The following is a 230,091-nucleotide window of genomic DNA, read 5'->3' on the forward strand; positions in this document are numbered from 1 at the left end:
GACAACGCGTGAACAGTTTGGCCGAAACGGGGCGGATTTGGCCCCGCCGCGACGAATTCGGCGCCCGCCATGAACGGGCGAAATCATGAATGGGCGAAGATGTCCTCGGCCTCCCAGCCGTCGAGATCGAGCCTGGCGCGCGTGGGGAGGAAATCGAAACAGGACTGCGCGAGATCGGTGCGTCCCTCGCGCGCCAGCATCACGTTCAACTTGTCGCGCAGCGCATGCAGGTGCAGCACGTCGGAGGCGGCATAGGCGAGCTGGGCCTCGCTCAGGCTCTGCGCGCCCCAGTCGCTCGACTGCTGCTGTTTCGACAAATCGACGTTGAGCACCTCGCGCACCAGATCCTTCAGGCCGTGGCGGTCGGTGTAGGTGCGCGACAGCCGCGAGGCGATCTTGGTGCAATAGACCGGCGCCGGCATCACGCCGAACGTGTTGTAGAGCACCGCGACGTCGAACCGCGCGAAATGGAAGATCTTGGTGATCGCAGGATTGGCCAGCAGCGCCTTCAGGTTCGGCGCATCGGTGTGCCCCTTCGGAATCTGGATCACGTCGGCAGTGCCGTCGCCGTTCGACATCTGCACCACGCAGAGCCGGTCGCGATGCGGATGCAGCCCCATGGTCTCGGTGTCGATCGCAACGGAATCGGTGTAGCGCGTGAGATCGGGCAGGTCGCCGCGATGCAGGCGGATGGTCATGTATTAAGGCCTCGGGTCTCGGTTCGATTCGACAGGCGACACTAGCCCCCAAACGCCCGGGATGCGAGCGGATAGGCGGTCGCCGCGCCGCTGAGCGGGGGGATCACGCCCCGCTCTTGCCATATCCCGACACGGCTGCCCAGCACCGCGCAACCTCTGTTGCATTTGGATCACGCTGCAATTCAAACGATTGGCGACGAGATGACCCGAGGCCTCGCAATACCCACATGGAGGAGCGGGAATCTCGCGGTTCTTGATCACATATCCGCGCATTTTTTGCGTGTCCCCGCCGATGAAATCCACGAGCGGCGCCCTATCTGTGCCCAGCCGCTCGCACGTCCTACTCATCTTCAGAAATGAGCCTCATGTCGGAACAGACCATCGCCGCGCCGATCGACGACGAGCCGCAGGTGCGCGGCTTCACGCGCTATCAATCGTTCCTGATCGCGCTGCTTTCCTTCACCCAGTTCACCCTGATCCTCGACTTCATCATCATGTCGCCGCTCGGCGCCATCCTGATGCCGTCGCTCAACATCACGGCCGGGCAGTTCGGCGTCGCGGTGTCGGCCTACGCGTTCGCCGCCGGCATTTCCGGCATCCTCGCCGCCGGCTTTGCCGATCGCTTCGACCGCAAGAAGCTGCTGCTGTTCTTCCATGTCGGCTTCATGCTCGGCACCGTGCTATGCGCGCTGGCGCAGAATTTCCACGTGCTGCTGCTCGGCCGCATCGTCACCGGCCTGTTCGGCGGCGTGATCGGCTCGGTCGTGCTCGCGATCGTCACCGACCTGATTCCGCTGCAGCTGCGCGGCCGCGCCATGGGCGTGCTGCAAACGGCGTTCGCCGCGAGCCAGGTGCTCGGCGTCCCGGCCGGACTTTTCCTGGCCAATCACTGGAACTGGCACATCTGCTTCGTCGCCATCGTCGGCCTGTCGATCGTGGCGATCGCGGTGGTTGCGCTGTTCATGGAGCCGGTCACCGCACATCTCAAGCTGCAGCACGACAGCAATCCGTTCCGCCATCTGATCGCGACCGTGGGGCAGCCGCGTTACACGCTGGCCTTTTTGGTGACGACGCTGCTGGCGACCGGCGGTTTCATGCTGATGCCGTTCGGCAGCGCCTTCACCGTGCACAATCTCGGCATCGACATCGTGCATCTGCCGACGATCTATCTGGTCTCCGGCCTGTTCAGCATCATCATGGGGCCGCTGGTCGGCCGCGCCAGCGACGCGTTCGGCAAATATCCGACCTTCATCTTCGGCTGCGTGGTGTCGGCCATCATGGTGCTGATCTACACCCATCTCGGCCACGTCTCGCTGCTGACCGCGATCATCGTCAATGTGCTGATGTTCGTCGGCATCTTCTCGCGCATGATCCCGTCGCAGGCGCTGATGTCGGCGATCCCCGACGCCAGCCAGCGCGGATCGTTCAGCGCGGTCTCGGCCTCGGTGCAGCAGCTCTCGGGCGGGCTGGGCTCGGTGGTCGCAGCCGCGATCGTCGCCGAGAACCCGGACGGCTCGCTGCTGCATTTCGACCGGATCGGCTACGTCGTCGTGGCGAGCTCGATGATCTCGATGGTCGCGATGTACTTTGTGCAGAAGCCGATCGCGCGGCGCGCGGGGCGGCGGGTCGTGTGAGGACGGCTCTGCTTCGAGAGCATGGGGCCGGAGCGGCCTGAAGCGGCGGCGGGTGACGGCGTCGCCGCACCCACCCCGCGGATGCTGAGCGATTTCAATCGCTTATGAAAATGGGTGGTGCCCAGGAAAGGACTCGAACCTTCACGGCCGTTAAGCCACTGGCACCTGAAGCCAGCGCGTCTACCAATTCCACCACCTGGGCGTGGGCGCGTTAGTAAGGTTCGGTTACGCGCTTGTCAAATTCAGGAAACGAAAAATCGAATACCCTGTACATGGTGGGGTCGATGGCGTATCGCCAGATGGCTAACCCACGTCAATAACTCCCGAATCCGACAGGAACCACCCCATGGCATCGAACCTGGACACCACAGTCACGGTCTTCGGCGGATCGGGGTTTCTAGGGCGGAACGTGGTCCGGGCGCTCTGCAAGCGCGATTACCGGGTCCGCGTCGCGGTGCGGCGGCCGGAACTGGCCGGCCATCTCCAGCCGCTCGGCCGGGTCGGGCAGATTCATGCCGTCCAAGCCAACGTCCGCTACCCGGCCTCGGTCGAGGCGGCGATGCGTGATTCGCAGGTCGCCATCAATCTGGTCGGCATCCTGGCCGAGGGCGGCGGGCAGAGCTTTGACGCGGTGCAGGTGAAGGGCGCCGAGACCATCGCCAAGGCGGCGGCCGCAAATGGCGGGCGGATGGTCCATGTCTCGGCGATCGGGGCCGACGAAAATTCGCTGTCGGGCTATTTCCGCGCCAAGGCGGAGGGCGAGAAGGCGGTGCAGGCGGCGCTGCCGTCGGCCACCATCATGCGGCCGTCGCTGCTGTTCGGGCCCGAGGACCAGTTCACCAACCGCTTTGCCGCGCTGGCGCGGATCTCGCCGGTGCTGCCGCTGGTCGGCGGCGGCGTCAACACGGTGCAGCCGGCCTATGTCGCCGACGTTGCGGACGCCGTGGCGGATGCCGTCGATGGCAAGGCGAAGCCGGGCGCAACCTACGAGCTCGGCGGCCCGGAAGTGCTGACCATGCGCGAGGTGATGCAGATCATCCTCCAGATCACCCAGCGCGACCGCATGCTGGCGCCGCTGCCGTTCGGCCTCGCCAAGCTGCAATCCTACGTCCTGCAATTCGCGCCCGGCCCGTTCACGCTGACGCCGGACCAGGTCGCGATGCTGCGCGTGGACAATGTGGTGTCCGACGCCGCCAAGGCCGCCGGCCTGACCTTCGCCGGCCTCGGCATCACGCCGGATTCGATGGAAGCGATCGCCCCGCAATATCTCTGGCGCTTCCGCGCGACCGGGCAGTTCCAGAAGAAGAGCGCGTAGGCCGCTCTCTCAACAGGTCGTCCCGGCGTAGGCCGGGACCCATAACCACCGCAGCTCATTGTTGCAGCGGGCTACGGCCCCAACGTCGTGCCAAACTACCATTCGGGGTAATGGATCCCGGCTTTCGCCGGGACGACGGTTGGAGTTTCCCTTACCGGCCCATCGCCAGCGCGATCAGGCCGAGCGTGCCGACGATCACGCGCCACCAGGCAAAGAAGGTGAAGCCGTGGCGGGTGACGTAGTTGAGGAACGTCTTCACCACGACCATCGCGACGACGAACGACACCACGAAGCCGACCGCGATCACGCTGAGATTGTCTGAGGTGAAGTCGGCGCGGTTCTTGTAGAAATCATAGACGAACGCGCCGACCATGGTCGGGATCGCGAGGAAGAACGAGAACTCCGCCGCCGAACGCTTGTCGGCGCCGAGCAGCATCGCGGCAACGATGCTGGCACCTGAGCGCGACACGCCGGGGATCATCGCCAGGCACTGCGCGACGCCGATCCAGAAATACATCAGCAGCGGGAACCGGGTCGCATCGTCCTCGTACACTTTCAGATCGAGCTGATCGACCCACAGCAGGACGGCGCCGCCGACGATCAGCGTGAAGCAGACCACCCACGGATTGAACAGGAATTCCTTGATGTATTTGCCCGCGAGCAGGCCGATCACGACCGCCGGCAGGAACGCCACCAGCACGCCGATCACGAAACGGCGGTCGTCGGGATTGGAGAACATGCCGAGCGCGACACGCCACAATCTGCCGAAATAGAGCACCAGGATCGCGAGGATCGCGCCGAGCTGGATCAGGATCGCAAAGCTCTTCCAGAAATTGCCTTCGCCGAGATTGAAGAAGCGTTCCGCGAGCAGCAGGTGGCCTGTCGAAGAAACCGGCAGGAACTCGGTGACGCCCTCGACGATGCCGAGAATCACCGCCCGCAGCATATCCGTCATCATGATCTGATCTGCCCTGTGTGGAAAACCGGATTCTTCTCGCTTATTCGCACATTGGCCGCAATCGCAAAAAATCGTCAAACAATGGGTTACCCGGCCGATTTGCTGGGCTATAGCGTTTTTGTGACCCGCACGATCTGCGGGGGCGGCTACCGGTTTGCGTGCCGACGCGACATAGAGACGAGCGGAACTGGCCTCGCCAAATCGCACGGCCGGGCCGCACAGGTTGATGGTTTCTTAAGCGCCGCGAAACTACCAAGGGCTTCATGTACACGCTGTATCACCACCCGTTCTGTCCGCATTCGCGATTCATCCGCCTCGTGCTCGGCGAGTATGGCCTCGATCTGCGCCTGGTGGAGGAACGGGTCTGGGAGCGGCGCGAGGCGTATCTCGCACTCAATCCGGCAGCGACCACGCCGGTGCTGATCGCCGAGGGCTTTCCACCGATTCCGGGCGCGCCCATCATCGCCGAATATGTCGACGAGACGCACGGCCTCGATGCCGGCGAGCGGCGGCTGCTGCCGACGTCGTCGGCCGAGCGTGTCGAGGTGCGCCGCCTGATGGCGTGGTTCAACGAAAAGTTCTTCGAAGAAGCCTCCAACCCGCTGGTGACCGAGCGGATCTACAAGCGCTTCATGAGCGAGGACAATGGCGGCGGTCCGCCCGCGCCCGACATCATGCGCGCCGCCAAGGTCAATGTGCGCTATCATCTGAGCTACATCGGCTGGCTGGCGAAGACGCGGAACTACCTCGCCGGCGACCGCCTCACCTACGCGGATCTCGCCGCCGCGGCGCATCTCTCGGCGATCGACTATCTGGGCGACGTGCCATGGAGCGAGGACGACGCGGCAAAGTCGTGGTACGCGCGGGTGAAATCCCGCCCGTCGTTCCGCCCGCTGCTCAGCGAATGGCTGGCGGGAGTGCCGGCGTCGCGCACCTATGTGGACCTCGACTTCTGAACCCGGCGGTCAGGCTCTCTCCGTCCGATCTCAAGGCGGCGCTGCAACGCGAGGCGCGCGCGCTCGGCTTCGATGCCATCGGCATCACCGATCCTGACGCGACCAGCGAGGCCGGAAAATATTTCCTCGAGTTTCTCGGCTCCGACGGCCATGGCGACATGGATTGGCTCGCGGCCAATCCGGAGCGCCGCACCGATCCGCGCGCGCTATGGGCTGGCGTGCGCTCGATCATCATGCTCGGCGTCAATTACGGGCCCGACGATGATCCGCTGAAGCTGATCGCGCGCCGCTCGCAGGGCGCGATCTCGGTCTATGCGCAGGGCGACGACTATCACGACGTGATCAAGAAGCGGCTGAAAGTGCTGGCGCGCTGGCTTGCCGCTACGACCGGCGACGAGGTCAAGGTGTTCGTCGACACCGCGGCCGTGATGGAGAAGCCGTTGGCACAGGCGGCCGGAATCGGCTGGCAGGGCAAGCACACCAATCTCGTGTCACGCGCGTTCGGCTCCTGGCTGTTTCTCGGTGCGATCTATTCCGCGACTGAGTTGCCGCGCGATGAGAGCGACACGGATCATTGCGGCAGCTGCCGCGCCTGCCAGGACATCTGTCCGACCGCGGCGTTTCCCGCGCCCTACAAGCTCGATGCGCGGCGCTGCATCTCGTATCTGACGATCGAGAACAAGGGTCCGATCCCGCACGAATTCCGCAAGGCTATCGGCAACCGCATCTATGGCTGCGACGATTGCCTCGCGGTGTGCCCCTGGAACAAGTTCGCCGAGGCAGGACGCGAGCAGAAGCTCGCAGCGCGCGATGCGTTGCGGGCGCCTGATCTTGCCGATCTCGCGCGGCTCGACGATGCCGCGTTTCGCGCGCTGTTCACCAAATCGCCGGTCAAGCGCATCGGCCGCGACCGCTTCATCCGCAATGTGCTGGTTGCGATCGGCAATTCCGGCAATGCCGGTCTCGCCGGAGAGGCGCGGCGCCTGCTCGACGATGCGAGCCCGCTGGTGCGCGGCGCCGCGGTGTGGGCGCTGTCACAACTGATCGCACGCGATGCGCTCGCCGCACTGGCGTCGCGAGCCGGCGACGAGCCCGACATCACGGTGCAGCAGGAGTGGGGCGCGGCTGCCGCCCCTTGATTTCATCGCGCCATTCCCGTCATGGTCGCCCGCCATGACAAACCAGCCTTTCTTCACCAGGCACGGCGACGGCTTCATGCCGACATCAGTTGCCAACGGCCCCTGGAGCCCGGAATCGATGCACGGCCGCGTCGTGATCGGCCTGCTCGGCTTCGTCATCGAGGAGCGCCACGGCTCCGACGATTTCGTCCCCGCGCGGCTGACCGTCGACATGTTCCGGCTGCCCAACATCACGACGCCGGTCGAGGTGACGACCCGGCTCGTGCGCGACGGGCTCCGCATCAAGGTGATCGAGGCCGAGTTCATCTCGGGCGGCACCAGCATGGCGCGCGCCTCCTGCCAATTGTTGCGCCGGACGGAAAATGCGCCGGGCAACGTGTGGTCGCCGCCGAACTGGCGGGTGCCGGCACCGGCGGAGATTGCGAAGCCGACCGATCCGAGGCTCGGCATGAACGGCAAATGGGAGACGCGGCCGATTGTCGGCCATATGGGCTCGCTCGGCGAGCGGCGGCTCTGGATGAGCGAGGTGCGCGAGCTCGTCGAAGGCGTGAAGATGACGCCGTTCGTCCATGTCGCGACCGGCGCGGACTTTGCCAGCCCGTTCGCCAATGCCGGCGACCAGGGCCTCGGCTACATCAACAGCGACGTCACGATCTATCTGCACCGTTTGCCGGTGACCAACTGGATCGGCTTCGAAGTGGTGAACCATCACGCCACCGACGGCATCGCGATCGGCGAGTGCTGGCTCTATGACGAGAAAGGCCCGATCGGCACCTCCACCGTGGCCGCGCTCGCCCAGCGCAAGCCGATGAGCAACCCGCCGCCGCCGTAGGACTTCCCCACCGTTATTCCGGGGCGCGCGAAGCGCGAGCCCGGAATCCATCAGGCCGCAGGCGCTGACGGAAAAATGGATTCCGGGCTCATCGCTTCGCGATGCCCCGGAATGACGGCGGAGAATAGCTCACGCCAAATGCCGCTTCATCTCTTCCCGTGCCCGCAGCGCAATGCCCTGCTTGCCGACGATCTTGGCGATCCGCTCCGGTGCGAAGTTCAGATCGACGAAGGCGGGCGCGGTGTTGGCGACCTCGTGGTATTCCGTGATCCTGCCGTCGCGCAGCCGCATGATCGCGACGCCCTCGAACATCGCACGCGCGCCCTTGGCCTCGGGCAGGGTCGATCGGTAGCTGAACGTGTAGCGCGCGTAGAGCATCGTGCCGTCGCTGACGGGATCGTGCATGACCCAGCGGAAATCGGTCGCGGTCCGGTAGAACCAGTCGTCGATCATCTCGGCGATTTTGGCGCGCCCCTCGAAGGCGCCGTAGAACACGTCGTGATAGACGCCGTCCTCGGTGAACAGGTCTGCAAAGCGCTTGCCGTCGCGCCGTTCGACCGCGTCGCAGAACGCGCGCAGCATTGTTGTCGTGTCCATTGGCTTCTCCCTGTGCAGGGAGCTTAACCGATCTCCGCCACCGCGGCGATGATCCGCGCGATGTCCTGCGGCCGCGACAGCCGGTGGTCGCCGTCCTGGATCATGGTCAGCACCACGTCCTCGGCCGGCAGCCGGTGCACCAATGCGAACGCATGCTTCCACGGCACGTCGGGATCCTGCGCACCCTGCAGGATCCGCACCGGACAGCCGACGTCGATCTGGCTGCCGAGCAACAAATGGTTGCGGCCCTCCTCGATCAGATTGCGGGTGATCGGGTAGGGCGAGCCGTCGCCATATTCGGATGGACGCAGCCACACGCCCTTGGTCTCGATCTCGGCGCGGATCTCGGGCGAGAAGCCCTTCCACATCAATTCCTCGGTAAAGTCGGGCGCTGGTGCGATTAGCACAAGGCCGGCGAGTTGCGCCTTCCTGCCACCTCGCCGCGCGATCTCGCGCGCGAGCAGCAGCGCCATCCAGCCGCCCATCGAGGAGCCGATCACCACCTGCGACCCGCTGCAGAATTGCGAGAACACCGCAACGCTCTCCTCGAGCCAGCGGCCGATCGTGCCGTCGGCGAACTCGCCGCCGGATTCGCCGTGCCCGGAATAATCGAACCGGACGCAGCTGCGGCCGTGCTCGGCGGCCCATGCGTCGAGGGCGAGCGCCTTGGTGCCGGTCATGTCGGACTTGAAGCCGCCGAGCCAGACCAGGCCAGGCGCGCTGCTGGCGCCGCCGGCGCGGGCGCGCACCGCGATCCGGCGCGCCTCCCGGCCCTCGCCGACCTCGATGAAGGCGGGTTCCTGTCCGGATGCGGCGGTTTCGCTCATGGTTCGGTCACTCGCGTGTCAGACATCTGCTTTTCAATCGTCACGTGGCAGCGGTCAACGGCAGCCGGCATGCCTTGCGGAGCAGATGTGCCCGCTATATGTGCCGGGCGTGGCCAAAATGCCTCGCAATTGACGGTTTTGCCGCTTAAGGAAGCGACTTCGCTTGCCCGCCGCAGCGTCTTGCTTCAAAATATCCGCCTCCCTTTCACAACTTTGGAGAGTTACCCATTCGCCGTCCCAATAGAGCCCCGCCCACAGTCGCAAAAGACGGGCCGCGCACCAATGATGAGATTCGCAACGCACAGATCCAGCTGATCGATGCCGATGGTGTCAACCAGGGCACCGTCGAAACCATGGTGGCCATCAAGATGGCCATGGAAGCCGGCATGGACCTCGTCGAGATTTCGCCGAACACCAGTCCTCCGGTCTGCAAGATCATGGACTACGGCAAGTACAAATATTCCGCGCAGAAGAAGGCCGCCGAAGCTCGCAAGAAGCAGAAGGTCGTCGAGATCAAGGAAATCAAGCTCCGCCCGATGATCGACGATCACGACTATGACGTGAAGATGCGCGCGATGCAGCGCTTCTTCGAGGAAGGCGACAAGGTCAAGATCACCTTGCGCTACCGTGGTCGCGAGATGGCGCACCAGGAGATCGGCACCAAGCTGCTGGACAAGGTGAAGGCCGATGTTGCCGAGTTCGCCAAGGTCGAGCAGGACGCCAAGTTCGAGGGCCGCCAGGTCGTGATGGTGCTGGCGCCGCGCTAGTTCGAATGAGTCGCTTTGTTGAAATTGAACGGCCCGTCAGGCGATCTGGCGGGCTGTTTCGTTTCTCGTAGGCCGGATGCAGCCAACGGGGACTACCCGGTTCCGACCCCGATTTCCCGCTTCAAACGTTGCAAAACCGCCGATCCTCTGTCATAAGCCGGGCCTTCGCCGCCCGGCTGATCAAGGGCTGCCGTGGCGACGTCTAGTGCAGGTTCTTTCAATTCGGAAAAAACCATAGCACTTTCAACGCTCTAACGAGCATTTTAGCCGGCCGGACGCCTCTCGGGGCGATTTTCGTGCTGTGCAATAGGAGAGCTAAATGCCCAAGTTGAAGACCAAGTCGGGCGCTAAAAAGCGCTTCAAGGTGACCGCCACTGGCAAGGTCATGCACGCCCAGCGCGGCAAGCGCCACGGCATGATCAAGCGGACGAAGAAGCAGATCCGTCAGCTCCGCGGCACCCGTGTGCTGTTCAAGACCGACGGCGACAACGTCAAGAAGTACTTCTTGCCGAACGCCTGATCGCGCTCATTCGCTTGAACCCTGCCGCCCCTCGCGCGGCGCCCCGTCTCTTCTAGATCTCAAGGATTTCCGTCATGTCTCGCGTCAAACGCGGTGTGACCGCTCACGCCAAGCACAAGAAAGTCTACAAGGCCGCCAAGGGCTATTACGGCCGCCGCAAGAACACCATCCGCGTCGCCAAGCAGGCCGTCGAAAAGGCCGGCCAGTACGCCTTCCGCGACCGCAAGCGCAAGAAGCGCACCTTCCGCGCACTCTGGATCCAGCGCATCAACGCCGCGGTCCGCCCGTTCGGCATGACCTACAGCGTGTTCATCAACGGCCTGTCCAAGTCGGGCGTCGTCGTCGACCGCAAGGTGCTGTCGGATCTCGCGATCCACGAGCCGGTCGCGTTCCAGGCGATCGCCGAGAAGGCCAAGGCGGCGCTGGCTGCCTGATCTGAGCATGATCCGGAAAAGTGGGTACCGGTTTTCCGATCAGACTATGCTCAAAACAAAGGCCTAGCGGGCTTTCGGGCCCGCTTTAAGCGCCTTCTGCGAAAAGCGCTGGGCGACGATCGCCCGGCAGAACGCCGTGAACGAGCGGTACATGGTGCCGCTTTCGTTATCGTATTTGTGGTCGCAGCGCTTGAGCTGGCCGGCGTAGAGCTTCTTCTGCGAAGCGCCGAGGCCGGACAGGAAGTCCGCCTCGCATTTCTTCTCGACCACTTCGCCGAACTGGACGTCCCCGCTGGCGCCGTATTCGCACGCCTCGAAAATCTTCATCGCGCGGTTGCAGCTCGGCGCCTTCTGAAGCTCGGCGATGATGTCGTCCATCTGGGTCGATTTGGCGGGACATTCCTCGGTCGCGGCACGTGCCGTTCCGAGCATCAACAGGACCGCCGGCACGGCGAGGCAAGATCGCAGCAACATCGCGTGGGTCTCCTTCAGCTCCCCTTGGGTAGCCCGGTCTCCGCGCTGGGTTCAATGCAGCCGGCCGTTAGCCCGAAATGACCGGCTTTTTGCTTGACGTTACGGCCTTCGGGCGGCGACAACCCAGCCGAATTTTGGCGCATGGTTCGGAAGCCGGCTCTTCCCGCCGGATCATGCTCAGCGCAGGAATTGACCGTGTCCGACCTCGCAACGCTCGAAACATCCATCCTCGACCAGATCGCCTCCGCTGCTGACGAGGCCGCCCTCGAGGCGGTGCGCGTTGCAGCCCTCGGCAAGAAGGGCTCGATCTCGGCTTTGCTCGCCACCCTTGGCAAGATGTCGCCGGACGAGCGCAAGACCGAGGGCGCGAAGATCAACCTCGCCAAGGATGCGGTGACGCAGGCGCTCGCGGCCAGGCGCGACGTGCTGAAGGCGGCCGCGCTCGATTCGCGTCTCGCCGCCGAGACCATCGACGTCACGCTGCCGCTGCGCGATGCGCCGGCGGAGACCGGCCGTATCCATCCGCTGAGCCAGGTGTGGGACGAGCTCACCACCATCTTCGCCGACATGGGCTTTGCGGTCGCCGAAGGTCCCGACATCGAGACCGACGACTACAACTTCACCAAGCTGAACTTCCCCGAAGGCCATCCGGCCCGCGAGATGCACGACACCTTCTTCTTCAATCCGAAGGACGATGGTTCGCGCATGCTGTTGCGCACCCACACCTCGCCGGTGCAGGTGCGCACGATGCTGAGCCAGAAGCCGCCGATCCGCATCATCTGCCCGGGCCGCACCTATCGCATCGACTCAGATGCGACCCACACGCCGCAATTCCATCAGGTCGAAGGCCTCGTGATCGACAAGGGCTCGCATCTCGGCCACCTCAAATGGATCCTGCACGAATTCTGCAAGGCGTTCTTCGAGGTCGACCACATCAACATGCGGTTCCGACCGTCGTTCTTCCCGTTCACCGAGCCGTCGCTCGAGGTCGACATCCAGTGCCGCCGCGACAAGGGCGAGATCCGCTTCGGCGAGGGCGAGGACTGGATGGAGATTCTCGGCTGCGGCATGGTGCACCCGAACGTGCTGCGCGCCTGCGGCATCGACCCCGACGTCTACCAGGGCTTTGCCTGGGGCATGGGCATCGACCGCATCGCGATGCTGAAATACGGCATCGCCGACCTCCGCCAGCTGTTCGAGAACGACATCCGCTGGCTCAACCACTACGGCTTCAAGCCGCTCGACATCCCGACCATCGCGGGGGGATTGAGTTCGTGAGTCTCGTTGAGACCACCGACGCGGCGCGAGCCCACACCCTGTTCCTCCCCTGCAAGTGGGAGAAGGAATGGATGGAGTACGCTCACCGGCTTCGAATGGATACGAAGACCCTGTCGACGAGAGCGGTCGGACTCCCTCTCCCGCTAGCGGGGGAGGGCTGGGGTGGGGGTCTCGCCGCAATGGGGCTGCTAATGGTCGATCCCGAACATCCGGACTGGAAGGTCTCCGAGGGACTCCGTTCCAACGCACGTGCGCTTCGCAAGAATGCGACCGATGTCGAGCGAATCCTCTGGTCTGAGCTGCGCGGCAATCGACTGAACGGTGCAGTCTTCCGCCGTCAGGTGCCAATCGACAACTACATCGCCGATTTCGTCTGCCACGCGGCAAAGCTCGTGATCGAGCTCGACGGCGGTCAACACTTTTCAGACGAAGGAGAACGCGCCGATGCCGCGCGCTCGGCCGTTATCGAAGCGAAAGGCTTCAAGGTGCTTCGCTTCAGCAATCTCGACGTCATGACAAATCGTGCAGGCGTCCTCGAAACAATCGCCGCTGCCATCGCGGAGAGAGCCCCCACCCTAACCCTCCCCCGCAAGCGGGAGAGGGGACAAGAGAAATCATCGTCATGAAGTTCACCCTCTCCTGGCTGAAGGAACATCTCGAGACCGACGAGCCGCTCGAGAAGCTCGCCGACAAGCTCACCATGATCGGGCTCGAGGTCGAGAACATCGAGGACAAGGCGAAGGCGCTTGCGCCGTTCACCATCGCGCGCGTGATCTCGGCCGAGCAGCATCCGAATGCCGACCGGCTGCGCGTCTGCATGGTCGACACCGGCGACGGCGGCGCGCCGGTGCAAGTGGTGTGCGGCGCGCCGAACGCCCGTGCGGGGCTGATCAGCGTGTTCTCGCCGCCCGGCACCTATATCCCCGGCAAGGACATCACGCTCGGCGTCGGCACCATCCGCGGCGTCGAGAGCCGCGGCATGCTGTGCTCGGCGGCTGAGTTGCAGATCTCGGAAGATCACGACGGCATCATGGAGCTGCCGGGCGACGCGCCGCTCGGCAAGGGCTATGCCGATTGGGCCGGGCTCGGCGATCCCATGATCGAGATCAACCTGACGCCGAACCGGCAGGACTGCACCGGCGTGCACGGCATTGCGCGCGATCTCGCCGCCGCCGACATGGGCAAGTTCAAGGATCCCGGGATCAAGCCGATCAAGGGCGAATTCCCCTGCCCGGTCCAGGTCAAGGTGGAAGACGCCACGCTGTGCCCGGGCTTCGCGCTGCGGCTGGTGCGCGGCGTCAAGAACGGTCCGTCGCCGGAATGGCTGCAGAAGCGGCTGACCTCGATCGGCCTGCGCCCGATCAACGCGCTGGTCGACATCACCAACTTCATGACCTACGACCGCGCCCGCCCGCTGCACGTGTTCGACGCCAAGAAGGTGACGGGCAACCTCACGGTCCGCCGCGCCAAAGACGGCGAGACGTTGCTCGCGCTTGACGGCCGCACCTACACGCTCGACAGCAATGTCTGCGTGATCGCGGACGAGCACGGCGTCGAATCGCTCGCCGGCATCATGGGCGGCGAGGCCTCGGGCTGCGACGACAACACGACGGATGTACTGATTGAGTCCGCGCTGTGGAACGAGATCAACATCGCGCAGACCGGCCGCAAGCTCGGGATCAATTCGGACGCGCGCTATCGCTTCGAGCGCGGTGTCGATCCGGCCTTCATGGTGCCCGGGCTCGAGCTCGCGACCCGGCTGGTGCTGGAGCTGTGCGGTGGCACGCCGTCCGAGAACGTCGTGGTCGGCAAGCAGTTCGGCGAGGATCGCGTCATCGATTTCCCGCTCACCGAGGTCAAGCGGCTTGCCGGGATCGAGGTGCCGCTGGTCGAGGTGAAGCTGATCCTGACCCGGCTCGGCTTCATGCTGGCCGGTACCGGCCCTGTGGTGAAGGTCGCAGTTCCGTCCTGGCGCACCGACGTGCAGGGCAAGGCCGACATCGTCGAGGAGATCGTGCGCATCGTCGGTGTCGACAAGGTGCCGATGACGCCGTTCGAGCGCGGCGAGGAGCCGCGCAAGCCGGTGCTGACGCCGATGCAGCTGCGCACCCGCCGCGCCAAGCGCGCGCTCGGCGCCCGCGGCATGGTGGAAGCCGTCACCTGGTCGTTCATCACCAATGATGCGGCAAAACTGTTCGGCGGCGGCCAGAGCGAGCTCGTGCTCGCCAATCCGATCGCGGCCGATCTCTCCGACATGCGGCCGAGCCTGCTGCCCGGCCTTGTCGCGGCCGTTCAGGCCAATATCAACCGCGGCACGCCCGACGTCGCGCTGTTCGAGGTCGGCCAGGTGTTCCGTGGCGATCGTCCAGAAGACCAGCTGGTGGCCGCTTCCGGGGTGCGCCATGGCTACGCTTCGTCGAAGGGGATCGGACGGCACTGGACCGGTGCGGCCACGGCGGATGCGATGGATGCCAAGGCCGACGCCTTCGCCGTGCTGGCAGCTGCCGGCGCGCCGGTGCAGGCGCTGCAGATCGTGCCGGGCGGCCCTGCCTGGCTGCATCCGGGGCGTTCCGGCACCATCCAGATCGGTCCACAGAACGTGCTCGGCTATTTCGGCGAGCTGCATCCGCGCGCGGCCGAGGCGCTCGGCGCCGACGGCCCGATGATCGTGTTCGAGGTGATCCTCGAACGCATCCCGCAGGGCAAGCAGCGGGCGACGCGCGCCAAGCCGGTGCTGGAGCTCTCGGCATTCCAGCCGGTGTCGCGCGACTTCGCCTTCATCGTCGACCGCAGCGTCAAGGCGGGCGACATCGTCCGCGCAGCGCAGAATGTCGACAAGAAGCTGATCACTGACGTGACCGTGTTCGACGTCTACGAAGGCAAGGGCATCGATTCCGACAAGAAATCGATCGCGATCGCGGTGACGATCCAGCCGCGCGAGAAGACGATGACCGACCAGGAGATCGACGCGGTTGCGGCAAAGGTCGTTGCCGAAGTCACCAAGAAGACCGGCGGCACGCTGCGGGCGTGACGCCGCGTGCGTGATGGCGACGCGAGCGATCCGCTGTTCTCTCTCCCGCATGCGGAGTACCTGTCACCGTCACCCTGAGGAGGCCGCGTAGCGGCCGTCTCGAAGGGTCGACGGCCCGACTGTGGCCGATTCATCCTTCGAAGCTCGCTCCGCTCGCACCTGGCGGCACGCCGATCGTCGCCTATTGGCTGGGGCGCCCGATCGCGTCGGCAAGGCCAGCGAGCAGGTGTTTCGTACGATCTGCTCCGCGCTGATCGCTGCCGCCGTCATCGTCGGCCTGCGGGCGCTTGATGGCATTTTGCGCGGCGGCTAGGGTCGGCAGAACTCGGAAGACGTCTGCGGGAGGAACACCATGATCGATCGCCGCACTACACTGAAACTGGCGCTCGGCAGCGCCGCCATGCTCGCGTCGCCTGTCGTGCGCGCGCAGAATGCAAAACCACGCACCCGGATCGTGTTCCTCGGCACCAAGGGTGGCCCGCGCGTCGGCATCGGCGCTGCCAATCCAGCCAATCTGCTCGTCGTCAACGACACCCCCTTTGTCATTGATTGCGGCATGGGCGTCAGCCGGCAGCTGGTCACCGCCGGCGTGCCGATTCCCTCGGTGAAATACATCTTCATCAGCCATCACCATTCCGACCACAATCTCGAATACGGCAATCTGTTCTACAACGCCTGGGCAGCGGGCCTTTCGACGCCGATCCATTCGTTCGGTCCCAAAGGCATCGAGGCGATGACCCGGGAATATTGGGAGCTGAACAAGTTCGACGTCGAGACCCGGATCGCGGATGAAGGCCGCCCCGACCCGCGCAAGCTCCTGATCGCGAAAGACATCACCGACGATGGCGTGGTGCTGAAGACATCGGATGTCACGGTCACCGCGTTCCGCACGCCGCATCCGCCGATCACGGACAACTTCGCCTACAAGTTCGAGACGCCGGATGGCGTCGTCGTGTTCTCCAGCGACACCGCCTACAATCCGAAGCTCGCCGAGTTCGCCAAAGGTGCCGACGTGCTGGTGCACGAATGCCTCTATATCCCGGCGGTCGATCGCCTCGTCGCAAAGACCAAGAACGGCGCGACTCTGAAGAAGCACCTGCTCGACAGCCACACCTCGACCGAAGACGTCGGCCGCATCGCCGCTGCCGCCGGCGTCAAAACGCTGGTGCTGAGCCACTTCGTCCCCGGCGACGACCCCGATGTCACCGACGACGACTGGACCCGTGACGTAAAGACGAACTTCAAGGGCCGGATCGTGGTCGCGAAGGATCTGATGGAGCTGAAGCTGCCGGTGTGAGGGGCGCGATCTTATCTCACCGTCATTCCGGGGCTCGCGAAGCGAGAACCCGGAATCCATCGGGCCGCCTGTGCCGTGGACGAATGGATTCCGGGTTCAGCCCTGCGGGCTGTCCCGGAATGACGAGTGAGTTGGGCAGGACGCGGCCCTGCGGCCACACACTCGATGTCGTCCCTGCGAACGCAGGGACCCATACGCCGCAGCAGATGTTGCGGTCGGGAGCCGTCGTTCCAACATCGCTCCCCAACAACGATTCGTGGTTATGGGTCCCTGCTTTCGCAGGGACGACATCTGTTATGCGGCGGAATCTGCCCGCAAATCCAGTAGCGAAGCCCGATCTCAGCCGACACTCAATTCATCGGCTCGGCCGATCGCGGCGTGCGGCGCTTGTGTTTGGCGGCAGGTGCCGGCGTCTCCGGCGCGGCCTCCTTCACTCCGCCGATCCTGCGCAGCGCGGCGTCGGCCGCGCGTTCGCCGCTCTCCCAGGCGCCGTCGACCGTTCCCCACAGCGTCTCATGGGTGGCCTCACCCGCCAGATACATCGCACCGATCGGCTCGGTCAGGATCCGGCGCGAGAACTGCGCGCCGGGGGCTGCGGCCGACATTGCCCCTTGAATGAAGGGCTGCGCATTCCAGCGCGTCGCGCTGGTCTTCTTGATGGATGCTCCGACCTCGCTGCCATAGAGCCTGGTCAGCCATTCCACCGCGAACGCAGCCATCGCTTTCTCGCCTTGCGCCGACAACTCGCGGCCGAACGAGCCCGCGACATCGATCGTGCACAGCGAGGAGCCGGCGATGTTGCCGTAGAGCAGCGCGGTCCTGGTCGAATTGCTCTGCTCGATGATGACGTCATCGTGCGACAGCCCGAGCGGGTTGCCGGGAATCTCAAGCGCAATCCGATCGTAGCTACCGAGGCCGAGTTTCGCGACGGCATCCAGCGAGCGCTTCGGGAGCTCGGGCGCAAACTTGATATTGCCGCTCGCCAGCACGTTGCTCGACACGGTGACGATGGCGGCGCGTGCGACGATCTTGCCGGAAGCCGTCTCGACCGCCACGTCACGATTGCTCCACAGAATGCGCTGCGCCGGCGTCGACAGCACGAGCGGCAGCCCCTCGCCGAGTTTCGCGATCAGCGCGCCGAGGCCCTGCCGGCAGGCGATCGCGGTGTTGCGGTCCTGCGCGCGCACCTTGTCGACGGCGGAGAGATCCTTCAGGTCCTTGCCGCTGAAACTGGCGCCGAGCAGGAATTCGGCGGTGCCGGCCCAATCGCCGAGGTCCTTCGGCATCACAGCGGCGCAGGCGATATCGGCCTTGCGCGAGGCGTCGTCGATGGCGCGATTGGCGCGCACCAGCGCCGCCAGAAACTCCTCGGTCTCGCCGGGGCGGGCGTAGCGCCGACCGATGCGAATCTTCTGGCCCGCAGGCGCCGTGACGATGTCGAGGCCCGCGGAACGCGCCAGCCGGATCATCGGGTTGGTTTCGGGATTGTGCATCCAGCGCGCGCCACGGTCGAACGGCACATCGAATGTCGATGCGTCGGTCTGGCAGCGGCCGCCGACCTGGCCGGATGCCTCCACCACGATCGCCTTGCGGTTCGCGGCGGCGATCCGTCGCGCCGCGGCAATGCCCGCGGCACCGGCGCCGATCACGACGATATCGGCCTCGCGCGGCAGCGGCGCAGCAAGCGCCCGCCCGCCCAGCACCGGCGCCAGCGCAAGACCTGCGGACGCCGACAGGAAATCGCGGCGGTTCACGGGCATGACATAGCTTCTGGCATGGTTTCCGGGGACTTGCAGAGAATGGGAACGCTTCGCGAACTGTGCCGCATCTCACCGATCGCAGCAACACTCATGGTAAATCAATCATGATTGATCGACTGAGCGCATGAACTAAATTGCAACGGCTTGCGACCATGATTAGGTGGAGACAAGCGGTCATAGAACCGCTGGGGGGAATCCATGGGCGTAATGCTCGATACCGTCGGTAAATGGATCGCGGGGTACCTGTCGAAGGAAGTGCCCGGCTACGAGCCGTTCACGCCGAGCGACCCCGACCATTTGCGTGGCATCATCCAGGAGGGCGATGTCCTGCTGGTCGAGGGCAACAACCGGATCTCCGGCATCATCAAATACCTGACGCAGTCGACCTGGTCGCACGCCGCACTGTTTGTCGGACCGATCGACGGCGCGTTCGAGCCTGACGGCGAACAACACGTGCTGATCGAGGCCAATGTCGGCGAGGGCGTGACCTCCGCGCCGCTGTCGAAATATTTCACCTACCACACACGGCTCTGCCGGCCGGTCGGGCTGTCCTACGAGGACCGCACCACGGTGTGCCGCTACGCCATCAACCGGATCGGCTTCGGTTACGACACCAAGAACATCGTCGACCTCGCGCGCTATCTGTTTCCGCTGCCGATCCCGCAGCGCTGGCGGCGGCGCATGATCGCGTTCGGCTCCGGCGATCCGACCAAGATCATCTGCTCGGCGCTGATCGCGCAGGCCTTCGACGCCGTGCGCTATCCGATCCTGCCCAAGATCACCCGCGCCGCCAGCCGCAAGGCGCGCCGCGAGATCCTGCATATCCGCGATTCCTCGCTCTACATGCCGCGCGACTTCGACATCTCGCCTTATTTCGAAATCGTCAAACCCACCATCGTGCACGGTTTCGACTACACGGCCCTGCACTGGGCCGACAAGCAGAAGCCGCTCCAGGAGGTAGCGGGCGAATTCAGTGTGTTTCCAGAGCACAGGTCGCCGCCGCTTGTTCCTGAAGCGATTGACGAAGAGGCGCCGCTTCCGGCTGCGGAAGTGATGGCCGCGGAGCCCACGCGGGGATAGCGGGACTCGTCGACCACCATCTGGAATCCGCCTCATCGTCCGGCTTCGTCGTTGAGTTCTCGCTACCGCATCACTAGGGTGCGTGCGCTTCTCGCTCGCTTTCATTCGGTAGTTTTACGGTGCTTCGGTTGATAGATTTCTCGGCGATGGCCGCGGCGTCGGAGAAGCATCCGGCGCGCTGGCGCCGTCCATTCAACATCTGGCTGGAGGGAATCGAGACCGGCTGGTCGATCCCGCTGCTGCTCGCACTCTTTGTCGCAGTCTGGACGGCGTATCTGGTCGTCGCCTATCTCGGCGCCGGCCTGCACCCCGACGTGCTCGAGACCTGGACGCTCGGCCGGCACCTCGCGTGGGGATACCACAAGCATCCGCCGATGATGGGCTGGATCACCCGGGGATGGACCGCGGTTTTCCCGCTGACCGATTGGTCGCTGCAGCTGATGGCGATGGTCAATGCAGCCGTGGCGCTGTGGGCGGTCGACCTGATCTCGCGCCGCTTTGTCCGTGGCGAGAAGCGGGTGATCGTCCTGCTGCTGGCGATGCTGCTGCCGGTGTATCAATTCCACGCCCAGCGGTTCAACGCCAACACGGTGCTGCTGGCATCCTGGCCGCTGGCGACCTACTGCTTCCTTCGCGCGTTCGAGGCGCCACGGCAACTCGGCTGGGCGATCGCGGCCGGCGCGGCCTGCGCGCTCGCGATGCTCGGCAAATATTATTCGATCTTCCTGGTCGCGAGCTTCGTCTTCGCGGCCGTGCTGCATCCGGATCGCCGCCGCTATTTGCTGTCGGCCTCACCCTGGATCTCCACGCTGGCCGGAATGCTGGTGCTCGGCCCGCATCTGCACTGGCTCGCCACGACTGGAGCAACGACATTCGACTATGCGCTCGCGCATGCCGGCGTCGACCATGTCGCCGCGCTGTGGGAGGTGGCCTATTTCATCACGGGGCTGATCGCGGCGCTCTCGGTCGCGGCGGTGACCTGGGTGTTCATTGCCGGCCAAAGGCTGGCGCAGCTGCCGGCCGATTTCCGCGCAATGAACCCGGGGCTCCGCCTGCTGCTGCTGGTCGCAATCGGCACCATCTTGTTTCCGGCGATCGTGTCGCTTGCGATCGGCACCGACCTGCCCTCGCTCTGGGCGGTGCAGGGCCTCTTCCTGTTCATCGTGCTGATCGTGTGCGGAACGAGCTACCCGATCGAGCGCTTCTACGCGGTCAACCTGACCGTCATGGTGGCGGGCATTGCCATTCTCGCGGTTGCCGCCGGCGCGCCGATCCACGCGCTCTATCGCCACGCTTACGGTTATGAAGAGGGCCGCAGCTTCTATCATGCGATCGCGACCGAGCTCACCGCACGGTGGCACCATGCGGTCGGGACGCCGCTCGTCTCGGTCAGCGGCGACGACGCACTCGCCTTCGCTGCCGCCTTCTACAGCCCGGATCATCCGTTCTATGCCCGGCCGTTCGCCTATCAGTACACTTGGGGTTTGCCGCGCAAGACCACGCTCGATCGCGGCTGGGCCGCATTGTGCTTCGCAGACCAGGCGGACTGCCTGAGCTGGATGGCACGCACGGCGTCGCGCGCCACCAACCTCTTTCGTTCCGAGTTCGATGCGCAGGCAACGTTGCTGGGCAGGCCCGGCCGGACGCGCCGAGTCGTGTTGCTGATCGTACCGCCCTCCCGCGAAACCGCCCCGGTGCAGCCCGGCGTCGAGGATTTCAGCTCGAGCCGCCGCACGCGCGACTGATCAGAACGTTGCCGCCAGCGTCAGCCGGACGGCAAGCGGCTCAGCAGGATGCACATGACGGTCCGCGACGCCGTCGATCGGCTCCCCCGGCAGACGGGAGAGATAGTAATACTCGATCTGATTGGTCTGTGCGTTGAAGAGATTGAGGACGTCGAGCTGCAGCCGCATCCCATTGTCGAACTTATAGCCGGCGCGGGCGTTGACGATGAACGACGACAGCGAGCGGACGCTGTCGTCCTCGATCAGCGGGCGCGGGCCGAAATAGCGGGCACGCAGGCTGCCGAACCAGCCGGTATCGCGGCCGAAGGTAACGCCGCCGCTGGCGACCCAGCTAGGCGCCCCCGGAATGAAATTGCCGACCGGATCAAAATCGGTGAAGCGAGCGCGGGTATAGGCCAGATCAAGGTCGAGGCTCATCCAAGGCAGCAATTTGTATTGATTGGTCCACTCGACGCCCACGCGCCGGCTCGGCCGGCTCGGCTCGGTGGTACCGGCGTCACCGACGAACAGCAGTTCGGAATCGAAGTCGAGCACGAATACCGCAAGCGACGAGGTCAGCCCGTCGACCGCCCTGGTACGGATGCCGAACTCGGCGCCCTTCGAGCGCACCAGCAGCGGCACGCGTTCGAGCGGCGTCACCTTGTCGTTGGGATCGACCGTGATGGTCGCGCCCCTGATATCGTTGGAATGCAGGCCGAACCCCGCATTGCCGTAGAACTCGGTCTTGGACCACGGACCGAGCACGATGCCGGCCTTCGGGCTCGTCATCGCCGCCTGCGCGTTGCCGGAGTTCTGCGGCGTGTCGCTCAGCACATGGCCGGCAAAATAATCCTCGCGAATGCCGACCGTGGTACGCAGCCAGTCGGTCCAGCGCGCGGTGGTATCGGCCCACAGCGCGACGCTGCCCTCCTGCACCTGGTCGTTGCGCACCGTGGACAGGATCTCGCGCTGCGCGGTCTTGAACAGGCCGACATTGATGTCGTCGTAGCGGGTCTGCACGCCGACCCGGGCCTGGGTATCGATGCCCGCGATGCGAATATCGGCGGCATGGCTGGCATCGAAGCCGTAGACGGTGCGCCTGTCGGTCTGGCTGAACTGGTCGCCATTGACGGGATCGTCGAGGAAGTAGGTGAAGTCGTTGTAGAGCTGCAGCGACGAGCGGATCACATAGGCGTTGAGCTTGGTCTGTCCGTAATCGCTCGACTGCGCCCAATTGCCTGACAGGCTGAAGCGGCTCGACGTGCCGCCGTCGGTCGGATCGAGCGAGCCGTAGCGGCCGATCAGGCCCTGGTCGATGGCGCGCTGCGCCACCTGGTCGGTCGAATTCCAGCCGTTGGAGTAGGCCATTGCGGTCAGCGAGAAGCCGTCGGTCGCGGTGCCCTGGCTGTAGCGCAGCACGCCGTTGAGCTTGCGGACGTCGTCGGGCACGTCCCACGGGCCGTTGTACTTGTTGGCCTCGAAAGCTGCGAGCAGCGTGCCGTCGCCCACCTTCGTCGAGCCTGCGGCCATCGCGCGCTGATAGCCGAAACTGCCGGCGGTCAGCTCCACGATGTTCTTCGAGAGCCGATCGAGGTAGTTGATGTCGACAGCGCCGGCGGACGCGAAGTCACCCTTGTCGGCATAATACGGCCCCTTTCGGACGTCGACCGACTGGATCAGCTCCGGAATCAGGAAGTTGATGTCGGCATAGCCCTGGCCGTGGCCATGGGTCAGCATGTTGACCGGCATGCCGTCGACGCTGATGGCGAGATCGGTGCCGTGATCGAGATTGAAGCCGCGCAGAAAATACTGGTTGGCTTTGCCTTCGCCGGAGTGCTGGGTGACGATCAGGCCCGGCACCGCCTCCAGGACTTCGCCGACGCGCGAGACCGGCCGCGCGTTCAACTGCTCGCCGCTGATCTGCCGCTCGCTGGCTGCGGCGGGTTGCAGATTGGCGGCAGGGATCGTCGCAGCGCCGGCGGTGATTCCGTCGTTCGGGGAATTCGGCGGACTCGGTGGCAGCGCTGCGGGCCTGTGGCCGCCGGCGGCAGCATGGCGCGGGCGTTGGGACGGCCTGGCGCGCTTGGGCGGCGCTTGAGCAGGCGACGTCACCGTGACCGGCGGCAGCTGGCTCGGTGTGACAGCCACGGTCTGCGCTTCGGCGACCGCCGCGCACGCTGCAATGGATGCGGCGGGAAATATCCGCCAAACAGTACGACGCAACACCCATGCCCCCGCATGATACCTGTTACAGTCACGCGACAACCGCACCAGCACAAACCAAACCCGGCCAGCGAACGCTAGCAAGCGTAGTATGACGTTACAAGAGAAATGTCATACTGGCGCTCAGCAACACGGATAGTCCATGCAACGCATCACCATCACCATCGAGGATGATCTGCTCGCGGAGATCGACGCCGCCGCCGAGGCGCGCGGCTACCAGAACCGCTCCGAGATCATCCGCGACCTCGCGCGCGCCGGTTTGCAGCAAAGCGCTGAGGAGGCGCCGTCAGGGCAGTGCGTGGCCGCGCTGGTCTATGTCTATGATCACGCCGCGCGCGACCTGTCGAAGCGGCTGGTGCAGAATTTCCACGGCCATCACGACCTGTCGCTGGCGACGCTGCACGTGCATCTCGACGACGACAGCTGCATGGAGGTGACGGCGCTGAAGGGCGCCAGCAGCGAAGTCCGCCATCTCGCCGACCACGTCATCGCCGAGCGCGGCGTGCGCTACGGCCGCGTCGTGATGATCCCGACCGCGGCGGACAAGAAGCCGCGCAAGCGCGGGCATGGGCACGATTAAGGATGCACGGCAGCTTAGATGGGTAACGGGCCGGCCCGTTGCCCCATCTACGAACGTCGCTACGCCGCCTTCGCTCTCGTGCCACGCGGCAGGCCGGCACGGGCGAGGCCGCCATAGAGCGTTTCGCCCGGCATCTCAGCTTTCAGGATGGAGCGCACTTCGATAAGGCGATCGAGATCGATGCCGGTCGGAAATCCCTTGCTCTCGCAGAGGAAGACGAGGTCCTCGAACACGACATTGCCGGTGGCGCCCGGCGCGAACGGGCAGCCGCCGAGGCCGCCGAGCGAACCGTCGAGCACGCGGGCGCCTTCATCAAGCGCGGCCGAGGCATTGGCAATGCCCATTCCTCGCGTGTCGTGCAGATGGACGCAGACCGGCTTGGAGCCCGCGATCTTCACCGCGCCACGGGTCAGCTCGCCGACCTGCTTCGGTCCGGCATAGCCGACGGTATCGGCGATCGCGACCATGTCGACGCCGACCTCGTAGAGCTTCTCGGTGAGGCGCAACACCTCGTTCGGATCGACCGCACCGACGATCGAGCAGCCAAGCCCCATCGAGATCGCGGCATTGACCAGCGGCCTGTGCGCGCTGGCGTCGCGCAGCTCGCAGAGGCGCCTGATGTTCTCGATCGCGGATTCGCGCGAGCGGTTGGCATTGGCCTGGCTGTGCTCCTCGGTCGCCGACACCACCGATGCGATCTCGGCGACGCCGGAGGCCAGCGCCTCATTGACGCCGCGCTCGTTCAGCGCCAGCGCGACGCCATGCGCGCCAGGCAGCGCGGCGACAGTGGCGATAACGTCACGGACATCGACGAATTGCGGGAAGGTCTTGGCCGGCAGGAACGAGCCGACCTCGAAATGCCGGACGCCGGCGGCATATTCGTCGCGCACCCAGCGCTGCTTCGCCGCGGTCGAGGGGAACGTCTTCACGAGCTGCAGGCCGTCGCGCAGGCCGACCTCGCGCAGGCTCACTCTGTCGTTGGGATAGATATCGTGGACCCGGGTCATGTCAGCCTCACGCAGCGTTTCCAGTTGACGAAATTGTTTGTTGATCGAGCTCGGCACGGACCGCCTCGGTATCGGCGCCAAGCACCGGCACTGTCAGGCCTTCGCCGATATGGCGTCCGTTCCATTCGACCGGCAGCGCGGGGACGCGGAACGGCTTGCCATCGACATTGACATTGTGAACGAGGCCACCCGGACGCAACACATGCGGGTCCTGCAACAGATCCTCCGGCCGGTTGATCGGCGAGAAGCAGATGTTGAGCGCGTCGAGCCGCGCCGAGAGGTCGGCCACGTTCCAGCCCTTGATCACCTCGGCGACGCGCGGAATGATCCGGTCGCGCGCCATGATGCGGTCCGTGGTGCTGCGCAATGTCGGATCGTCGGCGAATTCCGTCAGGCCAAATTCGCGGCAGAAACTCTGCCAATGGCCTTCGGTCACGACGCCGATGAAGATGCGATCCCCGCCGGCGGCATCGAAGATGTCGTAGATCGGCCAAGCGTGCTCGCGCTCCGGCATCGAACGCGGCTTGCGCCCGGTCATCTCGTATTCGACCATGTGCTGGGCAACCAGGAACAGGCAGTTCTCGAACAGGCCGATGCGGATGTCGGCACCGTCAGCCTTGCCGCAGCGCCTCTGATAGAGAGCGGCGAGGATCGAGATCACCCCGAACATGCCGCCCATGATGTCATTGGCGGAGGAGCCGACACGTTGCGGCTTGTCGCGGGTACCGGTCATCGCGGCGAGCCCCGACATCATCTGCACGACCTCATCGAGCGCCGGGCGATGATCATAGGGACCGGAGAGAAAGCCCTTGTGGCCGGCGATGATCAGGTGCGGGTATTTCGCGCGCAGCTGCTCGGGCCCGAGACCCTGCTTGTCGAGTTGACCGTCGCGGAAATTCTCCAGGAACACGTCGGCGCCGGCGAGCAGCCGGTGCATGGTGTCGCGGTCCTCAGGTTTGGCGAGATTGAGCACCACGCTGCGCTTGCCACGGTTGAACAGCGGGAAGAACGAGACGCCCATGCCGCCGAGCGAGCGGGTCTTGTCGCCGGCCGGAGGTTCGACCTTGATCACTTCGGCGCCGAGTTGCGCCAGGATCATCCCGCAGGTCGGCCCCATCACCATGTGGGTCATCTCGACGACCCTCACACCCTCCAGCGGCAGTCCGCTCCCGGTCATCGGTTTCTCCGTGCTCGTTGCGCTCGTTTTGAGTAGTTGGCGCAGGTTAGGCTTCCGCACGCTATCTGAAAAATATAATCTGTCGAATAGTGCATTCGTCGTTCTAGAACGCTGAACCCATGGATTCGCGCCAGCTTCGCTATTTCATCGCGGTTTACGAGCAGCGCAACCTGTCGCGGGCGGCGGATCAGGCCAATGTCGCGCAGTCAGCGCTGAGCCACCACATCGCCAATCTGGAAGCCGAATTCGCCACGCCGCTGTTCGAGCGCAAGCCGCGCGGCATGGAACCGACCGCGGCGGGCGAGCGGCTCTACGAGCATGCCCGCATCATCCTGCGTGCCATGGCGGCGGCCGAGCGCGAGATCAGGGAAGGCGGCAGCGAGATCGCCGGCGACATCTCGATCGGCATGGCCAATTCCGGGATGAAGGCGATCGGCGTGCCGCTGATGCGGACCGTGCTGACCAAATATCCGAACCTGAAGCTGTCGCTGACCGAGAGTCTCTCCGGCGCGACGCTGCTGCACCTGCTGAGCTCCGACGTCGACCTCGCACTGGTCTACAATCCGCCGTCGGAAAAAGACCTGGTGGCCGAGCCGGTGCTGGAGGAGCAGATGTTCTGCGTCGGCACCGAGAAACTGATCGGCAGAAAGGCCCCGATCAGCTTCGAGGAAGTGGCACGGCTGCCGTTGATCCTGTTGCGGCACGGGCTCTCCGCGCGCGCCCTGGTCGATGATCCCGTGCCGCTCAAGCGGCTGGAGGCCAATGCGATCATGCATCTCAACTCGACCAGCGGCATGATCGGGGCGCTGATCGCGGGCCTCGGCTGCACGATCGCAACGACTCACTTCGTCAGCGAGCCGCTGAAGGCACGATTGCTGGTCGCGCGCGAAGTCATCGAACCGAAACTGACCCGCACGCTCTATCTCTGCCGCCTGCGCAACCGCCCCATGACTTACGTCATGGAGGAAATGTGCCGCCTGATCCGCGCCCTGATCGCAGACCAGGTGGGCCGCGGCGCCTGGGAGGCGACGCTCCTGATCTGAAGCGCTTTCAAGCGAAGCCTGTCCCGCACGCGATGCGGGATGGACGCCGGTTCGCGTCAAGAAAGCGCGTCCTGGATAGTACGATCGAAAATATCGAACGATCTCTTCGATATGTTCGTCTGGATTTCTGGCTCCCGGCTGCCAAACATGCGCGGATGACACGCCTTCGCAAGAAAGGCGGCCGCTGGACCACACGGGGAGGACCAACATGAGCGCCGTCGAACTCGGCTCGGTTGCCGATCGCGTCAACACGACAAGCGGACCGGACCAGATTTCACGACGGCTCGAGGCGCTGCCGGCGTCCGGCTATGTCTGGCGGCTGGTGATTTTGCTCTCGCTCGGCGGTTGCTTCGAAATCTACGATCTGTTCTTCACCGGCTATATCGCGCCGGGCCTCGCGCGCAGCGGGCTGATGACCACGACGACGCAGGCCTTCTTCGGCTTCTCCGGCATCGGCGCCTTCGTCGCGGCGACTTTCGCCGGCCTGTTCATCGGCACCTTCTGCCTCGGCTTCCTCGCCGATCGTTACGGGCGCAAGGCCGTCTTCACTTACTCGCTGCTGTTCTACAGCGCAGCGTCCGTCATCATGGCGTGCCAGACCACGCCTGGCGGCCTCTTGCTGTGGCGCTTCATCGCCGGGATCGGAATCGGCATCGAGGTCATCACCATCGACGCCTACATCACCGAGCTGGTGCCGAGCTGGATGCGCGGCCGGGCCTTTGCGATCAACCAGGCTGTGATGCTGTCGGCGGTGCCGATCGTCGCCGCACTGTCGTGGTGGCTGGTGCCGGCAACGCCTTACGGCATCGACGGCTGGCGCTGGGTGGTGCTGATCGGCGCGGCCGCCAGCATGATCATCTGGGTGCTGCGGCTCTACGTGCCGGAAAGCCCGCTCTGGCTCGCACGAAATGGCCGCTCGGCTGAAGCCGAGCGGATCATGCGGACGCTGGAGGCTTCATCGGGCACGGCCGCGCTGCGCCCCGCCCCGGCCGCCGCAATGGCGCCGGCACGTGCGCCGGCCGAGACCGGCTATGCCGACCTGTTCAGGCCGCCCTACGCCTCGCTCGTCGTACTGTTCATGATCTTCAATCTCTGCCAGGCGTTCGGCGTCTACGGCTTCTCCAACTGGGTTCCGGCGCTTCTGGTCGAGAAGGGCATCAACGTCACCAAGAGCCTGCAATACTCGTTCATCATCGCGTTCGCCTATCCGCTGGCGCCGCTCCTGGCCGCAACCTTCGCCGACCGCTTCGAGCGCAAATGGATCATTTGCGGCGCGGCCGCCGCGATCTCGGTGTTCGGCCTCGCCTTCGCGCAACTCACCGCGCCTGTGCTGCTGATCGCGAGCGGTGTGCTGGTGACCGGCGCCAACATGACGCTGTCCTACGCCTATCACGCCTACCAGACCGAGGTGTTCCCGACCGCTATCAGGGCGCGTGCGGCGGGGCTCGTCTATTCGATGAGCCGGCTCAGCGCGACTTTCTCTGGCTTCATCGTGGCGTTCATGTTGAAGGAGGCGGGCGTCGGCGGCGTGTTCGGCCTGATCACCGCGGCGATGGTGATCGTGATTGTGACTATCGGTGTCTGGGGACCCAACGTCCGGGGCAAGCCGCTCGTCGCCTGAGGCAATTCGAGTCGAACCGCGGCACACACGGCACTTGCCGAAGCCATATTGGGTGGCTACCTCTCGCTCGTTAATTTGCAGAGGTAGCCCAGTCATGTTTGATGCCGCCGTCAAGGCGCTTTCGCAAATCCTTTCGCCGCCGATGCGCTCGATCCTGTGGCGCTCGATCGGGCTTGCGCTGGTGCTGATCACCGTGCTGGCGATCGGATTGCAGCGGCTGCTGAGCTGGTTTGCCGACACCGGCGAGGTCTGGGCCGAAGGCATGCTCGGCCCCGGCTTCCATTCCACGCTGCACGTGCTGTCCTGGATCATCTCGATCTCGGCCGGCCTCGGCGTCGTGCTCGGCGGCATCTTCCTGATGCCGGCGATCACCTCGCTGATGGCGAGCCTGTTCGTCGACGACGTCGCCGACCATGTCGAGCGCGAGCACTATCCGGCCGACCATCCCGGCGTGGCGCTGCCGGTCACGCTGGCGACGATCGAGGGCGTCAAGACGGCGCTGCTGACCATCCTGGTCTACGTGGTCGCGCTGCCGTTCGTGCTGTTCGCGGGCGCGGGCTTCATCATCTTCTTCATCGCGACCGCCTGGCTGCTCGGCCGCGAATATTTCGAGCTCGCGGCGATGCGCTTCCGCTCGCCTGATGATGCCAAGGCGATGCGCAAGGAGAATGCGGCGACCGTATTCACCGCGGGCCTGTTCATCGCCGCCTTCGTCTCGATCCCAATCGTCAACCTGGCGACGCCGCTGTTCGGCATGGCGTTCATGGTCCACATGTACAAGCGGCTGTCGGGCCCGCGCCGCGAGCTGATCGAGCCGGCGCGGCGAAGCAACGTCTCTTCAATCTAGCTAGTCCGCTTCTCGCGGCACCTGGAGAGACGCCGGTGCCCGCGCGAACGGCACCAGCAGCAATCCTGCGATCGCCACGCAGGCGAGCATTGCCCATGCCTCGTTGACGGTGAGTGCGAGCGAGGCCCGTTCGATCAGCGGCCGGATGAACGCCACCGTCGCCTCGTCGGGCGGACCCAGCGGTCGGTTGATCAGCAACATCGGATCGAGCCCGATCGCCTGCGCCGCGTTGATATCGCCTGCCAGCAGGCGTGCACGAAAATCCTCGCCATAGATCGGGCTGCGCCCGTAGAGGATGGTGTCGATCAGGGCGATCCCGATCGCGCCGCCGAGATTTCGCATCAGGTTGAACAATCCGCTGGCGTCGGCAATTTCGTCCTCTGGCAGCGAACCCAGTGCAAACCGTGTCGGCGGCAGCAGGCAAAACATGATGGCGATGCCGCGCACGACCTGCGGCCAGACCATCTCGCCGAAATCGGCCGTACGAGGCTGGAAGGCGCTGAGACCCAGACCGAACGCGAACAAGGCAAAGCCCGTCGCGGTCAACGCCAGCGCGCCGACGCGACTTTCGAGGAAGGCCGCCAGCGGCGCGGCGACGAGCTGCGCAGCTCCCGTGACCAGCATGGTGGTGCCGATCTCGAAGGCGTCATGGCGGCGGACGAAGCCGAGGAAGACCGGCATCAGATAAGTCGATCCGTAGAGACCGACGCCGAGGCAAAAGCTCAGGCCGCAGCCGATCGCGAACGAACGCCGCCGGAACAAGGTCAATTGCGCGATCGGATCCGCCGCGCGGAGCGTGCGCCGGATCAGCAGCGCGATCCCGGCAACGCTTCCGATCAGCAGGCTGAGGCAGAGCATCGAGGCCCAGCCGCGCTGCGGCGCTTCCTTCAGCCCGATCATCAGGCTTGCGAGGGCCGCTGCGAGCAGGATCAGCGACGATTTGTCCAGCCTGGAGAACGCGCGAAGATGCATCCGCTCTTTCGGCAGCAGCAACGGCGTGACCAGCGCCGCGATCGTGCCCGGAACCAGGTTGATCAGGAACAGCCAGGGCCACGACCAGGTCTGCGTGATCCAGCCACCGACGACAGGTCCAACGGTCGGCGCAAGCACCGCGATGGCGCCGCCGATCGTGGTGGCGACCGGATGAAGGCGCGCCGGAAACAGCGTGAACACGGCGGAGAACACCGCGGGGATCAGGACGCCGCCGGAAAATCCCTGCAGCACGCGGAACGTCAGCAGCACGGCAAAGCCGCCGCTGAAGGCGCAGCCGACCGACGCGATGGTGAACAGGCTGACGGCGATGACGAACAACCATCGCAGCGACAGTGCATGGGTGAGCAGTCCGGTCAGCGGGATCGCGATCACCTCCGCGATCAGATAGGCGGTCTGGATCCAGCTCATCGCGGAAGGCGAGATCGTCAGCGCGCGCTGGATCGTCGGCAGCGAGGTCGCGACGACCTGGATGTCGAGGATCGCCATGAACATGCCGAGGCACATCAAGAGGAAGCCTGCCCAGGTCGCAGCCGATGGGCTGTCGGCTTGCTGATCTGCCCGCGCGCTCATGGCGTGCTGATGCGTGGCCAGTCGGAAACCGAGAGCGCGCGGCTCTCGGCGCGAATTCGAATCGCAAGCACCGTGAGATTGAGCACGGTGAAGATCAACGCCAGCACCGACAGGTGCAGAGCCAGCGGGAGCAGCGCGATCTCAGCGACCACGACGGCATAGTTCGGATGCGGAAAGTACCGGTAGGGCCCGGATGCGACCAGCGGCGTTCCCGGCAATACGATGATCCGCGTGGTCCATCGCGGCCCGAGCGCGGCGAGGATCCACAGCCGCAAACCTTGCAGCGCCACGAAAGCCGCCAATGCGGCGAGGTTGACATCCTGGTTACGGCCCCAGATCCACAGCGCGGTCAGCCAGCCCGCGTGAAGCAGCACGATGAGCGGGTAGTGAGCGGCGCCGACTTCGATGGCGCCTCGCGTCAGCAGCCGCTCCGTGTTGCGACGGGACAGCACGAGCTCGCCGAAGCGCTGCAGCGTGACCAGCGCAAGGATGACCGAAGCGAGGTTCACGCCGCGTGCCTCAGCGCGACGCAACTGAGCGTGAAGCCCGGCCCGAGCGCGGTGAGCAGCGCGCGCGGCGGCAATCCCCTGGCGCGGGCGCGTTCGAGAACAAACAGAACCGTCGGGGCCGACATGTTGCCGCATGCCGCGATGACATCGCGTTCGTGATCGAGCGTGCCCTGATCGAGCGCGAGCGCGCGCTCCAGCGCGGCGATCACCTTGGCGCCGCCGGGATGGCAGAGGAAGCGGTCGATGTCATCGGTCGTTAGCTGCATCCGCGCGAGAATTTCGGCAACGGCCGGTCCAACATGGTCGCGGACGAAATCCGGAATGGTGCGCTGAAAGACGACGCCGAATCCCTCCGGATCGACCGTCCAGCCCATGATGTCGAGCGTATCCGGCCACAGCTTTTCGCCGGACGCCTCGATCCGCGTCGCACCGCCGTCACCGGCACGCAGCACGAGCGCGGCGGCGCCATCGCCGAACAGGCTGGCTGCGACGATATTCGCCTTGGTCAGCTCATCGTGGCGGACCGCGAGCGTGCAGAGTTCGAGCGCAACCAGCAGCACGTTCGTGCCCGGCCGCGCCTGCGCCAGCCGCGCCGCGATCGAGAGGCCCGACACGCCGCCCGCGCAGCCGAGACCGAACACCGGCACACGCGACACATCCGGCCGCAGGCCGAGCTTGCCGGCGACGCGCGCCTCCAGCGTCGGCGTCGCGATGCCGGTCGAGCACACCGTGACCACGGTATCGATCTCGCTGCCGGTCAGGCCGGCGGCCGCGATCGCCTTGCCGGCGGCATCGACGAACAGCGCCTCGGCGCCCTCCAGGAACGCCTGCGTTCGCTCCGGCCAACCGCGCCGCTCGAGATACCATTCGATCGGCTTCACGCCATGGCGATGCTGGATGCCGGTGTTGGCGAACAGGCTGGAGAGCGTCTCGAATTCGGGATAGCGGTCGGCAAGAAGGCTGCGCGCGGCCTGCAGGATCTGTCCCTGATGGAATAGATGCGGTGGAACCGCCGTCGCCATGGAAACAAGCGCGGCCGTCTGCTTGGTCTCGATCATCGTGGCTCCAGTTCCCCCGGTTATGGAACCACGCGGTACGCAAAATATTTCAGGCACCGGCGCGATAGAGAGAGCGCGGCAGTCACTATAAATTGACTCCGGCAGCACGCCGCCGGCGACATCCGGGCTGCGCCTTTCGCCAGATCAGGAAGCGGCGGCGCCGGGCCTGCGCAGCAGATTCTTCATGAAACCAAGCGACACCGGCGACAGCGGGCCCTGCGGCGCGCGGGTGATGAAGGCGACGAGGACCAGCGCCGCGATCGCGAGCCAGAAGCACAGCCAGAAGCCGTCAATATAGGCGAGCGTGTTGGCTTCGCGCTGCACTAGCGCCGCCAGCGTGCCGACGGCCCGCCCCATCGCCGTCCCCATGCCGTGACTGGAAAATTCACCCGCCAGCCGCTTCAGCAGATTCACGACGTCGACGTCGCCGCCCTGGACATGCTGTCCGAGATAATTCGAATGAATCTGCTCACGGACGCGCAGCCAGGTTCCCATCAATGCGATGCCGATCTCGGCGCCGCCGAGCCGCATGATCTGGATATAGGCCGCGAACGCGGTCGCCCGCGACGGGTCGGAGTTCGACAGCGCCATGATGATGATCGGCAGCAGCGTCAGCGCCTGCCCCACCGACGTGAGCAGGACGATGCCCGTGAAATCCTCCCGCGCCCAGACGTGGCTCAGCTGCGTGCCCCAGAGATTGGCGGCCGCGAAGGCCGAGAATCCGAACACCACGACGACGCGCGGATCGAGATGGCGGAGCAGGACGATTGAGATCGGCACCAGCACGAACATCGGCAGCGCGCCATAGGTGAACAGCAGCACGCCCGACTGCTCCGGCCGCAGCGCGCCGACGCTGCCGAGGAAATTCGGCACCAGCGACGAGTTCGACAGGCTGGTCAGCGTGTACAGCAGGATGACGATCAGCGAGAGCCCGATGTTGCGCGAGCACAGCACGTTGAAATGCGCCCAGGGCCGGGGCGCGACCATCTCGTTGATCACGAAGGCGATGATCAACAGCCCGCCCCCGATCAATAGCGCCATCACGGTGCCCGACGACAGCCAGTCCAGCCGGTTGCCCTGGTCGAGCCCGGCATAGACCATCGCGACGCCGGCGCCGAGCAGCAGCATACCGCCCCAATCGGCATGGTGCAGCAGGTCGCGATTGACCGGCTCCTTCGGCGTGCCGAGATAGACCATCAGGCCCATCAGCGGCGCGATCACCACGCCCTGCCAGTACAGCCACTGCCAGCCCAGATGCTCGACATAGAAGCCGACCAGCGAGCTCGACGAGTCCAGCGCGAAGCCGACGCGGATCGAATACAACGCGATCCCCGGCACCCACCAGCGGATCGGCAGGTTGCGCAGGATGATCATCAGCGTCGCCGGCACGAAGGTGCCGAGCAGCATACCGTGCGCGATGCTGAGCGCGATCAGCGCCGTGTAGTCGCGCACGAACGGGATGGTCAGCGAGACCACGGCATAGATGAGGCTCGGAATGCCGAGCACGCGGCGCAGGCCGAACACGGTGGCGAGCCAGGCCACCGCGGGCGCCACGAAGATCTGCGAGCCGATCGCAGCGGTCGAGAGCCAGGCGCCCTCGTCGAAAGTGAGCGAGAACGCGCCGCGCAGATCGGGCAGCCCGACCGTGGTCAGGCGGCTGTCGAAATTCGCCAGGAACGCGCCGAGCAGCACGGCGACGACCGCGAACAGCGGATAGCGCGCGACGTCGCCGCGCGAGACCGGGCCGCGATCAGGGTCATCACTTTCCGGCATTGGCGACCGCCTCGCCGGTGTTGATCCTCGTCACGACCGACATGCCGGGCAGCAGGCGATCGAGCAATGGCTGGCCCTTGTCGAACTGGATCCGCACCGGAATCCGCTGCACCACCTTGGTGAAGTTGCCGGTTGCGTTGTCGGGCGGCAGCAGCGCGAATTGCGATCCGCTCGCCGGCGCGATGCGCTCGACGATGCCGCGCAGCGTCTGGCCGGAGAATGTATCCACGGTGACCGCGACCGGCTGACCCGGCTTGACGTTGGTCAGCTGGGTCTCCTTGTAATTGGCGATCACATAGACGTTCGGCAGCGGCACGACATTGACCAGGTTGGTGCCGATGTTGACGTAATCGCCGGGCTGCACCTGGCGCTCGCCGGTGACGCCGTCGAACGGCGCGGCGATCCTGGTGTAGCCGAGCTTGAGCTTGGCGGACGCAAGCAGGGCCTTGGCGGCGTCGAGATCGGCGGCGCGCTGCTTCTTGGTGCCTTGCAGGACCTCGAGCTGATGACGCTGCGCCGCGATCACCGCGCGGCTGGCCTGCACGTCGGCCTCCGACTTGGCGTAGGATGCGGTCGCCTGCTCGAGGCGCTGCCGCGTGCCGGCATCGGTTTGCGAGAGCGACTGCTGACGCTCCTGCTCCTGGCGCGCCAGGGTCTGCTGTGCCTCAGCGGACAGTCGCGAGGCCTCGGCCTGTGCGATCGTCGCATATTGCAGCTCGACCTGGTTGTTGAGGTTGTCGAGGGCGGCCTGCGCGCCGACCACGCCAGCCTCCGCCTGCGCGACCTGCGCCTGGTAATCGGCAGGATCGATCTGCACCAGGAGATCGCCGGCCTTGACGCGCTGGAAATCGGAGACGGCGACGGTCAACACCTCGCCCGAAACGCGGCTCGAGAGCTGGGTGAGCTCGGCCCGGACATAGGCATCATCGGTGGTCTGGATCGTCGCGCTGCCGACCCACGCGTTCCAGCGCGAGGTCGCCACGACGACGAAGGCGAGCGCGACGAGCACTGCAAACAGCGGAATCGCGAACCGGCGCCAGAAACCCCTGGTCGCAGATTTCGGTGCGTCTGGCGCTGTCGCCGGAGCAAGAGCCGGTTGGGTGACTCGTGGTGAACCCTCTTGAACCTGCTCTGTCACGCCACACTCCTCGGTCACGCACCGGAACGCCGGACGAGCCTCTTACCACACCACGCCGATCATGGCTCAGACGGTCTTCTCCGGCCACCGGCAGAGATCGTTGATCAGACATACCTCGCAACGCGGCCCGCGCGCGAGGCAGGTGTAGCGGCCATGCAGGATCAGCCAGTGATGGGCGTGCAGCATGAACTCGGTCGGGATCACCTTCTCCAATCCGAGCTCGACCTCGAGCGGCGTCTTGCCGGGCGCGAGCCCGGTGCGGTTGCCGACGCGAAACACGTGGGTGTCGACCGCCATCGTGCGTTCGCCGAACGCCATGTTGAGCACGACATTCGCAGTCTTGCGGCCGGCGCCGGGCAATGATTCGATTTCAGCGCGGGTGCGCGGCACCTCGCCGCCGAATTCGGCGATCAGCTTCTCCGATAGCGCGATGACGTTCTTGGCCTTGTTGCGATAGAGCCCGATGGTCTTGATGTAGTCGCGGACCTTTTCTTCGCCGAGCTCGAGCATCTTCTCCGGCGTGTCGGCGACCTCGAACAGCGGCCGCGTCGCCTTGTTGACGCCGGCGTCGGTCGCCTGCGCCGACAGCACCACTGCAACCAGCAGCGTGTAGGGGTTGAGGTGCTCGAGCTCGCCCTTCGGCTCGGGATTGGCCTTGCGGAACCGATCGAAGGCCTCGTAGACCTCCTCCGCCGTCCACGGCTTCGGCTTTGCAGCCTTCCTGGCGGCCTTTTTTGCGGGCGCCTTCTTTGCCGTGCCTTTGGACAGCGGCTTTGCCGCTTTCGCGACTTTCTTCTTCGGCGCCGACCGAACGCTTGAGGTGCCGGCGCGCTGAGAGCGGATGATTTTGGCCATGAACGGGATATACTGATACGTCATGACTGCAGGCAACGATTTTGATCCCGCGAACGACGCCGAGGCGGCCGGCACCGAGGCCGAGCCAAAGCTGTTCTCGGCGCTGCTGACACCGCATCGCTCGCTGAATCGCACCGGCTTCATCGTGCTGATGTCGCTCGTCACGGTGATCAGCTTCGTCGCCGGCGCGGTGTTCTGGTGGCTCGGCGCCTGGCCGATCTTCGGCTTCTTCGGCCTCGACGTGCTGGTGATCTATTGGGCCTTCAAGGTCAATTTCCGCACCGCCAAAGCGAGCGAGGAGATCACCGTCACGCCCTCGGAGCTGCGGGTGCGCAGGATCAGCCACCGCGGCCAAGTCGCCGAATGGGTGCTCAATCCGCTGTGGGTGCGGTTCGAGCAGATCTCGCACGAGGAGTTCGGCATCGAGCGGCTTTATCTGGTCTCCCGGGGCCGCCGGGTCAGCGTCGGCAGCTTCCTGAGCCCGGACGAAAAGGCCAGTTTTTCCAAGGCCTTGACCACGGCGTTGAACACCGCGAAGCGCGGCCCCACTTACAACCCCGTCGTCTAATCGCGCTTGTCGGAAATCGGGTGGTTTGGATGCGCCATGGCTCCTAAATCAGACACCATGATGACACTCGCCATACACGACCAGCGCCTGGCCAAGCCGGGCCTCCAGAACGCCGCGCTGCGCGACTATGACTCGGTGCGGCGCGCCATCGCGTTCATCTCGGAGCATTGGCGGACGCAGCCGACCATCGAAGCGATGGCCGATGCCGCCGCCGTCACGCCGGATGAACTGCACCATCTGTTCCGCCGCTGGGCCGGGCTGACGCCGAAAGCCTTCATGCAGGCGCTGACGCTGGACCACGCCAAGAACCTGTTGCGCGATTCCGCCAGCGTGCTCGACGCGGCGCTCGACTCCGGCCTATCCGGACCGGGACGGCTGCACGATCTGTTCGTCACCCATGAGGCGATGTCGCCGGGCGAATGGAAGACCGGCGGCGGCGGCATGACGCTGCGCTACGGCTTCCACCCCTCGCCGTTCGGCACCGCGATCGTGATCGCGACGGACCGCGGGCTCGCAGGTCTTGCCTTCGCCGACCCCGGCGACGAGCAGACCGCCTTCGCCGACATGAAGCGGCGCTGGCCAAACGCGACCTATGTCGAGGACACCGACGGCACCACCGCTTTGGCGCAGCGCGTGTTCGACACGCGGTTATGGCGGGCGGACCAGCCGCTGCGCGTCGTTCTGATCGGCACCGACTTCGAGGTGCGGGTGTGGGAAACGCTGCTCAAGATCCCGATGGGCCGCGCGGTGAGCTATTCCGACATCGCCTGCAACATCAACAGCCCGAAGGCCTCGCGCGCCGTCGGCGCCGCGGTCGGCCGCAACCCGGTGTCGTTCGTGGTGCCCTGCCACCGCGCCCTCGGCAAGAGCGGCGCACTGACCGGCTACCACTGGGGTATCACCCGAAAGCAGGCGATGCTCGGCTGGGAAGCCGGCCAGGTCGGGTTGCACTGATAAAAGCATGATCCGGAAACGTGCGAAGCGGTTTCTCGAAAAGATCATGCTCAAACAAAGAGCTGAAGCGCGATGACGATTCAACCAAATATCATCGCGCTTTAGTGCGCAATTGCGCACGGGAGCAGGGACCCATAATCACAGGCGTGCGTTGTTAGAACGCGTTGGGCTCCAGCACGCCTACTTTGAACATCCGTGGTCATGGGTCCCGGCTCGCGCTTCGCTTGGCCGGGACGACGATCGTAAGTTACTGGCGCACCCTCGCCAGCAGCGCCAGTCCCACCACGAAAAACCCCACCAGCACCGCCATGCCGGCTTTTTGGCTCGCGGTGGCCGCGGTGATCGTACCGATCAGCAGCGGGCCGATGAACGACGTCACCTTTCCCGTCAGCGCAAACAAGCCGAAATATTGCGCGATGCGATCCTTCGGCGCGAGGCGGATCAAGAGCGAGCGCGAGGCTGCCTGCAGCGGCGCGCCGGTGGCCCCGATCAGGCAGCCCAGCACGATATAGGCGCGCTCGGCCACGCCCGCGAACAACGGACCGCCGGGCACCGGCGGCGCGACCGGGATGAACAGGATGGAATCCTTGTTCACGGTGAGGATCACGACGATCGCAAACAGCAGGATGATGAGGCTGCCGGTGATCACGCGCTTCGGCCCGAACGCATCGTCGAGCTTGCCGCCGATCCAGCCGCCGAACGTCCCGGCAATCGCGAGGATGATACCGAAAGTGCCGATCCGGATCGTATCCCAGCCGAACGTGCCGGCGGCATAGATGCCGCCGAACGCGAACAGCGAGACCAGCCCGTCGGTGTAGATCATGTTCGCCAGCAGGAACCACGCCAGCGATGTCTGCTTCGGCAGGCTTCGCAATGATTCCCTGAGGTCGCGCAGGCCTTCGCCGAGCGCCTCGCGTATCGGTCGCTTCGCCGGGTAGTCCGGCGTGAACAGGAACATCGGCGTCACGAAGATGATGAACCACAGCCCGGTCAGCGGCCCGGTGATGCGGTCGCCCTCGTGCATGACCGGATCGAGCCCGAACAGCGGCGTGAAGCCGAACAGCGTCTTGCCGGTCTCCGCATTGGCGGCAAGGAAGCCGAGCACCAACACGAGACTGAGGATGCCGCCGACATAGCCGGTGGCCCAGCCGGTGCCCGAGAGGCGCCCGATCCGGTCGGGCGGCACCAGCGTCGGCATCATCGCATTATTGAACACGGTCGCGAATTCGACGCCGACACTGGCGATCGCGTAGGCCAGCAGCAGCATCGGGATGATGTCTGGATTGCCTGGCTTGCCGATCCACATCGCGCTCGCGCCGATCACGAGCAGCGCGCCGAACACCGCGATCCATGGCTTGCGCCGGCCGCTGGCATCGGCGATTGCACCGAGCAGCGGCGACAGCAGCGCGATCGCAAGCCCCGCCGCGGCAGTCGCAAAGCCCCACAGCGCCTGCCCGCTCGCGGCATCTGATGCGACGAAGCTCGCGAAATAGGGAGCGAACACGAAGGTCGTGATCAGCGTGAAGTAAGGCTGCGCGGCCCAGTCGAAGAAGATCCAGCTGATGACGGCAGCGCGGCCGGGATAGACCTTGGTGGTGGCCTTCGCTTCGCCGGTGCCCGTCTGCAGTGTTGCCGTCATCGCGAAAGATATTCCTTGAGCTCAACTACAGGCAGGCTTTTGCCGCTTCGATCCGTTCCCATATAGCATGAGCCGGTTTTGCTGATACGGCGACCAACAGGGCAGGACACTTCGATGGCGCTGACAGCAACGATGTCGCGGCGGCTGTTTGCCGCTCTCCTGGTAATCGGCATCGCTGCGCCCGCCCTCGGTCAGGTCCAGCGCCGCGCCTACGAGCCTTCAGCCACTGATACGACCAGCAGTATTCACGCCGAAAGCGGCATGGTGGTGGCGCAGGAGAAACTCGCGGCGCGGGTCGGCGCCGACATCCTGCGACAGGGCGGCAATGCGGTCGACGCCGCGGTCGCCACCGGCTTTGCGATGGCGGTGACCTATCCGCGCGCCGGCAATATCGGCGGCGGCGGTTTCATGGTGATCCATCTCGCCGGCCACAATGAAGATGTCGCGATCGACTATCGCGAGACCGCGCCGCAAGCTGCAACGCGCGACATGTTCCTCAATGCCGAGGGCAAGCCCGATCCCGACAAATCGCGCAACTCCGCGCTTGCGATCGGCGTGCCCGGCACGGTCGCAGGCCTTGCGCTGGCGCTGGAGAAATACGGCTCGGGCAAATTCACACTGGCGCAGATCCTCAAACCCGCGATCGACCTGGCGCGCGACGGCTTCATCGTCACCGATGATACGTCCGATACGCTGTCCGACATGTATCGCCGGATGTCGCGCTGGCCGAATTCGGCCAGGGCGTTCTCGCACGCCGACGGCACACCGCTGCATGAGGGTGACCGCCTGATCCAGGGCGATCTCGCCGGCGTACTGACCGCGATCGCCGAACAGGGACCGCGCGGCTTCTACGAAGGCGCGGTTGCCGAAAAGCTGGTCAGCGGGATCAAGAATGCCGGCGGCATCTTCACGCTTGCCGATCTGAAATCCTACCAGCCGGTGATCCGCGCGCCGATCCGCGGCAGCTATCGCGGCCACGATATCGTCTCGATGCCGCAGCCTTCGTCCGGCGGCGTGGTGCTGCTGGAGATCCTCAACATCCTCGAGGGCTTTCCGATGTCCGACATGAAGCAGGGTTCGGCCGCCTCTCTGCATGTCATGATCGAGGCGATGAAGCGGGCCTATGCCGATCGCGCCCGCTATCTCGGCGATCCCGCCTTCGTCGACGCGCCGACGCAATTGCTGGTCGACAAGGACTATGCCGCAAGGCAACGCGCGACCATCGACCTTGCCCGGGCCACGCCCTGGACCGACGTGCGCAACGCCAAGCAGCCGCATGAGGGCGACAACACCACGCATTATTCGGTCGTCGATGCCAGCGGCAACGCCGTCAGCAACACCTACACGCTGAATTTTCCCTACGGCGTCGGCCTGGTTGCGGAGGGCACCGGCGTATTGCTCAACAACGAGCTCGACGATTTCACCGCCGCCCCCGGCGCCTCCAACGCGTTCGGGCTGGTCGGCTTCGAGGCCAATCTGCCGGGACCCGGCAAACGCCCGCTGTCGTCGATGTCGCCGACCATCGTGCTGAAGGACGGCAAGCCGGTGCTGGTGACCGGATCGCCCGGCGGCAGCCGCATCATATCAGCCGTGACGCAGATCATCGTCGACGTCATCGACTACAGGATGGACATCGCAGCCGCGGTCGCGGCACCCCGCATCCACCATCAATGGCTGCCCGACGAGGTCCGGATCGAGCGCGGCTTTCCCGACGAGGTGCTGGCCGAGCTGAAGGCCAAAGGGCACAAGCTGGTCGAGCCGCTCGGCTACTCCTCCGCGAACTCGATCGTGGTTACGACCAATGGTCTGCTCGGCGCGCCGGATCCGCGCACGCGAGGCTCAGAGGCCGCCGGGTACTAAAGGCGGCTTTGCTCTGCCTGTGACATCGCGATAGATTGGCGATCCGCGCAACTCCGGCCGCGGATCGCAAACAGCCGGTGAAAGATTTCTCCGGGGAACGCGCATGAGCACGGCCGAATCCAAAACGATCGAAGTCGCAGAGATCGAGGACACCAGCCTCCTCGCCTTCTACCGCGACATGAATTTGCAGGAGCGGCGCACGTTCTGGGCCTGCGCCTCGGGCTGGACGCTCGACGGCATGGATTTCATGATCTATCCGCTTGTGATCGGCACCATCATCACGCTGTGGAAAGTCGATGCCGGCACCGCCGGGCTCGCCGGTACCGTGACGCTGCTGGCCTCCGCGGTCGGCGGCTGGCTCGGCGGCTATCTCTCCGACCGGATCGGGCGGGTGAAGACGCTGCAGCTCACCATCATCTGGTTCTCGTTCTTTTCGCTGGTCTGCGCCGTGGTGCAGAATTTCGACCAGCTGCTGATCGCCCGCGCGCTGCTCGGCCTCGGCTTCGGCGGCGAATGGGCGGCCGGCGCGGTGCTGATCGGCGAGGCCATCCGCCCGCAATATCGCGGCCGCGCGGTCGGCTCGGTGCAGTCGGGCTGGGCGATCGGCTGGGGCCTTGCGGTGCTGGCGCAGGCGATCCTGTTCTCGGTCCTGCCGGCGGAAAACGCCTGGCGCTGGATGTTCGTGATCGGCGCGCTGCCGGCGCTGCTGGTGTTCTATCTGCGCCGCTATGTCACCGAGCCGGAGATCTCCGCCGCGACCATGGCGCAGCAGCAGGCGTCCGGCACCGGACCCGCCGCGCTATGGGAGATATTCCAGGGACCGATCCTGAAGACCACCCTGCTGGCCTCGCTGGTCGGCACCGGCATGCAGGGCGGCTACTACGCCATCACCTTCTGGGTGCCGCGCTTCCTGACCACCGAGCGGAAGCTCTCCGTGGTCGGCTCGACCGGCTATCTCGCGACGCTGATCATCGGCTCCTTCATCGGCTACCTGGTCGGCGCCTGGCTTGCCGACCGGATCGGCCGGCGCAATTTGTTCCTGATCTTCTCGATCGGCGCCATCGCGGTGGTGCTGCTCTATACCCAATTGCCGCTGTCCAACGAGGTGCTGTGGGTGCTGGGCTTCCCGCTCGGCTTCTTTGCCTCGGGTTACTTCTCCGGCATGGGCGCATTCCTGACCGAGCTGTATCCGACCCGGCTGCGCGGCTCAGGCCAGGGCTTCTGCTACAATTTCGGCCGCGGCGTCGGCGCGCTGTTTCCGTTCCTGGTCGGCGCGCTGTCGACCACGACGACGCTCGCCAACGCGATCGCGATCTTCGCGGTCGCGGCCTATGCCGTGTTCTTCATCGCCGCCTACGCGCTGCCGGAAACGCGCGGCCGCGTGTTGCATGCGGGTGGGTAGAACGTGAGGTGATGTGATGGCCGTCCCGCTTGCTCCGCTTCGCCTCTCCCCTTGTGGGAGAGGCCGGATTGCATCGAGAGATGCAATCCGGGTGAGGGGTCGCGGTCTATCCAAGCAGTATGCCGTACGGAGAGGTACCCCTCACCCCCAACCCTCTCCCACAAGGGGAGAGGGAGCCGTCGGTTTGTGCTTCCCTCACAGGAGGTTCTCATGACATCGCTCAAAGGCAAGACGCTGTTCATCTCGGGTGCGAGCCGCGGCATTGGGCTCGCGATCGCGCTGCGGGCGGCGCGTGACGGCGCCAATGTTGCGATCGCGGCGAAGACCGCCGAGCCGCATCCCAAGCTGAAGGGCACGATCTACACTGCCGCCGACGAGGTCCGCGCCGCCGGCGGTAAGGCGCTGCCTGTGATCTGCGACATCAGGGACGAGGCGCAGGTGATGGCGGCGATCGCGCAGACGGTTGCCGAGTTCGGCGGCATCGACGTCTGTGTCAACAATGCCAGCGCGATCAGCCTGACCAATTCGCAGGCCACCGACATGAAACGCTACGACCTCATGATGGGAATCAACACCCGCGGCACCTTCATGGTTTCGAAATACTGCATTCCACACCTGAAGAAGGCGGAGAACCCGCACATCCTGATGCTGTCGCCGCCGCTCGACATGAAGACCAAATGGTTCGAGCACTCGACCGCCTACACGATGGCGAAATTCGGCATGAGCATGTGCGTGCTGGGGCTCGCCGGCGAGCTGAAATCGGCCGGTGTCGCCGTCAACGCGCTGTGGCCGCGCACCACGATCGCGACCGCCGCGGTCGGCAATCTGCTCGGTGGCGATGCCATGATGCGCGCGAGCCGTACGCCGGAGATCATGGGCGATGCGGCCTATGCGATCATCACCCGGCCATCGCGCGAGTTTACCGGGCATTTCTGCATCGACGACAAGGTGCTCTATGCCAACGGCGTGCGCGACTTCGAGCCCTATCGCGTCGATCCCTCGGTGCCGCTGATGTCGGATTTCTTCGTCCCCGATGACGACGTGCCGCCACCCGGCGTCACCGTGCAGGCACTGCCGTCGCCCTGAAGCATGATCCGGAAAAGTGCGAAGCGGTTTTCCGGAAAGATCATGCTCAAAACGGTTACACCGCAGCCGCATCTAACTGCGTGCGCCAGTGCGCCACGCGCTCCTTGAGCAGCGTGTCGCGCACATAGGCGAGCTCCTCGTCCTTGATCCGCTCCAACGTCTCGAGCGACAGATTGTCCGCGCCATGCGCCGCCCAGGCGCGTTGCAGCTCGGCATTGCGATGATTGCCCATCCGCAGCGTGAACCAGATGCGGTTCTGGATTTTTTCCAGATCGAGCGCCTGCCCGACCCAGACCGCGCCGGTCGCGCGACAGCGGATCGCGAACACGCCGGCTGCGCTCTCACGCTTCTTGTAGTCGGCGATGGCCTGCTTGCGGTCCTCGGTCTTCATGGCGGCTCCTTTTGGTTTGGGCACGCCATTTATACCCGGGCATTATTGACGTGGCAATAATACCCGGATATAAATAGAGACATCAAAACCCGAGCTGCCGGCTATGAATGCGAATCTATCGACCAACCTCGTACGGCCCGCCCTTCTCCAACGCCCGCGCATAGGCCGGGCGGGCGTGGATGCGCTCGAGGAATGCGACGCATCGGGGGTGGCCGTCCTCGAGCCCGCCGCGCGCGGCGGCCGCCTCCAGCGGAAAGCTCATCTGGATGTCGGCGCCGGAGAAGTCGTTGCCGGCGAACCATTCGCTCTTGCCGAGCTCGCCTTCCCAATAGGCCATGTGCTGCTTGAGCTGCGGATTGACCAGCGTCGACAGCGCCGTGTTGGACACCTTGCGCACCAGCGGCCGCAGCAGCGCCGGCGCGCGCTTCGGCATCAGCGTGAACAGCAGCTTCAGCAGCAGCGGCGTCATCGCCGAGCCCTCGGCGTAGTGCAGCCAATAGGTGTAGCGCAGCCGCTCGGGCGTATCGGCCGGCGGGATCAGGCGGCCGTTGCCGTAGGTCGCGATGATGTATTCGAGGATCGCGCCGGATTCCGCGATGGTGTTGCCGTTGTCGGTGACGACGGGCGACTTGCCGAGCGGATGGATCGCGCGCAGCTCCTTCGGCGCCCGCATGTCGGGCTGCCGCTGGTAGCGCACGATCTCGTAAGGAACGCCCAATTCCTCGAGCAGCCACAGCACGCGCTGCGAACGGGAATTGTTGAGGTGATGAACCGTCAGCATGGGCGTCCTCTGAACTATCGGTGCAATCGGGCGGCGCTTGGTGCCAGCCGGGAACGGGAAAGTCGAGATCCGCGCACCACGATTGCCCGGAATTGTCGGGGCAATGGGTCGCGCAATCGGAGAGCTCTACCATGAATCCTGCTTATGTCGCTTTCGAAGGCGAGCAGCGCATCGCCGCCGGCGACCTCCCTGAGGTGGCCCGCGCCGCCAAGCAGCTGCTCGACCGGCGCGCTGATGCCGCGGTCCTGGTGTTCAACGGCCGCACCTCGGCCCTGGTCGATATCGATTTCCGCGGCTCGGTCGACGACGTGCTGGCGCGGTTGCCCAAGCACGCCCGACCGCTCGACGACGAGCCGGCGCCGCCGGCCGCGCCGCGCGGGCCCGGTCGGCCGAAGCTCGGCGTCGTGGCGCGCGAGATCACGCTGTTGCCGCGGCACTGGGACTGGCTCGCGCAACAGAAGGGTGGCGCATCAGTTGCGATCCGCAGGCTGGTCGACGAGGCGCGGCGCGCCAGCGGCGACAAGGATCGCACGCGCAGCGCGCAGGAAGCCGCCTATCGCTTCATGACGACAATGGGCGGCAACCGGCCGCATTACGAGGAGGCGATCCGTGCGCTGTTCGCGCACGACCGGCGCCGCTTTGCGACGCTGATCGCGGACTGGCCAGCCGATATCCGCGACCACGCGATCAGCCTCGCCTATAGCGATCAAGCGGATTAGCGACCGATGATGTACAGCAGCCACGAATGAGCTGCGCCCCTCTCCCGCTTGCGGGGGAAGGTTGGGGTGAGGGTTTCGCCGCTCGCGACACTCTTCGTGTGGCGAGAGCCCCCGATGCGATCCGGCCTCCCCCGCAAGCGGGAGAGGTGTAGCGAGTATGCCGCCTGACCTAAAACGCACCAGCCCCCATCGTCGGAAATTGAACGTGTCCAACCCTCCCTCCTTGCGCAGATCCTTCCTGTTCTTCCTCGCGCCCATGCTGCTGAGCAACGTGCTGCAATCGCTGTTCGGCACCATCAACGGCGTCTATCTCGGCCAGATGATCGGGGTCGACGCGCTGGCCGCGGCGTCGGTGTTCTTCCCGGTGATGTTCTTCTTCATCTCCTTCGTGATCGGCCTCAGCGCGGGTGCCTCCGTCATGATCGGCCAGGCCTGGGGCGCCGGTGAGCCCGAACGGGTGAAGGCCGTTGCCGGCACGACCATGACCGTGACGCTGCTGCTGGCGCTTGCGATTGCGATCGCAGGCGGCCTGTTCGCCCGCCCGCTCCTGATCGCGCTCGCCACGCCGCCTGACGTCCTCGACGCCGCGGTGTCCTATGCGCGGATCATGATGATTACGATGCCGGTGACCTTCGCGTTCCTGCTGCTCGCGGCGATGATGCGTGGCGTCGGTGACACCGTGACGCCGCTGGTGGCGTTGACGGTCTCGACCGTCGTCGGCCTCGTGGTGACGCCCGCGTTGATCCGCGGCTGGCTCGGGCTGCCGATGCTGGGCGTCGCGAGCGCCGCGATCGCCTCCGCCGTCTCGGGCGTCGTGACATTGCTCTGGCTGCATGTCCACATGCTGCGGAACAAGCATCCGCTCGCGTTCGACGCGGCATTCCTGCACGCCATGCGGCCGAACGGTGCCCTGCTCCGTATCGTGTTGCGGCTCGGCATTCCCACAGCGATCGGCATGGTGGTGGTCTCGCTCGCCGAACTGGTGCTGCTCGGCCTCGTCAACGGGTTCGGCTCGGACGCGACCGCAGCCTATGGCGCGGTCAACCAGGTGATCGGCTATGTGCAGTTTCCGGCGATCTCGATCGCCATCACGACCTCGATCTTCGGCGCGCAGGCGATCGGCCGCGGCGATTCCAACCGGGTCGGCGCCATCGTCAGAACCGGGATCGAGATGAACTTGTGGCTCACCGGCGGGCTGGTCGTGCTCGGCTATCTCTTTGCGCGGCCGCTGATGGGCTTCTTCATCAGGGACAGTGCCGTCCTCGCGCTCGCGCAGCAGCTGCTCTACATCGTGCTGTGGAGCATGGTGCTGTTCGGCATGGCGACGGTGTTCTCGGGTGCGATGCGCGCCGGCGGCACGGTGTGGATGCCGCTGTTCCTCTCGACCCTGGCGATCGCACTGGTCGAGGTGCCGGTCGCGATCGTGCTCAGCCGGGCCATCGGCATCACCGGCATCTGGATCGCCTACCCGGTCACCTTCGCGACCATGTTCCTGCTGCAGATGGCCTATTACGCCCTGGTATGGCGCAAGCAGACCATCAGGCGACTGATTTGACATCGCGCGCCGCGGCTCACATGATGAGTATCATATTCTACCGATGGCGCCTGCGACGACAGGTCCATGCTAGACAAGCCCAAAGGGAGCGACCGCCGTGAGCCCAAATCCGCAATTCCTGTTCGATTTCGGCAGCCCCAACGCGTTCCTCAGCCATGAGGCGATCCCGGCGATCGAGAAGCGCACCGGCGTCAAGTTCGAATATGTCCCGATCCTGCTCGGCGGCATCTTCAAGGCCACCAACAACAAGTCGCCGGCCGAGACGCTGGCAGGCGTCAAGAACAAGCCCGAATTCATGAAGATCGAGACCGAGCGCTTCCTCAAGCGCTTCAACGTCAAGCCCTATGTCTGGAACCCGTTCTTCCCGGTCAACACGCTGAACCTGATGCGCGCGGCGGTCGCCGCCCAGCTCGAAGGCGTGTTCGAGAGATATATCGAGGCGGCTTTCCACCACATGTGGGTCGAGCCGAAGAAGATGGACGATCCCGAGATCGCGGGCAAAGCGATCGCCTCCTCCGGCCTGGACGCCGCAAAACTGTTCGCCCGCGCGCAGGATGCCGATGTCAAGGCCAAGCTGATCGAATATACCCAGTCGGCCGTCGAGCGCGGCGCGTTCGGCTCACCGACCTTCTTCGTCGGCAAGGAGATCTTCTTCGGCAAGGAGCAGCTGCGCGAAGTCGAGGAATTGGTGTCGGGAAAGTGAGATGAGCGGACGGCGAATAGCGAGTAGCGAATAGCCGGTTCAGATCCCTATTTATCCGCCATTCGGGCTTCGCCCGCTCCCCGGGGCAACAACAAAGAAGGACAAATTCCCATGCGCGTTCTCGTGGTCGGCGCCGGTGCGATCGGCGGTTATTTCGGCGGCCGGATGCTTCAGGCCGGCCGCGACGTCACGTTCCTGGTGCGGCCCCGCCGCGCCGCCGAGCTCGCCTCCGCGGGGCTCGTGATCAAGAGCCCGAACGGCGATGTCACGCTGAACAATCCGCCGACGGTGCAGGCCGACAAGCTCTCCGACAAATTCGACGTCGTGCTGCTGAGCTGCAAGGCGTTCGACCTCGAGGACGCGATCAAGTCGTTCGCGCCAGCGGTCGGCGACAAGACCGCGATCGTCCCGCTGCTCAACGGCATGCTGCATCTCGATGCGCTCGACAAGACGTTCGGCGCCCAGCACGTGCTTGGCGGTCTCTGTGCGATCGCGGCGACGCTGAATGAAAAGCGCGAGGTGGTGCAGCTGCAGCCGATGCAGTCCCTGGCTTTCGGTGAACGCGCCGGCGGGCTGTCGGACCGGGTGCGCGCGATCGCCGAGACCTTCTCCGCGATCAACGGCGCGGCCGCCAGCGAGCACGTGATGCAGGACATGTGGGAGAAGTGGGTATTCCTGGCCTCGCTCGCCGCGTCCACCAGCCTGATGCGGACCTCGGTCGGCAACATCCTGGCCGCGCCCGGCGGCAGGGATTTCCTGCTCGGCATCCTCGACGAATGCAGCGCGATCGCCGCCGATGCCGGGCACATGCCGGGCGGCCCGTTCTTCCAACGTACCCGCGGGCTCTTGACCACCGAAGGCTCGCCGATGACCGCCTCGATGTTCCGCGACATCAAGGCCGGGCTGCCGGTCGAAGCCGATCACGTGATCGGCGACCTGATCGTGCGCGCCGACGCGGCCAAGATCCCGGTGCCGAAGCTGCGCACGGCCTACACGCATCTCAAGGCGTATGAGAAGCAGCGGCAGGCGTAATACGATCGGTGTCGTCCCGGCGAAGGCCGGGACCCATAACCACCGAACTCAGTTGGTTGGCGAGATAGCGACTACATCTGCCTCAAATCGAGAGGCCGCGGCGTATGGGTCCCGGCCTTCGCCGGGACGACAACATGATTCGCCGCTACAGATGCGCCAGATAATGCGCGAGCGCAGTGATCTCTTCGTCGCTCAAGGGATACGCCACGTCGGCCATCGCGGCCTGCGCGCCGCCGGAGCGCACGCCCGACTTGTAGTCATGCAGCGCCTTGACGAGATATTCCTCGCGCTGGCCGGCGATGCGGGCCACCGCCTTGGTGCCGGCGAAGGTGTCGCCGTGGCATGAGGCGCAGCGGCGGCCGGCCGCGGCCTGCTTGCCCTTCTCGGACAGATCCGGATTGTCGTCCTTGCCGCCCTTGAACGGCGGCAGCGATGCGAAATAGGCGCCGAGATTGCGGATGTCCTCGTTGCTGAGCTGCTCGACGATCGGCTGCATCTGCTCGTTCTTGCGCGCGCCGGCGCGGAAGAACACCAGCTGCCATTGGATGAACTGATCGAGCTGGCCGGCGAGCGAGGGAATGTTCTCGGTCTGCGAGATGCCGTTGTCGCCATGGCAACCGGCGCAGATTTCGGCTTTCGCCTTGCCGGCGGCATTGTCCGCCGCCTGGGCAAACGAGGTCAGCGCGACCGCCGACGCGAACAGCATTCCGAGGGACACAACGCGCATTGTCGGTTTCTCCGGCGGTCATTGCCGGGCGCTGTCCTCGAGCTGGTCGAGGATGCCCCGGCAATCCATCAGGTTTAAAAAGGGTTCTTGTTTGGATGGATGCCCGGATCAATCCGGACATGACGAGGTGGTTCCGTTATCCGATCGCAGCAGAGGCTGCGGTCGCCTCGCGGCCACCGCAGCCTCATAAGCTTCGACTGTTACTTGCTGTAGCTGATGCGATAGATCGCACCGGCCCAGTCGTCGGCGACGAGGATGGAGCCATCCTTGTCGAGCAGGATATCGGCGGGACGGCCGAGATAGCCCTGGTCACCCTCGATCCAGCCGGAGGCGAAGATTTCCTGCTTGGCGTTCTTGCCGTCGGGGCTCGCGGTGATCTTCACGATGCGGCCGCCCTGGTACTTGTGCCGGTTCCAGGAGCCGTGCTCGGCGATCAGGATCGCGTTCTTGTACTCGGCCGGGAATTGGCTGCCGGTATAGAACTTCATGCCGAGCGGGGCCACGTGGGCGCCGAGATTATAGACCGGCGGGGTGAACTCCGAGCATTTGTGACCCATCGCGAACTTGGTGTCCGGCAAATTGCCCTGGTGGCAATAGGGATAGCCGAAATGCTCGCCGATCTTCGAGATCATGTTGAGCTTGTCGCTCGGCAGATCGTCGCTGATCCAGTCGCGCGCGTTTTCGGTGAACCAGTACTTGCCGGTGCGCGGATCGACGTCGCCGCCGACCGAGTTGCGCACGCCGAGCGCCCAGATCTCCGCATTGCCGGTCTTGGGATCGACGCGGCGGATCTGCGACACCGAGGTCGGCGGGATGCCGATGTTGAAGGGAGGTCCGAACGGAATGTAGAACCAGCCGTCCTTGTCGACGGCGATGTACTTCCAGCCATGCGCCGCATAGGACGGCATGTCGTCATACACCACCTTGCCGCTGCCCAGATTGTCGAGATTGGCTTCGGCATTGTCGTATTTGATCAGCTTGTCGACCGCGATGACGTAGAGCGCGCCGTCGCGGAACGCGAGGCCGGTCGGCATGTTGAGGCCCTTGAGGATGGTCTTGACCTCTTTCTTGCCGTTGTTGTCCTTGATCGCATAGACATTGCCGAGGCCGAACGAGCCGACGAACAGCGTGCCCTTGTCGCCCCAGGCCATCTGCCGCGCCGCGAGCACGTTCGAGGCGTAGACCTCGATCTTGAAGCCCGGCGGCAGCTTGATCTTCTTCATCATGCTGGCGAGCTCGGCGTCGGAGGCGCCGGTCGGCGGGCCGGACGGTGGGGCGAGGCCCTTCTGCGCTTCGGTCTCGTCGCCAAGGAACCAGTCATCCGGCGGATGGGTCCAGAATTCCTTGGTGCCGGATTCGTATTTCTTCAACGCCCGGCTCTTGTCAGTTTGTTGCTGCGCATTGGCGAAGGTGGTCCCCGCCAGCAGCGCGATCGCCGCGAACGCAAGTATGGATCGATTGAAAGCTGATTTCATCGAGTCACTCCCCTATGCAAGCCGTTGCAGCTTGCCTGTTATTGATTTTGAACGCCCTGAGAGATGATGGTTGGCGTGGTCTGTGAGGTAGGTCAGACGGCAAAATGGTAGCACATCCATCGACGCTGAAAAGCGCATGCAGCAGTGTGCGCTGCGTCAAAACAAGTTGAGACGAGATTCAAGGCGAAATTTTCCTGCGCGGGCTGCCTGATAACAAGGCATTCTGCGCTGCGGCGTCATATTCGAATGAAGCTAACGCGCGCGATCCGTGTCTATCGCGACGAGAGACGCGCCAGGCCGAGCGCCTGCGCCTTGGCCTTCGACAGCGGCCTGAACAACACGCTGCGCCTCGCCCCACTGGTGATCGCCGCGATCTTGAAGCCATCGTCGGCGGCGATGATGTCGCCGCTCCGAAGCGTCATGTCGTCCTCGATCGCAATCGGCGACAGGCCGGTCGAGGCGCTTGACCTGCAGGAGCATTGCGGCACGATCTCGCGCTGAAACCGGAATGCATTCGCCAGCGTCCTGTAGGCCTCACCCTCGCCGGTCCTAGCGCTGTCGATGTCGGAGCCGGAATACAGTTTCACCTCGGCGGCGGGACAGGCCGCCTCGCAGGACCTGACATCCGCCGTCTCGCTCAGGCGCGGCAGCGGAAAGAAGCGGCCGTCGCAGGTCCGGACGCAGAAGTTCTGCCGGCCGCCCCAATGCGAGCGCGTCGTGATGTAGACCCGGGTCCGCGGCTGCTGCGCGGGCTCGAAGCCTGGCGCCTGCTCGAACCCGGGCATGGAAAAGAAACCGTGTGCCGGGGCATAGGCGGAGTCGCTCGGCAGCAGCTGGGCTGAAGCCGGCGAGCATATCCCGACGCCGGCAATCACGATGAGCGCTGCAACACATGCAGCGCGAGCCACGCGGCGGTTCAAGGCGGAATCTGGCGTCCAGCTGATCGGCATCATTCACGTGCGTGCCGCGTCGAGAGGCGAGCGCAGCCATTTCAGCGCCGACACAACCACAAATTTCTATCAGTTTTGAGAACGCACGATCTGACGGTTAACGAGGCGGGAAGCGGCCATCGCGGGCCGCGACATCCTGACCGCCGAGCACTGCCCGAACGGCAAAACCGCCTGAACAACAAATAAGCCCGCAGCGGGGCGGGCCTTCATCAGACTGTCAGCTCTGTCGGCGAGATATTCGGTCAGCGAGAGATTTTGGAGCGGGCGAAGGGGCTCGAACCCTCGACCCCGACCTTGGCAAGGTCGTGCTCTACCACTGAGCTACACCCGCATCCGAAATGGCGGCGATCGCTCGCCGGCAACGGCAGACCTATGCCAAAAGCCGCCTGCGAATGCAACACAAGAGCGCGGTCCGGGACTCACGAAATCGCGTGGTTTCCTTAAAAATTGACCCCGAATCGACCGAATTTGACGATCCCGCTGGATTTCTTTTTACGTTTCCGCTGGAACGGGCCGCAAGGCGATCTCGTTCCGGGGCGATTCGAGCCGAGGTCCACCCAGTGGGATGGCGCTGAAATCCGGGGTCCCCGATCGAACCCGGCCGAGCGGCCAGCGATTGAAATTTGCCGACCGACCGCCATTTACTGGGCGTGATCCTGCGGAAAACCGGTTCCCACTTTTCCAGGATCATGCTCTAGCCTGACAGAACGGCTGAACCGGCCGTACGGAGCGTGCTAGAACGCCCCCATAATTTTTGACCTCAGACGACCAGGCGAGGACAACGTGACGATAATGGAGCAGGGCGGCACCACGCCCCAGGCAGCGCCCGATCTGATCAAGGAGACGACGACCCAGACCTTCGTCAAGGACGTCATCGAGGAATCGCGCCGCCAGCCGGTCATGATCGACTTCTGGGCGCCATGGTGCGGCCCCTGCCGCCAGCTGACGCCGATCCTGGAGAAGGCGGTCAAGAACGCCAAGGGCCGGGTCAAGCTGGTCAAGATGAACATCGACGAGCATCCGCAGATCCCGGGCCAGATGGGCATCCAGTCGATCCCGGCCGTGATCGCCTTCGTCAATGGCCAGCCCGCCGACGGCTTCATGGGCGCGGTGCCGGAGAGTCAGGTCAACGCCTTCATCGAGAAGATCACCAAGGGTGTGCCCGCCGCCGGCGAGCCCAATCTCACGGAGATCCTGGCCGAGGCCGACGCCGTGCTTGCCGAAGGCGACGCCGCGGCTGCCGCGCAGATCTATGCCGAGGTGCTGGCGCACGACGCCACCAACATCGCGGCGCTGGCCGGCCTCGCCAAATGCTACATGACATCAGGCGCGGTCGAGCAGGCCAAGCAGACGCTGGCGATGGTGCCGGAATCCAAGCGCAACGACGCCGCGGTGAAGGCGGTGCAGGCGGCGATCGATCTCGCCGAACAGGCGCAGTCGGTCGGCCCGATCGCCGAGCTGGAACAGAAAGTTGCCGCAAACCCGCTCGATCATCAGGCTCGCTTCGATCTCGCGACCGCGCTGAACGCAATGAACAAGCGTGCTGAAGCGACCGAGCAGTTGCTCGCCATCGTCAAGCGCGACCGCAAGTGGAACGACGACGGCGCGCGCAAGCAGCTGGTGCAGTTCTTCGAGGCGTGGGGGGGCACCGATGAAGCAACTGTCGAGGGGCGCAGGCGGTTGTCGACCATCCTGTTCTCGTAAAGTACACCCGTCACAGCAGCGGGACCCCAGATGCCGATCAATGCCGAATATCGCGGGCCCGGCGAGCTCCCCGAGGTGATCCCGGTGTTCCCGCTGCCGGGCGCGCTGCTGTTGCCGCGCGGCCAGATGCCGCTCAACATCTTCGAGCCGCGTTATCTCGCGATGATCGACGACGCGTTGCGCGACGGTCATCGCCTGATCGGCATGATCCAGCCCGATGTGGCGCATTCGCAGAAGGAGGCGAAGCCGGTGCTGTTCCGCATCGGCTGCGTCGGCCGCATCACCCAGCTCGCCGAATCCGGCGACGGCCGCTACATCCTCGAATTGACCGGCGTCGCGCGCTTCAAGGTGGTCGAGGAGCTGATCGTGCAGACGCCGTACCGGCAGTGCAAGGTCGACTTCTTCTCCTTCGCCGGCGACTTCACCGCGCGCAAGGGCGAGGACGCCGTCGATCGCAAGGCGCTGCTCGAAGTGCTCGCCGACTTCCTGGAGGCCAACAATCTGAAGGTCGACTGGGAGGGCATCGAGTCCGCGCCCAACGAGGCGCTGGTCAATGCGCTGGCGATGATGTCGCCCTACGGTCCGGCCGAAAAGCAGGCGATGCTCGAGGCGCCCGACCTGAAGACCCGCGCCGAGATCCTGATCGCCGTCACCGAGATGGACCTCGCCAAGAAGCGCACCTCGGGAGATCCGCCGGTGCAATGAGCATGATCGGGAAAACTGCGAAGCAGTTTTCCCGCGCGACAAACGCTCCGCGTTTGCCCGGAGATCATGCCCAAACAAAAGCCACGCGTTCGTCAGCGATTGCGCAGCCGCTTGCGTCCGGTGAACATCGCGCGCACCAGGTTCTGACGCTGCAGCAATCCCACAACGATGACGCCGAGCACGTGCAGGCAAACCAGGATGATGACCGCATCCGAGGCATAGGCGTGGGTATCCTCCACCCACCAGACACCGAAGAAGGTCACGGTGACCTCCATCGCGCCCGTGATCGCCGAGACCGCGAGCATGAGCAGCAGTGCCACCAGCATCACGGTGCCCGCGGGATTGAGCCCGATGTAACGCCCGGTGATGCCGCGACGGAGATTCCAGATGTAGCGCGGCGCGGCGCGCAGGCGGACGCCGAGCTTGCCGAAACGCGCGTAGCGCGTGCCGACAAAGCCCCAGACCAGACGGAACGCCAATAGCCCGATCACCGCATAGCCCGCCAGCCGGTGCAGCCGGTCATAGGCGTTGGGCGTCACCCATGCGACCAGGACGAGGATGGCGAGCGCCCAGTGCCACAGCCGCAGCGGCAGATCCCAGACCTGCACGCTGGTCGCGCCGCGGGCGCCCGGCGCCGCCTCCGTCATCGCGCCCGCTTCGCTCGGCGATTCACTTGACGATTCACTGGACAGTTCACTTGGCGATCGTGTGCTTCAGGCTGAGATCCTCCGGGCTGTAGAACAGCTCGTAGAGTTTGCCTTCCTTGACGCCGTAGACTTCGTAGCATGAGCCCTCGACCTTCGACCGGCGCACCTCGTAGCCGGCCGCCTTGGCCTTGGCTTCGGCATCACTCGCCGGCTTCCACGACGTCTTGTCGAGCTTGGTGCAAGTCTTGTAGCCGTCGGCGAATGCCGCCGATCCGAAAAGCCCCAAAACGCACGCTGCAATCACAGCACTCAGAATCACCTTCACGCGCATCCCCTCCGTTGACGATCATGCCCACAACGCGCATCGCGCCGGGCATATGCGTGAACAATGCCGAGGGGATTGCCAAGTCAAGGAAGCGCGGCCGCGGCAGGCTTTAGAGAAATTCTAACGGCCCGGAAAACCGCTTTGCGCTCCACGCGCAATTTGGTTTTGACCGCGTGCTGCGGCCTTACGCCTCATGGGTATCCGAAATCCGCTCGGGCGGCGTTCGATCAGGAAGCGCCACCCGCCACTGCGAGACGAACCGCAGGACGTTCGGCTGCCGCCGGGGTCCGCCCGCCGACCATCTGCGCCACCTTCTCGCTCTGGACCGGCGGGCTGAAGTGGAAGCCCTGCACTTCCACGCAGGCATCGGCGCGCAGGATGTCGAGCTGCTCCCTGGTCTCGACGCCCTCGGCCGTGGTCGTCTTGCCGAGGCTGACGGCGAAGCGAACGATCGCGCGCGCGATCCTGCGCGACTCGTCCGTTGCGCCCGAGAGCTCGGACACGAAGCTGCGGTCGATCTTGACCTTGTCGAACGGAAACTTCTGCAGGAAGCTCAGCGAGGAATAGCCGGTGCCGAAATCGTCGAGCGCAATCCGCACTCCGAGATCGTGCAGCTGGCTGAGCGCCGCGAACACCGCCTCGCTGTCCTGGATGATGGCCGTTTCGGTGACTTCGAGCTCGAGCCGCTCGGGCGGAATTCCAGCGCTCGCCAGCGCATGCACGATCACCGGGACCAACTCCGGGCTCCTGAACTGCACCGGCGACAGATTGATCGCGATCTTGAGGTCGGCGGGCCATTTGGCGGCTTCCGCGCACGCGGTGCGCAGCACCCATTCTCCGAGCGGCACGATCAGGCCGGTCTCTTCCGCGAGTGGGATGAACTGCGCCGGCGAGATCATGCCGCGCTGCGGATGATGCCAGCGCAGCAGCGCCTCGAAGCCGCAGGTCTCTCCGCTCGCGACGTGGATGAAGGGCTGATAGCGCAGCTCGAACTCGCCGTTGGCGAGCGCGCTGCGCATGTCGCGCTCGAGGCTGCGCCGGGCCTGCAGCAACCGGTCGAGCTCCGGCTCGAAGAAGCGGAACGAGCCGCGTCCAACGCTCTTCGCCGAGTAGAGCGCAAGATCAGCACTGCGCAGCACCTCGTCCGAATCGGTGCCGTCGCGCGGTGCGATTGCGATGCCGATGCTGGTCGTGGTGGTCAACCGATGGTGGCCGAGATCGATCGGCTCGCTGAGCGCCTTCCTGATCTTCTCCGCAAGCAGGCCGGCTTCGGCAACCGGATCGCTGACATAGTCGATGACCGCGAACTCGTCGCCGCCGAGCCGCGCGACCAGCGTCGTATCGCTGACGCATCGGCGGAGCCGCGCGGCCACCGACTTCAGCAACGCATCGCCCGCCGGATGTCCGAGCGTGTCGTTGACGTCCTTGAAGCGATCGAGATCGAGCATCAGCACCGCAAGGCTCGGTCCGCCGCACCGCGCACCAGACAGCGCCTGCTCCATCCACTCCTTGAGCAGCACGCGGTTCGGCAGGTCGGTCAGCGCGTCGTGCTGCGCCATGTGGGTGATCTTGGCCTCGGAGCGGCGCTGCTCGGTGACGTCGCGATGCGTCGCGACCCAGCCGCCGCCGGGCATCGGCTGCCGCGTCACGCAGATCAGCCGGCCGTCGGCAAGCTCGTCGACCCGGCTGCTGATCTCGTCGGCTGGCAGCGCGTTCAGTGTGGCGAGCTTCTCGGTCGCGGCGCTGTCGGTGGTCTCGCCCTTGAGGATGCCATTGGCGATCCGGTGCTTGATGATCTCGCGGTGGGCGGTGCCGGGCAGCAGCAGTTCGGGCGGCAGCCGGTACATTTTGGCGTAGCGATCGTTGCATACGACGAGGCGCTTCGCCGCATCGAACATGCAGAGGCCCTCGCCCATGTGGTTGATCGCGGTATCGAGCCGGAACCTCTGTTGCTCCAGCTCCTTCTGCGACGCCTCGACTTGCTGGCGCGCCAGCGACAACTGGCTGATGATGTCCTCGAAACGGCGGGTGCGAAGCGCCAGCCTTCGATCCGCAAGCACGCCGACCAGGCTCATCCCGAGCACCGAGAGCGCCACGCCCGCGATCACGACGGCGAGGAAGGCGGGAGAGAGCGACAGCGCCGCCGGCGTCTGCAGGGGGTCGGGGACGATCTCGACCGCGCCCATCGCGGTGAAATGATGCGTCACGATCGCAAGCGTCAGCAACAGCGCTGCGACCAGCGACATCCAGCGATCCTGATGGCGGACCGCAACCGACAGCGCGGCGTACCCGAACAGCATGCCGAGCACGATGGAGGCGGCCACGAGGTCCATCGACCACACCACATGGCCCGGCACTTCGAGCGCCCACATTCCGAGATAGTGCATGCTGGCGATGCCGGCGCCGATCACTGCGCCGCCGACCGGCGCGCGCCAGCCGCTGGAGTCGCTGGCAGCGAGGCCGAGGCCACACGAGGTCAGCATCATCGCCACGGCAAGCGACAGTGCGGTCAGCGTGATGCCGTAACCGGTCGGCACGCCGGGCTCGTAGGCCAGCATGGCGATGAAATGCGTCGCCCAGATACCGTAGCCGATCGCGGCTCCCGCGATCGCGATCCAGATCAGCCGCGTCCTCGCCTGCGATGCGATCGCGCGATGGAAGATGTTGACGGCTGCAATGCTGGCAACGAAGCAGACCAGTCCGGCGAGCAGAACGAGCCGCCAGTCATGCTCACCTGAAAGGCACGTCAGAACACGAAACATGCGTCGGTCCATGGTTGTCCGCGCGGACAAGCTAGGCCGATTGAATTGTATTCTCGATAATTTTCTACAACTTTCGGTGGCATGGTTATCCGCGCGTAAGCCGATTCCGCACGGAAATTGATGACTCCATAAATTCTTCGTACGTCCGGCAAGGCGGCGCCTTCGGCGCCCTGCCGCGCTCGCTAATAGCCGGCAGCTGCAAGCGCCACGACGGCGCTCATCGCCATCCAGCCGAAGTGACGGAAGCGGGTCGCGACCGCGTTCGCCAGCGCGGCGCAGCCGAACACGATGGCGAGCGTTGCCACGATCCAGTGCCGCGCGGCATCGGAGGCCATCGTGGGCGCGGCGACGAGCAGCACGCCGCCGCCGATCCAGGCGACCGTGCCCGCTTGATAGACCAGATGGAGGAGGAAGCGCAGGCGCGGCGGCTCGATCGTTGCGCGCGCGAATATCTTGGTTTCGCCGAGAACGCCGTGGATCAGGCTGACCACGATAGCGATCGCACCGGCGCCTTGCAGCAGAAGATCACGCATCGCGACGTCTCCGTACAGTACTGTATGGTCGGCATGGATATGGCACCTGGGGCTGGCGCCTGTCAATACACTTGTGTATGGTGCCGGCGCGGACGAGGAAACCATGACGGACCAGCTCTCAGCCAATGACTGGCTCGATCAGGGCCTGAAGACGCTGGCGCGGCGCGGCTTCACGGCGCTCAAGGCCGAGCCGCTTGCCAAGGCCATGGGCGTCTCGCGCGGCAGCTTCTACTGGCATTTCGCCGATATCGGCGCCTACCGCGCCGCGATCCTCACCCATTGGCGCGAGGTCGCCGCCGAGCAGGTGATCGCGGAGCTCGAGACCATTCCGAAAGGCGGCGACGCGCTGGCGCTGCTGTTGCGCCGGGCGTTCTCGGCGCGGCTGGCGCTGGAACGCGCGGTGCGCAGCTGGGCCACCGCCGACACCACAGCGCGCGCCGCCGTGCTCGAGGTCGACCGGCGCCGCGTCGGCTATATCGAAACCCTGCTCCGGCAGACCGGATTCCCTGACGAGGTGGCGCGCGGCCGGGCACAGGTCTTCTATTGGGCGTTCATCGGCTATGCGCTGTCGGAGCAGGCGCTGCCGAAGGCGCGGCAGCAGGCCGCGCTCGACGAATTGTTGCGAATGGCGAAGCGCTGACAGCGCGTATTTAGATATGCTACATCACGGCAGTTTATTCTGACGCGTTTTCTTCACGCGAACCGGTATCCATCCCGCATCAAGTGCAGGACAGGCTTCGCTCGAAAACGCTGCAGCCGGAGACCGCAATGAACTCGACGACCGATCACCTCGAAAGCACCGCCGACCCGAAACTGCTCGAAATTCTGGTGTGCCCGATCACCAAGGGACCGCTGGAATTCGACGCCGCGCGGCAGGAGCTGATCTCGCGCTCTGCCAAGCTCGCCTATCCGATCCGCGACGGCATCCCGATCATGCTGCCGGAAGAGGCGCGCAAGATCGACTGATGCGATCGCGTAGTAGCCCGGATTTCGCTCCGCTTCGTCCGGGCTACGAAAGCTTACAGCGCCTCGCCCTTCAACAGCCGCGGCACTTCGCCTGACAGGCCCGCCGCCTGGCGGATGAACATGCTCTTCAATGGCGGCGCGCGATCGACGAGGCCGAGGCCGATGTCGCGCACGGTGCGCAGCAATGTCGATTCGTTGGAGAACAGGAAGTTCAGCGAGTTGGTGGCAACCCCCATTGCCATGGTGTCGAAGCGGCGCCAGCGCTGGTAGCGCTCGAGCACGTCGGCCTGTCCGAGATCCATGCCGAGCCGCGCCGCATCGACCACGACTTCGGCAAGCGCCGCGACATCCTTCAGGCCCATGTTGAGCCCCTGCCCCGCGATCGGATGGATCACATGCGCGGCGTCACCGATCAGCGCCAGCCGTTCGGCGACAAACGAGCGCGCGACGAAATAGCCGAGCGGAAACCCGCGCGGTCGGTCGAGCGCCTTGATCTCGCCGAGATGCAAGCCGAAACGCTGCTCGAGCTCGGCGTGGAATTCGTCCTCGCTCAACGCCGTGATGCGCGCGGCGTCCTTGCGCGTCTCGGTCCACACCAGCGAGGAGCGGTTGCCGGTCAGCGGCAGGATCGCGAACGGGCCCGCGGGCAGGAAATGCTCCTCGGCGCGGCCGTGATGCGCGCGCTCATGCCCGACCGTGACGACAATGCCGGATTGGTCATAGTCCCAGCCATGGGTCGCAATCCCGGCGCGCTCGCGCAGCTTCGACCGTGCGCCGTCGGCGGCGACCAAGAGGCTCGCATCGATCTCGGTGCCGTCGGCCAGCCGCACGCTGACGCCGTCGGGGCGTGAGTCGAAGCTCGACACCGCCGTGGCGCGCAGCTCGACGCCTTCGGCCTCGGCGCGGCTTGCCAGCGCATCGATCAGATAGCGGTTCTCGACCATATGGGCGAACGGCTCGCCCGGCTCGACATTGCCGGCGAAGGTCAGGAAAACCGGGCGGGTGGCGTCCTCGAGCTTGGAATCGGTCACGACCATGTCCGTGATCGGCTGCGCGGTCGGCGCCACCTGGCCCCAGACGCCGAGGGTTTCGAACAGCCGCCGGCAGGCCGCCACGATCGCCGTCGCGCGCGGATCACGGCTCGGCCGCTGGCTCAACGCCGGGTCGGCCACGATGACCGGGATGTCCGGCCCGAGCCCCTGGCGCAACGCCACGGCCAGCGCCAGCCCCGCAAACGCGCCCCCGCAGATCACAATACTTCGCTGTGCCGGCATGCCTTTTCCTTACGCGCCTCACGCCATCAGACTGTGCTTGCTACCTGATATTAGCTGGGCGAAACAGGGGGGAGAAACAAGAGCGGCCAACCGGCCCCACTCGTCATTCCGGGCGCGCGAAGCGCGAGCCCGGAATCCATCAGGCCGCAACTTCGGTGGATGAATGGATTCCGGGCTCGCGGCTGCGCCGCGCCCCGGAATGACGACATCCAAACCGAACCCATCCAGGACGCATCCATGTCCAAGAGCCTGATCGACCTGCTGTCCATCCTCGATCTCGAGCAGCTCGAGGTGAATTTGTTCCGCGGCAACAGCCCGAAGACGAGCTGGCAGCGGGTGTTCGGTGGCCAGGTGATCGGCCAGGCGATGGTTGCGGCGTGCCGCACCGTCGAGGGCCGGCTGCCGCATTCGATCCATTGCTATTTCATCCTGCCCGGCGATCCGCAGATCCCGATCATCTACCAGGTCGAGCGGCTGCGCGACGGCAAGAGCTACACCACCCGCCGCGTCACCGCGATCCAGCACGGCAACGCGATCTTCTCCATCATGGTCTCGTTCCATTCCGATGAAGAGAGCAACTTCAATCACCAGGAGAAGATGCCCGACGTGCCGCCGCCGGAGAAGCTGACGGCGGAGGAAGTCTCGAAGCAGCCGATGTTCAAGGAGATGCCGGAGTTCATCCGTCGCTACTACGAAAGCGACCGGCCGATCGAGCTGCGCCCGGTCGAGCTCGGCCGCTATTTCGGCCAGCAGATCGACGACGGCCGCATCCATGTCTGGATCCGCACCGCGGCGAAGCTGCCCGACGATCCGGCACTGCATCTGTGCGCGCTGGCCTATGCCTCGGATTTCTCGCTGCTCGACGCCGTGATGGCGCGCTACGGCCGCACGCTGTTCGATCGCCGCATGATGCCGGCGAGCCTCGATCACGCGATGTGGTTTCATCGCCCGTTCCGCGCCGACGAATGGCTGCTCTACGCGCAGGATTCGCCGAGCGCGCAGTCAGGCCGCGGCCTGACCCGCGGCCTGATCTTCAAGCCCGACGGCACGCTGGTGGCATCCGTCGCGCAAGAAGGATCGGTGCGCGAACGCAAGTAGCGTCCTCGAGCGACTTCGGCTCTGATGAATTCAGAGCCGAAGTGATCCTCCTTAGCTACCTGCGTAGGCACCGCGCTCGGTCAGCGCGAATTGCGAGATGAACCAGTTGGCGTACCAGCGCAGCACCCACGGAATCGGGATCAGGAAGGCGAAACCGATCGAGAACACGATGGTCCGCCACAGCACTTCGAGGCCGGAGGCATTGAAGGTGACCTCGCGGCGCGTGCCTTCGACATTGCGGCAGATCCAGCGCATCCAGGCGGTCAGCACCCAGGCCCAGCCGATGATGGTGATGCACGCGACCACCATCAGCACGTACCAGCCGACATAGACCGCGGGGCTGCCGTTGAACGAGATCGGGAGATCCTGGCCGCTCGAGCTGAGGCGGCCGAAGATCCAGCGCACGATCATCCAGCTCAGGAAGCCCTGCAACAGCAGCGAGAGCAGCGTCACGATGTTGCTGTTGGCGGCTCCGGCATAGGTCAGAAGGCCGAGCACGATGAAGACGTACCAGATGTCGAGCGGCTGGCCGGTGAAGGCGAGGTGCGGCCGGCCCGGCACGCGGATATAGGGAATCGCAAAGCGGTACAGGCCGGTCGCGGTCCACGGCGCGGGGATGACGAAGATCTGGCCGATGAACATCAGCAGGCTGCGCCCGAACAGGCCCCAGATCGGGAAGTCGGCCGACAGCGCGCCGCCGCTATAGCCTGCCGACGCCGCCACCGGCGGCGGTCCGCCGGCCTGCGGAAACGCCGGCGGCGCCCCTGCGCTCGGAACAAGACCCGGAATCTCCCCCGCCTTCTGCCAGCCGGCCATGCCCTCGGTCCACACCAGCGTATCGGCACCCACCATGCCACGGGTGATCAGGTCGCGGAGCTGGGCTTCAGGCAAGGGGCCCTTTTGCTGGCCTTCGGATGCATAAAACCAGTTTCGGTTCGACATTTCTTGTTCCTCGGGGCGCGCGCGCAGGTGGGCGCACGGTAGGCGAAACGAGCCAGCGGGACCGCTGGCCGGGGCGGGAAAGCCATATTCTGGCCGAGGGTTGTCGTCTCGTACAGTGACGGAGTTCATGCGCTGCGCACGTTTTCCCCTTCTACCTGCAACTTTTTTGTGCCATTTGCCCGGAAAGCTGCCAGATTTGGCGAACGCGAAATGTGCGGAACGGCAAATTGCCGCTCCGGGGGCGGCAAGCGCCGGTCCGGGAACGGGCGCACAGGGACAACTTCAAGGGAATAAGGGCCTGAACCATGAAACTCGTCGTCGCGATCATCAAACCGTTCAAGCTTGACGAGGTCCGCCAGGCCCTGACTGCGATCGGCGTCCACGGCATGACGGTGACCGAGGTGAAGGGCTATGGCCGCCAGAAGGGCCACACCGAGATCTATCGCGGCGCCGAGTATGTCGTGAACTTCCTGCCCAAGCTCAGGATCGAGATCGCGGTCGATTCCAGCCTCGCCGAGCAGGCGGTCAGCGTCATCACCCAGCACGCCCGCACCGGCCAGATCGGCGACGGCAAGATCTTCGTGACGCCGATCGACCACGCGCTGCGCATCCGCACCGGCGAGACCGACAACGACGCGCTCTGAGCTTTATCAAATCCGTCGCCGGCAACGAGGCCGGCGCACGTCACAAATCCACGCCAAGAAACGACGACACGCCGGGGAATGATGATGGGGGCACGAGCTCTTCGTGCAGCGATGTCAGCTGCGCCGATCACTGCTGCAATGCTGTTCGCGCAGGCCACGCCGGTCTTCGCGCAGGATTCTGCGACCAATCCCGGCATCAACGCCGCCGACACCGCCTGGATGATCGTCGCCACCGCGCTGGTGCTGATGATGACGATCCCGGGACTCGCGCTGTTCTACTCCGGCATGGTGCGCAAGAAGAACGTGCTGGCGACGATGGCGCAGAGCCTCACCGCCGTCGCGCTGATCTCGATCCTCTGGGTCACCTTCGGCTATTCGCTGACCTTCGTAGGCAACGGTCCCTGGCTCGGCTCGCTCGACAGCTGGTTCCTGGCCGGCATCACCATGGACAGCGTCAATCCGGCGGCCAGGACCATCCCGGAAGCGCTGTTCATGCTGTACCAGATGACGTTCGCGATCATCACGGTGGCGTTGGTGGCAGGCTCAGTCGCCGACCGCATGCGGTTCTCCGCCTATGTGCTGTTCTCGATCGGCTGGTTCATCTTCGCCTATGTGCCGCTGGCGCATTGGGTGTGGGGCGGCGGCTTCCTTGCTTCCGCAGGCGTGCTGGATTTTGCCGGCGGCCTCGTGGTGCATCTCTCCGCCGGCATCAGCGGCCTCGTCGCAGCCAAGGTGATGGGCAACCGGCATGGCTTTGGCCATGACAATCTGTCGCCGTTCGATCTGTCGCTCGCGGTGGTCGGCACCGGGCTGCTGTGGGTCGGCTGGTTCGGGTTCAACGGCGGCTCGGCGCTCGCGGCCAATTCGCGCGCGGTCATGGCGATCACCGCGACCCATCTCGCGGCCTGCGCCGGCGCGCTGACCTGGGGCGCGATCGAATGGGCGACCCGCCGCAAACCGTCGGTGCTCGGCATGATCTCGGGTGCGGTCGCGGGGCTCGGCACCATCACCCCGGCATCCGGTTTCGTGGCACCGTGGCACGGCGTCATCATCGGCATCATTGCCGGCCTGGTCTGCTTCTGGGCCTGTACCTGGCTGAAGCATCGCTTCCGCTATGACGACTCGCTCGACGTGTTCGGCGTGCACGGCATCGGCGGCCTGACGGGCACGCTGCTCGCGGGCATCTTCGCGGCCTCCGCGATCGGCGGCACCTCGGGCCTGCTCGAGGGCAATCCGAACCAGCTGCTGACCCAGCTCTACGGCGTGGTCGTTACAGCGCTCTGGTGCGGCGGCGTCACCTTCGTGCTGCTCAAGCTGGTCTCCGTCTTCGTGCCGCTGCGCGTCTCGATGCAGCAGGAGATGGAAGGCCTCGACATCTCGCAGCACGGCGAAGCGTTGCAGTAGCGGCCGCCTGGACAGGGCCGGGGGGAGCCCAGCGTCAAAATTCGCAAAACAACCCCATGCAAAGGGCGCCCGACGTCACGCAGCACGGCGTGAGGACAGTTCGGGCTTGCGCAACACATAAGTGTGTGCTTATGTGTTGGCATGATCGAAGCCGATATCTTCAAGGCGCTGGCCGACCCGACCCGCCGCAAGGTCTTTGAGAAGCTCGCGGGCGGCAGCCTCAACGCCAGCGCCCTGCGCGATGGCCTCGAGATCAGCCAGCCGGCGATGTCGCAGCATCTGGCGGTGCTGCGCGCGGCGGGCCTGGTGCGCGAGCAGCGGCAGGGCCGTTTCGTGAATTACGAGGTCGACCCGGACGGCATCGCCAGCATCGGCAGCTGGCTCGCCCGCTACCGCGCCTATTGGCCGAAGCGCATCGAAGCGCTCTCCGACCTGCTGAAGGACATGGATCAATGAGCGACATGGTCGAGCCTGACACCGACGCAGCTCTGGTGATCGAATACGAGCTCGACGCGCCGCCCGAAAAAGTATGGCGCGCCGTGACCATTCCGGCGCTGCGCGAACGCTGGCTGCCGGATTGCGATCTCGCCGGCGCCGAGCCGGAATCAACGATAACAGGCGAAGAGGTCCGTTACCGGCTCCGCGAGTCCGAGCCGCCGTTTCGCGAAAGCCATGTCACCTTCCGGATCGAGCCGAACGAGGCCGGCGGCACGCGGTTTCGCATCATCCAGCAGGCCTGCGGCATCAGGGAAAAACCGCCGCAACCGGCCAACAGCAACACGCGCTGTCTGATGCGCGCGGCCTGATCGCAAACTTCATCCGCTGAGACGTCATCACCTGCAGACATGGAGGTCGCCGATGCGCGACATGATGCAACTCGTCCCGATGGTCATCGAACAATCGACCCGCGGCGAGCGCTCGTTCGACATCTATTCAAGGCTGCTGCGCGAGCGGATCATCTTCCTGAACGGCGAGGTCAATGATGCGATGTCCGGACTGGTCTGCGCCCAATTGCTGTTCCTGGAGGCGGACAACCCGAACAAGCCGATCAACCTCTACATCAACTCCTATGGCGGCGTGATCACCAGCGGGCTTGCGATGTACGACACCATGCAGTTCATCAAGGCGCCGGTGCATACGCTGTGCATGGGCACCGCGCGTTCGATGGGCTCGTTCCTGCTGATGGCCGGCGAACCCGGCCACCGCGCCGCGCTGCCGAATGCCAGCCTCCACGTGCATCAGCCGCTTGGCGGCTTCCAGGGCCAGGCCTCCGACATCCTGATCCATGCCACCGAAATGCAGGAGACCAAGCGGCGCATCATCCGGCTTTACGCCCAGCATTGCGGGCGCTCCGAGGCGGACGTCGAACGGACCTTGGACCGCGATCACTTCATGTCGGCGCAGCAGGCGCTCGAATGGGGATTGATCGACAAGGTCTTCGCGGCGCGCGACGCCGCCTAATGGCCCGGCAACACCCCATCTAAATACCTATTGCTGCTGCCCAGCTGAGCAGAATTGTGTCCGGACCCTGGCTTGCTCACGAATTGAGCCAGTCTGATTAGATTTTAGGCGCGACCGAATAGCACAGGGGCACCCGGCTCCCGCAATGCGGGAAAACATCCGGATTCATAATCCATTAGCGAACTCGGGCCGGTTGGCACGGCATTTGATTCTAAGGGTCGTGGCTGTGCCCGCGTAGTGGATGTCCTCCGCGTGGTGAACCTCAGTCGAAACTCCCGGTGTTCGTTCGCGCCGGGTCCAAGCGGGGATAGGACTCATGAAAATTGTTATGGCGATCATTAAGCCATTCAAGCTGGAAGAGGTCCGTGACGCCCTGACCGCCATTGGCGTTCACGGTCTCACGGTGACGGAAGTCAAGGGGTACGGCCGTCAGAAGGGCCACACGGAAATCTATCGCGGCGCCGAATATGCCGTGAGCTTCCTGCCCAAGATCAAGATCGAGGTCGCAGTCGGCTCCGACCAGGTCGACAAGACCATCGACGCCATCACCTCCGCCGCCAAGACCGGACAGATCGGCGACGGCAAGATCTTCGTCATCAGCCTCGAGCACGCCGTGCGCATCCGCACCGGCGAGGCCGATGCCGCGGCCCTTTGATTTTCGCGCTCAACCTTTCAAGACCTCAGGAGTGAAATAACATGACGTTCAAGCGTCCCTATGGCGCGGGACTGGCGGCCCTTGCAGTCGGCCTTTTCGCCGCGACCGCCGCCTACGCCGAGCCAACCGTCAACAAGGGCGACAACGCCTGGATGCTGACCTCGACGGTGCTGGTGCTGTTGATGACCATCCCGGGCCTCGCGCTGTTCTATGGCGGCCTGGTCCGCTCCAAGAACATGCTCTCGGTGCTGGCGCAGGTGTTTTACACCGTCTGCCTCGTCACCGTGCTCTGGGCTCTCTACGGCTACAGCCTCGCCTTCACCGGCGGCTCCGACTTCATCGGCGGCTTCTCCAAGGCCTTCCTGATGGGCGTCACGCCGGACTCGAAGGCGGCGACCTTCTCGGTCGACGCCAACATCTCGGAGCTCGTCTATATGTGCTTCCAGATGACCTTCGCGGCGATCACGCCGGCCCTCATCGTCGGCGCCTTTGCCGAACGCATGAAGTTCGCGGCGATCGCGCTGTTCATCCCGCTCTGGGTGACGCTGATCTATTTCCCGATCGCGCACATGGTCTGGTACTGGCCGGGCCCGGACGCGATCCAGGATGCCGCCAAGGCGCTCGCCGCCGCGGCTGAAGGCGATGCCAAGACGAAGGCGCAGGCCGCCCTCGACGCGATCAACGCCGACGCCGGCTGGATCTTCAAGAAGGGTGCGATCGACTTCGCCGGCGGCACCGTCGTGCACATCAACGCCGGCATCGCCGGCCTCGTCGGCGCGCTCCTGATCGGCAAGCGCACCGGCTACGGCAAGGAGCTGATGGCTCCGCACTCGCTGACCATGACCATGATCGGCGCCTCGCTGCTCTGGGTCGGCTGGTTCGGCTTCAACGCCGGGTCCAACCTCGAAGCCAATGGCGGCGCTGCGCTCGCCATGACCAACTCCTTCGTGGCGACCGCCGCGGCGGCGCTGGCCTGGATGTTCGCGGAATGGATCATCAAGGGCCATCCCTCGTTGCTCGGTGCGCTCTCGGGCGCGGTTGCGGGCCTCGTCGCGGTGACGCCGGCGGCCGGCTATGCCGGTCCGATGGGCGCCATCGTGCTCGGCCTCGTGGTCGGCGTGGTCTGCCTGTTCTTCTGCACCGTGGTGAAGAACGCGCTCGGCTATGACGACTCGCTCGATGTGTTCGGCGTCCACTGCGTCGGCGGAATCATCGGCGCGCTCGGCACCGGCATCCTGGTCAACCCGGCGCTCGGCGGCGCAGGGATCATCGACTACACCGCGATCCCGCCTAAGGTCGCCGATTACGACTTCGCGGCGCAGATGATCTCGCAGGCTTGGGGCGTCGGCACCACGCTGGTGTGGTCGGGCATCGGTTCGGCGATCCTCTACAAGATCGTCGACGTGATCGTCGGCCTGCGCGCCAACGTCGAGACCGAGCGTGAAGGCCTCGACATCACCGAGCACACGGAGCGCGCCTACAACATGTGAGTTCTCCCGGGACTCTGGCTCCCTCCGGGGCCAGGTCCAGAACTACGGTCCGGGCACATACCCGGCAATGTCCGGACCGTTGAGGGGCTCCAGCGCAAGTTGGAGCCCCTTTCTTTTTTCTGCGGCTTGAGAAAATAATGTCGGAATTGCCTGCCATCATGGAATGACAGGCTACAAACAATGAAGCCGACAACAAAAACGGGAGGACGTCATGAAGGTGCAAGGCGGGTGCTATTGCGGCAACGTGCGCTATGAGGCCGAAGGCGAACCGATGATGGCGGCGCAATGCCTGTGCCGCGAATGCCAGTACATCACGGGCGGCGGCCCGAACCTGTTCATGGCGATGCCGGTCACCGGCTTCAAATACACCGCGAGCCAGCCCAAGCAGTTCACCCGCAAGGATCTCGAGCGCGCCGTGACCCGCGAGTTCTGCCCGGAATGCGGCACGCATCTGGTGACCAAGGTGCCGGGCCTGCCCGCCGCGATCCTGAAGGTCGGCACCTTCGACGACCCCAGCGTGTTCACCCCGCAGATGACGATCTACACCTGCGACAAGCAGACCTTCCACCATCTGCCCGAGGGCAAGCCGTCATTCGAGAAGCTGCCGGCGCATTGAGACGATACGTTCAGTGTGTAGCCCGGATTGCGCTTCGCTCCATCCGGGCTACAAGTGCTCACGCGGCATCGCGCGCGTGCTCGACGCGGTCGCGGCCGTGGCGCTTGGCGGCGTAGAGCGCCTGGTCGGCGGTGCGCATCAGGTTGCCGAGATCGAAGCCGGCTTCCTTCACGGTGAAGCCGATGCTGATCGTCACCGGCAGCTGGGTGACGCCGTCGAGGATGGTTCTTGCAGCGCAATCGCGGCGGATCTCCTCGGCGCCGCGCGCGGCCTGCTCGTGGCTCCGGCCGGTCACGACAGCGGCAAACTCCTCGCCGCCGTAGCGGGCGACCAGCGCGCCGTGCCGGACCGCGAACTGGCGCAGCACGTCGGCGATCTCGACCAGCACCTTGTCGCCGATCTCATGTCCGTAGCGGTCGTTGATCGACTTGAAATGGTCGATGTCGCACATCAGCACCGCCGCCGACGCGCCATCTTCCTGCGCCTTGTCGAGCGCTGCCGCCGCTTCGGCATCGAAGCCGCGCCGGTTCAGGAGCCCGGTTAATTGGTCGGTCTGCGAGATCTGGGCCAGCTCGCGGCGAGTCCGCGTGAGCTCCAGCATCAATAGGCCGGCGCGATACGACATCGCGCCGCTGAGCGCAACGGCGATGAAGACGCCGGCCGTGAGGCCGAAGACCTGCATCTGACCGACCGTGATCGGCGCCGACAGATCGCGGCCGAACACCAGCATGCCGATGGTGAAGGACATCACCGCGGTCATGCCTGCGGCAGTCACCATGACCTTGCCGGTGCGGCGCAGGACGTCGCCGCGTGTCTCGATCTTGATCGCCATTTCCGTCCGCACGCCCTCGCAATGCGCGGATCATTCGTTCGGGCTGTGTTGCCAATTGCTGAAGGAACTCGTGACGCGCGCGCTGGCCTTAATGGCGCGTAAAGCAGATCGCTCGAATGCGCGGCAACGGCCGGCAGTCCGCGTCAGTCGACCAGCACTTCCTCGTCCGGCAGCTCGCTGGGCGCGCCGGCGCGCAGATAGTTTTCAAGGATGGCGGCGAGCGACAGCGGCGTCAGCCGCTCCTCAGCGCGGGATAGATCGGCGATCGGCCACCAGCGGAAGCAATCAAGCACCTTGGCCTCGGCCGCATCAGTCATCACAGGGTGAAAGCGATCCGCATGAACGATCCGGTACTCTTCCTTCTGGGAGATTCGCCGGCCGCCCCAGTTGAAGGTGTGGTGACGCCGCCAGACCGCGGCGCCATGCGCGAAGGCGACCAGTCCCAATTCCTCGGCGAGCTCCCGCCGCAACGTCGCCTCCGCCGTCTCGTCGCCCTCGATGCCGCCGCCAGGCGCGATCCAGAAGCAATCCCCGTGCGGCGGGCGAATCCGCAGCAGCAGCACTTCGCGCGCGTCCGTGATGATGAGCGCCCTGACGGCGCGGCGGCGGATCGTCTCCAAGAGCAATCTCGGTGCAATTTCGATGCAGTCTTGTGCGGCCAGCGCTGATATCACGGCGCGGCCGGCCGCGCCCACCCCCGATGGTTAATCGCGTCTTAACCTCGCCCTATCTATGGTGACTTGATCGGTTTACGGTCGGCGCCCCTCAACTCCGACCGCAGTGAAAGTGCTGGCATTTCAACCATGGCAATGACCGCCTCATCCGGCATGGCGCAGGGCGCCGGCGATGTCGCATCCGCCGGCCAGGCCGAGCGTTCCCCATTCGTGCGCACCACCGAGCTCCTGGCGCCGTACCAACCGGCTAAGCCATTGATTACGCTGTCGGTCGGCGAGCCGCAGCACCCGGTGCCTGATTTCGTCGGCCCGGTGCTGGCAAGGCACACCGCCGAGTTCGGACGCTACCCGATGGCCAAGGGCATCGAGCCGTTCCGCCGCGCGGTCGCAACCTGGCTGGGAAGCCGGTTCCAATTGCCGCGCCCGGTCGATCCGGAGAGCGAGGTCATGGTGCTGAACGGCAGCCGCGAGGGGCTGTTCTTCGCTGCGATCACGGCCGCGCGTTACGTCGCGCCGCGCAAGGGCCGGCCCGCGGTCCTGATGCCGAACCCGTTCTATCCGGCCTATGGCGCCGGCGCCCGCGCCGCCGGCTGCGAGCAGATCTATCTGCCGACCACGCTCAGCAACGGCTTCCTGCCCGACCTTGATTCGATCGACGAGGCGACGCTGGCGCGGACCGTGGCGTTCTTCCTTGCCTCGCCGGCCAATCCGCAGGGCTCGGTGGCCTCGCGCGCCTACTTCACGCGGCTGAAGCAGCTCGCCGATCGCCATGGCTTCATGATCCTGAGCGACGAGTGCTATTCGGAGATCTACACCCGCGAAGCCCCGGGCAGCATGCTGGAATGCGCCGGACCCGACTTCACCAACGTGGTTGCGTTCCAATCGCTGTCGAAGCGCTCGAACCTGCCGGGCATGCGCGTCGGTTTCGCGGCCGGCGATCGCAAGTTCATGGCCGCCTTCCTCGAGCTGCGCAATGTCGCCGCGCCGCAGGTGCCGGTGCCGCTGCAGCATGTCGCGGTCGCCGCCTATGGCGACGAGGCGCATGTCGAGGAGAACCGCAGGCTCTATCGCATCAAGTTCGATCTTGCCGACCAGATCCTCGGCAGCCGCTACGGCTACAAGCGGCCCGCCGGCGGCTTCTGCGTCTGGCTCGACGTCTCCGATCGCGGCGGTGACGAGGCGACGACGGTGAGGCTGTATCGCGACGCCGGCGTTCGCGTGATCCCCGGCAGCTATCTGGCGCGCGAGCAGAACGACGGTTCCAATCCGGGTGCGGGCTATATCCGCCTCGCGCTGGTCTCCGATAGTGAATCGACGGCCGAGGCGATGCATCGCCTGGTCGAAACCCTGGGTTAATCGCCAAGCGCGAAGATTGAGTATGCCAGCGATCGAACGTGTCATCCCCCTGGTCGGCCACCTGCCGCTCTCGCTGCGCGAGGCGCTGGCGCGGCGGCTGCGCGAACTGACCGGGCTGGGCCTGATCGCGCTGTCGGGCGCGATCACCGCCGCGCTGATGACCTGGTCGGTGCAGGACCCGTCGCTGAGCCACGCCACCTCGCGCGCGATCCGCAACGTGCTCGGCTATCCCGGCGCGATCGGCGCCGACCTGTTGATGCAGATCCTCGGGCTCGGCGCGATCATGCTGCTGCTGCCGGTCGCGGTGTGGGGCTGGCGGATGCTGACGCATCGTCCGTTCGACCGCGAGGCGCTGCGGCTCGGCTGCTGGATCCTGTGCACGGTGATCGCGGCGGGCTTTGCCAGCTGCTGGCCGCACAACACAGCGTGGCCGCTGCCGACCGGGCTCGGCGGCGTGGTCGGCGATGCCTTGCTGCGCGCGCCTGCCGTGGTGTTCGGGCCGCCCGGCTTCATCTACCGTGTCGTGCTCGGCCTGATCCTGTTTGTCGCGATGGCGGCGTGCTTCCTGTTTGCCTGCGGCTGGGGCGCCAAGGAGCAGGACGACGAGCTGACGCCGATCTCCGACGATGACGAGCCGTTCGTCGAGGAAGACGACAACGACCGCAGCTCGGTCTCGCTGGGCTGGCTGTTCCACGCGGCGATGAGCGCGAAAGCGCGGCTCGGCTGGCTGTTCACGACAGCCTATAAATCACTGGTGTCGAGCGGATCGCAGGGCCGCAGCGCGGCGTTCGAGCGCCAGGAGCCCAATATCGGCGGCGGCCGCGCGGCGCCCTCGATCGCGCCCGCGCATGACGATCACGACGAGGACGAAGACGAAGCCGAGGCTTTCGACGACGAGGAAGCAGAGGACGAGGAGGAGGAAACTCCCGTCGCCCGCGCGCCGCGCAAGAAGGCCGAGCCGAAGCCGAAGAAGAGGAATTCCGACAAGTTCGAGCTGCCGTCGGTCTCGGTGCTCAGCGCGCCGAAGGCGAGCGATCGCCAGCCGCTGAGCAAGGCCGAGCTGGAAAACAATTCGCGCGCGCTGGAAGGCGTGCTGCAGGATTTCGGCGTGCGCGGCGAGATCGTCAAGGCCAATCCGGGCCCGGTCGTCACGCTGTACGAGCTGGAGCCCGCGCCCGGCATCAAGTCATCGCGCGTGATCGGCCTGTCCGACGACATCGCGCGCTCGATGAGCGCGCTGTCGGCCCGCGTTGCCGTGGTCGCCGGCCGCAATGCGATCGGCATCGAGCTGCCGAACGCGCATCGCGAGAAGGTCTACCTGCGCGAGCTGCTGGTCGCCAAGGAAAGCGTCGATTCGGTTGCCAAGCTGCCGCTGTGCCTCGGCAAGACCATCGGCGGCGATCCCGTCATCATCGACCTCGCGCGCACGCCGCACATGCTGATCGCCGGCACCACCGGCTCCGGCAAATCGGTCGCGATCAACACCATGATCCTGAGCCTGGTCTACCGGCTGCGGCCGGATCAGTGCCGCCTGATCATGGTCGATCCGAAGATGCTCGAACTTTCGGTCTATGACGGCATCCCGCATCTGCTGACGCCTGTCGTCACCGACCCGAAGAAGGCGGTTGTCGCCCTGAAATGGGCCGTGCGCGAGATGGAAGAGCGCTACAAGCGGATGGCCAAGCTCGGCGTCCGCAACATCGACGGCTACAATGCGCGCCTCGTCGAAGCCAAGGGCAAGGGCGAAGAGCTGACGCGCACCGTGCACACCGGCTTCGACAAGGAGAGCGGCAAGGCGATCTACGAGGAAGAGAAGCTCGACCTCGAGCCGCTGCCCTACATCGTCATCATCGTCGACGAGATGGCCGACCTGATGATGGTCGCCGGCAAGGACATCGAAGGCGCCGTGCAGCGCCTCGCGCAGATGGCGCGCGCCGCGGGCCTGCATGTGATCCTCGCCACACAGCGTCCCTCGGTCGACGTCATCACCGGCACGATCAAGGCGAACTTCCCGACCCGCATCGCCTTCCAGGTGACGTCGAAGATCGACAGCCGCACCATCCTCGGCGAGATGGGCGCCGAGCAGTTGCTCGGCCAGGGCGACATGCTCTACATGGCGGGCGGCGGCCGCATCAGCCGCGTGCACGGCCCGTTCGCATCGGACGAGGAAGTCGAGAAGGTGGTGCGTCATCTGAAGACGCAGGGCGCTCCGGAATATCTCGAAGCGGTCACCGCGGAAGAGCCGACCGACGAGGACGGCGCCGTGTTCGACGCCACCGGCATGGGCGGCGACGGCGGCGGCGACCTGTTCACGCAGGCGGTTGCGATCGTCAAGCGCGACCGCAAGGCGTCGACCTCCTACATCCAGCGCCGGTTGCAGATCGGCTATAACCGCGCCGCCTCGCTGATGGAGCGGATGGAACTTGAGGGCATCGTGGGCCCGGCGAATCACGCCGGAAAGCGCGAAATCCTGGTCGGGGAGGAAGAAGGCCAGTTCTGATCGGGGGCGATCATCACGGAAAAACCATATCTCCCTCGGAAGAGGCGGGATAAAATCCGGCGAAGCGGGACGAGCGTCGAACAGAGACCTGACATATCTGATGGCAAATCACCTCATTGACCGCGGCACGCGCATTGCGCTGGCTCTTCTCGTCACCGCCGCGATCGCCGGCGGCGCGACTGCGCAGAATGCGCCGGCTACGCCAAAACCCGCACCGAAGGCTGCACCGAAAGCCAAGGACCCCGGCGCGCAGAGCAATGCCGACAAGGGCCCGACCACGACGGGCGCCACCCAGGCACCGCCGGACCCGGTGATTCCCGATCCGCGCCGCAACGTGCCCGCCAACATCTTCCAGACCTTTGACGCCAACCAGAAGGCACAGGCTGCCAAGGTCTCGGCCTATCTGTCGTCGCTGCAGACGCTGGTTGGAAACTTCGTCCAGGTCGGCCCCGACGGCACCAAGACCAAGGGCGATTTCTACATCCAGAAGCCCGGCAAGCTGCGTTTCGAATACGAAAATCCGAGCACCATCGAAGTGATCGCCGACGGCTCGTCGGTCGCGGTGCGCGACCGCAGGCTGGCCACCCAGGATATCTATCCGCTGTCGCAGACCCCGCTGCGCTATCTGCTGTCGGACCGCATCGACCTGATGAAGGACACCAACGTCGTCAGCGTCACCGCCGACGACGTGTTCGTCAGCATCACGATCGAGGAGAAGCAGGCGCTGGTCGGTACCAGCCGCTTCCTGCTGATGATCGGCGCCAAGGACGGCAAGCTCAAGCAATGGACCGTCACCGATCCGCAGGGCTACGACACCACGGTTGCGGTCTACAATCTCGATGCCACGCAGAAGCCCGATCCGGGCCTGTTCAAGATCGACTTCACGACCTATCCGGGCTCGTCGCCGGGCTAATCGAGATGGCGTAGGATGGGTAGAGCGCAGCGAAACCCATCAACTTCGGTCCGCGCGGGAGGATGATGGGTTTCGCTTCGCTCTCCCCATCCTACGCCTACGACATTGTGGACAAAGCACCGACCCGCACCGAGAACCGTGCTAAGACGCAGCTCTCATGCGGTTCTCCGTCACCACCTGGAACATCAATTCGGTGCGCCTGCGCATCGACATCGTCGCCAAATTCCTGAAGAGCGCGCGGCCGGATGTGCTGTGCCTGCAGGAGACCAAATGCATCGACGATGCGTTTCCGTTGAAGCGCTTCAAGCGGCTCGGCTATGAGCATGTCGCGCTGAACGGGCAGAAGGGCTATCACGGCGTCGCCATCGTCTCGCGCCTGCCGTTCGAGACGACCGACATCCGGACGTTCTGCGACAAGATCGACTCGCGGCACATCTCGGTATCGTTCGGGGAAAAAGCGCAGCTTTCGAAGCCGCTGGTGCTGCATAATTTCTACGTGCCGGCCGGCGGCGACATTCCAGATCCCGCGCTCAATCCGAAGTTCGAGCACAAGCTGCAATTCCTCGACGAGATGAAGAGCTGCGAACCGCTGCATCCGCGCGGCGACGACCGCCACATCCTGGTCGGCGACCTCAACGTCGCGCCGCACGAGAACGACGTGTGGTCGCACAGGCAGCTGTTGAAGGTGGTCTCGCACACCCCGATCGAGACCGAGAAGCTGCTCGCGGCGCAGGCGCATGGCGAATGGTTCGACATCGCGCGCGAGCGGATCCCGATGTCGGAAAAGGTCTACACTTGGTGGAGCTATCGCTCCGCGGACTGGACCGTCGGCGACCGCGGCCGCCGGCTCGACCACATCTGGGTCTCGCGCGCGCTGAAGGACCAGGTCAGCGACTTCAAGATCACCCGCGACGCCCGCAGCTGGGAGCGGCCGTCGGATCATGTGCCGGTGACGGCCGTGATGGAGGTTTAGACGGCAGCGTAGCCGCTTGCTTCACCTCGCCTCTCCCCTTGTGGGAGAGGCCGGATCGCATGAAGCGAAGCGTAATGTGATCCGGGTGAGGGGTCGCGGTCCCTCGAGGGACTGCACTGGTGGACAGACCTCACCCCTCACCCGGATTGCATCTCACGATGCAATCCGACCTCTCCCACAAGGGGAGAGGTGGAGTAAGCGGCGCGGCTGTCGGCCAAATCTCGGCAGCTCAAGTGCTCAACTTGCCGCCCGCGATCAGGATATCGCTCGCGAGCTGGCTGGTGCGCAGCGCGAGTTCGTCGCGCAGGCGGCGAGCAGCGGCGGGGTCGCTCTCCAGCACGCGCTGGAACAGGCTGCGCGCGACACGGATCACCGAGCCGCGCTCCAATGCGATGGCGGTCGACGGCCGCTTCATCGCGACGATCAATGCGAGTTCGCCGATCAGCGCGCCGGGGCCGGCGATGATCTCGGCGCCGCCTTCCTCGACGCGGAAGGTGCCGCGCTGCACGACATAGCCGGCGTCCGCAGTGTCGCCTGTCTTGAACAGCACCTCGCCTGCGTTGAAGTCGCGTTGCTCGGAGCCGATCGCCAGCATGCGCAAGGAGCTATCGCCCAACAGACGCATCGTCGGGACCCGCTCGAGCAGGGCTACGTCATCATCGATCGACATTCAGGGCCGGTAACCGCGGTGCGCCTCGATTTCACGAATCGTTGAGCGCGAAGCGTATCACGGCACCAGCTTGTAGCCACCGGCTTCCGTGACCAGGATTTCCGGGTTGGCGGCGTCCTTCTCGATCTTCTGGCGGAGGCGGTAGATGTGGGTTTCGAGCGTGTGGGTGGTGACACCGGAATTGTAGCCCCAGACTTCCTGGAGCAGGGTCTCGCGCGACACCGGCATCTGGCCGGCACGATAGAGGAAGCGCAAGATCGCGGTTTCCTTCTCGGTCAACCGCACCTTCCTGGCATTGGCACCGGTGAGCATCTTCGAGCCGGGCCGGAATGAATAGGGGCCGACCGAGAACACCGCGTCTTCACTGGCCTCGTGCTGGCGCAGCTGCGCCCGGATGCGGGCCAGCAGCACCGCGAAGCGGAACGGCTTGGCCACATAGTCGTTGGCGCCGCTCTCCAGGCCGAGGATGGTGTCGGAATCGGTGTCGTGGCCGGTCAGCATGATGATCGGCGCCTTGAAGCCGCCCTTGCGCAGGCTGCGGACCACTTCGCGGCCGTCGGTGTCGGGCAGGCCGACATCCATCAGGACCAGATCGGGGGAATTGGCTTTGGCGGCAGTGGCGCCCTTGGCGCCGGTATCGACTGCGGAGGCTTCGAATTCCTCGTGCAGGGACAGCTGCTCGACCAGCGTATCGCGCAGATCGGTATCGTCATCCACGATCAAGATCTTGCGGGCATTGGCCATAGGTACAATCCTTCGGGGGCGGGGCGGTCAGAAGCGGAGGGCGCTTAAGGCCGTAGCATCGGCTAGGTATGTGCTCAGGTAGGCGATTGTTACCGATTCACAAGGCAGCGCAGTCTACCTCAAATCCGGCGGGGCAGGACGTGAATGTCCTGTAATGCCGGGGAATAGAATAACAGGGCCAACCAGGGCAAGTTCAGTTTGGAACGATTCTTAAGGGAAGATCAGCCATTTCAATCACTTATCCGACAATGAAACGTGATCGCCCGCTCTCCGCCATCGAGGTCCGCGCCGCCGCCGGCGATCCGCGCCGCGGCTGGCTGACGGCCGATGGCTGGACCGTTCCCGTGGCACTCGGGCGCGGCGGAATCCTCGCCAACAAGCGCGAGGGCGACGGCGGCACGCCGCGCGGCATCTTCCATCCGCGGCAACTCTGGTGGCGCGCCGACCGCCACCGGCGTCCGGTGACCTTGCTGCCGACCCGGCCGATCCGCCGCGAGGATGCCTGGTGCGAGAATCCCGCCGACCGCCATTACAACCGGCCGATCCGGCTCGACCGCGAACAGGGCGGTGACCGGCTGACCCGCGAGGATCATCTCTACGACTTCATCGTCGAGATCGACCACAACGCCGCACCGCGCGTCGCCGGCCGCGGCAGCGCCGTGTTCCTGCATCTGGCGCGGCCGAATTTCGGACCGACCGCAGGCTGCGTCTCGATGACGAAAGCGTCGATGCTGCGGCTGTTGCGGCGGATGTCGCCAAAGACAAAGATCATCATAGAGTAGATAGCTGGGCATCGGTTTTCCCACGCGACAAGCGCGATGCGTTTGTGCTGAGATCGCGTGCAACAAAGAATAATTCCCGCGGGAGCGAACAACATGCCCGACAACAACCAGATCGCCGCTGCCTCGAACGTCCTGAGCGAGCACTGGCGCGCGGGAACGAAACTCGGTGCACTCGATAGCGCCATGCGGCCGCGCGATCGCGCCGAGGGTTACGCGGTGCAGGCCGGGCTGGAAAAGACCTCGCGCGAAAAACTGTTCGGCTGGAAGATCGCGGCGACCAGCGAGGCCGGCCAGAAGCACATCAACGTTGCCGGGCCGCTGGCCGGACGCATCCTCGCCGAAACGGTGATCGCAGATGGCGGCACCGCCTCGATGAAGGGCATCGAGATGCGCGTCGCCGAACCGGAATTCGCCTTCCGCATGGCACGCGACCTCGCGCCACGCGCAACGCCGTACAGCGTAAGGGAAGTGCTGGAGGCGGCCGGCACGTTGCATCCCGCGATCGAGATCCCGGATTCGCGTTTCACCGATTTCACGTCCGCCGGCGAGGCGCAGCTGATCGCCGACAATGCATGCGCGCATCTGTTCGTGCTCGGACCCGCGACGTCAGCCGACTGGCGCGCCATCGACCTCGTCGAGCATCGCCCGACCATCACGCTGCGCGGCGAGCGTTACATCGGCCACGGCAAGAACGTGCTCGGCGATCCCCGCGTGGCGCTCGCCTGGTGCGCCAACGAATTGCGCGCGCTCGGGCTGACGTTGCGGGCAGGGGAGGTCGTCACCACAGGCACCTGCCATCCGCCGCTGCCGATCGCCGCGGGTGACGTCTTCGCGGCCGATTTCGGCGCGATCGGGAAGGTGTCGGTGCGGTTCGCGTAGCTCTACCGTCATCCCCGCGCAAAGGCTTCGCCTTTGTCGCTGGAGGTGCGAGCGCTTGCGAGCCTCGAAGGATGCACGGCCCGGCTCGCGGCCGTCGATCCTTCGAGACGCCGCTTCGCGGCTCCTCAGAGCGTGTGAATTTTTGTGGCTTGGGCGAAAGATGTAGCGGGAGGGATGGGGGATGTGATTCCCTGCAATCGCTGAATTGCGGGAGAGCGGGAGATGGCTGAAGACCAGCTGTTTGGAGAACTGCCGGAGCAGCCGAAGCCGCAAACTGATGCGGCGCCAGCGGGTTTGCCGCGTCTGCGCGAGCCGCAGCGCGATCAGATTGAACTGCGGGCGGTGGATATCGATAGCCTGATCGGGGAAGATCATCCGGCGCGGGTGATCTGGTGCTATGTCGACGGGCTCGAGCTGCGCGAGCTTGAAGATCGGATCAAGGCGCGGGGCGAGAGGCCGGGTCATCCGGCGACGTCGCCACGGCTTTTGCTGGCACTGTGGCTCTATGCGACCAGCGACGGGGTAGGAAGCGCTCGCGCCCTGGAGCGGCTGTGCGAGAGCCACGATGTCTATCGCTGGCTGTGTGGCGGGGTCTCGGTGAACTACCATACGCTGGCGGACTTCCGGGTCGGATGCGCCGATCTGCTCGATCGGCTGCTCGCCGAACATCTTGCGGCCTTGGCGGAGGTGGGCCTGGTCGACCTCAGCAAGCTGGCGCAGGACGGCGTGCGGATCCGGGCGAGCGCCGGGGCCGCCTCGTTCCGGCGAGAACAGACACTCGATCACCATTTGGAGACCGCGCAGACGATCGTGGCGGAGCTCAAACGCGAGGTCGAGGCGCGCTCCGATGCCAGCAACCAGCGCATCAAGGCGGCCAAGGAGCGAGCGGCGCGTGAGCGCACCGAACGCCTGAAGGCAGCGCAGGCCGCGCTCGCCGAGATCAAGCGGCAGCGCCAGGCGCGCGAAGACAAGCGCAACAACGGCAAGACGCCGAAGGAGCCGCGCGCCTCTACGACGGACCCCGACGCCCGCGTCATGAAGATGGCCGACGGCGGCTTCCGGCCAGGATACAATGTGCAGGTGGCGAGCGCGGCCGGCGAGCAGATCGTGGCCGGGCTCGACGTGACCAATATTGGTTCCGATCGCGGCCTCATGCAGCCAATGCTAGATCGCTTGCGCGCGCGGACCGGCCGCCTTCCGGGCCGCCATCTCGTTGATGGCGGCTTTGGCAGTGCCGAGGACATCGAGTGGGCGCATGATCAAGGGGTTGAGGTCTATTGTCCGCCCACGCAATCCAAGCACGGTACCGATCCCTACCTGCCGCGGCGCGGCGACGGCCCGGGCGTGTTGGCTTGGCGGGCACGGATGGCAAGCGAGCCGGGCAAGGCCCAGTACAAGCTCCGATCGATCTGCGAGTGCATCCACGCTCGATGGCGCAACTGGGGCCTGCGGCAACTCACCGTACGCGGCCTTGAAAAGGTCCGTGCCGTCGCGCTCTGGTTCGCCCTCACCAACAACGTCTTACAAGGGCATCGGCTCTACAGCGCTTAAACACCACATCGGCCACCCGGCCGCAGCTGCGCAAAAAACCAAACCCACCCGACCTACAGACGTAAAAGGCAAAACCCGAAAGCTTCACAAGCTGTCAGGGTGACGGTGATGGGGGGAGCCGCGCTAAATCTTCAGCTCGGTCCCAGTGACGCGGCGATACGCTTCCAAATACCGCTTGCTCGTCGCATCGACCACGCTTTCCGGCAGCGGCGGCGCCGGGGCGTCGCCGTTCCAGCGGCCGGCGCGGCGCTCGACGTCGAGGTAGTCGCGCAGCGGCTGCTTGTCGAAGCTCGGCTGCGGCTGGCCTACCTTGTAGGCATCGACGGCCCAGAATCGCGAGGAGTCCGGCGTCATCACCTCGTCGATCAGGATGATGCGGCCGTCTTTGTCGCGGCCGAATTCGAATTTCGTATCCGCGATGATGATGCCGCGGGCGCGGCTGGTCTGCTCGCCGTAGCCATAGACATCGCGCGCCATCTTCTCCAGCGTCGCGGCGACGTCGGCGCCCACGATCTCGCGTACCCGCGCAACCGTGATGTTCTCGTCATGGCCGGCCTCGGCCTTGGTCGCCGGGCTGAAGATCGCCGGCTCGAGCTTCTGGCTTTCGACCAGGCCAGCCGGCAGCTTCTCGCCGGCGAGGGTACCCGCGGTCGCGTATTCCTTCCACGCCGAGCCGGAGATGTAGCCGCGGATCACGCATTCGATCGGGAACACCGTGGTGCGCTTGCACAGCATCGCGCGCCCGAGGATGTCGGCGCGATGGTTCTTCAGCTCGGGCACCGCGCGGATGATCTCGTCGGCATCGGCGCTGATCATGTGATGCGGCACGGTACCTTCGAGCTGCCGGAACCACCAGGCGCTGATCTGGGTCAGCACCGCGCCCTTCATCGGAATGGTTTCCGCCATCACCACGTCGAACGCCGAGATGCGGTCGGTGGTGAGCAGCAGCACGCGATCGTCGCCGACGGCGTAGATGTCGCGCACCTTGCCACGGCCGATCCGGGGCAGGGGCAAATCGCTTGTCAGCATCGCGGTCATGGGCGTGATCTTTCGAAAGCAAGGCGCCCGCACGCGGCGTGCGGGCTGCCAAGGATATCAAGGGATATCACAGGAAATAGCTCACTCCGGCAGTGGAATGAACTCGTGTTCCTGCGGAACCTGGGCGAAACGGCCGGTTTTCCAGTCCTGTTTGGCCTGTTCGATCCGCTCCTTCGAGGACGAGACGAAATTCCACCAGATGTGGCGCGGTCCTTCCAGCGCGTCGCCGCCGAGGAACATCATGCGGGTTGGCCGCAGCGTCTTCACGGTGATGCGGTCGCCGGGCCGGAAGATCAGCAGCCGCGGCCCCTCATGGCGATCGCCGGCGATCTCGACCTCGCCGTCGACGATGTAGATCGCGCGCTCCTCATGGTCGGGGTCGAGCGGCACGCTGTTGCCCGCCTGCGCGGTCACTTCGGTATAGAACCAGGGCGAGACCATGCTGACCGGCGAGCTGATGCCGAAGGCCGAGCCGGCGATGATGCGCGCGGTGAAGTCGCGCTCGGAGATCATCGGTAGGTCGCCCGCGCCGTAATGCTGGAACGACGGCGCGATCTCTTCCTTTCCGGCCGGCAGCGCAATCCAGCTCTGCAAGCCTAGCATCTTCTGGCCGTCGCGGCGCTGCACGTCGGGGGTACGCTCGGAATGCGCGATGCCGCGGCCCGCGGTCATCAGGTTCATGGCGCCGGGCTGGATCTCCTGGATGTTGCCCTCGCTGTCGCGATGCATGATGCTGCCGTCGAACAGATAGGTGACGGTGGCGAGCCCGATATGCGGATGCGGCCGCACGTCCATGCCCTTGCCGGCGAGATACTGCACCGGGCCGAAATGGTCGAAGAAGATGAACGGCCCGACCATCTGCCGCTTGCCGTGCGGCAGCGCGCGGCGCACCGCAAAGCCGTCGCCGAGATCGCGGGTGCGCGGCACGATGATCAGATCCAGCGCGTCGCAGGTTTGGGGATCGCCGAGTTCGGGATCGGTCGAGGGCTGCCAGCTCATCGCAAAACTCCTTTGTGCTTCATTCCGATCATACTCCGTTCGTCGTCCCGGCCAAGCGAAGCGCGAGCCGGGACCCATAACCACAAATGCTTATGCTACGAAAGCTGCGGCCCCAGCCCCGAGCAACAACTGAAATCGGTGGTTATGGGTCCCTGCTTTCGCAGGGACGACGAAGTACTTTTGGCGACTCTGTGCGCGTGATAACAGCGTATTCTTGGAAACCGGAGGCGATGATGGTTTCTCTGATCAAGCCGGGCGCAAGACTACTGCGTGTCGATGGTCCCGTGATCGAGACCGCGCGTCTCATCCTGCGGCCATGGCGTGCATCCGATATTGCTGACAACACCCGGATGCTGTCCGATACCGAGACGGCGCGCTTCATCACGCCGGATCATCAGCCTGTCACGTCGGAGCTGAAGGGCTGGCGCAACGCCGCCGTGATCTCGGGCCATTGGGCGCTGCATGGCTTCGGCATGTTCGCGGTCGAAGAGAAATCCTCCGGCCGTTACATCGGCCGCGTCGGGCCGTATTGTCCGCCTGAATGGCCGGGCTTCGAGGTCGGCTGGGGCATCGCGAGGGAGTTTCGCGGCCGGGGCTATGCGGTGGAGGCGGCGCGCGCCGCGATCGACTTTGTGTTCGACAATTTCACGCTCGACCGCATCATCCACTGCATCGATCCGGCCAATTTCGCGTCCCAGGCAGTGGCGCGGCGGCTCGGCGCTGACAATGAGGGGCCGGGCAAGCTCGAGGGCGATGTCGTCGATATCTGGGTCACGACGCGCCTGCGCTGGCGCCGCGATCCGGCTTGAAAAACGCCGCCTGAGCGACGATTGTTCGGCTGACCCGGAGATCCTTTCGACCGATGACATTGGCCGCAACCGAACTCTGCCTGCGCGCCGCCGCGGTGACGCTGCTGCTGGTGCTTGCGGTCTCGATGTTCGCGGATTTCCGCAACGTGCTGGCGGGGCGGCTCGTGATCGCCTTCGCGCTCGGCACGGCTGCGCATGCGGTGACCGCGTCGATCGGCGCCGGGGAGCCCATCTCGATCTGGCACGCGCCGCTGATCGCGATTTCGACCGGCGACATCGTGGTGTTCTGGCTGTTCACCCGCGCGCTGTTCGATGACGCCTTCGTCCTGCGCTGGTGGCACGGTCTGATCTGGGCCGCGGTGGTCGCGTTCAGCTTCGTCAATTGCATGTGGATCGCGCCGAGCGGCCACGCGCAAGCGGCGATCACCACGGTCAATCTGCTGACGGTCGTCTTCATCGTGCTTGCCGTGACGCAGACCATCGGATCGTGGTCGGCGGATCTGGTCGAGCGCCGCCGCCGCGTCCGTGTCTTCATCGTCGTGGCCTCTGCGCTGTATGGCGGAATGAACGCGCTGCTGCAGATTGCGTATGCCGGCAGCCGCGTGACCGTGGAGTGGGCCAATCTGCTCAACGCGGGTGTGCTCGCGGCCATCGTCGCGGGTATCACCTGGGCAATGATGCGTGTCGATGGCGCCGATCTGTTCGCCGCGCCGGTCGAGCCGGTCGTCGCCAATGCGCCGCCGGCCGCGATCGAGGAGATAGCCGACCAGAAGCTGGTCAGTGCCCTGATGCGCCTGATGGCGGACGAGCGGATCTATCGCCAGGACAACGTCACCATCGGTACGCTGGCGACCCGGCTGAAGATTCCCGAATACCGATTGCGGCGGCTGATCAACCAGCGGCTCGGCTATCGCAATTTCAACGTCTTCCTCAACAACCACCGCATCGAGGAGGCCAAGGCGGCCCTCGCCGATCCCGCCCAGGCCGAAGTCCCCGTCATCACCATCGCGATGGACGCCGGCTTCCAGTCCCTCGGACCCTTCAACCGCGCCTTCAAGGCGACGACAGGCGTGACGCCGACGGAGTACCGGAAGCTGAAGGCGACGGCGGCGTGATCGCTCTATTCCGTCGTGAGGGACACACCGGCGGAAGGGTTCCCTCCCCCCTTGCGGGGGAGGGTTAGGGAGAGGGGTACCATACGGGTGGTCTCTTAAACTGCCTTGCGATGACGTACGGGCGATCCTGCACCGACGCTGCTCCCATCGACCGTCGCGCCCGGGGCCCCTCTCCCCAACCCTCCCCCACAAGGGGGGAGGCAGCCCAACCTTCCTGCTCACCTCACGAAGGGGCGTAGCGCGAGAATGCCGCTGTAATCACTAGACAATTCCAGAATCGGCGAGCTGCCTCCAATTCCCGGCTAGCCCGATTTGCAAATCCGGCGAGCCTTTCCGCGCCCGTTCCCACTTCCTCCCGCCACACATTCTCACATGCCGGAGGACCCCCGTGACCCGTCGCAAGCTCACTCTCATCCTCGCTGCCAGCACCGCCCTCGGCGCGCTGGGCTGGTCCGCCGTCCGCGCCCGCGACGTACCCAAAGTGGCAACCGGATTTCTCGCCAACACCCTCTGCTCCGAAACCTTCGTCAGTGGCCTCGATCCAAGGCGTGATTTGGCCGAGACCACCGAGGCGATGCCGGGGGTGGGCCTGATCACCTGGGCGATGGATTACCAGGTCGACCGCCAGCGCAAGGACGTCTCGGTGACGCTGTTCGGGCTCGGCCGCAGCCATGCGGTCTATCGCGAGGGGCTCGGCTGCACGCTCGACCATGACGCGGCGCTGGCCGACGTCGCGCTGCCGCCGGTGCAGCCGCAGGCCGCGTTGCTGCCCGAAATCGCCGGCCCCGGCATCGTCGCGCCGCAGAGCCCGCAGCTCGCCGCCGCGCTCGATCGCGCCTTCGCCGAACCGGCCGAGCCGCCGTTCCGCCACACCCGCGCGGTCGTGGTGATGAAGGACGGCCGCATCGTCGCCGAGCGTTACGCCGACGGCATCGGCACCGAGACGCCGCTGCTCGGCTTCTCCGCGACCAAATCGGTGATCTCGGCCCTGATCGGAATCCTGGTGCGCGACGGCAAATTGACGGTCGATCGGCCCGTCCCGATCGCGGCCTGGCAGGATCCGCATGATCCGAGACACGCGATCACGGTCGATCAACTGCTGCGCCACACCGCGGGGCTTGCGCTCGGCAGCTCGCTGCAGGCTTCGCTGATGTCCGCGCTCGAGCCGGTCAACCGGATGAAATACGTGGAATCGGATATGGCCAGCTATGCCGAGAGCATTCCGCTCGAGACACCACCGGGCGCGGCGTGGAATTATCACGACGGCAATTACGTCATCCTCGCACAGCTGATCCGCAACGCGACGGGCGGCCATGCCGCCGACGTGATGCGGTTCGCGCATCGCGAATTGTTCGATCCGCTCGGCATGCGCAACGTGGTGCTGGAGTTCGATGCGGCGGGCACGCCGAAAGGATCGGGCGAAATGCTGGCGAGTGCGCGCGACTGGGCGAGGTTCGGCCAGCTCTATCTCGATGACGGCGTGGCTGGCGGCAAGCGCATCCTGCCCGAAGGCTGGGTGAAATATGCGGCATCGCCGACGCCGCACGCCTGGGTCGGCTATGGCGCCGGCTTCTGGACCAATCTCGGCGACAGCTACGGCGCCCGCTATCGCGTCGACCACGGCTGGCCGCGCGATGCGTTCCTCGCCAAGGGCACGATCGGGCAGTATGTCATTGTCGTGCCGTCGCAGCGGCTCGTGATCGTCCGGCTCGGCCGCTCGCCGAACATGCCGCTCGAAGCGGACGGGGTGTTCGATCTGGTCCGCGATGTGGTGACGGCGACGTCACACCAGGCGAAGCTTGCGAGAGGAAATTGAGCGGGAGGCGTCAGCCGCAGGCGTACAACATCCTGCCTTCCGTGATGCCAGGACAATCCGAATCTCATCCTTGTCATTCCCGGGTTCGTGCTTCGCACGCCCCGGAATGACAAGGAGGAAGTGTCGTCCCGCCTATTGCCGTCCCAGCTGCGTCGCCTGCTCCACGCGGTCGAACCGCTCCAGGGTCATGATCGCGTCGGCGAGCTGGTCGGCGCGCTTGTCGAGCACCGGGCGGGCCAAGGTCAAAAACTTCTGCTGCATCGCCTGCGCGTTGGGGAACGAGGTCGGCTCGCCGGAGGGGTCGGCGTAGAGGCGCTCATGGGTGCCGTCATCGGTCGTGATCGAGACGCGGGCGCCGAACGGATGGGTACGGCCGACTTCGAGGCGGTCGTCCTGCACCACGTCGAACTTGTCGGCGAGCGCGTCGATCGCCTTGTCGCCGAGCCGGTCGTAATCGTCCCAGCCGAAATGGCCCTGGTCGAGCGCGATCGCGCCGGTGAAGAACATCGAGAACTGGCCGCCGACCACCGAGGTCGGGTGGCGCTTGGTGGCGGCGTCGCCGGTCAGGGTGATGCCGTTGCGGTGCAGGCCGATCTCGACCTTCCTGATCTGGTCCGGGGTCAGATTGTGCTCGCGACGCATCGCGATCAGCGCGTCGATCGCAGCGTGAGTATAGCGGCAGCTCGGATAGGGCTTCACGCCGATCTTCAATGTCTCGTAGGTGGTGCCGAGGCCGGCCACCGCCTTGTCCGGATGCGGGTCATTGGTATAGCCGACCAGAAGTCCATGCTTGCCCTCGACCGAGTCGCTCGAACCGATGAAGTCGTTGCGCGCAAGGGTCGCCGCAATCACGCCGTTCATTGCGGCGGCGCCGACCTGGTAGCGCTTGTTCCAGGCGCCGTTGACCAGGAATTGCAGCGAGCCCGCGGCCTGGCTGCCGGAGACGCCGAACGCGGAGATGATCTGTTCCTTCGACAGACCGAACAGCTTGGCTGCGGCCGCGGCGGCGCCATAGGTGCCGGCAGTCGCGGTCGGGTGGAAGCCGCGCGCGTAATGCGAGGTCGGGTCGAGCGCGTTGCCGAGCCGGCAGCACACTTCATAGCCGGCGACGATCGCGGTCAGCACGTCGCGGCCGGAGGCGCCGACCATCTCGCCGACCGCGAACGCGGCGGGCACCACCGGGGCGCTCGGATGCAGCGAGGAATCGGCATGGGTGTCGTCGAAATCGAGCGAATGTCCGAGCGCGCCGTTGAGCAGCGCCGCCACCGCCGGCGTCCAGGTCTTGCTGTCGCCGAACACGGTGGCCTCGCCCTTGCCGTCGAGCGCCAGCGCTTCCAGCATCTTCATCAGCGAGGGCGTCGATTCCGCATCGCGACGGGCGCGGATGGTGCTGCCGAGGAAATCCAGCGTCAGGACCTTGGCGCGCTCCAGCACCTCCGGCGGGATGTCGGAAAATTTCAGGTCGGCGACATAGGCGGCGAGCGTTGCGGTTTCGTGAGCCATCGTGTTTCCTCAATCTTTGCGGCGCAGGGTAGGCGGGCGGGTTTGGCCTTTCAAGCCACCTTGCCGCCGCGGGCAGCAGCCATGTTCGACGTCCTTTAACACAGGCCATTCCATTGATTCCGGATCACGGTGCATGAGGACCTTCGCAAAACGCATGTTCGACCAGCTCTGGAGCCGCAAGACGCAACTGGCGCTGGCGGTCCGGATCGCGTCCGCCGGCGTGGCGGCCTATGCCATCGCGCTGGCGCTGCACCTCATGCTGCCGCTCTGGGCGGTGCTGACCTCGCTGATCGTGACGCAAATGAGCGTCGGCCGCTCCCTGAAGGCGACCCGCGACTACATGCTCGGCACCATCGGCGGCGCCATCTATGGCGGCGCGATCGCGGTCTTGATCCCGCATTCCGGCGAGGGCAGTTTGCTGGCGCTGCTGGTGCTGGCGATCGTGCCGCTGGCCTTCATCGCCGCGCTCAATCCGAGCCTGAACTCGGCGACGGTGACGGCGGTGATCGTACTGCTGCTGCCGACGATGCATCACTCCAACCCGCTGGACTCCGCGATCGACCGAGTCCTCGAAGTCACGGTCGGCGCGCTCACCGGCCTCGTGATCTCGTTCCTTGTGCTGCCGTCGCGCGCGGTCAGCCAGATCAGGGTCAATGCGTCGAAGCTGCTGGAACTGCTCTCGGCGGCGTTCGCCGAATTGCTCGCCGGCCTGACCCGCGGTCTCGACAACGATGCGCTGCACCGGATCCAGGACGGCATCGGCACGGCGGTGACCAACCTGCACGCCACGGGCATGGAAGCCGAGCGCGAGCGCTCGATGCACCTGTCGTCGGGGCCGGATACGGGTCCGTTGCTGCGGACCATCCAGCGGCTGCGGCATGACGTCGTCATGATCGGGCGGGCCTCGGTCGTGCCGCTGCCGGCGGAAATCCAGACCAGGCTGGCGCGGCCGCTCGCCGACGTCAGCAAGGCGATCGTCACCTATATGATGTCGGTCGCGACGGCGCTGCGTGCCGGCAGCGGCCCGGCCGATATGGCGCCGGTCGATGCGGCGCTGCAGGCCTATAGCGCGGAGGTCGCCGCGGTGCGCAGCGAAGGCCTGACGCGGGGCCTCCCGGTCGATGCCATGGAGCGGTTCTTCGCGCTTGGCTTCTCACTCGACCAGATGCGGCAGAACCTGAACGACCTCAAGCGCTGTCACGGAAATTGGTGCACGAACGAAGAGGCTTCCGAGAAGATCGTGGCCGAAACATCCGAGAAGAGCGTGGCGTGACCTCCGTCTATGCCTTGCGGCGCGTCAGGCCCTTGCTCTCCATGCGCCAGATCAGCAGGTCGATGCGATCCTGACCGAAGAACGGTTCGTTCTCGAACACGAAGGTTGGCACGCCCCAATGGCCGGACGCGGCATGCGCGTCCTCGTTGCCCTTGATGACCGCTTCATAGTGATCGGGATCGGCCGCGACGGCGACATCCATCGCGGCGAGATCGAAGCCGGCGGCAGCCGCCGCCTGCGCCAGATGATCGCCCTCGTTCCAGCCCTGCACCGAGCCGTCCCACAGCACGCGGCTGATCGCGGCGGTGAAGGCCAGCGACCGTCCCTCAAGTTGGGCGGCGGCGCCGAGCCGGGTCAGGCGGTGGATGTAGGGCTGGTGTTCGGCGACGTCGAGCGTCGTCATGTCCTGGACGATCGGGTCCGGACGCGGAAAGCGGAACGGTATGTTCTCATGTTTGGCGACGCGGCTGGAATCGAGCACGACATAGCGGGCGAATTGCGGATTGGTCTTCTTGAAGAAGCCGGGCACGCGCACCGCGAGCGGATAGACTGGCCGCAAAGTAACCGCGACATCGAAGTCGGCGACCATGTTCAACGTCTTCGGCAGCGCGAGGTAGCTGTAGGGACTGCGGAACGAGAAGAACAGGTCGACCCGCAGGGTCATGCGCTAGCCCCCGGCCTTGCGCAGCATCGCCGGCACGATCAGGCGGTGGAACGGCATGATCACTGCGAGATAGGTGCGACCGAGCCAGTTGTGGGTCAGCACCAGCGTGGTGGCGGTGATGTTGCGCGCGGCGCCGGTGCTGGTGACGTCGACCACCAGGCGGAAGTCGAGATGCTTGTCGTTGAAGCCGGCGACCAGCCGCTCGGGCGTCTCGCTGAGTACGGGGAATAGCCCGATCATGTCGCGCCCCACGCCGTCGCCGGCGCCCGAGGTCTTCAGGCCGAGCGGCGTGACCAGAACGTTTCGCAAGGCAATCAACCATCTGGCCCAGCGCGGCTGCTGGCCCAACATCGTCTCGGTGGCGTGCCGCGCATCGAGATCCGGTTGCGTGGTCGCGATCCGGAACGCGTCGATGAATTGCGCGCCGGTTAGCAGCGCGTCGGAATCCACGTTCGGCGTGACCTCGTCAACCTTCATCTGCCCAGTCTGCGTGCCAGCAGGCGGAAACGCAAGATCAGCAGGGTCGCATAAACGGCAGTGCCGAGCGACAATCCGATCCAGACGCCGGGGGCCTGGAGCCCGGCCCAGAAGGCGAGCGCGGATGCCGACGCGAAGCCGATCAGCCAGTAGCTGATGACGGCGAACAGCAGCGGCACCTGGGTGTCGTGCATGCCGCGCAGCGCGCCGGCGCTGGTGGTCTGGACGCCGTCGGCGATGAAGAACGTCGCGCCGATCAGCAGCAGCATCGCAGTGAGCCGTGCGGTGGCGTCGGAGGCCTCGCCGAGGAACAGCGCCGCGATCTCGAAGCGTGCCAGGATCACCGCCAGCGTCATCACACTCATGAAGACGCCGGAGAGCGCGACCGCGACAAAGCCGGCGCGCTGCACCGCCTCGGTGTCGCGGCGGCCGACCGCCTGGCCTACTCGCACGGTGGCCGCCATACTGACGCCGAACGGCACCATGAACAGGATCGCCGCGATCTGCAGGGCGATCTGGTGTGCCGCGAGTGCCGTGGTGCTGATCAGCCCCATCAAGAGGCCGGCCGCGCCGAACAGGCCGTATTCCAGCAGGAAGGCGATCGAAATCGGCGCGCCGATCGCGACGAGCTTGCCCATCAAGGGCCAGTCGATGCGCCAGACGCGGCTGAACACATGATACTTGCGGAACGGGCGGCGCCGCGCCGCGAACCACACGCCGGCAAGGAAGGTGCCGAGATTGACGATCGTGGTCGCCAGCCCGGCGCCGAACATGCCGAGTTCGGGCATGCCCCATTTGCCATAGAGCAGAAGATAGACCATCAACGCGTTGGCCGGGATCGCCGCCAGCGTGATCCACAGCACCGGCTCCGGCCGGTTCACCGCGCTCATGAAGCCGCGGATCGCGATGAACCACAGCGCCGGCAAAATGCCCCAGCCGAGCCCGAACAGATATTGCTGGGCCAGATGCGCGGTAGCCTGGGTCTGGCCGAGCGCGAGCAGGATGCGTTCGCCCTGGAACGGCAGCGCCATCAGCGGCAGCACCATGAAGAAGCCGGCCCACAGGCCGACGCGGAGCGCGCGCCGCATCACGCGCGGATCGCGTGCGCCGAACGCCTGCGCGGCCAGCGGCGAGACCGCGGACATCATGCCCATGCCGATGGTGAAGCTGACGAAATACACGGTATGCGCCAGCGCCGCTGCGGCGATGCTCTCGCTGCCGAGTCGGCCGATGAAGGCGAGGTCGGTCGTCATCATCGCGATCTGGCCGAGCTGCGTCAGCGCAAGCGGCACCGCGAGCTTCAGCGTTTCCGCGAGCTCGGCCGTGAGCAGCTTGCGAGAGGGGACGACGGCCGCGCGCGACGCGGCCGGGTCGATCTTGTCGATGCAGGTCATGACCGCACGTCTAGCACGGCAAACCGGCCGGAGGGATGGCCAAGCTGCCCAAACGCGACGATCTTACGCAGAGATCGTCGCGTCCCAGGTTGCTGTTTGAGCATGATCCGACCGGAAGACCGCCTCACACTTTTCCGGATCATGCCCGGATCACGATCGCGCGGGAATCCGCTTGATCTTGGCGCCGAGTGCGTTGAGCCGTTCGTCGATCCGCTCATAGCCGCGCTCGATCTGGTCGGCGTTGTTGATGGTTGAGGTGCCGTTGGCGCACACCGCGGCCAGCAGCATCGCCATGCCGGCGCGGATGTCGGGCGAATTCATCGGTGCGCCGCGCAGCCGGCTTGGACCGGCGACGATCGCACGGTGCGGGTCGCACAACACGATGCGGCCGCCCATCGCGATCAGGTTGTCGACGAAGAACATCCGGGACTCGAACATCTTCTCGTGCATCAGGATGACGCCGTCGCACTGCGTCGCGGTGACGATCGCGATCGACATCAGGTCGGCGGGGAAGGCCGGCCAGGGCTGGTCCTCGAGCTTCGGCACGTGGCCGCCGAAATCGTCGTGGATCTTCATGGTCTGGTTCGACGGCACGACGAGATCGTCGCCCTCGACGCCGCAGACGATGCCGAGCCGCTCAAAGCCCATCCGGATCGAGCGCAGATGCTCGACGCCGGCGCGTGCGATGCGCAGCGGCGAACGCGTCACCGCGGCGAGCCCGATCAGCGATCCGACCTCGATATGGTCGGGCTGGATTGCGAAAGTCGTACTCCCGAGCGTCGCCTGGCCGTGCACGATGATGGTGTTGGTGCCGACGCCTTCAATCTTGGCACCGAGCGCGATCAGGAAATTCGCGAGGTCCTGCACATGCGGCTCGGAGGCCGCGTTGCGCAGATGGGTGATGCCGCGGGCGGCGACGGCGGCGACCAGCGCATTCTCCGTCGCGGTGACGCTGGGTTCGTCGAGGAACACGTCGGCGCCCTTCAGCTTCGAGGCGCGGAATTCGAGCCGGTGCGTCGCGGTGACCGTGGCGCCGAGCTGCTCGAAGGCCAGGAAGTGCGTGTCGAGCCGGCGGCGACCGATCACGTCCCCGCCGGGTGGCGGCAGCGCGACCTCGCCGCAGCGGGCGAGCAGCGGGCCCGCGAGCAGGATCGAGGCGCGGATCCGCGCGCACAGCGCCGGGTCGAGGTCGGCGGCGCGGATCTCCTTGGCATGGATCTGCAGCGTGTTGCGCTCGGTCCATTCGGCGCTGGCGCCGACCGAACGGCACAGCTCGACCAGCGTCTCGGTGTCGCGAATGCGCGGCACGTTGGTCAGCGTGACCGGATGCTCCGTCAGCAGGGCCGCTGCGATGATCGGCAGCGCGGAGTTCTTGTTGCCCGATGGCTCGATGGTGCCCGAAAGGCGGCGGCCGCCTTCGACGATGTATTGAATCGGCGCCACGCGGAATGTCCCCTAACGCATCATCCAGACTTGGATTCAAGCTTGCCCGTGTGAAATTCCGCAATGGAATCAAAGGCTGTTCGGCACCGTAACACAATTCCCGGCTCAGCATCCACCCGAAAGGTAGCTGTGCGAGGGTGCCGATCGCGTTGTCACGGAGACGTCATTCCCGCCGAGCCATCGTGTCGGAGAGCGCGGCGGCCTGAGAGCGAACGAGCCCTCAGATATCGATGGTGGCGCTGAGCGAGTTTTCCTGGATGAAGTCGCGGCGCGGTTCGACCACGTCGCCCATCAGCTTGGTGAAGATATCGTCGGCCTCGTCGACCTCCTTGACCTTCACCTGCAGCAGCGAGCGGGCCTCGGTGTCCAGCGTGGTCTCCCACAACTGCTCCGGGTTCATCTCGCCGAGACCTTTGTAGCGCTGCAGCGAGATGCCCTTGCGGGCGGCGTCGGTCACGGCCTCGAACAGGTCGACCGGACCATGGATCATCTGCTCGGCATCCTTGCGCCGCAGCTTGCCCGCGCGCACGTAGATCTCTTGCAGCTTGGTCGCGTATTCATCGAGCTTGCGTGCGTCGGCCGAGCCGAGGAACGCGTCGTCGATCACGGCCACTTCCTTGACGCCGCGCACGGTGCGCTCGAACTGGAAGCCGTGGCCTTCCGTGAAGGTGCCGACCCAGCCGCGCTCGACCTCGTCGGCCACCGCGTCGAGCCGCTTGGCGATGTATTCCGCCGCCGCGTTGGCGGTCGCGATCTCGCTGGTGATCCTGGGGCTGAGCACGCCCGCGATCGCCGCCTGCTCGATCACCGCGCGATTGTAACGGCTGTGCAGGTTGCGCAGCACCGAGCGGATGATCCGGGCGTCCTCGACCAGCGACAGCAGATCGCGGCCCGAGCGGTCGTCTCCGGAGGCCGGCTTGAACACGCATTCATCGAGCCCGGTCGAGATCAGATAGTCCTCGAGCGCGCGCTCGTCCTTCAGATACTGCTCGGACTTGCCGCGCGAGACCTTATAGAGCGGCGGCTGGGCGATATAGAGATAGCCGCCATCGATGATCGAGCGCATCTGACGATAGAAGAAGGTCAGCAGAAGCGTGCGGATATGGGCGCCGTCGACGTCGGCGTCGGTCATCACGATGATCTTGTGGTAGCGCAGCTTGTCGACCGAGAAATCGTCGCTGATGCCGGTGCCGAGCGCGGTGATCAGGGTGCCGATCTGCTCCGACGACAGCATCTTGTCGGGGCGCACGCGCTCGACATTGAGGATCTTGCCGCGCAGCGGCAGCACCGCCTGGAATTCGCGGTTGCGGCCCTGCTTGGCGCTGCCGCCTGCCGAGTCACCCTCGACGATGAACAGTTCGGACTTGGCCGGATCCTTTTCCTGGCAGTCGGCGAGCTTGCCGGGCAGCGAGGAGACGCTGAGCGGGTTCTTGCGGGTCAGCTCGCGCGCCTTGCGCGCAGCCTCGCGGGCTGCGGCGGCCTGGATCACCTTGCCGACGATCTCCTTGGCTTCCTTCGGATTCTCCTCAAACCAGGCGGCGAGCGCCTCGTTGAGGACGTTCTCGACCACGGGTCGAACCTCCGAGGAGACCAGCTTGTCCTTGGTCTGCGACGAGAATTTCGGATCGGGCACCTTCACCGACAGCACCGCGGTGAGGCCTTCGCGGCAGTCGTCACCGGTCAGCGCGATCTTTTCCTTCTTCGCATTGGCCTCGGCGTAGCCGTTGACCTGGCGCGTCAGCGCGCCGCGGAAGCCGGCCAGATGGGTGCCGCCGTCGCGCTGCGGGATGTTGTTGGTGAAGCACAGCACGTTCTCGTGGTAGCTGTCGTTCCACCACAGCGCGGCCTCGACGCCGATGCCGTTGGCTTCCGATCGCACCATGATCGGCGCCGGCACGATCGCCTTCTTGTTGCGGTCGAGATATTTGACGAATTCCTCGACACCGCCGGAATAGTGCATCTCCTCGCGCTTCTCGACCGCGTGGCGCATGTCTGACAGCACGATGTGGACGCCGGAATTGAGGAAGGCGAGCTCGCGCAGCCGGTGCTCGAGCGTCGCGAAATCATATTCGACGTTCTTGAAGGTCTCGGTCGAGGCGAGGAAGGTGACCTCGGTGCCGCGTTTGCCCGGCGCATCGCCGACCACCTTGAGCGGCGCCACGGCATCGCCGTGCGCGAATTCGATGTAGTGCTCCTTGTCGTCGCGCCAGATCCGCAAGCCGAGCTTGCTGGACAGCGCGTTGACGACGGAGACGCCGACGCCGTGCAGGCCGCCGGAGACCTTGTAGGAATTCTGGTCGAACTTTCCGCCGGCATGGAGCTGGGTCATGATGACCTCGGCCGCCGAGACGCCTTCGCCCTTGTGGATGTCGACCGGGATGCCGCGGCCGTCGTCGAACACGGTGACGGAATTGTCGGCGTTGAGGGTGACCAGCACGCGGCTCGCATGGCCCGCCAGCGCCTCGTCGATCGCGTTGTCGACGACCTCATAGACCATGTGGTGCAGGCCGGACCCGTCGTCGGTGTCGCCGATATACATGCCGGGCCGCTTGCGGACGGCGTCGAGGCCCTTCAGCACCCGGATCGATTCCGCGCCATATTCGGCCGGAATGGGATGCTCGGATTCGGCAGGGGTCTGCCGCGCAGGTTCAGTCATGTGAGGCCTTCGAGGATGTCCCGAATCAGCTGCGCATGATGAGGCGCTGATTCCGCTATTTGTGCCATGAAAGAGGTGTTGCGCCTAGCGCAAAGTCTCCGTCTGCAAACTATTGAATAGATGGGATTTTTTCGGCCTGTTTCAAGGTCTCCGAGGGCCGATTCCGGCAGTCTTGAAAAGCCCGATTCGAAGGCGGATTCGAAGCCTCTTCGGAGCCTGCTCCACGACCTCAGCCGCGCCGTGTGGCGCGGCCGGATTCGACGTCGAAAATCTCCCCCGTCGGGCCGATATCGACGAAGGCTGCGGGATCTGCGCCGGTCATCCAGACTTGCGCGCCGAGCCTGGCGAGCTCGTCGAACAGCGCCCGGCGCCTGCCGGGATCGAGATGGGCGACCACCTCGTCGAGCAGCAGCAGCGGCACGATGCCGGTCATCTCCGCGACCATCGTGGCATGCGCCAGCACCAGCCCGATCAGAAGCGCCTTCTGCTCGCCGGTCGAGGCGTCGCGCGCCGGCATGTTCTTCGGCGCGTAGACCACCTGCAGATCGGTCAGATGCGGGCCGTCGAGCGTGCGTCCGGCGGCGGCGTCGCGCGGCCGGCTGGTGCGCAGGGTCTCGCGGTAGCGGTCTTCCACGGCCGTTGCGGGTTCCTGCAGCAGCGCATTCTCCATCCAGCCATCGAGCATGATCTCGGCGGAGGGGAAGGCCGACGCCGCGCCGCGCTCGCGCAGCATCATCGCGAGTCTGGCCGCGGTCTGGCCGCGCGATGCGGCGACCGCGACCGCGAGCTCCGCGGTCTCGCGCTCGATCGCGTCGCACCAATGGTCGTCATAGTTGCGCACCTCGAGCAGCCGATTCCGCGAGCGCAGCGAGCGCTCCAGCGCCGAGACACGGCTGGAATGGTCGGAATCGATCGCCAGCACGAGGCGGTCGAAGAAGCGTCGCCGCTCGGACGCCGCGCCCATGAACAGGCCGTCCATCGCCGGCGTCAGCCACACCATGCGCAGATGGTCGCCGAACGCGGTCGCGGAACCCACCGGCTCGCGATCGATGCGGCAGCGTCGCGTGTTGCTCGCCTCGCCGGTCGGTGGATCGATGCCGGTGCCGAGCGTCGCGAGCCCAAGCGCGCCCTCGACCTCCGCGGAGACCGCCCAGGAGCCGTCGCCCTGATTGTCGGCGATGTCCTCCAGCGTCGCGCGGCGCAGGCCGCGGCCCGGCGACAGGAACGAGACCGCCTCCATGCAATTGGTCTTGCCGGCGCCGTTCGGTCCGACCAGCACCACCATGTCGCCTGCGACTTGCAGCGTCGCCGTCCGGTAGTTCCGGAAATGCGTCAGCGACAGGCGATGAATGCGGGACGGGGTCATCTCAGCTCGTCATTGCCGGGCAGTCGTGCCCAGCCACGACGCAATCTAGTGCCGATGCGCGCGAAGAGAAGTGCTTACACCCGCATCGGCATCAGCACGTAGAGCGCGCCCTTGCTGTCCTTGTCCTGCACCAGGGTCGGCGAGCCAGGGTCGGCGAGCTTCAGCACCGCGACCTCGCCCTCGATCTGGGCGGCGATGTCGAGCAGATAGCGCGAGTTGAAGCCGATATCGAGCGCATCGGAGGCGTACTCGACCTCAAGCTCCTCGGTGGCGCTGCCGGAATCCGGATTGGTAACCGAGAGCACCAGCTTGCCCGCGGACAGCGCGAGCTTCACCGCGCGGCCGCGTTCGCTGGAAATGGTCGAGACGCGGTCGACGGCGGCCTCGAAATCCTTCTTGTCGACCACCAGTTCCTTGTCGTTGTTCTGCGGAATGACGCGGCCGTAGTCCGGGAAGGTGCCGTCGATCAGCTTCGAGGTCAGCACCACATTGCCGAGGGTGAAGCGGATCTTGCCGTCCGACAGCTCGATCGAGATCTCGGCGTCGTCGCCCTCGATCAGCCGCTGCACCTCACCGACCGTCTTGCGCGGCACGATCACGCCGGGCATGCCGGCTGCGCCGCTGGGTAGCGGAAGGTCGATCTGGGCCAGGCGGTGGCCATCGGTCGCGACGCCGCGCAGGGTTGCGGCCTTGGCGCTGCCCGCGGCGTGCAGATAGATGCCGTTCAGGTAGTAACGGGTCTCTTCGGTCGAGATCGCGAACTGGGTGCGGTCGATCAGGCGCTTGAAGTCGGACGCCGGCAGCGAGAACGAATGCGTCATGTCGCCGGCGGCAAGGCCGGGGAAATCGCTCTCCGGCAGGGTCTGCAGCGTGAAGCGCGAGCGGCCGGCGCGCACCGCGAGCACCGAGCGGTCGCCGTCAGCCTCCAGCACGATCTGCGAGCCGTCGGGCAGCTTGCGGACGATGTCGTAGAACATGTGCGCGGGTACGGTGGTCGAGCCGGCGGTTCCGGTTTCGGCCGCCAGGGTCTCGGTCACCTCGAGGTCGAGGTCGGTCGCCTTCAGCGACAATTTGGCGCCCTCGGCGCGGATCAACACGTTGCCGAGGATCGGGATGGTGTTGCGGCGCTCGACCACGCGATGAACGTGACCCAGCGATTTCAGGAGTTGCGCGCGCTCGACGGTGACCTTCATTGCAATACCCGCCAGATCCCTCAGATGGAAAAGCCGGGCGGCCGTTCAGGGCAGCACCGCGGCGTCGGAAACCCGAAAAGTCGGATCAATACCGGATTTGATCAAACCCACGGGGGGACCGCAAGGTGGCGCGGATGGCCGGCCGGTGCAAGGGAGACGGGCAGGAAACGGGCCCCGTTCCCCACGTTTTGGGCCGGAAAAAAGTTTAGCCCTCCCCTATGGTAAAGGGGAGGGCCATGGAACGCGCTAGAACGACGCGGCGCCTTATTCCTGGAGCTGACGCTTCAGCGACTCGACTTCCTCCGACAGCGCCGTGTCCTTGGCGACCAGTGCCTCAATCTTGCGCACTGCGTGCAGCACCGTGGTGTGGTCGCGGCCGCCGAACCTGCGGCCGATCTCCGGCAGCGAGCGCAGGGTCAGGGTCTTCGCCAGATACATCGCAACCTGGCGCGGGCGCACCACATTGGCGGTGCGGCGCGACGACAAGAGGTCGGAGCGGCTGACATTGTACTGCCGGGCGACCACGCGCTGGATGTCCTCGATCTTGATCCGCTTCGGCTCCTGCGGGCGGACCAGGTCGCGCACCTCGCGCTCGGCCATCTCCAGCGTCACCGGCTGGTTGTTGAGCTTGGAATGCGCCAGGAGGCGGTTGATCGCGCCTTCGAGGTCGCGGCCGTTATGGGTGATGGTGCGCGCCAGATAGTCGAGCACCTCCTCCGGCACGTCGAAGCTTGCGTGGTGGGCGCGGGCCGCGGCGACGCGCGACTTGAGGATGCCGAGCCGCAGTTCCTCGCCGAGCGAACCCATCTCGACAACCAAACCGCCGGCGAGCCGGGAGCGCACGCGATCGTCAAGGCTTTCGAGGTCCGACGGCGGACGGTCGGCCGCGATCACGACCTGGCGGCCGGCATCGATCAGCGCATTCAGCGTGTGGCAGAACTCGGCCTGCGTCGACTTGCCCTGCAGGAACTGCAGGTCGTCGATCACGAGCACGTCGATGCCGCGCAGCGCTTCCTTGAACGCCAGCGCCGTCTGCGTCTTCAGCGCCGCGACGAAGCCATACATGAACTTCTCGGCGGTCAGATAAAGCACCTTGCGCTCGCCGCCGGAATTGCCGGCCCAGGTCACCGCCTGCAGCAGGTGCGTCTTGCCGAGGCCGACGCCGGCATGGATGTAGAGCGGGTTGAACATCACGGGGTCGCCGCGGCGTCCCTCTGCGACCTGGCGCGCAGCCGCATGGGCCAGCGTGTTGGAACGGCCGACGACGAAGCTTGCAAAGGTCAGGCGCGGATCGAGCGGCGAGCCGCCCAGCGCGTCATGGCTGGCCGACACCGGCGCGGTCGCAACCGAGCGCAGTTCGGGCGCGGGGCGGCCATCGGTGCGCTCGACACGACGCATCTCGACCGGCGCAACCGCTTCCTTTGCCGGCGCCATCGCACGGATCGCTGAGCGCACGGTGAGGTCGATGCGGTGCACTTCGGGCATCTCGGCCTGCCAGCAGGTGAGCACACGGTCGGCGTAATGCGCCTGGATCCAGCTCTTGAGGAACCGGGTCGGAACCGACAGGTGCACGCTCTCGTCGTGCACGCTCTCCAGATCCATCCGTGCAAACCAGCTCGTGTAAACGTCCTCGCCAACGCTCGTCCGCAAACGTCCCTTCACCCGCGACCAGCGATCCTGTTCCGTGTTCGTCATTGCCTTCGTACTTTTCCAAATCTGAGAGATGATGATGGCGAAAGCGCCGTGCAGGTTCCCTGACACGACGCGACCTCTAGCGGGCGCGGTCTGCTCCGGACAAAGCTCTCCCGTGTGGCGGCCATGCGCCACGCGACAGATCAGCTGTTTGGAGAAGAGGCGCCCCGCGAGGTCAGCGCGTACTCGACGGTCTCTGCGGGTAAGAGCCAACGTCCGAGGAGTTGATTACGGCACCACTGGAGATCTGCACTTCGGCTGTCGTTAGTTCGACTGCAGTGATGATACCGTAAGGCATAAGTCCTCCCCCTCCCGCCGCGACGTATCGCGGCAAGCTGTCAGCTTGCTGGTGTCTTCAAATTCGAACTGCCGCTACCGAACACCGAAATGCCCGGCGCTTCGCCGCCGCGTGTCGTCGTCAACCCGTTCGCTTGCGCCGCGTTCCCGCTGCCGGATTCCGACGGGCGCCCTGGTCTCTCTTGTTCGATCCCCCAAATTGCCGGGGACATCGCCGGAGAAATTTTGACACAGGTCGACCATCCTCATATCGCTATGAGCCGTCAATCCAGCTTCGCTTGGAAAGCGTCGCTAACGCACACACCGCCGCCGATTTGTGCGTCCGCCCTTGGGTCTCAAACCGCGCTGATCTGGAGAGCCGTGGGCGTCGCGAACAAGAAATAAATACACCAAGCGCATTTCCTGACAATCCGTGGATTCGACGGGGATCGCGACTCTTCGCAACTGTTGCGGCGTTGCCGATGCGGAGGTGTGAAAGCAAGTTTTTGAATCACCGCGTAGAATCACGCGTGTCACAAACGATGGTGCAATACCAAAAATTTTTCATAGAAAATTTACATTTGGTCTCGCGCCGGTCATTTTTCCAATCGCTGTCCGGCACTATGTGCATAAGTAATTCGCGAAGCGTGATTTTTCACGATTGCTTTTGCAGGGTAACCCCGCCTCGTTTTTTCGACGCGAGATATCCGCGCGCTATTCCATCTATCTGGCTTAGCGCAGAACAATCTCTGCGCGAGCGCGACGCGTTAAGCATATCTGCCGGTAGAACTACGGACGCGACGAAGCATGACATGCGGTTGCGGCAATGCGAACTTTTATCGGGCTATAAAAACTTCCACGAAAGGAGGCGCGACAAAAACAAAAAGCCCGGCGCGAGCCGGGCTTCGTGACAAATGTGTTTTTCAGTCAGCTCGCGCGGCGAGCTTCGCGAACTCTACTTGGCGAGCTTGGCGATGCTCTGCGTGAGGCGCGACACCTTCCGGCTGGCGAGGTTCTTGTGAATGATGTTGCGCTGCGCTGCCTTCATCAGTTCGGGCTCGGCCTTGCGCATCGCCTTGAGTGCCGCCTCGCGGTCGCCGCTCTTGATCGCTTCCTCGACGGTGCGCACCGCGCCACGCATCTGCGTGCGGCGCGACTTGTTGACGATGGTGCGGCGGGCAATCTTGCGGGTCGCCTTCTTGGCGGAGGTGGTGTTGGCCATGGTTCTCTAACTGTCCTTCGGCGGTGATCGCTCAGTGGTCGGGCTTGCGCGCACCGGCCGGTTCAAATCTCGACTCTGATGTATTTGTCCAAGGTATCGACTTGGGTGTCCTTGAGGCGGCCATGCGAAGAGCGCAAAACTGCTGCCCCCGCATGCGGCACTGTCCAAAGAACAGCGGCGGCAGGATTGCGCCCGCCGCCATCGGCCGGTCTTATAGATGGCGCAGGCAGCACCGTCAACGCTTTAGGGACCGAAAAAGGGCCTGAAATCGGCCTCGGGAGGGCCGGATAAGCCGCTGAAGAGGTTGAATTTCCGGGGAGCGCCCGGTAAGGCCTGACGACGCGTGGGGCGCGACAGGGAGTTTGGGTGACGCATGATCCGCGGCTTTTTCCGTCTGATCGGCCTTTTGCTGCTCGCTGGCAGCTTCATCTTCATGGTCTATGACGGGGCCCGCTACGTCGCCGACCAGAGCCTGCGGTTCACCCAATTCGGCCAGTTCTGGAACGATATCCACCAGTCGAGCCAGCAGGCGTTCCATGCCTGGGTAGATCGCTTTGCGCCCTGGCTCTGGAACGGCGTGATCCGCCTGCTGCTGGAGCAGCCGGTGTTCGCGGTGCTCGGCATTGCCGGCATCCTGCTGATGATCCTGTTCCGGCCACGCAAGCCGCTGATCGGTTACGCGCGCGACTGAGCTGGCGGCGCCCCGGGGTGTAGCATCTCTTCGCCGCAGCCATCAGTAACGGGGCTGCCATCATTCGCGTAACGACATATATAGGTGACAGCCGGCCCGCAGGCCGCAGCCCGCGTCGGCCGATGTCCCGCCTGGAGGTATCCATGTTGTTCATGCGCAAGACCACCGCGTTGCCAAGCGCCGCCGAGGCGCTGCCCGGCCGCGCAACGCCGATCCCGACTGCGACCACCCATTTCGTCAATGGCAGCAAACTGACGCCGCCTTATCCGCCGGGCCTCGAGCAGGCGGTGTTCGGGCTCGGCTGCTTCTGGGGCGCGGAACGCAAGTTCTGGGAACTCGGCGACGGGATCTACACCACCGCGGTTGGCTATGCCGGCGGCCACACGCCGAACCCGACCTATGAGGAAGTCTGCTCGGGACGCACCGGCCACACCGAAGTCGTGCTGGTCGTGTTCGATCCGAAGAAGGTCGCCTACGAGAAGCTGCTGAAGACGTTCTGGGAGAACCACAACCCGACGCAGGGCATGCGCCAGGGCAACGACATCGGCACGCAGTATCGCTCCGCGATCTACACGTTCAGCGACGCGCAGCGCAAAGCCGCCGATGCGTCGCAGGCGACGTATCAGAAGGCGCTTGCCGCCAAAGGGCTCGGTGCAATCACCACGGAGATCGCACCATCGGGCGAGTTCTATTTTGCCGAGGACTACCATCAGCAATACCTCGCCAAGAATCCGGCGGGCTATTGCGGGCTTGGCGGCACCGGCGTGTCGTGCCCGATCGGCGTCGGCGCCACGGCCGCCTGATCGCGTGGCCTTGCGCTCGGTTGCCTTGCGTTCAGTTGCCTTGCGCTAAATCGACGGGGAGGCGGGATTTCCGGCTCTCCCGCCGGGTCGCGCAAACCCTTTATTAACCATAAGTGGTGCAAGACTGGGCTTGTCTCGCCGTTGAGGGATAGGTCCGGTGCCAGTTGCACGCGCGTTACGATTGCCGATCACTGCCGTTGTGGCTGCGCTCGCGCTGTCTGGCTGCATGAGCACGTCCGGTCCCGTTGCGGTCGGCCCGCAAGGTGTCGATACCGTCACCTACGGCCCGGCCTACGCATCTGCTCCGGTCGCCGACGGAGGCGGCGGTGGTGCCATCAGCGCACTGCGTTCCGCCTTTGCCGGCGCTTCCCCTGGTTATGGCTATGCCGCCCCGGTGGTCTATGCCGCCGCACCGGGTGGGCCCGCCGGTTACGACAACTCCTATCATCTCGGCCCGGGCGACAAGCTCCGCGTCGTGGTCTACGGCCAGGAAGGCCTGACCAACTCCTATGCGATCGATGCAGCCGGTGCGATCACCATGCCGCTGATCGGCTCGGTGCCGGCGCGCGGCCGCACGCCGGCCGGGCTCGCCGGAGAAATCTCGGCACGGCTGCGCAACGGTTTCATCCGCGAGCCGTCGGTGGCGGTCGAAATCGAATCCTACCGGCCGTTCTTCATCCTCGGCGAGGTCCAAGCCCCCGGCCAATATCCCTACGTTCCGAACATGACCGTCGAGAGCGCGGTCGCGATCGCCGGCGGCTTCTCGCCACGGGCCAGGCGCGACAGCGTCACGCTGACCCACACCGATGCGTCCGGCTCCGGCCGCTTCGTGGTGCCGCTGGGCACGCCGATGAGCCCCGGCGATACGGTGTTCGTCGGCGAGCGTTGGTTCTAGTTTAGGCAATCTCTCTTCTTTCGTCATTCCGGGGCGCGCGGAGCGCGAGCCCGGAATCCATTTGTCCGCGCGTCTTGCGGTGGAATGGATTCCGGGCCTGCGCCTTGCGGCGCATCCCCAGGTGCGCAATTGCGCACCAGGAATGACGGGATGGAGAGAGCCGCGCTATTTCTGCAAATGCTTCGCGAAGAATTCCATGCTGCGCGGCCAGGCGATGTCGGCGCTCGCCCTGTCGTAGCTGGCGCGCTCGTCGCAATGGAAGCCGTGCTGCGCGCCGGGATAGATGAAGACCTCGACTTCGGGCCGCTTCGACTTGATGGTCTCGACATCGCTCAAGGGAATGCCGGCATCCTTCTCGCCGAAATGCAGCTGTGTCGGCACCGCCGGCTTGTCGTCGGCGAAGCGGATGATGGCGCCGCCGTAATAGCCGATCGCAGCCGAGAGCCCAGACAGCTTGGTGGCGGCCGCATAGGCGATGCTGCCGCCGAGGCAGAAGCCGATGATGCCGACCGGCCCGACCGGTTTCACCGCGTCGATCGCCGCCTGGCTGTCGCGCAGCATCGCGGCAAAGTCCGGATTGGCGACGAACTTGCGCGCCTCGGCGACCTCATCGGGCGAGTAGCCGCTCTGGAAGTTCGGCGTGATGCGGTCGAAGATCGAGGGCGCAATCGCGACATAGCCTTCCCTCGCCAGCCGGTCGCAGACCGAGCGGATGTGGTGGTTGACGCCGAAGATCTCCTGGATCACGACGACAGCGCCCTTCGGTGCACTGGTGGGCTCAGCGCGATAGGCGCCGAGTTCAAAGCCGTCCGAAGCCTTCAGTTTGATGTCTTGTCCCATGGTCCATCCTTGTCGTGTCGCGTTTGGGGGTTGCATGAAGATCGTTGACGAGGGCTAGCGCCACATCCAGTTCTCGCCCCAGTCGCCCTTCCAGCCGGCGAGCCGGCCCTTGCGGAATTGCAGATAGAGACGGTCATGATGCTGGAACAGCCCGCTGCCGCCGATATCGCGGAAGGTCAGGAAGATCTCGTTGCCGGGCCGCCCGCTGACATAGGTGAGGGGCGTGCCGAGCGCGCGCTGCGCGTCGGCGACACCCATGCCGAACGCCAGCGGCGTGTGGTTCGACAGCGTCGCGGTGAAGGTTGGTGTGGCCGGGTCGGCGAACAGCCGTGGCTTCCGGGCGTTCGCGTCCGTTGCGGCCAGCGTCAGCAGCAGAGCGACGACAATCGTCTTCATGAGGCGGCCTTTCCAGGCGCGTTTGCCGCGAGACCGTCGAGGAACGGCAGCACGGCGTCGATGAAGGCTTTCGGCTGGTCGATGTTGACCGCATGGCCGGCGTTCGGGATCACCGCCTTCTGCGCGCCCGGGATCTTTGCCGCCATATAGTCGGAGGCCGCCAGGAACGGGGTGTCGTCGGCGCCGACCACAACCAGCGATGGCACCTTGATCGCGGGCAATGACTCGATCACCCGCGCGTCGCGCTGCGCCAGCATGCCGCGCGCGGCAAGCGCGAGGCCGCGGGCGTTGCGATGCGTGACCGACGCGCGCTCGGCGCTGAGCGACTTCAGCACCTCGAGCCCTTCGCGATCGAAGCGATCGCCGGTGTCGCGGGCGCGCTTGTTCCAGGCCTCGCGGGCGTCGTCCTTCTTGAATCCCGGGCCGGTGTCGATGATCAGCAGCGCACGCACCCGCGCAGGGTGAGCGCGATGAAAGGCGAGCGACATGTAGCCGCCGAGCGAAAGGCCGCCGACAACAGCCGTGTCGGCGCCGGCGGCATCGAGCAGGGCGGCGATGTCGCCGACCGTCAGGGCTTCGCTGTAGGCATCCGGATCGTCGGGGTAGTCGGATTGGCCGTGCCCGCGCATGTCCCACAGGATCAGCTTGTGCCGCTTCGACAGCGCCTCGATCTGGCCCTGCCACATCGCCGACGTCGATGAGTAGCCATGGGTGAGGATCAAAGGCGGACCGCTGCCGTGAATCTCGTAATAGATATCGACGCCGCTACGGTTGAGCTTGGCCATTGACGGGCTCCTTCTGTTGTCGATGTCGGGTCCGGCAGTGCTACCGACCTTGGTAGGAGTGATCGATACGGCATCAATACTGGCATTTCAAAAGCTTCATGCCGTTGCCGCATCGCACAACCGGCAGTTTCCGAGATTTATTCTTTTCGAGCAATTCCAAATTGGATTGCCTCCAGCCGGGAACCGGATCATTGTTTCGGCAACTGTCGCTTACCCGGTGGGCGCCAGCCATGACCCAACAGTGAGTTGCCGCCGTAAGCGGCTTCCTACACCGGAAGGGGAGAGAGATGCCAAATCTCAATATCAACGGACGGAACATGTCCGTCGAGGCGGCCAATGACACGCCGCTGCTTTGGGTCATCCGCGAGCAATTGCAGATGACGGGCACCAAATTCGGTTGCGGCGCCGGTCTCTGTGGCGCCTGTACGGTTCATCTCAACGGTGAAGCGGTGCGGTCATGCCAGACCTCGGTCGCCGACGCCGTCGGCAAGAAGATCACCACCATCGAAGGGCTCTCCGCGAAGGGCGAACATCCCTTGCAGAAGGCCTGGGTCGCCGAGCAGGTGCCGCAATGCGGCTACTGCCAGTCCGGCCAGATCATGCAGGCGGCGGCGCTGCTGTCGAAGAACACCAACCCGACCAAGGAAGAAGTGGTCGCGCATATGGACGGCAATCTCTGCCGTTGCATGACCTATTCACGTATCCAGAAGGCCATCATGCGCGCTGCGTCCGACATGCGCACCGCATCGGCCTCCGGATCCGAGCGGAGGGCCACATGAACAAGCACGTGAAAAACCTCGCTCCCGAGACGACCGACCTCAGCCGCCGTTCCTTCCTGGTCGGCACCGCTGCAACCGGCCTCGTGCTCGGCTATGCCGGCTCCGGCATCGATCAGGCGCTCGCGGCGCCCGCACCCGCCAATTTCGAACCGAGCGTCTGGTACTCGATCGCGCCCGATGGTCTCGTCACCGTGACTTGCGGCAAGGCGGATATGGGCCAGCACGTCGCCTCGACCATGGCGCAGATCGTGGCCGAAGAGCTCGGCGCGAACTGGAAGGACATGCGGGTCCAGCTCGCCTCCAACGATCCGAAGTTCAACGATCCCGTGCTGGGCGCGCAGATCACCGGCGGCAGCTGGTCGACGATGATGAACTTCGACGCCATGAGCCGCGCCGGCGCTGCCGGCCGCATCGCATTGACCGAAGCGGCGGCGGCCTCGATGGGCGTGCCGGCCAGCGAACTGGTGGTGCGCGCGTCGACGATCAGCCATCCGAAGTCGAAGAAGTCGATGTCGTTTGCCGACGTGGTGAAGAGCGGCAAGGCGACCAAGACGTTCACGGCGGACGATCTGAAGGCGATCAAGCTGAAGACGCCGGACCAGTACACCATGATCGGCGTCTCGGTGCCGCAGCTCGACATTCCCCTGAAGGTCAACGGCACGGCCAAGTACGGCATCGACACGATGCTGCCGGGCATGGTCTACGGCGCGCTGGTCACCCCGCCGGTGCGCTACGGCGCGGCCGTGAAGTCGGTGGACGACTCAGCGGCCAAGAAGCTGCCGGGCTTCATCAAGGCCGTCACCCTGGACGACAAGACCATGACCACGACCGGCTGGGTCGTCGCCGTCGCCAACACCTATGCCCAGGCGAAGAAGGCGGCCGAGGCGCTCAAGATCAGCTATGATGGCGGGCCGAACGCCAAGGCGTCGAGCGAAGCGCTGCTCGCCGAAGCCAAGCGGCTGCAGGGGCTGAGCGACTCCGGCCAATTCTTCGTCAAGGACGGCGATCCGGATGCGGCCTTCGGCACGGCGGCCAAGGTGCTGGAGGCGGAATACACCACCAACATCAACATCCACGCGCCGATGGAGCCGATGAACGCCACCGCGGAGTTCAAGGGCGACATCCTGCACATCTATTCCGGCAACCAGTTCGCGACGCGCTCCGGTGCGATCGCGGCCGGCGCGGCCGGGATCGATCCCAAGTTCGTGGTGATGCACCAGACGTGGCTGGGTGGCGGCTTCGGCCGGCGTCTCGACGCCGACATGATGGTGCCCGCGGTGCAGGCGGCGAAGGCCGTCGGCAAGCCGGTCAAGGTCATCTACTCGCGCGAGAACGACATGACGATGGATTTCTCGCGTCCCTTGACCTTCCAGAAGGTGAAGGCCGGCGTGGACGGCGACGGCAAGCTCGTCGCATTGAGCCACGACGTCGTCTCCGCCTGGCCGACCCAGCGTTGGGGAATCCCCGACTTCCTGTCGCCTTCGGTCGACAAGAAGGGACCGCTCGACGCGTTCACCGTCAACGGAGCGGACTTCTTCTACACCGTACCCAACCACTATGTGCGGGCGATCAAGAACGAGATGGCGCACAACGCCACCCCGTCGGGTCAGCTCCGCTCGGTGGCGCCGGGCTGGACGTTCTGGGCGGTCGAAAGCATGGTCGATGAGATCGCGCATGCGACCGGCAAGGACCCGGCCCTGCTTCGTGTCGAGCTGCTCGACGGCAAGGGCAAGAACGACGGCGGCGCGCAGCGTCTCCGCAATACCTTGCTCGCGGCGATGGGTCTCGCCGGTTACGGCACCAAGAAGCTGCCAAAGGGCGAAGGTATGGGCGTGGCCTGCGTGTCGTCGCAGGAGCGCGCCACCGCAAGCTGGACCGCCTGCGTCGCCCATGTCGCGGTCGCTCCGTCGGGCGAGGTGACGGTGAAGAAGCTGACGGTTGCGACCGATGTCGGTACGCAAGTGAATCCCGATGGCATCCGGGCCCAGGTCGAGGGCGCGGCGCTGTGGGGCATGTCACTGGCACTGTTCGAGAAGGCGACGTTGAAGGACGGCGGCATCGAGCAGACCAACTTCGACAGCTACACGCCGCTTCGGATGAGCCAGCTGCCGGAAGTCGCGGTCAGCGTCATCGCCAACGGCGAGAAGGCCACCGGCGTCGGCGAGCCCGCGGTGACGGTGGTGGCGCCGGCGATCGGCAACGCCGTCTTCAACGCGGTCGGCGCCCGCGTCCGCGGCCTGCCGATCACGGCGGAGGCCGTCAAGGCGGCGATGAAGGCGTAACGTCCTGAACGATCGAACCGATGAAAACGCCGGAGAGCACCGCTCTCCGGCGTTTTTCATTCGTGATCACCGGGGTGAATTGTCGGCGAACTTCGCGAAGAACGAGTTATAGACCTGCGGATCGGTCACCACGCGGGTCTTCGAGTCGCCCTTGCTGTCCCAGATCGTCGTGATGAATTCGGCGTGTACGGCAGTGACGCCCGACACCGCATGCACGGTCACCAGCGCGCGCGTCGTCTCGTGGTCGGGCTTGCCCTTCAGCATCGGCAATTTGGCGTTGATCACCGCTTGCAGCATCTGGTGGCCACGGTCGGCGATCTTGTGATTCTTCTCGCCCTGCACCAGTGCGCCGGAGCTGTCGATTGACACCTGCTCGAACTGGTTTGCCTTCAGCGAGGCTTCCGCGGCCTTCAAAGCATCGTTGATGGTGATGCCGACCTTGCGGTTTTGCAGCGATACCAACGCCGCCTTGTCGCTCTCCGACAGGTCGCTGGTGACCTGCTTAGACGAGCACTTGCCGATCAACGTCACCGAACACTCTCCCGTGACGCGATCGGATGGGTCGTGCGCACAGGAGGCCACGCAGAGTCCGGTCAGGAGGGTGGCAAGGTTGCGTGCCAGGCCGGCGCGCTTGGGGGCATGCATCACAAAGGTCCATGAGGGACGCGCGCCTGCGATGGCGCGGCCAATCCGCAGCGCCGCAGCCACATCGTGGCCGGTGTTCGGATCGATCGCGCCCCGGCAGGTCGGCGGCGAGGGGCAAGTGAGTTGTGAAACTCCTAGCGCAACGCAGCACATCCATCTAATGGATACTTTGTATATCCGGGTATTGATCAGATGAATTTGCGTTCAATCGACCTCAATCTGCTGGTGGTGTTGCAGGCGTTGCTCGCGGAACGCCACGTCAGCAAGGCGGCCAAACGTGTCGGCCTCTCGCAGCCGGCGCTCAGCAATGCGCTCGAGCGATTGCGCGTGTTGTTCGACGATCCGATCCTGATCCGGCATGGCAATCGCTTCATGCCGTCGCCAAAGGCCGAGCGCCTGGCCGGTCCATTGAACGACGTGCTGGCCGGGGTCGAAGCCGTGGTCGGGCTGACCCCGCAGCCGCTGTCCGAGGTTCGCCAGACCGTCACGTTGACATCGGGCGATTATGCGCTGGCAGGATTGCTGCCGGATCTGTGGCGATGGGTTCAGGCGAGGGCGCCGTATCTGTCGGTCCACGCCAAGCCGTGGCCGGGCCCGGACGCTGCGGTGCGCATGGTGGTCGAAGGCACCTGTGATCTCATGGTGGCACCGCTCGAGCCGCTGCCCGCCAAGCTGCACGCGCTGAAACTCAGCCGCTCGGACTTCGTCGGCATCGCCAGACCCGGTCATTCGATCCTCAAGCGGCCGTCGCGCGAACGCTTCATGGCGCAACGCCACGTTGTGGTGTCCTCCGACGGACTGTTTCCGAACCGGATCGATCTCGCCTTGCGCCGTCAGGGGGTCACGCGCGACATCGGCCTGGTGGTGCCGAGCCACATGCTGGTGGCCGGCCTCGTCGCCAACAGCGATCTGCTCGGGATCGTTCCCGATGGGCTGGTGGAGCGTCGCGCCGACGTTGCAAAGTTCAAGCTTCCGTTCGATCTGCCCGGCTTCGACGCGGGCGTCGTCTGGCACGAGCGCAGCGAGCGCGACGTCGGCATCAGCGGTCTCCGCGATGGCATCAAGGAACTTGTGGAGATGGCGATCACTGCCGGCTATCTCAGACCCTGCGACTGAGCGCGCCGACGCGGGTATCAACGTCGTCTTGGGCCACCCAAAAACCGATAATTGGCTGTGCGAGCCGCCTCGGCGCGTCGGTCCAGCCAGCCTGATTTTGCTGGCAGATGTTGCGGTCGCTCAAATTGTAGCCATTGCGCTTAACCGCCGTTCAGCATCCCCATTAAGCCGGAGGGAACGCATCGTCAGCTAGCGTCCGGCGTCGGTCGTTACCGCGACGGGGATGTCATGACTGCCTTAGCCAATAACCAGACTTCGAAGCGCCGCCTCTTGCTGGCGTCAGATCGAAGCGATCAAAGCAACGAACTCGCCAGCATCCTGCGCGCGGTGGGCGAGGTCGACACCGTTCTGACGTCGGATATTCCCGAGCGGCCGGCCCACGATCTCTCCGGCATCGTCGTCGACATCAACCTGCGCTCGCCGGAAGCCGTGCAGTTGGTGCGCACCAAGCTGCAGGGCGACGCCTATCGCGAGATGCCGCGGCTGTTCGTGCTGGCGGATGCGCTGCACCACGCCTCGATGCAGGCCTGGGCGCTCGGCGCCACCGACACGATCTCGCGGCCATTCGATGCGCGCGGCCTCCTGCAGCGCATCCGCGCTGCATTTCCCGACGACAGCGGCTATGACGAGACCGACCGTGGCAAGGCGCTGAACCGCGGCGTCGAGGCCGCGCATGCCGTGATGGTGAAGATGTTCGAGCGGATGCGCGCCGGCGAGCCGCTCAAGTTCGAGGACATCGTTGCCGCCGAAAACAAGATCCTCAAGGCGATCAAGCACAACTCGCTGCGCGAATGGCTGACCACGGTCGGCTGTCATCACCAGGAGACCTATCGCCACTGCCTGTTCGTGACCGGCTTTGCGGTCGCGTTTTCGCAGCATCTCGGCATGCGCGACGACGACCAGCGTCGGCTCGCGCGCGCGGCGCTGTTGCACGATGTCGGCAAGGCCTTCGTTCCGGTCGCCCTGCTCGACAAGCCCGGCGCACTGACGGTCGAGGAAATGGCCGAGATGCGCGAGCATCCGCGCCGCGGCTACGAGGCGTTGTCGGCGCAGGGCGGCTTCCCGCCGGAAATGCTCGACGTGATCCTGCACCATCACGAATTCCTCGACGGCACCGGCTATCCAAACGGTCTCAGCGGCAACCAGATCAGCGACATCGTCCGCGTCACCACGATCGTCGACGTCTATGCCGCCCTGGTCGAGAAGCGGGCCTACCGGCTGCAATTCACCCACGCCAAGGCGTTCTCCATGATGGAGGAGATGGGCGGCAAGCTCGACCAGCAATTGCTGCAGGCGTTCCGCCCGGTGGCGTTCGGGCATTATTGAGGACTTCCTCCCCGCCGTCATTGCGCCGGCACGCCCCGCAATCGCGTGTGCGGCGGGGTTTGTAGCCAATCAACGCAAGTCCTTTGTCCTTAACCCTGCCTAGATTTCGGCGATCATCGGCACGACCCGATGCTGGGACAGGTGAGGACGAACATGGACACGGCAACGACCGGGGATATCAACATCCCCGCCGACATCGCGGCAACCCTCGTCGATCCCGTCGCCTATGCCGACGATCGCATCCACGACAGCTATCGCTGGCTGCGCGCCAACAATCCGCTCGGGATCGCGCAACCGGAGAAGTTCGATCCGTTCTGGGTGGTGACCAAGCACGCGCATATCCAGGCGATCAGCCGGCAGAACGACCTGTTCCACAATGCCGACCGGCCGACCACGCTGACCAACCGGGCGCTCGAGGAGCGCGTCCGCAAGATCACCGGCAGCCCCAATCTGGTGCGCTCGCTGGTACAGATGGACGCGCCGGACCATCCGAAATACCGCGCGCTGACGCAGGGCTGGTTCATGCCGAATAATCTCGGCAAGTTCGAGGGCCGCGTCCGCGAGATCGCGCGCGCAACCGTGCGGCGCATGCTCGACCGCGGCGGCGCCTGCGATTTCGTCGACGACGTCGCGCTCGGCTATCCGCTGCACGTCATCATGGAGATCCTCGGCGTGCCCGAGGCGGACGAGCCGCGCATGCTCAAGCTGACGCAGGAGCTGTTCGGCCCGCAGGATCCCGACACGGCGCGCGTCCGAGACGCGCTGAGCGCGGAGCAGGTCTCGGTGATGCTGCAGGCGATCATCGCCGACTTCTCCGCGTATTTCCGCAAGATCACCGAGGATCGTCGGCAGAACCCGCGGGACGATCTCGCCACCGTCATTGCGAATGCGAAGATCGGCGGCGACTATATGCCGGAGCACGATCAGACCAGCTATTACATGATCGTTGCGACCGCGGGCCACGACACCACCTCATCCTCGACCGCAGGCGCGATCTGGGCGCTGGCCAGGGATCCCGTGGAATTCGCCAAGGTGAAGGCCAATCCGGACTTGATCCCGGGCCTGGTCGACGAGGCGATCCGCTGGATGACGCCGGTCAAGCATTTCATGCGCTCGGCCACCGCCGATACCGAGCTCGGCGGCCGCAAGATCGCCAAGGGCGACTGGCTGATGCTGTGCTACGCCTCGGGCAATCGCGACGAGGAGGTGTTCGAGGAGCCCGATCGCTTCCGCAGCGACCGCAAGCCCAACCGCCACGTCGCGTTCGGCTACGGCGCGCATCTATGCCTCGGCCAGTATCTCGCCAAGCTCGAGATGCGCATCCTGTTCGAGGAGCTGCTGCCGCACCTGAAGTCGCTGTCGCTCGACGGCGAGGTGAAGATGACGCAGGCCTATTTTGTCAACGGTCCGAAAAAGCTGCCGATCAGGTTCGAGGTGAATTGACGTCTCACCGTCATTGCGAGCGAAGCGAAGCAATCCATACGTTCATATGCGCGGAGAGACGGATTGCTTCGTCGCTTCGCTCCTCGCAATGACGGGGCGGGCTCTTATTCCAGCATCTTCCGCAGCTCGGCCTTCGCGACCTTCTCCAGCGTCGAGCGGGGCATCTCGTCGACGAAGCGGATCTCGCGCGGCACCTTGAAATCGGCGAGGCCTGCGCGGCAGGCGGTCATGACCTTGTCGTGCAGGTCGGCAGGCAAGGCGGCGATGCCGGTTTGCGGGATGATGAAGACAACCGGCACCTCGTCCAGCATCGGATGCTTCTTCGCCACCACGGCGGCCTCGCGCACGCCCGGTACCACTGCGATCACCTGCTCGATCTCGGAGGCCGCGACGTTCTCGCCGCCGACCTTCAGCATATCCTTGGAGCGGTCGCCGAACTTGATGTAGCCGCGCTCCAGCATCGTGACGCGATCGCCTGTGATGAAATAGCCATGCTCGTCAAAACTCTCGCGCGTCGCCTTCTCATTGTGCAGATACTCGGCGAACAGTGACAGGCCGGGAATGCCCTTGATCAGGAGATTGCCGGTCTCGCCGACGCCGGTCGCGGTGCCGTCATCATTGGTGATGCGGATTTCGTATTCCGGCGCGGCGCGGCCGATCGACATCGGCGGGTTCGGCTGGTCGACCTCGCCGATGATGCCGTGGGTGATGGTCTCGGTCATGCCCCACCAGCCGATGATCTTGATGCCGAATACGGCGAATGGCGGCGGCTCGTTCACGGCGGTGCCCCAGAGCCGGAACTTGTGATGCTTCGGCACCTCGTGCTCCAGCAGCGCCTTCATGCAGAACGGGATCGTCGAGGTCCAGGTCGAGCCGTGCTCGAGCGCCACCGGCCAGAACCGGCTCGCCGAGAAGCGTGGCTGGATCACGCAGGTCGCGCCGACCCACAGGCTCGCCAGCATCGAATAGGCCAGCGCGTTGGTGTGGAACAGCGGCAGATAGGTCTGGTGCACGTCGAAGCCATGCAGATCCTGGTGCGCAGCATTGATCTTGGCGCCCCACAGCGCGTTGGCATGCGTCCACAGCACCGCCTTCGGACGCGACGTGGTCCCGGAGGTGTACTGCACGCTGCACGGTGCCAGCGGATCGATCAGGCGCTTCGGCCGGTCGGCGCTGTCGGCGAACAGCGCGTCAAAACTGTCGCCTCGGGCGGGCGCCTGAGACGGCGCCTGCCCGGCATCGTGCGAGATCACGGCGATCCAGCGAAGCCCCTTACAGTTGGCTGATATCAGTTCGGCATAGGCCGGCTGGGTGATCGCGGCGACCGCGCCGCAATGGCCGGCGAAATATTCGATCTCGGCGGCAGCCGAGCGGGTGTTGGTGGTGACGGCGATCGCGCCGAGCTCGACACAGGCGAACCACGACATGATCGCCTCGACGCAATTGTCGAGATGGATCAGGACATAGTCGCCTTGCTTGATGCCGCGTTTGGCGAGGCCCGCCGCCAGCGCGCCGACGCGCTCATGGAATTCGCCGTAGTTCCAGCGCCGCGCCGGCGCGTCGAACGGAGCCCAGATCAGGAACGGATGATCGCGGCGCACCTCGGCGCGCATCCTGAGCAGCCATGGCACGTCGAGCCCCGCAAACGGACCTACGACACCCGGGACTGCACTTGAACTGGCCATACGTCCTCCCGCGCAGCCTTGCCGGCCGCCATTGATCTTGGTTGGGAGCAGTTCTGCCATCGGCGTGCGCCAAGCGCAAATCGGAAGCGCAGCGCTGGAGCAATCTGTTCCGCGGCGCGGAAGGCCTGATTGCCTTGTGGGCCTGTCATCGGTCGCGCATCCGCGCGAGCCGTCGCGCGCAACGAAAACGACTACGTCGTGCCGTCCTCGTACGACGAAATCTCGATCAGGCTGCCGTCGGGATCTCGGCAGTACACCGAGCGCAGCGTGCCGCGTGCGCCCTGCTTGGCCACCGGGCCTTCCTCGATCTTCACGCCATTGGCCTTCAGATGCGCCACCACCTCGTCGGGCGTGCTCGAGGTGAGGAAGCAGAGGTCGTCGCTGCCGGCCGCTTCATGATCGGCGGTGAACCAATCCACCTTGTCGGCATCGCACGGCCGCACATTGATCTTCTGGTTGCCGAACACCAGCGAGGTGCGCGGTGTCTTGCCCTTGCCGGGGTCGAACACCTTCACCTCCATGCCGAGGATCCTGCTGTACCAGGCAACCGAGCGCACGACATCGGTGACGTTGATCACGAGATGGTCGAGCCCATTCACCTTGACGGACATGATCGATCCTTTTGGTCCAGCGCATTTGCAGCTTAGTCTTTCGTCGCGGTCAGTGTCGCACGTGTCGCACTGGTCGCATCTGACATTGTTTGTTAGAACCGCGCCGCACGCAACGCAACAGAAACGGGCAGGGGGCCAAACCCTGCTGGATCGGGAGAGACTTCATGATTTCACGCCGCACTGCGCTGGGCCTGATCGGGTCGGGAATTTCGACATTCGCGATCGGCCGCGCATCCGCAGCCGACTATCCGGCGCGGCCGGTGCGCTGGATCGTGGGCTATCCGCCGGGCGGCGCCACCGACATCATCGCGCGCCTGATCGGGCAGCGGCTGTCGGAAAAGCTCGGGCAGCAGTTCGTGATCGAGAACAAGCCGGGCGCCGGCAACAATATCGGCACCGAGGCTGCGATCAACGCCGAGCCGGATGGTTACACCGTGCTGCTGGTCAATCCGGCGAACTACATCAACGCCTCGCTGTACGCCAATCTGAAGTTCAACTTCGTGCGCGACGTTGCGCCGGTTGCGTCCTTCAACCGCGTGCCGAACGTGATGACGGTGAACAAGGACGTGCCGGCGAAGAACGTCGCCGAGTTCATCGAATATGTGAAGTCCAATCCCGGCAAGGTGAACATGGCCTCGTCCGGCAACGGCACCTCGGTGCATCTGTCCGGCGAGATGTTCATGTCGATGACCGGCTGCAAGATGCAGCACGTGCCGTATCGCGGCGCGGCGCCCGCGATCACCGACATGCTCGGCGGCCAGGTGCAGGTGATCTTCGACAACATGCCCTCGATCATCCAGCACATCCGCTCCGGCTCGCTGCGCGCGCTCGGCGTGACGACGACGGATCGCTCCTCGCAATTGCCCGACGTGCCGGCGATCGCCGAGACCGTGAAGGGCTATGAGGCGAGCGCGCTGTTCGGCATGGGGGCGCCGAAGAACACGCCGAAGGAATTGATCGCCAAGCTCAACGCCGAGATCAACGCCGTTCTCGCCGAGCCCGACATGAGGAAGCGTCTGGTCGAACTCGGCGGCGACTCGCTGATCCAGACCCCGGAGGCGTTCGACAACGACATCAAGGCCGAGACCGACAAGTGGAAGAAGGTGGTCGAGTTCGCCGGCCTCAAGGTCGAGTAGGCCTCGGACGTTCAACGTTGCCGGTCCGCGCGGCGATGGCTGTCCTGCAAGGCAAATTGCGGGACCTTGACGCGGAATAAAATGACCTTCAGGAACCTTACCCAGGATGCCGCGCTTGAACTGCGGCATCTCAAGGAGGCGGATCATGCGCACATCGCAAATGGCAATGCTTGTCCTGGGAGCGATGACGCTTGCCGGCACGGCGAGCGTCACACCCGCTTCCGCCGATCCTTATGATTATCCGTGGTGTGCGCAGGGGCCGAGCCTGGGCTATCCGGGCGAATGCGCCTATCGAACCTACGAGCAGTGCCTCGCGAGCGTGTCGGGCCGCTATCTCGCTTGCGGAGAAAATCCGCGCTTTCTGTTCAGCGAGCCCCCGCCGCCGCCGCGCCGCCATCAGCGCCGGCATCGGACGGTCTACCCCGACTAGCAGACTTCCGGCCGGCGCCGCGCACCTATCCGTCGTCGCGCGATCGTGAAGACGCGCGCTTGACGCCGCGCCGTTTGCGCTTATACTAAACCATATGGTTAAGTATCAGGACGAAACGCTGGACCGCACCTTTGCGGCGCTTTCCGATCCCACCCGCCGCGTGCTGCTGGCGCGGCTCGGCGAGCAGGAAAGCCTGTCGGTGAGCGAGCTGGCGCAGCCATTCGCGATGTCGTTGCCGGCGATCATGAAGCATCTCGACGTGCTCACGGATGCCGGTCTGGTCGCGCGCGAAAAGACCGGCCGCACGGTGGCGTGCCGGCTCACCGCGCGGCCGATGGAGCAAGCGATGAACTGGCTCAATCGGTATGCGCAATTCTGGTCCGACAATCTCGACCGCCTTGCCGCTTTTGTGGAGGAAAACCCGTGGCAGCCAACAAATCCGCAGTCGCAGCCGACGCCGGCCTTACCGCGCGTCCCAGCCTCACCCTCACGCGGCGCCTCCGCGCCCGGCCGGAGAAAGTCTACGCCGCGTGGACCGAGCCGGAAAACCTAGTGCAATGGTTCGGTCCGGGCCAGGTCAAGCCCGGTACGACACAGGCCGAGCTCGATGTCCGCGTCGGCGGCCGCTACCGGATCAAGTTCACCGGGACCAACGGTGAATATCACGAGGTCGGCGGCATCTATCGCGAGGTGGTGCCGAACGAGAGGCTGGTGTTCAGCTGGGCCTGGCATTCGACGCCGGAGCGCGTCTCCGAGGTGACGGTGTCGATCAGGCCCGACGGCGGCGGCACCTTGCTCACCTTCCATCACGCGCAGTTCGTCGATGAGGCCGCGCGCGACAACCACCAGCGCGGCTGGACCGAATTCCTCGGCAATCTCCAACATTACGTCGACGCCTGAAGCGCAAAAGAGCATCGCATGTCCCAGCACAAGATCGTCTCGCGCGAAGAATGGACCGCGGCCCGCAAGGCGCTGATGATCAGCGAGAAGGAACTGACGCAAGCCCGCGAAGCGGTGAGCCGGCAACGCCGCGAGCTGCCGTGGGTCAAGGTCGACAAGGACTATGTGTTCGATGGGCCCGGCGGCAAGGTGACGCTCGGTGATCTCTTCAAGGGCAGGCCGCAGCTCGTGGTGCAGCACGTGATGTTCGCGCCGGAGTGGGACGCGGCCTGCAAGAGCTGCTCGTTCTGGGTCGACGGCTTCGAGCGCATGGTTCCGCACCTTGCCGCGCGCGACACCACGATGGTCGCGATCTCGCGCGCGCCGCTGGCCAAGCTCGAGGCCTTCAAGCAGCGGATGGGGTGGACCTTCGACTGGGTGTCCTCCGGAGAGAATGACTTCAACTACGATTATGGTGTGTCGTTCACACAAGGGCAGATCGATGCGGGCGACGCCAAATACAATTATGGAACGACCCCGCTCTATGGGCCTGAGCTGCCCGGCATCAGCGTGTTCTATCGAGACGAGGCGGGAAGTGTGTTCCACACCTACTCGACGTTCGCGCGCGGCCTCGACATGATGAATGCCGCCTATCACTATCTCGACTTGACGCCGCTCGGCCGCCATGAAGAAGGACTGCCCTATCCGATGGACTGGGTGCGGCTACGTGACCAGTATCAACCGGAGCCCGTTCAGGCATCCTGCTGCTGTCACTCCTGATCGTGGTTGCGAGTCAACGGGTCGCGCGAATGCGCGCCCAATGACGGGCTCCGCGAAGCAATCCATCGCGCCGCAAGTGCAGGTACGGATTGCTTCATCGCTTCGCTTCTCGCGATGACGACGCAATAACGACAAGGAAACGCCCATGCTTTACGTCGATGGCTTCGTCGTCGCAGTGCCGAAGAAGAAGCTCAAGGCCTATGCGAAGCTCTCGAAAATGGCCGGCAAGGTCTGGCGCGAACATGGCGCGCTGGATTATCGCGAGTGGGTTGCCGACGACGTCAAGCCGGGCAAGCTGACATCGTTTCCGCAGAGCGTGAAGCTGAAGGCCGGCGAAACCGTCGTGTTTGCCTGGATCACCTACAAGTCGCGCGCCCAGCGCGATCGGATCAATGCCAAGGTGATGGCCGATCCGCGCTTCGCGTCGATGGATCCGAAAACGGCGCCGTTCAATGTGCAGCGTATGATCTACGGCGGCTTTGCTAGCCTGGTGAAGGTCTGAGGCGGCACGGTTTCGCTGCAATCCGCGCAGTAACCACCCGTTAAACATCATGCGGCGCGGACGGCCGGTGCCGCTTGCGTTTACTTGGTGATCCCGTATACTTTGCATTACAAAGTTCGGGCGAATCATGCGCGACCTCGACAAGGCCTTGGCCGACATTCTTGCGATCCGCAGCCAGATTGCGGCGGGGACCGCATTCCGCGGCTACGGTCCGGCAACGGTGGCTGTCACCAGCGGCATCGCGCTGGTCACGGCGCTCGCCCAATATCTCTGGCTCGATGATCCCACCGGTCATCCGATCGCCTTCCTTGCCGGCTGGGCGGCGGCCGCGCTGCTGTCCGCGGTGCTGATCTGGATCGAGATGCAGGCACGCTCGCGGCGGCATCATTCCGGCCTTGCCGACGCCATGGTCCAGCAGGCGATCGAGCAGTTCGTTCCCGCCGTCATCGCCGGCGTCTTGCTCGCGGTGCTGCAATGGAAATTCGCGCCGGAGACGCTGTGGATGCTGCCCGGCCTGTGGCAGGTGCTGGTCAGCCTCGCCGTGTTCGCCTCGGTTCGCCTGTTGCCGCGCACGATCGCGCTCGGAGGCGCCTGGTATTTCCTGTCGGGCTTCACGGTGCTGTTGATCGCAAGCCAGAGCCACGCGCTGTCGCCCTGGACCATGGGACTGCCATTCGCGATCGGCCAGTTGCTGCTCGCAGCGCTGTTGTATTTCGCTTCCGGAGGCCATGATGCCGAAGACTGACGTGACCACCGCGCCATTTGCCTATGATGGCCTCGACCGCGTCATCCACGAGAAGGCGCGGCTCGGTCTATTGACCTCGTTGATGGCGCATCCCAAGGGGCTCGCCTTCGCCGACCTCAAGCAGCTCTGCGGTCTGACCGACGGCAATCTCAGCCGGCATCTTCAGGTGCTGCAGGAGGCCGGCCTCGTCGATGTCATCAAGGGTTATGAAGGCAATCGTCCGCATACCAGCTGCCGTCTGACCAAGAGCGGCCGCCGCCGTTTCCTCGATTATCTCGCCGTGCTCGAGCAGTTGGTGCGCGACGCGGCCAAAGCCGCCGGCAAGGACGAAGGCGCATCTGGCCGCCTCGGTATCCAGCCGATTTGATCATCCCTTTTTTGCCCGGAGACTTTGTGATGCAAAGCAACGTTGCGCTCAAGCCGGACGCCGTCGCCCGGCTCCATGTCGGCATCATCATGGACGGCAACGGCCGCTGGGCGACGCGGCGCGGCCTGTCGCGCCTGCGTGGACATGAAGCGGGCGTCGAGGCGATCCGCCGCATCGTCGAGGCCGCGCCCGACCAGGGCGTCGGCACGCTGACGCTGTACGCATTCTCGAGCGACAATTGGCGTCGTCCGAAAGCCGAAGTCGCGGCGCTGATGGGGCTGTTGCGGTTCTATCTCGCCAACGAGATCGCAGCCCTGGTGCGCAACGGTGTCCGCCTCACCGTGATCGGCCGCCGCGACCGGCTGCCCGACGGCATCGCCGCCGCGATCACGCGCGCGGAGGCCGAGACCCATGGCGGCACCACGCTGCATCTGCGTATCGCGATCGATTACTCGGCGCGCGACGCGATCCTGAACGCCGCCGCGCGCGCGGCCGGCGCCGGTCCGTTGAGCCGTGAGGCCTTCGCCGACCTGATCACCGGCGAAGCCGGCCTCCGCGATGTCGACCTGATCATCCGCACCTCGGGCGAGAAGCGGCTGTCGGACTTCCTGCTCTGGGAAGGCGCCTATGCCGAACTGCATTTCACCGAGCGGATGTGGCCCGAATTCGAGGCCGATGATCTCGCCGACGCGCTCGCCTCCTTCCACCGCCGCGAGCGCCGCTTCGGCGGGCTGACCGCGATCGCGCCGGCGGAGGTGGCAAGCCTCTAACTCATCGCGCTTTAGCGCGGCGGACCGCGCCTTCGATTCTCTTCAAGCCCGGCCGGGGGGTTGGGCTCTCCTTTCACAAGATGCGGGGACGAACGATCACGCCAACCAAAGCGGGAGCGATCATCCATGCGCATTCTTCTCATCAACGTGCCGCACCCGGCGATCGGCAGCCGGATCCCCGACGACCATCTGCCGCCGCTCGGCCTGCTGTCGATCGGCGGTCCGTTGATCGACGACGGCCACCACGTTCGTCTTCTCGATGCCGAGTTCGGCCCGATGCCGGTCACAGCCATCGTGGCCGAGGCGTCGCGATTCTCGCCCGATGCGGTCTTGTTCGGCCATTCCGGCTCCACCTCGGGCCATCCCGTCATCACCGAGGTGGCGCAGGCCATCGTCAAGGCCCTGCCGAATGTGCGGATCGTGTATGGCGGGGTGTTTCCGACCTATCACTGGCGCGAGATCTTGCGCGAAGAGCGCTACGTCACTGCGATCGTGCGCGGTGAGGGGGAGGAGACGGCGCGCCGCCTGATGCGGGCCCTGGAGACCGGCGGCGATCTCCGCACCATCAACGGCATCGCCTTCCGCGATGATTACGGGCCGCGCGTCACGCCGCCCGCGCCTGTCATCCGCGATCTCGATGCCTATCGCATCGGCTGGGAATTGATCGATCACGCCCGCTACAGCTATTGGGGAGGTTTGCGCGCCGTCGTCGTGCAGTTCTCGCGCGGCTGTCCGCATCTCTGCAATTACTGCGGCCAGCGCGGTTTCTGGACGCGATGGCGGCACCGTGATCCCGTGCGCTTTGCCGGCGAGTTGGCACGGCTGCACCGCGAGCACGGCGTCAAGGTGATCAATTTCGCCGACGAGAATCCGACCGTCTCGAAGAAGGCCTGGCGGACGTTCCTCGAAGCGCTGATCGCGGAGAATGTCGATCTGATCCTGGTCGGCTCGACCCGCGCCGACGATATCGTCCGCGATGCCGATATCCTGCATCTCTACAAGAGAGCGGGTTGGCAGCGCTTCCTGCTCGGCATGGAGAACACCGACGAGAAGACGCTGCAGCTGATTCGCAAGGGCACCACCACCACGACCGATCGCGAGGCTATCCGCCTGATGCGCCGGTACGGCATCCTGTCGATGGCGACCTGGGTGGTCGGTTTCGAGGAGGAGACCGATCGCGATCACTGGCGCGGCCTGCGGCAGCTTCTGTCCTACGATCCCGATCAGATCCAGATGCTCTACGTCACGCCGCATCGCTGGACGCCCTATTTCCGTCTCGCGGCAGAACGACGTGTGATCCAGACCGATCGCCGCCGATGGGACTACAAGCATCAGGTGCTCGCGACCCGACACATGCCGCCGTGGCGGGTGCTGCTCTGGTTCAAATTTACCGAGATGGTGCTGCAATGCCGACCCAAGGCCTTGCTGCGCGTGCTGTTGCATCGCGACGCCGGGCTTCGTCACGCCATGCGCTGGTACACGCAGATGGGGCGTCGGGTCTGGCCGCACGAAATTCTCGGCTTCCTGCGCGACACCAGGTTGACGCACGGGCCGACGGTGCGGGAATTCTGGGGCTCGCCGCAGGATGGCGAAGAGGAATCGATGTCGTCGCACCGGCCCGAGCGCAGCGTCGGCACGTCGCGCGTTGCGTAAATCGATACCGTCATGCGCGGTTCTGGATAACTGGCGCTGATGACTGGACGTCGGAGTCATCAGCGCGATAATTTCCAGATCGGCTGCGCAGAACAAAAAGAACCGTGGCGGTCGAGGCGTTGAGTTGAGCATACAGGTTGCGATTCTAAAAATATTGGCCAGTCACGTCAGCGGCAGAGCCACCATCGATTCGCTCAAGCACGACCTCGCCATTCTCTCTTCGAGCGGCGACGATTGGCATGCGCGGATCAAACGTCTGGCATCTCGGGTTCCCGAGCTCGACATCTTCAGCAACGGTTATGTGCTGCGTGATGCCGAAGGCTGGGAGATCACACCGGATGGACGTGCGTTTCTGCGCGCGCTGGAAGCCGTTACGCAAGACAACCTGCCGCCCGCCCCGTCGGCCGGGACCGCAGTCCGTGCCGCGGGCACGCTGATCGTGGTCGGTCGCCGCTTCCGGAACAGTACGCGGCCGCAACGTGATGCGGAGCCGAGCACGTCAGTGCGCCGCCGGCCGTCCCGCGAGCCGCGTTGAACCTCGCAGCGTCGCCGGCGACCTACCTTCGGGACGTGGTTCTGGAGGTCGCAAATGACTGCATTGGCTCAATCGATCGCTCGGGTATTTCCGGCCAATTCGCTTCGGAGCAGCATCGCCCGGCATGTCCTGCTGCTCGGCTTTGCGGCCCTGTTCGTCGCGGTGCTCAGGGCAAGCTATGGCCTCGATCTCAGTGCGGGGTTCTTCTGATTTTTCCGGCAGCAAGTCATATTGGGTTAACCGGACCGGGATAGCTAAGCGCACGCTTTCCTTGCATCTCGAACCTGGGCCGACCTTCCATGGACAAGCCGATGCGCTGCCAGTGCGGCAGGACGCGAACCATTGTGCTCGACAAGCATTTCCGCACCGCGTTGCTGTGCCTCAAATGCGATGAGACACAGCTGCCCGCGCTGGCACGGCCGGAGCAACGGGTGTTGACCACGCGATAGCCGGTCGTCTTCGGCGCCGAAACCCGCTAGGTTCCGTCTGACGAAACGGTCCAAAGCGAAACCCGATGCCGCATCCTGCCGATACCACCGCCCTCAGCCCAGCGGGCGTCACCCTTGCCGATATACGCCGTGCCGCCGATACCATCCGGGGCTCGGTGATGGTCACCGCGTGCAACGAAAGCCGCACGCTGGGCGACATCTGCGGTTGCCGCCTGTTCCTCAAATTCGAGAACTTGCAATTCACCGCGACCTTCAAGGAGCGCGGCGCGCTGAACAGGCTGCAGGCGCTGTCGCCCGAGGAGCGCACGCGTGGGGTGATCGCGATGTCGGCCGGCAATCACGCCCAGGGCGTCGCCTATCACGCGAAGCGGCTCGGCATCCCCGCCACCATCGTGATGCCGACGGGCACGCCGATGGTGAAGATCGAGAACACCAGACGGCACGGCGCCGAGGTCATCATCACCGGACAGACGCTGGAAGAATGCTTCGCCTTCGTCGGCGCACATGCTGAGCAGCGCGGCCTGATCCTGGTCCACCCCTATGACGATCCGCTGATCATCGCCGGCCAGGGCACGATCGGGCTCGAAATGCTCGAGGCGGCGCCGGAACTCGATATCCTGGTGGTGCCGATCGGCGGCGGGGGGCTGATCTCGGGTATCGCCACCGCCGCAAAGGCGATCAAGCCGTCGCTGCAGATCATCGGCGTGCAGGCTCAGCTCTATCCGTCGATGTACAATGCCGTCAAAGGCACGCAGCTGCCGATGCGCGGCGACACCCTCGCCGAAGGCATCGCCGTCAAGGCGCCCGGGCGGATCACCACTGAAATCGTCCGCGAGCTCGTCGACGATATCGTGCTGGTCAGCGAGGATCAGATCGAGCGCGCCGTCGCGACCCTGATCTCGATCGAGAAGACGGTGGTCGAGGGCGCCGGCGCCGCCGGCCTCGCCGCGGTGCTCGCAGCGCCCGAGCGCTTTGCCGGCCGCAAAGTCGGCCTGGTGCTGACCGGCGGCAATATCGATACCAGGCTGATCGCCTCGGTCCTGACCCGTGAGCTTGCGCGCGAGGGACGGCTGACGCAGCTGGCGCTCGACATCGTCGACCGGCCCGGGCAGCTCGCGGCGGTGTCGATCCTGCTGGCCGACGCCGGCGCCAACATCATCGAGGTCTCGCACCAGCGCACGTTCTCCGATCTGCCGGCGAAGGCGACCCTGCTCGAGCTCGTGATCGAAACCCGCGACCGCGCCCATCTGGAGGATGTGCTGGCGAGGCTCGATGTCGAGGGATTTGTTGTGCACGAGCGCTAGCAACGCAAACCGCGCTTTAACCGTCATCCTGAGACGCCGCTGCGCGCTTCTCAGAATGACGGTTCGGAGAAAACTGGACGAGCTTTCTCTAGCCGTCGCCCGCCGCCAGCTCGGCGAGCTTCGCGATGGTGTTGATGTTGCGCGCGGTGCCGTTGGCGGCGGCGGGGATCTTCAGCTTCGAGCGGCCCATGCCGCTGCCATAGGCGACGTAGATCTCCCGCTTGCCGAGCCGCACTTGCTCGTCCTGCTGGCCCCTGACGTCTTTCAGGGCGTCCTTGGGTGGCGGCTCGTCGAGGAAGATCGCGACCGTAAAATTCGGCGGCGCCTTCGGAAACGGATTGGCCTTCAGCACCGCGGCGATCTCGTCCGCGCTCCTGACGGCAACGCCGACCGGCTTGCCGGCGTAGGCGTGCAGCCGCTGCTCCAGCGCGGCCTTGACCTTGGCCGCGCCGAGCCTGGAGGAGAACACGACGTTGCCGCTGGCGATGTAGGTCTCGACGTCGGCAAATCCCGCATCGACGCACATCGCCTTCAGTTCGGTCATCGGCAGCTTGCCGGTGCCGCCGACATTGACGGCGCGCAGCAGGGCGACGTAGCGCGGCATCACGGCCTCACGTCAGCAGCAGCGCCATGCCGGGATCGCCCTTCTGCATCGCGCGCTGATAGGCCGGGCGCGCCGCGATGCGGCCGAGATAATCCCTGATGCCGGGGCAGCGGCCGAGATCATAGGGCAGGAAATAGCGCATCGTCGTGAGCGAGAAGCCGATCATGATATCGGCGGTGGTGAATTGGTCGCCCGCGAGATAGCGCGCCTCGCGCGCCCGCGCCTCGATCAGATCGAACGAGCGGTCGACCCGCGCCCGGGTCGCCGCCAGCATCGGATTGTCGGCCGGCAGGTTGAGCCGGTTCAGGATCATGCTGCGGCCCATCTGTGCCTGCAGCGTGCTGTTGGCGAAGTGAAACCAGTACAGGAACCGGGCGAAGTCTGGATGATCTGATTTCAGCGTCAGCCGGCCATTGCCGTATCTGGCGACGATGTACTCGACGACAGCGCCGGACTCGGCCAGCACCAGGTCGCCGTCGGTGATGACGGGCGCGGCGCCGATCGGATGCAGCGCCTTGTAGTCGGCGGGCGCGAGCATCGTGACCGGATCGCGCGTGGTGCACTTCAGTTCATAGGGGATCTCCAGCTCCTCGCACAGCCAGACGATCCGCTCCGATTGCGACTTGCCGAGATGGTGAACGGTGAGCATGAAGGCTCCTGGAGCATGATCCGGAAAAGTGGACACCGGTTTTCCGAAACGATCATGCGAAAATAATGATCATGACGCGCTTCCATAGAAGCGCATCAGGCGTCCTCTTTCTTCTTCGCGGGCTTTTTGGCCGGCGGCGGCTCTTCCATCGCCCGCTTCATCGCGCGGGCGTAGGCGTCGGCGGCGTTCTCGGCCGAATTCTGCAACCGCTTGGCGGTCGCCGTCGCGTTCAGCATCGTGCTCTTGGCGAGGAAGCGGAAGCGCGCCTTGGTCTCCTTGTCCTTGGCCTTGGCCGCGCGCGCGACCCAGACGGCCTGGCGCTTCTTGGCCGCCGCCATCACGGCCTTGGTCTGGGCTCTTGCGGTCTGCCGGATGACGGCGTCGAGGTCGGCTTCGGCCATTCAGATGCACTCTATTCACTGGACATGCGCCGAACGGGCGCACGAAGGGAGGGGAGCTACCACTAGCTCAACCGGCGCCGTTTGAACATGCCGATCCGCTTGCGATGCCGCCGGGAGCATGCCGCCGCAATGACGGCCAACGTGATCGGTCGGGTTGTGGGGCGCTTCCAGGCTCGCCTGAGCGCGGCGTAAGTCTATTCCGCCGACGAACCCGGCGGCACCTTGGCGCCGGCGAGCAGTCCGGCGAGTTCGACCTGGCGGCCGAGCCCGGTCTTCGCCAGCACGGCCTTGAGCTGGTTGCGCACGGTTTCGCGGGAGATTCCGAAGGCGATGGCGATCGCCTCGACGGTTCGTCCTTCGCCGATGCCGCGGGCGACCCGCGCCTCGGCCGGCGTCAGGTCGAACAGGCCCTGCAGCACCTCCGCGGTCGGCACCTCGGCCGGCACCACCGGCGTCACGATCACGATCGCCAGTGCGCGGTCGAACAGGTCGCGCGCCGCGCCACGGATCGGGACCAGATGCACGATGAGCGGCGGGCGCTCGTCCTGTGCAGCGATCGGGACCGAGCGGACCTCGCCGCTGATGAGCCCGTGATCAAGTGCACCGACGGCCTGCGCGAACAGCGCATCGGCGGCAGGCGCCGCCAGCGCCAGGCGATCGGTGCGATCCTGCATCACATCGGGCACCAGGCGATCGAACAGCGTGTTGGCCGCCATCAGGCGGCCGCCGCGGCGCAGCACCCCCGCGGGCAGGCCGAGCATCGCCAGCGATTCGGCGGCGGCCTTCGCGCGCTCCATCCCAAGCCGCGCCGACAGCAGCGCCGCCCGCGCCAGATGCGGGCGCAGTGCGTCGAGCTGTTCGATCGCCTCCCGCTCGATCGGCCCGTGCCGGTATTCGCGCTCGACGCTGTAGATCAGCACGTCGCCGCTCGGCACTGGGATCGCGGTACCGGCGCCCCATCCGAGCCCGCGCGGGCGGAAGAATTCCCGGATCTGGAAATCCTGCTGCACTTCCTCGGGCGTATCGAACACGTCGATATCGCGCAGGAAGCCGGCATGATTGGCCGCGAGCAGGCGCGGCAACCGCCCGTTGCGCTCGTGCCAGCCGCCTTCGACATAGGCAACCGTGTCATCGTGCATGTCGGGGGAGGCGACCCAGCGCACGTCCTGCGGGGCCGCCGTCAGCAGCACGATGCCGCGGGCCCGCGCGATCCCGCCGACCTGATGCAGAACATTCGGCCACAGCTCGGGGAGGACCGCGGCCTCATAGGCCAGTTCAATCAGATGCGCGTGCAGGTCGTTCGCCATCGGCCATTCCAGAAACGCTGTTGCCCAACAGATAACCCGTCGATCCCGGAATGAATGCCTAGAGCAATTCGGTCTGGCCCACGAGTCCGGGCTATTCCGGTGCGACCGCTCGCATCACGATGGATCGCGGCTCTTGGACGATTTTGCAGGTGATCTTCGCGCCGTCTGATGGGGCCGCGCTCGCTGGGCAGCGACCCGATGCCAAGGTCACCGAGGTCAAGCCCAAAACTTGATGATCGAGACCCGATGATCAGGACCTGACGTTCGGCGCCGGCTAAGGCGAGATTGAGTCTGCGTGACAATCAGACATCTTTCCGAAGCGTCTCGAAACGCTTTGCCATGAATTGCGACAGCGCGCGGCCGGGCAGCGTACACGTTTGCAACGCTGCGCATGATCCTTCGACCATGAACATCCTTTAATTTGTATCCGCGCGACTTGTCGCGCCTGCTGGGCCGCCATCTTGATGGCACCAGTCGAGCCGTCGCCGGCTCGGGGAGGACCGATGATCAGCCGCAGGGCGCTTTCCGGATTACTGATGACGTTGGTCGGCCCCTCATCGGTGACCGGCAACACGCTGGCTCTCAGTCACTGCCGGGGATCGTGCGCCAATGTCGATCTGCCGACGCTTGGCTACGATACGTTCTGCCGGTCGTTCTTCGATCTCGCGGCAAGCGGAAAGCTGCGCGCGGTCGCAACCGGCCCCGATGTCCGGCGGGAGATGCGGTCGCTGTTCCGGGCGCGGCGGCTCTATCGGCCATCCCGCGAGGACATGCGGGTTCTCTGGCGCGATACGGCCGCGGGGTTTTCGGTCGTGAAAGTCGAGTTCGATCTGGAATGCGGCGTACCGGTGCGCGGATGCCTCGGGATCCCCGACGGTGCGTTCAAGGGATTGATCCTGCTCGGCCACGGCATGGCGAGTACGCCGGAGCGGTGCTTCGACGACGCTGACAAGGACTACATGAACGCGCTCGGCAAACAGCTTTGCCAGGATGGTTATGTCGTCTGGTGCCCCTACATCGTGCAGATCGGAAATCAGGAGAGCCAGAACAACATCGCCGCGATGCTGGCATCGCATGGCATCTCCGCGCACAACGTGTCATGCGCATCGATCGACGCCGGCGAAACGGTCTGCCGGAGGTTGACCGGAATGTCCGGTCTGCATGTCGGCGTCTATGGGGTGTCCTCGGGCGCCTTTCTCGCGCTGCATCTGGAAGCCGCGACGGGGCGGATGCGGCCGACCGTCGTCTCCGGATATATGCGTGACGAGAAGAAGTTCCTGACATCGTCCGTCATCAGCAAGAACCTCGGCATCGAACTTGCGGCCTACATCCATTTCGCCAACAGCCGCGCCAAGTACGCCGGCGCGGAGCTGGCGTACCTGGTCTCTCCGTGTCCGCTGTTCGTCGAGATCGGCAGCCGCGATGGCGCAAACACCACGGAACTCGGGCGTGATGAGAAGTTCGCCGAAATGCAGTCCGTCTACGCAGCGTCGGGTCATCCGCATTCGATCGAGATGGCGCTGTTCGATGGCGTGCACGAGGTTGGCGGCAAGCGCGCGCGGCCATGGCTGTACGAGCAGCTGGCATCACCCGCCTACCAGGTCACCTCGCGCCTGAAGAACGCTGTTGCGTTGTGATGATCCGCGGGTGCTGTCCTTGTGCGCCCCGCGGCGGATGGGCATCGCCAAAACCGTTGATCATCGGTCGGCCGCGGCGCGCCGTCTGGCCAGGCTGGATTCGACCAGCGCGATCAGTTCCCGTCTGAACAGCGGCGAGGCGAGCAACCCGAGCCGTGCCGCATCGTGGACGACGCCCGCCACCGCGGCAGCGAGGACCTGAGCGGCGATCGCGCTATCCACGGCGGTGTCGCCTCGCCTGTTGGCCGTGAAGAACGCGTCGCAGCCGCTGCGATACTCGGTCTCGAACCGGCGGTGCGTGGCCTCGCTGGCTGCGTCGCGGGGGGCTTCCTCGAGCAGCACCCGGTGCGCGGCGGGAAAGCGACGATGCACCGCGATCATGCCGTCGACGAACGCGGCGACACGGCGTGCCCGAGGCGTCGCGGCGTCGGTCGCTGCGCGCAGCACCGCCAGCACCTCGTCGAAGTGACGGCGCCGGACCGCCTCGACCAGCGCGAGCTTGTTGGGAAAATACTGATACAGCGACCCGATGCTGACGCCTGCCGTCGCGGCAACCGCGTTGGTGGTCGTCGCGGCCCAGCCGCGCTCGCCGAGAATGCGAGCCGCGCCCTCGAGGATGATCTCGATGGTGGCGCGCGAGCGGGCCTGTCGCGGGGCTTTCCGCATCGTGCTCGTCGGTTTCGGAATGCGAGTGGTCAGGCGCGCCTCTCCGCCGGTAATGTGAGCATAGTGCTCACATTCTGTCCGACGGGCGGATCAAGTCAAAGGATATTCATGATGGCGGGGGAGACCGCGCGCGAGGTCAGGCTGACGATCAGGCCCGAGGGACTGCCGGGGCCGCAGCATTTCGAGCTGGTGGACGAGCCGCTACCGGTTGCAGGCGCGGGTGAGGTGTTGGTGCGCAATCGCTGCTTCCTGGTATCGGCTTCGCTCCGCCAGATGGTGAGCCAGGGCGCGGAGGATGTGCCGGGGGTTCCGTTTCCCGCGCTGCGCCCGGGCGACGGCCTGCGCGGCGAGGCGATCGGCGAGGTCGTGATGGCGCCGACAAGCAGCGGGCTGTCACCTGGTGACATGGTGCTGCACATGTTCGGCTGGCGCGATTACGCCGTTGTTCCGGCCGTCCAGTGCCTCCGGCTGGCTGCGCCGCTGCCCGATCCGCTCGGTTACCTCGGCTATCTCGGGCATGGCTGGACCGCCCACGCGGCGCTGACGCGTGGCGTGCAGATCCGGGCCGGCGACACCGTCTTCATATCGAGCGCGGCCGGAGCGATCGGCTCGATGGCCGGGCAGATCGCTCGACTGCTCGGGGCGGGGCGCGTGATCGGCAGCACCAGTGCATCGGCGAAAGCGGATCGGCTGGTCGCCGAGCTCGGCTATGACGCCGCGGTGATCCGCGGCACCGACAAGTCGTTCGTTGCGCAACTGCGCGAGGCGGCGCCCGACGGCATCGATGTCTTTCTCGACAATGTGGGGGGCGAGCAGTTGCAGGCCGCCGTGGCCGTCGCGCGCGAGCATGCGCGCTTCGTCATCACGGGGACATTGTCGGGGCAGCTAGCCGCGGCCGGAACCGGGCGTGTGGCGCCTGTCGTGTTGGACTCCACCCAAATCCTGCTACGGAAGATCACCATCCGGGGCTATAGCGCCGACGACAATCCGGAAGCACGCGACGAGTGGTTCCGCCGTCTGGCCGATTGGTGCCGCTCCGGCGATATCGCTCTTCCCCATGTCGTGATCGACGGGCTGGAGCAAGCCACACTCGCGTTGGCTGATACCGCGCGGGGCCGCTACTTCGGTATGGTCGTCATCAGGCTTTGATGGCCTGTCGAGCCGACGGCACTCGATTCATGTCAATCGATGCGCCGTTGTCGCCGCTCAAATCGAGGCGACTGTGTTGATCGGCGGCCGACACGCATGCTCATGCGGTCCGCCGTCCCTCCAATCCGCTGTCGTCGGCCCAAACCCGGAACCAGGGTTACAGGATTGTCGGATTGGACTCGTTATGATTTGCTGCAACGCATCTTGCCGATCCCTGACCTTCCCGGGTCTGAGGGACGTCGACGTCATATCCGTCTCGTAGAGCTTGTTAGCCGAAGGGTTGAGCAGCATGGGTGGTACGGAACGAAGCTTCGGTGGACTGACGAGGTTTCTGGTATCGGCGGGATTGGCGGTGGCGGGAGTTTCAGCGGCTCATGCGCAGGCGGGGCCGCCCGGGCCTCCTGCCGTTGGCGTGTTCGAGGCGGTGAAGCGGCCGGTCACCGAAACCAACGAGTTCCTGGGACGTATCGAGGCGCCCAACCGCGTCAACGTGGTGGCGCGCGTCACGGCGTTCCTGGACAAGCGAAACTTCGTCGAGGGCGCCGAGGTCAAGGCCGGCGACCTGCTGTATCAACTCGAGCGCGGCCCGTTCGAGGCCGACCTCGCATCGAAGAAGGCGCAGGTCGCCCAGTTGCAGGCGACGCTGGTCAACGCCAAGCTGACCACCGATCGCGCCAAGGCCCTGATGGGCGGTCCGGCCGGCCAGCAATCCAATGTCGATGCGGCGGTCGCCAACCAGCAGAGCCTCGAGGCGCAGGTGCAGGCCGCCCAGGCGCAGGTCGACCTGTCCCAGATCAATCTCGACTACACCGAGATCCATTCGCCGATCGACGGCAGGATCGGACGCACCGCGGTCACCGAAGGTAACGTCGTGACGCCGAGCTCGGGAACCCTGACCACCATCGTCAGCCAGGATCCGATGTATGTCACCTTTCCCGTGTCGGTGCGCGAGTCACTCGATCTGCGCGAACGCTATGTGACCCGCGGCGGCTTCAAGGCCGTCGTCATCCGGCTGCGCCTGCCGGACGGCCGGCTCTACGAGCAGACCGGCGAATTGAATTTCGTCAACAACACGATCGCACAGAACACCGACACCATCTCCTTGCGCGGCACCATCCCGAATCCATCGACCTATACCTCGGCCGCAACAGGCGGCTCGCTCCGCGAGCTCACCGACAATGAGTTCGTGACCGTCCTGCTGGAAGGCGTGCAGCCGGTCGAGGTGCTGGCGATCCCGCGCTCAGCGGTGCTGTCTGACCAGCAGGGCGAGTATGTCTATGTCGTCGGCGCGGAGAACAAGGCCGAGCAGAAGCGGATCCAACTCGGGCAATCGACCTCGACGATCGCGGCGGTGACAAGCGGCATCGCGCTTGGCGACAAGGTCATCGTCGAGGGGTTGCAGAAGGTCAAGCCGGGCGAGGTGGTCGCGCCGGGGCCGGCCAGCGCGCTGATCCAGTCGAGCATGAAGGTTTCCGCCGATGGCGGCGCCGGCAGCGCGCCGAAATCGACGGGTAGCAACCCATGATTTCCGCTGTCTTCGTCGATCGTCCGCGGCTTGCGATCGTCATCGCGTTCGTGATCACGATCGCCGGCGCGCTGGCGCTGATGCAGATTCCGGTCGCCCAGTTCCCGGACATCGTGCCGCCGCAGGTCACGGTCTCGGCCGTGTTCCCCGGCGCGTCGGCCGAGGTGGTCGAATCCAGCGTCGCCCAGCCGCTGGAGGCGCAGGTCGTCGGCGTCGACAAGATGCTCTACATGAAGTCGACCAGCGGCAATGACGGCAGCTATACGCTGACGGTCTCGTTCGCGCTCGGCACCGATCCCGACATCAACACCGTCAACGTCAACAACCGCGTGCAGAGCGCGCTCGCGCAATTGCCGACCGAGGTGCAGGCACAGGGCCTCACCGTGCAGAAGAAGTCCTCGGCCGTGCTGCAGTTCATCGTGCTGTACAGCAAGAGCGCCGAGCAGGATCCGCTGTTCATCACCAACTACGCCATCATCAACGTGCTGGACGCGATCTCGCGCACGCCTGGCGTCGGGCAGGCCTCGCTGTTCGCCAAGCTGAACTATTCGATGCGGATCTGGTTCGACACCCAGCGCCTGACCAGCCTCAATCTGGCGCCGTCGGACGTGATCGCCGCGATCCGTGCCCAGAGCGTGCAGGCGCCGGTCGGCCGCATCGGCGCGCGTCCGATCAGCAACGACCAGCAGTTCCAGTTCAACGTGCAGACCCAGGGCCGCCTGACGACTTCCAAGCAGTTCGGCGACATCGTGCTGCGGGCCAATCCGGACGGATCGGTGCTGCGGATCAGGGACGTCGCCCGCGTCGAGATCGGCGCGCAGAACATGGATTCGGAGTCGCGGATCGACGGCAATCCCGGCGTGCCGATGGGCATCTATCTCGCACCCGGCGCCAATGCGGTGACGACGGCCAAGGCCGTGCAGGCGACGCTTGCGAAATTGTCGGAGCGGTTTCCGCCGGGCCTGACCTACCTCGTGCAGTACGACTCCACGACCTTCGTCTCCGACACGATCAAGGAGGTGATGAAGACGCTCGGCGAGGCCTTCGTGCTCGTCGTGATCGTGGTGTTCCTGTTCCTCGGCAATCTGCGCGCCACGGTGATCCCGGCGGTCGCGGTTCCGGTCAGCCTGATCGGCGCCTTCGCGGTGCTGCTGGCGCTCGGCTATTCCGCCAACACGGTCTCGCTATTGGCGATGGTGCTGGCGATCGGCATCGTGGTCGACGACGCCATCGTCGTGGTCGAGAACGTCGAACGCGTCATGGAGGAGGAGCCGGAGCTGTCGCCGGCCGACGCCACCAAGAAGGCGATGACGCAGATCACCGCGCCGATCATCGCGATCTCGCTGGTGCTGCTCTCGGTGTTCGTTCCGATCGCGTTCATCCCCGGCATTTCCGGCACGCTATTCCGCCAGTTCGCGGTGACGATCAGCGCCGCGATGGTGATCTCGGCGCTGAACGCGCTGACATTGTCGCCGGCGCTGTGCGCGGTGTTCCTGCGCCACACCGGGCCGCGCCGCGGCATCATGGGACGGGTGCTCGGCAGCATCGACTGGGTCCGCGACCGCTACGCCGGCGTGGTGCAGCGGCTGGTCCGCGTCGCGGTGTTGTCGTTGGTCGCGGTGCTGGTGTTTGCCGGCGCGGTGTTCGGCGTGTCGAAGATCACGCCGACCGGCTTCCTGCCCGAGGAGGACCAGGGCGCGTTCTTCATCGCGGTGCAATTGCCCGACGGCGCCTCGGTGGCGCGCACCAGCGAGGCGACCAAGCAGGTCGAAGCGTTGTTGAAGAAGAACCCGGCGGTCGATCACGTGCTGTCGATTATCGGCTTCTCGTTGCTCGACGGCGCCAGCGAGCCGAACTCCGCGTTCATGGTGGCGCGGATGAAGGCGTTCGCCGACCGCAAGGCCGTCACGGATTCGGTGCAGGCCGCGATCGGACAGACTTTCGTCGGCGGAACGCAGATCCGTCAGGCCTCGGTGCTGCCGTTCAATCTGCCGCCGATCATCGGGCTCTCGACTTCGGGCGGCTTCGAATATCAGCTCGAGGCGCTGGAGGGACAGGACCCGGCTTCGCTCAGCAGCGTGATGGGCGGGTTGATCGGCGCGGCCAACCGCAATCCGAATCTCACCCGCGTGTTCTCGACCTTCACCGCGACCAATCCATCTGTCTATCTCGATATCGATCGCGCCAAGGCGCAGGCGCTCGGCCTCAACATGGCCGACGTCTTCACTGCGCTGCAGGCCACGCTCGGCGGTATCTACGTCAACAATTTCAACCTGTTCGGCCGCACCTGGCAGGTCAACGTGCAGGGCGATGCGTCCGACCGCCGCGACATTCCCGACATCTGGCAGATCTATGTGCGCAATACCGGCGGCGAGATGGTGCCGATCCGCTCGATCGCAAGCTTGCGGATCGTCACCGGTCCGCAGGTGATCACGCGCTACAACAATTATCGCTCGGTCACGGTGAACGGCAGCCCCGCGGCAGGCGTGTCGTCAGGCACCGCGATCGCGACGATGGCCGACCTCTCGAAGACGACGTTGCCGGCCGGCTACTCGTATGAATGGACCGGCACCGCCTATCAGGAGCAGGCGGCTTCCGGCCAGACCGGCATCATCCTGGCGCTCGCGGTGCTGTTTGCCTATCTGTTCCTGGTGGCGCTGTATGAGAGCTGGACGATCCCGATTCCCGTGCTGCTGTCGGTGACGGTCGGCGTGTTCGGCTCCTATCTCGCGATCAAGCTCGCTGGCCTCAACCTGGATCTCTACGGCCAGATCGGGCTTGTGGTGCTGATCGCGCTCGCCGCCAAGAACGGCATCCTGATCGTCGAGTTCGCCAAGGAGCAGCGCGAGGCCGGCAGGCCGATCGCGGAGGCCGCGACGATAGGTGCGCAAATGCGCTTCCGCGCGGTGATGATGACTTCGATCGCCTTCATCCTCGGCCTGGTGCCGCTGGTGGTCGCGACGGGTGCTGCGGAAATCAGCCGCCGTGCGGTCGGCACCGCAGTGTTCGGCGGCATGCTGGCCGCCAGCTCGATCGGCATCTTCCTGGTGCCGATGCTGTTCGTCACTTTCCAGAGTTGGCGCGAAGGCGTGAAGAACCGCTTCGGCCGACGGAGCAAGGCGGAACAACCGGCGTCGCACTAAGCTCCAGCCTAATCCAATCGCGCATTAGCGGGGTCCGCGAGGCGGCGCTATACTGTCCGCCTCATCGATGGAGTTCCGGATTGAGCGTTGCCTTCACCAAGGAAGAAAGTGCCGAGACCGCGTCCGAGACGCTGTTGCCAGACCGCCCCATTTCGCCGCATCCCAATCTGGTGACGGAGGCAGGACGGAAAGCGCTGGAACGTCAGCTCCAGCAGGCGCGCGCGGCCTATGAGGCCGCGCAGCAACTGGACGACGTCAACGAACGGCGGCGGCAATCGGCGGTTCCGCTGCGCGACGCGCGCTATCTCACCGAGCGGCTCCGCACTGCGCAGGTCGTCGCAGATCCTGCATCGACCGAAACCGTTGCCTTCGGCAGCACGGTGACCTTCAGCCGCGCCGACGGCCGCGTGCAGACCTACCGGATTGTCGGTGAGGACGAGGCTGATCCCAAGGCGGGCTCGATCTCGTTCGTCTCGCCGGTGGCAAGGTCGCTGATGGGCAAAGCCGTGGGCGACGTCGCGGGCTCAGGCGAGCAGGAACTCGAGATCGTCGCAATCGCCTAAAGCGGGATGGGATCAGGTTGAGCTGGAACGGCGTCGGAAGTTCACCTCTCCCAAGGGAGAGGTGAATCGTGTTCGTGGCCAAACCGATTCAACCTAACGTCATCCCGATCTAGCGGATTGCAGATTTCTGTCACGACGCCGACAGCGCAAGCCGCTCGATGGTCTGGATATGCCGCGCCAGAAGGCTGCAGGCCTGCTCGATGTTGCGGGCGCGCAGCGCCTGCAAGATCACGCGATGATCCTGGCTCGGCCGTGGCCGCCAGCCGGCATTGCGTGCCATCGCGAACACCAGTCGCGAATTCGCCAGCTGCAAGCCGTCGAGGCTGGCGAGCAGCCGCGGCATCGCGCAGGGCGCCACCAGCGCGTGGTGGAAGTCGCGATTGGCCAACTCGAATTCCTCGACCGTCTCGGCATTGTCGCCTTCGATCACGGCGACCTCGATCCGCGCCAGGAGGGCCGAGGTGAATTTCGGCGCCGCATTGCGCAGCGCGACCACCTCGAGCGCAGCGCGCATCTCGGCGATCTCCTTCACCGATTTGGTGTCGAGCGGCGCGACCCGCACGCCGCGGCGGGGGACCGCGACGACGAGATGCTGCGCCTCCAACTGCCGGAAGGCCTCGCGCACCGGGACGTGGCTGGAATGGAATTCCCGCGCGACATGGTCCTGCCGGAGCGGGGCATCGGGCGGCAGCGCGCCGCTGATGATGCCCTCAGCGAGCACCTCGGCAATGCGCCCGGCGGTCGTCGTGTTCTCGCCTTCGTCCATCATAGATTATCTATCATAAAAACGAGTGCACTGCCACACGGCCTCAGCTAGCATCATTCCAAGAGAGTGATCATAGATAATCTTATTGATTATCTATGATGTATCACAAACGAGAAGGCAAGCCCGATGGTTGATGTCGTTGAGATCGAACGGACCGACAGCCGCAACAGCGCTCCGCCCCGCAAGACCTGGGAGCGGGCGGAGGCCGAGGCACTCTATAATCTGCCGTTCGCGGACCTGATGTTCCAGGCCCAGGGCGTCCACCGCGCCAACTTCAATCCGAACCACGTCGAGACCGCGAGCCTGCTCAGCATCAAGACCGGCGGCTGTCCGGAAGATTGCGGCTACTGCTCCCAGAGCGCGCATTACGACACCGGCCTGAAGGCGACCCGGCTGATGCCGCGGGACGAGGTGGTCGCGGTGGCGCAGCGCGCCAAGGATGCCGGCGCTACCCGCTTCTGCATGGCCGCGGCCTGGCGCAGTCCCAAGGACCGCGATCTCGATCAGGTCTGCGACATGGTCAGCGCGGTGAAGGGCCTCGGCATGGAGACCTGCGTCACGCTCGGCATGCTGACGCCGAAGCAGGCCGAGCGCCTCTCCGAGGCGGGTCTCGATTTCTACAACCACAATGTCGATACCTCGCCGGAGTTCTACGACAAGATCATCACCACCCGCACCTTGCAGGACCGCATCGATACGCTGGCGCATGTGCGCGACGCCGGCATCAAGGTCTGCTGCGGCGGCATCATCGGCATGGGCGAGCAGGTCGATGACCGGCTCGGCATGCTGATGCTGCTCGCGAATCTTCCCAGCCATCCGGACAGCGTGCCGATCAACCTGTGGAACGAGGTTAAGGGCGTGCCGGTCAATGACACCGCCGAGCGCCCCGATCCGATCGGACTGGTGCGGCTGGTCGCAACCGCGCGGATCATGATGCCGCAGAGTGTGGTGCGGCTGTCGGCCGGTCGGCAATACATGACCGATGAACTGCAGGCGATGTGCTTCCTGGCCGGCGCGAACTCGATCTTCATCGGCGACGTGCTGCTGACCACCAAGAACCCGCAGCGCGACCGCGACGCCGACCTGCTGGATCGGCTCGGCATCACCTCCCGCCTCGCCTGATCGCAATCTTCCGCGAGCGCGCGGCCCAAGTCCGCGCGCGACCAACCTTGCATCCGAGAGAGAAGCATGAGCGCAATCCATGCGGCCAACGCCGCTGATTACGCCGCGGCCTTGCACGCCCTGAGCAAGGACGATCGGCTGCGCGGCCTCAAGCCGCGCGCGGGCATCGATTTCGTCTCCAACGACTATCTGGCGCTCGCAAACGCGCCGCGCATCAAGCAGGCGGTCGCGGCAGCGCTCGAGGCCGGCACGCCGGTCGGCGCCGGCGGCTCGCGGCTTTTGCGCGGCAATTGCGAGGAGCACGAACGGCTGGAGACTGAAGCCGCCGCGTTCTTCCGTGTCGAGACCGCGCTGTTTTTCGGCGGCGGCTATGTCGCCAATTTCGCGGTGCTGACGACGCTCCCGCAGCGCGGTGATCTGCTGGTGCTCGACGCCCTGGTGCATGCCAGCATTCACGAGGGCGCGCGGGCCGGCCGGGCCGAATTCAGGTTCAGCGCGCACAATGATCCGCAATCGGTCGAGGATACCATTCGCGGCTGGCGCGCCGAGGGTGGAACGGGCCGGGTCTGGATCGTGATCGAGAGTGTCTACAGCATGGATGGCGACATCGCCCCGCTCGACGAGCTCATCGCCATCGCGGATCGGCACGATGCGTTCCTGATGGTGGACGAGGCGCACGGCACCGGCGTCTATGGCGAGCAGGGGCGTGGGCTCACGGCCCCCTATGAAGGGCGCGATAACCTCGTGATCGTCCATACCTGCGGCAAGGCGCTGGGCGCCGCGGGCGCGCTGGTCACGGCCCCGACCGTGCTGCGCGACTTCATGGTCAATCGCTGCCGCCCGTTCATCTTCGCCACCGCGCCATCGCCGTTGACGGCGGTTGCCGTGCGCGAGGCGCTGCTGATCCTGCAACAGGAGCCCGAGCGCCAGCAGCGCCTGGCAAAGCTGGTTGCGTTCACGCATCGCGAGCTCGACCTGCGCGGCTGGCGCAGCCCGTCGCGCTCGCAGATCGTGCCCTATATCGTCGGCGACAATGCGCGCGCGATGCAGCTTGCCTCAGCATTGCAGGCCCGCGGCTTTGACGTCAGGGGCATCCGGCCGCCGACCGTGCCGGCGGGCACCGCGCGGTTGCGGATCGCGCTGACCCTCAATGTCGACGAGGACGACGTGCGGGCGCTGCTCGATGCGCTTGTCGCGGAGACCAACGGATGGCCGCAATGAGCAATGGGATCGTGGTGACCGGAACCGATACCGGGATCGGAAAGACCATCTTCTCGGCAGGTCTCTCCGGCTTCCTCGGCGCGAGCTACTGGAAGCCGGTTCAGTCGGGGCTCGACGAGGAGACCGATGCACAGCTGGTTGCGCGGCTTGGCGGCATCCCGGCCGATCGCATCGTGCCGGAACGCTACCGGCTTCGCACGCCGGCGTCGCCACATCAGGCCGCGGCGATCGACGGGGTGCGCATTGATCCCGCCGCACTCGACGTGCCGACATCAGGAGATCGGCCGCTCGTGATCGAGGGCGCCGGCGGGCTGATGGTGCCGCTGAACGACGACACGCTCTATATCGACATGTTCGAGCGCTGGCAGCTGCCGGTCGTGCTCTGCGCCCGGACGGCGCTCGGCACCATCAATCATTCGCTGCTGTCGGTCGAGGCGCTGCGCAAGCGCCGGATCGACATCCTCGGGATCGCCTTCATCGGCGAGAGCAATCCCGAAAGCGAGCGCGCCATCTGCGCGTTCGGGCAGGTGCGCCGGCTGGGCCGGTTGCCGTTGCTGTCGCCGCTCACGGCGGACACGCTGCAAGCGGCATTCAGGGATTCATTCCGGCGCGAAGATTTCAATCCATGATGCCCGCACGCAAATCACCGATCTGGCACCCGTTCACGCAGCATGCGCTGCATGGCGAGATGACGTGGATCGTGCGCAGCGAGGGCGCCTATCTCTACACCGCGGATGATCGCCGCATCATCGATGCGATCGCGTCCTGGTGGGTGGTGACCCATGGCCATTGCCATCCGCATATCGTGCGCGCGATCCAGGAGCAGGCGGAACAGCTCAATCAGATCATCTTTGCCGGCCACACCCACGATCCGGCCGAAACCGTTGCGGCGCAGCTCCTGAAGCTCGCGCCCGATGGCCTCGACTACGTGTTCTTCTCAGACTCCGGCTCGACCAGCGTCGAAGTGGCGCTGAAGATGGCGCTCGGCTATTGGCACAATATCGGCGTGCCGCGCACGCGGATCATCGTCATGGAGCACTCCTACCATGGCGACACCGTGGGGACGATGTCGGTCGGCGCGCGGGGCGTCTTCAACAAGGCTTACGAGCCGCTGCTGTTCGACGTCGCGTCGATCCCGTTTCCGGCGGCTGGCTGCGAGCAGGCCACGCTAGATGCCCTCGAGGCGGCATGCAGGGAGCAAACTGCGGCAGCGTTCATCGTCGAGCCGCTGATCCTCGGCGCCGGCGGGATGCTGATGTATCCCGCTTGGGTGCTCAAGGAAATGAAGCGCATCTGCGAGGTCTTCGGCGTGCTGTTCATCGCCGATGAGGTGATGACCGGCTGGGGCCGCACCGGCACCTTGTTCGCATGCGAGCAGGCCGATGTCAGGCCGGATATTGCCTGCTACTCCAAGGGGCTGACCGGCGGATCATTGCCGCTCGCGGTGACGTTGTGCGGTGCCGAGATCTACGACGCGCATTATTCCAGCGACCGTTCGCGAACCTTCTTCCATTCCAGTTCCTATACGGCGAATCCGGTCGCCTGCGCCGCCGCCAGGGCGAATCTCGAGCTCTGGCAACACGGCGCGGACGCGCGCGTCGCCTCGCTCGCCGCGATGCAGGAGCGGATGCTTGCGTCCTTCCATGCCGACACGCGGTTTGAAAACGTCCGCCGCACCGGGACCATCACCGCACTCGACCTGAAGGCCAGCGATGCCGGTTATCTCGCCGGCATCGGCCCAAAACTCCAGGCCTTCTTCGAACGGCGAAACCTGCTGCTACGGCCGCTCGGCAACACGATCTACCTGATGCCACCCTACTGCGTCACGGAAGCGGATCTCGCGGAGATCTACGCCGCGATCAGCGATGCCGCGGATGAACTGACCTGAGGGCGCACTTCGCGCCGCGCTGCTTCCGATGGTCTCTATCTCAAATCGGCGTGCCCTTGCGAGCACGCCGATGCACTGGATCATGCGTGCCTGTGTGGCGCCGGATGCGGCCTCGCTGCCGCAGGATGCGGGCGTGGCGCAGGATGGGGCCGCGGTGCTGGCCGTGACACATGCGGCGCAGGCCGGCGCGGCGGTGGCGGGCGGTGCACAGCCTGTTGCGCGACGCGCGGCGCCGGCGGGTGCGCGACCGGGCGCGGCGGTGGCGGTGCATTATGTGCGACCTGCGGCCTCGGCGCATGCATGGCTGGTGCGGCAACGTGCGGCGCCGGTGCGGGATGGTTGCCTGCGCCGGCCAGCGTGTTCGCTGTCGCGAGCGGGTGTCCTGCCGGTGGAGCGTGTCCCGTCGTTTGAGTGTGTTCTGTTGGTGGGGCGTGCACTACCGGCAGCGCGCTTCCTGTCGGGAGAGCGTGGCCTGCGGGCGGAGCATTTCCCGTCGTTTGTGCGTGGTTTGTCGGTGGCGCATGCACCGGCGGCAGAGCATTTCCGCTCGGCAGCGCGTGCCCCGGCGGTACGGCATTTCCCGTCGGCAAGGCGTGTCCTGCCGCAGGCTGTGCATGCCGGGGCGGCGGTGCCGCGATCGGCTTGCCCGGACGCGCGGCGATCACGCCCGCGCCGCTGAAGTGTGCGGCGTGCGCGGTCGCGGCGACGGCCGGATGCCCATGATTGTTGGCGAGCGACAGCGCCGGATCCTTCATCGCCGCTTCGGCGTGCCGGGTCTGCTCGGCGGTCGCAGCCACGTGGTGCTCGTTCATTGCCGAGAGTTGCTGCGGCGTCGGCCTCACCGTGGTGCCGCCGGTGCCGCCGTTGTAGCTGATGTTGGTCGTGTTGTTGATCACGGTCTTGTTGTAGACGTTGGTGACCGAGACATTGGTGATGTTGGTGACGGAGCGGTTGTAGAAGAAGCTGCCGCCGCGCCAGTAGCCGCCCTCATAGCCGAGACCGGTGTAGCCGAAGCCATAAGAGATGCCGCCGTAGAAGCCGACGGTCGCTCCCCAGTAGCCGGCGTGGAAAGCGTAGACACCATCGTTCCAGCCCCAGTAGCCGGGTGTCCATAGCAATTCAGGTGCGGGCGGCAGCACCCATGTGCCGGGCACCCAGTAGTAACCGGTATCGTCGCTCCATGCCCAATAGCCCGGGGTCCAGATGTAGCCGTCGCCGGGAATCGGCGGCTGATCGTAGACAGGCAATGGAGGCGGGGCCACATCGACGCTGATGCCGATGCCGATGGCGATCTGCGCGCGGGCAGGGGTGGGCGGCAAGAGACAGCAGAGGCTGAGAGCTATGGCGAAAGGCAATCCGGCGATGCGGCGCATGGCACATACTCCAATCTTCTTCCCCCGGCTTCGGAGTCGAATAGGCGCCTCGACATGAACCCGTTGTGAATGTCGGTGTCGATGCGCGATCACGAGATCGCGCGGCCATGAAATTGTTAGCAGCGGCAAACGCAATTCAGCTTGGTGTCAGGATGGAACGCGATCATGCGCGCTCGGCGTTCGAACACGGGCCATGCGGCTCGCATGAAACAGGAGGGGGCTGCGCACTCAGCGCCAGCACCGCTGCGACTCCGCGGCTAAGAACCAGAGATTTGTGCTGATCGACTGAGCACCGTCGTCTCCCGAGTGACGGGTCGCTTGTGTACCCGACACGATCCAAATGGGCGTTCCCGTAGAAACACCGGCTTGCCGAAATCCGACATCTCCCTTCAGTCGTTGATAATGCGGGAAGCGTAGCTTGCTCAAACGAAGCCGGCCACCCTGCCGTATTGGTCAAGATCAACCTCCTTGAACCCGCGATGATTCCCTGCACCCAAGGCTTGGCCCGGCAGTGGTCGCTTCGAGACACAGCGGTTCGCCGCCGCCGTCGGGGTCACATGCCGTGGCTGGCCGCAGGCTGCTTGGCGCTTGCGGCGGCGTCATCGCTTGCGACAGGCGACGCGGCTGTTGCGGTCGAAGCCATGGCGCCAATCGTCGTCGAAATTGATCACGCAACGCTGATCCAGATGCCGGCACGGCGGCGTATCCTCGTGTTCGACAATCCGCGGATCGTTCGCGCGACTTATCTGCCTGAAGGCGATCGCGCGGTGCTGACGGGAATCTCCTATGGCGAAACGCGTATGATGGTGCTCGGCAATGCCGGCGAAGTCGTCGCCACGTCGACCGTGCGGGTCTTGGAGGCGGCAGACGCCGCCGTCACGGTCTATCGCGGGCAGGAGCGCGGGACTTATGTCGACTGCGACCGGCTATGCCAGCCGCGGTTGCGGCTTGGTGATGCCGACAAGCAGTTTGGCAATGCTGTGGGACAGATCCGCTCTCGCGAGCCCAGGCAGGTCGAGCCGCCGCACACGGAAAGCGGGGCGCATTTGTGACGGATATGTCCAGCCATTCAAGACGTCGAGGGTTTCGGCGGTCGCATCGCATTTGGCGCTTCTTGCGCGAGGGACGTGGTTCGACCGCGGTCGAATTTGCCATTCTCGCTCCCCTTTTCATCGGACTTCTCATCTCGATACTGGAAACCGGTATCTATTTTTTTGCCCAGAACGTCCTGCAAGCTGCCGCCGTTCAATCCGGGCGATCGTTTCTAACGGGGCAGGCTCAGGCCAGTAACCTGACGGAGGCACAGTTCGTTTCCCGGGTGTGCCCGAGCATTCAGGCCTTGTTCAATTGCGGCAGCCTGATGGTCGACGTGAACACCTATGCCTCGTTCAGCGCAGCCAACGTTTCGATGCCAACGTTGACGTACAACGCCCAAGGTCAGGTCACCAACGGCTGGAGCTACAACCCAGGCACTGCCGGCCAGATCATGGTCGTACGGTTGCTGTACCAATGGCCGGTCATCACCGGTCCGTTTGCCCTTATCCGTCCGAATCTGTCCAACGGAACGTCCCTCATCATGGGGATAACCGCCTTCAAAGTGGAGCCGTGACGGTCATGGGCGCTCGAATGCACCGCCGTTTCATTGCCTCGACAGGCGGCGTCGCCGGGATCGAATTCGGCATGATACTGCCGCTTCTCATCGGCTTGCTTCTGGCATTCTACGACGCCGGCACGGCGGTCGCGATCTACACCAAGACCCACTTTGCCACCGCAACGCTGGCGCAGATCACCAACCAGTACAACAGCACGTCGGAGCCGATACACGATACCGACATGGCCCAAATACTGGGAGCAACCGCGGCGGTGCTCGCACCGTATTCCAGCACACCCGCCACATCGAATGTCTCGCAAATTGCAATCAGCTCGTCCGGCGCCGCCACTGTGAGCTGGAGTACGAATCGCACCCCGGGTTCGAGCTTCCCGCTCCCCTCGGCACTCGCTGTTCCTAACAGCTATCTGATCTACGCCACCGTGAGCTACACTTTCACGCCCGCGTTCGGTTCTTTCATCACCGGTCCGATCACGCTTTCCGATTCGATTTATGTTTCGCCGCGAAACAGCGCGTTCGTTGCACGCATTTCACCATAGACGCATGAAGCGGCAGATGTCGGCACAACGACCGCTCACCAGACTGTTGTCGGTAGCCAAGCGGTTCAGAGGCGCCAGGAGCGGCAATGTCGCGATTATTTTCGCCTTTGCTCTCGTGCCGATGGTGCTGGCAACGCTCGGCGTCGTTCAATACGGCCTGGCCATTTCGCTCAGGACCAAATTGAACGCGATTGCCGACGCGGCCGCATTGCAGGCGGTTTCAAACCCCGCGATGCTGACCTACGTCAATACGGGGGCGACCGGCCAGGCCAATGCGACGGCGATGTTCAACACCCAAGCGGCAGCCGTCAAGGAAGGCAAGGTTTCATCGTTGAACGTCAACGTCACGGCCTCGGGAGCAACGACAACGTCGCCGGGTGCGTTGACGGCGACCGTCAGCTACACGGCGACCCTGACGAGCCTGCTGCCTGGCCTTCTCGGCAGCACCTTCACCTCTGTCAGTGGAACATCGACTGCAACCGCGACATTGCCGACCTACGTGAATTTCTATCTGCTTCTCGACAATTCGCCGTCGATGGGCATCGGCGCAACTGCGGCCGATATCACCAAGATAGGCAGCGTCAACGGAGGCTGCGGTTTCGAGTGTCATTCGCCTGAGGCCACCCAAGGCAACTATCCCGGCTATACCACGGGCTATGTGAGCGGCGCCTCCAATCGGCTTGATGCGCTCAAGACAGCGGTTCAGCTGATCATCGCGCAGGCCCAGGGCGAAATGGTCTCAGGGCAGTATAAGTTCGCCGTCTACACCTTCAACAATTCGGTCACCAAGCTTTCCGGTCTGACTGCGAATCTGAATCAGACGTCGTCCGATGTCGGCTTCGCGAACCAGAGTGGCGGCATTCAGTTGCCGACGACCGACCAAGGCACCCAGATCGCTGACGCCGTCCAATGGCTCACCCAGAATGCAGTGACATCGGGCTCCGGCAACGGCACGCAAGCCTCGCCGTTTCAATTCGTGTTCCTGGTGACCGACGGCGTTGAAGATCATGCCTTTGGCTATCAGCCGGGCAGCTACGACACGCTGACGAGTCCGGTCGGCTCCTGGTACGGTACGCCCTATGCCAGCGTGCTGCTCTGGAGCCCGGTCTGCGCCAACCTCAAGAGCAAGGGCGCGACGGTGGGGGTGATCTATACCACCTACATCAATGTCGGTGGGCTTCAGTACACCGACATGGTTGCGCCGTTCGCGAGCAATATCGCCGGCGCCCTGCAAAATTGCGCATCATCATCGAGCTTCTTCTTCCAGGCGAGCGACAGCACAGCGCTGCAGAACGCGATGCAGGCGCTGTTCAACAACGCCCTCCAGCAGGCCGCGCATCTTTCGCAGTAAGCGACGGGAACGCGAGGCCGTTGGTTTCGCTGACGTGTTTCTCTCCAAGCCGCTTGAAAATAGCCAATCCGTGACGGCGTCGAATCTGCCAACTTGAATGCGGTCACGTCACCAATACGCAGAAGCCGATAGTGTCGAGTTGTGACGCCGATCCCATGCCAACCCGCTCCCGTACGCTATACATCAGACGATAGTTGAGACCCGCGCCGATGTCTTGTGCCGCGATCATGCCGGCCGCGTCAGCTTCATCACCGCGCCAAATAGTCGAATTTTCGTTTTGAATTGGACGGCGACCCCCTGCGCGTCATCAATCGGTGACCGGAGCATCCGGTTCCCAAGAAGACGACGGGGAGGTTTGGCATGGCGCGATCCGCCGACATCGACATCAACGCGGGCGCACGCCTCGACCGGCTGCCGACCTGTGGATTCCACTGGCGCATCCTGGCCCTGATCGGGGCCGGCATGTTCCTCGATGCATTCGATATCTATCTGGCCGGCGGCGTGTTGGGTGCGGTGCTGAAGGACGGCTGGTCGACGCTCGAGCTCAATGCCGCCTTCGTCTCCGCGACCTTTGTCGGAATGACGATCGGCGCCTGGTTGTCCGGCATCCTCGGCGACCGCTTCGGCCGCCGCTTCTCCTACCAGATGAACCTCGCGATCTTCGGCCTCGCGTCGATCGCGGCGGCCTTCGCACCGAACATGATGGTCCTGATCGTCCTGCGCTTCATCATCGGCATCGGGCTCGGCGCCGAGATCGTGGTCGGCTACGCGACCCTGACGGAGTTCGTGCCGGCCGCATCGCGTGGCCGCTGGATCGGGCTCTTGGCCGTCATCACCAACTTCTCGCTGTTCGCATCGTCCATGGTCGGCCTGTGGGTGATTCCGACGCTCGGATGGCGCTACATGTTCGGCCTTGTCGGCATCCTGGCGATGGTCGTCTGGATACTGCGCAAGTCGATGCCGGAATCGCCGCGCTGGCTCGCCGCCAACGGCCGCGCGGATGAAGCCGAGGACATTCTATCGGCGATCGAAGCGGAGGCCGCGCGCAAGGGGCCGCTCTCTGCGGTCGTCGCCAGCGTGCCGGCACAGGAATCTGCTGGTTCGGTCTGGCGTCTGTTCCAGCCGCCGTATCTTGCGCGCACGCTGCTCGGCAGCCTGTTGCACATCGTTGTGGGCTTCAGCCTCTACGGATTCATCGGCTGGCTGCCGAGCTTCATGGTCAAGGGCGGCCACAGCGTGGTGTCCTCGCTGGGCTATACCTCCGTGATGGCGCTGGGCGGGCCGGTCGGCTCGCTGATCGGGCTCGTGCTGGCGGACCGGCTCGGACGCAGGCTCTCGATCGTCGGCTCGTCGATCGCGGCAGCGGTGCTCGGCTTAGCCTATCCGCATATGGCGGACGGTATTGCGCTCGCAGCCGTGGGCTTCCTGCTCGTCACCGCGATCTATGTCATGCTGGCGACCGGGTTCGCGATGCACGTCCCTGAACTGTTCCCGACGCGCTATCGGCTTCGCGGCACGGCGATCTGCGCCACCTCCGGACGGATCGCGACCGCGCTGGTCCAGTACGTCGTGGTCGCGATCTTCGCCTGGCAAGGATTGACCGGCGTGCTGACGACCCTGGCCGGCATCCTCGTGGTCCAGGCCGGGGTGTTTCTTGTGTTCGGATTCGAGACCAGGGGGCGATCGCTGGAGGACGCATCGGCAGTGGCGGAGGCCGAAGCGGGAAGCCGGCCGTCGATCGCGCGGAGGCCGGCGGATATCGGAGCCTAACCCAGACCGGTGCAAGCCGCCCTGATCCGGTCGCGGAGCCAGCCGTTCGCGTTGCTCTGATCGTATCGGCGGTGCCAGTACAGCATCCAGTCGAACGGTGCGGACTCGAACGGCAGTTCCTCCATTCGAAGGCCATCGTCCATCAGCACGGCCGCGAGATGCCTCGGCATCACCGCGAGCAGATCGGTCTGCTTCAGAACGTGCGGTACGACCAGCCAATGCGGCACGTTCAGCGCGATGCGTCTGCGGTGGCCGCGCTCGGTCAGCACGTCGTCGACGAAGCGCAGATCGGCCGGGCTGATCGAGACTTTCATGTGCTCCTGCGCGATGAAGCGCTCGAAGGTCAGCCGTCCGCGCTTGATCTGGTGGCCGCTGCGCATCAGGCAGACCATGCGGTCGCGCAGCAGCGTCTCCGAACGGATCGATGCGGAATGGTCGAGCCCCATGCTGACCGCGACGTCGATCTCGTCCCGTTCCAGTGCATCGATCGTCAGCGCAGGCGGCAGATGGATGATGTTGTAGGAGATCCGCGCGTCCGGCGATCGCGCCGCTGTGAGCCTCGGCAGCAGCAGGCAGGCGAGAATATCCGACATCCTGATCGTGAAGGTGCGTTCCGTCCGGCCCGGGTTGAAGCCGGCGTCGCTCGCCATCACGCGCTCGACCTGGCGCAGCACCTGGCGCAGCGGCTCCGCCAGTTCGGTGGCGCGTGGCGTCGGCTTCATGCCGCTCGTCGTCCGCACCAGCAGTTCGTCCTCGAACATCGCGCGCAACCGGTTGAGCGCGTTGCTCATCGCCGGTTGACTGAGGCCGACGCGGTCCGCCGCCTTGGTGACGTGACGCTCGGCCAGCAGTGCGTCCAGCGCGACGAGCAAATTGAGGTCGATGGATCGAAGGTTCATTCGTCATTCATAACGTGAATAACGGCAGATCACAAATCCATTTCATCCATGATGGCGAAAGGCGTATCAATCGCTCAGAACAAGGAGGCATCAATGAGCTTTGAGACGATCAAGCGCGACGTGAAGATCTGCATGTTCGATCAGTACGGCACCGTCGTCGACATGCAGGGCGGCCTGATTAAAATCGCCGCACCGTTCCTTGCAAAGAAGGGCTGGAAGGGCGATCCGAATTCCTTCGTCACATGGTGGCGTCGGACCCATTTCGAGAATTCGATGATCGATGCGCTGCTGCATCGCGAGCACACGCCCTATCGCGAGATCGGACACCGCGCAGTTGCCCATGTGATGGACCGCGCGAAGATCGACCACACGATGGACGACGTGCGCTATCTCGTCGGCGAGATCGAGAAGCTGGTGCCGTTTCCGGAAGTGCCGGAGGCGCTCGCGCGGCTGCAAAGCAAATACAAGCTCGTCGTGCTGTCGAACGGCGATCCCGATATGCTCGAGACCGCGAAGCAGCACCACAAGATCCCGTTCGATCGCGTGATCTCGGTGACTGAGGCCAATTCGTTCAAGCCGCATGTCGCGACCTACACCAAGGCGGCCGAGATCATGGGCGTGAAGCCCGATCAGGTGCTGTTCGTGGCCAATCATGCCTTCGACTGCATCGGTGCCAAGTCCGCCGGCATGCGGACGGCCTTCATCGACCGGCGCAGCCGCCCGTTCGGCATCACGCCGCACCAGCCCGACATCCTGGTGCCGTCGATGAAAGACCTCGCCGATGCGATCGTCTGATCGCGAGCCGCTGTCGGGCATCAGGATTCTCGATCTCTGCCGCGTGGTCTCCGGTCCGTTCGCCACGATGCAACTCGGCGATCTCGGCGCCGACGTCGTCAAGATCGAGGATCCCAGGCAAGGCGACGAGAGCCGCCGCTACGGGCCGCCCTTCGTCGGCGGCGAGAGTGCGTATTTCCTGTCGGTGAACCGCAACAAGCGCAGTTGTGCCATCGATCTGAAGTCGCCGGCGGGGCGCGATGCGGTGCTCGATCTCGCATCCGCGGCCGACGTCGTGATCGAGAATTTCCGTCCCGGCACTCTGGACAAATGGGGGCTCGGCTTCGACGCGCTGCGGGCTCGCCGGTCTGACATCATCCTGTGCAGCATCTCGGGGTTCGGTCGCACCGGTGCGGACGCCGCCCGTCCCGGCTACGATCTGATCCTGCAGGGCGAGGCCGGCGTGATGGACATCACCGGCGATCCGATGGGGCCGCCGACCAAGGTCGGTACATCGATCGCCGATCTCGTCACGGGTCTCTATGCGTCGCATTCGGTGCTGGCCGCCTTGATGCGACGAAGCCGGACCGGTGAGGGCGGCCGGGTCGACGTCTCCATGCTCGACGCGATGGCGTCACTCCTGACGTTCAATGCAGGCATGTACTTCGCCACGGGACAAAGCCCGATGCGCCGCGGCAACGTCCATCCGACCATCAGCCCGTATGAGCCGTTCGAGACGAGTGACGGCTGGATCAATGTCGGCGTCGCGAACGACAAATTCTGGGCGGCGTTTTGCGACGTGATCGGTCGTCCGGATCTGCGCGAAGACGTCCGCTTCGAAACCGCCCCGAAACGCGCGGCAGGCCGCAACGAGCTGGTCGCGATCCTCATCCCGATCTTCGCCCAAAGGCGCCGCGCCGACTGGCTGCACCTGCTGGGCGCGGCCGGCATTCCCTGCGGCGCGATCAAGTCGATCGGCGAGGTCTGCGAGACGCCGCAACTGACGCAGCGCGGCATGGTCCAGAGCGTCCGCCATCCGGCGGCGGGGGACGTCAGGTTCGTCGCACGGCCGACGCGGTTCGGCGACGAGCCGCCGGCGCCGTCGACGCCCCCGCCGATGCTCGGCGAACACACGCGCGAGGTGCTTGCGGAATGGCGCGGCTGGACCGACGATCGGCTGGAAAGATTCGCGGTCGAAGGCGCGTTCGGAGATCTTGGACGGAGCTTCGTGCGATCGCACATTTGAGTATCGTCACAAGAGTGTCGTCATGAGGGATATCGCCGAGCAGATGTTGCGCCGCGCCGCCGAGGACGAGCGGCAGGAGTTCGGATCGTTCTTCCTGTCGCGTCTGCTCGGACTTGATATCGCCTATCAGGGCGAGGCGTGCATCGTGTCCTTCGACGCCGTGAGGCCGCTGTTCAATCCGCAGGGCACGCTGCACGGCGGGGTTCTCGCGACCGCGCTCGATATTTCAATGGGGCATCTCGTCAATCACGTCGCGGGCGCCGGTACCACGCTCGAGATGAAGGTGCAGTATCTTGCCGCGGTGCGCGGCGGGCGCGTCACCTGCCATGCGACCTTCCTGAAGCGGGGCCGCAAGACCTTCTTCGTGCAGTCGCAGGCATCCGACGCGGCAGGCGAGCCGATCGCGCATGCCACGTCGACCTGGCAGCTGCTGAACCGCAGCTGAAAGCGCGGTCCGCGCCTAACGCGTCGCGATGCGGGGCCAAGAGGGCCGGTGCCTCCGTGATTTTACGGTACAGACCACCGGACGCGTGTCACCCTTGGAAGCTATTCCGTCCTTGTGGAGCGCTCGCCTCGGTTGCGCTGAGGGGCTATGTTGCGGGGTCACTCACTGGCAGCTTTTTAGGAGTGGATAGGTGCGAGTCATACGAAACGGGTTTCTATCGCTTCTGGCCTTGGGAGCGTTGGCTCCGGCAGGTCACGCGCAGACCACGGTCGCAGCGGTGGAGTGCGATTTTCCACTCGCGTCGACTGATGACTGGAACATGGCCGCGTCGACCCTGCAATACTACATCGATACAGCCGGAGGTTGGAGAGTAAGCCAGGATGCCTTCTCCTTCGATGGCCCGACAAATGTCACGATCAATGGCAAGGAGCAGGTCGCTTCGCTTTCGATCATTATTTCCCGGCAGTCCGGCAAAGCGACCAAGACCCCTTCGTCGGGAGGGAAATCCCTGACGATCAGCGGGGAATTCAAGAAAATGGAATCCAGCGGACGAAAATTCTAAGCGCATTTGGATGGCGACGGCCGCAGGATCGCCACGAGCGATCATCGTCGATCCCATAGTGGCGCACCCGACACGATTCGAACGTGTGACCTTTGCCTTCGGAGAATTTAACCTGCCCTTCGATGCTTTTCGATGGGTTTCGCTCAAATGCGCTATGCCACTGTAATCACTAAACAAATTGAAATTTCAGCTCGCCTGACGTACCCTCGGACACGCTCCGACTTGCGTCCGGCTGCTTACGTGGTGCTTACGCGAGAATGGGAGTTTGGACGGGAGAATTCCCATGCCTAAGCTCACGAAGCGGCTCGTCGACGCCGCGGAGTCGCGGGAGAAGGACTACGTCATCTGGGATGACGAGCTACCAGGTTTCGGCCTCCGCGTCTTCGCCTCCGGCAAGCGCAGCTACGTCCTGCAATACCGAGCCCTGGGCCGCTCGCGCCGCTACACGATCGGCCTGCATGGCGTCTGGACCGCAGAGGGTGCGAGGCAGGAGGCCAAGGTTCAGTTGGGCCGCGTTGCTCAAGGGGACAATCCTGCCGAGGAACGCCAACTCGACCACAAGGCCATCACCGTCAAGGAACTCTGTACGCTCTACGTCAATGACCTGAACGCAGGGCTGATCCTCGGCAAAGGCGGCCGGCCCAAGAAGCCATCAACGGTTGGGACGGACACTGGGCGCATCGAGCGGCACATCATCCCGCTCCTGGGCACGCGACGCGTGAAGGATCTGACCAAGGCCGACATCAACAAGGCCCTCAAGGACATCATGGCCGGCAAGACGCGAGTGTCGGTCAAGACGAAGAAGCTGCGCGGCAAGGCCATTGTCCGCGGTGGCGCCGGAACGGCCACTCGAACGGTCGGGCTCCTCGGTGGCATCCTCACTTACGCTGTCGAAGCAGGCATCATCGCAATCAATCCTGCCCACGGGCTGCGGAAGCCGAAGGACAACGTCCGCACCCGCCGGCTAACGGAAGCAGAATATCGGACGCTGGGCGAGATGCTGATCGCGGCGGAGAAGGACGAGAAGTTCGCGACGACGGTCGAGATCATTCGTCAGGTCGCTCTCACAGGCTGCCGCCGTAGCGAGATGATCGGCCTCATGTGGACGGAAGCAGATACCGACGGCAGTTGCCTGCGGCTGATCGACAGTAAGGAGGGCACCTCGGTCCGGCCTATCGGCCTGCCCGTCGTCGAATTCCTCGAAGAGCGTCGGAAGACAGCCGCCGGCACATATGTCTTCCCCGGCTACGGGGATGACAACGCTTTCGGCAGTTTCCCCAACCACTGGGAGCAGATCTTCAAGGACTCTCCGCTCTCGGACGTCACGCCCCACGTCTTGCGGCATAGCTTCGCGAGCGTCGGCAACGATCTCGGCTTCACGGAGGTGACGATCGCGGCCTTGGTCGGCCATGCCAAGGGCTCCGTGACCAGCAAATACATCCATACGCTCGACACGGCCCTCATCATGGCGGCCGATACGATCGCCGGCTACATTGAGGGCCTGCTGGATGGGAAAGAGTTCAAGCAGACCGCCTACGCGCTTGACCGAGCTTCTCGCAAAGCTGCACTTGCGCGGTTTCTGCAAAAAGCGGCGGGCGAAGACGAAGTGAACGGCGGGGCGGTGCAACGCCAAGCCGCGTAATCTATGCCGCTCCCTCGACTATGACTGTCAAACGGATGGACATATGCAGCGAACCGAAGAGTTCGTCGATGATCGACAGAAGTCGTGGTGCATTCACTGCGCGCGATCGCTTGCTGGCCTTGACACGAGCGACGACCATGTTCCGTCGAAAAGCCTGCTGTCGAAGCCGCGCCCGCACCACTTGCCGGTCGTCACGATTTGCAAGGAGTGCAACACCAGCTTCTCGCGGGATGAGCAATACGCGGTGACGTTTCTGAGCTGCGTCCTCTCCGGTTCCAGCGCGCCCGAGCAGCAATCGAATGCGAGCGCCGCCCGCGCGTTGGCGGCGAGTCCCGGGCTGCGCACTCTGATCGAGCGATCGCGGACCGAATACACGACTGTAGGAGGTGAGAAGCGTTTCCTGTGGAAGCCGGACGCGGAGCGCATCAACCGCGTCGTGGTGAAGAACGCTCGCGGACATGCCTACTTCGAATGGGGGGAGCCCATGCTCAATGCCCCCATCCACGTCTGGGCCATTCCCCTCGAAAGCATGTCTTCCGAGCAGCGCTCGGACTTCGAGGGCGCGGGCGAAGGCCCGGGTTTGGCCGTATGGCCAGAGGTCGGGAGCCGCATGATGTCACGCCTCGTGACCGGCGCGGACCTGCTGGACGGTTGGGTGATCGTCCAGCCCGGCACTTATCGATATTCCGTGGACGCGTCCGGGGCGCTTAGAGTGCGGACGGTTCTATGGGAATACCTCGCCACCGAAGTTCTGTGGGAATCCTAGCCACCAGCGCCAGGAATGATCCGCCCCACCGCTTTCCGCGAAATCGGCGATTCTCCTATTAGATCAGCCTAAATCAGACCAAACCCGCTTTACTCAGCCCAGTTTCGGTGGAATAATTCTGCCGTCTGCGTCGGCGGAAGAAAGGGCGATTCATGTCCGATCGCTGGATGTCCGTCGAGGAGATCGCCGGCTATCTGGGAGTGAGCAAAGACACGATCTACGGCTGGATAACCAAGAGGGACATGCCGGCCCACAAGGTCGGAAGGCTTTGGAAGTTCAAGTCGGACGAGGTCGATTCATGGGTGAGGGCCGGTAAAGCATCCGACGAGGGCGATGAACATGCGGTGAGTGATGCAAACGGTCGGGAAAAGCGCGCCACGAAGGGGAAGCAATGAGTAGAGTGGCGTGCATCGACCTGTTTTGTGGCGCGGGCGGTCTGACGCATGGCCTGATCCAAGCCGGCATCCCGGTCGTCGCGGGCATCGATGTCGACGCGGCTTGCCGCTACCCGTTCGAAACCAACAACAGCGCGCGCTTCATCGCCAAGGACATCAAGAACGTAAAACCGGCGGACCTTAAGAAGCTCTATGGTGATGCCGAGATCCGGATTTTGGCCGGTTGCGCGCCCTGTCAGCCATTCTCGACCTATTCCCAACGCTACGACACGTTGACGAGTCCGCGCTGGCCCCTGCTGTACCAGTTCGCGCGCCTCATAAAATCGGTCCGTCCGGACGTCGTGACCATGGAAAACGTGCCTCTGGTCGAAAGGCACGCAGTGTTCGACGACTTCGTCGCCACTCTGCGTAGGCTAGGCTACAGCGTCTGGCAGGGTGTCGTCGATTGCACTCAATATGGCTTGCCGCAGACCAGGCGGCGGATGGTCATTTTGGCGAGCGCGATCGGCCCGATTGAACTGATCGCGCCGACGCACGAGAAGCCGCGGACCGTCAAAGATGCGATCGGAAAACTACCCGTCATCGAAGCCGGAAGCGCTCACAAAAGCGACGCCTTCCATATGTCGTCCAGGCTTTCGGATCTGAACCTGGAGCGCATCCGTGCGTCCCGCCCTGGCGGAACGTGGCGTGACTGGCCCAAACGGCTGGTCGCAGACTGCCATCGCAAGGAAACCGGCCGCACCTATCCCGGCGTCTACGGGCGCATGACGTGGAGCGACCCGGCTCCGACGATCACGACGCAGTTCTACGGCTTCGGCAACGGTCGCTTCGGTCATCCTGAACAGGATCGAGGTATCTCCTTGCGAGAGGGCGCCATCCTGCAGGGGTTCCCTAAGGACTATGCCTTCGTGCCGGAGGGTGGCCCCACCCATTTCAAGGTTCTCGGCCGAATGATCGGCAATGCTGTGCCAGTCGTCCTCGGCGAGGCGATCGGGCAGAGCATTTCGGCTCACCTCGGCATTGAGGCCGATCGGGAGGGGCAGAAGCAGGGAGGCATCGCGGATGTCGCGCGTAAGCCCCTCGTCGCATGAAGCGAGCCTCCGAATGGCTCGAGTGCGGCAGAAGGGCACCGACGCCGAACTCTTCTTACGCAAAGCTCTGCACGCCAGAGGGCTGCGCTATCGCTTGCACGTCCCGCTGCTGACGAAGCCGCGTCGAGTCGCAGACATCGTTTTCTCGAGTGCCCGGGTCGCCATCTTCGTCGATGGTTGCTTCTGGCACGGTTGCCCTGAACACGCCTCCTGGCCGAAGAGCAACGCGCAATTCTGGCGCGACAAGATCGAAACCAACCGCGCCCGAGACGCGGACACCGATCGACGCCTCCGAGCTTCGGGTTGGCGGGTCGTCCGTGTTTGGTCCCACGAAAGCGCCGATGACGCGGCCGAACGCATCGAAGACATCATTCGTGCTGGGGGGAGAGTGCAGTGATTGTCAGGGGGGCTGGCAGCACGGCCGCACAGATAGCGCATCACACCATCCCCGAGCCCGGCCAGTTGGTGGAAGCTCGCCGGCGTCAATGGATCGTTTCAGAGGTGGACGACGGCTCGGTCGCCCCTGGTCTGCCCAAGCGCCACCTCATTCGATTGGCTTCGATCGACGAGGATGCCCTCGGCGAGGAAATCGAGGTTTTGTGGGAATTGGAACCCGGCGCCCATGTCATTGAGCGCGCCGGCCTGCCGCGAATAACGGGTTTGGACGATCCCGACACCCTGCAAGCGTTTCTCGACGCCGTCCAATGGGGAGCGGCTACCAACGCAGACAGGGCGTACCTGCAAGCCCCCTTTCGTAGTGGCGTCAGTATCGAGGATTTCCAGCTCGACCCGCTGGTGCGAGCGATCGACATGGCTCGTACCAGCCTGCTCATCGCCGACGACGTCGGCCTCGGCAAGACGATCGAATCCGGTCTCGTTGTCCAGGAGATGCTCCTCCGTCACCGCGCGCGTACCGTGCTGGTGTTGTGCCCAGCGTCGCTGCAAGAAAAGTGGCGCACGGAGATGCAGGAAAAATTCGGCCTCGATTTTCGGATCGTGGATACCGAGTTCGTCAAACATCTGCGACGCGAGCGAGGGCTGCACGCCAACCCGTGGACGTCGTTCCCTCTCCTGATCACCTCGATGGATTGGGCGAAGCAGGGTGAAGGCCTGCGCCTGTTTCGTGATGCCTTGCCGCCCTCGGTCACACATCCCCGCAAATTCGATCTCTTGGTGATCGACGAGGCCCACAACGTCGCGCCGACGGTCGGGCACTATGCGGTCGAGAGCTTTCGGACGCGGCTGGTCCGCCTTCTCGCACCGCATTTCCAGCACAAGCTGTTCCTGACCGCCACGCCGCACGACGGCTATACCGAATCGTTCACCGCTCTACTCGAACTCCTCGACGATCAACGGTTCGCCAGAAACGTCCTGCCGAGCGAGCCCCAGCGCGCCCGGGTCATGGTGCGGCGGCTGAAGAGCGACCTCGTCGACGCGAACGGCAATCGACTCTATCCGGTACGGCGCCTCGAAGCCCTCGGCGTCAACTATGCCGCAGACGAGCGAGACATCCGTCATCTGCTCGGGGACTACATATCCAGCCGGGAGCGGGGGGAAAGGGGCGCACGAGCCGTCGATCGCTTCGTCCATCAATTGCTGCGCAAGCGCCTGTCGTCGTCACCCGCGGCGTTCGCGACCACGCTGGAGCGGCACGTCGCGACAATCGAGGGACGCGTCGCGGCCGATCGCGGCCAACGAAAGTTGGATGAGCGTCTCCTCCGCCGGGCCATCTCGAAGGCGGAGGAAGACTACGCCGACGATGCCCAGCGCGAGATGGCGGAAGACGAGGCGATCGGCGAAGCCAGCAAGCACGTCCGCCCGCCCGACGAACAAGAAAGGCTGATGCTCCAGCGCTTGCGATCCTGGGCCCAGCAAGCCTCACGTAAAGAGGACTCCAAGGCTCGCGCCATACTGGAATGGCTCGCCAAGCACCTCCAAGTCGATGGCCAGTGGACGGACGAGCGGGTCATACTTTTCACCGAATACCGAACGACGCAGCAGTGGATGCACCAGATCCTCGCTGGTCACGGGTTCGGTGGCGAGCGCCTGGCGTTGATCTATGGCGGGATGGATCACGACGAACGCGAAACTGTAAAGGCCGCGTTCCAGGCCAGCCCCAAAGAATCGCCGGTCAGAATCCTCCTGGCGACCGATGCCGCCTCGGAAGGCATCGACCTCCAAAACCACTGCCATCTCATGATCCACTTGGAGATCCCATACAATCCCAACGTGATGGAGCAGCGGAACGGCCGCATCGACCGGCACGGTCAGCGCTCCAGCGAGGTGGTCATTTGGCACCCGGTCGACGACGAGGGAGACCACGGCGAGGACATTCTGCGTGCCCTGCGCAAGCTCGATGCCATGCGGGCCGACATGGGCAGCGTCAATCCGGTCATCGCCCCTCAGTTGCCGGACCTGATCGAGGGGCGCCGGCGCGACCTGGATACCCGGCTCGCCGAAGCCCGCATGGAAAAGTCTCGCCGCTTCGTCAGAGCGGAGCGCGATCTCCGGGAACGCATCGCGAAACTGCATGAACGTCTCGCCGAGACCAAACGAGAGCAAAATCTCGCGCCCGACCATGTCGAAAGGTCGGTGAGGACGGCTCTGCGCTTATCGGACAAACCGGACCTGGAGCCCGTTTCCCTGCCGGGGGCCCTCGATGGATCCGCCTTCAGGATGCCGGCGCTGTCGGGTTCATGGTCGCGATGCCTCGAAGGTCTCGAGCATCCCTATACGAAGAAGGTTCGACCGATCACCTTCGATCACGACGTGGCGAAGGGGCGTGACGACGTCGTTCTGGTGCATCTCAATCACCGCCTCGTTCAGATGAGTCTGCGCCTGCTCCGCGCCGAGATCTGGGCACGCGACGACGTAAAGAAGATCCATCGCGTCACCGCCCGGTCGCTTCCCGACGGTCGCTTGGAAGCTCCGACCATCGTCGTCGTTTCCCGCTTGGTCATCACTGGCGGAAGCCACCATCGCCTGCACGAGGAACTCACTGAGGCCGGCGGCTATCTGCGCGACGCGGGATTCCGCCGCGAGGAACGCGTCTCAGAATTGCGTCGGTGGCTACAGGACTCCAAACCAGCGGTGCTGCCGGACACGACCTTCGCGGCGCTGCGCACCCGCTTCGATAAGCAGCGCGATTCCGTACTGGCCGCGGTCGACGCGCGCTCCAAGGACCGCCTGCGCTTCCTGTCCAATTCGATCGACGCCCGTAAGGAACGAGAGAGCGACGACATCCGACAGGTCCTCGACGATCTCGACAAGGCCCTGCGGACCGAACTCGTCGCCGACCGCGAGCCGCAACAGCTCTCGCTCTTCTCCGAAGATGAGCGCACCCAGCTACGACGCGATCATGCCGCCCTGGAAGCACGCCTCGCCCGCATTCCGCTGGAGCGAGAGCAGGAGGTGCGCGCCATCGAGAACCGATATTCCAATGTCCGGGATCACACCTTCCCCGTCGCGGTCATCCTGCTTGTGCCCGAGTCCTTGACGAAGGGGCAGCCTCGATGAGCACCAACCACGACTGGCTCAACCTCATCGAGGTGTCGGGACCGTTCCTCGCGGTGCCGGTTCTGCGGGAGGTGCTTCCCCAAGGATTGGAAGCCCTGACCTCCGGCCGCCCGCAACGTCTGCGTGCCACCTATGACGAATGGCGTGATACCGTCGATGCGGACGATGCTGACCTGCCGGCGATCCATGCGGCATGGATCGACGAGGTTCTCCAGAGCGCCCTGGAGGTGGACGATCAGGTTTTGCGCCGGGCGGCGACTTTGCCGGAGCGGCTAAAGGTGTCGTTGCCCGAGCACGGGGTCACGATCGCGCCCGACCTGGCGATCGTCAATCCGACCCAGGGCGACGCCCCGCTCTTGCCCGTCCAGCTCTACGATCCCGACACCGATCTCGACGCCACCCGGAATTACGACGGGCTGGCCACGACACCGGGCGACCGCATGGTGGTGCTGCTTCGCGCCGTCGGTTGCCCGGTCGGCCTCGTGACCAACGGCGAGCGCTGGATGCTCGTTCATGCGCCGACCGGCGCTGTGGCGAGCTTCGCCAGTTGGTATGCCCGCCTCTGGGGCCAGGAGCCCGAAACACTCCGCGCCTTCGTCAGCCTGCTCGGAGTTCGTCGGTTCTTCGGCCCCGAAGCCGAAAGGCTTCCGGCGCTGTTCGAGCGGTCGCTGAAGCATCAAGACGACGTGACCGACGCACTTGGCGAACAGGTCCGTCGCGCGGTGGAAGTGCTGGTCCAGTCCCTCGACCGCGCCGACCAAGACCGCAATCGGGATCTGTTGCACGACGTCGATCCGAAGGAACTCTACGAAGCTGGCCTCACGGTCATGATGCGGCTCGTTTTCCTTCTGGCGGCGGAAGAGCGCGGCCTGCTCTTGCTCGGCGATCCCCGCTACGATGCCTTCTATGCGCTCTCCAGCCTGCGTATGCAGTTGCGCGCCGACACCGAGGAAATACTCGAACGCCGCCGCTCGGCATGGTCACGGCTGCTCGCGTTGTTCCGTGGCGTCTATGGCGGCATCGACCATCCGCTGCTGCGGCTGCCGGCGATGGGCGGTTCGCTCTTCGACCCGGATCGCTACCCCTTCCTCGAAGGCCGCAAGAAGGGCACGAACTGGCGGAGCGATCCCGCCGAGCCCCTGCCGATCGACGACCGGACGGTTCTGCTCCTGCTGGAGGCGATCCAGACCTTCGAGGGGCGCACGCTTTCCTACCGCGCGCTCGACGTGGAACAGATCGGCCATGTCTATGAAGGTCTCCTCGAACGCACGGTCCAGCGCGTCGATGACGTGACTCTGGAACTCGAAGGGGCGGCCAAGGCCAAGAATGCGCGTGTCGCACTGGGCGAGATCGAGTCCGCTCGCCTCGACGGCGCCGCCAGAATCGTCGAACTCTTGAAGGAGCGGAGCGAGCGCTCTGAGCCCGCCATTCGCAACACCATCGGCCGCGAGCCGGACGAGCGCGTGGCGGCGCGGTTGCTCACCATCTGCCGTGGCGACGTGGCGCTGCGTGACCGCATCCTGCCTTATGCCGAACTCCTGCGGACGGACCCGTGGGGATACCCTCTGGTGCATCACGCCGGCGCTTTCGTCGTCGTCCTCGGCGCCGACCGGCGCGAGAGCGGGACGCACTACACGCCCAAGAGCCTGACCGAAAAGATCGTCGAGGAGACCCTGACCCCAATCGTCTATCGCGGCCCGGCCGAGGGCGCAGCGCGCGAGGATTGGAAGCTCAAGAGCGCCGACGAACTCCTCGACCTCAAGGTCTGCGATCCCGCGATGGGATCGGGTGCGTTCCTCGTGCAGGCTTGCCGCTGGCTCGCCGACCGGCTGGTCGAAGCCTGGTCCAACATGGAATCGGCGGGCGGCCGGATCGACGACGAAGGCCGCATCCGCACCGCCGATGACACGACCGGGTTCGAACCATTGTCGCGCGACACCGAGGAACGTGCCATCTTGGCGCGTCGCCTGATCGCCGAGCGTTGCCTCTACGGCGTCGACAAGAACCCGCTCGCGGTCGAACTCGCCAAGCTGTCGCTCTGGCTGACCACGCTCGCCAAGGGGCGGCCTTTCGGCTTCCTCGATCACAACCTGCGGAGCGGCGACAGCCTGCTCGGCATTCACGATCTCAGCCAGCTCATCGAGCTGGACATGAAGCCGACAGGCAAGGCGCAGCTTCGCCTTTTCGGCCGGACCATCAGGTCGGCCGTCGACAAGGCGCTCGCGCTCCGCAGCCAGCTTCGCTCGATCCCCATCCGAGACATCGGCGATGTCGAGGCGATGGCCGCGCTCGACGCTCAATCACGCAATGAACTCGCCCTGCCGGAACTGATCGCCGATGCTCTCGTCGGCATTGTCCTCGCCGATGACCGAGCCGTGAGAATTACGGCGCTGGCGACCGTGGCTGACGAGGCCTCGGGCGGCGATGCGGATGCGCGGACTCGCTTGCTGCGGCAAAGTTGGGCCGACCTCGCAAGCGATACCTCTGACGGCGTTACCCGCCGGCCACTTCATTGGCCGCTCGAATTCCCGGAGGTCTTCTTGCGGGACAATGGTGGGTTCGACGCCTTTGTCGGCAATCCGCCATTCCTGGGTGGACAGCGGATCACCGGCGTCGCTGGCGTCATCTACCGAAATTGGTTGGTCGAACACATTGCCGAAGGTCGGCGTGGGTCCGCTGATCTCGTGGCCTACTTTTTCCTGCGTGCTTACTCACTTCTACGGGAAGGCGGTAATTTCGGACTTCTTGCTGTCAACACGATTGCAGAGGGAGACACTCGGCAAGTCGGCTTGGAAGCTATGTTGCAGACTGGCGCGATCATCCGCGCCGCTTACCCAAACGAGCCTTGGCCCGGAGTGGCTGCCGTAGTTACCAGCCGTGTGCATATCTGCAAAGGACCATGGCATGGCATTCGAATGCTTGCGGGCGTGCCGGTAAGTTTGATCTCTCCCTTCTTGTCTGATCGAGAAGAGTGGTCGCCGCAGGAGCTGGACGAAAATGCGGGTATTTCGTTCATAGCCTCATACATACTGGGTCTTGGATTCACATTAAGCGAATCCGAAGCCAAGAATATGATCAATGCAAATCAGCGAAATGCAGAAGTCATTTTTCCCTATTTGAATGGGAAAGATCTAAATTCAAGCCCCACACAAAGCGCGAGCCGCTACGTTATAAATTTCTGGGATTGGCCCGAAGAATTGGCCAAGAGCTATGAAGAGCCCTACGAGTGGGTAAAGAACAACGTCCGGCCGGAACGGCAGCGTACAAAGAAAGACGGAACTTACGTCTTACGCAAACCGCTCCCGCAGAGATGGTGGCAGTACGCTGAAAAACGACCCGCATTGTACCACGCCATAGGCCGCGGAGATCAATTTTTATCTCATCCTGACGGTTGGCAACCGGACACAATTAGATTCGATTGCGTTTTGGGAATCACACGAGTTTCTAAATTTTTGAATGTTGCCTTCATCCCAAACAATCAAATATTTACACTCGACGTAATCATCTTCGCACTTAACGGATACGACGATTTTTGTCTCTTGCAATCTAATGTTCACGAAGCGTGGACCAGAAAGCAGGGGTCCACCCAAGAAACACGGATGCGGTACACACCATCAGATTGCTTTGAGAAAATGCCTTTACCATCTCACAGGGATAATGAGTTATCCAAGATTGGAAAGTCGTACTCCGAACTTCGGATAAAAATTAGCACAGAACGATCAATCGGCCTGACACAGCTTTACAATTTATTTCACAGCACAAAATCCACTATCCAGGACATTGTCACACTTCGTTATTTACACGAGAAAATGGATATTGCGGTCTGCCGCAGTTACGGATGGACAGATATTGAATTGGGTCATGACTTCCATGAAGTAGCTTCTCTGCCAGAGAACGACCGAACCCGCTTCACGATCTCCGAGTCGGCGCGTCTCGAATTGTTGAGGCGTTTGTCCGACCTGAATCGTCAGCGCTACCAAAAGGAAGTCGAAGCGGGCCTGCACAAGGCAGCCAAGAAGCAAGCACCCAGCAAGAAGCGAACTGACCAAGACGATGGCGATCTCTTCAACGCTGACGCCGCCGATACGGAGACCGTCGATGACTGACACCTACAAGATGACGGTCGATCTCAATGTGCTCGATCACCTCGGGATCAACCTCTATAGCAACATCGCTGCCGTCCTGACCGAAGCCGTCGCGAACGCCTGGGATGCGGATGCCGAGAAGGTGGACATCCGGATCGACCCTGACGGCAAGTGGATCGAGATCGCCGATGATGGCATGGGCATGTCAGTCGCCGACATGAACGACAAGTACCTGCGCGTCGGCTACCGGCGCCGAGAGGAGGTCAGCGGCCGCGTGACGCCCAAGGGGCGGCCGGTCATGGGCAGGAAGGGGTTGGGTAAGCTCTCGCTCTTCTCGATCGCCGACACCATCGAGGTGCATTCGGCGAAGGACGGCGGAGCGCATGGCCTGCGGATGACGGTCTCGGGCATCCACGATTCCGTCCGCGATCAGAAGCCCTTCTACAGCCCGGAACCGCTGGCGGCTGGAGAGGTCACCGTCATGAAGGGGACGAAGATCATCCTCAAGGACGTCAAGCGGCAGCGTCTCGGGCCGGGAGCTACGGCCCTCCGCAAGCGCCTGGCGAGGCGGTTCTCGGTCGTGGGGGACGTTCATGGCTTCAAGGTCGAGATCGACGGCCAACCGATCACCGCCGCCGATCGCGGCGATCTCGCCACGGTCCAGTTTCTCTGGACGTTCGGCACCGAAAAGCCCGACCTGACGGCATCCTCTCAGCTCAAAGAGAAGGAGGCTCTCTCCGATCGCTTCGATGGCTGGGATGCGACATGGCGCGTGAAGGGCTGGATCGGCACGGCCAGAAAGCCGAAAGACCTGGAAAGCACCGAAGCCGGTAACATGAACGGCATCGTCGTGTTCGCTCGCGGGCGGCTGTTCCATGAGAACATCCTCGACAAGCTGAACGACGCCAGGATCTACACCAAATACCTCACGGGACAGATCGAGGCCGATTTCCTGGACATCGACGACAAGCCCGATATCGCTACCAGCGACCGTCAGCGCGTGCAGGAGGACGACGAACGATACCAGCAACTACTCGCGTTCCTGCGCTCGCGGCTCACTCAGGTCGAGAGCCGCTGGAACGAATGGCGGCGGAAGCACGAAATCGAGAAGGCGAAGGAAACCTCGCCCGCCCTCGCCGAATGGCTCGATGGACTGCCAGAAGGCTTCCGCAAGAGCGCCGAGGAGCTGATCGCGAAGCTCAGCGCCCTACCGATCGACGATGAAGACGATCGCAAAGTCCTCTATCGGCACGGTATCCTGGCGTTCGAGCGCATGAAGTTGCGCGGATCGACCGACGAGTTCATCGCGAGCATCGCCAGCGTGGACAAGCTGCTCACGCTGCTCGCAGACCGCGATTCCCTCGAGGCTTCGCTGTATCGAGACATCGTGCGGTCCAGGCTCGGAGCAATCCAGGAGTTTCAGAAGATCGTCGATGAGGACGCCAAGGAGAAGGTCCTCCAGAAATATCTCTTCGACCATCTCTGGTTGCTCGATCCGGCGTGGGAGCGTGCCTCCGGCAGTGAACTCATGGAAAAGCGCCTCGTCACGGAGGGCGTTATCGTCGAGGACTTCAACGAGAAAGAGAAGCTCGGCCGGGTCGACATCGCCTATCGTACCTACGCCGGAAAGCACATCATCGTCGAACTCAAGAAGGCCGGTCGGGTGATGAAGCTCCTCGAATTGCAGGAGCAAGGCCAGCGCTACGTCGATACGCTGCGAAAGATCTTGTTACAGCAAGGGGATTCGTCACCGAACATCGAAGTCGTGTTCGTTCTCGGCAAGTCGATCGAGGAAGAGAAGGCGAACCCGGATCGCCTCAAATCGTCCATGGCGGCTATTTCCCCCGGAAGCCGCATCGCCCACTACGACACACTCATCCGGGGCGCTCAGGAGGCCTACGAGCAATATCTCAAGGCCAGCAAAGAGCTGGATCGCCTTGAGAAACTGGTGAACCAGATATGAGCGAATCCAGCCCGCCGGAGAACGGCGCGACAGAACAGGTCCCGGCCCATGCCGCGTGGATGGCCGTCGACACGACGGTTAGTGCGGGACAGCACGATTTCGTCTTCTCGTGTGTGGGAGGACCGAATCTGTTTTTGAGCATCGCGGCCGGTGACTGGCTGCTTCTCTTCGATCCCGCTCAGTCCATCACTCGGGTTGGACGGCTCCTTCGTGTTCGATCGACCGAGACCGAAACCTCGTTCTATTTCGACAAGCTCCATACCGTCGCTTCACCCGCACTCTTGAGCGGGTTGGGTCTCACCATCCCGGCAGGGCCGATCGGTCGTCTCTCTTGGGATGATTTCCTGCGCGCGGCGCAGTCGGTCGGTATTTCCGACATCGAAGCCGTGCCGCTCATCCAGAACGTCGTCTATGTGCGCGATCTGCTCGAAGTAGCCGTTCGTGACGATCTACTCGGTCCCGCCGGTGGCCCGCACGAGCTGATCAAGGACATGAGCGTCCGCGACCGCTATCTGGTAGGGAAGCTCGCGCCACGTCGGCCAGGTGACGGCGAGACGACTCCAGTCGAGCCAGCGGCAGCCGCAGACGAGGTCGGCGACATTGAGGATGAGCGAGCGGCGCCCATCCACGAGCCCGGCGCCGAATTCGCGAGTGCTTCCGGCCGCGTGGAGCCAGAGGACGATGCTCTCGACGAGATCGACACGACGAACAATCAATCCCTCGTGCCGTCCAGCATGGGGTTCACCTTCTGCGTCGCGCCGGGCGAGGAGTCGCTCGCCGTCGATGTTCGCTGGGGACGCTACGAGCGTGTCCCGAGCGACGAGCACGAAGTCGTCAAAACCCGGAAGAACCGGGCGACCGGCAAGGAGGAGGAGACCAAGGTCAAGGTGTGGCGGCGCATCCCGTGCGGTGGTGTCGCGCCCTTGCTTCTGAACGACGGGCCGATAAGGCCCTCGACGCCCGACCGGGACCAGCCCGACGTCAGGCTGCAAGGCTCCGTCCGGACGAACGACCAGGGGGAGCGCCTCGTCACCCTGTTCCTCGTGAACGGTCAACTCGAGCCCGACGACAACAAGGACCGCGCCTGGCTGTTCCAGCCGGAGATCTCCGTGACCGCGCCGGAACCCGCTGCGGGGAAGGCGATCTTCAGGCGACGCCCATCCAACGAAATCGTTGTCGACGATCCGGAACGCGATCGCTTGGCGCTGATCTATCGCAATCGGTTGGAGTTCGCCGTCGGCCACGGCGTGTCGGTCCACTCCGACGCGATGCCGGAAGATTCCGGGAAGGCTTGGCGGGTCCGCACGGAGATCATTCCGCGCTACGAAATCGCCGTGACGGAGACGCCGGGCCTCGACTTCGGCGATCGCCCGGCGATGCGCCGGATGGTCGATGAAGGTTGGCTCGACATGAACCGCCTTGCTGAATTGGAACCGCAGGCGCTGCGCGATGCGCTGTCGTGCCTGGTCGACGACTACGCCGTATGGATCGAGGAGCAACGTGCGCGCCTGAAGAGCGAGATCACGGGTTTCGACGATCCGGGCCGGGACGTGATCGTCCGATGCGAAGAAACCCTGCGCCGTCTTCGGGAAGGGATGAACACGCTCTTTACCGACGATGCGGCGCTGACGGCCTTTCGCTTCGCCAACAGGTCCATGGCGCTACAGCGCGTGCGGAGCCTCTATGCCCTCAAGCGGAGACGGGGGGAGACCACTGATATCGCGCAGATCGACATTCCGAGGAACCGATCTTGGCGTCCCTTCCAGTTGGCCTTCCTCTTGTTGTCGGTGCCGTCGCTGGCCGACCCGGCGCATCCAGATCGAACGAAGCCCGTCGAGGCCTTCGCCGACCTGCTGTGGTTCCCGACGGGTGGCGGCAAGACCGAAGCCTATCTAGGTGTGGCCGCCTTCGCCATGGGGATGCGTCGGTTGAAGAGCGACCTCGGTGGGCTTGACGCCTCACGCGGCCTCGCCGTGATCATGCGATACACGCTGCGTCTGCTGACGCTCCAGCAATTCCAGCGCGCGGCCGCGCTGTTGTGCGCAATGGAGGTGATCCGTCGCGCGGACGAGAAGACCTGGGGCAAGGAACCCTTCTCACTGGGACTGTGGGTCGGCAACAAGGTGACGCCGGGCCGAACCGAAGACGCTCACCAGGCGATCGAAGCGTTGCGCAATGGTGATCGGAATCGTGCCGGCATCGCGTCGCCTGCGCAATTGACGAGCTGCCCATGGTGCGGCTCGGAGATCTCCGCTGGGCGCGACATCGAGGTCGACAGGGTTATCGGCCGGACTCTCATTCATTGCGGGGACAAGCTCGGCACCTGCGAATTCTCGCGGGCCGGCTCCAGCGGGCTCGCCCACCCCGGATTGCCGGTAAAGGTGGTCGACGAGGAGATCTACCATCGTCCTCCCACGATGATGATCGCTACCGTCGATAAGTTCGCCATGATGGCTTGGCGGCCAGAGGTCCGAACCCTCTTCGGTCGGGTCGATGAAGAATGCGAGCGCCACGGCTTGCTCTGGCCGGGGCACGATTGCGGTACGGGGCATCGCGCCCGCGGCGCTCATCCCCCGGCCAAGGTGAAACCCGTGCGAGCCGCTCTGCGGCCCCCCGATCTCATCATCCAGGACGAGTTCCACCTCATCAGCGGTCCCCTCGGCACCATGGTCGGCCTCTATGAAAGCGCCGTCGACGAGTTGAGCACCTGGCCTCTCGGCGATACGAAGGTTCGACCGAAGGTCGTGGCATCCACCGCGACCGTCCGGCGCGCCGAAGATCAAGTGCGCAACGTGTTCATGCGGCGCATTTCGGTCTTCCCGCCCTCCGGTCTCGACGTCGAGGATAACTTCTTCTCAGTCCAGCGGCCCATCGAAGAGAAGCCCGGCCGCCGCTACATGGGCATATGCGCGCCTGGCAGCTCTCGCCCTGCGGTGCTGATCCGAACGTACACGGCCTTCCTGACTGCGGCGCAGGCGCTCTTCGATCGTTTCGGTCCGGTCGCCGACCCTTACATGACGCTGGTCGGCTATTTCAATTCGCTGCGCGAATTGGGCGGAATGAAGCGCCTCGCCGAAGACGACGTCCAGACGCGATCCTTCCGCGTCAGCATGAGCCTCGTCGATCGGCCGGGCTTGTCGCAGCGGCGCGTAGACGACGTTCGCGAACTGACATCTCGTGTCTCTAGTCACGACATCCCGCGCTATCTCGATCAGCTCGAAATCCCCTTCAACGGGACGTTCGATCCCGCGGCGGGCAAATGGATCGAGAACCGGGCTCCGGGCGATCCGCGTCCGATCGACGTCGTCCTGGCCACCAACATGCTTTCGGTTGGGGTCGACGTGAATCGCCTCGGCGTGATGGTCGTCAACGGCCAGCCGAAGGGAACGGCCGAGTATATCCAGGCGACCAGCCGCGTCGGCCGCACGCCGCCGGGCTTGGTCGCCACCGTCCTCACCTGGGCGCGTCCGCGCGATCTCTCACACTATGAGACGTTCGAGCACTATCACGCGACCTTCTATCAGCACGTCGAAGCTCAATCCGTGACGCCATTCTCGCCGCGGGCATTGGACCGTGGCCTCACGGGCGCGATGCTGTCGATCATGCGAAACGCCTATGATCCCTTCGCGCCGAACACAGGGGCGGGCGCGATGAACAGCCCGAGTCGACCGGAGATGTTAACGACGATCGGTATCGTGGCCGAGCGGACGTGGGAAGTCACCGAGGATTCGGCAAAGAAATCGCTGACCGAACAGGAATTGAAGCAACGAGCAGATGATTGGGCCAAAGAGGCGGGCGTCGGTGGCCGCACGCTCGTTTATCAGAAGTATGGCGCAGGCCCGACGGCGTATCCTCTTTTGGAAGCACCAGGCGTGAAGCCGTGGACGGATTGGACCGTCCCGATGTCGATGCGTGAGGTCGAGCCCGGCGTGAGGCTGGTGATGGAGGATTCTCGCTCGACGAGCGACCCCATCTGGCGAGCCCGAGTCACCCCAACGGACGGGAGTGACGCATGAGCAAGACACCCGTAGGCGAAATCCGGCCGAGCCAGCTCCTGTGGACCTACGGCCCTGGCGCGCTGGTCGATCTGCCCAATTTATCGGTCGTCACGATGGGGATCGACCGTTGGGAAAAGGATAGATGCCAGCCCATCCAAGAGGCACGCCTGCTGGCGAACGTCCGCAGCGTTCTCGGGCCTCAAGTGGAATCGCTGCGTATGCCCCCGATCGGCGAGCGTGATGTCGTCGACCCGTTTTCTCCCGCAGCCCTGATCGGCGTTCCAGTGAAGCCGTTCCCGAGGTGGTTGCGTTGCGTGAAATGCGGGCTCCTTTCGCCGTTCGATGCCGGCTTATTCAAGCTGAAGGAAAACAGATACCGTCCGGAACTGACCCGTTTCGTCCATGAGGGCTGCCGGGGTTCGAACAACGATCAGCGAGCTCGTGACGCCGACGCCGTGCCGGCGCGCTTCCTGACGGCTTGTCGTGCCGGACATCTGGACGATTTCCCTTGGCACTGGTTCGTTCATGCTGGCCCCTCTGAATGTCGCGGCACCCTACGGTTCTTTGAAAGCGGTGCGTCGCTTCAAACCGAGAACCTCTGGGTCAAATGCGACGCCTGCGGCGCATCGAAGAACATGGCCCAGGCTTTCGGCCAGGCCGGCAGAGACAATTTGCCCGGGTGTCGCGGGAGGCATCCTCACATTGATCGTTTTGACGAAGATTGTGTCGAAGAACCTCGGGCGATTCTGCTCGGTGCGACAAACGGGTGGTTCCCGGTCACGTTGTCGGTACTCGCCATCCCCCAGACGGGTAGTCCCTTGGCGCAACTCGTCGGGGACGGCTGGACCTTCTTCGAGGACGTTTCGTCGGCCGGCGAAGTCGGTTTCGTCGTCAAAACGCTGAAGAAGACGGCGCAGCTCCCTGGCATCGAGCAATTCACCAGCGACCAGATTTGGTCCGCCATCGAAGCCCACAGGACGGGCGGCATGGATGTCGGCCAAAGCGACCTCAGAGAGCCGGAATGGCAGGTTCTGACGGCGGACGATCCGCCGACCGACTACCCGCATTTCATGAGCAAGAAGGTCGGGGTTCCGAAGGGCTTCGAAGCGGCTATCACACGCGTCTTGCTGTTGGAACGATTGCGCGAAGTGAATGCTCTGCTCGGCTTCACGCGCGTCGAGTCCCCCGATGAGGGATCGGGCGACGATGCCGCGCCGCGTGCTCCGCTGGGCCGTTCGGCGCCCGATTGGGTGCCGGCGACACAGGTTCATGGCGAGGGCATCTTCGTTCGCTTCGATGCCGACGCTCTGAAAGCATGGGCCGACCTGGATGCAGTCAAAGACGTCGATGCTCGCTTACGCACGGGGCATCGTGGGTGGCGCCAAAAGCGGAATCTCGATCCGAGACAAGGCTATCCGGGCGCGCGCTACGTATTGCTGCACACCCTGGCACACATGCTGATCAGAGAGCTGGCTCTCGAATGCGGATACAATGCCGCCAGTATTCGTGAACGGATCTACGCAGAAGTCGACGAGGCAAAAAATCAGGCCGGATTCCTCATCTACACGGCGGCGGCCGATTCCGATGGAACTCTCGGAGGATTGGTCGAACTAGGTAAACCTGAAAATCTCGGGCGGCTGCTGCGCCAGGCCCTGGATCGCGCCCACGTCTGCGCTTCCGATCCTCTGTGCTCCGAGCACGACCCCAGCAAGGATCAATCGCTGCACGGAGCGGCTTGTCATGCTTGTTCCTTCGTGTCGGAAACGTCTTGTGAACGAGGCAATCGGCATCTCGACCGCGCGTTGGTGGTCCCCACGCTCGAAAACCAAACCGCCGCATTTTTCCGGACCTCGTGATGGGATCGCTCTTGGATGCGGTCGCGGAGTTGGCGGCCCTACTTTCACCATCGAAGATCGAAGCGATCGCGTCACGACTGCGAGGCGCGTCCCCGTTGGCTCGGGAACAAGACCTACAGCAAATCGTCGGTACGCCGGTTGCCCGAGCGGCCTTGGGATCGTTCGTGACGGCGTGGCAGGATACTGCGTTGTCCGGAGACGTCGTGGCCGGAATGCTGTTGGCCGCGGCCCATACTCGGCAGCGGGTGCAACGAGATTCTAACGTCGAACTCGTCTGGACGGGGCCGACGACACCGTTCGTTGCGACCCGCCGCACTGAGCAGGTGCTCCTGGACCTCATTCAGCATGCGACGCGAGAACTCTTCATCGTGAGCTTCGTCGCCTACGACGTTCCGTCAGTCATAGTCGCGATCAACGCGGCCATCGAACGAGGGGTCGACACTCGCATCCTCGTCGAAGCGTCACTGACTCAAGGTGGCAGTTTGCTCGTCAATCCGGTTTCGACAATGAAAAACGCCGTTCCTTCAGCCAAATTGTATGTTTGGACCGATCGCCCGCATCCGTTCACCAATGGTCGGGTTCACGCGAAAGTGGCCGTTGCTGACGACAACGCTGCGTTCTTGACGAGCGCCAACCTTACTGGCCACGCGCTCGAAAAGAACATGGAAGCAGGAGTTCTGATCACAGGTGGCCATGTCCCTTCGAATTTGCGCAACCACCTGCACGCATTGATCGAGACGAAGGTCATCTGCCCGACTTGAAACGCCAATCGCCAATTCGACGGAGATTGGTCCATCCGGACGACAGCCGCTCTCCCGCGCGGATGGAATGTGTAGACCCGTCGGACCGATCGGCTGATTGGTAGTCGTCGCGCCGCCAATTGGTAGTCACCTGGAGGTTTCGATCCAATAGACCCTTGAGGGGAAAGCCTTGTATGGGGAATTCCTTGTCAAGGCTCGCTGGGCGGTCGTCCGATCTGAATCCGAGGGGAGCTCGCTGTCGGGCACGATAGTCGCACCGCAACCTTGTATTCGGTTGGCCTTGCGGGCCTGGACCATGAAGCAGCCATTCGCTTCGAGTGCGAGGCTCCGAGGCGGCGGGCACATTCTTCCCTCGGCATATTGGCCACGGCGTTCCTCGTGTCACCGCCACCTCGGATCTGATCGACGACGTCCGCGCCTGCGATCGCCGTCAAACTCTGTCGTTCCTGGGGGTCTGCGCCTCCCTCAAGCCGCGCGCAGGACTATGCCGTCCGGCACGGCGCCGGTGGTCACCAATCGCCAGAAGGCGATCAGCAGCTTGCGGGCCAGGGCGACGATCATCTTTTTGCGCCCTGTCGGCGCTGCCTCGGTTCGGAAGCGATACCAGGCCGCCAGACCGCTGCCCTTCTGGAACATCAGGAACCGCCAGGCCAACTGGATGAGGCCGCGGCGCACGCGGGCGTTGCCGGACTTGGCCAGGCCCTTCTCACGTCGTCGGGCGCCGCTCTCGTCCGGCGAGCCGGTCAGACCGGCGTAGCGCGCGACGGCCCGCCGATCGCGCAGCGGCCGCGACAGGACCTCCTGGACCAGCATGTCGGCGGTCTCAAGCCCGACGCCGACGACACGGGCCAGAAGCACAACCATGGCGTTGGACCGCGACTGCGGTGCTTGCTGTAGGCGGGCCAGCCGATCGCGCTCAATAGCCTCGATCTGCTCGCGCACTACGGCCAGGCGGGCGAGATCACGGCGGATCTCGTCCAGCGTGTTGGGCGGCAGGGCACTGCCCTCCGGCGTGACCAAGGTCTCCAGCTGCTTGGCCGCCCGACGCAGCGCCGGGTTAAAGCCGCGCACGCCGAGCCGAAGTAGGCCAGACTTGACGCTGTTGATGATCCGGGTCCGCTCGCCGACGAGGCTCTCGCGCTCGCGGCTTGGCCGCTTGGCGTCCTCCTCCTCGAGGCTTGGGATAGCGACCATGCTGCAGTGGCCGCGCTCGCCGCGCAGCCAGCCGAAGAACACCCGCATGAGCATGGCCGAGTCCAACCGGTCGGTCTTCGAGCGGCGATGCTCGCGCGACACTGCCACGCTAGTCGGATGGATGACGTGGGTTTCAATGCCTCGAGCCTGCAACCACCTGGCCAACCAGAACCCGTCGCGGCCGGCCTCGTAGGCAACGATCATCCGACCGATCTGTCGACCGGCGGCCTCGGCCTCGATCCGCCATCGCGTCAGCAACTGCCCCAGCGCCGCCGGATCGGGGTCCAGCTTCTTCAGCGGCCGGCGGGCGACGCCCGGTAATGTGCCGGCGACCAACCAGCTCGTGTTACTCAGCTCGATCACTGCGACCACTGCGGACTCTTGGTCAAAGGCCACAAGCGAGCGGCTCAGATCATCGACCGGCTTCATCGGGGGCGTCTCCGTGGGGGTGAAAGATGCGACGATGCTCTCAGATCTTCAGCACCGGCCCCATAGCTTCTTCCCCTGCGGCCGAGCCGAGGTCTCTGCCGACCCCTTCTGCGGGGCAGGCCGCCCCGCAACGCCCCGCCGAGAGTGAGAGTGCGGACGGGATTTGCCGTGACGGGTTGAGGGCTGGGAGAGAGGCTCCCGGCGCCCGTCGCGGAGACCCGCGATGTCCAAGCACCGCCACGAGGCCGGCCCTGGCCGCGCCAGCCTGTACGACGAGATCACCACAAAGATTATCAGCGAGTTGGAGGCTGGCTCCCTGCCTTGGGTCCAGCCCTGGGGAACGGCGGCGGCGAAGGCGCCGCTCGCCATGCCTAAGAATGCCGTTACCGGCAGACAGTATTCGGGGATTAACGTCTTGATCCTCTGGGGCGCCGTGATCGAGCACGGCTTCTCCGCCCAGAGTTGGCTTACCTTTCGCCAGGCGCTTGCGCTCGGCGGCAACGTGCGCAAGGGCGAACACGGCACCACCGTCGTCTATGCCGACCGCTTCACGCCCCAGGACGAAAAGCGGCGCGCCCGCGAGACCGGCGAGGAGGCGGCCGCGATCCCGTTCCTGAAGCGATTCACCGTCTTCAACGCTGCCCAATGCGAGAACCTGCCGGCCGAGATTGCTGCCGCTGCGCCACCGCCGCCACCGGACCTGATCGAACCGAGGGTCGAGGCGCTGATCCGGGCGACCGGCATCGACTTCCGCATCGGCGGCAACCGCGCCTTCTACGCGCCGGGCCCGGACTTCGTGATGGTGCCGCCGCCACAGGCCTATTTCGAGCCGATCAACTGGCACCGGACGGCCCTCCACGAAGTCGGCCACGCCAGCGGCCATTCCTCCCGCCTCAATCGCGACCTGACCGGGTCCTTCGGCACCAAGAAGTATGCGTTCGAAGAGTTGATCGCCGAGATGAACGCCGCCTTCTGCTGCGCCTCGCTCGGCATCATCCCGACCGTGCGCCATGCCGACTATATCGGCTCATGGCTCGAGGTGCTGCGCGAGGATAACCGCGCCATCGTGCGCGCGGCGTCGCAGGCGAGCAAGGCGGCTGACTGGATCCTGAGCTTTCTGCCCGATCACGACCGCGTCCTCGGCGAGGCTGATAGTGAACGAGCGGCGGCGTGACGGGTTAGCGCGGGGGCAGTTGGTTCGCCGCAACGATGGCGTCCGTGAGAACCTTCGACCGGTCCACCGCCGCCAGGTCATAGAAGTCGATGAGAAAATCTCTGAGGGCGGACGTCCACTCCGTCGCGTCGAAGCTGCCTAGTTGGAACGACCGGCAAAAGCTGTCCTTTCGGATCGGTCCCGCATATTCCCCCGAAGGAAATTCGACACTGGGCACAAGCAGGTGCTGATTCGTCAGGCCGACTGCTCCGAACTCGACGGTAAAGGGCGGGCGGAGCTTGAGTTCTCTCTCGTAAACAAGACGGTGGTTCTCCAAAGCCGCCACGAACGCCTTTTCCACGCCGATCGCCGCGACAAATGACGGGTTGCCCGTTCTGAACGGCTCTTCGCTCGCGCCCCAAAGTTCGCCGGTCTCGAAGATCTGGGTGAAGCTTGTAATACCGTCGCCATGTGGCTGGAGATTGATAGCGCCCCAGTCGTTGCGGTTGTGCGGGGACGTGATCACGCGCTGCAGCGGCATCAATCGCTGGGCGACCTCAATTGCCCGGCTCAAGCCGACACGTGGCTGATCCGCATAGGTCGGATAGAGCCGCAGAAAGATGGCCCGATTTCTTTTGAACCGCATCTCCTGCTCGCCGGGATAGCCGAAATTCACCAGCACATCGCCGGGCTGAAAGAAAAAGGCGGGCGGCCGGACCGGTGCGGTGGGCACAAACGGATTATCCGTGCGCGCTTTGCTGAGAATATTCTGGGCCATCAACCTCATGATGGCTTCAAACTTTTCGGAGAGGACCGCCCGGGCTGCACGCCGTGCTCCGTCGGGGCTAGCGGGCGGCAAATCATACTGGGTGGGATGGCGAACATGACCCAGGTCGAACGGCAGCTCAGTTGGCGCGCCATAATGTGTGTTCATGACCGGCATCATCGCCTCGAACGTCAGCGCGCGAAGCGCGTAGCCATATTCGGCCATGACGTTGGGGTTGGGGGTCAGCTTACCCGCGTCGGTTTGCGCGATGAAGGTCAGGTCCGGCACGAAAATGTCTGATGCGCCAATCTTTTTGAGGATCGTTTCAGTCACCGGGGGCGTGCCCAGGATGCCCTCCGTATCCGCATCGACCTTAATCTCAACCGCCAGGGCATCATCGTCATTGATGCGCTTGGCGGCTTCGTCGAGAGCGCGACGGATGAAGTGTCGATTTCCTTTCTGATCCCGGTCGCTCTGCCAAGCGTAGAAGACCGTGATGATCCGTTTTGCCATTACGCTTCATCCCCGACGAACGTGCCCTGACGCCATCTTAGCAATGGAGCGGCTCTTTAAGGGAGGTCCCGCGCGCCGCCTGTTCCTGCGGGCACCGGCGGCCGGGGGCTTCTACCGCGGCGCCAGGGCCCGCGCGGCGGTCCGAAAGGAAGAGGGCTGCGCCGGTCTTCGTGACGGGTTGGAAGCCGAGAGAGAGTCTCCCGGCGCCCGTCGCGGAGTACATCCCGATGGCTATCGCTGTTCAGAAGATCACCCTGTCGTCCTCGCGCGACATCCCCTTCAACAAGCTGGTTCTGTCCCAGTCCAACGTCCGGCGCGTGAAGGCCGGCGTCTCCATCGAGGAGCTGGCCGAGGACATCGCAAGGCGCACCCTGCTTCAGAGCCTCAACGTCCGGCCGGTTCTCGACGCCGAGGGCGCCGAGACCGGCATGTTCGAGATTCCGGCCGGCGGCCGCCGCTACCGGGCGCTCGAGCTGCTGGTGAAGCAGAAGCGGCTGGCGAAGACCGCGCCGGTTCCGTGCGTGGTCCGCGATCCTGGCACCGACATCCTCGGCGAGGACGATTCACTGGCCGAGAACATCCAGCGTGCGCCGTTGCATCCGCTCGACCAGTTCCGCGCCTTCCAGGCCCTGCGTGAGAAGGGGCGCTCCGAGGAAGACATCGCCGCTGCATTCTTCGTCGGCGTGAATGTCGTGAAGCAGCGCCTGCGCCTGGCGTCGGTCTCGCCGACCCTGCTCGACCTCTACGCCGAGGACGGCATGTCGCTGGAGCAGTTGATGGCGTTCACTGTCACGTCCGACCACACACGCCAAGAGCAGGTTTGGCAGGCCGTCTCCGGATCCTGGCAGAAGGAACCCTATCAGATCCGCCGCATGCTGACGGAGAAGACGGTGCGTGCCTCGGACCGCCGGGCAGTGTTCGTCGGTCTCGATGCCTACGAGGCGGCCGGTGGCGTAGTGCTGCGCGACTTGTTCCAGTCCGACGACGGCGGCTGGCTCGAAGACGTGGCGCTGCTCGATGGCCTCTTCACTGAGAAGCTGAAGACCGAGGCCGAGAAGATCGCGGCCGAAGGCTGGAAGTGGATCGAGGTCGCGGCCGACTTCCCCTATGGCCACACGCGCGGACTCCGCGCGTTGGAGGGAGTTGCCGCCGATCTTTCGCCCGAGGAACAGGCGACGATCGACGCGCTCAACGCCGAATATGCCAAGCTCGAAGCCGAGTATGACGGGGCAGACGAGCTGCCCGACGAGGTGGACGAACGGCTCGGCGAAATCGAAACGGCGCTCGCCGCCTTCGACGATCGTCCCGTCACTTTCGACCCCACCGACACCGCCCGTGCCGGCGTCTTCGTCAGCATCGATTCCGAAGGTGCTCTGTCCGTCGACCGTGGCTACGTCCGTCCCGAGGATGAGGCGCCCATCGTGGAGCCCGGACAGGAAGGCGATGATGAAACCGGCGCGGCAAGCCCAGATGGCGTGGAACCCGGCGCGCCGGTGATCCAGCGCGCGGTCATCACTATCGGCGGCCAAGTTTCCGAACCGGAGGACGAGGACGACGACGTGGTGAAGCCGCTGCCGGACCGCCTTGTGACCGAGCTGACTGCGGAACGGACGCTGGCGCTGCGCGACAAGCTCGCGACCACGCCGTCGGTCGCGTTCCAGGCGGTTCTGCACAAGTTCTGCCTGGATGTCTTCTCGCGCTACTTCGCCTCCGGCAGCGCCATGGAGGTCGCCATTCGCAGCGTCACCTTCCCGATCCAGGCGCAGGGTCTGAAGGATACGCCGACGGCCAAGACGATCTCCGAACGCCACAAAAGCTGGGAGGAACGGCTGCCGAAGGATCGAGCCGATCTCTGGGACTGGCTCACCACCCTGACCGGCGACGACCAGGCCGCCCTCTTCGCGCATTGCGCCTCGTTCGGGGTCAACGCGCTCTACGAGAAGGCCGACCGCTACGGTGCCGGCATTTCGTCCCACGGTGTCGAGCATCGCATCGGCGAGGCCAACCGCATCGCCCGGGCCGTCGGTCTCGACATGGTGGAGGCCGGATGGCGTCCGACCGTCGAGAACTATCTCGGCCGCGTGCCGAAGCGCCGCATCCTGGAAGCGGTTCGCGAAGGCGCAGGCGAGCGTGCCGCCCAGCTCATCGACCATCTGAAGAAGGGCGACATGGCCAAGGAGGCCGAGCGGCTTCTCGCCGACAGCTTCTGGCTGCCTGAGCCGCTGCGCACCGTCGACGACGACGCGCCGTCGGTCGATCAGGTCGGCGACGAAGGCGAGGCCGAGGCGCTGCCGGAATTCCTCGCCGGAGACGACGACGAGCCTTCAGAGCAAGCAGAAGACGAGCCGCAGACGATCGCGGCTGAGTAACCCGATCGCGCGGGGCGGTTTCGGCCGTCCCGCGCATCCTTTCCCCTCAACCAATCCGACAGCCCCGCCCACGCGCCGGGCGCTTTTGTTTCAGGAAACCACCATGACCAACACATCCGACACCACGTCTGAATCCCAGGCTCCGCTTTCCGAATGGGAGATGAAGGCCGCGGCCCGAGCCAAGCTTGATGCCGAACTGTTTGCCCTCAACAAGACCGCGCTACTCGACGCACTGGCGTTCGCCGGCATCACCCGCGTCGTCGTCAGCTTCGACGGCTACGGCGACTCCGGTCAGATCGAAAATGTGGAAGCTCAGGCCGGCGACGATTCCGTCACCATGCCTGGCGCGACCATCGAATTCGCCGAGGCCGTCGGGGACCAGACCGAGCCGAAGCGCTCGTCGGTGAGCATCTCCGACGCCGTCGAGAGCCTGGCCTATGACGTTCTCGAAAAGACGCATTGCGGCTGGGAGAATGGCGACGGCGCTTATGGCGACGTCATCTTCGATGTCGCGGAAGGCGCGATCACGCTCGATTACAACGAGCGCTACACCGCCTCCGAAAACCACACCCACACCTTCTGAGGAGGCGGCCATGGGACACTGCTATCACCACGCCCTCTCGTCGGTCAGGAAATGGGGCGGGACCGCTGAAGACTACCTGCCGCTGCACCAATGGTTCGATGAGTCGAAGGCGATCACCGCCGACTTCCGCCACCGGGCGCTGCGGCATCACGCCGAAGGCATTTTCATGCTGGAACGCTTCTTCGGCCCGACGATCACGATCTCGACCGGCCGCGTCGTGCCTGTGCGCCTGATCGGCGAACAGCACGTCGTTGAGGATCTTGGTTTCATTCCGAGCTTCGCCGACTGGGTGCGCTGCATCCGACCCGAACCCTGGATGGGCCGCGCGCAGCCGATCCACAAACTCGTCGATCCGTTCGCGGTGGTCGGCTCAGCCGCCGGAGGCTGAGATGTACGGAACCTATCTCCGCCTCGACGTCACGGTTCATGACGGATGGCGGGCCGTCGTGCGCGCCGCTGCGCGCAAGCTGAAGCCGCGCGCCCGCCGTGATCCGGCGCTCAGAGGCGAGCGTCATCGTTTCTATCGCCAGATGCTCGCCTACCACGATCAGGCCCAGGAGATGGTTCGAGCCTGGCGCCTCTGACGCCGCATTACATGCTTCGTTTCCACCCAAAGCCCGCCCCAGCCGGGCTTTTCGCATTTCTGGAGGTCATCATGCCAATCTTCACGATCGAAGCTACCTACCGGATTCCGATCTACCGCCAGCGCGGCTACGAAGCCGATACACTCGCGGAAGCCTGCCGCCTCGCCATCGAAGACGATGATTGGGAAGGGCAGAAAGAGGACTACGAAACCGCCGGCGAGACCTATGTGACCGGCATCTGGCCGGGCGACGTATCGCCATACAGCGTCCCGGCGCTCCCCGTTCCCTCGCACCTCGGCGAGAGCCTCCAGCGCAAGGCCGAGCACTTCGAAGTCCTGCTCGGCTTGCTCAAGATCTTCGCCCACGCACCCGAGGGTGATCCGGCGGACGATCTGGCCTGGCGACAACGCGCGCACGCCGCGATCACCAAGGCCGAAGCGATCCTCGCCGGGGCGCGCGATCCCGACGGTGATGGAGGCACGTCGTGACCGAATACATCGTCAAGATCACCTTCTGGCTGCGCGCCTTCGACAGCGTGACGCTCGAAGCCGCGACTGACGCCGAGGCCATCGAGAAGGCGAAGGCCTCCGCACGGATCGCGATGGAATCCATCGCATACCCCGAGCACATCGACACTGACGAACGGCGCGAGGGCGTCATCGCCTACATCGACCGGATCGATCCGGACGGTCATGAGCCCGTCATCGAGGATGCCGAGTTCGACGACGACCGTATCCACGGTCCGCCCGCCGCCTGATCCCAAACACACACAAACCCACCCGAAGCCCGGCCCCGCGCCGGGTTTTCGCCTTTTACGGAGACTGCCATGGCCGACTATTTCACCCATTTCTCGTGCCTTCTCGATGTCGGCACGCCCGAGAACGCGGCCCGCGCCCTCGACCTCTACGCCAACGCACCCGAGGACGAAGATGGCCTTGGCTTCTCGGACGGCTTCGACCTTTCCATCCAGAGCGATGGCGGAGCAGAGCTTTGGATTCACGACGACTGCTCGGGCGATCCCGAGCGGGTGATCGAATTCGTCCTGCTCTGCGCGGAGCAATTCGACCTCAAAGGTCTTTGGGGGTTCGAGTACGCCAACACATGCTCGCGTCCGCGCCTGGACGCCTTCGGTGGTGGCGCGCATGTCATCGACCTCGGCGTCCGCGAGACCATCTGTTGGGTCAGCACCAACGAATGGCTCGTCATCGCTCTCGACGGAGGCGATCCCGATGCCTGAGATCATAGAAACCACCGTCTATCGCCTGGACGAACTTTCCGACGAGGCGAAGGACAAAGCCCGCGCATGGTATCGGCAAGTCGGCCTCGACCATGACTGGTTCGAGTTCGTCTATGACGATTTTGAACGGATCTGCGCCATCCTCGGCGTCGACCTAAAGACCGTGCCGGTCCGTCTCTATGGCGGCGGCACGGGGCAAAAGCCCTGCATCTGGTTCTCGGGCTTTTGGAGTCACGGCGATGGTGCCTGTTTCGAGGGGCGCTACAGCCACGCGACCGGCGCGCCGCGGGCGATCCGCGATCATGCGCCGAAGGACAATGAGCTCCATCGGATCGCCGATGTCCTTCAGGCAATCCAGCGCCGGAACTTCTACCAGCTCCACGCCACCGTGACGCATCGCGACCGCTACTACCACGAATACAGCATGGCGATCTCGGTCGAACGCGACAGCCCGACCCGGCAAGACATGACCGCTGACACGGAGGAAATCGTCATCGAGGCGCTGCGCGATCTCGCCCGTTGGCTCTATCGCCAGCTCGAGCGCGAATACGACTATCTCGCCTCGGACGAGTCCGTCGACGATGCCATCACCGCCAACGCTTACACCTTCGCCGCAGCCGGCCACCGTTTCGGCTGATCGTCGGCATTTCGCTCTCCGAACCTTGTGACGCAGCCCACGACCCTCGGGCGTGTCTTGCCTGGACGTCGCGCTGCGCCGGTCAACGGGCAAGCCGTTTCCGCGCGGGGCGCGTGACCGTCGCCGCTCTACGCCGTCCGTCGCCGAGACCGCCCAACGGATCGGAGGCGAAGCAGATCTGCAAGGTTCTCAACAAGCGAGTGACTGGCGTTCCAGCCGGAGCCGTCTACATCGGTCGCGGCAGCAAATGGGGCAATCCGTTTCGGATTGGCCCCGACGGCGATCGGGCCGCCGTCATCGTGAAGCACGAACGCTGGCTCGCAGATCAGCACCATCTGCTGCGCGCGCTCGACGAGCTGCGCGGTCGCGACCTCGTCTGCTTCTGCGCGCCGCTCCCCTGCCACGGCGATCTCCTATATCGGCTGGCCAACGCCAGCCGCGACGAGCGGATCGCGTGGTGGCGGTCCGTGAAGGTGGCGGCGTGATGAGAGGAAGAGGGCGGCCGGGACGGGTTTGAGCCGGTGCGGTCGAAGAGAGAGCGCCGACCGGCTCGTCCGCTCCCGCTCTCCCGAGGCTCCCTTCATGAACGACCTTTCTCCGATCGCGGCCGACCAGGCCGCGCCACTGTCGCCTGTTCCTCATCCTGACGCGGCCGGCGCGATCATCGCCGCCGCAGAGCGACTCCTACCTTACCTCGAGCGCGGCCAGCGCATCGATGCCGCGATCCTACGCGCCGCCATGGAAGCGGCCTTCGGCGCTTCCGACGCTTCTGGCGCCTGGGACTGGAAAACGGCCTACGAATCCTGCGAGGCGGCGACCATCCTCTTCCTGCGCAAATACGGAAAGGCGCTGTTCCGCAAAGCCGACTCTCCGGGTTTGCGTCTTTCCGCCCTGGCCAAGATCACCGGCCTGCTTCCCGCCCACACCCGCCGCTCGTCCGAGAGCGAGGCTTTCCAACAGTTCTCGACGCCGACCCCCCTCGGCCTGGCGGCCCTGACTGCGGCCGCCATCGGGCCGACGGATCGCGTGCTTGAGCCCTCGGCCGGCACCGGACTCCTCGCCATCCTGGCCGAGATCGCCGGCGGCGCACTCGTCCTGAACGAGCTGGCCGAGGTCCGGGCGACGCTGCTTTCCTCTCTCTTTCCGGCCGTCACCGTCACGCGCTTCGACGCCGCCCAGATCGACGATCACCTCGATCCGGCCATCGTCCCGAGCGTCGTGCTGATGAACCCGCCCTTCTCGGCGATGGCCAATGTGGCTGGCCGTATGGCCGATACCACCTATCGCCACATCGCCTCGGCCCTCGCGCGCTTGGCCGAGGGCGGGCGGCTGGTGGCGATCAGCGGCGCGAACTTTTCCCCCGACGCTCCGGCTTGGCGCGACGCCTTCGCCCGACTGCAGGAGCGCGGCCGCATCGTCTTCACCGCCGCGATCGATGGGGCGGTCTATGCCAAGCACGGCACGAGCATCGACACGCGGCTGATCGTCCTCGACAAGGTGCCGGCTGACGACCCGTCCGCGTTACCGGCGTCACGGGGCATGGCGCCCGACGTCGCCACGTTGCTGAGCTGGATCGCGGAGCACATTCCGGCGCGTCTGACGCTCGCGCCCAGCCTCGCCATCCCCGTGTCGGCCGCCGCCGCACCGCGGACGGTGCGCGGCTATCTCGCCCGTGTTGCAGCGGCGCAGCCGGCCAAGCCGTCTGTCGCCGATCCGGAGGCGGTCGATCTCGCCTACGAGACCATCGACTGGACGCCGCCCGAGGGCGCGCATCTCAGCGATGCGATCTATGAGGAATACCGGCTCCAATCGATCCGGATTCCCGGAGCCCAGGCCCATCCCACCAAGCTGGTGCAATCCGCCGCCATGTCCTCGGTCGCGCCGCCGAAGCCGAGCTACCGGCCGCGCCTCCCGATCAGTCTCGTCAGCGAGGCCGTCCTGTCCGACGCCCAGCTCGAGACGGTGATCTATGCCGGCGAGGCACATGGCGACTATCTCGCCGGCGCGTGGACAGTGGACGAAACCTTCGATCTCGTCGCCGCCGCCCGTGACGATGCGCTGAATGCCGTCCGCTTTCGCCGGGGCTTCATGCTGGGCGACGGCACCGGGGCCGGCAAAGGCCGCCAGTCGGCCGGCGTCATCCTGGACAACTGGCTGAAGGGCCGCCGCAAGGCAGTCTGGATCTCCAAGTCCGACAAGCTGCTCGAGGACGCGCAACGCGACTGGTCGGCCCTCGGCATGGAGCGCCTGCTCATCACGCCGCTATCGCGCTTCCCCCAAGGCAAGCCGATCCGGCTGACCGAAGGCGTCCTATTTTTAACCTACGCTACGCTGCGGTCCGACGACCGCGGCGAGAAGCTTTCGCGCGTCCGCCAGATCGTCGAATGGTTGGGCGTCGACTTCGACGGAGTGATCATTTTCGACGAGAGCCATGCCATGCAGAACGCCGGTGGCGGCAAGGGCGACCGCGGCGATGTCGCGCCCTCGCAACAGGGCCGCGCGGGCTTGCGCCTGCAGCACGCGCTGCCCGACGCGCGCGTGGTCTATGTCTCGGCCACTGGCGCGACCACCGTCCACAATCTCGCCTATGCCCAGCGGCTCGGCCTCTGGGGAGGCGAGGACTTCCCCTTCGCCACCCGAGCCGAGTTCGTCGAGGCGATCGAGGATGGCGGTGTCGCCGCCATGGAAGTGCTCGCCCGCGATCTGCGTTCGCTCGGTCTCTACACGGCCCGCTCGCTCTCCTATGACGGCGTCGAATACGAGCTGGTCGAGCACTCGCTCACCGACGAGCAGCGCCGCATCTACGACGCCTATGCCGGCGCGTTCGCCATCATCCACAACCATCTCGACGCCGCGATGCAGGCCGCCAACATCACCGGCGAGACCGGCACGTTGAACCGGCAGGCGAAGTCGGCGGCCCGCTCGGCTTTCGAGAGCGCCAAGCAGCGCTTCTTCGGCCACCTGCTGACCTCGATGAAGACGCCGACGCTGATCCGTTCGATCGATCAGGACCTCGCGAACGGCCACGCCGCCGTCATCCAGATCGTCTCGACCGGCGAGGCGTTGATGGAACGCAGGCTCGCCGAGATCCCGACCGAGGAATGGAGCGACGTTCGCGTCGACATCACACCGCGCGAGTACGTCCTCGACTATCTGGCCCATTCCTTCCCGGTGCAGCTCTACGAGCCGTTCACCGACAGCGAGGGCAACCTCTCGTCGCGGCCCGTCTTCCGCGACGGCCAGCCGGTCGAGAGCCGCGAGGCCGTTGCCCGTCGCAACGAGCTGATCGAGCGGCTTGCTTCGCTGCCGCCAGTGCCCGGCGCGCTCGACCAGATCGTCCAGCGCTTCGGCACGGACCTCGTGGCCGAAGTGACCGGACGCTCGCGCCGCGTGGTGCGCAAGGGCGACCGCCTCGTCGTCGAGAACCGCGCCGCCTCCGCCAATCTCGCCGAGACCGCCGCCTTCATGGACGACCTGAAGCGCATCCTCATCTTCTCGGAGGCGGGCGGGACGGGCCGCAGTTACCACGCCGAGCTGTCGGCGCGGAACCGTCGCCTGCGCGTCCACTATCTGCTCGAACCCGGCTGGAAGGCCGACGCAGCGATCCAGGGCCTCGGGCGCACGAACCGCACCAACCAGGCGCAGCCGCCGCTCTTCCGGCCGATCGCCACGGATGTGAAGGCCGAGAAGCGCTTCCTCTCGACCATCGCCCGTCGCTTGGACACGCTGGGCGCCATCACCCGCGGTCAGCGCCAGACCGGCGGACAGGGATTGTTCAGGCCCGAAGACAATCTGGAATCGCACTACGCCCGCGACGCGCTGCGCCAGCTCTATCTACTGCTGGTGCGCGGCAAGATTGAAGATTGCTCGCTCCAGATGTTCGAGGACGCCACCGGCCTCAAACTGATGGACGCCAACGGCATCAAGGACGAGCTGCCGCCGATAACGACCTTCCTCAACCGCCTGCTGGCGCTCACCATCGAGCTTCAGGGCGTGCTGTTCACGGCGTTCGAGCAGTTGTTGAACGCCAAGATCGAGGGCGCCATCGCCAGCGGCGTCTATGACGTCGGCCTGGAGACGCTGCGGGCCGAGAGCTTCGTCGTCACCGATCGCCGCGCGATCTACACCCATCCCGCGACGGGCGCAGAGACCCGGTTGCTCACCATCACCGAGCGCCGGCGCAATCATCCGGTGACGCTGGACGACGCGCTCGATCACCTTGCCGATCCCCGCGCGATGCTGCTGATCAACGAGCGCTCGGGCCGGGCCGCCGTGCAGATCCCGGCGCCGAGCATGATGCTCGACGACGGCGAGATCGAACGCCGCGTTCGGCTGATCCGGCCGATGGAGCATCATCACGCCTCGCTTAAGATGATGGACGAGAGCCGTTGGCAGGCGGCCGACCGCGAGGCTTTCGCCGCGACATGGGCTCGCGAAGTGTCGGAGGTGCCCGAGTTCGCCGACAGCACGATCCACATCGTCGCCGGCTTGCTGCTCCCAATCTGGAAGCGCATGCCAAACGAGTCGACGCGCGTCTATCGGCTACAGACCGACGCAGGCGAACGCATCATCGGCCGCAGGGTCTCAGCCGTTTGGGCAGCGAACGCCTCGTTGACCGGGGCGACCACCCTGACGCCGGATGCGGCCTTCGCGGCGCTGATCGAGGGGCGGACCGTCCTCGACCTTACCGACGGCCTGCAACTCCATCGGGTGCGCGTCATGGGCGCTCACCGCATCGAGCTGTCTGGCTTCGCCGACGCGATGCGCGACCGCCTGCGCGCCTACGGCCTCTTCAGCGAGATCATCTCCTGGAAGCTGCGCATGTTCGTGCCGACCGATGCGAACGGCGCCGGGGTGCTCGCGAAGGTGCTCGACCACTATCCGGTCGAGCGTATCGGCGAGCGGGCGGCTGCGTGATGGCGCGCCACGAGGCGTCCGAACTGACACAGCGTCTCGCGCGCGAGGCCGAGGCGGTGTGTCGCCACTACCTCTCTGCTGGACGGCGGGAGGGCCGTTACTGGCTGGTGGGCGATGTGCGCAACACGCCTGGCCGCTCGATGTTCGTCCGGCTCAAGGAATCGGTGAAAGGACCGGCCGGAAAATGGACTGACGCGGCGACCGGCGAGCATGGCGACCTGCTGGACGTGATCCGCGAAAGCTGCGGCCTGATCGACTTCAAGGACGTTGCCAACGAGGCGCGAACCTTCCTCAGCCTCCCGCACCCAGAGCCGGAACCGGATCGCTCCCGATTACGCGCACCAAGCGCCCCTACCGGATCGCCGGAGGCGGCACGTCGATTGTTCGCCATGTCGGAGCCGATTTCTCGGACTCACGTAGAAACGTATCTCCGTAATCGCGGCATTACGGCTTTGCACGGAACCGGAAGCCTGCGCTTCCACCCGCGCTGCTACTATCGGCCGGATGAGCACAGCCCCACCGAGACCTGGCCGGCGATGATCGCCTCCGTCACCGATCTCGCGGGCCATCTCACCGGGGCGCATCGCACCTGGCTCGATCCGGGCGGCTTCTCCGAGGCGACGCTCGGCAAGGCGCCGATCGACACCCCGAGGCGGGCGATGGGCGAACTGCTCGGTCACGCTGTTCGCTTCGGTGTGGCGGGCGAGGTGATGGCGGCTGGCGAGGGCATCGAGACGATGCTGTCGCTCAGGTGCGTGCTGCCCGCAATGCCAATGGTCGCAGCCCTCTCGGCGGCGCATCTCTCGGCCATCTTGCTCCCGGACACATTGCGCCGGCTCTACATCGCCCGCGACGACGATCCTGCCGGTGACGGCGCGATGGCGACGTTGATCGAACGCGCGCAGGAGGCCGGCATCGAGGCGATCGTGATCTCGCCACGGCTCGGGGACTTCAACGAGGATCTCCGCTTGCTCGGGATCGATGCGCTTCGGGCGGCAAGCCGCGTGCAGATCGCGGCGCAGGATGTCGCCCGCTTCATGGATCTGGCGGCATAGCCGAAACGGGGATGGGGCGCGGCAGCGTCGTCGCCATAGGGTCGGCGGTCATGCTTTCCGTCAGCGTCGGAGAGGACCACGCCCACGGCCTTCTGAGAGGGCGATCGGGCGGCAAGCGGCCTGGACCGGCAACCTTGTGGGCCGACTATTTTCCGTCGGCGGCCGAGGCCGCCTTTACATCGCGAGACAAAATAGTCGGCCCTCTTCGGTCCTCCGCCGAGGCTCCGGCCCTCCGCTTCGCTGCGGGTGCAAGTCCATTCCGCCCGCCGCCTTCGTCGCCATGAAGGCCGCGATGGGCGCGGCCGATCCGACGAGGAAAGCCGCGATGACCACCGACCACGACGACCAATTCGAGCCGCACCACAGCTCATCCCCGACCGACCAGGTCCTCCACGAACTCCAGCTCTATGGCTACCGCCCCTTCCACGACGAGCCCGACCCCAGGCCGCTTCCCGAAGCACAGATCCTCGCCGGCAGCATCTCCGACATCTTCGACGCCCTCGTGGTGGCGCTTGCTGACACCCGCCTCGAACCCGACCTCGAGGACCTGCTCTGGTCCACGGTGAACGTCTTTCACCGGGCCATCGACCGGATCGAACGCGACCTCGACGATAACGAGCTGGCGCAGCAACGGTCCCAGCGCGAACAGGACGGCAGTGAGGTCAAGTCCGTCGAACTGGAGCGCCTGACGGCGGAAGGGCAGACGCTGATCGAACGCCGCAACGCCTTCGAGCTGATGCGCGACCAGGCCGCCGACCAATTCGAGCACCACACCCACTCAGCTTGGCGGCCCCGCAACGGGTCGAAGGTCAACCATCGCAACCTCACCGCGGCGATGATCGACAGCCGCGACTTCCTGGCGGCGAAGAGGCGCGCCGACAACCAGGTGCTTCTGCCCGCGGGGCCGAAGGTGGCTCTGACCGGCGGGCTCGACTTCAACGATTACCGGCTGGTCTGGGCCAAGCTCGATCAGGTCCACGCCAAGCACCCGGACATGGTGCTGCTGCACGGCGGCTCGCCCAAGGGCGCCGAGCTGATCGCCGCCAAATGGGCCGACAACCGCAAGGTCCCGCAGATCGCCTTCAAGCCCGACTGGACGAAACACGCCAAGGCCGCGCCGTTCAAGCGCAATGACGCCTTGCTGGAGGTCCTGCCGATCGGGTTGATGCACTTCCCCGGCACCGGCATCCAGGACAACCTCGCCGACAAGGCCAAGAAGCTCGGCATCCCGGTCTGGAAATTCGGCGGCGCGTGAGCGCCGCCTTACCCTTCATGCGTAGTGACGTGGATCCGCCGAGACGGATTATCGGCTTTCCGTAACGCCGCCTTTCATTCCGGTTCACCCGTGACGGCGTCCGGGCCGCACGAGCATAGTGCGCCAACTCCGTATCGTTCTCGATCAGGCCGTCGAGGAGCGCCTTCTTCACCTGGTGCAGGTCGCGTCCCGTGAACTCCGCCATGCCGCATGCCTCAACCATCATGTCGACTCGTTAGGGCAGCTTAGCCGATCGGTCAGCGCACCGTGAGGACAACGAAGTTCCGCGCACGGTCATCGAAGGGCTCCGAGAGGCGACTCCTGCGGGCGGGCGCCACCCCGCGTCTATCTGCGCTGATCCTTGGTCCGGCCAAGGGCCTGACGCCATCAACCCGTGAAGGGTCGGCTTACGCTGAAGCGTGCCGCCGCTCTGTCTTCGCCTTCGCGGTGATTGCGGCCCTCGGCCGGACACATCGGGCGCCTGTCGCGCGGGGATGGCCCCCGCCTCAGCACAGGAGCCGGATCAATGTCTCAAACCCTCGCACTCGCCAACGGCTGGAACCTCGCCACCACCCTCATGGTCTGCGTCGTCGTCTTTCATGCTGACACTGGCAACTACGGCGTCATGCTGGCCGCCGAGTATGACGGCGATCCTGCCGCCGTCGTCCACGAATTCGACCCCTTCCAATCATGAAGGGGCGAACCGCCACGAATGCTGAACCTCAGAGCGCCAGCGGGATTTCTGCTCCCGCTGACGCCCGTTTGCGGCTATATTCGCGGTCGCGCCGTGGTGGTGGTGGAAGGCGCGACCGTCAGACTTTTATCTCACGGAGCGCACCGCCATGATCATCTTTGGACCACTGCTCGTCATCGTCGGCATCGGCTTCTTCTGCTGGCTGCTGTTCAACCTCGCTGTCTTCGCACTGCCCTTTTTCGCCGGCCTGACGATCGGCGTCTGGGCCTTCCACACTGGAGCCGGCGTGCTCGGCGGCATCGCGGTGGGTGTCGTGGCCGGCGGCATAACCTTTGGCCTTGGGCAACTCGCGCTCGCCTTTGTGCCGTGGACTTGGCTTCGGCTTTTGATCGTCCTCCTCTACGTCGCGCCCGCCACCGTCGCCGGCTACTGCGCCACGCATGGAATCGCCCAGATGGCGATGCCTTCACCCACCTGGCAGACTATCTTCGCCATCGTGGGCGCGATCGCCGTCAGCGTCACGGCGTTCGTCCGTTTCACCGGAATGGCCGCGCCCGGACCGGCCGGACAGGGCTTGGCGCGGGGCTGACACCGTCGCGTCGGCGGGGCTGGGTCAGATCAGGCATCCGGCACGCCCGCAGTCCCCGTCATCGAAGCTGACCAGAGAGCGGCTTCGGCGGTGAAGTTCAGCCCGCCATCGCAGAGTGGCCGGAGTCATGGCGGTCGTCTGGGCACTTGGACCAGATGGCGACGCCTGCGAAACCCGGTCAACGGGTCGCATGAAATGGAGCGTGCAGCCTGAGCTTGGGCTTCGAAACGGAAAATCCGTTGGCAGCCAGGACAGGGCTCGGATCGCCGTCGCTTTCACCGGCCGGAGCTTGCGGCGGCTCGATAATCGCCATGTTCCCCTTGATGTCGGCTCTGTCAGGCCGAGCGCACCCAACGGCCTCTTCGATGGACTGATCTGGCCGAAGGCCGGCTAAAGCCTCGACCGCCTAAGGCGCAACAGCGGCGTCACAACTTTCTTCCCCTGCCGGCTGCGCCGTCATTCCTCGCGAAACAAGAAAGTTCCTCCTTTGCTGTCGAGCCCCTTCGGGGTGCGCCGTCGATCGCCCCCGGCCTGTCGATCACCATCGAGGCCGCAATGGTGCGGGCTCGGAAACAGAGATCAAGGAGAACCGCCATGGCGACCATCGGCACCTTCAAGAAGACCGGCTCGAACGAATTCACCGGCGAAATCGTCACCCTCTCGCTCCAGGCCAAGAACGTCCGGATCGTCCCCGAAACCACCCGCTCAGGCGACAACAGCCCCAGCCATCGCGTCTATGTCGGCCGGGTCGAGATCGGCGCCGCCTGGGCCAAGCGCTCCAACGAAGGCCGCGACTATCTGGGCCTCAAGCTCGACGATCCGAGCTTCACCGCCCCGATCTTCGCCAACCTGTTCGATGACGAGGACGGCGAGGGCTACAGCCTGATCTGGTCCCGCCCCAACGGCCGCCGGAGCGACTGACCTCCCTACAATGCCCCGTCCGGCCGATCCGGGCGGGGCATCGACTTTTTCGAGAGTTCCTGGGCCGCCATCGGCCCAGCTCGAACCCAGCGGCGCACGGGGCGAAGGCGCTATTCTTGAGGCTCGGCCGAGTTCGCCAAGTCGCCATTGCGATGAGGAGCTCGCACCAACTCGGCCGCCTCTAACTCCAGCGCTTCGGCCACCTGGCCCAGCACGGTGACGCTCGCCGACACGTCGGCGCGCTCGATCGCCCCGATATACCGGGCACTCAACCCGGCCCGCTCGGCCAACTCCTCTTGCGTCATCCCTTTCGCATGACGCAACCGACGCAGATTGATCGCCATGACCTCCTTGAGATCCATGGCGATGATGGAGCCGAGGTCGGAACCATCGTTCCAGGAACGATCATTCCGATTCGTCCGCGGGTTATGCTATCCATCCCCGGTCTCGAGTGCCTCTACATCGTCAACTTGAGCAACGTGATGCGCCATAAGCATCACGACACCGGCTCAATCAGGCGCGAAGTCTGTCAAAATTTGCGGTAAATGAATCCCTACTCCATTGCTTTGATCTCGACGGGGGGAAAGATCGCAATGACCGAGGCGCCCTTCTGTGACCGGCCGCCGCTTACCGACAGCGTGAACGCCTATGATGAGCAACATCTGGCGATATACCTACGGTTGCTGATGGCCGAGGAAGAGGGCGCCGACTGGCGAGAGGTCGTGCTGGTGCTCTTCGGACTCGATCCGGCGCAAGAGCCCTGCCGTGCCAAAATCGTCCATGAAAGCCACCTGGCGCGCGCCCGCTGGATGACCGAAACCGGCTATCGGCACCTGCTTCAGCCACGAGCGCAGTGAGTCGCCAAGACGTGTGTTGTACGGGTTGTCGTCGCGCGCGATGCAATCATAAGGTCTAGCGCAAAGCCTGCGTTTCCGGATGGTCTGAGGCTCCCCGAATAGGGGTGCAAGACGAGAGGAAACGCCATGCCCACAGAGTATTGGCGCTCGCCGGAGACGATCGATCACTTGAATCGCCTCGAACGTCCCGGCTTCGCCGTCGAATTCCTGCGCCGCAACGCCGAATATCGGCGCGAATACGCCCAAATCCAACGCCAGATCGCACGCGATCACGTCGATGCGGAGTCCGCTCGCGCGGATTTCGCCCGACGATGGGGGTTGCGGTTTCGCCCACGACCCGAGCATTCCGGTCGGCGACGAACCCGCTACCTGGCTGCCGGAACTGTCGCCCGGCACGCTGCTGCTCGATGCAGCGCCGAGCGGATTCGCGCCTGTGGCCCTCGACCCATCCCAACTCGGCTCGATCGTCGCTGACCGGACCGATGATGAGGGTCGCGAGGTCGTAATCGTCGATGGGTCCGGCGAGCTTCACATCCGGATCAACAGCGATCTGGCCGTTCGGCGCCCCGTGATTCTCCTGCCGCTCGGCGCCGTGTCGGTCGATCTCCGACTCGATGTCGCGGCGCGTTTCATCCGCAAGGTGGGCGGCCAAACCATCGGCCTTCTCCCACGGGCGTTGCGACTGACCAAGCAGCGCAAGCGCCGTCTCGTTCAGCTTCTTCACGCCTTCGACGTTCACGACATGGGCGGCGGTCCTCGTGACGTCGCAGAGATCATCCTGCATTCGGACCAGGCCCAACTTCCATCTGTCGAGTGGAAAGACTCCCACGCGCGACGCGCGGCCAACCGTCTGATCCACGACTCGATCGCGCTCGTCGAACGCGGCTATCTCAAATTTCTGCGCGGCGACTGATCAGCCACAGAACCTGATTTCAGCGCGCACCGCTCTTCCATCCATTTCCGTCTCGGCGGTGATGAATTGGACCATCGCCGGCTCATGGTCGCGCGAAGGGGGACGCTCCCTTCCGAAAATCTTCGTCCACCCCCAACGCCTGAGCTCTCCGCCACCGTGACCCCGACATGCCGCGACTTGGCCGCGGCGCTTCGAGGCAAGACGGAGGCTTCCCATGCTCGACAGGTCCGCGCAGCTCGCCACCCGGTACGTCCGAACCCATGAGGCGGCGCGCATCCTCGGCATCTCGCCGCGCACCCTGGAAAAGTATCGCTGTCACGGCAGCGGCCCGACCTTTCGCAAGCTCGGCGGTCGCGTGGTGTACGCGGTCGGCGATCTCGAAGCCTGGGCCGACCAGGCCGCCTGCCGTTCGACCTCGGACCCCCGCTACGTCGAGGCCCGCGCCGCCGGCCACGCGCATCGCTGAGGCGCTCGCCGATGTCGTCGCGCCGCCTCATCTCCAACATCGAACGGAGCAAGCTCGAACCGTTCATCGTCGCCACCGGCGACGCCAGTCCGCGCGACCAGCGCGACCTGATGGAGCGGCCCTTCTTCTCGTTGGCCAAAGCCAGGCGCACGGCCCCCATTCTCTATGAAGCCGGCGACGTCCGCGTCGAGGTCTACGCGGCGCCCGAGTTCGGCATGGCCACCATCTGGGACGCCGACGTCCTGATCTGGGCGGCGAGCCAGATCGTCGAGGCCGAAAACCTTGGCTTCAAGACATCGCGCTTTCTGCGCTTCACGCCCTATCAGCTCCTGACGGCGATCGGCCGCCAAACCGGCTTCCGCGACTACAAGCTCTTGAAGGGCGCGCTCGCGCGCCTGCAATCGACCGTCATCCGCACGACGATCCGCAACGGCGAGCACTGGCGGCGACACCAGTTCTCCTGGATCAACGAGTGGGAGGAATGCACGACGCGCGATGGTCGGGTCGAGGGGATGGAGTTCGTCCTTCCCGACTGGTTCTATCGCGGCGTCGTCGACCGCTCGCTCGTTCTCACGATCGACCCGGCCTATTTTCGCCTCACCGGCGGTATCGAGCGGTGGCTCTATCGCGTCGCCCGCAAACACGCCGGCCGCCAGCCCCGAGGCTGGCTGTTCGAGTTCGCGCACCTACACGAAAAATCCGGAAGCCTCGCCAAGGTCGCAGACTTCGCCTTCGATCTGCGCCGGATCTCCGCCCGCCAACCGCTTCCCGGCTATCGGCTCAACATCGAGCGCGATGGGCGGCGCGAGATGCTGCGCATCCTGCCGGCCGGTTTATCCACAGGGCCTGTGGATATCGCTGTGAATGCGGTCGGGACTTCGGGCGTTCCCGCTATCGGGACTTCAGGCGTGCGCCTATCGGGACTTCGGGCGTGCAAACCGCAGCTAACCCTCTGGCCTGAAACCGCGATTCCAGGCCTTAACTTAGAGTCTAACTCAGAATCTAACTCTTGTTGTTGGCCTGCGGGCTCTGCGGACAAACGCGGCGCCGGGCGGATTTCCAGCCATCCAGAACGACAACCATCGCTGCCCCTCAACCGCAAGCCGGGAGGGAAGCGATGATCGTCGCACTGCTCAATCAAAAGGGCGGCGTCGGGAAAACGACGCTCGCGCTGCATCTCGCCGGCGAATGGGCGCTGCACGGCATGCGCGTCACGCTGATCGACGCCGATCCCCAAGGTTCGGCGCTCGACTGGTCCCAACAGAGGGCGCGGGAGAATGTCTCGCGGCTGTTCGGCGTCGTGGGTCTCGCGCGCGACACGCTCCACCGCGAAGCGCCGGAACTGGCCGCAACCTGCGACCACGTCGTCATCGATGGCCCGCCCCGCGTCGCTGGGCTGATGCGCTCGGCCCTGCTCGCCGCCGACTTGGTGCTGATCCCCGTGCAACCGTCGCCGCTCGATGGCTGGGCGTCAGCCGAGATGCTGGCTCTCCTGCGTGAGGCGCGCATCTATCGCCCGCAGCTTGCCGCGCGCTTCGTGCTGAATCGTTGCGGCGTCCGTACCGTCATCGCCCGCGAGACGGCCGAGACCTTGGCCGACCACGATCCGCCGGTGCTGTCCAGCACCATTGGTCAGCGCGTCGTCTTTGCCGACGCTGCGCAGTCGGGCCGCCTGGTCTTCGAATTGGCGGAGCAAAGCGCTGCGGCGCGCGAGATCGCCGCGATGGCCGCCGAGGTCGCGAGGATCGCGCCATGAGCGAACGGTCCACCAGACGTGGCTTCGTATCCCGACCCGGCGGCGCCGAGAGTTGGATCAAGGCTCCCGAAGCGAACGGCAGACGGTCGGATGACACCTCCGCCTTCAGCGCACGACTGACGATCGACGTCACTCCGGCGCTACGCGGCCGCATCAAGGTCGCCGCCTTCCGTCGCGGCATCACCGTCGCCGACATGCTCCGCGACCTCCTCTCCCGCGAATTTCCCCCCGATCCCGGAGAGTCCTCATGAACGACAACGAGCAGTCGCCGCCGTGCGTCGTGCCTCCGTCGCATCGGCGCACCGTCGCACTGACCCATGTCGAGCTGACCTGGATCGAGAAGACAATCGAGCATTGGCTGCGCTTCGGCCGACGCGCCGAGGAGAAAATCCTCGATCGCCGCCGCAGCATCTCCAGCTTCAAGCCGGGCAGCGTCTTCGCCTTCGTCCGCTGGGCGTCGAACGACTTCGGCACGGTCGTCTCGCGCATGGACATCGTGCGCGCGGTCGAGCCCGGCGTCCGCTACCAGACGCTGCCTTTCGTGCGCCCCGGCGGCGAAATCCTGCTGCGCGTCGATGGCTGGCCGAAGGTCGAGCGCGTGCTGCAGGCGATCGATGCGGTCGAAGCGCTCGACATCGATCCTGCCGATGCTGCGCCGGAATATTGGCGTCACCTCCACAACCGCCTCGCTGCTGGGCATGAGCCACGCGCCTACACGCGCGAGCAACATGCGGCCTGGCTCAAGCGCCGGAGCGTCGCGCCATGACCCGCTTCGGCTACGTCATGACGACGTACTTCGCGATGCTCGGCGTCGGCGCCCTCGCGTTCTTCCACCCGGCCCCACGGTTGATCTGGAACGCCACGGCGAGCACCCCGACCGGGCTCTATGCGCTGCATGCCGTTGGTACGCTCCATACGCTCGAACTCGTCGTCGTGCGTCCACCCGAACCGATCGCGAGCTACCTCGCCGACGGCGGCTTCCTGCCCAAGGGCGTGCCGCTGCTGAAGCATGTCATGGCGCTACCCGGACAGATCGTGTGTCGGGCCGGCGACCTCGTCACCGTCGATCAGGTCGAGGTCGGCGTCGCTCATGACCGCGATCACCTTAACCGTCCACTGCCGCGCTGGAGCGGCTGTCGGGTGCTTCGGTCGGACGAGGTCTTCCTCATGAACCCGACCGTCCCGGACAGCCTGGATGGCCGCTATTTCGGCCCGCTCCCCGCAGCTTCGATCGTCGCGCGCGCAGTCCCGCTGTGGACCGACGAGGCCGGCGACGGCCGCTTCGTCTGGCGCGCCGCCACCGATTGATCCGCTTCTCAACCCGCCAACCCAGGAGGTTCCCATGGCGCAGATCGGTCACTTCACCCGCGATAAATCCGGCTTCACCGGACGCATTCAGACGCTCTTCTTCACCCACGACCTCTCCCTCGTTCCGGCCGAATCTTCCGATGCCGAGAATGCGCCCGACTATCGCATCCACCGGGGCGATGCCGACGGCCCGGAGATCGGCGCGGGCTGGAAACGCACCGGCGAGAAAGCAGGCGAATACGTCTCGCTCGTCATCGATGACCCGGCGCTGCATCAGCCGATCCGCGCCAATCTCTTTCAGTCCGGCGACGACAAGTCTGCGTGGGTGCTGAACTGGAACCGCCCGCCCAAGCGCGCCCAGCGGGATTGAGCGCATGCGGACCGCTTTCATCATGCTCGTCGGGGCGACGGCGTTCGGCATGCCCGCCGCCGTCGCTCACGCCCAGACCGCGCGGATCGACCTGCACGCGCCGAGCGATCCCTATGCCGGTCTCATTGCGGAGGCGGCGCAACGCTTCGGCATTCCGGCGGCGTGGATACGGGCGATCATGCGAGTCGAGAGCCGCGGCGATCGGCGCTCAATCTCGCCCAAGGGGGCGATCGGCTTGATGCAGCTCATGCCCGACACCTGGGCGGCGCTGCGCGCTCGGTACGGCCTTGGTCGCGATCCGTTTGATGCCCACGACAACATCCTGGCGGGCGCGGCCTTCCTGCGCGAAATGCACGACCGCTACGGATCGCCGGGCTTCCTCGCGGCATACAATGCGGGGCCTGGTCGATACGAAGACTATCGTGATCGGCATCGGCCCCTACCGCCCGAGACCGTCGCTTACGTCGCCGCGCTCATCCCTTTTGTCGGGGCCGGCGCGATCGATGGGCCTGTTCTCGTGGCGGCCTCCGATCCGTCGTCCTGGACGCAAGCGCCGCTGTTCATAACGCGGCCGGCAAGCGCTGAACCCGCTGATCGCACGTCGGCCAAGCAGCCTCCGAGCGACACGCCGGCCGTCGTCGCGGTGCGCGATCTCTCCGCCATCGCGCCGCAGTCCACGGGTCTGTTCGTCTCAGTTGCAGCAGCGGGACCGAAGCCATGACGGTGCTACTCCCCCGCAATCACGCCGCGCTCTTGCTTCGACCCGCATGCGCCTTCCTTGGCGTCGCGACGATGTTCGGGGTCTCGCTAGGCTATCTCGAGGCTCTCGGATGCGAATTCGCAGGCTGGCGCGGCGCAGCGTCCTTCCGGGAAGGAGGAAGGGCGGACAGGGGAGGCGTGCAGGAACCGACCGACAGAGGGCCAGATAAAAGGCCGCAAGGTGCGGCTCTGTCGGTCGGTTGTTTTTGCTTGTGTTTTTCGTTGATCGCGCAACGTGAGGCTCTGGAACGCACGGTGCGCGGCGCCGTCAACGCATTGCCCATCCTCTGTTTTTCGCACATTGCCGGGGCCGGCGATGGCTGAGGAGAACGACTTCCAGCCTCGGCCAGGCCGCATCCGCTCTTCGCGCAGTCAGCGGGCCAAGCCTTTCATCGCCCAGGCGCTCGCCGCCGCCCAGCGCGCCGGCGGCGGCGTATCGCGGCAAGGTCTGCTCAGAAGCTCCAGCCGCTCGACCTTCGGCCGCGGCCGTATCGCCGCTGTCCGGGCGAACCATCTGCTGACGAGCCGCTCGCGCCTAGTGACGGTGAAGGCCCGCGTCGTGCGCCACACCGCCCGGGCGGCGACGCTCGGCGCTCATCTCGGCTACCTCCGGCGCGAGGGCGTCACCCGGGACGGGGAGAAGGCGCGGCTGTTCGGGCCGGAGACCGAGGACGCCGACCCCCAGGCCTTCGCCGAACGGTGCGAAAAGGATCGGCATCATTTCCGTTTCATCGTCTCACCCGAGGACGCGCCGGAGATGGCCGACCTCAAGGGCTATGCCCGCGAGCTGGTCGGCCAGATGGAGAAGGACCTCGGCACCAAGCTCGATTGGGTCGCCGTCGATCACTGGAACACGCAGCACCCGCACGTCCACATTATCGTGCGCGGCGTTGCCGAGGACGGCCAGGACCTCGTCATCTCCCGCGACTACATCAAGGAGGGCATGCGCGCTCGCGCCCAGGATCTGGTCACGCGGGAGCTAGGGCTGCGTAGCGACCTCGTTATCCACCAAACGCTCGAGCGTCAGGTCGAAACCGAGCGCTGGACCCAGCTCGACCGGCAGCTCGTCCGTGACGGCGGCCGACATGGCGTCATCGACGTTGCACTCTCTCCGGGCCAGGAGCCGGATCCGTTCCATTCACTGAAGGTCGGCCGCCTGCGGCATCTGGAGAGCCTCGGTCTCGCCCATCAGATCGGAGCCGGCCAGTGGACGATGGACGAGGCGGCCGAAACCACGCTCCGTGAACTCGGCGAGCGCGGCGACATCATCAAGCGGATTCATCGGGGCTTACGAGGACGCGGTATCGAGCGCGCGGCCGCGAGCTATGTGCTCGCCGGCGAGAGCCTCGACGTGCCCGTCATCGGTCGTCTCGTTGATCGTGGGCTCGACGACGAGTTGAAAGGCACCGCCTATGCGGTCATCGACGGCGTCGACGGCCGCACCCACCACATCAAATTCCCCGACCTCGACGCCACCGGCGACAGCGCGCCCGGCTCGATCGTCGAGCTGAGGAAGTTCGACGACGCGCAAGGGCGTCGCCGCGTCGCGCTCGCCGTGCGGTCGGACCTCGCCATCGAGGATCAGGTGACCGCCAGCGGCGCGACTTGGCTCGACCGCCAAGCGGTCTCGCGTGATCCGGTCGACCTTAGCCAGACGGGCTTCGGCGCCGAGGTCCGCGATGCGCAGGAGCGGCGGGCCGACCAGCTCATCGAGCAGGGGCTGGCCGAGCGACAGACGCGGGGCATCACCTTCTCCCAGGGCCTGATCGGCACGCTCCGCCGTCGGGAAATCGAAGCCTTGGGCGAGCGGCTTGCGGCCGAGACAGGCCAGACCTTCAACCAGGCCGCCTCCGGCGAGTACGTCGCCGGATCATACCGTCAGCGCTTCGCGCTCGCCTCCGGCCGCTTCGCCATGATCGATAACGGCCTTGGCTTCCAGCTCGTGCCCTGGACCCCGTCGCTTGAGAAACAGCTCGGCCGCCACGTCTCCGGCGTCGCCCGCGATGATGGCGGCGTCGACTGGGGCTTCGGCCGCAATCGGGGGCTCGGCCTGTGAGCGGACACTCTCATCACAGATCTCAGGAAAGGACGGCCGGCATGTCGGCGACGAAGATACTCTGGGGCCAGGTCATCACCGTCTTCGGGATCGTCCTCTTGACGATCTGGACCGCGACGGAATGGACCGCCTGGCGGCTCGGCTTTCAGCCCGAACTCGGCCGTCCCTGGTTCGAGATCCTGCACTTCCCGTTCTACCTGCCACCGGCCTTCTTCTGGTGGTGGTACGCCTACGACGCCTACGCTCCCTCGATCTTCATCGAGGGCGCCTATATCTCGGCGTCGGGCGGGATCATCGCCGCGGCCGTCGCCATTGGCATGTCGGTCTGGCGGGCTCGCGAAGCGAAGAATGCCGAGACCTACGGCTCCGCACGATGGGCGCAGCAACAAGAGATCGAGGAGGCCGGCTTGCTCGGTCCCGATGGCGTTGTGCTCGGCCGCTATCAACGCAGCTATCTCCGCCACGACGGCCCCGAGCATGTGCTGTGCTTCGCGCCGACCCGGAGCGGCAAGGGTGTGGGCCTCGTCATCCCTTCGCTGCTGACCTGGCCGGGTTCGGCGATCGTCCACGACATCAAGGGCGAGAACTGGCAGCTCACCGCCGGCTTCCGCGCCCAGCACGGTCGCGTGCTGCTGTTCGATCCGACCAACGCCAGGTCGTCGGCCTACAATCCGCTCCTTGAGGTGCGCCGTGGCGAGTGGGAGGTGCGCGACGTTCAGAACATCGCCGACATCCTGGTCGACCCCGAAGGCAGTCTCGAGAAGCGGAACCATTGGGAGAAAACTAGCCACGCGCTGCTGGTCGGCGCGATCCTTCACGTTCTCTATGCCGAGGAGGACAAGACCCTTGCCGGCGTCGCTTCCTTCCTGTCCGACCCCAAGCGACCGATCGAGTCGACGCTCTCGGCCATGATGCGGACGCCGCATCTCGGTGAGGCCGGCGTCCACCCTGTTGTCGCCTCCGCCGCGCGCGAGCTGCTGAACAAGTCCGGCAACGAGCGATCCGGCGTGCTGAGCACGGCGATGTCGTTTCTCGGCCTCTACCGCGATCCCGTGGTCGCCGAGGTGACGCGACGCTGCGACTGGCGGATCGGCGACATCGTGGCCGCCGATCGGCCGACGACGCTCTACCTCGTCGTGCCGCCGTCAGACATCAACCGGACCAAGCCGCTGATCCGCCTGATCCTCAATCAAGTCGGCCGGCGACTGACGGAGGACCTGCTGGCCAAAGCCGGGCGACGCCGGCTTCTCCTGATGCTGGATGAGTTCCCGGCGCTCGGTCGCCTCGACTTCTTCGAGTCCGCGCTCGCCTTCATGGCGGGCTACGGCATCAAGAGCTTTCTCATCGCCCAGTCGCTGAACCAGATCGAGAAGGCCTACGGCCCGAACAACTCGATCCTCGACAACTGCCATGTCCGGGTGAGCTTCGCGACCAATGACGAGCGGACCGCCAAGCGGGTGAGCGATGCGCTCGGCACCGCGACCGAGATGAAGGCGATGAAGAACTATGCCGGGAGCCGGTTGTCGCCCTGGCTCGGGCATCTCATGGTCTCCCGCTCGGAAACGGCGCGTCCCTTGCTGACGCCCGGCGAGGTCATGCAGCTCCCGCCCACCGACGAGATCGTAATGGTGTCGGGCGCCCATCCGATCCGGGCGAAGAAGGCCCGCTACTATGAGGACGGACGCTTCCAGGAGCGGATCGTGGCGCCGCCCGTCCCGGCGCGGCCGAAGGAGGGCCGTCCCGACGACTGGAGTTCGTATCCGCTGCCTCCTCGCCCTCCGGCGTCGGTGGCGGCCGAAGGTGATGACGCCGACGACGAGGATCCGAAGAACGCCGATCGGCGGAAGCAGCCGGAGCTCAGCCAAGGAACCGTCGAGAAGCAGGCGCCGATCGAGAATGAGTTCGCGCTCGATCCGGTCGACGACATGGAGGAGGAGGCGCCGCGGATCGGTCGCATGAACGATCTCATGCAGGGTATCGCGCGGCAGGCGTCGCTCGATCCGGGCGACGACCTCGGCATGTGAGGCGCGCATAGCCATGTCGAAGAAGAAGGCTCAGCTCTCCGTCTATCTCGACGCGGATGTGATGCAGTCCCTGTCGGCCTATGCGGCGCGGCGAGAGCAATCGATGTCGCTCATCGCCGAAGCCGCCATCGCTTCGTTTTTGTCGCCGGACGCGGACGAACGGCGGGAAGCAGCCATCGCCAAGCGGCTCGACCAGCAGGATCGCCGCTTGGCGCGCCTCGAGCGTGACATAGGCATCAGCGTCGAGACGCTGGCCCTATTCATCCGCTTCTGGCTCAACACCACACCGCCGCTTCCCGAACCGGCCGCGAAGGCTGCGCGGGCACAAGCCGGCGCACGATACGATAATTTCGTCGCCGCGTTGGGAAGGAGACTCAATGAAGGTCCGAAGTTGAGGCAAGAGATTCCGGAAGATCGTGCGCCTACTTCACAAAATTCCGTCGAACCTGTTTGAGAACAAGCGACGGCGTAAGACAAGTGTGAAATCTCTTCTCCGACTCCTACCGCCCGTGACTGCTCTGGCGTCCGCTCTTCTCGGATTGGTTGCTGCTGCGAATTCAACCCGCGCAGCATGAGAGTTTCGCCACTTCCTTGTCGAAGGCGAGCGCGGCGAGCTTCAGCCCCTCCACGGTGGTCAGGTAGGGGAAGATCGTTTCCGCGATATCGCGCACCGTCAGGCCGCCGCGGATCGCCATAACGGCCGTCTGGATGCTGTCCGCGCCCTCGGGGGCGAGGACATGCGCGCCGATGAGCTTGTCGCTGCCGGCGTCCGCCACAAGCTTGATGAGCCCGCGCGTATCGCGCGCGGCGAGCGCGCGTGGAACCTGATCGAGCGTAATCGTCGAAACGCGCGTCGTGTAGCCCGCCGCCCGCGCGGCCGCCTCCGTCAGCCCGACGCTCGCGACCTGCGGATCGGTGAACACGATGGCCGGCATGGCGGAATTGTCATAGGCGAGGCTGTCGCCGTTGAGCGCGTTTTTCGCCGCGAGCTTGGCGCCATAGGCGGCCATGTAGACGAATTCGTCCCGCCCCGTGACGTCGCCCGCCGCATAGACGCTCGGACGGCTGGTGCGCATGCGATCGTCGACGACGATGGCGCCGTTCGGCGTCAGCTTGACGCCGAGTTCGGCGAGGCCAAGACCCTCGGTGTTCGGCGCGCGCCCCGCCGCGCACAGCACCTTCTCCGCCTCGATGGTCGCCTCGCGGCCGTCGCGGACGAGCGCCAGCGCGACCCCTGTCTCCGTCTTGCGGATCGAGCGATAGGCGACGCCGGAGACGACCTCGACGCCCTCGTCGGCGAAGAAGCGCGTCAGCGCGATGCTGATCTCCGGCTCCGCTTCGGGCAGCAGCCGCGAACGGCAGACGAGCGTCACCCTGACGCCTGCGCGCGCGAACATCTGCGCCAGCTCCGCGCCGATGTAGCCACCGCCGATCACCAGAAGCGAGCTTGGCAGCTCCGCGAGTTCGAGCGCGGTCGTGCTCGTCAGATAGGGCACGGACTCGATCCCCGCGATCGCCGGAACGCCCGGCCGGGCGCCGGTGGCGACGATGATCCGCTCGGCGACGAGGCGCGCGGCGGCGACCTCGACGCCGCCTTCGACCAGCTTCGCCGTTCCCTCGCGATAGGCGATGTTGTTATAGGCCGGCAACAGGTCGACGTATTTGGCCTGCCGCAGGGCAGAGACCAACTCGTCCTTCTGCCTGACGGTCGCGCGCCAGTCACGGACCTCGGCGTGGGCGGAAACGCCCCCGAACCGCGCCGCGGCGCGCGCATTGTGCAAAGTCTCGGCCGCGCGGATCAGCGCCTTCGACGGCACGCAGCCGATATTGACGCAAGTGCCGCCGATCGTGCCAGCCCCGATCAGCGCCACCTGCGCGCCTTGCTCGGCGGCAGTGATCGCGGCCGAAAATCCTGCCGATCCGGCGCCGACGACGACAAGGTCGTAACAGTCGGATTCCTTCGCCTTCGGCGTGCAGTAATCGCTCATGGTTTCGTCTCGGTTTCGCCGCCTCAGCCCTTCGTCGACTTGGCGACCTCGGCCGGATAGCCGTGATCGGTGGTCGCCTTGATCATCGCGCCCGGCGAGGTGACGGCGGCGTCGTAGGTGACGGTCGCGGTGACGTCGGCCATCGCGTCGGCCTGGCTGACCGTGACGCCGCTGACGCCTTTGACATGGGCGATCGTGCTCTTGACGATCGGCCCGCACAGCACGCAGCCAGCGTGATGGACATTGAGGACGACGGTGGCCTGGCCTGCCCAGGCGGCCATCGGGGCCGCGAACAAGCCGAGCGCGGCCAACAATCCAATTCCGTTCTTCATGCTTCTCTCCATTTGGCGTAGCGGCGCGCTCACAGGAAATGGCGCGCGGCGTAGGGGAACCCGACCGCGATGACGACCAGCGTGATCGCGACAATGAGGCCGATCTTTGCGACGCGATCCGACCGGGGTGTGGCGCAATACCCGTCGGCGCACGCGACCTGCCGCTTCTTCCGCATCCGCCAGGCGCCAGCACCGATAAAAGCTAGCGAGACGGCGGCGAAAATCGGCTGGTAGGGCTCCAGTGCGGTCAGGTTGCCAATCCAGGCGCCGCTGACGCCAGCAAGGAACAGCGCGAAAGGGATGACACAGCACGAAGCCGCGCCCAGCGCGCCCAATAAGCCGCCGACGGCGAGCCAATGCGACGCTGTCGTGCGCGCGTCCTGCGGCGGAACCGCGATGGCGCTTCCCTCGGACGCACCATGAGCCGAAGCCGTCGTTTCGCTCATAGCCACTACACTCCTGTTGCTTCCGAATCCAATCTGCGCCTATCCTGAGGTCTGTAGCGACTACAGGGTCAAGGGCATTTTTGATGAGCGCCTCGAAGTCATCGAATGGCCTTCAACGCGCAGAGTTGGCCCGGCGGACAGGCGCCAATCTCGAAACCGTCCGATATTACGAAAAGGTCGGGCTCTTGCCGCCACCACCACGGACCGCCAGCGGTTACCGTAGCTATGATGGCGCCCATGAACGCCGTCTCGGTTTCGTGCTGCGCGCCCGCGAGCTCGGATTCTCGTTGGAAGAGATACGCGCTCTCTTACGCCTGGCGGACGAACGCGAACAGCCATGCGCGGAAGCGAGCGTCCTCGCCGCGACTCACCTTGCGGATGTACGCGCGAAAATCGCCGACTTGAAACGCATGGAGCGCGTGTTGAAGGACGTGGTCGCGCAATGCGGCGATGGCACGCGGCTCGACTGTCCTCTGATCGAAACGTTGTTCCGAGAGCGGCTCGCCAAGTAAGGCCGCGCCGGCTGCCTTGACCGTTACATTCGAATACGCCCCCGCAAGTATTTTTTCTCCGCTCTACGCCTGATCGCTACGCCGTGTGAATACTTGTTGAGGCGTCCCATTTCTTGCCTTTTCTAATCATCCCCGTCGCCAATCGCATGTCGCGATTGGCCCAAGACGGGGACGATCGTGGCGGTTGCTCCACTCCATTCCGAGGCCTTCTCCCGCGGTGCGCGCATGCTGCGCACCGCCCTCGGGCCCGCCATCGCCGCCTTCCTCGAAGACCCGTCGATCGTCGAGGTGATGCTCAACCCCGACGGCCGGCTCTGGATCGACCGGCTGTCGGGCGGGCTGGAGGACACGGGCCGCACCCTGTCGGCCGTTGACGGCGAGCGGATCGTGCGCCTGGTCGCACACCATGTCGGCGCCGAGGTCCACGCGGAGCGGCCGCGCGTTTCCGCCGAACTGCCCGAGACGGGAGAGCGGTTCGAGGGGCTGCTGCCGCCCGTCGTCACCGCGCCGGCCTTCGCCATACGCAAGCCCGCCATCGCCGTCTTCACCCTCGACGACTATGTCGACGCTGGCACGATGACCGCTGGTCAAGCGGCGTTGCTGCGTGGGGCAGTCGCGTCGCGCAAGAACATCCTCGTCGCTGGCGGCACCGGCACGGGCAAGACGACGCTCACAAACGCGCTCCTGGCCGAGATCGCAGGCACGAGCGACCGCGTGGTGCTAATCGAGGACACCCGCGAACTGCAATGCCGCGCGCCGAACCTGGTCGCGATGCGCACCAAGGACGGCGTCGCCTCGCTGTCGGACCTTGTCCGGTCCTCGCTGCGCCTTCGGCCCGACCGCATCCCGATCGGCGAGGTCCGCGGCGCCGAGGCGCTCGATCTCCTGAAGGCCTGGGGCACTGGCCACCCGGGTGGGATCGGCACGATCCACGCCGGCACTGCGCTCGGCGCGATTCGCCGCCTCGAACAGCTCATCCAGGAAGCCGTCGTCACCGTCCCCAAGGCGCTGATCGCCGAGACCATCGAACTCGTCGCGGTGCTGCGCGGCCGCGGCAGCGAACGCCGCCTCTCCGAACTCGCCCTCATCGCCGGCCTCGATCCCGCCACCGGCGACTACCGCATCCAGTCCGCCGAGGTGGGCGGCGATTCCTTGCACCCAGGAGACCCCTCATGATCCGTGCTCTCGCCGTCGCCAGTCGTGCGCGCCGCCGCCTGGCCGAATTCGTAGCCCTGACGACGCTCACCCTGGCCTTCGCCCCGGCCGCCTACGCCTCCGGCTCCTCCATGCCGTGGGAGACGCCGCTCAACTCGATCCTGGAGTCGGTGCAGGGCCCGGTCGCCAAGATCATCTCGGTCATCATCATCACCGTGACCGGGCTGACGCTCGCCTTCGGCGACACCTCGGGCGGTTTCCGCCGGCTGATCCAGATCGTGTTCGGTCTGTCGATCGCCTTCGCGGCGTCGAGCTTCTTTCTGTCCTTCTTCAGCTTCTCCGGCGGGGCGCTGGTCTGATGGCCACGATCGTCGATCCCGACGTGCCCGGCTTCTTCGCTCCGGTCCATCGCGCGCTCACCGACCCGATCCTGATGGGCGGGGCGCCGCGGACCGTCGCGATCGCCAACGGCACCTTGGCGGCGGCGATCGCGCTCGGCCTCCGGCTCTGGATCCCCGGCGCGCTCATCTGGGCAGTTGGCCATTCCGCCGCCGTCTGGGCGGCGAAACGGGACCCGCAATTCGTCGACGTGGTGCGCCGGCATCTTCGCTACCCCGCACATCTGGGGGTGTGAGGCCACCATGCTGAACCTTGCCGAATACCGCCATCGCCCCGCAGGCCTCGCCGACTTCCTGCCCTGGGCCGCTCTCGTCGGTGAGGGTGTCGTCCTCAACAAGGACGGCTCGTTCCAGCGCACCGCCCGTTTTCGCGGACCGGACCTCGACAGCGCGACGCCGGCCGAGCTGGTAGGCGTCACCGCACGGCTGAACAACGCGCTGCGCCGGCTCGGCTCCGGCTGGGCGATCTTCGTCGAGGCGCAGCGGATCGCCGCCCAGACCTATCCGCATTCGACGTTTCCTGATCCGGCATCGGCCCTGGTCGATCTCGAACGGCAGGACGCCTTCGAGGAGGCAGGCGCCCACTTCGAGAGCCGCTATTTCCTGACCTTCGTCTGGCTCCCGCCGGCCGAGGACGCCTCACGGGTGGAAGGCTGGCTCTATGAAGGCCGGTCGCAGACAGGTGTCGATCCGTGGGAGCTGCTGCACGGCTTCGTCGATCGAACCAACCGCGTCCTGCAACTGGTCGAGGGCTTCATGCCCGAGGTCGTCTGGCTCGATGACGGCGACACGCTGACCTACCTTCACTCGACCATCTCGACGCGGCAGCAACGCGTGCGCGTCCCCGAGACGCCGATGCACCTCGATGCGCTGCTCGCTGACGAGCCGCTCGCCGGCGGACTTGAGCCGCGGCTCGGCGCCCATCATCTGCGGACACTCACCGTGGTCGGATTTCCGACCACGACTCATCCCGGCATCCTCGACGAGCTGAACCGGCTCGCCTTCCCCTATCGCTGGTCGACCCGTGCGATCCTCCTCGACAAGACCGAGGCGGTGAAGCTGCTGACCAAGATCCGGCGGCAATGGTTCGCGAAGCGCAAGTCGATCACCGCGATCGTCAAAGAGGTGATGACCAACGAGGCCTCGACGCTGGTCGATAGCGATGCGGCCAACAAGGCGGCCGACGCGGACTTGGCACTTCAGGAATTGGGCTCCGACGACGTGGGCCAAGCCTATGTCACCGCCACTGTCACCGTCTGGGACGAAGACGCCGGCCTAGCGGCCGAGAAGCTGCGCCTCATCGAGAAGGTGATCCAGGGCCGCGACTTCACCTGCATGCCGGAAGGCGTGAACGCGCTCGAGGCCTGGCTCGGCTCCGTCCCCGGCCATGCCTACGCCAACGTCCGCCAGCCGCCGGTCTCGACACTGAATCTCGCCCACATGATCCCGCTTTCAGCGGTCTGGGCCGGGCCGGCACGCGACGAGCATTTCCAAGCTCCGCCGCTGCTGTTCGGCAAGACGGAGGGGTCGACGCCATTCCGCCTGAGCCTGCATGTCGGCGACGTCGGTCACACGCTGATCGTCGGCCCGACCGGCGCGGGCAAGTCCGTGCTGCTGGCACTGATGGCGATGCAGTTCCGGCGCTACCGCAACAATCAGATCTTCGCCTTCGACTTCGGCGGGTCGATCCGCACCGCCGCGCTCGCCATGGGCGGCGACTGGCACGACCTCGGCGGCAGCTTGTCCGCCGGGTCGGAGCACTCCGTCTCGCTGCAACCGCTGGCGCGGATCGATGACCAGGCCGAGCGCGCCTGGGCGGCGGAATGGGTGACAGCCATCCTTGCGAAGGAAGGCGTCACGATCGATCCGATCGCGAAGGAGCATGTTTGGTCGGCGCTGACGTCGCTGGCCTCGTCACCGGTGGGCGAGCGAACCATCACCGGCCTCGCGGTTCTGCTGCAATCCACCGCGCTGAAGCAGGCATTGCAACCTTATTGCGTCGGCGGTCCCTCCGGCCGGCTGCTCGATGCCGAGTCCGAGCACCTCGGTTCCAGTTCGGTTCAGGCCTTCGAGACCGAGGGACTGATCGGCGCCGGCGCGGCGCCCGCCGTGCTGACCTATCTGTTTCACCGCATCGAGGGCCGCCTCGACGGCCGGCCGACCTTGCTGATCATCGACGAGGGCTGGCTGGTCCTCGACGATCCGGCCTTCGCGCAACAGCTTCGCGAATGGCTGAAGACGTTGCGTAAGAAGAACGCCTCCGTCGTCTTCGCCACGCAATCGCTCTCGGACATCGACGGCAGCAACATCGCGCCCGCCATCGTCGAGAGCTGCCCGACCCGCATCTTCCTGCCGAACGAACGCGCGATCGAGCCGCAGATCACGGCGATCTACCGGCGCTTCGGCCTCAACGATCGCCAAATTGAGATCCTCGCGCGGGCGACGCCGAAGCGCGACTACTACTGCCAATCCCGCCGCGGCAACCGGCTGTTCGAGCTGGGGCTCGGGCCGGTCGCGCTGACCTTCTGCGCCGCGTCCTCCAAGCAAGACCACGCCGCAATCGAGCGCGTCATCGCCGAGAGCGGCCGTGAGGCCTTTACGCCCACCTGGCTCGCCGATCGCGAGCTTCTCTGGGCCGCCGATCTCATTCCCGAGCTGACCAACCTGGAGACGTCATCATGATCAAGCTGCGCCATCTGGCGGCGGCAAGCGCCGTCGTGCTGTCCCTGGCCGTCGCCGTGCCGCCGGCTTCGGCGCAATGGATCGTCTACGACCCGACCAACTTCAGCCAGAACGTGCTGACGGCGGCGCGCGAGCTGCAGCAGATCAACAATCAGATCCAGATGTTGACCAATCAGGCGACGAGCCTGGTCAACCAGGCGCGCAATCTCGCCAACCTGCCGATGTCGACGCTGACCCAGCTTCAGTCATCGATCGCACAGACCCAGTCGCTCCTCGGCCAAGCGCAAAACATCGCCTTCAACGTCCAGCGGATCGAGCAGGCTTATTCGACCAGCTATGGCAGCGCAGCGGGCACGGGCTCGACCACGACTATGGTCGCCAATGCTCAGCAGCGCTGGCAAAATTCGGTCGCGGCTTTCGAGGACAGCCTCAAGGTTCAGGCGGGCGTGGTCGGCAACATTCCGACCAATTCCAGCGCCATGACCTCCCTGGTCACAGCCAGCCAGAGCGCGACGGGTGCGCTGCAAGCGGCGCAGGCCGGGAACCAGCTTCTGGCCCTCCAATCCCAGCAGCTCTCCGACGTCGTCGCCGTGTTGTCGGCGAAAGGCCGTGCCGACGCGCTGGAGCAGGCGCGCGTCGCCGCCGCCGAGGCGCAAGGCCAGCAGAACTACAAGACCTTCTCGACACGCAGCGGCTACCAGCCCGGCAACGTCACCATGTTCAGCGGCAACTGAGGCGCGCTGATGCTGGGCCGGTCGGACATCTTCCGCGCCGCTGCGATCTTGGCCTTGATCGCGTGTTTCGCCGCGACCCTCTTCGCGATCAACCGGCATCCCTCGGTGCCCGTTGTCGAGCCCCTTCCGACCGTCACCGCTCCAGCAACCGATGACCTCACGGCCGAGCTGCGCCGATGCGGCGCGCTCGGTCCCAAGGATGCCGTGGATGCGCGTTGCGAGGCGGTTTGGGAGGAAACCCGCCGGCGCTTCTTCGGTAGGCCGGCGCGGCCGCTGCCGCCATCGCCCCCGGGCGCCGTCGCGCCGGCCACCCCCGCTTCAGGAGATGCGCCATGAACAACGTCGGCGTCATCGACACCTTCCTCAACACGTTCACGACCTACATCGATTCCGGCTTCGGCCTGATCAAGGGCGAGGTCGCCTATCTGTCATCGACGCTGATCGTCATCGACATCACGCTGGCGGGGCTGTTCTGGGCCTGGGGCGCCGACGAAGACATCCTCCAGCGCCTGGTGAAGAAGACGCTCTACATCGGCTTCTTCGCCTTTATCATCACCAACTTCAACAACCTGTCGGCCATCGTCTTCAACAGCTTCGCGGGCCTCGGCCTGAAGGCCGGCGGCTCGACGATCTCGACCGCCACCTTTCTTCAGCCCGGCCATCTCGCGCAGGTCGGTCTCGACGCCGGCCAGCCGCTGCTCGACGCGGCGAGCCAGATGATGGGCTTCACCAGCTTCTTCGCGAACTTCGTCCAGATCGCGGTCCTGATGGTGTCGTGGCTCTTGGTGCTGATCGCCTTCTTCATCCTGGCGGTGCAACTCTTCGTCACGCTCATCGAGTTCAAACTGACGACGCTCGCCGGCTTCATCCTCATTCCCTTCGCCCTCTTCAACAAGACCGCCTTCCTCGCCGAAAAGGTGCTCGGCAACATCGTCGCTTCCGGCGTGAAGGTCATGGTGCTCGCCGTCATCGTCGGCATCGGCACCGGGCTCTTCTCGCAGTTCACCCAGACCTATGCCGGCGGCCAGCCGACCATCGAGCAGGCGCTGTCCGTCGTGCTCGCGGCGCTGGCCATGCTCGGTCTCGGCATCTTCGGACCCGGCATCGCTACGGGCCTCGTCTCTGGCGCGCCCCAACTCGGCGCGGGCGCTGCCGTCGGCACTGGCCTTGCCGTCGCCGGCACCGCCATGGCCGGGGCTGGCGCGCTTGGCCTGGCCGGAAGGGGAGCGATGGCGGCTGCGTCGGGGACGGCGGCCGCGGCCCGCGGTGGTGCTGCGATGGCCGGTGGCGCTTCGTCCGCCTACAGCCTGGCCTCCGCCGGCCGGTCCGGCGCTTCGGGCATGGCCGCTGGTCTTGGCGGTGTCGGTCGGGCCGCGGCGGCCGCGGCCTCAGCGCCAATGCGGCGCGCGGCAGCTCAGGCCGCGGGCTCGATGCGCGACAGCTTCGCCGCCGGCGCGAGGTCCAGTTTCGCGGCCACGGGCGGCTCCTCGACGAAAGGAACGGTCGGCGGCGGCGAGCCGGCCGCCCCTGCGCCGAGTTCGAGCGGATCCAGTCCTCCCGCTTGGGCGCAGCGGATGCGACGCAATCAATCGATCCACCAGGGCGCGACCACCGCGGCGCACGTCCTCAGGTCCGGTGACAGCCACGGCGGCGGCCATTCCGTCGATCTTTCGGGAGAATAGACAATGGCGCTCTTTCGCCGATCCACGGTCCGCTACGGCCGTACCCCCGAACCCGAGACCCCCTACCAGCGCGCCGCCCAAGCTTGGGATGAGCGAATTGGTTCGGCCCGGGTGCAGGCGAAGAACTGGCGGCTGATGGCCTTCGGCTCACTCGCGCTTTCGATGGGTTTGGCCGGTGGCCTGGTCTGGCAGTCCACCCACGGCAGCATCGTCCCCTGGGTGGTGCAGGTCGACAAGCTCGGCCAAGCGCAGGCTGTCGCGCCGGCCACGGCCGACTATGCCCCGAGCGATCCGGAGATCGCCTGGTATCTCGCCCACTTCATCGAGATGGTCCGCTCGCTGCCGGCCGATCCGATCATCGTGCGGCAGAACTGGCTGCAGGCCTACGACTTCACCACGACCTCGGGCTCGCAGGCGCTCAACGACTACGCCCGCGCCAACGACCCCTTCGGCAAGCTCGGCCACCAGCAGATCGCCATCGACGTCTCGAGCGTGATCCGCGCCTCCCCGTCGAGCTTCCGCGTGGAATGGGTCGAGCACCGCTATCAGGACGGCGCGCTCGCCGAGACCTCACGCTGGACCGCGATCCTCACCGTCGCGATCCAGCCGCCAACCTCTGCCGACGTGCTCCGCAAGAATCCGCTCGGCATCTACGTCACTGCCATCAACTGGTCGAAGGAGCTGGGACAATGACCCCGCCGATTTCCATGGAAGCCGGCGGTCCGGCTTCACGCCTTTCGGGTTTTGCACATGGCCGAGAGGGCGGACATACGCCTTTCCGTAAAGCCGGGCTCGCCGCTCTGCTCCTGTCGGTTACTGCCCTCGCGGGCTGCGCGCACCCGTTCATCCCACCCGACATCAACTACGACAACGCCGTGCCGGCGAAGCTCTCCGTCGATCCACCGCCGCCGGTGAAGATCGTCGAGCTTCCGAAGCCTCTGCCGCTGCCGGGCCAGTTGAAGCCGCTCGATACCGGCAAGCCCGCGCCGGAAGCAACGGATCCCACCGTGCGCGTCAACCAGGCCAATGCGGCCGCCCGCATCCAGCCGGTTCGCAACGGCTTCATCAACGCCGTGCAGGTCTATCCCTATTCGGCGGGCGCGCTCTATCAGGCCTACACGGCGCCCGGCGAGATCACCGACATCGCGCTGCAGGAAGGCGAACAGCTCGTCGGCACGGGGCCGGTCGCCGCCGGCGACACCGTGCGCTGGATCATCGGCGACACGGAAAGCGGCGCGGGTCCGACCAAGAAGGTCCACATCCTGGTCAAGCCGACCCGGCCGGACCTCATGACCAATCTCGTCATCAACACCGATCGGCGGACCTATCTCCTGGAGCTGCGCTCGACCGAGAAGACCTATATGGCGTCGGTCTCCTGGCAATATCCCGAAGACCAGCTCATCGCGCTGCGTCAGCAGAATGCGGCGGCCGAAACAGCCGCGCCGATCGCCACCGGCGTCGATCTCGCCGCGATCAACTTCCGCTATGCGATCGAGGGTGACAATCCCGCTTGGCGGCCGCTGCGCGCCTTCGACGACGGCCAGAAGGTCTACATCGAATTCCCGTCCGGCATCCGCCAGGGCGAAATGCCGCCGCTCTTCGTCATCGGTCCGGCCGGCGGCTCCGAGCTGGTGAACTATCGCGTTCGCGCCAACTACTACATCGTCGACCGCCTGTTCGCCGCGGCCGAACTTCGTCTCGGCGACAAGGATAGCGAGCGTCGCGTCCGCATCGTGCGCACCGATGGAAGGCCGCGGTCATGACGGACGAACCGGAAGAGCAAGCGCCGGCGCCAGCGCCTGTCGTGCCGCCCGATTTGCGGCTCCGGGGCGAGCGACCGCGCGTCACGCGCCTCTCGCGCAAGGTGCTGATCACGCTCGGCGCGGTGTCGGCCCTCGCGGTCGCGGGCGCTCTCGGCTACGCCCTTCAGACCCGGAACAAGTCGCAGACGGGGCAGGAGTTGCTCAGCACCCAAAGCCGGCCCTCGGCCGAGGGGCTGGCCGGGCTGCCGAAAGACTATACCGGCCTTCCACGCCAGGCGCCGCAGCTAGGGCCGCCACTCCCGGGCGACCTCGGCAAGCCCATCCTCAATGCCGGCGCCGCGCCAAATACCAGCGTTTCGGCAACCACGCCCGATCCTGCGGCGCAACGGCTGGCTCAGGAGACCGAGGCAGCGCGTGTAAGCCGCCTGTTCGCCCAGACCAACCAGCAGCCGCAGCCGGTCGGCCTCGTTGCTCCGCCGGCGACGGCGACGCAGGGCGGTCCGACACCCACGCCACCCGTCGATGCTGGGTCCGCGCAGAACATGCAGGATCGCAAGACTGCGTTTCTCAACGCCGCGACGGACAAGCGAACGGTCAGCCCCGACCGTCTCGAAGCCAAGGCTTCGCCCTATGTCGTGCAGGCGGGAACCGTGATCCCTGCGGCGCTCATCACAGGCATCCGCTCCGATCTTCCGGGCCAGATCACTGCCCAGGTGACGGAGGCCGTCTACGACAGCCCGACCGGGCAATACCTGTTGATCCCGCAGGGCGCGAAGCTGATTGGCCAATACGACAGCTCAGTCGCCTTCGGTCAGAGCCGCATCCTTCTCGTCTGGACGCGCATCATCATGCCGGACGGCAATTCCATCGTGCTGGAGCGGCAACCGGGCGCCGATACCCAAGGCTATGCGGGGCTCGAAGACGAGGTCGATAACCATTGGGGCATGCTGTTCAAGGCCGCCGTCCTCTCGACCCTCCTCAGCGTCGGCGCCGAAGCCGGTACGAGCCAGAACGAGAACAATCTCGTCCAGGCGATCCGCTCGGGCGCTTCGAACTCGATCAGCCAGACCGGCTCGCAGATCGTTCAGCGCCAACTCAACATTCAGCCGACGCTGACCATCCGGCCGGGCTTCCCGGTCCGCGTTATCGTCACGCGCGACCTGGTGCTGGCGCCCTACGGCCACGGAGGCACTCCATGACGAAGCTCAAACTCGGGCCGCTGACCGACGACAAGCCGGTCAAGATGAGCGTCGAACTGCCCGCCGCCGTGCATCGCGATCTCGTCGCCTATGCTCAGGTGCTCGGCCGGACGAGCGGCCAAACGGCGCCCGATCCTTCGAAGCTCATCGTGCCGATGATCGAGCGATTCATGGCGACCGATCGCGCCTTCGCCAAGGCGCGTCGCGATCGGGCCGCTCAGGTCGCTGGCGGTTCGGCCGAGAAATCGGGATAGTTTTCGCGCAACATCGCCAGGAACGATCCCAGCGCGGGATTGCTGTTCGCATCTCGCCAACAGGCCATGAATTTGACTTGGGTCGGACCGTCGTCGTCCCAGACTTCCCGGTAGACGACGCCTTCGTAGCGGCCCCCCGTCGCGCCCTCGAACATCAGGAGCGTTCCATAATTCGCACTGACCAGGCTCAGCAGCCTGTCCAGTGACGAGTCCTGATGGACGATCCGCTGAGAGCCGACGGCATGACGAAGCTTCGCCATGAGCAGCCCCTCCAACTCCGGCCCAGGGCCTTGCTGTGGGACGAGAAATTTTTCGTTTGCGAGATCCGCCCAGCGAATCCTCGAATTCTGACCAAGCGGATGATGCTGCGGGAAAGACACGATCACCCGTTCGCTCCAGAGCGGGAGCATCCGGCCGTCCCAGGTGGTCGCATGGCCGGTCATGATCGCAATATCGACAGCGTTCCCCGCCAGAGCGCATAGCAGCCGATCCTGGCTGCCGTCGACGGTGCGCACATCCACATCCGGAAAACGCCGATGGTATTCGACCAAAGTCGCGTGCATGTGTCCCGCCGAGGGAGAGGCATGCACGCCGATCGTCAGGAGGCCGAGTTCGCCACGGCTTCTGCTTTTGATCCGTCGGAGCTCCGTGTCCACGTCATCGAGGATCCGTTTGGCGCTCGCGACGAACTCCAATCCCACCGTGGTGAGGTGAGTGCCGCCATTCGTCCTTTCGAACAATACCACGCCAAGCTGGCGCTCGATCTCGTGCAGCCGGCGGCTCAAGGTCGATTGGCGTATGTTCAGAGCTTCCGCCGCCTGCCGCAGGCTGCGGTGCTGTGACGTCACGACAGCCAAACGCAGATCACTAAGCTCTACATCCACACGACTCACTTCATCGGCCTGGACGGGCCGCCTTTCACAACTTCGCCCCCTCCTGCGTCCCCCTTTCGTGATCGACTCTACCCAAACGAATGTGTCGAGAGCTTGGTTCGATCCAATGTCTCAGGCCGGCAATGGATCGGTGCCGCGATCGAGCAGGGCCAGGTAGTCCGAATAGGCGTAAATCCGGCCGCGCTGCCGTCCCGTGGTCTCGCGCACGACACCGATCTTGGCGAGATTTTCCAGCGCCGTGCTGGCGGTCGGGAAGGAGACCGCAAGTCTCTCGGAGACAGTCTGGATGGTGACGATCGGGCTGGCTTGAATCAATTCGTGGACCCGGAGCGCCGACGGGGCCGCACGGCCGAGGCCAGCGATCTGCTGCCTATGGACGTCGAACATGGCGATCAGATCGCGCGCGGTCGCGGTAGCCTGATCAGCGGTCTCTGCGACGCCGGTCAGGAAGAATTCCATCCAGGTTTCCCAGGTCCCAGCCTGGCGGACCTCCTGCAGGAGCCGGTAATAGTCGTCGCGTCGGGATTTCAGGAACAGGCTGAGATAGAGGATCGGCTCGCGCAGCACCCCAGCCTCACACAGGATCAGCGTGATGAGCAGCCGGCCGAGGCGCCCGTTGCCGTCGAGGAAGGGGTGGATCGTCTCGAACTGGACGTGGGCCAGGCCCGCCCGGATGAGCGGGGGCAGCGCCGCATCCTCGCTGTGCAGGAAGCGCTCGAGCGAATCGAGACATTCGTCCAGCCGGTTCGGCGGCGGGGGCACGAACAGGGCGTTGCCGGGCCGGGTTCCGCCGATCCAGTTCTGCGAGCGGCGGAACTCGCCCGGCTGCTTTGCGGCGCCCCGTCCCGACTTGAGCAGGATGGCGTGCATTTCGCGGATCAGCCGCAGCGACAACGGAAATCCGCCGCGCATCCGGGAGACGCCATGCTCGATCGCCGCGACGTAGTTCGAAACCTCGGTCACGTCGTCGAGTAGGGCTGCCGGCGCCTCATGATTTTCGAACAGCAGCAGATCCGACAACGAGGATTGCGTCCCCTCGATCTGCGAGGACAGGAGGGCTTCCTTGCGGACGTACATGTAGAGGAACAAAGGCGTCGAAGGCAGGATCGTCGTCACGCCGTCGAGGCGCCCGACCGCGGTGATGGCGCGTTCATAGACCTGCATGAACCGTCCGAGTTCAAGCGGCGGATTCGGCGGCAGTGGGGCAGGCACATAGGCCCGCACGCGCTCGCCTCCCGCGCTCGTTTCGACATAGGCGCCGAGCCGTTGGTTCTCTCCGTCCGCCACGCGCGATCCTTTAATTAGCTTCGCCGTTATTAAAGTATAATCCCATATATATTAATAGTGGGCGGGACTAATTCAAGGCTCCGCAGCGGTCGCTCCCTCGTCTAGAGCTTCCCGACCGGGAGAAGCTCGTTCAGCAGCCGATTGGGGAACCGCCGCTTCTGCACGATGGCGTAAAACGTCTCCGTGACCTCGGGTATCCGGCAGTGCTCGACAAGAACGCCCGCCTCAAGTTCGTCGCGGACGACAATCGGAGGCACGAGGGTCACGCCCTCCCGTTCACGGGCGAGCAGACGCAGCATCGCCATGTCGTCGACTTCGGCCAGGATGATGGGTCTTATCCCGGCTAGCTCGAGCACCCGATCGAAGGCGACGCGAATATCGCTGTCTAGGCTCGGCAAAAGAATTGGCTCCGACCGGAGATCATCGGGAAATTTGAACTTGCGGCCATCGGGACGCGGATGACCGACCAAGCTCACGGGCTGCTCGTTCAGCAAATGATTGCGCAATGACGAGCGGGCGTCGCGCGGCGCGGCGCTGTTCGCCAGGACCACGTCGATGGCGTGCGCCTCCAATTGCGCGAGCAGATCGCGAATATTGCCTGAGCGGACGATCAATTCGACATCCGATCGGCCGATCAAGGGCCGGAGGAATTCGAGCTGGAAATTTCGCGAAAGCGTCGTTAGCGCGCCGACGCGGAGAACCTGACGGGTAGCCAGCGGCTGCCCCCGCAGGGTGCTCATGAGTTCATCGCCGGCCTTGAACACCGTATCGGCGTAATCGAGCGCGATCTGGCCAGCTTCTGTCAAAAGGAGCTTCCTGCCGACTCGCTCGAAAAGCGGATGGCTCATCTGGTGTTCAAGCTTCTGAATTTGAACAGAAAGAGCCGACTGGGACAGGTTCATGCGCTCGGCCGCCCGCGTGAGGCTGCCCTCGTGAGCCACCACCCAGAAGTAGCGCAGGTGATTGTAGTTCAGGTCTCTCATGTCGTTCTATTAAAACGAACGACTTTGCCAAAACAATGAATTTTTTTCGGATTTCGTGATCAGGTACCAACGTCCCCGAACAGTCATTGTCTTAAAAGGGGGCTCTCGTGCAGCACTTCCTCGCGCCGCTGTCGGCGCCCGTTCCGCTGCTTCTCGCCGGAGCAATCGGCTTCCTCCATCGTGGTCGGCGGCCGAAACTCAGCCCCTTGCTGGCCGAAACCGCTTCGCTCATCGCGTTGCTTGCGGCGATCCTATCAGCCGGGGGCCTGATCCTCTTCGGCGCTGTCGAAAGTCCCGTCCTCGGGTTCAGGGGACTCGGTACTTCGGTCAGGCTCGACGCCGTCAGCGCGACCATGTTGCTGCCGGTGACGTTCGTCGGCTGGATCGTCGTCCGCTATGCGCGGACCTACCTGGACGGCGAGGCCCGCCAAGGCGCCTTCACCGGGTGGCTTTGCCTGACACTGGCGTCGGTGGCGCTACTCGTGACCGCCGGCAATCTGTTCCAGCTGGTGATCGCCTGGATCGCCACCAGCCTGTTTCTGCACCGGCTCCTGCTGTTCTATCCGCAGCGCATTGCCGCGCAGCGGGCGGCGCGGAAGAAGTTCATCACCGCGCGGCTTGGCGATGCCGCGCTCCTTGGTGGCGCGTTTTTGCTGGCCGCCGCTTACGGGACGTCGGACATCGGCACTATCCTTGCCGCCGCGAAGTTGGGTGCGGGTGGAGGGCTCGCCATCGCCGCCGCCGGCTTGCTGGCGATCGCTGCGGTGCTCAAGTCGGCTCAGTTTCCAGCCCATGGCTGGCTCACCGAGGTGATGGAGACGCCAACGCCGGTATCGGCTCTCCTCCACGCCGGCGTGATCAATGCCGGCGGCTTTCTGCTGATCCGCTTTGCTGACGTCATGCTGCTAGCGCCCGGCGTGCTTGCCGCGCTGGTCATGATTGGCGGGTTCACCGCGCTGTTCGGCAGCCTGGTCATGCTGACCCAGCCCTCGGTCAAGACCTCGCTCGCCTGGTCGACGGTAGCCCAGATGGGGTTCATGATCTTCGAGTGCGGCCTGGCGCTCTTCCCTCTGGCGCTTCTGCACATCGTCGCCCACTCGCTCTACAAGGCGCACTCCTTTCTCGCCTCCGGCGGCGCCGTTGAGCGCGTGGCTGCGATCCGCAGGCCCGGCCCAGTCGCCGTGCCAAAGGCCGGCGCCGTCGCGCGCGCCTTTCTCTCGGCGCTCGCCATCTATGTCCTTGTCGGGGCTTGCTTCGGCTTCGAGCACAAATCGCCTCAGGCGATCGCGCTCGGCGCCATATTGATCTTCGGCGTCGCCTACATGCTGGCGCAAGGGTTCGCCGACGCAGCGCCCAGAGCGCTGACACGGCGCACGGCCGTCTATGCCGTGGCGACCTCGGTCGGCTACTTCGCCCTTCAGTGGGCGGCGACCGCGATCACCGCGAATGTCCTGCCGCCGCCGCCGGCGCCTGGTCCGCTCGAATGGGCGCTGATCGCACTGACGGCCGCGAGCTTCGGCATCGTCGCCATCGTGCAGGCCATGTTTCCCCTCTGGGCCAACCATCCCGCCGCCGCCGGCCTGCGCGTGCATCTTTCGAACGGATTTTACGCCAACGCCGTTTTCGACCGGCTGATCGGCGGCTGGTCCGTCCGCAACCCATCCTAACCGACCAGGAAGACCGATCATGAACAACGAAATCCTCTCGACCTGGCCCGCCCCGCAAGCGTTGACGCTGGCCATGGATCGCGCCGCCCGCGCGGTCCCGCCCGCTTGGCCCTTGGCGTCCAGCGTCGCGGTCAATCCGTTTCTTGGGCAAACCGACGAGCCCCTCGCCAAGGTCGGCGCGCGGCTCGCAAGGGTCGCCGGCGCCGCCGTCACGATGCCCCGGAGCTGGTATGGCCAGAAGATCGCCGCAGGCGTGATCAGTGACGCTGACCTTTCGGACGCTCTGGCGAGCGTCTCGACGGGGCCGAGACCTGCGGATGTAACGGCTTTGAAGGCCGCTGCCGGCGTCGAAGCGCCGCCCCCAAAATCGCTTCCGACCGTCGCCGACCTGGCGGCGCGCGCGTCCGGCGTCGACTGGCCGGGGATGATCGCCGAACGCTTCGGAGCCTGGGCCGCCGGCTATTTCGACCAAGGGCAGGCGCTGTGGGCCGCACCGAAAGGCAAGGGCGCCTACGCCGCCTGGCGGGCGATCGCCACCCACGACCTCACGCCCGAAATCGCCGGGCTCCCTAACTTCGCCCTGCACGTATCGGAGGCGCCGGAGACCGCCTCAGCTGTGGTTGAACGCGTCGTCACTCGGCTGGGATTGGAGGCGGGCGCCGCCGAAACATACTTCCATCAGATGCTCATGACCCTTGGCGGCTGGGCGCAATATGCCCGCTACAGGCTTTGGCAGGCCGAGCTCGCCGACGGCGCGGATGAGACGATCACCGATTTCCTGGCGATCCGGCTGATCTGGGAAGAAGCACTCTTTCTGCATTTCGGCGTCGAGATCGCCGAGGCTTGGGCAAGCGTGCGGAAAGCGCACGCCACGCCCCTCGCGCCGACGCTCGATTGCGCCATCGACGCCATCCTGCAGGAGGCTGCCGAGCGCTCTGCGCAGCGAGCGTTGGGGCAGACTCTAGCCGCGCAGTCTCCTCCAGCGCTTGATGATAGACCCGCGCTCCAGGCCGCCTTTTGCATCGATGTTCGCTCCGAGGTTTTTCGCCGAGCGCTCGAAAGTATCGATCCCAGGATCCAGACCATAGGCTTTGCCGGCTTTTTCGGTCTTACCACCACGCACCGGCGCTTCGCCTCGGACGTCGAGGAACGGCGGCTGCCAGTTCTGCTCAATCCCGCGCTCAGGTCGTGCTCCGGCGGCCCGGCTCTCCACGCGGAGGATCAGTCGACGCGGTTCAAGGCGCGCGCAAAGCGCGCCTGGGGCCGGTTCAAGCTCGCCGCCGTCTCATCTTTCGCCTTCGTCGAGGCGACCGGTCCCGTCTATGTCGGCAAGCTGCTGACTGATGCGTTGAGATTGGACGGCGCTCGGCCGCCCGGCGATCCGGCGCCTCGGCTCGATCCCGCGCTCGACGCGACCGCCCGGGCGAAGGCCGCCGAGACCGTGCTGCGCGCGATGTCCCTGACCCGCGACTTTGCACCGCTGGTGCTTCTGGCCGGTCATGGCGCCAACGTCGTCAACAATCCTCATGCCAGCGCCCTGCATTGCGGCGCCTGCGGCGGCTATTCCGGAGAGGTCAACGCCCGACTGCTCGCCTCACTTCTGAACGATGCCGAGGTGAGAGATGGGCTCTCGCAGAGTGAGATCGAAATTCCAGACGACACGCTGTTTGTGGCGGCGCTCCACGACACCACCACGGACGACCTGACCCTCTATGACGAGGATCATCCCTCCGCCGCCCACAAGGGCGACCTCGATCAGGCGAGAACCTGGCTGGCTTCGGCGGGCAAGATGGCGCGGACCGAACGCGCCCTTCGCTTGCCCCGGGCCGCAAGCGAGGCCGCCCTTCATCGCAGAAGCCGCGACTGGTCCGAGACCCGGCCCGAATGGGCCCTCGCCGGATGCCAGGCCTTCATCGCCGCCCCGCGCAGGCGCACGGTCGGCAAGAGCCTGGAAGGCCGGGCCTTCCTGCATGACTACGATTGGAAGCAGGACAAGAGCTTCAGCGTTCTCGAGCTGATCCTGACCGCTCCGGTCGTCGTGGCGAGCTGGATCAGCCTGCAATATTATGGATCGACCGTCGCGCCCGATGTCTTCGGGGGCGGCAACAAGCTCCTACACAATGTCACCGGCGGGATCGGTGTGGTCGAGGGCAATGGCGGGCTCCTGCGCGTCGGCTTGCCATGGCAGTCGGTCCACGACGGCGAGCGCTATGCGCACGATCCGCTGCGGCTGTCGGTCTGCGTCGAGGCCCCGCGTGAAGCGATGTCGGAGATCCTTGGCCGGCACGCGGGCGTGCGCGCCCTGTTCGACAATGGCTGGCTGCATCTGTTCGCCCTGGACGAGGCCGGGCGCATGGCCTGGCGTTACGCAGGCGATCTCAAATGGTCGGCGATGGGAGACCGCGAGGCCTCTCATGCGTCGCCGCAACTCACAGTGGCGGTCTGACACCATGCCCCGCCAGCCCCGCAGTGCGAATTCCGGTCAGGAGCCAAGGTCATGACCCGAGCCGCAAACCATCTCGCCGCGCTGGAGTCCGAGGCGATCCACATCATCCGTGAAGTGGTCGCCGAAGCGCGAAACCCGGTGATGCTGTTCTCGGCCGGCAAGGACTCGACGGTGATGGCGCATCTCGCCATCCGAGCCTTCTATCCGGGTACGCCGCCGTTTCCCTTGCTCCATGTCGACTCGACCTGGGAATTCCGATCACTGATCGAATTTCGGGACGCTTTCGCCAGCAAGCACGGCTTGCGTCTCATCGCGCATGCCAATGAGGAGGGACGAGCCGCGGGCATCAACCCGTTCGACCACGGGGAGCGATACACGACGGTCATGCGCACGGAGCCGTTGAAGGCGGCGCTCGATGCCGGCGGGTACGACATCATCTTCGGCGGGGCTCGCCGCGACGAAGAGAAGTCACGCGCCAAGGAGCGTATCGTCTCGATCCGGAACGCGGCGCACGCTTGGGAGCCGCGCCAGCAGCGCCCCGAGCTCTGGAAACTCTACAACGCCCGCCTCGCCAAGGGCCAAAGCGCGCGGGTCTTCCCCCTGTCCAATTGGACCGAGACGGATATTTGGGCTTACGCCCTGCTCAACGATATCGAGCTCGCGCCGCTCTACTATGCCGCTCCACGCCCTGTGGTCGAACGCGGCGGCGCCTTCATCGTGGTCGATGACGAAAGCCGGATGCGGTTCCTCCCCGGCGAGCAGACGTCCATCCGCAAGGTGCGTTTTCGCACGCTCGGCTGCTGGCCAGTGACGGGAGCCATCGAATCCGATGCCTCCGACCTGCGGTCCGTCGTGGACGAAACCCTCAGAGCATCCTCATCCGAGCGGCAAGGACGCATCAGCGACGGCGAGGATGGCGGCTCGCTCGAACAGAAAAAGCGCGAAGGCTATTTCTGATGGCTGGCTCAAGTCCGTGGAACTATCTCGACATCCAGGCGGTGCTGACCACGATGCACGCCAAGGAGCGTGTCATTGCTCCAATCCTGCGAGAAGGGCTGGGTCTGCGCGTTGAATTGGTCCGGTCTGTCGATACGGATCGATTTGGTACGTTCAGTCGCGAGGTCGAACGGCTCGGCTCGCAACTGGACGCAGCGAAGGCGAAGATAGCCGCGGGTTTTGAACGGGCTCCCGGCGCGCGCGTGGGATTGGCGAGCGAGGGAAGCTTCGGACCCCATCCCCACATCCCCTTCCTGGCGCTCGGGCGCGAACTCGTTCTGATGGTCGACCGCGACAATGGTCTTGAACTCATCGGCTACGACGCTAGCCCGGAAACCAATTTCGCGCATGCGATTGCGCGCGATTTCGATGAAGCAATTGCATTCGCTGAACGCGTCAGGTTCCCCGAGCATGGTCTGATCGTCATGGGATGCCACGACGATCAGCCGGCGCCGGAGATCCTTCTGCGGAAGGATGTCACGGACCGTGACATGTTCGGGTCTGCGGTGCGGGAGGCGTGTAGCCGGTGCGGCGCCGCCTTTGTCGAAACCGACATGCGCGCCCATCGGAACCCAACCCGAATGGCCGCGATCGCACGCGCCACAAATGACCTCGTGCGCCGCTTTCACAGCCGATGCCCGGAGTGCGACTACCCGGGTTTCGACGTAACCGAACGTGTTCCCGGCCTGCCGTGCGCTTGGTGCGGCGAGCCGACGCGCGTTGTCATGACCAACGTTCTCACGTGCCGACCATGTGGTCACAGGCTTGAGCGACCGGCCTCCGATCAGACGACGGCAGATCCCGGACAATGCGATGGATGCAATCCCTAGGCGTCGTTGCGCCAATTTATCATCGGAGTGAGTCCAATGGTTGAAAGTGTTGCAGAAGGTACTTCTGGGGATGACCCTCAGTTCGATGCTGACGCGCATATTGCTTTCATCCTCAAACATCCCGGCATGAGTGATTGGTTGAAGACGGCTTTGCAGGAGGCATTGCCGCGCGACCCCACAGCCGTGCTCAACGACCTCGAAATCCTCAATCTCGTTTTGCGGAAACGGTCAGAGGCCTTGATTGCCGGGATGTTTGCCTAAGTAGGTGCCGATCAGGACCAACAGGACACCCCAGGAGCCAGGCCAAACCCCATGCTGATCGCTGAGTTCTGAACCTGGCGTTACGTGAGATAAGGCGGAGCAGGCCGGTTTGCCCGGGTAGACCGCTCGTTATCCGGACGAAAGAGCGACCATGACCTCGTTCCGGCGCATGAACCAAGGCGTCCAAGGCGGATTGTATTGGGCCAGCGTAACCGGTCCGATTGGCTGCAAATGACGAGATCTGACTGCGTCAAGAAGTTCTGCGTCTTTGGCTTCGACTTCACTTCTGCGCGCTAAGCCTGAGAAACGCAGTACCGCGACACGAGTCGCCGGCAGCGAACGCAGTGTCACTCGCGGATCGTTGGGCTCGGGAAGCATCTCGATTGTCGTGAAGGCGCTCGGCATGGTGAACCTGACGACCCAATTGTCGGCGACCTTCGTTTGGGTGACGGGAGCCGTCATCGCGATCTTCTCGCTGACTGGCTGTTGAGCCACAGGAGCAGTCATGGCGATCGTTTGACGGCCCTTATTTCCACCGAATATGTAGCCAGCTAGCAACCTAAATCCTTTGCTGGCTGCTTCTTTCTGCTCTCCCGATACAGTGACTTCGGCCACGATCAGCCGGGGATAATCCCTGACCTCGAACGCGCCATCATGCATGACGGTTTGGAAAGAGGGTTCTTCGACAGCCATTGCGGGACTTCCGATCGCCACGATCGCCAAGGCGACCAACAGCCCAAATTGTCTCAAGCTCATCGCGCCAGATTTTTCTCGCGGCATCCACCCATTGAGATCGGAAATGGCTACTAGGGAGCCAAGTCGCTACCGCTTTCACCAACCCGCCGACCTTGGCGGTCGAGACGGCTAACGCCGTTCTCTCGCTCGCTACCTGCGATGTAGTGCTCGAAAGCTGGCCGCCATAATCAACCTACGATTTGGCGGGCCGAGTCGTCGCCATTCAAAATAGGAACGCGGCCCAAGCTGACCTCACGGTCGACGGCAATTTTTAGAAATGGCGCACCCGACACGATTCGAACGTGTGGCCTCCACCTTCGGAGGGTGGCGCTCTATCCAGCTGAGCTACGGGTGCATCTCAATTTCGCCTAGCCCGACCGACCTATGAGGGTCAACGGATTCGGCCGTCACAAACCAATCCTGCATCGCGGTCGCTGGGCGACTACGCCCCGCTACCCGCTGTTCCGCCCCCGTTCTCCGAAAACTGCTTACGCGGTGCTTACGCGAAAATTCTTCGGGGTTTGGCGGCGTTTGCAGGACCACTCAAGCTACTGTTTTCACGACCCTTTCTTCAGTTACTCACTAGTAGAACACCCTTGACATCAGCCTTCGGAGGGCAACGCTCTATCCAGCTGAGCTACGGGTGCGTGCAGGGCTTCATTTAGCTGATTGGTCCTCCGTCGGCAACGGCCTTGGCTGGCCGGGACCAGGCTGTAAACTGTCTGCGCCAATATGACAGGTCCAAGCAAAAAGGGCCGTCTTTCGAGGGAGTTTGCCCATGCGCCCGCTGGAATTCGGCTGGTATCTGCCCACGCATGGCGACACCACGGCCTATGGGCTGATGGAGGCGCAGGTCGCCGGGTCGCCGGAACTCTGCGAGCGCGTGGTCAAGGCGGCCGAGGATGCCGGGTTTGAATATCTGCTGATCCCGGTCGGCTCCGTGTGCTGGGAGGCCTGGATATCAGGCGCTTTCATGGCGGCGCGCTCCAGCCGGATCAAGCCGCTGATCGCGGCAAGGCCGGGCTACATCAACCCGGTCTTGATGGCGAAGATGATCTCGACCTTCGACCAGATGTCGGGCGGGCGGATCTGCATCAACCTGATCGCCGGGCAGAACGAGAGCGAGGTCGAGGCCGAAGGCGTACGTCAGCCCAAGGAGGAGCGCTACGCGCTGATGGAGGAGGAGGTCTCGATCCTGAAGGCGCTGTGGACGACGCGCGGGCCGGTGACCTTCCGGGGCAAGTTTCACACCATCTCGGGCGCGCATATCCGGCCACGTCCGCTGCAGCAGCCGTTTCCGAAATTCTATCTCGGTGGCGGCTCGCGGCAGGCCTGGGAGGTCTCGGCCAGGCATTCCGACGTCCATCTGTTCTGGGGCGATCTGCCGGAGCGCATCGCGGAGAATATCGCCGAGATCCGGCGGATGGCGCGCGACCACGACCGCGAGGACGGGATCGGCTTCGGCATGCGGCTGCAGGTGATCTGCCGCGAGAACGAGGCGGATGCCTGGGAGGTGGCCGACCAACTGGTGCGCCACGCCACCGAGCGGCAGAAGCAGGAGATGAAGACGCTTTACAACCGCTCGGAGGCCAACCAGCGCGTGCAGCAGCTCGCGCGCGACTACGGCGACCTGCTGATGCCGCATCTGTGGACCGGAATCACCAAGGTGCGGCCCGGCGCCGGCATCGCCGTGGTCGGCAATCCCGAGCAATGCGCCGCGACCTTGCAGCAGTTCATCGATGCCGGCTGCCACTCGTTCTGCCTGTCCGGCTATCTGCATGACGAGGAGGCCGAGCGGTTCGGCCGCCTGATCCGCCCGATCCTCGCTGCGAACAATCGCGGGCGCCTCGCGGCGTGAGGCGCGATCCGAAAACTTTCCGAAAATTCACGGGTGAAACGGCGCCTGACGCGGCATGATCCCGCCGGGCTTGCAGCACAACGGAGTTGAACATGCATCATCGGGGCTGGCTTGCGGCATTGGCGCTGCTCGCCTTGACGGCAGCACACGCACCGGTCGCGTTGGCCACGCCGGCGCAGACCGAGCGCGACATGAAGCCGGTCAAGGAGATCGCGAGCGGGCGCATCGCCGTCGGCAACGCGACGTTTCCGCTTTATCTTTCGGCCGACTGGTCCAATCCGCTGCCCGACGTCACCCGCGCGGTGCTGGTGCTGCACGGCGTGCTGCGCAATGCCGACGACTATTTCCGCGCGGCGCTGAGCGCGCAGGCGGCGGCCGGCGATGTCGGCAAGCGCACGCTGATGATCGCGCCGCAGTTTTTGATCGAACCCGATGTCGAGGCGTTCAAGCTGCCAGCGGCGACGCTGCGCTGGAGCATCTATGGCTGGCAGGGCGGCGAGCCCGCGATCGCACCCGGCCCGGCGAGCTCGTTCGACGCACTCGATGCGATTTTGGCCAGGCTCGGCGACCGCAAGCTGTTTCCGAACCTGAAAGAGGTCGTGGTGTTCGGTCATTCCGGCGGCGGCCAGGTGGTGCAGCGCTATGCGATCGCGGTGAAGGGCGATCAGGTGCTGCTGCGCGAAGGCATCGGCGTGCGCTACGTCGTCGCCAATCCGTCCTCTTATGCGTATTTCACCAAGGAGCGTCCGGAGCCCGCGATCGCGGCGAAGTGTGAAGGCTATAACAGCTGGAAATTCGGCATGGACGACCGTCCGCCCTATCTCGCCGAGCCGACCCCGGCCGCGCTGGAGCAGGCCTATGTCGGGCGCCGCGTGATCTATCTCCTGGGAACGCTCGACACCAACCCCGATCATCCCGCGCTCGACAAATCCTGCATGGCGGAAGCCGAAGGCCCGTATCGTTACGCACGCGGCCATTCCTATGTCGCGGCGATGGCCGCCCGCGACGGCGGCACGCCGAACCACAGCGTGTGGGACGTGCCCGGCGTCGGCCACGAGGGCGGCAAGATGCTCAACTCACCCTGCGGCCTGACCGCGGTGTTCGACATCCCCGGCTGCGAAGCGGCGCGCTGATCACGCACACCGGAATGTGTGCGGCGGCGCGGTGGCCAGCGGCATCGAGATCGCCTACGCTCTCTTCGCGACTGGGGCATCACGACCGACAGCTTGATGGAGAGCATCATGAGAGCAAGCTTGCTCGCGGTTCTAACGGCAGGTGCGTTGCTCGGCCTGACCCCGGCTAACGCCGCGGACGGCTGTGGCACAGGCTGCCACAGCACCGTCAACGGCGCCTGCGTGGTTGATGGCTGGGGCACCAGCGCGCGGCTCAGGAACGAATGTCCCGCCACCACGCGCCCACGGCCGCCCTGCGGTGGTCAAGGGTACATTTGGCGCCGCGATTTCCAGGCCTGTTCGCAGACGACGAAGGATTGGCTCTAGAGCGTCTTCAAGCGAAGTGGACCGCGGGAGCGCCTGAAGAAAACGCGTCAAATAAGAATCCGGAGCTTCGGTTCTGCTTCGATCAGACCGAAGTTCTGGCCGCCCACGACGTGATGCCTCGGCTTCACGCCGGCACGATCACCTTGCCGATCGGCCACAGCGCGATGCCGGCAAGTTTGAGATGCGCCCAGGCGAAGGGAATGCCGATGATGGTTACCGCCAGCAGGATGGCCGTGATCACGTGGCCGATCGCGAGCCACCAGCCGGCCAGGATGAACCAGATCAGATTGCCGATCACCCCGAGCGGCCCGGTTCCGAGGTCGGACATGCCGGTGACCTCGTCGCGGCGGACCGCGCGTGAGCC

Annotated in this window: 218 protein-coding genes, 3 tRNA genes and 1 pseudogene (1 of these 222 running past the window's edge); 151 read left to right on the top strand and 71 right to left on the bottom strand. The window is 64.9% G+C overall.

Annotated elements, in window-relative coordinates; genetic code table 11:
* Positions 1–83: 83 nt before the first annotated feature.
* Positions 84–698 carry a ribonuclease D gene (locus JQ507_33850; GenBank protein ID QRI69767.1) on the bottom strand — a complete coding sequence of 205 codons (615 nt, stop codon included), beginning with the start codon at positions 696–698 and terminating at the stop codon, positions 84–86.
* A 365-nt stretch (positions 699–1,063) separates the two neighbouring features.
* On the opposite strand from JQ507_33850, the gene JQ507_33855 reads away from it, so the two are divergent.
* A complete protein-coding gene (locus JQ507_33855; protein ID QRI69768.1) occupies positions 1,064–2,332 on the top strand; it encodes an MFS transporter in 1,269 nt (422 codons plus the stop codon).
* A 115-nt stretch (positions 2,333–2,447) separates the two neighbouring features.
* Here the strand turns inward: JQ507_33855 and JQ507_33860 are convergent.
* Positions 2,448–2,534 (bottom strand) — tRNA-Leu (locus JQ507_33860).
* Positions 2,535–2,678: 144 nt separating this feature from the next.
* Between JQ507_33860 and JQ507_33865 the strand changes: the two genes are divergently transcribed.
* Positions 2,679–3,647, top strand: coding sequence for a complex I NDUFA9 subunit family protein (locus tag JQ507_33865; GenBank protein ID QRI69769.1), 969 nt, complete (start codon positions 2,679–2,681; stop codon positions 3,645–3,647).
* A gap of 151 nt (positions 3,648–3,798) precedes the next feature.
* Here the strand turns inward: JQ507_33865 and JQ507_33870 are convergent, their stop codons facing one another.
* Entirely contained in the window at positions 3,799–4,605 is an 807-nt protein-coding gene (locus tag JQ507_33870; protein QRI69770.1) for an undecaprenyl-diphosphate phosphatase, read from the bottom strand.
* Between the two features lie 263 nt (positions 4,606–4,868).
* Between JQ507_33870 and JQ507_33875 the strand changes: the two genes are divergently transcribed.
* Genes JQ507_33875 through JQ507_33885 form a run of 3 tightly spaced genes read left to right on the top strand, consistent with a single transcriptional unit; the run spans position 4,869 to position 7,532 of the window.
* Positions 4,869–5,561, top strand: coding sequence for a glutathione S-transferase family protein (locus JQ507_33875; protein ID QRI69771.1), 693 nt, complete (start codon positions 4,869–4,871; stop codon positions 5,559–5,561).
* Positions 5,510–6,700, top strand: coding sequence for a tRNA epoxyqueuosine(34) reductase QueG (gene queG / locus JQ507_33880; protein QRI69772.1), 1,191 nt, complete (start codon positions 5,510–5,512; stop codon positions 6,698–6,700). Before JQ507_33875 ends, queG begins: the two co-directional genes overlap by 52 nt.
* A gap of 34 nt (positions 6,701–6,734) precedes the next feature.
* A complete protein-coding gene (locus JQ507_33885; GenBank protein ID QRI69773.1) occupies positions 6,735–7,532 on the top strand; it encodes a thioesterase family protein in 798 nt (265 codons plus the stop codon).
* Between the two features lie 129 nt (positions 7,533–7,661).
* On the opposite strand, the gene JQ507_33890 is transcribed toward JQ507_33885, so the two are convergent.
* Together JQ507_33890 and JQ507_33895 are read right to left on the bottom strand one after the other, a co-directional pair.
* Positions 7,662–8,129: a nuclear transport factor 2 family protein gene (locus JQ507_33890; GenBank protein QRI69774.1), complete on the bottom strand. Its 468-nt coding sequence runs from the start codon at positions 8,127–8,129 to the stop codon at positions 7,662–7,664.
* A gap of 23 nt (positions 8,130–8,152) precedes the next feature.
* Positions 8,153–8,956, bottom strand: coding sequence for an alpha/beta hydrolase (locus JQ507_33895; protein ID QRI69775.1), 804 nt, complete (start codon positions 8,954–8,956; stop codon positions 8,153–8,155).
* Positions 8,957–9,183: 227 nt separating this feature from the next.
* Here JQ507_33895 and JQ507_33900 point away from each other — a divergent pair, with 227 nt between their 5' ends.
* The 3 genes from JQ507_33900 (at position 9,184) to rplT (ending at position 10,677) form a co-directional block, all read left to right on the top strand.
* Entirely contained in the window at positions 9,184–9,723 is a 540-nt protein-coding gene (locus JQ507_33900) for a translation initiation factor IF-3 (GenBank protein ID QRI73629.1), read from the top strand.
* A 319-nt stretch (positions 9,724–10,042) separates the two neighbouring features.
* A complete protein-coding gene (rpmI, locus tag JQ507_33905; GenBank protein QRI69776.1) occupies positions 10,043–10,243 on the top strand; it encodes a 50S ribosomal protein L35 in 201 nt (66 codons plus the stop codon).
* Positions 10,244–10,317: 74 nt separating this feature from the next.
* Positions 10,318–10,677 (top strand): 50S ribosomal protein L20, encoded by a 360-nt coding sequence (rplT, locus tag JQ507_33910; GenBank protein QRI69777.1) that lies wholly within the window; start codon positions 10,318–10,320, stop codon positions 10,675–10,677.
* 63 nt (positions 10,678–10,740) lie between these two features.
* On the opposite strand, the gene JQ507_33915 is transcribed toward rplT, so the two are convergent.
* A complete protein-coding gene (locus JQ507_33915) occupies positions 10,741–11,151 on the bottom strand; it encodes a hypothetical protein (protein ID QRI69778.1) in 411 nt (136 codons plus the stop codon).
* A gap of 195 nt (positions 11,152–11,346) precedes the next feature.
* Between JQ507_33915 and pheS the strand changes: the two genes are divergently transcribed.
* The 5 genes and pseudogenes from pheS to JQ507_33940 all read left to right on the top strand — a co-directional run bounded on the left by pheS (position 11,347) and on the right by JQ507_33940 (position 16,757).
* Positions 11,347–12,429, top strand: coding sequence for a phenylalanine--tRNA ligase subunit alpha (pheS, locus tag JQ507_33920; protein ID QRI69779.1), 1,083 nt, complete (start codon positions 11,347–11,349; stop codon positions 12,427–12,429).
* A gap of 191 nt (positions 12,430–12,620) precedes the next feature.
* The gene (locus JQ507_33925; GenBank protein QRI69780.1) at positions 12,621–13,055 is read left to right on the top strand and encodes an endonuclease domain-containing protein; all 435 of its coding nucleotides are present in this window, start codon (positions 12,621–12,623) and stop codon (positions 13,053–13,055) included.
* Positions 13,052–15,460, top strand: a complete 2,409-nt coding sequence (locus JQ507_33930; protein ID QRI69781.1) for a phenylalanine--tRNA ligase subunit beta — start codon at positions 13,052–13,054, stop codon at positions 15,458–15,460. The genes JQ507_33925 and JQ507_33930 overlap by 4 nt, the downstream gene beginning before the upstream one ends.
* Before the next feature lie 208 nt (positions 15,461–15,668).
* Positions 15,669–15,773, top strand: a pseudogene (locus JQ507_33935) (sulfite exporter TauE/SafE family protein).
* 39 nt (positions 15,774–15,812) lie between these two features.
* On the top strand, positions 15,813–16,757 hold the full coding sequence (locus tag JQ507_33940) for an MBL fold metallo-hydrolase (protein QRI69782.1): 945 nt from the start codon (positions 15,813–15,815) through the stop codon (positions 16,755–16,757).
* A 350-nt stretch (positions 16,758–17,107) separates the two neighbouring features.
* Here the strand turns inward: JQ507_33940 and JQ507_33945 are convergent, their stop codons facing one another.
* On the bottom strand, positions 17,108–18,517 hold the full coding sequence (locus JQ507_33945) for an FAD-dependent oxidoreductase (protein ID QRI69783.1): 1,410 nt from the start codon (positions 18,515–18,517) through the stop codon (positions 17,108–17,110).
* Between the two features lie 207 nt (positions 18,518–18,724).
* On the opposite strand from JQ507_33945, the gene JQ507_33950 reads away from it, so the two are divergent.
* The gene (locus tag JQ507_33950) at positions 18,725–19,597 is read left to right on the top strand and encodes a lipo-like protein (protein ID QRI73630.1); all 873 of its coding nucleotides are present in this window, start codon (positions 18,725–18,727) and stop codon (positions 19,595–19,597) included.
* A gap of 146 nt (positions 19,598–19,743) precedes the next feature.
* Entirely contained in the window at positions 19,744–21,342 is a 1,599-nt protein-coding gene (locus JQ507_33955) for a glycosyltransferase family 39 protein (GenBank protein QRI69784.1), read from the top strand.
* On the opposite strand, the gene JQ507_33960 is transcribed toward JQ507_33955, so the two are convergent.
* Positions 21,343–23,433: a TonB-dependent receptor gene (locus JQ507_33960; protein ID QRI73631.1), complete on the bottom strand. Its 2,091-nt coding sequence runs from the start codon at positions 23,431–23,433 to the stop codon at positions 21,343–21,345. It abuts the gene before it with no gap.
* Between the two features lie 253 nt (positions 23,434–23,686).
* Between JQ507_33960 and nikR the strand changes: the two genes are divergently transcribed.
* Positions 23,687–24,124 carry a nickel-responsive transcriptional regulator NikR gene (gene nikR, locus JQ507_33965; protein ID QRI69785.1) on the top strand — a complete coding sequence of 146 codons (438 nt, stop codon included), beginning with the start codon at positions 23,687–23,689 and terminating at the stop codon, positions 24,122–24,124.
* Between the two features lie 59 nt (positions 24,125–24,183).
* Here nikR and JQ507_33970 read toward each other — a convergent pair whose 3' ends face one another.
* Both JQ507_33970 and JQ507_33975 read right to left on the bottom strand, forming a co-directional pair.
* Positions 24,184–25,131 (bottom strand): hydroxymethylglutaryl-CoA lyase, encoded by a 948-nt coding sequence (locus JQ507_33970; protein QRI69786.1) that lies wholly within the window; start codon positions 25,129–25,131, stop codon positions 24,184–24,186.
* 7 nt (positions 25,132–25,138) lie between these two features.
* Positions 25,139–26,308, bottom strand: a complete 1,170-nt coding sequence (locus tag JQ507_33975) for a CoA transferase (protein ID QRI69787.1) — start codon at positions 26,306–26,308, stop codon at positions 25,139–25,141.
* Between the two features lie 119 nt (positions 26,309–26,427).
* On the opposite strand from JQ507_33975, the gene JQ507_33980 reads away from it, so the two are divergent.
* The 3 genes from JQ507_33980 (at position 26,428) to JQ507_33990 (ending at position 29,819) form a co-directional block, all read left to right on the top strand.
* On the top strand, positions 26,428–27,351 hold the full coding sequence (locus tag JQ507_33980; protein QRI69788.1) for a LysR family transcriptional regulator: 924 nt from the start codon (positions 26,428–26,430) through the stop codon (positions 27,349–27,351).
* A gap of 208 nt (positions 27,352–27,559) precedes the next feature.
* Positions 27,560–28,972 carry an MFS transporter gene (locus JQ507_33985; protein ID QRI69789.1) on the top strand — a complete coding sequence of 471 codons (1,413 nt, stop codon included), beginning with the start codon at positions 27,560–27,562 and terminating at the stop codon, positions 28,970–28,972.
* Positions 28,973–29,066: 94 nt separating this feature from the next.
* The gene (locus JQ507_33990) at positions 29,067–29,819 is read left to right on the top strand and encodes a sulfate transporter family protein (protein QRI69790.1); all 753 of its coding nucleotides are present in this window, start codon (positions 29,067–29,069) and stop codon (positions 29,817–29,819) included.
* Here the strand turns inward: JQ507_33990 and JQ507_33995 are convergent, their stop codons facing one another.
* From JQ507_33995 to nth, 6 genes are all read right to left on the bottom strand, one after another.
* Complete coding sequence (locus JQ507_33995; protein QRI69791.1) at positions 29,820–31,382, bottom strand: DHA2 family efflux MFS transporter permease subunit; 1,563 nt, start codon at positions 31,380–31,382, stop codon at positions 29,820–29,822.
* Positions 31,379–31,891 (bottom strand): hypothetical protein, encoded by a 513-nt coding sequence (locus JQ507_34000; protein QRI69792.1) that lies wholly within the window; start codon positions 31,889–31,891, stop codon positions 31,379–31,381. Before JQ507_34000 ends, JQ507_33995 begins: the two co-directional genes overlap by 4 nt.
* Positions 31,888–32,949 (bottom strand): type III polyketide synthase, encoded by a 1,062-nt coding sequence (locus tag JQ507_34005; GenBank protein QRI69793.1) that lies wholly within the window; start codon positions 32,947–32,949, stop codon positions 31,888–31,890. Before JQ507_34005 ends, JQ507_34000 begins: the two co-directional genes overlap by 4 nt.
* A 144-nt stretch (positions 32,950–33,093) precedes the next feature.
* Positions 33,094–34,722, bottom strand: coding sequence for an MFS transporter (locus JQ507_34010; protein QRI69794.1), 1,629 nt, complete (start codon positions 34,720–34,722; stop codon positions 33,094–33,096).
* Positions 34,709–35,860: an HlyD family secretion protein gene (locus JQ507_34015; GenBank protein QRI69795.1), complete on the bottom strand. Its 1,152-nt coding sequence runs from the start codon at positions 35,858–35,860 to the stop codon at positions 34,709–34,711. The genes JQ507_34010 and JQ507_34015 overlap by 14 nt, the downstream gene beginning before the upstream one ends.
* A 66-nt stretch (positions 35,861–35,926) precedes the next feature.
* The gene (gene nth, locus JQ507_34020) at positions 35,927–36,715 is read right to left on the bottom strand and encodes an endonuclease III (protein ID QRI69796.1); all 789 of its coding nucleotides are present in this window, start codon (positions 36,713–36,715) and stop codon (positions 35,927–35,929) included.
* Between the two features lie 22 nt (positions 36,716–36,737).
* On the opposite strand from nth, the gene JQ507_34025 reads away from it, so the two are divergent.
* Both JQ507_34025 and JQ507_34030 read left to right on the top strand, forming a co-directional pair.
* Entirely contained in the window at positions 36,738–37,283 is a 546-nt protein-coding gene (locus JQ507_34025) for a DUF2244 domain-containing protein (protein ID QRI69797.1), read from the top strand.
* Between the two features lie 57 nt (positions 37,284–37,340).
* Complete coding sequence (locus JQ507_34030; GenBank protein QRI73632.1) at positions 37,341–38,237, top strand: bifunctional helix-turn-helix domain-containing protein/methylated-DNA--[protein]-cysteine S-methyltransferase; 897 nt, start codon at positions 37,341–37,343, stop codon at positions 38,235–38,237.
* Positions 38,238–38,484: 247 nt separating this feature from the next.
* On the opposite strand, the gene JQ507_34035 is transcribed toward JQ507_34030, so the two are convergent.
* Complete coding sequence (locus JQ507_34035) at positions 38,485–39,876, bottom strand: MFS transporter (protein ID QRI69798.1); 1,392 nt, start codon at positions 39,874–39,876, stop codon at positions 38,485–38,487.
* 114 nt (positions 39,877–39,990) lie between these two features.
* Here JQ507_34035 and ggt point away from each other — a divergent pair, with 114 nt between their 5' ends.
* The 3 genes from ggt to JQ507_34050 all read left to right on the top strand — a co-directional run bounded on the left by ggt (position 39,991) and on the right by JQ507_34050 (position 44,224).
* A complete protein-coding gene (gene ggt, locus JQ507_34040; protein ID QRI69799.1) occupies positions 39,991–41,736 on the top strand; it encodes a gamma-glutamyltransferase in 1,746 nt (581 codons plus the stop codon).
* A gap of 103 nt (positions 41,737–41,839) precedes the next feature.
* A complete protein-coding gene (locus tag JQ507_34045) occupies positions 41,840–43,138 on the top strand; it encodes an MFS transporter (protein ID QRI69800.1) in 1,299 nt (432 codons plus the stop codon).
* A 210-nt stretch (positions 43,139–43,348) separates the two neighbouring features.
* Positions 43,349–44,224 (top strand): NAD(P)-dependent oxidoreductase, encoded by an 876-nt coding sequence (locus JQ507_34050; GenBank protein QRI69801.1) that lies wholly within the window; start codon positions 43,349–43,351, stop codon positions 44,222–44,224.
* A 55-nt stretch (positions 44,225–44,279) separates the two neighbouring features.
* Here the strand turns inward: JQ507_34050 and JQ507_34055 are convergent, their stop codons facing one another.
* Together JQ507_34055 and JQ507_34060 are read right to left on the bottom strand one after the other, a co-directional pair.
* On the bottom strand, positions 44,280–44,615 hold the full coding sequence (locus JQ507_34055) for a GIY-YIG nuclease family protein (GenBank protein QRI69802.1): 336 nt from the start codon (positions 44,613–44,615) through the stop codon (positions 44,280–44,282).
* A gap of 115 nt (positions 44,616–44,730) precedes the next feature.
* Positions 44,731–45,396 carry a glutathione S-transferase gene (locus JQ507_34060; GenBank protein QRI69803.1) on the bottom strand — a complete coding sequence of 222 codons (666 nt, stop codon included), beginning with the start codon at positions 45,394–45,396 and terminating at the stop codon, positions 44,731–44,733.
* A gap of 131 nt (positions 45,397–45,527) precedes the next feature.
* On the opposite strand from JQ507_34060, the gene JQ507_34065 reads away from it, so the two are divergent.
* The 4 genes from JQ507_34065 to panE all read left to right on the top strand — a co-directional run bounded on the left by JQ507_34065 (position 45,528) and on the right by panE (position 49,405).
* The gene (locus tag JQ507_34065) at positions 45,528–46,115 is read left to right on the top strand and encodes a DUF2239 family protein (GenBank protein QRI69804.1); all 588 of its coding nucleotides are present in this window, start codon (positions 45,528–45,530) and stop codon (positions 46,113–46,115) included.
* Between the two features lie 199 nt (positions 46,116–46,314).
* Positions 46,315–47,670 (top strand): MATE family efflux transporter, encoded by a 1,356-nt coding sequence (locus tag JQ507_34070; protein ID QRI69805.1) that lies wholly within the window; start codon positions 46,315–46,317, stop codon positions 47,668–47,670.
* A gap of 97 nt (positions 47,671–47,767) precedes the next feature.
* A complete protein-coding gene (locus JQ507_34075) occupies positions 47,768–48,373 on the top strand; it encodes a 2-hydroxychromene-2-carboxylate isomerase (protein QRI69806.1) in 606 nt (201 codons plus the stop codon).
* Between the two features lie 111 nt (positions 48,374–48,484).
* A complete protein-coding gene (gene panE, locus JQ507_34080) occupies positions 48,485–49,405 on the top strand; it encodes a 2-dehydropantoate 2-reductase (GenBank protein ID QRI69807.1) in 921 nt (306 codons plus the stop codon).
* A 145-nt stretch (positions 49,406–49,550) separates the two neighbouring features.
* Here panE and JQ507_34085 read toward each other — a convergent pair whose 3' ends face one another.
* The 4 genes from JQ507_34085 to JQ507_34100 all read right to left on the bottom strand — a co-directional run bounded on the left by JQ507_34085 (position 49,551) and on the right by JQ507_34100 (position 52,888).
* Complete coding sequence (locus tag JQ507_34085) at positions 49,551–50,132, bottom strand: cytochrome c4 (protein QRI69808.1); 582 nt, start codon at positions 50,130–50,132, stop codon at positions 49,551–49,553.
* 200 nt (positions 50,133–50,332) lie between these two features.
* A complete protein-coding gene (locus JQ507_34090) occupies positions 50,333–51,607 on the bottom strand; it encodes a PQQ-dependent sugar dehydrogenase (GenBank protein QRI69809.1) in 1,275 nt (424 codons plus the stop codon).
* A 272-nt stretch (positions 51,608–51,879) separates the two neighbouring features.
* A complete protein-coding gene (locus JQ507_34095) occupies positions 51,880–52,557 on the bottom strand; it encodes a DUF2865 domain-containing protein (protein QRI73633.1) in 678 nt (225 codons plus the stop codon).
* A 256-nt stretch (positions 52,558–52,813) separates the two neighbouring features.
* Positions 52,814–52,888, bottom strand: a tRNA-Gly gene (locus tag JQ507_34100).
* 452 nt (positions 52,889–53,340) lie between these two features.
* Here JQ507_34100 and trxA point away from each other — a divergent pair.
* Together trxA and JQ507_34110 are read left to right on the top strand one after the other, a co-directional pair.
* Complete coding sequence (trxA, locus tag JQ507_34105) at positions 53,341–54,261, top strand: thioredoxin (protein QRI69810.1); 921 nt, start codon at positions 53,341–53,343, stop codon at positions 54,259–54,261.
* A gap of 30 nt (positions 54,262–54,291) precedes the next feature.
* Complete coding sequence (locus JQ507_34110) at positions 54,292–54,966, top strand: LON peptidase substrate-binding domain-containing protein (protein QRI69811.1); 675 nt, start codon at positions 54,292–54,294, stop codon at positions 54,964–54,966.
* 92 nt (positions 54,967–55,058) lie between these two features.
* Here the strand turns inward: JQ507_34110 and JQ507_34115 are convergent, their stop codons facing one another.
* The 4 genes from JQ507_34115 to JQ507_34130 all read right to left on the bottom strand — a co-directional run bounded on the left by JQ507_34115 (position 55,059) and on the right by JQ507_34130 (position 59,233).
* Positions 55,059–55,613, bottom strand: a complete 555-nt coding sequence (locus JQ507_34115) for a cytochrome b/b6 domain-containing protein (protein ID QRI69812.1) — start codon at positions 55,611–55,613, stop codon at positions 55,059–55,061.
* Between the two features lie 46 nt (positions 55,614–55,659).
* The gene (locus JQ507_34120) at positions 55,660–55,944 is read right to left on the bottom strand and encodes a PepSY domain-containing protein (GenBank protein QRI69813.1); all 285 of its coding nucleotides are present in this window, start codon (positions 55,942–55,944) and stop codon (positions 55,660–55,662) included.
* A 221-nt stretch (positions 55,945–56,165) separates the two neighbouring features.
* A complete protein-coding gene (locus JQ507_34125; GenBank protein QRI73634.1) occupies positions 56,166–58,616 on the bottom strand; it encodes an EAL domain-containing protein in 2,451 nt (816 codons plus the stop codon).
* Positions 58,617–58,882: 266 nt separating this feature from the next.
* A complete protein-coding gene (locus JQ507_34130) occupies positions 58,883–59,233 on the bottom strand; it encodes a hypothetical protein (protein ID QRI69814.1) in 351 nt (116 codons plus the stop codon).
* A gap of 103 nt (positions 59,234–59,336) precedes the next feature.
* On the opposite strand from JQ507_34130, the gene JQ507_34135 reads away from it, so the two are divergent.
* Complete coding sequence (locus JQ507_34135; GenBank protein ID QRI69815.1) at positions 59,337–59,873, top strand: helix-turn-helix transcriptional regulator; 537 nt, start codon at positions 59,337–59,339, stop codon at positions 59,871–59,873.
* A gap of 128 nt (positions 59,874–60,001) precedes the next feature.
* Positions 60,002–60,199 (top strand): Trm112 family protein, encoded by a 198-nt coding sequence (locus JQ507_34140; protein ID QRI69816.1) that lies wholly within the window; start codon positions 60,002–60,004, stop codon positions 60,197–60,199.
* 53 nt (positions 60,200–60,252) lie between these two features.
* Here JQ507_34140 and JQ507_34145 read toward each other — a convergent pair whose 3' ends face one another.
* Positions 60,253–61,473: a ubiquinone biosynthesis hydroxylase gene (locus tag JQ507_34145; GenBank protein ID QRI69817.1), complete on the bottom strand. Its 1,221-nt coding sequence runs from the start codon at positions 61,471–61,473 to the stop codon at positions 60,253–60,255.
* Between the two features lie 237 nt (positions 61,474–61,710).
* Here JQ507_34145 and tesB point away from each other — a divergent pair, with 237 nt between their 5' ends.
* Positions 61,711–62,571, top strand: a complete 861-nt coding sequence (tesB, locus tag JQ507_34150; GenBank protein ID QRI69818.1) for an acyl-CoA thioesterase II — start codon at positions 61,711–61,713, stop codon at positions 62,569–62,571.
* 51 nt (positions 62,572–62,622) lie between these two features.
* On the opposite strand, the gene JQ507_34155 is transcribed toward tesB, so the two are convergent.
* Positions 62,623–63,513: a DUF4339 domain-containing protein gene (locus tag JQ507_34155; protein ID QRI69819.1), complete on the bottom strand. Its 891-nt coding sequence runs from the start codon at positions 63,511–63,513 to the stop codon at positions 62,623–62,625.
* 305 nt (positions 63,514–63,818) lie between these two features.
* Between JQ507_34155 and JQ507_34160 the strand changes: the two genes are divergently transcribed.
* From JQ507_34160 to JQ507_34195, 8 genes are all read left to right on the top strand, one after another.
* Entirely contained in the window at positions 63,819–64,157 is a 339-nt protein-coding gene (locus JQ507_34160) for a P-II family nitrogen regulator (protein QRI69820.1), read from the top strand.
* A gap of 111 nt (positions 64,158–64,268) precedes the next feature.
* A complete protein-coding gene (locus JQ507_34165; protein ID QRI69821.1) occupies positions 64,269–65,561 on the top strand; it encodes an ammonium transporter in 1,293 nt (430 codons plus the stop codon).
* Positions 65,562–65,702: 141 nt separating this feature from the next.
* Entirely contained in the window at positions 65,703–66,017 is a 315-nt protein-coding gene (locus JQ507_34170) for a winged helix-turn-helix transcriptional regulator (GenBank protein ID QRI69822.1), read from the top strand.
* Positions 66,014–66,367 carry an SRPBCC domain-containing protein gene (locus JQ507_34175; protein QRI69823.1) on the top strand — a complete coding sequence of 118 codons (354 nt, stop codon included), beginning with the start codon at positions 66,014–66,016 and terminating at the stop codon, positions 66,365–66,367. Before JQ507_34170 ends, JQ507_34175 begins: the two co-directional genes overlap by 4 nt.
* A gap of 52 nt (positions 66,368–66,419) precedes the next feature.
* Complete coding sequence (locus JQ507_34180; GenBank protein ID QRI69824.1) at positions 66,420–67,022, top strand: ATP-dependent Clp protease proteolytic subunit; 603 nt, start codon at positions 66,420–66,422, stop codon at positions 67,020–67,022.
* 316 nt (positions 67,023–67,338) lie between these two features.
* Positions 67,339–67,677, top strand: coding sequence for a P-II family nitrogen regulator (locus JQ507_34185; GenBank protein QRI69825.1), 339 nt, complete (start codon positions 67,339–67,341; stop codon positions 67,675–67,677).
* 41 nt (positions 67,678–67,718) lie between these two features.
* Complete coding sequence (locus JQ507_34190) at positions 67,719–69,167, top strand: ammonium transporter (GenBank protein QRI69826.1); 1,449 nt, start codon at positions 67,719–67,721, stop codon at positions 69,165–69,167.
* A gap of 211 nt (positions 69,168–69,378) precedes the next feature.
* Positions 69,379–69,783 carry a GFA family protein gene (locus JQ507_34195; protein ID QRI69827.1) on the top strand — a complete coding sequence of 135 codons (405 nt, stop codon included), beginning with the start codon at positions 69,379–69,381 and terminating at the stop codon, positions 69,781–69,783.
* A 58-nt stretch (positions 69,784–69,841) separates the two neighbouring features.
* On the opposite strand, the gene JQ507_34200 is transcribed toward JQ507_34195, so the two are convergent.
* Entirely contained in the window at positions 69,842–70,615 is a 774-nt protein-coding gene (locus tag JQ507_34200) for a GGDEF domain-containing protein (GenBank protein ID QRI69828.1), read from the bottom strand.
* A 143-nt stretch (positions 70,616–70,758) separates the two neighbouring features.
* On the bottom strand, positions 70,759–71,226 hold the full coding sequence (locus JQ507_34205; GenBank protein ID QRI73635.1) for an NUDIX domain-containing protein: 468 nt from the start codon (positions 71,224–71,226) through the stop codon (positions 70,759–70,761).
* 192 nt (positions 71,227–71,418) lie between these two features.
* Between JQ507_34205 and JQ507_34210 the strand changes: the two genes are divergently transcribed.
* The 4 genes from JQ507_34210 (at position 71,419) to JQ507_34225 (ending at position 77,031) form a co-directional block, all read left to right on the top strand.
* A complete protein-coding gene (locus JQ507_34210) occupies positions 71,419–72,645 on the top strand; it encodes an aminotransferase class I/II-fold pyridoxal phosphate-dependent enzyme (protein ID QRI69829.1) in 1,227 nt (408 codons plus the stop codon).
* A 16-nt stretch (positions 72,646–72,661) separates the two neighbouring features.
* Positions 72,662–75,145 carry a DNA translocase FtsK gene (locus tag JQ507_34215; protein QRI69830.1) on the top strand — a complete coding sequence of 828 codons (2,484 nt, stop codon included), beginning with the start codon at positions 72,662–72,664 and terminating at the stop codon, positions 75,143–75,145.
* 100 nt (positions 75,146–75,245) lie between these two features.
* Positions 75,246–76,058 (top strand): outer membrane lipoprotein carrier protein LolA, encoded by an 813-nt coding sequence (locus tag JQ507_34220; GenBank protein QRI69831.1) that lies wholly within the window; start codon positions 75,246–75,248, stop codon positions 76,056–76,058.
* A 157-nt stretch (positions 76,059–76,215) separates the two neighbouring features.
* The gene (locus JQ507_34225; protein ID QRI69832.1) at positions 76,216–77,031 is read left to right on the top strand and encodes an exodeoxyribonuclease III; all 816 of its coding nucleotides are present in this window, start codon (positions 76,216–76,218) and stop codon (positions 77,029–77,031) included.
* Positions 77,032–77,260: 229 nt separating this feature from the next.
* Here JQ507_34225 and JQ507_34230 read toward each other — a convergent pair whose 3' ends face one another.
* The gene (locus tag JQ507_34230) at positions 77,261–77,701 is read right to left on the bottom strand and encodes a cyclic nucleotide-binding domain-containing protein (protein ID QRI69833.1); all 441 of its coding nucleotides are present in this window, start codon (positions 77,699–77,701) and stop codon (positions 77,261–77,263) included.
* Positions 77,702–77,758: 57 nt separating this feature from the next.
* Positions 77,759–78,445 (bottom strand): response regulator transcription factor, encoded by a 687-nt coding sequence (locus JQ507_34235; GenBank protein QRI69834.1) that lies wholly within the window; start codon positions 78,443–78,445, stop codon positions 77,759–77,761.
* A gap of 248 nt (positions 78,446–78,693) precedes the next feature.
* Here JQ507_34235 and JQ507_34240 point away from each other — a divergent pair, with 248 nt between their 5' ends.
* The 3 genes from JQ507_34240 (at position 78,694) to JQ507_34250 (ending at position 81,657) form a co-directional block, all read left to right on the top strand.
* A complete protein-coding gene (locus tag JQ507_34240; GenBank protein QRI69835.1) occupies positions 78,694–79,227 on the top strand; it encodes a L,D-transpeptidase family protein in 534 nt (177 codons plus the stop codon).
* Positions 79,228–79,320: 93 nt separating this feature from the next.
* Positions 79,321–80,106, top strand: coding sequence for a hydratase (locus JQ507_34245; protein ID QRI69836.1), 786 nt, complete (start codon positions 79,321–79,323; stop codon positions 80,104–80,106).
* A 222-nt stretch (positions 80,107–80,328) separates the two neighbouring features.
* Positions 80,329–81,657 carry an IS1182 family transposase gene (locus JQ507_34250; GenBank protein QRI69837.1) on the top strand — a complete coding sequence of 443 codons (1,329 nt, stop codon included), beginning with the start codon at positions 80,329–80,331 and terminating at the stop codon, positions 81,655–81,657.
* Positions 81,658–81,780: 123 nt separating this feature from the next.
* On the opposite strand, the gene JQ507_34255 is transcribed toward JQ507_34250, so the two are convergent.
* Both JQ507_34255 and JQ507_34260 read right to left on the bottom strand, forming a co-directional pair.
* On the bottom strand, positions 81,781–82,695 hold the full coding sequence (locus tag JQ507_34255; protein QRI69838.1) for a phosphoribosylaminoimidazolesuccinocarboxamide synthase: 915 nt from the start codon (positions 82,693–82,695) through the stop codon (positions 81,781–81,783).
* An 81-nt stretch (positions 82,696–82,776) separates the two neighbouring features.
* Positions 82,777–83,694: a pirin family protein gene (locus JQ507_34260; protein ID QRI69839.1), complete on the bottom strand. Its 918-nt coding sequence runs from the start codon at positions 83,692–83,694 to the stop codon at positions 82,777–82,779.
* A gap of 233 nt (positions 83,695–83,927) precedes the next feature.
* Here JQ507_34260 and JQ507_34265 point away from each other — a divergent pair, with 233 nt between their 5' ends.
* The 3 genes from JQ507_34265 (at position 83,928) to JQ507_34275 (ending at position 87,434) form a co-directional block, all read left to right on the top strand.
* The gene (locus JQ507_34265; GenBank protein QRI69840.1) at positions 83,928–84,503 is read left to right on the top strand and encodes a GNAT family N-acetyltransferase; all 576 of its coding nucleotides are present in this window, start codon (positions 83,928–83,930) and stop codon (positions 84,501–84,503) included.
* A gap of 53 nt (positions 84,504–84,556) precedes the next feature.
* On the top strand, positions 84,557–85,618 hold the full coding sequence (locus JQ507_34270; protein QRI69841.1) for an AraC family transcriptional regulator: 1,062 nt from the start codon (positions 84,557–84,559) through the stop codon (positions 85,616–85,618).
* Positions 85,619–86,006: 388 nt separating this feature from the next.
* Positions 86,007–87,434, top strand: a complete 1,428-nt coding sequence (locus JQ507_34275; protein QRI69842.1) for a serine hydrolase — start codon at positions 86,007–86,009, stop codon at positions 87,432–87,434.
* Positions 87,435–87,566: 132 nt separating this feature from the next.
* Here the strand turns inward: JQ507_34275 and JQ507_34280 are convergent, their stop codons facing one another.
* Positions 87,567–88,937, bottom strand: coding sequence for an MmgE/PrpD family protein (locus tag JQ507_34280; GenBank protein QRI69843.1), 1,371 nt, complete (start codon positions 88,935–88,937; stop codon positions 87,567–87,569).
* A gap of 133 nt (positions 88,938–89,070) precedes the next feature.
* Between JQ507_34280 and JQ507_34285 the strand changes: the two genes are divergently transcribed.
* On the top strand, positions 89,071–90,210 hold the full coding sequence (locus JQ507_34285) for an FUSC family protein (protein QRI69844.1): 1,140 nt from the start codon (positions 89,071–89,073) through the stop codon (positions 90,208–90,210).
* 7 nt (positions 90,211–90,217) lie between these two features.
* Here the strand turns inward: JQ507_34285 and JQ507_34290 are convergent, their stop codons facing one another.
* From JQ507_34290 to rpsT, 9 genes are all read right to left on the bottom strand, one after another.
* Entirely contained in the window at positions 90,218–90,874 is a 657-nt protein-coding gene (locus tag JQ507_34290; GenBank protein ID QRI69845.1) for a DsbA family protein, read from the bottom strand.
* A gap of 3 nt (positions 90,875–90,877) precedes the next feature.
* Positions 90,878–91,351, bottom strand: coding sequence for a DUF2867 domain-containing protein (locus JQ507_34295; GenBank protein QRI69846.1), 474 nt, complete (start codon positions 91,349–91,351; stop codon positions 90,878–90,880).
* Entirely contained in the window at positions 91,348–92,745 is a 1,398-nt protein-coding gene (locus tag JQ507_34300; GenBank protein QRI69847.1) for an MATE family efflux transporter, read from the bottom strand. Before JQ507_34300 ends, JQ507_34295 begins: the two co-directional genes overlap by 4 nt.
* A gap of 150 nt (positions 92,746–92,895) precedes the next feature.
* Positions 92,896–94,188, bottom strand: a complete 1,293-nt coding sequence (gene murA / locus JQ507_34305; protein QRI69848.1) for a UDP-N-acetylglucosamine 1-carboxyvinyltransferase — start codon at positions 94,186–94,188, stop codon at positions 92,896–92,898.
* Between the two features lie 220 nt (positions 94,189–94,408).
* Positions 94,409–96,844 carry a DNA topoisomerase (ATP-hydrolyzing) subunit B gene (gene gyrB / locus JQ507_34310; GenBank protein ID QRI69849.1) on the bottom strand — a complete coding sequence of 812 codons (2,436 nt, stop codon included), beginning with the start codon at positions 96,842–96,844 and terminating at the stop codon, positions 94,409–94,411.
* Positions 96,845–97,073: 229 nt separating this feature from the next.
* On the bottom strand, positions 97,074–98,210 hold the full coding sequence (recF, locus tag JQ507_34315; protein ID QRI69850.1) for a DNA replication/repair protein RecF: 1,137 nt from the start codon (positions 98,208–98,210) through the stop codon (positions 97,074–97,076).
* A gap of 74 nt (positions 98,211–98,284) precedes the next feature.
* Positions 98,285–99,403, bottom strand: coding sequence for a DNA polymerase III subunit beta (locus JQ507_34320; protein QRI69851.1), 1,119 nt, complete (start codon positions 99,401–99,403; stop codon positions 98,285–98,287).
* Between the two features lie 264 nt (positions 99,404–99,667).
* Positions 99,668–101,098: a chromosomal replication initiator protein DnaA gene (gene dnaA, locus JQ507_34325; GenBank protein QRI69852.1), complete on the bottom strand. Its 1,431-nt coding sequence runs from the start codon at positions 101,096–101,098 to the stop codon at positions 99,668–99,670.
* Between the two features lie 1,228 nt (positions 101,099–102,326).
* A complete protein-coding gene (gene rpsT / locus JQ507_34330) occupies positions 102,327–102,593 on the bottom strand; it encodes a 30S ribosomal protein S20 (protein ID QRI69853.1) in 267 nt (88 codons plus the stop codon).
* A gap of 373 nt (positions 102,594–102,966) precedes the next feature.
* Here rpsT and JQ507_34335 point away from each other — a divergent pair, with 373 nt between their 5' ends.
* From JQ507_34335 to JQ507_34345, 3 genes are all read left to right on the top strand, one after another.
* Positions 102,967–103,284 (top strand): hypothetical protein, encoded by a 318-nt coding sequence (locus JQ507_34335; protein QRI69854.1) that lies wholly within the window; start codon positions 102,967–102,969, stop codon positions 103,282–103,284.
* 143 nt (positions 103,285–103,427) lie between these two features.
* Positions 103,428–104,087: a peptide-methionine (S)-S-oxide reductase MsrA gene (gene msrA, locus JQ507_34340; GenBank protein QRI69855.1), complete on the top strand. Its 660-nt coding sequence runs from the start codon at positions 103,428–103,430 to the stop codon at positions 104,085–104,087.
* A 157-nt stretch (positions 104,088–104,244) separates the two neighbouring features.
* Complete coding sequence (locus JQ507_34345; GenBank protein ID QRI69856.1) at positions 104,245–104,982, top strand: polysaccharide export protein; 738 nt, start codon at positions 104,245–104,247, stop codon at positions 104,980–104,982.
* A 165-nt stretch (positions 104,983–105,147) separates the two neighbouring features.
* On the opposite strand, the gene JQ507_34350 is transcribed toward JQ507_34345, so the two are convergent.
* From JQ507_34350 to JQ507_34360, 3 genes are read right to left on the bottom strand one after another with little or no spacing between them, the layout of a single operon-like run.
* The gene (locus tag JQ507_34350) at positions 105,148–105,822 is read right to left on the bottom strand and encodes a dienelactone hydrolase family protein (GenBank protein QRI69857.1); all 675 of its coding nucleotides are present in this window, start codon (positions 105,820–105,822) and stop codon (positions 105,148–105,150) included.
* 54 nt (positions 105,823–105,876) lie between these two features.
* Entirely contained in the window at positions 105,877–106,218 is a 342-nt protein-coding gene (locus tag JQ507_34355) for a hypothetical protein (GenBank protein QRI69858.1), read from the bottom strand.
* Positions 106,215–107,003, bottom strand: a complete 789-nt coding sequence (locus tag JQ507_34360; GenBank protein ID QRI69859.1) for an alpha/beta fold hydrolase — start codon at positions 107,001–107,003, stop codon at positions 106,215–106,217. Before JQ507_34360 ends, JQ507_34355 begins: the two co-directional genes overlap by 4 nt.
* A gap of 287 nt (positions 107,004–107,290) precedes the next feature.
* Between JQ507_34360 and JQ507_34365 the strand changes: the two genes are divergently transcribed.
* Together JQ507_34365 and JQ507_34370 are read left to right on the top strand one after the other, a co-directional pair.
* Positions 107,291–107,782, top strand: a complete 492-nt coding sequence (locus tag JQ507_34365) for a (2Fe-2S)-binding protein (protein QRI69860.1) — start codon at positions 107,291–107,293, stop codon at positions 107,780–107,782.
* Positions 107,779–110,064 carry a xanthine dehydrogenase family protein molybdopterin-binding subunit gene (locus JQ507_34370; GenBank protein ID QRI69861.1) on the top strand — a complete coding sequence of 762 codons (2,286 nt, stop codon included), beginning with the start codon at positions 107,779–107,781 and terminating at the stop codon, positions 110,062–110,064. The genes JQ507_34365 and JQ507_34370 overlap by 4 nt, the downstream gene beginning before the upstream one ends.
* Before the next feature lie 66 nt (positions 110,065–110,130).
* Here JQ507_34370 and JQ507_34375 read toward each other — a convergent pair whose 3' ends face one another.
* A complete protein-coding gene (locus JQ507_34375; protein ID QRI69862.1) occupies positions 110,131–110,595 on the bottom strand; it encodes a hypothetical protein in 465 nt (154 codons plus the stop codon).
* Positions 110,596–110,901: 306 nt separating this feature from the next.
* On the opposite strand from JQ507_34375, the gene JQ507_34380 reads away from it, so the two are divergent.
* From JQ507_34380 to JQ507_34390, 3 genes are all read left to right on the top strand, one after another.
* Positions 110,902–111,825 (top strand): LysR family transcriptional regulator, encoded by a 924-nt coding sequence (locus JQ507_34380; GenBank protein ID QRI69863.1) that lies wholly within the window; start codon positions 110,902–110,904, stop codon positions 111,823–111,825.
* Positions 111,826–112,053: 228 nt separating this feature from the next.
* Complete coding sequence (locus JQ507_34385; GenBank protein ID QRI69864.1) at positions 112,054–113,151, top strand: HD domain-containing protein; 1,098 nt, start codon at positions 112,054–112,056, stop codon at positions 113,149–113,151.
* Between the two features lie 153 nt (positions 113,152–113,304).
* Positions 113,305–114,594 (top strand): cytochrome P450, encoded by a 1,290-nt coding sequence (locus tag JQ507_34390; GenBank protein ID QRI69865.1) that lies wholly within the window; start codon positions 113,305–113,307, stop codon positions 114,592–114,594.
* 104 nt (positions 114,595–114,698) lie between these two features.
* Here the strand turns inward: JQ507_34390 and JQ507_34395 are convergent, their stop codons facing one another.
* Positions 114,699–116,279 (bottom strand): AMP-binding protein, encoded by a 1,581-nt coding sequence (locus JQ507_34395; GenBank protein ID QRI69866.1) that lies wholly within the window; start codon positions 116,277–116,279, stop codon positions 114,699–114,701.
* A 191-nt stretch (positions 116,280–116,470) separates the two neighbouring features.
* A complete protein-coding gene (locus JQ507_34400) occupies positions 116,471–116,890 on the bottom strand; it encodes a VOC family protein (protein QRI69867.1) in 420 nt (139 codons plus the stop codon).
* Between the two features lie 164 nt (positions 116,891–117,054).
* Between JQ507_34400 and JQ507_34405 the strand changes: the two genes are divergently transcribed.
* The 13 genes from JQ507_34405 to JQ507_34465 all read left to right on the top strand — a co-directional run bounded on the left by JQ507_34405 (position 117,055) and on the right by JQ507_34465 (position 126,440).
* Complete coding sequence (locus tag JQ507_34405) at positions 117,055–118,026, top strand: tripartite tricarboxylate transporter substrate binding protein (GenBank protein ID QRI69868.1); 972 nt, start codon at positions 117,055–117,057, stop codon at positions 118,024–118,026.
* 184 nt (positions 118,027–118,210) lie between these two features.
* Positions 118,211–118,456, top strand: a complete 246-nt coding sequence (locus JQ507_34410; protein ID QRI73636.1) for a DUF3551 domain-containing protein — start codon at positions 118,211–118,213, stop codon at positions 118,454–118,456.
* A gap of 94 nt (positions 118,457–118,550) precedes the next feature.
* Positions 118,551–119,009: a helix-turn-helix transcriptional regulator gene (locus tag JQ507_34415; protein ID QRI69869.1), complete on the top strand. Its 459-nt coding sequence runs from the start codon at positions 118,551–118,553 to the stop codon at positions 119,007–119,009.
* Entirely contained in the window at positions 119,009–119,356 is a 348-nt protein-coding gene (locus JQ507_34420; GenBank protein ID QRI69870.1) for an SRPBCC domain-containing protein, read from the top strand. Before JQ507_34415 ends, JQ507_34420 begins: the two co-directional genes overlap by 1 nt.
* An 18-nt stretch (positions 119,357–119,374) precedes the next feature.
* Positions 119,375–120,115, top strand: a complete 741-nt coding sequence (locus tag JQ507_34425; GenBank protein ID QRI69871.1) for a DUF899 domain-containing protein — start codon at positions 119,375–119,377, stop codon at positions 120,113–120,115.
* 145 nt (positions 120,116–120,260) lie between these two features.
* Complete coding sequence (locus tag JQ507_34430; GenBank protein ID QRI69872.1) at positions 120,261–120,617, top strand: DUF1428 domain-containing protein; 357 nt, start codon at positions 120,261–120,263, stop codon at positions 120,615–120,617.
* Positions 120,618–120,744: 127 nt separating this feature from the next.
* Positions 120,745–121,362, top strand: coding sequence for a hypothetical protein (locus JQ507_34435; GenBank protein QRI69873.1), 618 nt, complete (start codon positions 120,745–120,747; stop codon positions 121,360–121,362).
* Positions 121,349–121,729 (top strand): transcriptional regulator, encoded by a 381-nt coding sequence (locus tag JQ507_34440; GenBank protein ID QRI69874.1) that lies wholly within the window; start codon positions 121,349–121,351, stop codon positions 121,727–121,729. Before JQ507_34435 ends, JQ507_34440 begins: the two co-directional genes overlap by 14 nt.
* 29 nt (positions 121,730–121,758) lie before the next feature.
* Complete coding sequence (locus JQ507_34445) at positions 121,759–122,499, top strand: di-trans,poly-cis-decaprenylcistransferase (protein QRI69875.1); 741 nt, start codon at positions 121,759–121,761, stop codon at positions 122,497–122,499.
* A gap of 126 nt (positions 122,500–122,625) precedes the next feature.
* Positions 122,626–124,152 (top strand): magnesium-protoporphyrin IX monomethyl ester anaerobic oxidative cyclase, encoded by a 1,527-nt coding sequence (bchE, locus tag JQ507_34450; protein ID QRI69876.1) that lies wholly within the window; start codon positions 122,626–122,628, stop codon positions 124,150–124,152.
* 154 nt (positions 124,153–124,306) lie between these two features.
* Positions 124,307–124,687: an aminoacyl-tRNA deacylase gene (locus tag JQ507_34455; GenBank protein QRI73637.1), complete on the top strand. Its 381-nt coding sequence runs from the start codon at positions 124,307–124,309 to the stop codon at positions 124,685–124,687.
* 63 nt (positions 124,688–124,750) lie between these two features.
* Entirely contained in the window at positions 124,751–124,897 is a 147-nt protein-coding gene (locus tag JQ507_34460; GenBank protein ID QRI73638.1) for a response regulator, read from the top strand.
* 304 nt (positions 124,898–125,201) lie between these two features.
* Positions 125,202–126,440: a threonine ammonia-lyase gene (locus tag JQ507_34465; GenBank protein ID QRI69877.1), complete on the top strand. Its 1,239-nt coding sequence runs from the start codon at positions 125,202–125,204 to the stop codon at positions 126,438–126,440.
* Between the two features lie 88 nt (positions 126,441–126,528).
* Here the strand turns inward: JQ507_34465 and JQ507_34470 are convergent, their stop codons facing one another.
* The 4 genes from JQ507_34470 to JQ507_34485 form a co-directional block, all read right to left on the bottom strand.
* Positions 126,529–127,044, bottom strand: coding sequence for a DUF1697 domain-containing protein (locus tag JQ507_34470; GenBank protein QRI69878.1), 516 nt, complete (start codon positions 127,042–127,044; stop codon positions 126,529–126,531).
* 7 nt (positions 127,045–127,051) lie between these two features.
* Positions 127,052–127,693 carry a glutathione S-transferase gene (locus JQ507_34475; GenBank protein QRI69879.1) on the bottom strand — a complete coding sequence of 214 codons (642 nt, stop codon included), beginning with the start codon at positions 127,691–127,693 and terminating at the stop codon, positions 127,052–127,054.
* 95 nt (positions 127,694–127,788) lie between these two features.
* Positions 127,789–128,094: a hypothetical protein gene (locus tag JQ507_34480; protein QRI69880.1), complete on the bottom strand. Its 306-nt coding sequence runs from the start codon at positions 128,092–128,094 to the stop codon at positions 127,789–127,791.
* Between the two features lie 194 nt (positions 128,095–128,288).
* A complete protein-coding gene (locus tag JQ507_34485; protein QRI69881.1) occupies positions 128,289–129,401 on the bottom strand; it encodes a helix-turn-helix transcriptional regulator in 1,113 nt (370 codons plus the stop codon).
* 503 nt (positions 129,402–129,904) lie between these two features.
* Here JQ507_34485 and JQ507_34490 point away from each other — a divergent pair.
* Positions 129,905–131,038 carry a hypothetical protein gene (locus tag JQ507_34490; GenBank protein QRI69882.1) on the top strand — a complete coding sequence of 378 codons (1,134 nt, stop codon included), beginning with the start codon at positions 129,905–129,907 and terminating at the stop codon, positions 131,036–131,038.
* A 60-nt stretch (positions 131,039–131,098) separates the two neighbouring features.
* Here JQ507_34490 and JQ507_34495 read toward each other — a convergent pair whose 3' ends face one another.
* Positions 131,099–131,704, bottom strand: a complete 606-nt coding sequence (locus JQ507_34495) for a TetR/AcrR family transcriptional regulator (protein QRI69883.1) — start codon at positions 131,702–131,704, stop codon at positions 131,099–131,101.
* A 111-nt stretch (positions 131,705–131,815) separates the two neighbouring features.
* Between JQ507_34495 and JQ507_34500 the strand changes: the two genes are divergently transcribed.
* The 4 genes from JQ507_34500 to greA all read left to right on the top strand — a co-directional run bounded on the left by JQ507_34500 (position 131,816) and on the right by greA (position 138,084).
* On the top strand, positions 131,816–132,853 hold the full coding sequence (locus tag JQ507_34500) for an NADP-dependent oxidoreductase (GenBank protein ID QRI69884.1): 1,038 nt from the start codon (positions 131,816–131,818) through the stop codon (positions 132,851–132,853).
* A 352-nt stretch (positions 132,854–133,205) separates the two neighbouring features.
* Positions 133,206–134,378, top strand: coding sequence for an efflux RND transporter periplasmic adaptor subunit (locus JQ507_34505; protein ID QRI69885.1), 1,173 nt, complete (start codon positions 133,206–133,208; stop codon positions 134,376–134,378).
* A complete protein-coding gene (locus JQ507_34510) occupies positions 134,375–137,521 on the top strand; it encodes a multidrug efflux RND transporter permease subunit (protein ID QRI69886.1) in 3,147 nt (1,048 codons plus the stop codon). The genes JQ507_34505 and JQ507_34510 overlap by 4 nt, the downstream gene beginning before the upstream one ends.
* A gap of 80 nt (positions 137,522–137,601) precedes the next feature.
* Complete coding sequence (gene greA / locus JQ507_34515) at positions 137,602–138,084, top strand: transcription elongation factor GreA (GenBank protein ID QRI69887.1); 483 nt, start codon at positions 137,602–137,604, stop codon at positions 138,082–138,084.
* A 130-nt stretch (positions 138,085–138,214) separates the two neighbouring features.
* Here greA and JQ507_34520 read toward each other — a convergent pair whose 3' ends face one another.
* A complete protein-coding gene (locus JQ507_34520) occupies positions 138,215–138,853 on the bottom strand; it encodes a GntR family transcriptional regulator (protein QRI69888.1) in 639 nt (212 codons plus the stop codon).
* A gap of 123 nt (positions 138,854–138,976) precedes the next feature.
* On the opposite strand from JQ507_34520, the gene bioB reads away from it, so the two are divergent.
* The 4 genes from bioB (at position 138,977) to JQ507_34540 (ending at position 143,081) form a co-directional block, all read left to right on the top strand.
* Positions 138,977–139,972 carry a biotin synthase BioB gene (gene bioB / locus JQ507_34525; GenBank protein QRI69889.1) on the top strand — a complete coding sequence of 332 codons (996 nt, stop codon included), beginning with the start codon at positions 138,977–138,979 and terminating at the stop codon, positions 139,970–139,972.
* A gap of 66 nt (positions 139,973–140,038) precedes the next feature.
* Entirely contained in the window at positions 140,039–141,193 is a 1,155-nt protein-coding gene (locus JQ507_34530) for an 8-amino-7-oxononanoate synthase (GenBank protein ID QRI69890.1), read from the top strand.
* Complete coding sequence (gene bioD / locus JQ507_34535) at positions 141,190–141,822, top strand: ATP-dependent dethiobiotin synthetase BioD (protein ID QRI69891.1); 633 nt, start codon at positions 141,190–141,192, stop codon at positions 141,820–141,822. The genes JQ507_34530 and bioD overlap by 4 nt, the downstream gene beginning before the upstream one ends.
* A complete protein-coding gene (locus tag JQ507_34540; protein QRI69892.1) occupies positions 141,819–143,081 on the top strand; it encodes an adenosylmethionine--8-amino-7-oxononanoate transaminase in 1,263 nt (420 codons plus the stop codon). Before bioD ends, JQ507_34540 begins: the two co-directional genes overlap by 4 nt.
* 80 nt (positions 143,082–143,161) lie before the next feature.
* Here the strand turns inward: JQ507_34540 and JQ507_34545 are convergent, their stop codons facing one another.
* Positions 143,162–144,454, bottom strand: a complete 1,293-nt coding sequence (locus JQ507_34545; protein ID QRI69893.1) for a YXWGXW repeat-containing protein — start codon at positions 144,452–144,454, stop codon at positions 143,162–143,164.
* A gap of 449 nt (positions 144,455–144,903) precedes the next feature.
* Between JQ507_34545 and JQ507_34550 the strand changes: the two genes are divergently transcribed.
* The 5 genes from JQ507_34550 to JQ507_34570 all read left to right on the top strand — a co-directional run bounded on the left by JQ507_34550 (position 144,904) and on the right by JQ507_34570 (position 149,723).
* A complete protein-coding gene (locus tag JQ507_34550) occupies positions 144,904–145,506 on the top strand; it encodes a pilus assembly protein N-terminal domain-containing protein (protein ID QRI69894.1) in 603 nt (200 codons plus the stop codon).
* A gap of 5 nt (positions 145,507–145,511) precedes the next feature.
* The gene (locus JQ507_34555) at positions 145,512–146,063 is read left to right on the top strand and encodes a pilus assembly protein (protein QRI73639.1); all 552 of its coding nucleotides are present in this window, start codon (positions 145,512–145,514) and stop codon (positions 146,061–146,063) included.
* Between the two features lie 17 nt (positions 146,064–146,080).
* A complete protein-coding gene (locus tag JQ507_34560) occupies positions 146,081–146,602 on the top strand; it encodes a hypothetical protein (protein QRI69895.1) in 522 nt (173 codons plus the stop codon).
* 16 nt (positions 146,603–146,618) lie between these two features.
* Complete coding sequence (locus JQ507_34565) at positions 146,619–147,953, top strand: hypothetical protein (protein QRI69896.1); 1,335 nt, start codon at positions 146,619–146,621, stop codon at positions 147,951–147,953.
* Between the two features lie 360 nt (positions 147,954–148,313).
* On the top strand, positions 148,314–149,723 hold the full coding sequence (locus JQ507_34570; protein QRI69897.1) for an MFS transporter: 1,410 nt from the start codon (positions 148,314–148,316) through the stop codon (positions 149,721–149,723).
* On the opposite strand, the gene JQ507_34575 is transcribed toward JQ507_34570, so the two are convergent.
* Positions 149,720–150,622, bottom strand: a complete 903-nt coding sequence (locus JQ507_34575; protein ID QRI69898.1) for a LysR family transcriptional regulator — start codon at positions 150,620–150,622, stop codon at positions 149,720–149,722. The genes JQ507_34570 and JQ507_34575 overlap by 4 nt on opposite strands.
* A gap of 93 nt (positions 150,623–150,715) precedes the next feature.
* On the opposite strand from JQ507_34575, the gene JQ507_34580 reads away from it, so the two are divergent.
* The 15 genes from JQ507_34580 to JQ507_34650 all read left to right on the top strand — a co-directional run bounded on the left by JQ507_34580 (position 150,716) and on the right by JQ507_34650 (position 173,722).
* On the top strand, positions 150,716–151,417 hold the full coding sequence (locus JQ507_34580) for a haloacid dehalogenase type II (GenBank protein ID QRI69899.1): 702 nt from the start codon (positions 150,716–150,718) through the stop codon (positions 151,415–151,417).
* Entirely contained in the window at positions 151,404–152,642 is a 1,239-nt protein-coding gene (locus tag JQ507_34585) for a CoA transferase (protein ID QRI69900.1), read from the top strand. Before JQ507_34580 ends, JQ507_34585 begins: the two co-directional genes overlap by 14 nt.
* Before the next feature lie 22 nt (positions 152,643–152,664).
* On the top strand, positions 152,665–153,087 hold the full coding sequence (locus tag JQ507_34590) for a PaaI family thioesterase (protein ID QRI69901.1): 423 nt from the start codon (positions 152,665–152,667) through the stop codon (positions 153,085–153,087).
* Between the two features lie 190 nt (positions 153,088–153,277).
* Positions 153,278–153,649 carry a hypothetical protein gene (locus tag JQ507_34595; protein ID QRI69902.1) on the top strand — a complete coding sequence of 124 codons (372 nt, stop codon included), beginning with the start codon at positions 153,278–153,280 and terminating at the stop codon, positions 153,647–153,649.
* Between the two features lie 283 nt (positions 153,650–153,932).
* Positions 153,933–155,291 (top strand): integrase arm-type DNA-binding domain-containing protein, encoded by a 1,359-nt coding sequence (locus JQ507_34600; protein QRI69903.1) that lies wholly within the window; start codon positions 153,933–153,935, stop codon positions 155,289–155,291.
* Positions 155,292–155,334: 43 nt separating this feature from the next.
* The gene (locus JQ507_34605; protein ID QRI69904.1) at positions 155,335–156,057 is read left to right on the top strand and encodes a hypothetical protein; all 723 of its coding nucleotides are present in this window, start codon (positions 155,335–155,337) and stop codon (positions 156,055–156,057) included.
* Positions 156,058–156,209: 152 nt separating this feature from the next.
* A complete protein-coding gene (locus tag JQ507_34610; GenBank protein QRI69905.1) occupies positions 156,210–156,452 on the top strand; it encodes a helix-turn-helix domain-containing protein in 243 nt (80 codons plus the stop codon).
* A complete protein-coding gene (locus JQ507_34615) occupies positions 156,449–157,543 on the top strand; it encodes a DNA cytosine methyltransferase (protein ID QRI69906.1) in 1,095 nt (364 codons plus the stop codon). Before JQ507_34610 ends, JQ507_34615 begins: the two co-directional genes overlap by 4 nt.
* Positions 157,515–157,940 (top strand): very short patch repair endonuclease, encoded by a 426-nt coding sequence (locus JQ507_34620; GenBank protein ID QRI69907.1) that lies wholly within the window; start codon positions 157,515–157,517, stop codon positions 157,938–157,940. Before JQ507_34615 ends, JQ507_34620 begins: the two co-directional genes overlap by 29 nt.
* Complete coding sequence (locus tag JQ507_34625; GenBank protein QRI73640.1) at positions 157,940–161,059, top strand: DEAD/DEAH box helicase; 3,120 nt, start codon at positions 157,940–157,942, stop codon at positions 161,057–161,059. Before JQ507_34620 ends, JQ507_34625 begins: the two co-directional genes overlap by 1 nt.
* The gene (locus tag JQ507_34630) at positions 161,056–165,165 is read left to right on the top strand and encodes a hypothetical protein (GenBank protein QRI69908.1); all 4,110 of its coding nucleotides are present in this window, start codon (positions 161,056–161,058) and stop codon (positions 165,163–165,165) included. Before JQ507_34625 ends, JQ507_34630 begins: the two co-directional genes overlap by 4 nt.
* A complete protein-coding gene (locus tag JQ507_34635) occupies positions 165,158–167,107 on the top strand; it encodes an ATP-binding protein (GenBank protein ID QRI69909.1) in 1,950 nt (649 codons plus the stop codon). Before JQ507_34630 ends, JQ507_34635 begins: the two co-directional genes overlap by 8 nt.
* Before the next feature lie 59 nt (positions 167,108–167,166).
* Positions 167,167–171,123: a helicase gene (locus JQ507_34640; GenBank protein QRI73641.1), complete on the top strand. Its 3,957-nt coding sequence runs from the start codon at positions 167,167–167,169 to the stop codon at positions 171,121–171,123.
* On the top strand, positions 171,120–172,961 hold the full coding sequence (locus JQ507_34645) for a DUF1998 domain-containing protein (GenBank protein QRI69910.1): 1,842 nt from the start codon (positions 171,120–171,122) through the stop codon (positions 172,959–172,961). The genes JQ507_34640 and JQ507_34645 overlap by 4 nt, the downstream gene beginning before the upstream one ends.
* Positions 172,961–173,722, top strand: a complete 762-nt coding sequence (locus tag JQ507_34650; GenBank protein ID QRI69911.1) for a hypothetical protein — start codon at positions 172,961–172,963, stop codon at positions 173,720–173,722. The genes JQ507_34645 and JQ507_34650 overlap by 1 nt, the downstream gene beginning before the upstream one ends.
* Before the next feature lie 465 nt (positions 173,723–174,187).
* Here the strand turns inward: JQ507_34650 and JQ507_34655 are convergent, their stop codons facing one another.
* Positions 174,188–175,345: an IS110 family transposase gene (locus JQ507_34655; GenBank protein ID QRI69912.1), complete on the bottom strand. Its 1,158-nt coding sequence runs from the start codon at positions 175,343–175,345 to the stop codon at positions 174,188–174,190.
* A gap of 223 nt (positions 175,346–175,568) precedes the next feature.
* Here JQ507_34655 and JQ507_34660 point away from each other — a divergent pair, with 223 nt between their 5' ends.
* The gene (locus JQ507_34660; GenBank protein QRI69913.1) at positions 175,569–176,519 is read left to right on the top strand and encodes a DUF1738 domain-containing protein; all 951 of its coding nucleotides are present in this window, start codon (positions 175,569–175,571) and stop codon (positions 176,517–176,519) included.
* Positions 176,520–176,523: 4 nt separating this feature from the next.
* Here the strand turns inward: JQ507_34660 and JQ507_34665 are convergent, their stop codons facing one another.
* A complete protein-coding gene (locus tag JQ507_34665; protein QRI69914.1) occupies positions 176,524–177,777 on the bottom strand; it encodes a hypothetical protein in 1,254 nt (417 codons plus the stop codon).
* Positions 177,778–178,004: 227 nt separating this feature from the next.
* Between JQ507_34665 and JQ507_34670 the strand changes: the two genes are divergently transcribed.
* The 15 genes from JQ507_34670 to JQ507_34740 all read left to right on the top strand — a co-directional run bounded on the left by JQ507_34670 (position 178,005) and on the right by JQ507_34740 (position 192,618).
* A complete protein-coding gene (locus JQ507_34670) occupies positions 178,005–180,146 on the top strand; it encodes a ParB N-terminal domain-containing protein (protein ID QRI73642.1) in 2,142 nt (713 codons plus the stop codon).
* 103 nt (positions 180,147–180,249) lie between these two features.
* A complete protein-coding gene (locus JQ507_34675) occupies positions 180,250–180,729 on the top strand; it encodes a hypothetical protein (protein ID QRI69915.1) in 480 nt (159 codons plus the stop codon).
* A gap of 10 nt (positions 180,730–180,739) precedes the next feature.
* Positions 180,740–181,117 (top strand): hypothetical protein, encoded by a 378-nt coding sequence (locus JQ507_34680; GenBank protein ID QRI69916.1) that lies wholly within the window; start codon positions 180,740–180,742, stop codon positions 181,115–181,117.
* Position 181,118: 1 nt separating this feature from the next.
* Positions 181,119–181,313 carry a hypothetical protein gene (locus tag JQ507_34685; protein QRI69917.1) on the top strand — a complete coding sequence of 65 codons (195 nt, stop codon included), beginning with the start codon at positions 181,119–181,121 and terminating at the stop codon, positions 181,311–181,313.
* Positions 181,314–181,384: 71 nt separating this feature from the next.
* Positions 181,385–181,801, top strand: a complete 417-nt coding sequence (locus JQ507_34690; protein ID QRI69918.1) for a hypothetical protein — start codon at positions 181,385–181,387, stop codon at positions 181,799–181,801.
* Positions 181,798–182,070 carry a hypothetical protein gene (locus JQ507_34695; protein ID QRI69919.1) on the top strand — a complete coding sequence of 91 codons (273 nt, stop codon included), beginning with the start codon at positions 181,798–181,800 and terminating at the stop codon, positions 182,068–182,070. The genes JQ507_34690 and JQ507_34695 overlap by 4 nt, the downstream gene beginning before the upstream one ends.
* Positions 182,071–182,139: 69 nt before the next feature.
* Positions 182,140–182,550 (top strand): hypothetical protein, encoded by a 411-nt coding sequence (locus tag JQ507_34700; protein ID QRI69920.1) that lies wholly within the window; start codon positions 182,140–182,142, stop codon positions 182,548–182,550.
* A complete protein-coding gene (locus JQ507_34705; protein ID QRI69921.1) occupies positions 182,543–183,187 on the top strand; it encodes an antitoxin of toxin-antitoxin stability system in 645 nt (214 codons plus the stop codon). The genes JQ507_34700 and JQ507_34705 overlap by 8 nt, the downstream gene beginning before the upstream one ends.
* 176 nt (positions 183,188–183,363) lie before the next feature.
* Positions 183,364–183,672: a DUF4326 domain-containing protein gene (locus tag JQ507_34710; protein ID QRI73644.1), complete on the top strand. Its 309-nt coding sequence runs from the start codon at positions 183,364–183,366 to the stop codon at positions 183,670–183,672.
* Between the two features lie 97 nt (positions 183,673–183,769).
* Entirely contained in the window at positions 183,770–188,104 is a 4,335-nt protein-coding gene (locus JQ507_34715; protein ID QRI73643.1) for a strawberry notch family protein, read from the top strand.
* Positions 188,104–189,159, top strand: a complete 1,056-nt coding sequence (locus tag JQ507_34720; GenBank protein ID QRI69922.1) for a toprim domain-containing protein — start codon at positions 188,104–188,106, stop codon at positions 189,157–189,159. Before JQ507_34715 ends, JQ507_34720 begins: the two co-directional genes overlap by 1 nt.
* A 325-nt stretch (positions 189,160–189,484) precedes the next feature.
* Positions 189,485–190,414, top strand: a complete 930-nt coding sequence (locus JQ507_34725; protein QRI73645.1) for a DUF2493 domain-containing protein — start codon at positions 189,485–189,487, stop codon at positions 190,412–190,414.
* Positions 190,415–190,940: 526 nt separating this feature from the next.
* Complete coding sequence (locus JQ507_34730; GenBank protein QRI69923.1) at positions 190,941–191,108, top strand: hypothetical protein; 168 nt, start codon at positions 190,941–190,943, stop codon at positions 191,106–191,108.
* A 148-nt stretch (positions 191,109–191,256) separates the two neighbouring features.
* Positions 191,257–191,697, top strand: a complete 441-nt coding sequence (locus tag JQ507_34735; GenBank protein QRI69924.1) for a hypothetical protein — start codon at positions 191,257–191,259, stop codon at positions 191,695–191,697.
* 594 nt (positions 191,698–192,291) lie between these two features.
* Positions 192,292–192,618, top strand: coding sequence for a DUF736 domain-containing protein (locus JQ507_34740; protein QRI69925.1), 327 nt, complete (start codon positions 192,292–192,294; stop codon positions 192,616–192,618).
* A 110-nt stretch (positions 192,619–192,728) separates the two neighbouring features.
* On the opposite strand, the gene JQ507_34745 is transcribed toward JQ507_34740, so the two are convergent.
* Complete coding sequence (locus tag JQ507_34745; protein ID QRI69926.1) at positions 192,729–192,980, bottom strand: helix-turn-helix transcriptional regulator; 252 nt, start codon at positions 192,978–192,980, stop codon at positions 192,729–192,731.
* 231 nt (positions 192,981–193,211) lie between these two features.
* Between JQ507_34745 and JQ507_34750 the strand changes: the two genes are divergently transcribed.
* The 14 genes from JQ507_34750 (at position 193,212) to JQ507_34815 (ending at position 203,581) form a co-directional block, all read left to right on the top strand.
* Positions 193,212–193,475, top strand: coding sequence for a DUF2285 domain-containing protein (locus tag JQ507_34750; protein ID QRI69927.1), 264 nt, complete (start codon positions 193,212–193,214; stop codon positions 193,473–193,475).
* Positions 193,476–193,752: 277 nt separating this feature from the next.
* Entirely contained in the window at positions 193,753–194,388 is a 636-nt protein-coding gene (locus JQ507_34755; GenBank protein QRI69928.1) for a DUF2285 domain-containing protein, read from the top strand.
* Positions 194,389–194,602: 214 nt separating this feature from the next.
* Positions 194,603–194,854 carry a helix-turn-helix domain-containing protein gene (locus JQ507_34760; GenBank protein QRI69929.1) on the top strand — a complete coding sequence of 84 codons (252 nt, stop codon included), beginning with the start codon at positions 194,603–194,605 and terminating at the stop codon, positions 194,852–194,854.
* Between the two features lie 11 nt (positions 194,855–194,865).
* A complete protein-coding gene (locus tag JQ507_34765) occupies positions 194,866–195,975 on the top strand; it encodes a replication initiator protein A (GenBank protein QRI69930.1) in 1,110 nt (369 codons plus the stop codon).
* Positions 195,972–196,610, top strand: coding sequence for an AAA family ATPase (locus JQ507_34770; GenBank protein QRI69931.1), 639 nt, complete (start codon positions 195,972–195,974; stop codon positions 196,608–196,610). Before JQ507_34765 ends, JQ507_34770 begins: the two co-directional genes overlap by 4 nt.
* The gene (locus tag JQ507_34775; protein QRI69932.1) at positions 196,607–196,861 is read left to right on the top strand and encodes a hypothetical protein; all 255 of its coding nucleotides are present in this window, start codon (positions 196,607–196,609) and stop codon (positions 196,859–196,861) included. The genes JQ507_34770 and JQ507_34775 overlap by 4 nt, the downstream gene beginning before the upstream one ends.
* A complete protein-coding gene (locus JQ507_34780) occupies positions 196,858–197,376 on the top strand; it encodes a DUF2840 domain-containing protein (GenBank protein ID QRI69933.1) in 519 nt (172 codons plus the stop codon). Before JQ507_34775 ends, JQ507_34780 begins: the two co-directional genes overlap by 4 nt.
* A complete protein-coding gene (locus JQ507_34785; protein QRI69934.1) occupies positions 197,373–197,918 on the top strand; it encodes a S26 family signal peptidase in 546 nt (181 codons plus the stop codon). Before JQ507_34780 ends, JQ507_34785 begins: the two co-directional genes overlap by 4 nt.
* A 34-nt stretch (positions 197,919–197,952) precedes the next feature.
* Positions 197,953–198,288 (top strand): DUF736 domain-containing protein, encoded by a 336-nt coding sequence (locus tag JQ507_34790; GenBank protein QRI69935.1) that lies wholly within the window; start codon positions 197,953–197,955, stop codon positions 198,286–198,288.
* Positions 198,289–198,292: 4 nt separating this feature from the next.
* The gene (locus tag JQ507_34795; GenBank protein ID QRI69936.1) at positions 198,293–199,009 is read left to right on the top strand and encodes a lytic transglycosylase domain-containing protein; all 717 of its coding nucleotides are present in this window, start codon (positions 198,293–198,295) and stop codon (positions 199,007–199,009) included.
* The gene (locus JQ507_34800; GenBank protein QRI69937.1) at positions 199,006–199,371 is read left to right on the top strand and encodes a hypothetical protein; all 366 of its coding nucleotides are present in this window, start codon (positions 199,006–199,008) and stop codon (positions 199,369–199,371) included. The genes JQ507_34795 and JQ507_34800 overlap by 4 nt, the downstream gene beginning before the upstream one ends.
* Positions 199,364–201,103, top strand: coding sequence for a DUF3363 domain-containing protein (locus JQ507_34805; GenBank protein ID QRI69938.1), 1,740 nt, complete (start codon positions 199,364–199,366; stop codon positions 201,101–201,103). The genes JQ507_34800 and JQ507_34805 overlap by 8 nt, the downstream gene beginning before the upstream one ends.
* A 41-nt stretch (positions 201,104–201,144) precedes the next feature.
* A complete protein-coding gene (locus JQ507_34810) occupies positions 201,145–203,127 on the top strand; it encodes a conjugal transfer protein TraG (GenBank protein ID QRI69939.1) in 1,983 nt (660 codons plus the stop codon).
* A gap of 7 nt (positions 203,128–203,134) precedes the next feature.
* Positions 203,135–203,581: a CopG family transcriptional regulator gene (locus JQ507_34815; GenBank protein ID QRI73646.1), complete on the top strand. Its 447-nt coding sequence runs from the start codon at positions 203,135–203,137 to the stop codon at positions 203,579–203,581.
* Positions 203,582–203,684: 103 nt separating this feature from the next.
* Here JQ507_34815 and merA read toward each other — a convergent pair whose 3' ends face one another.
* From merA to JQ507_34830, 3 genes are read right to left on the bottom strand one after another with little or no spacing between them, the layout of a single operon-like run.
* Positions 203,685–205,115, bottom strand: a complete 1,431-nt coding sequence (gene merA / locus JQ507_34820; protein QRI69940.1) for a mercury(II) reductase — start codon at positions 205,113–205,115, stop codon at positions 203,685–203,687.
* Positions 205,116–205,138: 23 nt separating this feature from the next.
* A complete protein-coding gene (locus tag JQ507_34825; protein QRI69941.1) occupies positions 205,139–205,447 on the bottom strand; it encodes a mercury transporter in 309 nt (102 codons plus the stop codon).
* A gap of 29 nt (positions 205,448–205,476) precedes the next feature.
* Positions 205,477–205,893, bottom strand: coding sequence for a mercury transporter MerT (locus JQ507_34830; protein QRI69942.1), 417 nt, complete (start codon positions 205,891–205,893; stop codon positions 205,477–205,479).
* An 83-nt stretch (positions 205,894–205,976) separates the two neighbouring features.
* On the opposite strand from JQ507_34830, the gene JQ507_34835 reads away from it, so the two are divergent.
* The 12 genes from JQ507_34835 (at position 205,977) to JQ507_34890 (ending at position 216,272) form a co-directional block, all read left to right on the top strand.
* On the top strand, positions 205,977–206,405 hold the full coding sequence (locus JQ507_34835; protein QRI69943.1) for a helix-turn-helix domain-containing protein: 429 nt from the start codon (positions 205,977–205,979) through the stop codon (positions 206,403–206,405).
* A 177-nt stretch (positions 206,406–206,582) separates the two neighbouring features.
* Positions 206,583–207,581, top strand: a complete 999-nt coding sequence (gene trbB / locus JQ507_34840; protein ID QRI69944.1) for a P-type conjugative transfer ATPase TrbB — start codon at positions 206,583–206,585, stop codon at positions 207,579–207,581.
* Positions 207,578–207,919 carry a TrbC/VIRB2 family protein gene (locus JQ507_34845; GenBank protein QRI69945.1) on the top strand — a complete coding sequence of 114 codons (342 nt, stop codon included), beginning with the start codon at positions 207,578–207,580 and terminating at the stop codon, positions 207,917–207,919. The genes trbB and JQ507_34845 overlap by 4 nt, the downstream gene beginning before the upstream one ends.
* Positions 207,919–208,194: a VirB3 family type IV secretion system protein gene (locus JQ507_34850; protein ID QRI69946.1), complete on the top strand. Its 276-nt coding sequence runs from the start codon at positions 207,919–207,921 to the stop codon at positions 208,192–208,194. Before JQ507_34845 ends, JQ507_34850 begins: the two co-directional genes overlap by 1 nt.
* A gap of 7 nt (positions 208,195–208,201) precedes the next feature.
* Positions 208,202–210,640: a conjugal transfer protein TrbE gene (locus tag JQ507_34855; protein QRI69947.1), complete on the top strand. Its 2,439-nt coding sequence runs from the start codon at positions 208,202–208,204 to the stop codon at positions 210,638–210,640.
* On the top strand, positions 210,637–211,374 hold the full coding sequence (gene trbJ, locus JQ507_34860; protein ID QRI69948.1) for a P-type conjugative transfer protein TrbJ: 738 nt from the start codon (positions 210,637–210,639) through the stop codon (positions 211,372–211,374). The genes JQ507_34855 and trbJ overlap by 4 nt, the downstream gene beginning before the upstream one ends.
* Positions 211,375–211,383: 9 nt before the next feature.
* Positions 211,384–211,710 (top strand): putative entry exclusion protein TrbK-alt, encoded by a 327-nt coding sequence (trbK-alt, locus tag JQ507_34865; GenBank protein ID QRI69949.1) that lies wholly within the window; start codon positions 211,384–211,386, stop codon positions 211,708–211,710.
* Positions 211,707–213,056: a P-type conjugative transfer protein TrbL gene (gene trbL, locus JQ507_34870; protein ID QRI69950.1), complete on the top strand. Its 1,350-nt coding sequence runs from the start codon at positions 211,707–211,709 to the stop codon at positions 213,054–213,056. The genes trbK-alt and trbL overlap by 4 nt, the downstream gene beginning before the upstream one ends.
* Before the next feature lie 3 nt (positions 213,057–213,059).
* The gene (locus JQ507_34875) at positions 213,060–213,749 is read left to right on the top strand and encodes a conjugal transfer protein TrbF (GenBank protein ID QRI69951.1); all 690 of its coding nucleotides are present in this window, start codon (positions 213,060–213,062) and stop codon (positions 213,747–213,749) included.
* Positions 213,746–214,819 (top strand): P-type conjugative transfer protein TrbG, encoded by a 1,074-nt coding sequence (trbG, locus tag JQ507_34880; GenBank protein QRI69952.1) that lies wholly within the window; start codon positions 213,746–213,748, stop codon positions 214,817–214,819. Before JQ507_34875 ends, trbG begins: the two co-directional genes overlap by 4 nt.
* Entirely contained in the window at positions 214,816–216,018 is a 1,203-nt protein-coding gene (locus JQ507_34885) for a TrbI/VirB10 family protein (GenBank protein QRI69953.1), read from the top strand. Before trbG ends, JQ507_34885 begins: the two co-directional genes overlap by 4 nt.
* The gene (locus JQ507_34890) at positions 216,015–216,272 is read left to right on the top strand and encodes a DUF2274 domain-containing protein (GenBank protein ID QRI69954.1); all 258 of its coding nucleotides are present in this window, start codon (positions 216,015–216,017) and stop codon (positions 216,270–216,272) included. Before JQ507_34885 ends, JQ507_34890 begins: the two co-directional genes overlap by 4 nt.
* Here JQ507_34890 and JQ507_34895 read toward each other — a convergent pair.
* The 3 genes from JQ507_34895 to JQ507_34905 form a co-directional block, all read right to left on the bottom strand.
* Positions 216,236–217,156: a LysR family transcriptional regulator gene (locus tag JQ507_34895; GenBank protein QRI69955.1), complete on the bottom strand. Its 921-nt coding sequence runs from the start codon at positions 217,154–217,156 to the stop codon at positions 216,236–216,238. The genes JQ507_34890 and JQ507_34895 overlap by 37 nt on opposite strands.
* 120 nt (positions 217,157–217,276) lie before the next feature.
* The gene (locus JQ507_34900; GenBank protein ID QRI69956.1) at positions 217,277–218,452 is read right to left on the bottom strand and encodes a Fic family protein; all 1,176 of its coding nucleotides are present in this window, start codon (positions 218,450–218,452) and stop codon (positions 217,277–217,279) included.
* A gap of 101 nt (positions 218,453–218,553) precedes the next feature.
* On the bottom strand, positions 218,554–219,435 hold the full coding sequence (locus JQ507_34905) for a LysR family transcriptional regulator (protein QRI69957.1): 882 nt from the start codon (positions 219,433–219,435) through the stop codon (positions 218,554–218,556).
* Between the two features lie 107 nt (positions 219,436–219,542).
* Between JQ507_34905 and JQ507_34910 the strand changes: the two genes are divergently transcribed.
* From JQ507_34910 to JQ507_34930, 5 genes are read left to right on the top strand one after another with little or no spacing between them, the layout of a single operon-like run.
* A complete protein-coding gene (locus tag JQ507_34910; GenBank protein QRI69958.1) occupies positions 219,543–221,102 on the top strand; it encodes an oxidoreductase in 1,560 nt (519 codons plus the stop codon).
* 19 nt (positions 221,103–221,121) lie between these two features.
* A complete protein-coding gene (locus tag JQ507_34915) occupies positions 221,122–223,548 on the top strand; it encodes a DUF2309 domain-containing protein (protein QRI69959.1) in 2,427 nt (808 codons plus the stop codon).
* A 51-nt stretch (positions 223,549–223,599) separates the two neighbouring features.
* Positions 223,600–224,505 (top strand): sulfate adenylyltransferase subunit CysD, encoded by a 906-nt coding sequence (cysD, locus tag JQ507_34920; protein QRI69960.1) that lies wholly within the window; start codon positions 223,600–223,602, stop codon positions 224,503–224,505.
* On the top strand, positions 224,505–225,374 hold the full coding sequence (locus JQ507_34925; GenBank protein ID QRI69961.1) for a hypothetical protein: 870 nt from the start codon (positions 224,505–224,507) through the stop codon (positions 225,372–225,374). Before cysD ends, JQ507_34925 begins: the two co-directional genes overlap by 1 nt.
* Before the next feature lie 36 nt (positions 225,375–225,410).
* Complete coding sequence (locus JQ507_34930; protein ID QRI69962.1) at positions 225,411–225,635, top strand: hypothetical protein; 225 nt, start codon at positions 225,411–225,413, stop codon at positions 225,633–225,635.
* A gap of 129 nt (positions 225,636–225,764) precedes the next feature.
* Here JQ507_34930 and JQ507_34935 read toward each other — a convergent pair whose 3' ends face one another.
* Positions 225,765–226,328 carry a heme-binding protein gene (locus JQ507_34935; protein ID QRI69963.1) on the bottom strand — a complete coding sequence of 188 codons (564 nt, stop codon included), beginning with the start codon at positions 226,326–226,328 and terminating at the stop codon, positions 225,765–225,767.
* 320 nt (positions 226,329–226,648) lie between these two features.
* A tRNA-Arg gene (locus JQ507_34940) sits at positions 226,649–226,725 on the bottom strand.
* Positions 226,726–227,148: 423 nt separating this feature from the next.
* Here JQ507_34940 and JQ507_34945 point away from each other — a divergent pair.
* Together JQ507_34945 and JQ507_34950 are read left to right on the top strand one after the other, a co-directional pair.
* Positions 227,149–228,228, top strand: a complete 1,080-nt coding sequence (locus JQ507_34945) for an LLM class flavin-dependent oxidoreductase (protein QRI69964.1) — start codon at positions 227,149–227,151, stop codon at positions 228,226–228,228.
* A gap of 92 nt (positions 228,229–228,320) precedes the next feature.
* Positions 228,321–229,361, top strand: a complete 1,041-nt coding sequence (locus JQ507_34950; GenBank protein ID QRI69965.1) for an alpha/beta hydrolase — start codon at positions 228,321–228,323, stop codon at positions 229,359–229,361.
* Between the two features lie 490 nt (positions 229,362–229,851).
* Here JQ507_34950 and JQ507_34955 read toward each other — a convergent pair whose 3' ends face one another.
* On the bottom strand, positions 229,852–230,091 hold the 3' portion of the coding sequence (locus JQ507_34955) for a YccF domain-containing protein (GenBank protein QRI69966.1). It continues 165 nt past the right edge of the window; the window shows 240 of its 405 coding nt (coding positions 166–405); its start codon lies off the right edge, out of view — the gene reads right to left on this strand; it ends in the stop codon at positions 229,852–229,854.

Source organism: Bradyrhizobium sp. PSBB068 (genome assembly GCA_016839165.1).
In the GTDB taxonomy this organism is placed as follows: Bacteria; Pseudomonadota; Alphaproteobacteria; order Rhizobiales; family Xanthobacteraceae; genus Bradyrhizobium.

Bases quoted from the DNA above. Each gene is read 5' to 3' on its own strand.
- JQ507_34715 (QRI73643.1), top strand. From the start codon at position 183,770: ATGAACGACCTTTCTCCGATCGCGGCCGACCAGGCCGCGCCACTGTCG.
- JQ507_34780 (QRI69933.1), top strand. From the start codon at position 196,858: ATGAACGACAACGAGCAGTCGCCGCCGTGCGTCGTGCCTCCGTCGCAT.
- JQ507_34085 (QRI69808.1), bottom strand. From the start codon at position 50,132: ATGCGCGTTGTGTCCCTCGGAATGCTGTTCGCGTCGGCGGTCGCGCTG.
- JQ507_34845 (QRI69945.1), top strand. From the start codon at position 207,578: ATGATCCGTGCTCTCGCCGTCGCCAGTCGTGCGCGCCGCCGCCTGGCC.
- JQ507_34050 (QRI69801.1), top strand. From the start codon at position 43,349: ATGACATCGCTCAAAGGCAAGACGCTGTTCATCTCGGGTGCGAGCCGC.
- JQ507_34470 (QRI69878.1), bottom strand. From the start codon at position 127,044: ATGCCGCGCTACGTCGCCCTGCTGCGCGCCGTCAATGTCGGCGGCACC.
- JQ507_34440 (QRI69874.1), top strand. From the start codon at position 121,349: ATGCCGAAGACTGACGTGACCACCGCGCCATTTGCCTATGATGGCCTC.
- JQ507_34030 (QRI73632.1), top strand. From the start codon at position 37,341: ATGATGACACTCGCCATACACGACCAGCGCCTGGCCAAGCCGGGCCTC.
- JQ507_34380 (QRI69863.1), top strand. From the start codon at position 110,902: ATGAATTTGCGTTCAATCGACCTCAATCTGCTGGTGGTGTTGCAGGCG.
- JQ507_34170 (QRI69822.1), top strand. From the start codon at position 65,703: ATGATCGAAGCCGATATCTTCAAGGCGCTGGCCGACCCGACCCGCCGC.
- JQ507_34575 (QRI69898.1), bottom strand. From the start codon at position 150,622: ATGAACCTTCGATCCATCGACCTCAATTTGCTCGTCGCGCTGGACGCA.
- JQ507_34360 (QRI69859.1), bottom strand. From the start codon at position 107,003: ATGGCCAAGCTCAACCGTAGCGGCGTCGATATCTATTACGAGATTCAC.
- JQ507_34590 (QRI69901.1), top strand. From the start codon at position 152,665: ATGAGGGATATCGCCGAGCAGATGTTGCGCCGCGCCGCCGAGGACGAG.
- JQ507_34885 (QRI69953.1), top strand. From the start codon at position 214,816: ATGACGGACGAACCGGAAGAGCAAGCGCCGGCGCCAGCGCCTGTCGTG.
- JQ507_34405 (QRI69868.1), top strand. From the start codon at position 117,055: ATGATTTCACGCCGCACTGCGCTGGGCCTGATCGGGTCGGGAATTTCG.
- JQ507_34245 (QRI69836.1), top strand. From the start codon at position 79,321: ATGCCCGACAACAACCAGATCGCCGCTGCCTCGAACGTCCTGAGCGAG.
- JQ507_34760 (QRI69929.1), top strand. From the start codon at position 194,603: ATGCTCGACAGGTCCGCGCAGCTCGCCACCCGGTACGTCCGAACCCAT.
- JQ507_34800 (QRI69937.1), top strand. From the start codon at position 199,006: ATGACGGTGCTACTCCCCCGCAATCACGCCGCGCTCTTGCTTCGACCC.
- JQ507_34155 (QRI69819.1), bottom strand. From the start codon at position 63,513: ATGTCGAACCGAAACTGGTTTTATGCATCCGAAGGCCAGCAAAAGGGC.
- JQ507_33945 (QRI69783.1), bottom strand. From the start codon at position 18,517: ATGCCCGTGAACCGCCGCGATTTCCTGTCGGCGTCCGCAGGTCTTGCG.
- JQ507_34890 (QRI69954.1), top strand. From the start codon at position 216,015: ATGACGAAGCTCAAACTCGGGCCGCTGACCGACGACAAGCCGGTCAAG.
- JQ507_34510 (QRI69886.1), top strand. From the start codon at position 134,375: ATGATTTCCGCTGTCTTCGTCGATCGTCCGCGGCTTGCGATCGTCATC.
- JQ507_33985 (QRI69789.1), top strand. From the start codon at position 27,560: ATGAGCGCCGTCGAACTCGGCTCGGTTGCCGATCGCGTCAACACGACA.
- JQ507_34665 (QRI69914.1), bottom strand. From the start codon at position 177,777: ATGGCAAAACGGATCATCACGGTCTTCTACGCTTGGCAGAGCGACCGG.
- JQ507_34485 (QRI69881.1), bottom strand. From the start codon at position 129,401: ATGGCGAACGACCTGCACGCGCATCTGATTGAACTGGCCTATGAGGCC.
- JQ507_34825 (QRI69941.1), bottom strand. From the start codon at position 205,447: ATGAAGAACGGAATTGGATTGTTGGCCGCGCTCGGCTTGTTCGCGGCC.
- trbJ (QRI69948.1), top strand. From the start codon at position 210,637: ATGATCAAGCTGCGCCATCTGGCGGCGGCAAGCGCCGTCGTGCTGTCC.
- JQ507_34410 (QRI73636.1), top strand. From the start codon at position 118,211: ATGACGCTTGCCGGCACGGCGAGCGTCACACCCGCTTCCGCCGATCCT.
- JQ507_34090 (QRI69809.1), bottom strand. From the start codon at position 51,607: ATGAAATCAGCTTTCAATCGATCCATACTTGCGTTCGCGGCGATCGCG.
- rpmI (QRI69776.1), top strand. From the start codon at position 10,043: ATGCCCAAGTTGAAGACCAAGTCGGGCGCTAAAAAGCGCTTCAAGGTG.
- JQ507_34600 (QRI69903.1), top strand. From the start codon at position 153,933: ATGCCTAAGCTCACGAAGCGGCTCGTCGACGCCGCGGAGTCGCGGGAG.
- trbG (QRI69952.1), top strand. From the start codon at position 213,746: ATGACCCCGCCGATTTCCATGGAAGCCGGCGGTCCGGCTTCACGCCTT.
- tesB (QRI69818.1), top strand. From the start codon at position 61,711: ATGTCCAAGAGCCTGATCGACCTGCTGTCCATCCTCGATCTCGAGCAG.
- JQ507_34495 (QRI69883.1), bottom strand. From the start codon at position 131,704: ATGCGGAAAGCCCCGCGACAGGCCCGCTCGCGCGCCACCATCGAGATC.
- JQ507_34390 (QRI69865.1), top strand. From the start codon at position 113,305: ATGGACACGGCAACGACCGGGGATATCAACATCCCCGCCGACATCGCG.
- JQ507_34620 (QRI69907.1), top strand. From the start codon at position 157,515: ATGTCGCGCGTAAGCCCCTCGTCGCATGAAGCGAGCCTCCGAATGGCT.
- JQ507_34210 (QRI69829.1), top strand. From the start codon at position 71,419: ATGGCAATGACCGCCTCATCCGGCATGGCGCAGGGCGCCGGCGATGTC.
- dnaA (QRI69852.1), bottom strand. From the start codon at position 101,098: ATGACGAACACGGAACAGGATCGCTGGTCGCGGGTGAAGGGACGTTTG.
- JQ507_34935 (QRI69963.1), bottom strand. From the start codon at position 226,328: ATGGCTGTCGAAGAACCCTCTTTCCAAACCGTCATGCATGATGGCGCG.
- JQ507_34370 (QRI69861.1), top strand. From the start codon at position 107,779: ATGAACAAGCACGTGAAAAACCTCGCTCCCGAGACGACCGACCTCAGC.
- JQ507_34615 (QRI69906.1), top strand. From the start codon at position 156,449: ATGAGTAGAGTGGCGTGCATCGACCTGTTTTGTGGCGCGGGCGGTCTG.
- JQ507_34295 (QRI69846.1), bottom strand. From the start codon at position 91,351: ATGAAGGTTGACGAGGTCACGCCGAACGTGGATTCCGACGCGCTGCTA.
- JQ507_34775 (QRI69932.1), top strand. From the start codon at position 196,607: ATGAGCGAACGGTCCACCAGACGTGGCTTCGTATCCCGACCCGGCGGC.
- JQ507_34585 (QRI69900.1), top strand. From the start codon at position 151,404: ATGCGATCGTCTGATCGCGAGCCGCTGTCGGGCATCAGGATTCTCGAT.
- JQ507_34745 (QRI69926.1), bottom strand. From the start codon at position 192,980: ATGGATCTCAAGGAGGTCATGGCGATCAATCTGCGTCGGTTGCGTCAT.
- JQ507_34180 (QRI69824.1), top strand. From the start codon at position 66,420: ATGCGCGACATGATGCAACTCGTCCCGATGGTCATCGAACAATCGACC.
- JQ507_34425 (QRI69871.1), top strand. From the start codon at position 119,375: ATGTCCCAGCACAAGATCGTCTCGCGCGAAGAATGGACCGCGGCCCGC.
- JQ507_34805 (QRI69938.1), top strand. From the start codon at position 199,364: ATGGCTGAGGAGAACGACTTCCAGCCTCGGCCAGGCCGCATCCGCTCT.
- JQ507_34025 (QRI69797.1), top strand. From the start codon at position 36,738: ATGACTGCAGGCAACGATTTTGATCCCGCGAACGACGCCGAGGCGGCC.
- JQ507_34750 (QRI69927.1), top strand. From the start codon at position 193,212: ATGACCGAGGCGCCCTTCTGTGACCGGCCGCCGCTTACCGACAGCGTG.
- JQ507_33915 (QRI69778.1), bottom strand. From the start codon at position 11,151: ATGTTGCTGCGATCTTGCCTCGCCGTGCCGGCGGTCCTGTTGATGCTC.
- JQ507_34220 (QRI69831.1), top strand. From the start codon at position 75,246: ATGGCAAATCACCTCATTGACCGCGGCACGCGCATTGCGCTGGCTCTT.
- JQ507_34255 (QRI69838.1), bottom strand. From the start codon at position 82,695: ATGACCGCGATGCTGACAAGCGATTTGCCCCTGCCCCGGATCGGCCGT.
- JQ507_34580 (QRI69899.1), top strand. From the start codon at position 150,716: ATGAGCTTTGAGACGATCAAGCGCGACGTGAAGATCTGCATGTTCGAT.
- JQ507_34285 (QRI69844.1), top strand. From the start codon at position 89,071: ATGAGGACCTTCGCAAAACGCATGTTCGACCAGCTCTGGAGCCGCAAG.
- JQ507_34120 (QRI69813.1), bottom strand. From the start codon at position 55,944: ATGCGCGTGAAGGTGATTCTGAGTGCTGTGATTGCAGCGTGCGTTTTG.
- JQ507_34065 (QRI69804.1), top strand. From the start codon at position 45,528: ATGAATCCTGCTTATGTCGCTTTCGAAGGCGAGCAGCGCATCGCCGCC.
- bioD (QRI69891.1), top strand. From the start codon at position 141,190: ATGAGCAATGGGATCGTGGTGACCGGAACCGATACCGGGATCGGAAAG.
- nikR (QRI69785.1), top strand. From the start codon at position 23,687: ATGCAACGCATCACCATCACCATCGAGGATGATCTGCTCGCGGAGATC.
- JQ507_34430 (QRI69872.1), top strand. From the start codon at position 120,261: ATGCTTTACGTCGATGGCTTCGTCGTCGCAGTGCCGAAGAAGAAGCTC.
- JQ507_34130 (QRI69814.1), bottom strand. From the start codon at position 59,233: ATGCGTGATCTTCTGCTGCAAGGCGCCGGTGCGATCGCTATCGTGGTC.
- JQ507_33875 (QRI69771.1), top strand. From the start codon at position 4,869: ATGTACACGCTGTATCACCACCCGTTCTGTCCGCATTCGCGATTCATC.
- JQ507_34925 (QRI69961.1), top strand. From the start codon at position 224,505: ATGGCTGGCTCAAGTCCGTGGAACTATCTCGACATCCAGGCGGTGCTG.
- JQ507_34555 (QRI73639.1), top strand. From the start codon at position 145,512: ATGTCCAGCCATTCAAGACGTCGAGGGTTTCGGCGGTCGCATCGCATT.
- JQ507_34675 (QRI69915.1), top strand. From the start codon at position 180,250: ATGACCAACACATCCGACACCACGTCTGAATCCCAGGCTCCGCTTTCC.
- JQ507_34875 (QRI69951.1), top strand. From the start codon at position 213,060: ATGGCGCTCTTTCGCCGATCCACGGTCCGCTACGGCCGTACCCCCGAA.
- JQ507_34480 (QRI69880.1), bottom strand. From the start codon at position 128,094: ATGGCCGAAGCCGACCTCGACGCCGTCATCCGGCAGACCGCAAGAGCC.
- JQ507_34545 (QRI69893.1), bottom strand. From the start codon at position 144,454: ATGCGCCGCATCGCCGGATTGCCTTTCGCCATAGCTCTCAGCCTCTGC.
- rplT (QRI69777.1), top strand. From the start codon at position 10,318: ATGTCTCGCGTCAAACGCGGTGTGACCGCTCACGCCAAGCACAAGAAA.
- rpsT (QRI69853.1), bottom strand. From the start codon at position 102,593: ATGGCCAACACCACCTCCGCCAAGAAGGCGACCCGCAAGATTGCCCGC.
- JQ507_34915 (QRI69959.1), top strand. From the start codon at position 221,122: ATGAACAACGAAATCCTCTCGACCTGGCCCGCCCCGCAAGCGTTGACG.
- JQ507_34565 (QRI69896.1), top strand. From the start codon at position 146,619: ATGTCGGCACAACGACCGCTCACCAGACTGTTGTCGGTAGCCAAGCGG.
- JQ507_34445 (QRI69875.1), top strand. From the start codon at position 121,759: ATGCAAAGCAACGTTGCGCTCAAGCCGGACGCCGTCGCCCGGCTCCAT.
- JQ507_34770 (QRI69931.1), top strand. From the start codon at position 195,972: ATGATCGTCGCACTGCTCAATCAAAAGGGCGGCGTCGGGAAAACGACG.
- JQ507_34140 (QRI69816.1), top strand. From the start codon at position 60,002: ATGAACTCGACGACCGATCACCTCGAAAGCACCGCCGACCCGAAACTG.
- JQ507_34520 (QRI69888.1), bottom strand. From the start codon at position 138,853: ATGATGGACGAAGGCGAGAACACGACGACCGCCGGGCGCATTGCCGAG.
- JQ507_33895 (QRI69775.1), bottom strand. From the start codon at position 8,956: ATGAGCGAAACCGCCGCATCCGGACAGGAACCCGCCTTCATCGAGGTC.
- JQ507_34320 (QRI69851.1), bottom strand. From the start codon at position 99,403: ATGAAGGTCACCGTCGAGCGCGCGCAACTCCTGAAATCGCTGGGTCAC.
- JQ507_34670 (QRI73642.1), top strand. From the start codon at position 178,005: ATGGCTATCGCTGTTCAGAAGATCACCCTGTCGTCCTCGCGCGACATC.
- JQ507_34755 (QRI69928.1), top strand. From the start codon at position 193,753: ATGCGGAGTCCGCTCGCGCGGATTTCGCCCGACGATGGGGGTTGCGGT.
- JQ507_33975 (QRI69787.1), bottom strand. From the start codon at position 26,308: ATGACCGGGAGCGGACTGCCGCTGGAGGGTGTGAGGGTCGTCGAGATG.
- JQ507_34945 (QRI69964.1), top strand. From the start codon at position 227,149: ATGCGCCCGCTGGAATTCGGCTGGTATCTGCCCACGCATGGCGACACC.
- JQ507_34540 (QRI69892.1), top strand. From the start codon at position 141,819: ATGATGCCCGCACGCAAATCACCGATCTGGCACCCGTTCACGCAGCAT.
- JQ507_34705 (QRI69921.1), top strand. From the start codon at position 182,543: ATGCCTGAGATCATAGAAACCACCGTCTATCGCCTGGACGAACTTTCC.
- JQ507_34365 (QRI69860.1), top strand. From the start codon at position 107,291: ATGCCAAATCTCAATATCAACGGACGGAACATGTCCGTCGAGGCGGCC.
- JQ507_34235 (QRI69834.1), bottom strand. From the start codon at position 78,445: ATGGCCAATGCCCGCAAGATCTTGATCGTGGATGACGATACCGATCTG.
- JQ507_34635 (QRI69909.1), top strand. From the start codon at position 165,158: ATGACTGACACCTACAAGATGACGGTCGATCTCAATGTGCTCGATCAC.
- gyrB (QRI69849.1), bottom strand. From the start codon at position 96,844: ATGACTGAACCTGCGCGGCAGACCCCTGCCGAATCCGAGCATCCCATT.
- JQ507_34135 (QRI69815.1), top strand. From the start codon at position 59,337: ATGACGGACCAGCTCTCAGCCAATGACTGGCTCGATCAGGGCCTGAAG.
- JQ507_34415 (QRI69869.1), top strand. From the start codon at position 118,551: ATGGTTAAGTATCAGGACGAAACGCTGGACCGCACCTTTGCGGCGCTT.
- JQ507_34640 (QRI73641.1), top strand. From the start codon at position 167,167: ATGGCCGTCGACACGACGGTTAGTGCGGGACAGCACGATTTCGTCTTC.
- JQ507_34490 (QRI69882.1), top strand. From the start codon at position 129,905: ATGATCAGCCGCAGGGCGCTTTCCGGATTACTGATGACGTTGGTCGGC.
- JQ507_34785 (QRI69934.1), top strand. From the start codon at position 197,373: ATGACCCGCTTCGGCTACGTCATGACGACGTACTTCGCGATGCTCGGC.
- JQ507_34435 (QRI69873.1), top strand. From the start codon at position 120,745: ATGCGCGACCTCGACAAGGCCTTGGCCGACATTCTTGCGATCCGCAGC.
- JQ507_34465 (QRI69877.1), top strand. From the start codon at position 125,202: ATGCCGCATCCTGCCGATACCACCGCCCTCAGCCCAGCGGGCGTCACC.
- JQ507_34190 (QRI69826.1), top strand. From the start codon at position 67,719: ATGACGTTCAAGCGTCCCTATGGCGCGGGACTGGCGGCCCTTGCAGTC.
- merA (QRI69940.1), bottom strand. From the start codon at position 205,115: ATGAGCGATTACTGCACGCCGAAGGCGAAGGAATCCGACTGTTACGAC.
- JQ507_34560 (QRI69895.1), top strand. From the start codon at position 146,081: ATGCACCGCCGTTTCATTGCCTCGACAGGCGGCGTCGCCGGGATCGAA.
- JQ507_33995 (QRI69791.1), bottom strand. From the start codon at position 31,382: ATGAGCGCGCGGGCAGATCAGCAAGCCGACAGCCCATCGGCTGCGACC.
- JQ507_34645 (QRI69910.1), top strand. From the start codon at position 171,120: ATGAGCAAGACACCCGTAGGCGAAATCCGGCCGAGCCAGCTCCTGTGG.
- JQ507_33940 (QRI69782.1), top strand. From the start codon at position 15,813: ATGATCGATCGCCGCACTACACTGAAACTGGCGCTCGGCAGCGCCGCC.
- JQ507_34005 (QRI69793.1), bottom strand. From the start codon at position 32,949: ATGATCGAGACCAAGCAGACGGCCGCGCTTGTTTCCATGGCGACGGCG.
- queG (QRI69772.1), top strand. From the start codon at position 5,510: ATGGCTGGCGGGAGTGCCGGCGTCGCGCACCTATGTGGACCTCGACTT.
- JQ507_33885 (QRI69773.1), top strand. From the start codon at position 6,735: ATGACAAACCAGCCTTTCTTCACCAGGCACGGCGACGGCTTCATGCCG.
- JQ507_34195 (QRI69827.1), top strand. From the start codon at position 69,379: ATGAAGGTGCAAGGCGGGTGCTATTGCGGCAACGTGCGCTATGAGGCC.
- JQ507_34060 (QRI69803.1), bottom strand. From the start codon at position 45,396: ATGCTGACGGTTCATCACCTCAACAATTCCCGTTCGCAGCGCGTGCTG.
- JQ507_34605 (QRI69904.1), top strand. From the start codon at position 155,335: ATGCAGCGAACCGAAGAGTTCGTCGATGATCGACAGAAGTCGTGGTGC.
- JQ507_33970 (QRI69786.1), bottom strand. From the start codon at position 25,131: ATGACCCGGGTCCACGATATCTATCCCAACGACAGAGTGAGCCTGCGC.
- JQ507_34035 (QRI69798.1), bottom strand. From the start codon at position 39,876: ATGACGGCAACACTGCAGACGGGCACCGGCGAAGCGAAGGCCACCACC.
- JQ507_34165 (QRI69821.1), top strand. From the start codon at position 64,269: ATGTCAGCTGCGCCGATCACTGCTGCAATGCTGTTCGCGCAGGCCACG.
- JQ507_34700 (QRI69920.1), top strand. From the start codon at position 182,140: ATGGCCGACTATTTCACCCATTTCTCGTGCCTTCTCGATGTCGGCACG.
- JQ507_34685 (QRI69917.1), top strand. From the start codon at position 181,119: ATGTACGGAACCTATCTCCGCCTCGACGTCACGGTTCATGACGGATGG.
- JQ507_34735 (QRI69924.1), top strand. From the start codon at position 191,257: ATGATCATCTTTGGACCACTGCTCGTCATCGTCGGCATCGGCTTCTTC.
- JQ507_34400 (QRI69867.1), bottom strand. From the start codon at position 116,890: ATGTCCGTCAAGGTGAATGGGCTCGACCATCTCGTGATCAACGTCACC.
- JQ507_33930 (QRI69781.1), top strand. From the start codon at position 13,052: ATGAAGTTCACCCTCTCCTGGCTGAAGGAACATCTCGAGACCGACGAG.
- JQ507_34660 (QRI69913.1), top strand. From the start codon at position 175,569: ATGTCCAAGCACCGCCACGAGGCCGGCCCTGGCCGCGCCAGCCTGTAC.
- bchE (QRI69876.1), top strand. From the start codon at position 122,626: ATGCGCATTCTTCTCATCAACGTGCCGCACCCGGCGATCGGCAGCCGG.
- JQ507_34475 (QRI69879.1), bottom strand. From the start codon at position 127,693: ATGCTCACCGTTCACCATCTCGGCAAGTCGCAATCGGAGCGGATCGTC.
- nth (QRI69796.1), bottom strand. From the start codon at position 36,715: ATGGCCAAAATCATCCGCTCTCAGCGCGCCGGCACCTCAAGCGTTCGG.
- JQ507_34500 (QRI69884.1), top strand. From the start codon at position 131,816: ATGGCGGGGGAGACCGCGCGCGAGGTCAGGCTGACGATCAGGCCCGAG.
- JQ507_34850 (QRI69946.1), top strand. From the start codon at position 207,919: ATGGCCACGATCGTCGATCCCGACGTGCCCGGCTTCTTCGCTCCGGTC.
- JQ507_34630 (QRI69908.1), top strand. From the start codon at position 161,056: ATGAGCACCAACCACGACTGGCTCAACCTCATCGAGGTGTCGGGACCG.
- JQ507_34335 (QRI69854.1), top strand. From the start codon at position 102,967: ATGATCCGCGGCTTTTTCCGTCTGATCGGCCTTTTGCTGCTCGCTGGC.
- JQ507_34610 (QRI69905.1), top strand. From the start codon at position 156,210: ATGTCCGATCGCTGGATGTCCGTCGAGGAGATCGCCGGCTATCTGGGA.
- JQ507_34350 (QRI69857.1), bottom strand. From the start codon at position 105,822: ATGGGACAAGACATCAAACTGAAGGCTTCGGACGGCTTTGAACTCGGC.
- JQ507_34795 (QRI69936.1), top strand. From the start codon at position 198,293: ATGCGGACCGCTTTCATCATGCTCGTCGGGGCGACGGCGTTCGGCATG.
- JQ507_34740 (QRI69925.1), top strand. From the start codon at position 192,292: ATGGCGACCATCGGCACCTTCAAGAAGACCGGCTCGAACGAATTCACC.
- JQ507_34395 (QRI69866.1), bottom strand. From the start codon at position 116,279: ATGGCCAGTTCAAGTGCAGTCCCGGGTGTCGTAGGTCCGTTTGCGGGG.
- JQ507_34200 (QRI69828.1), bottom strand. From the start codon at position 70,615: ATGGCGATCAAGATCGAGACACGCGGCGACGTCCTGCGCCGCACCGGC.
- JQ507_33855 (QRI69768.1), top strand. From the start codon at position 1,064: ATGTCGGAACAGACCATCGCCGCGCCGATCGACGACGAGCCGCAGGTG.
- JQ507_34115 (QRI69812.1), bottom strand. From the start codon at position 55,613: ATGACGGAGGCGGCGCCGGGCGCCCGCGGCGCGACCAGCGTGCAGGTC.
- JQ507_34790 (QRI69935.1), top strand. From the start codon at position 197,953: ATGGCGCAGATCGGTCACTTCACCCGCGATAAATCCGGCTTCACCGGA.
- JQ507_33925 (QRI69780.1), top strand. From the start codon at position 12,621: ATGGTCGATCCCGAACATCCGGACTGGAAGGTCTCCGAGGGACTCCGT.
- JQ507_34765 (QRI69930.1), top strand. From the start codon at position 194,866: ATGTCGTCGCGCCGCCTCATCTCCAACATCGAACGGAGCAAGCTCGAA.
- JQ507_34720 (QRI69922.1), top strand. From the start codon at position 188,104: ATGGCGCGCCACGAGGCGTCCGAACTGACACAGCGTCTCGCGCGCGAG.
- JQ507_34905 (QRI69957.1), bottom strand. From the start codon at position 219,435: ATGAGAGACCTGAACTACAATCACCTGCGCTACTTCTGGGTGGTGGCT.
- JQ507_33850 (QRI69767.1), bottom strand. From the start codon at position 698: ATGACCATCCGCCTGCATCGCGGCGACCTGCCCGATCTCACGCGCTAC.
- trbL (QRI69950.1), top strand. From the start codon at position 211,707: ATGAACAACGTCGGCGTCATCGACACCTTCCTCAACACGTTCACGACC.
- JQ507_34270 (QRI69841.1), top strand. From the start codon at position 84,557: ATGACATTGGCCGCAACCGAACTCTGCCTGCGCGCCGCCGCGGTGACG.
- JQ507_34095 (QRI73633.1), bottom strand. From the start codon at position 52,557: ATGCCGATCAGCTGGACGCCAGATTCCGCCTTGAACCGCCGCGTGGCT.
- JQ507_34300 (QRI69847.1), bottom strand. From the start codon at position 92,745: ATGACCTGCATCGACAAGATCGACCCGGCCGCGTCGCGCGCGGCCGTC.
- JQ507_33865 (QRI69769.1), top strand. From the start codon at position 2,679: ATGGCATCGAACCTGGACACCACAGTCACGGTCTTCGGCGGATCGGGG.
- JQ507_34185 (QRI69825.1), top strand. From the start codon at position 67,339: ATGAAAATTGTTATGGCGATCATTAAGCCATTCAAGCTGGAAGAGGTC.
- JQ507_34810 (QRI69939.1), top strand. From the start codon at position 201,145: ATGTCGGCGACGAAGATACTCTGGGGCCAGGTCATCACCGTCTTCGGG.
- JQ507_34265 (QRI69840.1), top strand. From the start codon at position 83,928: ATGGTTTCTCTGATCAAGCCGGGCGCAAGACTACTGCGTGTCGATGGT.
- JQ507_34010 (QRI69794.1), bottom strand. From the start codon at position 34,722: ATGCCGGAAAGTGATGACCCTGATCGCGGCCCGGTCTCGCGCGGCGAC.
- JQ507_34730 (QRI69923.1), top strand. From the start codon at position 190,941: ATGTCTCAAACCCTCGCACTCGCCAACGGCTGGAACCTCGCCACCACC.
- JQ507_34240 (QRI69835.1), top strand. From the start codon at position 78,694: ATGAAACGTGATCGCCCGCTCTCCGCCATCGAGGTCCGCGCCGCCGCC.
- JQ507_34655 (QRI69912.1), bottom strand. From the start codon at position 175,345: ATGAAGCCGGTCGATGATCTGAGCCGCTCGCTTGTGGCCTTTGACCAA.
- JQ507_34290 (QRI69845.1), bottom strand. From the start codon at position 90,874: ATGACCCTGCGGGTCGACCTGTTCTTCTCGTTCCGCAGTCCCTACAGC.
- JQ507_33890 (QRI69774.1), bottom strand. From the start codon at position 8,129: ATGGACACGACAACAATGCTGCGCGCGTTCTGCGACGCGGTCGAACGG.
- JQ507_34725 (QRI73645.1), top strand. From the start codon at position 189,485: ATGACCACCGACCACGACGACCAATTCGAGCCGCACCACAGCTCATCC.
- JQ507_34680 (QRI69916.1), top strand. From the start codon at position 180,740: ATGGGACACTGCTATCACCACGCCCTCTCGTCGGTCAGGAAATGGGGC.
- JQ507_34160 (QRI69820.1), top strand. From the start codon at position 63,819: ATGAAACTCGTCGTCGCGATCATCAAACCGTTCAAGCTTGACGAGGTC.
- JQ507_33990 (QRI69790.1), top strand. From the start codon at position 29,067: ATGTTTGATGCCGCCGTCAAGGCGCTTTCGCAAATCCTTTCGCCGCCG.
- JQ507_34930 (QRI69962.1), top strand. From the start codon at position 225,411: ATGGTTGAAAGTGTTGCAGAAGGTACTTCTGGGGATGACCCTCAGTTC.
- JQ507_33955 (QRI69784.1), top strand. From the start codon at position 19,744: ATGGCCGCGGCGTCGGAGAAGCATCCGGCGCGCTGGCGCCGTCCATTC.
- JQ507_34650 (QRI69911.1), top strand. From the start codon at position 172,961: ATGGGATCGCTCTTGGATGCGGTCGCGGAGTTGGCGGCCCTACTTTCA.
- msrA (QRI69855.1), top strand. From the start codon at position 103,428: ATGTTGTTCATGCGCAAGACCACCGCGTTGCCAAGCGCCGCCGAGGCG.
- JQ507_34175 (QRI69823.1), top strand. From the start codon at position 66,014: ATGAGCGACATGGTCGAGCCTGACACCGACGCAGCTCTGGTGATCGAA.
- JQ507_34855 (QRI69947.1), top strand. From the start codon at position 208,202: ATGCTGAACCTTGCCGAATACCGCCATCGCCCCGCAGGCCTCGCCGAC.
- JQ507_34260 (QRI69839.1), bottom strand. From the start codon at position 83,694: ATGAGCTGGCAGCCCTCGACCGATCCCGAACTCGGCGATCCCCAAACC.
- cysD (QRI69960.1), top strand. From the start codon at position 223,600: ATGACCCGAGCCGCAAACCATCTCGCCGCGCTGGAGTCCGAGGCGATC.
- JQ507_34830 (QRI69942.1), bottom strand. From the start codon at position 205,893: ATGAGCGAAACGACGGCTTCGGCTCATGGTGCGTCCGAGGGAAGCGCC.
- trbK-alt (QRI69949.1), top strand. From the start codon at position 211,384: ATGCTGGGCCGGTCGGACATCTTCCGCGCCGCTGCGATCTTGGCCTTG.
- JQ507_34280 (QRI69843.1), bottom strand. From the start codon at position 88,937: ATGGCTCACGAAACCGCAACGCTCGCCGCCTATGTCGCCGACCTGAAA.
- JQ507_34530 (QRI69890.1), top strand. From the start codon at position 140,039: ATGAGCGCAATCCATGCGGCCAACGCCGCTGATTACGCCGCGGCCTTG.
- JQ507_34145 (QRI69817.1), bottom strand. From the start codon at position 61,473: ATGCCGGCACAGCGAAGTATTGTGATCTGCGGGGGCGCGTTTGCGGGG.
- JQ507_33870 (QRI69770.1), bottom strand. From the start codon at position 4,605: ATGATGACGGATATGCTGCGGGCGGTGATTCTCGGCATCGTCGAGGGC.
- JQ507_34570 (QRI69897.1), top strand. From the start codon at position 148,314: ATGGCGCGATCCGCCGACATCGACATCAACGCGGGCGCACGCCTCGAC.
- JQ507_34230 (QRI69833.1), bottom strand. From the start codon at position 77,701: ATGTCGATCGATGATGACGTAGCCCTGCTCGAGCGGGTCCCGACGATG.
- recF (QRI69850.1), bottom strand. From the start codon at position 98,210: ATGACCCCGTCCCGCATTCATCGCCTGTCGCTGACGCATTTCCGGAAC.
- JQ507_34225 (QRI69832.1), top strand. From the start codon at position 76,216: ATGCGGTTCTCCGTCACCACCTGGAACATCAATTCGGTGCGCCTGCGC.
- JQ507_34835 (QRI69943.1), top strand. From the start codon at position 205,977: ATGAGCGCCTCGAAGTCATCGAATGGCCTTCAACGCGCAGAGTTGGCC.
- bioB (QRI69889.1), top strand. From the start codon at position 138,977: ATGGTTGATGTCGTTGAGATCGAACGGACCGACAGCCGCAACAGCGCT.
- JQ507_34045 (QRI69800.1), top strand. From the start codon at position 41,840: ATGAGCACGGCCGAATCCAAAACGATCGAAGTCGCAGAGATCGAGGAC.
- JQ507_33980 (QRI69788.1), top strand. From the start codon at position 26,428: ATGGATTCGCGCCAGCTTCGCTATTTCATCGCGGTTTACGAGCAGCGC.
- JQ507_34250 (QRI69837.1), top strand. From the start codon at position 80,329: ATGGCTGAAGACCAGCTGTTTGGAGAACTGCCGGAGCAGCCGAAGCCG.
- JQ507_33950 (QRI73630.1), top strand. From the start codon at position 18,725: ATGCTCGATACCGTCGGTAAATGGATCGCGGGGTACCTGTCGAAGGAA.
- JQ507_34690 (QRI69918.1), top strand. From the start codon at position 181,385: ATGCCAATCTTCACGATCGAAGCTACCTACCGGATTCCGATCTACCGC.
- JQ507_34385 (QRI69864.1), top strand. From the start codon at position 112,054: ATGACTGCCTTAGCCAATAACCAGACTTCGAAGCGCCGCCTCTTGCTG.
- JQ507_34055 (QRI69802.1), bottom strand. From the start codon at position 44,615: ATGAAGACCGAGGACCGCAAGCAGGCCATCGCCGACTACAAGAAGCGT.
- JQ507_34355 (QRI69858.1), bottom strand. From the start codon at position 106,218: ATGAAGACGATTGTCGTCGCTCTGCTGCTGACGCTGGCCGCAACGGAC.
- ggt (QRI69799.1), top strand. From the start codon at position 39,991: ATGGCGCTGACAGCAACGATGTCGCGGCGGCTGTTTGCCGCTCTCCTG.
- panE (QRI69807.1), top strand. From the start codon at position 48,485: ATGCGCGTTCTCGTGGTCGGCGCCGGTGCGATCGGCGGTTATTTCGGC.
- JQ507_34950 (QRI69965.1), top strand. From the start codon at position 228,321: ATGCATCATCGGGGCTGGCTTGCGGCATTGGCGCTGCTCGCCTTGACG.
- JQ507_34110 (QRI69811.1), top strand. From the start codon at position 54,292: ATGCCGATCAATGCCGAATATCGCGGGCCCGGCGAGCTCCCCGAGGTG.